195 protein-coding genes, 1 other RNA gene and 2 pseudogenes (1 of these 198 cut by a window edge) are annotated in these 230,686 nt (G+C 60.6%); 117 read left to right on the top strand and 81 right to left on the bottom strand.

The window, feature by feature from the left end; translation table 11 throughout:
• The 9 genes from ONB25_00990 to ONB25_00950 all read right to left on the bottom strand — a co-directional run.
• Positions 1 to 1,653, bottom strand: partial view of a DUF5110 domain-containing protein gene (locus tag ONB25_00990; GenBank protein ID MDZ7391464.1) — the 5' portion only. It extends 1,587 nt beyond the left edge of the window; 1,653 of the gene's 3,240 nt are visible here — the first part of the coding sequence; it begins with the start codon at positions 1,651 to 1,653; its stop codon lies off the left edge, out of view.
• Positions 1,654 to 1,668: 15 nt separating this feature from the next.
• Complete coding sequence (locus ONB25_00985) at positions 1,669 to 2,886, bottom strand: MFS transporter (protein MDZ7391463.1); 1,218 nt, start codon at positions 2,884 to 2,886, stop codon at positions 1,669 to 1,671.
• A gap of 139 nt (positions 2,887 to 3,025) precedes the next feature.
• Entirely contained in the window at positions 3,026 to 3,823 is a 798-nt protein-coding gene (locus ONB25_00980) for a tetratricopeptide repeat protein (GenBank protein ID MDZ7391462.1), read from the bottom strand.
• 9 nt (positions 3,824 to 3,832) lie between these two features.
• Positions 3,833 to 5,026, bottom strand: coding sequence for a hypothetical protein (locus ONB25_00975; protein ID MDZ7391461.1), 1,194 nt, complete (start codon positions 5,024 to 5,026; stop codon positions 3,833 to 3,835).
• Between the two features lie 321 nt (positions 5,027 to 5,347).
• Positions 5,348 to 5,881 (bottom strand): N-acetylmuramoyl-L-alanine amidase, encoded by a 534-nt coding sequence (locus tag ONB25_00970; GenBank protein MDZ7391460.1) that lies wholly within the window; start codon positions 5,879 to 5,881, stop codon positions 5,348 to 5,350.
• A gap of 89 nt (positions 5,882 to 5,970) precedes the next feature.
• Positions 5,971 to 7,062, bottom strand: coding sequence for a GGDEF domain-containing protein (locus ONB25_00965; GenBank protein MDZ7391459.1), 1,092 nt, complete (start codon positions 7,060 to 7,062; stop codon positions 5,971 to 5,973).
• Positions 7,063 to 7,279: 217 nt separating this feature from the next.
• Positions 7,280 to 7,858: a hypothetical protein gene (locus ONB25_00960; protein ID MDZ7391458.1), complete on the bottom strand. Its 579-nt coding sequence runs from the start codon at positions 7,856 to 7,858 to the stop codon at positions 7,280 to 7,282.
• A 96-nt stretch (positions 7,859 to 7,954) separates the two neighbouring features.
• On the bottom strand, positions 7,955 to 9,997 hold the full coding sequence (locus ONB25_00955; protein MDZ7391457.1) for a helix-hairpin-helix domain-containing protein: 2,043 nt from the start codon (positions 9,995 to 9,997) through the stop codon (positions 7,955 to 7,957).
• A 6-nt stretch (positions 9,998 to 10,003) separates the two neighbouring features.
• Entirely contained in the window at positions 10,004 to 10,855 is an 852-nt protein-coding gene (locus ONB25_00950; GenBank protein MDZ7391456.1) for a hypothetical protein, read from the bottom strand.
• A 127-nt stretch (positions 10,856 to 10,982) separates the two neighbouring features.
• On the opposite strand from ONB25_00950, the gene ONB25_00945 reads away from it, so the two are divergent.
• Entirely contained in the window at positions 10,983 to 11,846 is an 864-nt protein-coding gene (locus tag ONB25_00945; protein ID MDZ7391455.1) for a DUF4835 family protein, read from the top strand.
• Positions 11,847 to 11,855: 9 nt separating this feature from the next.
• Here the strand turns inward: ONB25_00945 and ONB25_00940 are convergent, their stop codons facing one another.
• Entirely contained in the window at positions 11,856 to 13,250 is a 1,395-nt protein-coding gene (locus tag ONB25_00940; protein ID MDZ7391454.1) for an MBL fold metallo-hydrolase, read from the bottom strand.
• Positions 13,251 to 13,378: 128 nt separating this feature from the next.
• On the opposite strand from ONB25_00940, the gene ONB25_00935 reads away from it, so the two are divergent.
• The 4 genes from ONB25_00935 (at position 13,379) to ONB25_00920 (ending at position 20,411) form a co-directional block, all read left to right on the top strand.
• Entirely contained in the window at positions 13,379 to 14,311 is a 933-nt protein-coding gene (locus ONB25_00935) for a Ppx/GppA family phosphatase (GenBank protein MDZ7391453.1), read from the top strand.
• A gap of 892 nt (positions 14,312 to 15,203) precedes the next feature.
• Entirely contained in the window at positions 15,204 to 16,010 is an 807-nt protein-coding gene (locus ONB25_00930; protein ID MDZ7391452.1) for a sulfide-dependent adenosine diphosphate thiazole synthase, read from the top strand.
• Between the two features lie 73 nt (positions 16,011 to 16,083).
• Positions 16,084 to 19,161, top strand: a complete 3,078-nt coding sequence (locus ONB25_00925) for an acyl-CoA dehydratase activase (protein ID MDZ7391451.1) — start codon at positions 16,084 to 16,086, stop codon at positions 19,159 to 19,161.
• On the top strand, positions 19,134 to 20,411 hold the full coding sequence (locus ONB25_00920; GenBank protein MDZ7391450.1) for a hypothetical protein: 1,278 nt from the start codon (positions 19,134 to 19,136) through the stop codon (positions 20,409 to 20,411). The genes ONB25_00925 and ONB25_00920 overlap by 28 nt, the downstream gene beginning before the upstream one ends.
• Positions 20,412 to 20,469: 58 nt before the next feature.
• Here ONB25_00920 and ONB25_00915 read toward each other — a convergent pair whose 3' ends face one another.
• The 19 genes from ONB25_00915 to ONB25_00825 all read right to left on the bottom strand — a co-directional run bounded on the left by ONB25_00915 (position 20,470) and on the right by ONB25_00825 (position 38,990).
• Positions 20,470 to 22,197: a DNA topoisomerase I gene (locus ONB25_00915; GenBank protein MDZ7391449.1), complete on the bottom strand. Its 1,728-nt coding sequence runs from the start codon at positions 22,195 to 22,197 to the stop codon at positions 20,470 to 20,472.
• A 236-nt stretch (positions 22,198 to 22,433) separates the two neighbouring features.
• On the bottom strand, positions 22,434 to 22,973 hold the full coding sequence (locus tag ONB25_00910; GenBank protein ID MDZ7391448.1) for a hypothetical protein: 540 nt from the start codon (positions 22,971 to 22,973) through the stop codon (positions 22,434 to 22,436).
• Between the two features lie 64 nt (positions 22,974 to 23,037).
• Positions 23,038 to 24,144, bottom strand: coding sequence for a pyridoxal phosphate-dependent aminotransferase (locus tag ONB25_00905; GenBank protein ID MDZ7391447.1), 1,107 nt, complete (start codon positions 24,142 to 24,144; stop codon positions 23,038 to 23,040).
• Between the two features lie 15 nt (positions 24,145 to 24,159).
• Positions 24,160 to 24,585, bottom strand: a complete 426-nt coding sequence (locus ONB25_00900; GenBank protein MDZ7391446.1) for a biopolymer transporter ExbD — start codon at positions 24,583 to 24,585, stop codon at positions 24,160 to 24,162.
• A complete protein-coding gene (locus ONB25_00895) occupies positions 24,572 to 25,219 on the bottom strand; it encodes a MotA/TolQ/ExbB proton channel family protein (GenBank protein MDZ7391445.1) in 648 nt (215 codons plus the stop codon). Before ONB25_00895 ends, ONB25_00900 begins: the two co-directional genes overlap by 14 nt.
• Positions 25,220 to 25,241: 22 nt before the next feature.
• Complete coding sequence (locus ONB25_00890; GenBank protein ID MDZ7391444.1) at positions 25,242 to 26,174, bottom strand: energy transducer TonB; 933 nt, start codon at positions 26,172 to 26,174, stop codon at positions 25,242 to 25,244.
• A gap of 4 nt (positions 26,175 to 26,178) precedes the next feature.
• The gene (locus ONB25_00885; protein MDZ7391443.1) at positions 26,179 to 26,952 is read right to left on the bottom strand and encodes a ribonuclease Z; all 774 of its coding nucleotides are present in this window, start codon (positions 26,950 to 26,952) and stop codon (positions 26,179 to 26,181) included.
• Positions 26,936 to 27,319, bottom strand: coding sequence for a divalent-cation tolerance protein CutA (locus ONB25_00880; protein ID MDZ7391442.1), 384 nt, complete (start codon positions 27,317 to 27,319; stop codon positions 26,936 to 26,938). The genes ONB25_00885 and ONB25_00880 overlap by 17 nt, the downstream gene beginning before the upstream one ends.
• A 54-nt stretch (positions 27,320 to 27,373) precedes the next feature.
• Positions 27,374 to 27,787, bottom strand: coding sequence for an SCP2 sterol-binding domain-containing protein (locus ONB25_00875; protein MDZ7391441.1), 414 nt, complete (start codon positions 27,785 to 27,787; stop codon positions 27,374 to 27,376).
• 112 nt (positions 27,788 to 27,899) lie between these two features.
• Positions 27,900 to 28,139 carry a hypothetical protein gene (locus ONB25_00870; protein MDZ7391440.1) on the bottom strand — a complete coding sequence of 80 codons (240 nt, stop codon included), beginning with the start codon at positions 28,137 to 28,139 and terminating at the stop codon, positions 27,900 to 27,902.
• A complete protein-coding gene (locus tag ONB25_00865; GenBank protein MDZ7391439.1) occupies positions 28,105 to 28,596 on the bottom strand; it encodes a Mut7-C RNAse domain-containing protein in 492 nt (163 codons plus the stop codon). The genes ONB25_00870 and ONB25_00865 overlap by 35 nt, the downstream gene beginning before the upstream one ends.
• Positions 28,597 to 28,846: 250 nt before the next feature.
• Entirely contained in the window at positions 28,847 to 30,052 is a 1,206-nt protein-coding gene (locus tag ONB25_00860; protein ID MDZ7391438.1) for a lyase family protein, read from the bottom strand.
• Positions 30,049 to 31,311 carry an argininosuccinate synthase gene (locus ONB25_00855; protein MDZ7391437.1) on the bottom strand — a complete coding sequence of 421 codons (1,263 nt, stop codon included), beginning with the start codon at positions 31,309 to 31,311 and terminating at the stop codon, positions 30,049 to 30,051. Before ONB25_00855 ends, ONB25_00860 begins: the two co-directional genes overlap by 4 nt.
• A gap of 488 nt (positions 31,312 to 31,799) precedes the next feature.
• Complete coding sequence (locus tag ONB25_00850; GenBank protein ID MDZ7391436.1) at positions 31,800 to 32,285, bottom strand: adenosine-specific kinase; 486 nt, start codon at positions 32,283 to 32,285, stop codon at positions 31,800 to 31,802.
• Between the two features lie 30 nt (positions 32,286 to 32,315).
• Entirely contained in the window at positions 32,316 to 33,245 is a 930-nt protein-coding gene (locus ONB25_00845; GenBank protein MDZ7391435.1) for a hypothetical protein, read from the bottom strand.
• 91 nt (positions 33,246 to 33,336) lie between these two features.
• Entirely contained in the window at positions 33,337 to 34,686 is a 1,350-nt protein-coding gene (locus ONB25_00840) for a sigma-54 dependent transcriptional regulator (GenBank protein MDZ7391434.1), read from the bottom strand.
• Between the two features lie 29 nt (positions 34,687 to 34,715).
• On the bottom strand, positions 34,716 to 35,756 hold the full coding sequence (locus ONB25_00835; GenBank protein ID MDZ7391433.1) for a P-loop NTPase: 1,041 nt from the start codon (positions 35,754 to 35,756) through the stop codon (positions 34,716 to 34,718).
• 73 nt (positions 35,757 to 35,829) lie between these two features.
• Positions 35,830 to 36,063, bottom strand: a complete 234-nt coding sequence (locus ONB25_00830) for a hypothetical protein (GenBank protein MDZ7391432.1) — start codon at positions 36,061 to 36,063, stop codon at positions 35,830 to 35,832.
• Positions 36,064 to 36,554: 491 nt separating this feature from the next.
• Positions 36,555 to 38,990, bottom strand: coding sequence for an ATP-binding protein (locus tag ONB25_00825; GenBank protein ID MDZ7391431.1), 2,436 nt, complete (start codon positions 38,988 to 38,990; stop codon positions 36,555 to 36,557).
• A 217-nt stretch (positions 38,991 to 39,207) separates the two neighbouring features.
• On the opposite strand from ONB25_00825, the gene ONB25_00820 reads away from it, so the two are divergent.
• From ONB25_00820 to ONB25_00790, 7 genes are all read left to right on the top strand, one after another.
• Positions 39,208 to 39,618 (top strand): DUF4332 domain-containing protein, encoded by a 411-nt coding sequence (locus ONB25_00820; protein MDZ7391430.1) that lies wholly within the window; start codon positions 39,208 to 39,210, stop codon positions 39,616 to 39,618.
• A gap of 180 nt (positions 39,619 to 39,798) precedes the next feature.
• Complete coding sequence (gene lysM, locus ONB25_00815) at positions 39,799 to 40,239, top strand: peptidoglycan-binding protein LysM (protein ID MDZ7391429.1); 441 nt, start codon at positions 39,799 to 39,801, stop codon at positions 40,237 to 40,239.
• Between the two features lie 71 nt (positions 40,240 to 40,310).
• On the top strand, positions 40,311 to 40,904 hold the full coding sequence (locus tag ONB25_00810) for a DUF937 domain-containing protein (GenBank protein ID MDZ7391428.1): 594 nt from the start codon (positions 40,311 to 40,313) through the stop codon (positions 40,902 to 40,904).
• A gap of 272 nt (positions 40,905 to 41,176) precedes the next feature.
• On the top strand, positions 41,177 to 43,897 hold the full coding sequence (locus ONB25_00805; GenBank protein ID MDZ7391427.1) for a non-lysosomal glucosylceramidase: 2,721 nt from the start codon (positions 41,177 to 41,179) through the stop codon (positions 43,895 to 43,897).
• Between the two features lie 252 nt (positions 43,898 to 44,149).
• A complete protein-coding gene (locus ONB25_00800; GenBank protein ID MDZ7391426.1) occupies positions 44,150 to 44,746 on the top strand; it encodes a DJ-1/PfpI family protein in 597 nt (198 codons plus the stop codon).
• Between the two features lie 2 nt (positions 44,747 to 44,748).
• Positions 44,749 to 45,258 carry a phosphohistidine phosphatase SixA gene (sixA, locus tag ONB25_00795; protein ID MDZ7391425.1) on the top strand — a complete coding sequence of 170 codons (510 nt, stop codon included), beginning with the start codon at positions 44,749 to 44,751 and terminating at the stop codon, positions 45,256 to 45,258.
• Positions 45,259 to 45,311: 53 nt separating this feature from the next.
• Positions 45,312 to 45,791, top strand: a complete 480-nt coding sequence (locus tag ONB25_00790; GenBank protein MDZ7391424.1) for a dCMP deaminase family protein — start codon at positions 45,312 to 45,314, stop codon at positions 45,789 to 45,791.
• Positions 45,792 to 45,866: 75 nt separating this feature from the next.
• Here ONB25_00790 and ONB25_00785 read toward each other — a convergent pair whose 3' ends face one another.
• The 19 genes and pseudogenes from ONB25_00785 to ONB25_00695 all read right to left on the bottom strand — a co-directional run bounded on the left by ONB25_00785 (position 45,867) and on the right by ONB25_00695 (position 63,433).
• The gene (locus tag ONB25_00785) at positions 45,867 to 46,235 is read right to left on the bottom strand and encodes a hypothetical protein (GenBank protein MDZ7391423.1); all 369 of its coding nucleotides are present in this window, start codon (positions 46,233 to 46,235) and stop codon (positions 45,867 to 45,869) included.
• A 41-nt stretch (positions 46,236 to 46,276) separates the two neighbouring features.
• Positions 46,277 to 46,690 (bottom strand): secondary thiamine-phosphate synthase enzyme YjbQ, encoded by a 414-nt coding sequence (locus tag ONB25_00780; GenBank protein ID MDZ7391422.1) that lies wholly within the window; start codon positions 46,688 to 46,690, stop codon positions 46,277 to 46,279.
• Positions 46,691 to 46,803: 113 nt separating this feature from the next.
• Positions 46,804 to 47,322 carry a hypothetical protein gene (locus ONB25_00775; protein MDZ7391421.1) on the bottom strand — a complete coding sequence of 173 codons (519 nt, stop codon included), beginning with the start codon at positions 47,320 to 47,322 and terminating at the stop codon, positions 46,804 to 46,806.
• Between the two features lie 267 nt (positions 47,323 to 47,589).
• Positions 47,590 to 48,450, bottom strand: coding sequence for a hypothetical protein (locus tag ONB25_00770; protein ID MDZ7391420.1), 861 nt, complete (start codon positions 48,448 to 48,450; stop codon positions 47,590 to 47,592).
• Positions 48,451 to 48,676: 226 nt separating this feature from the next.
• Positions 48,677 to 49,294 (bottom strand): annotated as a pseudogene (pduL, locus tag ONB25_00765) (phosphate propanoyltransferase).
• A gap of 33 nt (positions 49,295 to 49,327) precedes the next feature.
• Positions 49,328 to 50,914 carry an acetaldehyde dehydrogenase (acetylating) gene (locus ONB25_00760; protein MDZ7391419.1) on the bottom strand — a complete coding sequence of 529 codons (1,587 nt, stop codon included), beginning with the start codon at positions 50,912 to 50,914 and terminating at the stop codon, positions 49,328 to 49,330.
• Positions 50,915 to 50,929: 15 nt separating this feature from the next.
• On the bottom strand, positions 50,930 to 52,168 hold the full coding sequence (locus ONB25_00755) for a M20 family metallo-hydrolase (GenBank protein ID MDZ7391418.1): 1,239 nt from the start codon (positions 52,166 to 52,168) through the stop codon (positions 50,930 to 50,932).
• Positions 52,169 to 52,260: 92 nt separating this feature from the next.
• Positions 52,261 to 52,959 (bottom strand): WbqC family protein, encoded by a 699-nt coding sequence (locus tag ONB25_00750; protein ID MDZ7391417.1) that lies wholly within the window; start codon positions 52,957 to 52,959, stop codon positions 52,261 to 52,263.
• Positions 52,956 to 54,101, bottom strand: a complete 1,146-nt coding sequence (locus tag ONB25_00745) for a glycosyltransferase family 4 protein (protein ID MDZ7391416.1) — start codon at positions 54,099 to 54,101, stop codon at positions 52,956 to 52,958. Before ONB25_00745 ends, ONB25_00750 begins: the two co-directional genes overlap by 4 nt.
• A 12-nt stretch (positions 54,102 to 54,113) precedes the next feature.
• Complete coding sequence (locus ONB25_00740; GenBank protein MDZ7391415.1) at positions 54,114 to 55,034, bottom strand: YegS/Rv2252/BmrU family lipid kinase; 921 nt, start codon at positions 55,032 to 55,034, stop codon at positions 54,114 to 54,116.
• On the bottom strand, positions 55,031 to 55,714 hold the full coding sequence (locus ONB25_00735; protein ID MDZ7391414.1) for a class I SAM-dependent methyltransferase: 684 nt from the start codon (positions 55,712 to 55,714) through the stop codon (positions 55,031 to 55,033). Before ONB25_00735 ends, ONB25_00740 begins: the two co-directional genes overlap by 4 nt.
• Positions 55,715 to 55,722: 8 nt before the next feature.
• On the bottom strand, positions 55,723 to 57,447 hold the full coding sequence (gene ade, locus ONB25_00730) for an adenine deaminase (GenBank protein ID MDZ7391413.1): 1,725 nt from the start codon (positions 57,445 to 57,447) through the stop codon (positions 55,723 to 55,725).
• Between the two features lie 19 nt (positions 57,448 to 57,466).
• Positions 57,467 to 58,792 carry a 5'-deoxyadenosine deaminase gene (locus ONB25_00725; GenBank protein ID MDZ7391412.1) on the bottom strand — a complete coding sequence of 442 codons (1,326 nt, stop codon included), beginning with the start codon at positions 58,790 to 58,792 and terminating at the stop codon, positions 57,467 to 57,469.
• Complete coding sequence (locus ONB25_00720; protein MDZ7391411.1) at positions 58,789 to 59,643, bottom strand: purine-nucleoside phosphorylase; 855 nt, start codon at positions 59,641 to 59,643, stop codon at positions 58,789 to 58,791. Before ONB25_00720 ends, ONB25_00725 begins: the two co-directional genes overlap by 4 nt.
• Before the next feature lie 3 nt (positions 59,644 to 59,646).
• Positions 59,647 to 61,236: a NupC/NupG family nucleoside CNT transporter gene (locus ONB25_00715; GenBank protein ID MDZ7391410.1), complete on the bottom strand. Its 1,590-nt coding sequence runs from the start codon at positions 61,234 to 61,236 to the stop codon at positions 59,647 to 59,649.
• 10 nt (positions 61,237 to 61,246) lie between these two features.
• On the bottom strand, positions 61,247 to 61,813 hold the full coding sequence (locus ONB25_00710) for a thymidine kinase (GenBank protein ID MDZ7391409.1): 567 nt from the start codon (positions 61,811 to 61,813) through the stop codon (positions 61,247 to 61,249).
• A 5-nt stretch (positions 61,814 to 61,818) separates the two neighbouring features.
• Positions 61,819 to 62,472: a uridine kinase gene (gene udk, locus ONB25_00705; protein MDZ7391408.1), complete on the bottom strand. Its 654-nt coding sequence runs from the start codon at positions 62,470 to 62,472 to the stop codon at positions 61,819 to 61,821.
• A gap of 3 nt (positions 62,473 to 62,475) precedes the next feature.
• The gene (locus ONB25_00700; protein ID MDZ7391407.1) at positions 62,476 to 62,883 is read right to left on the bottom strand and encodes a cytidine deaminase; all 408 of its coding nucleotides are present in this window, start codon (positions 62,881 to 62,883) and stop codon (positions 62,476 to 62,478) included.
• 211 nt (positions 62,884 to 63,094) lie between these two features.
• Positions 63,095 to 63,433: pseudogene (locus ONB25_00695) on the bottom strand (single-stranded DNA-binding protein).
• 514 nt (positions 63,434 to 63,947) lie between these two features.
• On the opposite strand from ONB25_00695, the gene ONB25_00690 reads away from it, so the two are divergent.
• The 13 genes from ONB25_00690 to ONB25_00630 all read left to right on the top strand — a co-directional run bounded on the left by ONB25_00690 (position 63,948) and on the right by ONB25_00630 (position 76,577).
• On the top strand, positions 63,948 to 64,409 hold the full coding sequence (locus ONB25_00690) for a YbaK/EbsC family protein (GenBank protein ID MDZ7391406.1): 462 nt from the start codon (positions 63,948 to 63,950) through the stop codon (positions 64,407 to 64,409).
• A gap of 170 nt (positions 64,410 to 64,579) precedes the next feature.
• Positions 64,580 to 65,149, top strand: coding sequence for an NYN domain-containing protein (locus ONB25_00685; protein MDZ7391405.1), 570 nt, complete (start codon positions 64,580 to 64,582; stop codon positions 65,147 to 65,149).
• 57 nt (positions 65,150 to 65,206) lie between these two features.
• Positions 65,207 to 66,223 (top strand): uroporphyrinogen decarboxylase family protein, encoded by a 1,017-nt coding sequence (locus ONB25_00680; protein ID MDZ7391404.1) that lies wholly within the window; start codon positions 65,207 to 65,209, stop codon positions 66,221 to 66,223.
• A 14-nt stretch (positions 66,224 to 66,237) separates the two neighbouring features.
• Positions 66,238 to 67,320, top strand: coding sequence for a hypothetical protein (locus ONB25_00675; GenBank protein ID MDZ7391403.1), 1,083 nt, complete (start codon positions 66,238 to 66,240; stop codon positions 67,318 to 67,320).
• A gap of 201 nt (positions 67,321 to 67,521) precedes the next feature.
• Positions 67,522 to 68,691, top strand: coding sequence for an aminotransferase class V-fold PLP-dependent enzyme (locus ONB25_00670; protein MDZ7391402.1), 1,170 nt, complete (start codon positions 67,522 to 67,524; stop codon positions 68,689 to 68,691).
• The gene (locus ONB25_00665) at positions 68,688 to 68,939 is read left to right on the top strand and encodes a DUF3343 domain-containing protein (GenBank protein ID MDZ7391401.1); all 252 of its coding nucleotides are present in this window, start codon (positions 68,688 to 68,690) and stop codon (positions 68,937 to 68,939) included. The genes ONB25_00670 and ONB25_00665 overlap by 4 nt, the downstream gene beginning before the upstream one ends.
• Positions 68,932 to 69,522: a sulfurtransferase-like selenium metabolism protein YedF gene (gene yedF, locus ONB25_00660; protein ID MDZ7391400.1), complete on the top strand. Its 591-nt coding sequence runs from the start codon at positions 68,932 to 68,934 to the stop codon at positions 69,520 to 69,522. Before ONB25_00665 ends, yedF begins: the two co-directional genes overlap by 8 nt.
• Before the next feature lie 6 nt (positions 69,523 to 69,528).
• Positions 69,529 to 70,587 carry a selenide, water dikinase SelD gene (gene selD / locus ONB25_00655; GenBank protein ID MDZ7391399.1) on the top strand — a complete coding sequence of 353 codons (1,059 nt, stop codon included), beginning with the start codon at positions 69,529 to 69,531 and terminating at the stop codon, positions 70,585 to 70,587.
• A 79-nt stretch (positions 70,588 to 70,666) separates the two neighbouring features.
• A complete protein-coding gene (locus ONB25_00650) occupies positions 70,667 to 72,916 on the top strand; it encodes a sialate O-acetylesterase (protein MDZ7391398.1) in 2,250 nt (749 codons plus the stop codon).
• A gap of 658 nt (positions 72,917 to 73,574) precedes the next feature.
• A complete protein-coding gene (locus ONB25_00645; protein MDZ7391397.1) occupies positions 73,575 to 74,207 on the top strand; it encodes a PAS domain-containing protein in 633 nt (210 codons plus the stop codon).
• Positions 74,208 to 74,269: 62 nt separating this feature from the next.
• Positions 74,270 to 74,971: a PrsW family glutamic-type intramembrane protease gene (locus tag ONB25_00640; GenBank protein MDZ7391396.1), complete on the top strand. Its 702-nt coding sequence runs from the start codon at positions 74,270 to 74,272 to the stop codon at positions 74,969 to 74,971.
• A gap of 26 nt (positions 74,972 to 74,997) precedes the next feature.
• Positions 74,998 to 75,759 carry an SDR family oxidoreductase gene (locus ONB25_00635; protein ID MDZ7391395.1) on the top strand — a complete coding sequence of 254 codons (762 nt, stop codon included), beginning with the start codon at positions 74,998 to 75,000 and terminating at the stop codon, positions 75,757 to 75,759.
• Between the two features lie 86 nt (positions 75,760 to 75,845).
• Positions 75,846 to 76,577 carry a hypothetical protein gene (locus ONB25_00630; GenBank protein ID MDZ7391394.1) on the top strand — a complete coding sequence of 244 codons (732 nt, stop codon included), beginning with the start codon at positions 75,846 to 75,848 and terminating at the stop codon, positions 76,575 to 76,577.
• A gap of 95 nt (positions 76,578 to 76,672) precedes the next feature.
• On the opposite strand, the gene ONB25_00625 is transcribed toward ONB25_00630, so the two are convergent.
• The 8 genes from ONB25_00625 to ONB25_00590 all read right to left on the bottom strand — a co-directional run bounded on the left by ONB25_00625 (position 76,673) and on the right by ONB25_00590 (position 93,260).
• Positions 76,673 to 77,566: a hypothetical protein gene (locus tag ONB25_00625; protein ID MDZ7391393.1), complete on the bottom strand. Its 894-nt coding sequence runs from the start codon at positions 77,564 to 77,566 to the stop codon at positions 76,673 to 76,675.
• A 66-nt stretch (positions 77,567 to 77,632) separates the two neighbouring features.
• A complete protein-coding gene (locus ONB25_00620) occupies positions 77,633 to 78,355 on the bottom strand; it encodes a hypothetical protein (GenBank protein ID MDZ7391392.1) in 723 nt (240 codons plus the stop codon).
• A gap of 7 nt (positions 78,356 to 78,362) precedes the next feature.
• Positions 78,363 to 83,114: an efflux RND transporter permease subunit gene (locus tag ONB25_00615; protein MDZ7391391.1), complete on the bottom strand. Its 4,752-nt coding sequence runs from the start codon at positions 83,112 to 83,114 to the stop codon at positions 78,363 to 78,365.
• Between the two features lie 54 nt (positions 83,115 to 83,168).
• Positions 83,169 to 86,264 carry an efflux RND transporter permease subunit gene (locus ONB25_00610; protein ID MDZ7391390.1) on the bottom strand — a complete coding sequence of 1,032 codons (3,096 nt, stop codon included), beginning with the start codon at positions 86,262 to 86,264 and terminating at the stop codon, positions 83,169 to 83,171.
• Positions 86,265 to 86,293: 29 nt separating this feature from the next.
• A complete protein-coding gene (locus ONB25_00605; protein MDZ7391389.1) occupies positions 86,294 to 87,343 on the bottom strand; it encodes an efflux RND transporter periplasmic adaptor subunit in 1,050 nt (349 codons plus the stop codon).
• 39 nt (positions 87,344 to 87,382) lie between these two features.
• The gene (locus ONB25_00600) at positions 87,383 to 88,882 is read right to left on the bottom strand and encodes a TolC family protein (protein ID MDZ7391388.1); all 1,500 of its coding nucleotides are present in this window, start codon (positions 88,880 to 88,882) and stop codon (positions 87,383 to 87,385) included.
• Between the two features lie 46 nt (positions 88,883 to 88,928).
• A complete protein-coding gene (locus ONB25_00595) occupies positions 88,929 to 92,309 on the bottom strand; it encodes a hypothetical protein (GenBank protein MDZ7391387.1) in 3,381 nt (1,126 codons plus the stop codon).
• A gap of 39 nt (positions 92,310 to 92,348) precedes the next feature.
• Positions 92,349 to 93,260 carry an ABC transporter ATP-binding protein gene (locus tag ONB25_00590; GenBank protein MDZ7391386.1) on the bottom strand — a complete coding sequence of 304 codons (912 nt, stop codon included), beginning with the start codon at positions 93,258 to 93,260 and terminating at the stop codon, positions 92,349 to 92,351.
• Between the two features lie 543 nt (positions 93,261 to 93,803).
• Between ONB25_00590 and rnr the strand changes: the two genes are divergently transcribed.
• The 7 genes from rnr (at position 93,804) to ONB25_00555 (ending at position 105,565) form a co-directional block, all read left to right on the top strand.
• The gene (rnr, locus tag ONB25_00585) at positions 93,804 to 95,984 is read left to right on the top strand and encodes a ribonuclease R (protein MDZ7391385.1); all 2,181 of its coding nucleotides are present in this window, start codon (positions 93,804 to 93,806) and stop codon (positions 95,982 to 95,984) included.
• A gap of 846 nt (positions 95,985 to 96,830) precedes the next feature.
• Positions 96,831 to 98,306, top strand: a complete 1,476-nt coding sequence (locus ONB25_00580) for a metallopeptidase TldD-related protein (protein ID MDZ7391384.1) — start codon at positions 96,831 to 96,833, stop codon at positions 98,304 to 98,306.
• A complete protein-coding gene (locus ONB25_00575; GenBank protein MDZ7391383.1) occupies positions 98,303 to 99,625 on the top strand; it encodes a TldD/PmbA family protein in 1,323 nt (440 codons plus the stop codon). The genes ONB25_00580 and ONB25_00575 overlap by 4 nt, the downstream gene beginning before the upstream one ends.
• A gap of 115 nt (positions 99,626 to 99,740) precedes the next feature.
• The gene (gene upp, locus ONB25_00570; GenBank protein MDZ7391382.1) at positions 99,741 to 100,364 is read left to right on the top strand and encodes a uracil phosphoribosyltransferase; all 624 of its coding nucleotides are present in this window, start codon (positions 99,741 to 99,743) and stop codon (positions 100,362 to 100,364) included.
• Between the two features lie 126 nt (positions 100,365 to 100,490).
• Entirely contained in the window at positions 100,491 to 101,402 is a 912-nt protein-coding gene (locus ONB25_00565) for a cation diffusion facilitator family transporter (GenBank protein MDZ7391381.1), read from the top strand.
• A gap of 144 nt (positions 101,403 to 101,546) precedes the next feature.
• Positions 101,547 to 104,204, top strand: a complete 2,658-nt coding sequence (locus ONB25_00560) for a glycoside hydrolase family 3 C-terminal domain-containing protein (protein ID MDZ7391380.1) — start codon at positions 101,547 to 101,549, stop codon at positions 104,202 to 104,204.
• A 254-nt stretch (positions 104,205 to 104,458) separates the two neighbouring features.
• Positions 104,459 to 105,565, top strand: a complete 1,107-nt coding sequence (locus ONB25_00555) for a TIM barrel protein (protein ID MDZ7391379.1) — start codon at positions 104,459 to 104,461, stop codon at positions 105,563 to 105,565.
• A 77-nt stretch (positions 105,566 to 105,642) separates the two neighbouring features.
• Here ONB25_00555 and ONB25_00550 read toward each other — a convergent pair whose 3' ends face one another.
• The 3 genes from ONB25_00550 to ONB25_00540 are packed head-to-tail and all read right to left on the bottom strand — an operon-like array spanning position 105,643 to position 107,920.
• On the bottom strand, positions 105,643 to 106,146 hold the full coding sequence (locus tag ONB25_00550) for a flavodoxin domain-containing protein (GenBank protein ID MDZ7391378.1): 504 nt from the start codon (positions 106,144 to 106,146) through the stop codon (positions 105,643 to 105,645).
• A gap of 59 nt (positions 106,147 to 106,205) precedes the next feature.
• Positions 106,206 to 107,363, bottom strand: a complete 1,158-nt coding sequence (locus ONB25_00545) for a glycosyltransferase (protein ID MDZ7391377.1) — start codon at positions 107,361 to 107,363, stop codon at positions 106,206 to 106,208.
• Between the two features lie 20 nt (positions 107,364 to 107,383).
• Positions 107,384 to 107,920, bottom strand: coding sequence for a hypothetical protein (locus tag ONB25_00540; GenBank protein MDZ7391376.1), 537 nt, complete (start codon positions 107,918 to 107,920; stop codon positions 107,384 to 107,386).
• A 349-nt stretch (positions 107,921 to 108,269) separates the two neighbouring features.
• Between ONB25_00540 and ONB25_00535 the strand changes: the two genes are divergently transcribed.
• The 16 genes from ONB25_00535 to ONB25_00460 all read left to right on the top strand — a co-directional run bounded on the left by ONB25_00535 (position 108,270) and on the right by ONB25_00460 (position 124,899).
• Positions 108,270 to 110,198 carry a glycoside hydrolase family 127 protein gene (locus ONB25_00535; protein ID MDZ7391375.1) on the top strand — a complete coding sequence of 643 codons (1,929 nt, stop codon included), beginning with the start codon at positions 108,270 to 108,272 and terminating at the stop codon, positions 110,196 to 110,198.
• 264 nt (positions 110,199 to 110,462) lie between these two features.
• The gene (locus ONB25_00530; GenBank protein MDZ7391374.1) at positions 110,463 to 112,499 is read left to right on the top strand and encodes a TonB-dependent receptor plug domain-containing protein; all 2,037 of its coding nucleotides are present in this window, start codon (positions 110,463 to 110,465) and stop codon (positions 112,497 to 112,499) included.
• Position 112,500: 1 nt separating this feature from the next.
• Complete coding sequence (locus ONB25_00525) at positions 112,501 to 113,457, top strand: hypothetical protein (protein ID MDZ7391373.1); 957 nt, start codon at positions 112,501 to 112,503, stop codon at positions 113,455 to 113,457.
• Between the two features lie 47 nt (positions 113,458 to 113,504).
• Positions 113,505 to 115,367: a M14 family metallopeptidase gene (locus tag ONB25_00520; GenBank protein ID MDZ7391372.1), complete on the top strand. Its 1,863-nt coding sequence runs from the start codon at positions 113,505 to 113,507 to the stop codon at positions 115,365 to 115,367.
• A 33-nt stretch (positions 115,368 to 115,400) separates the two neighbouring features.
• On the top strand, positions 115,401 to 117,161 hold the full coding sequence (locus ONB25_00515) for a M14 family metallopeptidase (GenBank protein ID MDZ7391371.1): 1,761 nt from the start codon (positions 115,401 to 115,403) through the stop codon (positions 117,159 to 117,161).
• Between the two features lie 95 nt (positions 117,162 to 117,256).
• Positions 117,257 to 117,928 carry a glycosyltransferase family 2 protein gene (locus tag ONB25_00510; protein ID MDZ7391370.1) on the top strand — a complete coding sequence of 224 codons (672 nt, stop codon included), beginning with the start codon at positions 117,257 to 117,259 and terminating at the stop codon, positions 117,926 to 117,928.
• 3 nt (positions 117,929 to 117,931) lie between these two features.
• Positions 117,932 to 118,351, top strand: a complete 420-nt coding sequence (locus ONB25_00505) for a 6-carboxytetrahydropterin synthase (protein MDZ7391369.1) — start codon at positions 117,932 to 117,934, stop codon at positions 118,349 to 118,351.
• On the top strand, positions 118,344 to 118,907 hold the full coding sequence (gene folE / locus ONB25_00500; protein MDZ7391368.1) for a GTP cyclohydrolase I FolE: 564 nt from the start codon (positions 118,344 to 118,346) through the stop codon (positions 118,905 to 118,907). The genes ONB25_00505 and folE overlap by 8 nt, the downstream gene beginning before the upstream one ends.
• Positions 118,908 to 118,910: 3 nt before the next feature.
• Positions 118,911 to 119,636, top strand: coding sequence for an SDR family oxidoreductase (locus ONB25_00495; GenBank protein ID MDZ7391367.1), 726 nt, complete (start codon positions 118,911 to 118,913; stop codon positions 119,634 to 119,636).
• A gap of 2 nt (positions 119,637 to 119,638) precedes the next feature.
• Entirely contained in the window at positions 119,639 to 121,054 is a 1,416-nt protein-coding gene (gatD, locus tag ONB25_00490) for a Glu-tRNA(Gln) amidotransferase subunit GatD (GenBank protein ID MDZ7391366.1), read from the top strand.
• Positions 121,055 to 121,059: 5 nt separating this feature from the next.
• Entirely contained in the window at positions 121,060 to 121,770 is a 711-nt protein-coding gene (locus ONB25_00485) for a PorT family protein (GenBank protein ID MDZ7391365.1), read from the top strand.
• Positions 121,767 to 122,489, top strand: a complete 723-nt coding sequence (locus tag ONB25_00480; GenBank protein ID MDZ7391364.1) for a PorT family protein — start codon at positions 121,767 to 121,769, stop codon at positions 122,487 to 122,489. Before ONB25_00485 ends, ONB25_00480 begins: the two co-directional genes overlap by 4 nt.
• Positions 122,467 to 123,312: a thymidylate synthase gene (locus ONB25_00475; protein ID MDZ7391363.1), complete on the top strand. Its 846-nt coding sequence runs from the start codon at positions 122,467 to 122,469 to the stop codon at positions 123,310 to 123,312. Before ONB25_00480 ends, ONB25_00475 begins: the two co-directional genes overlap by 23 nt.
• 41 nt (positions 123,313 to 123,353) lie before the next feature.
• On the top strand, positions 123,354 to 123,548 hold the full coding sequence (locus ONB25_00470; protein MDZ7391362.1) for a DUF6485 family protein: 195 nt from the start codon (positions 123,354 to 123,356) through the stop codon (positions 123,546 to 123,548).
• Complete coding sequence (locus ONB25_00465) at positions 123,545 to 124,237, top strand: HAD-IA family hydrolase (GenBank protein ID MDZ7391361.1); 693 nt, start codon at positions 123,545 to 123,547, stop codon at positions 124,235 to 124,237. Before ONB25_00470 ends, ONB25_00465 begins: the two co-directional genes overlap by 4 nt.
• A gap of 143 nt (positions 124,238 to 124,380) precedes the next feature.
• Complete coding sequence (locus tag ONB25_00460) at positions 124,381 to 124,899, top strand: PaaI family thioesterase (GenBank protein ID MDZ7391360.1); 519 nt, start codon at positions 124,381 to 124,383, stop codon at positions 124,897 to 124,899.
• A gap of 576 nt (positions 124,900 to 125,475) precedes the next feature.
• Here ONB25_00460 and ONB25_00455 read toward each other — a convergent pair.
• Complete coding sequence (locus tag ONB25_00455) at positions 125,476 to 126,489, bottom strand: T9SS type A sorting domain-containing protein (protein MDZ7391359.1); 1,014 nt, start codon at positions 126,487 to 126,489, stop codon at positions 125,476 to 125,478.
• Positions 126,490 to 127,399: 910 nt separating this feature from the next.
• Between ONB25_00455 and ONB25_00450 the strand changes: the two genes are divergently transcribed.
• From ONB25_00450 to ONB25_00385, 14 genes are all read left to right on the top strand, one after another.
• Positions 127,400 to 128,131, top strand: coding sequence for a C4-type zinc ribbon domain-containing protein (locus ONB25_00450; GenBank protein ID MDZ7391358.1), 732 nt, complete (start codon positions 127,400 to 127,402; stop codon positions 128,129 to 128,131).
• 51 nt (positions 128,132 to 128,182) lie between these two features.
• An RNA gene (rnpB, locus tag ONB25_00445) (RNase P RNA component class A) lies at positions 128,183 to 128,568 on the top strand.
• 43 nt (positions 128,569 to 128,611) lie between these two features.
• Positions 128,612 to 130,315, top strand: a complete 1,704-nt coding sequence (recJ, locus tag ONB25_00440) for a single-stranded-DNA-specific exonuclease RecJ (protein MDZ7391357.1) — start codon at positions 128,612 to 128,614, stop codon at positions 130,313 to 130,315.
• A gap of 92 nt (positions 130,316 to 130,407) precedes the next feature.
• Entirely contained in the window at positions 130,408 to 131,334 is a 927-nt protein-coding gene (locus ONB25_00435) for a branched-chain amino acid transaminase (GenBank protein ID MDZ7391356.1), read from the top strand.
• A gap of 35 nt (positions 131,335 to 131,369) precedes the next feature.
• Positions 131,370 to 131,837 (top strand): transcription antitermination factor NusB, encoded by a 468-nt coding sequence (nusB, locus tag ONB25_00430; protein ID MDZ7391355.1) that lies wholly within the window; start codon positions 131,370 to 131,372, stop codon positions 131,835 to 131,837.
• 74 nt (positions 131,838 to 131,911) lie between these two features.
• Positions 131,912 to 135,064 (top strand): preprotein translocase subunit SecA, encoded by a 3,153-nt coding sequence (secA, locus tag ONB25_00425; GenBank protein MDZ7391354.1) that lies wholly within the window; start codon positions 131,912 to 131,914, stop codon positions 135,062 to 135,064.
• 120 nt (positions 135,065 to 135,184) lie between these two features.
• On the top strand, positions 135,185 to 135,616 hold the full coding sequence (locus tag ONB25_00420) for a DUF494 domain-containing protein (protein MDZ7391353.1): 432 nt from the start codon (positions 135,185 to 135,187) through the stop codon (positions 135,614 to 135,616).
• Between the two features lie 21 nt (positions 135,617 to 135,637).
• Positions 135,638 to 137,911, top strand: a complete 2,274-nt coding sequence (topA, locus tag ONB25_00415) for a type I DNA topoisomerase (GenBank protein MDZ7391352.1) — start codon at positions 135,638 to 135,640, stop codon at positions 137,909 to 137,911.
• Complete coding sequence (xerC, locus tag ONB25_00410; GenBank protein ID MDZ7391351.1) at positions 137,904 to 138,833, top strand: tyrosine recombinase XerC; 930 nt, start codon at positions 137,904 to 137,906, stop codon at positions 138,831 to 138,833. Before topA ends, xerC begins: the two co-directional genes overlap by 8 nt.
• 73 nt (positions 138,834 to 138,906) lie before the next feature.
• Entirely contained in the window at positions 138,907 to 139,227 is a 321-nt protein-coding gene (gene raiA / locus ONB25_00405) for a ribosome-associated translation inhibitor RaiA (protein MDZ7391350.1), read from the top strand.
• A gap of 85 nt (positions 139,228 to 139,312) precedes the next feature.
• The gene (gene hprK / locus ONB25_00400; GenBank protein ID MDZ7391349.1) at positions 139,313 to 140,287 is read left to right on the top strand and encodes an HPr(Ser) kinase/phosphatase; all 975 of its coding nucleotides are present in this window, start codon (positions 139,313 to 139,315) and stop codon (positions 140,285 to 140,287) included.
• An 8-nt stretch (positions 140,288 to 140,295) separates the two neighbouring features.
• Positions 140,296 to 140,700 (top strand): PTS sugar transporter subunit IIA, encoded by a 405-nt coding sequence (locus tag ONB25_00395; protein ID MDZ7391348.1) that lies wholly within the window; start codon positions 140,296 to 140,298, stop codon positions 140,698 to 140,700.
• Between the two features lie 12 nt (positions 140,701 to 140,712).
• On the top strand, positions 140,713 to 141,195 hold the full coding sequence (locus tag ONB25_00390) for a PTS sugar transporter subunit IIB (GenBank protein ID MDZ7391347.1): 483 nt from the start codon (positions 140,713 to 140,715) through the stop codon (positions 141,193 to 141,195).
• Positions 141,196 to 141,507: 312 nt separating this feature from the next.
• Positions 141,508 to 142,752 (top strand): ArgE/DapE family deacylase, encoded by a 1,245-nt coding sequence (locus tag ONB25_00385; GenBank protein ID MDZ7391346.1) that lies wholly within the window; start codon positions 141,508 to 141,510, stop codon positions 142,750 to 142,752.
• On the opposite strand, the gene ONB25_00380 is transcribed toward ONB25_00385, so the two are convergent.
• Positions 142,744 to 143,259 carry an adenylyltransferase/cytidyltransferase family protein gene (locus ONB25_00380; protein MDZ7391345.1) on the bottom strand — a complete coding sequence of 172 codons (516 nt, stop codon included), beginning with the start codon at positions 143,257 to 143,259 and terminating at the stop codon, positions 142,744 to 142,746. The genes ONB25_00385 and ONB25_00380 overlap by 9 nt on opposite strands.
• A 227-nt stretch (positions 143,260 to 143,486) precedes the next feature.
• On the opposite strand from ONB25_00380, the gene ONB25_00375 reads away from it, so the two are divergent.
• The 4 genes from ONB25_00375 to ONB25_00360 all read left to right on the top strand — a co-directional run bounded on the left by ONB25_00375 (position 143,487) and on the right by ONB25_00360 (position 146,855).
• Positions 143,487 to 144,626 (top strand): AgmX/PglI C-terminal domain-containing protein, encoded by a 1,140-nt coding sequence (locus ONB25_00375; protein ID MDZ7391344.1) that lies wholly within the window; start codon positions 143,487 to 143,489, stop codon positions 144,624 to 144,626.
• A gap of 100 nt (positions 144,627 to 144,726) precedes the next feature.
• Positions 144,727 to 145,512 carry an SDR family oxidoreductase gene (locus tag ONB25_00370; protein MDZ7391343.1) on the top strand — a complete coding sequence of 262 codons (786 nt, stop codon included), beginning with the start codon at positions 144,727 to 144,729 and terminating at the stop codon, positions 145,510 to 145,512.
• Positions 145,513 to 145,536: 24 nt separating this feature from the next.
• A complete protein-coding gene (locus ONB25_00365; GenBank protein MDZ7391342.1) occupies positions 145,537 to 145,833 on the top strand; it encodes a TIGR04076 family protein in 297 nt (98 codons plus the stop codon).
• Complete coding sequence (locus ONB25_00360) at positions 145,830 to 146,855, top strand: AIR synthase family protein (protein ID MDZ7391341.1); 1,026 nt, start codon at positions 145,830 to 145,832, stop codon at positions 146,853 to 146,855. Before ONB25_00365 ends, ONB25_00360 begins: the two co-directional genes overlap by 4 nt.
• 517 nt (positions 146,856 to 147,372) lie before the next feature.
• Here ONB25_00360 and ONB25_00355 read toward each other — a convergent pair.
• From ONB25_00355 to ONB25_00330, 6 genes are all read right to left on the bottom strand, one after another.
• Entirely contained in the window at positions 147,373 to 148,002 is a 630-nt protein-coding gene (locus ONB25_00355; GenBank protein ID MDZ7391340.1) for a glycosyltransferase, read from the bottom strand.
• Entirely contained in the window at positions 147,983 to 148,666 is a 684-nt protein-coding gene (locus tag ONB25_00350; GenBank protein MDZ7391339.1) for a hypothetical protein, read from the bottom strand. The genes ONB25_00355 and ONB25_00350 overlap by 20 nt, the downstream gene beginning before the upstream one ends.
• A gap of 13 nt (positions 148,667 to 148,679) precedes the next feature.
• Positions 148,680 to 149,177, bottom strand: a complete 498-nt coding sequence (locus ONB25_00345) for a hypothetical protein (GenBank protein ID MDZ7391338.1) — start codon at positions 149,175 to 149,177, stop codon at positions 148,680 to 148,682.
• On the bottom strand, positions 149,177 to 149,968 hold the full coding sequence (locus ONB25_00340) for a methyltransferase domain-containing protein (GenBank protein MDZ7391337.1): 792 nt from the start codon (positions 149,966 to 149,968) through the stop codon (positions 149,177 to 149,179). Before ONB25_00340 ends, ONB25_00345 begins: the two co-directional genes overlap by 1 nt.
• A 150-nt stretch (positions 149,969 to 150,118) precedes the next feature.
• Positions 150,119 to 150,955 carry an FAD-dependent oxidoreductase gene (locus tag ONB25_00335; protein MDZ7391336.1) on the bottom strand — a complete coding sequence of 279 codons (837 nt, stop codon included), beginning with the start codon at positions 150,953 to 150,955 and terminating at the stop codon, positions 150,119 to 150,121.
• Positions 150,956 to 151,030: 75 nt separating this feature from the next.
• Positions 151,031 to 151,498 (bottom strand): NAD(P)-binding protein, encoded by a 468-nt coding sequence (locus ONB25_00330; GenBank protein MDZ7391335.1) that lies wholly within the window; start codon positions 151,496 to 151,498, stop codon positions 151,031 to 151,033.
• 834 nt (positions 151,499 to 152,332) lie between these two features.
• Between ONB25_00330 and ONB25_00325 the strand changes: the two genes are divergently transcribed.
• From ONB25_00325 to ONB25_00300, 6 genes are all read left to right on the top strand, one after another.
• On the top strand, positions 152,333 to 152,467 hold the full coding sequence (locus tag ONB25_00325; GenBank protein MDZ7391334.1) for a hypothetical protein: 135 nt from the start codon (positions 152,333 to 152,335) through the stop codon (positions 152,465 to 152,467).
• Positions 152,468 to 152,841: 374 nt separating this feature from the next.
• Positions 152,842 to 153,234 carry a hypothetical protein gene (locus ONB25_00320; protein MDZ7391333.1) on the top strand — a complete coding sequence of 131 codons (393 nt, stop codon included), beginning with the start codon at positions 152,842 to 152,844 and terminating at the stop codon, positions 153,232 to 153,234.
• A gap of 52 nt (positions 153,235 to 153,286) precedes the next feature.
• Positions 153,287 to 156,283 carry a hypothetical protein gene (locus ONB25_00315; GenBank protein MDZ7391332.1) on the top strand — a complete coding sequence of 999 codons (2,997 nt, stop codon included), beginning with the start codon at positions 153,287 to 153,289 and terminating at the stop codon, positions 156,281 to 156,283.
• A 93-nt stretch (positions 156,284 to 156,376) separates the two neighbouring features.
• Positions 156,377 to 157,390: a PorV/PorQ family protein gene (locus ONB25_00310; GenBank protein ID MDZ7391331.1), complete on the top strand. Its 1,014-nt coding sequence runs from the start codon at positions 156,377 to 156,379 to the stop codon at positions 157,388 to 157,390.
• Positions 157,387 to 158,154: a hypothetical protein gene (locus ONB25_00305; protein ID MDZ7391330.1), complete on the top strand. Its 768-nt coding sequence runs from the start codon at positions 157,387 to 157,389 to the stop codon at positions 158,152 to 158,154. The genes ONB25_00310 and ONB25_00305 overlap by 4 nt, the downstream gene beginning before the upstream one ends.
• Positions 158,155 to 160,671 carry a TonB-dependent receptor gene (locus tag ONB25_00300; protein MDZ7391329.1) on the top strand — a complete coding sequence of 839 codons (2,517 nt, stop codon included), beginning with the start codon at positions 158,155 to 158,157 and terminating at the stop codon, positions 160,669 to 160,671.
• Positions 160,672 to 160,928: 257 nt separating this feature from the next.
• Here ONB25_00300 and polX read toward each other — a convergent pair whose 3' ends face one another.
• Both polX and ONB25_00290 read right to left on the bottom strand, forming a co-directional pair.
• Positions 160,929 to 162,650: a DNA polymerase/3'-5' exonuclease PolX gene (gene polX / locus ONB25_00295; GenBank protein MDZ7391328.1), complete on the bottom strand. Its 1,722-nt coding sequence runs from the start codon at positions 162,648 to 162,650 to the stop codon at positions 160,929 to 160,931.
• Between the two features lie 82 nt (positions 162,651 to 162,732).
• Positions 162,733 to 163,752, bottom strand: coding sequence for an exo-alpha-sialidase (locus ONB25_00290; GenBank protein ID MDZ7391327.1), 1,020 nt, complete (start codon positions 163,750 to 163,752; stop codon positions 162,733 to 162,735).
• 215 nt (positions 163,753 to 163,967) lie between these two features.
• Between ONB25_00290 and ONB25_00285 the strand changes: the two genes are divergently transcribed.
• The 22 genes from ONB25_00285 to ONB25_00180 all read left to right on the top strand — a co-directional run bounded on the left by ONB25_00285 (position 163,968) and on the right by ONB25_00180 (position 189,368).
• Positions 163,968 to 164,891 (top strand): NHL repeat-containing protein, encoded by a 924-nt coding sequence (locus tag ONB25_00285; protein ID MDZ7391326.1) that lies wholly within the window; start codon positions 163,968 to 163,970, stop codon positions 164,889 to 164,891.
• Between the two features lie 64 nt (positions 164,892 to 164,955).
• Positions 164,956 to 168,315 carry a hypothetical protein gene (locus ONB25_00280; protein MDZ7391325.1) on the top strand — a complete coding sequence of 1,120 codons (3,360 nt, stop codon included), beginning with the start codon at positions 164,956 to 164,958 and terminating at the stop codon, positions 168,313 to 168,315.
• 187 nt (positions 168,316 to 168,502) lie between these two features.
• Positions 168,503 to 170,188 (top strand): BamA/TamA family outer membrane protein, encoded by a 1,686-nt coding sequence (locus ONB25_00275; protein MDZ7391324.1) that lies wholly within the window; start codon positions 168,503 to 168,505, stop codon positions 170,186 to 170,188.
• Positions 170,189 to 170,422: 234 nt separating this feature from the next.
• Positions 170,423 to 171,451 carry a hypothetical protein gene (locus tag ONB25_00270; GenBank protein MDZ7391323.1) on the top strand — a complete coding sequence of 343 codons (1,029 nt, stop codon included), beginning with the start codon at positions 170,423 to 170,425 and terminating at the stop codon, positions 171,449 to 171,451.
• A 717-nt stretch (positions 171,452 to 172,168) separates the two neighbouring features.
• Complete coding sequence (cas10, locus tag ONB25_00265; GenBank protein MDZ7391322.1) at positions 172,169 to 174,718, top strand: type III-A CRISPR-associated protein Cas10/Csm1; 2,550 nt, start codon at positions 172,169 to 172,171, stop codon at positions 174,716 to 174,718.
• Between the two features lie 3 nt (positions 174,719 to 174,721).
• Positions 174,722 to 175,165: a type III-A CRISPR-associated protein Csm2 gene (gene csm2 / locus ONB25_00260; protein ID MDZ7391321.1), complete on the top strand. Its 444-nt coding sequence runs from the start codon at positions 174,722 to 174,724 to the stop codon at positions 175,163 to 175,165.
• A 22-nt stretch (positions 175,166 to 175,187) separates the two neighbouring features.
• Positions 175,188 to 176,060 carry a type III-A CRISPR-associated RAMP protein Csm3 gene (gene csm3 / locus ONB25_00255; protein ID MDZ7391320.1) on the top strand — a complete coding sequence of 291 codons (873 nt, stop codon included), beginning with the start codon at positions 175,188 to 175,190 and terminating at the stop codon, positions 176,058 to 176,060.
• Positions 176,061 to 176,062: 2 nt separating this feature from the next.
• Positions 176,063 to 177,100 (top strand): type III-A CRISPR-associated RAMP protein Csm4, encoded by a 1,038-nt coding sequence (gene csm4, locus ONB25_00250; GenBank protein MDZ7391319.1) that lies wholly within the window; start codon positions 176,063 to 176,065, stop codon positions 177,098 to 177,100.
• Entirely contained in the window at positions 177,097 to 178,440 is a 1,344-nt protein-coding gene (csm5, locus tag ONB25_00245; GenBank protein MDZ7391318.1) for a type III-A CRISPR-associated RAMP protein Csm5, read from the top strand. Before csm4 ends, csm5 begins: the two co-directional genes overlap by 4 nt.
• Before the next feature lie 122 nt (positions 178,441 to 178,562).
• Positions 178,563 to 179,759 (top strand): TIGR02221 family CRISPR-associated protein, encoded by a 1,197-nt coding sequence (csx2, locus tag ONB25_00240; GenBank protein MDZ7391317.1) that lies wholly within the window; start codon positions 178,563 to 178,565, stop codon positions 179,757 to 179,759.
• Positions 179,756 to 180,136 (top strand): CRISPR-associated protein Csx15, encoded by a 381-nt coding sequence (csx15, locus tag ONB25_00235; GenBank protein ID MDZ7391316.1) that lies wholly within the window; start codon positions 179,756 to 179,758, stop codon positions 180,134 to 180,136. The genes csx2 and csx15 overlap by 4 nt, the downstream gene beginning before the upstream one ends.
• Positions 180,137 to 180,157: 21 nt before the next feature.
• A complete protein-coding gene (cas6, locus tag ONB25_00230) occupies positions 180,158 to 181,111 on the top strand; it encodes a CRISPR system precrRNA processing endoribonuclease RAMP protein Cas6 (GenBank protein MDZ7391315.1) in 954 nt (317 codons plus the stop codon).
• Positions 181,112 to 181,288: 177 nt separating this feature from the next.
• Positions 181,289 to 182,275 (top strand): CRISPR-associated endonuclease Cas1, encoded by a 987-nt coding sequence (cas1, locus tag ONB25_00225; protein MDZ7391314.1) that lies wholly within the window; start codon positions 181,289 to 181,291, stop codon positions 182,273 to 182,275.
• Positions 182,256 to 182,549, top strand: coding sequence for a CRISPR-associated endonuclease Cas2 (gene cas2, locus ONB25_00220; GenBank protein MDZ7391313.1), 294 nt, complete (start codon positions 182,256 to 182,258; stop codon positions 182,547 to 182,549). Before cas1 ends, cas2 begins: the two co-directional genes overlap by 20 nt.
• Before the next feature lie 688 nt (positions 182,550 to 183,237).
• On the top strand, positions 183,238 to 184,047 hold the full coding sequence (locus ONB25_00215; GenBank protein ID MDZ7391312.1) for a geranylgeranylglycerol-phosphate geranylgeranyltransferase: 810 nt from the start codon (positions 183,238 to 183,240) through the stop codon (positions 184,045 to 184,047).
• A gap of 33 nt (positions 184,048 to 184,080) precedes the next feature.
• Positions 184,081 to 184,959, top strand: a complete 879-nt coding sequence (locus ONB25_00210) for an Mrr restriction system protein (GenBank protein MDZ7391311.1) — start codon at positions 184,081 to 184,083, stop codon at positions 184,957 to 184,959.
• Between the two features lie 94 nt (positions 184,960 to 185,053).
• Complete coding sequence (gene dtd, locus ONB25_00205) at positions 185,054 to 185,506, top strand: D-aminoacyl-tRNA deacylase (GenBank protein MDZ7391310.1); 453 nt, start codon at positions 185,054 to 185,056, stop codon at positions 185,504 to 185,506.
• The gene (locus ONB25_00200; GenBank protein ID MDZ7391309.1) at positions 185,503 to 186,123 is read left to right on the top strand and encodes a Maf family protein; all 621 of its coding nucleotides are present in this window, start codon (positions 185,503 to 185,505) and stop codon (positions 186,121 to 186,123) included. The genes dtd and ONB25_00200 overlap by 4 nt, the downstream gene beginning before the upstream one ends.
• Positions 186,124 to 186,126: 3 nt before the next feature.
• Entirely contained in the window at positions 186,127 to 186,987 is an 861-nt protein-coding gene (locus tag ONB25_00195) for a DUF4115 domain-containing protein (GenBank protein MDZ7391308.1), read from the top strand.
• On the top strand, positions 186,984 to 187,475 hold the full coding sequence (locus ONB25_00190) for a thioredoxin family protein (GenBank protein MDZ7391307.1): 492 nt from the start codon (positions 186,984 to 186,986) through the stop codon (positions 187,473 to 187,475). The genes ONB25_00195 and ONB25_00190 overlap by 4 nt, the downstream gene beginning before the upstream one ends.
• Positions 187,472 to 188,908 (top strand): UDP-N-acetylmuramate:L-alanyl-gamma-D-glutamyl-meso-diaminopimelate ligase, encoded by a 1,437-nt coding sequence (gene mpl, locus ONB25_00185; protein MDZ7391306.1) that lies wholly within the window; start codon positions 187,472 to 187,474, stop codon positions 188,906 to 188,908. The genes ONB25_00190 and mpl overlap by 4 nt, the downstream gene beginning before the upstream one ends.
• A complete protein-coding gene (locus tag ONB25_00180) occupies positions 188,892 to 189,368 on the top strand; it encodes a hypothetical protein (protein MDZ7391305.1) in 477 nt (158 codons plus the stop codon). Before mpl ends, ONB25_00180 begins: the two co-directional genes overlap by 17 nt.
• A 10-nt stretch (positions 189,369 to 189,378) precedes the next feature.
• On the opposite strand, the gene ONB25_00175 is transcribed toward ONB25_00180, so the two are convergent.
• The 12 genes from ONB25_00175 to ONB25_00120 all read right to left on the bottom strand — a co-directional run bounded on the left by ONB25_00175 (position 189,379) and on the right by ONB25_00120 (position 202,736).
• Positions 189,379 to 190,974 (bottom strand): CehA/McbA family metallohydrolase, encoded by a 1,596-nt coding sequence (locus ONB25_00175; protein ID MDZ7391304.1) that lies wholly within the window; start codon positions 190,972 to 190,974, stop codon positions 189,379 to 189,381.
• 3 nt (positions 190,975 to 190,977) lie between these two features.
• Positions 190,978 to 191,988 (bottom strand): radical SAM protein, encoded by a 1,011-nt coding sequence (locus ONB25_00170; GenBank protein MDZ7391303.1) that lies wholly within the window; start codon positions 191,986 to 191,988, stop codon positions 190,978 to 190,980.
• Between the two features lie 2 nt (positions 191,989 to 191,990).
• A complete protein-coding gene (locus ONB25_00165) occupies positions 191,991 to 193,187 on the bottom strand; it encodes a glycosyltransferase (GenBank protein MDZ7391302.1) in 1,197 nt (398 codons plus the stop codon).
• Positions 193,187 to 193,966: a DUF3108 domain-containing protein gene (locus tag ONB25_00160; GenBank protein ID MDZ7391301.1), complete on the bottom strand. Its 780-nt coding sequence runs from the start codon at positions 193,964 to 193,966 to the stop codon at positions 193,187 to 193,189. The genes ONB25_00165 and ONB25_00160 overlap by 1 nt, the downstream gene beginning before the upstream one ends.
• 11 nt (positions 193,967 to 193,977) lie before the next feature.
• Positions 193,978 to 195,204: a glycosyltransferase gene (locus ONB25_00155; protein MDZ7391300.1), complete on the bottom strand. Its 1,227-nt coding sequence runs from the start codon at positions 195,202 to 195,204 to the stop codon at positions 193,978 to 193,980.
• Positions 195,201 to 196,358 (bottom strand): glycosyltransferase, encoded by a 1,158-nt coding sequence (locus tag ONB25_00150; GenBank protein MDZ7391299.1) that lies wholly within the window; start codon positions 196,356 to 196,358, stop codon positions 195,201 to 195,203. Before ONB25_00150 ends, ONB25_00155 begins: the two co-directional genes overlap by 4 nt.
• Positions 196,359 to 196,370: 12 nt before the next feature.
• Positions 196,371 to 197,972, bottom strand: coding sequence for a capsule assembly Wzi family protein (locus tag ONB25_00145; GenBank protein ID MDZ7391298.1), 1,602 nt, complete (start codon positions 197,970 to 197,972; stop codon positions 196,371 to 196,373).
• A gap of 67 nt (positions 197,973 to 198,039) precedes the next feature.
• A complete protein-coding gene (locus ONB25_00140) occupies positions 198,040 to 198,708 on the bottom strand; it encodes a polysaccharide deacetylase family protein (GenBank protein MDZ7391297.1) in 669 nt (222 codons plus the stop codon).
• 57 nt (positions 198,709 to 198,765) lie between these two features.
• On the bottom strand, positions 198,766 to 199,776 hold the full coding sequence (locus ONB25_00135) for a flippase-like domain-containing protein (GenBank protein MDZ7391296.1): 1,011 nt from the start codon (positions 199,774 to 199,776) through the stop codon (positions 198,766 to 198,768).
• Complete coding sequence (locus tag ONB25_00130) at positions 199,769 to 200,782, bottom strand: radical SAM protein (protein MDZ7391295.1); 1,014 nt, start codon at positions 200,780 to 200,782, stop codon at positions 199,769 to 199,771. The genes ONB25_00135 and ONB25_00130 overlap by 8 nt, the downstream gene beginning before the upstream one ends.
• Positions 200,779 to 201,639, bottom strand: coding sequence for a class I SAM-dependent methyltransferase (locus ONB25_00125; GenBank protein ID MDZ7391294.1), 861 nt, complete (start codon positions 201,637 to 201,639; stop codon positions 200,779 to 200,781). The genes ONB25_00130 and ONB25_00125 overlap by 4 nt, the downstream gene beginning before the upstream one ends.
• Positions 201,636 to 202,736, bottom strand: a complete 1,101-nt coding sequence (locus tag ONB25_00120; GenBank protein MDZ7391293.1) for a glycosyltransferase — start codon at positions 202,734 to 202,736, stop codon at positions 201,636 to 201,638. The genes ONB25_00125 and ONB25_00120 overlap by 4 nt, the downstream gene beginning before the upstream one ends.
• Positions 202,737 to 202,916: 180 nt before the next feature.
• On the opposite strand from ONB25_00120, the gene larA reads away from it, so the two are divergent.
• From larA to ONB25_00005, 23 genes are all read left to right on the top strand, one after another.
• Positions 202,917 to 204,194 (top strand): nickel-dependent lactate racemase, encoded by a 1,278-nt coding sequence (gene larA / locus ONB25_00115; GenBank protein ID MDZ7391292.1) that lies wholly within the window; start codon positions 202,917 to 202,919, stop codon positions 204,192 to 204,194.
• Positions 204,191 to 204,784 carry a C40 family peptidase gene (locus tag ONB25_00110; GenBank protein MDZ7391291.1) on the top strand — a complete coding sequence of 198 codons (594 nt, stop codon included), beginning with the start codon at positions 204,191 to 204,193 and terminating at the stop codon, positions 204,782 to 204,784. Before larA ends, ONB25_00110 begins: the two co-directional genes overlap by 4 nt.
• Before the next feature lie 87 nt (positions 204,785 to 204,871).
• Positions 204,872 to 206,293 (top strand): 23S rRNA (uracil(1939)-C(5))-methyltransferase RlmD, encoded by a 1,422-nt coding sequence (rlmD, locus tag ONB25_00105; protein MDZ7391290.1) that lies wholly within the window; start codon positions 204,872 to 204,874, stop codon positions 206,291 to 206,293.
• A gap of 132 nt (positions 206,294 to 206,425) precedes the next feature.
• Positions 206,426 to 207,916 (top strand): glycogen synthase GlgA, encoded by a 1,491-nt coding sequence (gene glgA / locus ONB25_00100; GenBank protein MDZ7391289.1) that lies wholly within the window; start codon positions 206,426 to 206,428, stop codon positions 207,914 to 207,916.
• Positions 207,917 to 208,124: 208 nt separating this feature from the next.
• On the top strand, positions 208,125 to 208,856 hold the full coding sequence (locus ONB25_00095) for an STAS domain-containing protein (GenBank protein ID MDZ7391288.1): 732 nt from the start codon (positions 208,125 to 208,127) through the stop codon (positions 208,854 to 208,856).
• A gap of 126 nt (positions 208,857 to 208,982) precedes the next feature.
• Positions 208,983 to 209,603 carry a polysaccharide biosynthesis/export family protein gene (locus ONB25_00090; protein MDZ7391287.1) on the top strand — a complete coding sequence of 207 codons (621 nt, stop codon included), beginning with the start codon at positions 208,983 to 208,985 and terminating at the stop codon, positions 209,601 to 209,603.
• 1 nt (position 209,604) lies between these two features.
• Positions 209,605 to 211,959 carry a polysaccharide biosynthesis tyrosine autokinase gene (locus tag ONB25_00085; protein MDZ7391286.1) on the top strand — a complete coding sequence of 785 codons (2,355 nt, stop codon included), beginning with the start codon at positions 209,605 to 209,607 and terminating at the stop codon, positions 211,957 to 211,959.
• A gap of 55 nt (positions 211,960 to 212,014) precedes the next feature.
• Complete coding sequence (locus tag ONB25_00080) at positions 212,015 to 212,971, top strand: GDP-mannose 4,6-dehydratase (protein MDZ7391285.1); 957 nt, start codon at positions 212,015 to 212,017, stop codon at positions 212,969 to 212,971.
• Positions 212,972 to 212,977: 6 nt separating this feature from the next.
• A complete protein-coding gene (locus ONB25_00075) occupies positions 212,978 to 214,435 on the top strand; it encodes a sugar transferase (GenBank protein ID MDZ7391284.1) in 1,458 nt (485 codons plus the stop codon).
• 44 nt (positions 214,436 to 214,479) lie between these two features.
• Positions 214,480 to 215,778 (top strand): UDP-glucose/GDP-mannose dehydrogenase family protein, encoded by a 1,299-nt coding sequence (locus ONB25_00070; GenBank protein MDZ7391283.1) that lies wholly within the window; start codon positions 214,480 to 214,482, stop codon positions 215,776 to 215,778.
• 111 nt (positions 215,779 to 215,889) lie between these two features.
• On the top strand, positions 215,890 to 217,788 hold the full coding sequence (asnB, locus tag ONB25_00065; GenBank protein ID MDZ7391282.1) for an asparagine synthase (glutamine-hydrolyzing): 1,899 nt from the start codon (positions 215,890 to 215,892) through the stop codon (positions 217,786 to 217,788).
• On the top strand, positions 217,785 to 218,564 hold the full coding sequence (locus ONB25_00060) for a methyltransferase domain-containing protein (GenBank protein ID MDZ7391281.1): 780 nt from the start codon (positions 217,785 to 217,787) through the stop codon (positions 218,562 to 218,564). Before asnB ends, ONB25_00060 begins: the two co-directional genes overlap by 4 nt.
• 259 nt (positions 218,565 to 218,823) lie before the next feature.
• Positions 218,824 to 219,627 carry a class I SAM-dependent methyltransferase gene (locus ONB25_00055; protein ID MDZ7391280.1) on the top strand — a complete coding sequence of 268 codons (804 nt, stop codon included), beginning with the start codon at positions 218,824 to 218,826 and terminating at the stop codon, positions 219,625 to 219,627.
• A gap of 10 nt (positions 219,628 to 219,637) precedes the next feature.
• Positions 219,638 to 220,648: an NAD(P)-dependent oxidoreductase gene (locus ONB25_00050; GenBank protein MDZ7391279.1), complete on the top strand. Its 1,011-nt coding sequence runs from the start codon at positions 219,638 to 219,640 to the stop codon at positions 220,646 to 220,648.
• Complete coding sequence (locus ONB25_00045) at positions 220,641 to 221,300, top strand: class I SAM-dependent methyltransferase (protein MDZ7391278.1); 660 nt, start codon at positions 220,641 to 220,643, stop codon at positions 221,298 to 221,300. Before ONB25_00050 ends, ONB25_00045 begins: the two co-directional genes overlap by 8 nt.
• Positions 221,301 to 221,309: 9 nt before the next feature.
• Positions 221,310 to 222,050: an acyltransferase gene (locus ONB25_00040; GenBank protein ID MDZ7391277.1), complete on the top strand. Its 741-nt coding sequence runs from the start codon at positions 221,310 to 221,312 to the stop codon at positions 222,048 to 222,050.
• Entirely contained in the window at positions 222,047 to 223,030 is a 984-nt protein-coding gene (locus tag ONB25_00035) for a flippase-like domain-containing protein (protein MDZ7391276.1), read from the top strand. The genes ONB25_00040 and ONB25_00035 overlap by 4 nt, the downstream gene beginning before the upstream one ends.
• 184 nt (positions 223,031 to 223,214) lie before the next feature.
• Entirely contained in the window at positions 223,215 to 226,358 is a 3,144-nt protein-coding gene (locus ONB25_00030) for a PKD domain-containing protein (protein MDZ7391275.1), read from the top strand.
• A 24-nt stretch (positions 226,359 to 226,382) separates the two neighbouring features.
• Positions 226,383 to 226,988 carry a metal-dependent hydrolase gene (locus ONB25_00025; GenBank protein ID MDZ7391274.1) on the top strand — a complete coding sequence of 202 codons (606 nt, stop codon included), beginning with the start codon at positions 226,383 to 226,385 and terminating at the stop codon, positions 226,986 to 226,988.
• Positions 226,989 to 227,013: 25 nt separating this feature from the next.
• On the top strand, positions 227,014 to 227,952 hold the full coding sequence (locus ONB25_00020) for a glycosyltransferase family 2 protein (GenBank protein MDZ7391273.1): 939 nt from the start codon (positions 227,014 to 227,016) through the stop codon (positions 227,950 to 227,952).
• Complete coding sequence (locus tag ONB25_00015; protein MDZ7391272.1) at positions 227,949 to 228,947, top strand: glycosyltransferase; 999 nt, start codon at positions 227,949 to 227,951, stop codon at positions 228,945 to 228,947. Before ONB25_00020 ends, ONB25_00015 begins: the two co-directional genes overlap by 4 nt.
• Before the next feature lie 18 nt (positions 228,948 to 228,965).
• Positions 228,966 to 229,922, top strand: coding sequence for a glycosyltransferase family 2 protein (locus ONB25_00010; GenBank protein ID MDZ7391271.1), 957 nt, complete (start codon positions 228,966 to 228,968; stop codon positions 229,920 to 229,922).
• 34 nt (positions 229,923 to 229,956) lie between these two features.
• The coding region (locus ONB25_00005) for a hypothetical protein (GenBank protein MDZ7391270.1) at positions 229,957 to 230,686 on the top strand (730 nt) is incomplete at its 3' end.

The raw sequence follows: 230,686 nt of genomic DNA, 5'->3' as shown, positions 1-230,686 counted from the left end.
CTCCGCCAGAGACGAGCGCCACACCGCCACCTTTGGCCCCTGGATGCGTCTGCCGGTAAAGAGGTCCACCCATGCGCCCGGTGGGAAATAGACTTCTTTTGTGGCCACCCTACGCCGACCCGGCTCGTCGATCGGTGCAACCAGAAGTTCGCGTCCCAAAAGGTATTCGTGAGGATAAGTATATGCCTCTTCAACGTGCGGCCACTCCAAGTAAAGGGGTCGGCAGAGGGGCAAGGCTCTCTGATGGGCCTCGTGCGCATAGGTGTAGAGGTACGGTAGCAAGCGGTAGCGGAGCTGAAAGAAGTGGCGCACGATGCGTTGGGCTTTGGCGTTGTAATGCCATGGTTCGCGTATGCCATGGTCGCTATGCAGGCGCAGGCAAGGGCTCAATGCGCCGAATTGCACCCAGCGCACGTAGAGCTCATCGTCCAGCTTGTTGCCGAAAAAGCCGCCAATGTCATGCGTCCAATAAGGGATCAGAACATTGCCTGCAGTCGCCGTGAAGGCGATCTCGTAGCGGAGCACGCCCCAATCAGAATAAGTGTCGCCGGAGAAACAGATGGGGTAGCGGTGGGAACCCGGTCCTCCGTAGCGGCTGAAGATGAGGCCTCTCTTACCCGTGTAGGACTGACTCTTTTCGAAGTAGACCTTGTTCGTCCACATCTGCCCGTTCACACCGGGCGCCGCCGCTGCTGCACCGTCGATCCACCAAAAGTCCACTCCTTGTGCGTGAAACGGTTTGTGCAGCAGGTCCATGAACACCTCGGCGTGGTCCTTCAGGGCTAGATTGAAGACGAAAGAGCCATCAGGTGCCAAGCTGCCTGTGCCAAGTCGTGCACACACCTCAGCGTAGCGGCTCTCCTCTCGTGGAAGTAGCCCGGGGTGATTGTTGAGAGTGACCTTGAGTCCCTGGCGGTGAAGCCACGCAAGAAACTCCTCTGGCTTAGGAAAGTAAGCGGGATTCCAGTCGTACCCTTCCCAGCCGTGAAGATGCCAGTCCACATCGATGACCAGCACGTCCAGGGGAAAGCCCTCCCTCTGGAAGCGAAGCACTACTTCGCGCAGTTCCTGCTCCTTATAGGGCCAGTAGCGGGAGTACCAGGCGCCAAAGGTCCAGCGTGGCAACAGCGGTATGGCGCCAGTGAGCCGGGCGTATTCTTGAAGAGCCAAACCATAGTCCGTCCCATAGCCGAAGAAATACCAGTCTTGCGCATCCGGTTCCTTGCGGGGAGCGTGCCACCCCTCGGGCGTGAGCAAGGCGTGACGCTCGTCTTGGAGCACGTAGAAGCCGCTGCGGCTGAGGATGCCGTCGGGCAAAGGAGGCAGACTACTTTCGGAAACGCCGTCCAGGCTGTGCAAGGTGCCGCCCAGGTTGTGGGGGTCGCTTTGCCCTGGCCGCCAGCTCCGCCATTGGCTCCCATGGCGATACGTGATTTCGAGGTTGTGGGGCGCAAACGGGCCGGAATCCTCGCGGTACCGGATGCGGAGGCGCTCTCCCTCCAGACAGAGGAAGCCGTCACGGGCATACTCCTTCGCTTCCAGCCGTGGCCAAGAGCGATTGGTCACCACCACCGAAGGCTGGTCCACAAAGGAACCGCTGGGGGAGAACTCTAGCCTGACCAGGGTTGGGGAGAGCAAAGTGAATCGCACCATTGTCATCACGTGGTGTCACTTTTGGTGGCCGGACGTTGGCACGTGAAGCAGAGAGAGCAACAGGCAGGAAACGCCTGCCAGGGCAGCACCGGTGCCGAAGGCGACACCCGGCCCCAGTTTCTGCCACAAGAGACCCATGATGACACTGGCCGGCAGGGCGCCAATCCCTATGGCAAAATTGAAAAGGCCGTAGGCGGTCCCTCGTTCTTCTGGTCGCACAAAGTCTGCGACCAGAGCCTTTTCTGTCCCCTCGGTGAGGCCGAAGAAGAGGCCGTAGAGCACAAAAAGGGTCCAGGCGTGCCAGCTGGAACGGGCGAGGGCGAAGCCGGCATATGTGAGCGCGTAGACGAGCCACCCTGCGATAATGACGCGCTTTCTACCGATACGGTCCGACAGGCTGCCTCCGGGCAGAGACGTTGCGGACTTGACCACGTGGTGGACCATCCACAATGTCGGCACCAGAGCTGCGGGTACTCCTAAGTTACTCGCCCGCAACAAGAGGAACATGTCGCTGGAGTTGCCCAAGGTGAAGAGGAAGATGATGCCCATATAGCTGAAAAAGCGGCGGTCAAACTGTCGCCAGGCTAAGGTGGGCGCAGTCACCTCGGTGTGAGAGACGGCATGCTCTTTCACCAGAGTGATGAGCACCAGGATGCTGAGGGCAGCGGGGATGGTCGCGCACCAGAACACGGTGCGCACATTGGCGGTGACGGTGCCCAGCATGAGGGTAGCAATCAGTGGTCCGAGGACCGCACCCAGATGGTCCATCGCCCGTTGCAGGCCAAAAGCTTTGCCGCGACTCGTCGCGGGCACAGAGGCCACCAGCAGAGCGTCGCGGGGGGCGGTGCGCACCCCTTTGCCCACCCTGTCCCAGAAGCGCACCACCAGAACGTGCCAAGGTGCAGCAGCAAGCGCGGTGAGCGGGCGCGCCAATGAGGAGACCCCATACCCGCCCACCGTCAGCGCTTTACGACGGCGCAGACGATCGGACAACCAGCCGGAGAACAGCTTCAAAAGACTGGCAGTGGTCTCGGCGATCCCTTCCACTACGCCGAGAAACGCCGGCCCCGCGCCGAGTACCGTCGTGAGAAAGAGCGGGAGCAAGGGATAGATCATCTCGCTGCTGATGTCGTTGAGAAGGCTGACCGCACTCAAGGCCGCCACGTTACGGGTCAGCCAGGCGCGGGGTGCCCAAGCTTCCTTCTGATGCACGAACGACTCTCTCTCCGTCATGTCATCTTCTCCAGCAATTGGCAGAAAGGGTGAGCTCAAAAAAATCCGGCCTGGGCAGTAGGGCCCAGCCGGATTCAGACGTGCTCGCCCCCGGCCGTGGAGCGGCCTTCAAACAACAAGGTGGACTTTCAACCCTCGGTCACTGCAGCCGGTCCAAGTAGTTCTGCGCCCGTGGCGCGAATTCGCTCTTGGGATACTCAACCAGCAGCCGTTGAAACTCTTCCTTGGCGCGCAGCGTATCGCCCAGGCGCAGGTAACAGAGGCCGATCTTTAGTTGCGCCGCGTCACTCTTGTTGCGGTCCCCGAGGCCAAAGACTTTCTGAAAATCGGCAATGGCCTGTTCAAAATCACCGAGTCCGTAGCGGCATTCACCAATCCAATACTGGCAGTTATCCGCCAATCTGTGGTTCGGCTGCTCGGCAAGAAGGGCTTCGAACAAGGTAATGGCCTGGCGGTATTGGCGCTTCTGATAAGTCTCCAACGCTTGTTTGTATCTTCCTTCGTAGCTGGGGGTGCCCGACGGCAGCGTTGTTGCCGGGGCCGTTTTCAACTCCCGGAGCTCGCGCTGCAGTTCATCAATGCGCTCAGATTTCCTGGCCACCTCGGAGCGCAGGGCAGCAATCTCTAGGTCCTTGTTCTCTAACTGCTTCTGCAGCGCCGCCACTTGAGCCGAAGGTGTGACTGACTTGGTCGACTCAGCAACGGAGGTCGCTGCTTTCTCTTCCTTGGTCACGCCCAGCAAGCGCAGCACCTCCGCCTCTTCTGCGTCTTTGTCCGTGGGCCGGGCTGCCGGCTGTTTCTCGCCAAGGAGTTCATCTACGTTAAATTGCTCCTCGGCAGTAGGTCCTTCCTTGGGTTTTGTCGACGCACAGCCGATGAGGAACGCCATGGCCAACGCCCCCAGGATGCACCAGCGGCACTCAAGCGTCCGTTTCATAACTCCTCCCTACTTTTGCCTCCGCAACACCCAGAAACTGGCCGCGCCCCATCCAAGCGCCGCCACGGTTGCGCCAACTCGCCGCCATCGCGACGGGTACCGAAACACTTTCACGGTTAATGGACGCCGTGGGACTCCCGAATATCCTAGGCCTCTCTTTTCGGCATTCACTGCAGCCACGAAATACGTCAACCCGCTTTCGACAATGCTATCGGGAATCGTTGCCTCGTAGCGATAAGGCACCCTTCTACTAGGAGCCATGGGGGCGACGGACCAGGTGCTGTTCTGGTCCAGGCGGTAAAGCGCCGCGCACACAAACAGGCTGTCGCAATACACGTCGGCCTTCAGTGTCAGCGCTTTGTGGTGCTCGGCGCGCCGTACAGGGTGGTGTACGACCACCGGCTGGGTGTCGGGGGCAGCTTCCTGGCGCGCGATCTCGCGCACCTCCTCTTCCAGTTTCATTTTGCCCCGGTAGTAGCGAGCAAAGTCAGGATTGGCTTCTGGCACCCCGTCGTGGTCCATGTACCCGTCCTGATCCTCGGCAATGGTTTCATCCAGGTCTAACTCCCGCGGCACACCATCGTGGTCGCGGTCGTTGGGGTCGCGGGTTGGGAAGACAAAGTGCAATGCAAGGTGGGGAGTAAGAATGCCGTCCGTTTCGTCGCCGCTGGCCCGGTTGTCCAGTGCATCCACCACAGTCGCCCGCACGTCCACCCCTATGGCAAGGGTCACTGCGTTCGTCAAGCGCGCCTGTAGGCCGCCGCCAACTTTGGCGAAGGCATCCCACCCCTTTCTGATAGTGATGGTATCAGCCCATTGGGACCGCCAATAGAGAGCCCCTGCGCCCACGCTCGCATAAGGGGTGAACCGGCGCAAGGGGAAAAGCCGAAAGATGACCTCAGCATCCACCGGGGCCGCAAAGGTCTTGTCCCACTGCAGGGCCACCCTTTCTTGCCAATCGCGGCTGTTGAGCGTGGCGTAGCTGGCAGATAGGCCGAGGGCCATGTATGGCACAGGTGCATACTCGAACCGCGCGCCAAAAGTTGGGCATAAGCGTGAGGCGGCAAGGTCACCTTCCAGTTTGCTGAAGCCTGCCTGCAGGCCAAATGCCACACTGCCCCACCCACTCTCGTGACCATGGGCAAGCATAGGGGGTAATGCCAGCACGGCCGCGGCAACGAGCACCACGGGTCTCGCGCGCATCCTGTTTTCCCGTTAAGTGATGTACTTTGTTTGGATTATCCTGGCGAAATGTACCAAACTCCCGGGAAAAAGTCAAGCGGTTTATCGCCACCGCCGTGGCGAAGGCAAAGACATTCGTTTCTGGTGGAAGGCCAGGCACATCCTGTGGCCCGCGAAGGTCATAACCTTCGCCTCGGCGCGGCAGCTCCGGACAGAGCGTTGCGAGACCGGCAGCGCGCCAGAGGCCATTCAGCGGCCGGCCACAAGAGGCCTTGGTACGGCACGAGGGACACCCTACCAGAGCTAGCTACCGAGGTGCACGAGGTTCGATAACTACACGGTTCAGGCCCCTGTTACCCCGTCAGCGATTGCTCTTGCCAGCGCGGCCTGCCGGTCCGGGGCAGCCAGAAATCGAAGCTGTCGCGGATTAGTGATGAATTCGCACTCAACCAGCACCGCCGGCATGTCCGTAAGCCGGAGAACCGCAAAGTTAGCCTCCTTCACGCCCCGGTCCAGGTGGTCGGGAAAGCGGCGCAGCATGGAACCGAGGATGCTGCGCCCATAGCGATTGCTAATTGTTGCCCCTGGAAAGTGAAATACCTCCATCCCCTCAGTGGCAGGATCGAAGGAGGCGTTGGCGTGGACGCTTATGAAAAGGTCAACGTCCAGTCGGTTGGCAAAATCGGCGCGGGCCTCGAGGCTGACATACCAGTCACGCCGCCTTGTCATCACCACCTCATGCCCTCTGGCGCGCAACTCCTGTTCCAGGAGCAATGCGATAGCGAGGTTGACAGTCTTCTCCTCGAGCGTAAACGGATTAGTCCCCACAGCTCCGGAGTCCCGGCCGCCGTGTCCAGCATCGACGCAGACTCGCATGTGCACCTCGCGGTTACCTGGTGAGCAGCACAGAGTATGTCTTTCTGAAGTGCGTTTGATTCCCAGTTGCAACGAAGGGCCTATGTCACTCAGGCCTCATCAAGAAAGTGCGATAAGCGGTTTCTCCCCCGCTGCTTGGAGAGATAGAGGCCGCGATCAGCCAAGTCCAAAAGCCGCATTGGTTCCTCGGCATCGGTGGGTAACGTCGCGATGCCAAGCGATATAGTCAGCTTGCCTCCGGGTAGTACCTTTTCGCCGGGAAACGGGTTTTGGGCCACGGTCAGGCGCAACTTTTCTCCCACGGCCCTGCCACCGGTGCTGTCGATCTCCGGCAGAAGTACGACAAATTCCTCGCCCCCAAATCGTGCCACCAGGTCAGCTTGACGCGTGTGCCTGCGGAGCAGAGCCGCCACGAGACGCAGGGCCTGATCCCCCTCGAGATGACCATTAACGTCGTTGTAAACCTTGAAGTGGTCAATATCGATGAGCAGGAGCGTGAGCGGGTGCGAGTAGCGCAAGGCACGGGCCACCTCTTGCCGCAGGCGCTCCTCCAAATGGCGCCGGTTGTAGAGGCCAGTCAATGGATCGGTGATCGAGAGTTCTCGTGTTCGGGTGAACACGGTCACCTTGCGGAGCACGATAGCCAACTCTCTCGCTGCAGCCGCCACCAACTCCCGATCGTGGGGCGAGAATCCGATGATAGGCGTTCGTGCCACAATGAGCAAACCCTGGACTGCACTTCCTGGCTCTGGTAGCGGCGCCACCAAAAGCTCGTGCTGTTCGTCTGGGTGCGCAGGTAGTAGCTCTTCGGCGGCATTCGGGGCGAGATGCACGACTTGAGCTGCGTCGATGGCCTGGGCAAGTTGCCTTACCGTCCTGGCAAGGGTTGACACGTTGAGGTTTCCCAAGGATTCATCTGCTAGGGGCAGGCATAGCCCTCCATCACCATGGGGAAGCACTACTGCAAACTCCGCGTGAGGGACAAACGCGGCCATCGCCTGTCGGAAGGACCGCAGGGTAGGCAACAGCTCCAGATCGTCGCTCAGACAGGAGGTCACTGCATGGCGAAGCTGAAGGTCATGCAACTGCGCCCTAAGAGCGGCGAGCTCCAGCTCCAACTCGGCCACCTTGGCCGAAAGGAGGGCAACCTGCTCCGATGCGTGGACGGTTGTGTCAGACATTGTTCTCTTTGCAGCCTACGACGTGGCTCCTGGAATACGCGCCCTGCTCTTTGGGCCCTTTCGGCACCCCCTTTTGGCGCTGAGCAGGGACCACGCTGAACGGGTTAAGTCAGCAGAATTGAGGATCCCCCCTGTCATGTAAGGCCTCGGCGCGCCCCTGCAGCACTGGCGAGATGGCCAAGTTCCACAAGGCGCAGGGCCTTGGTGCAGCGGGTGTTCACCTGGCGACTCGGGCAGGTTCCTTTGCCGATGCCGAGTCTCCGCTCCCCCGGCAGGACTCGAGCAGGGTAATCAGCCTGTCAAAGCGTTTAGCAGGGGAGAGCTCTGGCGACGTCCGCACCTGCAGATTAAAAAATGGGTCTCGCCGTTCGTGCGCGAAACAGAGGCGTACGCGTGCACCACTCGCCACGGCCATGGCCGCACTCGGCAGGTCAAACTCCATGTGCAAGTCAACGAAAGCGTCCGCACGCAGGGCGTGAATCTTCTGCCACAGTCGGCGATTGGGGAAGCGTTTGAAGCGCAACTCATTGGGGTTCACCTCCCACAACGCCGTCTCCTCTATCCCTTTAGGTAGCGACTGCCCCTGCCGCGAGAGAAATCGAACGTGGCTCACACCAAAGAGCTCCACAATCCGTTCCACTGTACGCGTCAGGGCTTTTGTTTCTTCTGGGAGGTTGGGCAAGGCCACCAGGACGGTCTTGACCCTACCCAATTCGTGCCAGAAGTCCTGTGGCTCGTCAGAGAGTAGGCGCTTGGCCCGCGCCTGCAAGTAGGCAAAAAGAAGTTTATCGAGCATGCGGTTTCTCGGCCCTTATTAGTTTCCTTTCGCAAATGTACACATCCGCTACGAACAAGTCAATACCTATTTTTCTTCTCTCCTGCTCCACATTGCCTATCCGCCCACGTCCAATTGTACGGATAACGAACGCGCACTGGGGCCTTCGGTTACGTCCAGGCCAGAGCCCACGGTGGCCCGGTCGTCGTAGTGCGTGCTACTTAGTTTGACCCCCAGAGACGATTTCCCTGCCACTCTCGCCCGCAGCAACACGTACCAGTGAGAGCCCCGGCCGCTGAAACCCCTGTTGGTCAATACACCGGGCAAATCGCCCTCATAAGCGTATATGCGGGCGTCGTAGTCGTCGGTGTCAAAGACCAGAAATCGAAACTGACACTGCCATCTCCGGCGCAGCTTCACGGTGAGGTCCTGGGAAAGGAGGATGCCTGCCGATTCCTTCTTGGGCCACGGGGTGAGTCCACGCGGCGCGCTGAGCACATGGCTCTTTTCAAGTCGTCCACGGAGCGACACATGCTCGGAGGCGTCGAGCTGTGCCTGGAGGCGCACATAGAGGCGAGTCTGGTCCGCCACCACGTCCACTTCTCTCGACCAAAGGTCCAGCGTTTTCGTGAGCTCTGTGCGGCGTGCATACCGGAGGCGGAACAAACCGAGTGTTCCGCGCAGGAGACGCTTTTCGAGCTGGAGGAGACCATCCTCCCCTTCGGCGGGTACCGGCACGTGATAGGTGCGCCACGGCATCTTGTAGCTGTCGAAGTAGAACGAAAGGCGTGTTCCACCCCTTGGGTGCCACTGGCCGCCCAGGTAAAAGCCCCGCTCGTTAGCCGTCACCCCTATAGAACTGGCAAAGGGTAGGGCATAGGGATTGAAAAAGTCGGGGTCGTAGTCGCGGTAGTGAGCAACTAGTTTGACCCGTGGCAGTTCCAACAGCAGACCGCACACCAGAGCCTTTCCCTCACCGGAGGAGCGTGCAGCCTCGGCAAAAAGCAGCGCCGAGGGGAGGGTAAAGCTCAGGTCCGCACCTGCCACGTGATGGCGTGTGCCGCGAAAAGCAAATCGCCGGCGGAGCGAATCAGGCGGATTGACGGGGCGGCTGTAACGCTCCCCGTACCAAGTCACGCCAGCTTTGAACCGGCCCACACCATAACCCAGGCGGCCTCCTACAGCATCCGACGTCACTGCTTGTCGTTTAGCCCTTTCCGTCAGCGTGCGATGGTAGCCGGTCTGGTCAAAGGAGGTGACCTGGCCTTGGGCGTCGATGGTGGCGTCCAACGGAAGATTTGAACCGAAAACTGTCAGTGCCAGGGAACCGATGCTGCTTTCCACGGCCAAGCCGCGCAGTCCACCATACTCAGCAGCGGAACTGTACGGACGCAGACCACGGGCCTTGCGGACAGCAGTTGCCCCAGGGTCACTCCCCTTGCCGTGTCCATACGGACTCCACATGACCAGGCCTTGCCCAAACTCCAGCTGGTAGTGGCCGAGGACTATCCGCGTGGCGGCATAGGGGAGCGAAACCTGTAGAAAAAAGTTTGCATAGTCGTCGAACCGTTGCTCCCCTGGGTCTTTTTCGAGCAATCCACCTCCCTGAATGGCGCTGCCCAAACCCCACCTCAACCGCGCATAGGTCTTTATTGGGGATCCGGGAAAGGCCCCTGTCTGGAAGCCTCGCGAGCGCTCCAGGCGGGTGGAGCCACGCAGACGTAATTCTGCCTGCCAAGGGCTGGGGACAGGGGGAACGACGATCAGGTAGTCGGCGATGGTCTCCAGCAGCGATTCGTCCATTTCGGGGATTTCCAGGAGTTCGTCCAGCACCTGAATGCGACCGTGTGCTCGGCGAAAGGCGACGATCTTGGCGGCGAGAAGCGGGCTGAGCCACGGCAGCTGCTGCAGCTCCGCCACCGTGGCGCGGTTGACGTCCAAAGGGTGCGCGCGCAAATTGGCCAGAACCTCGGCTATCTCAGAGCTCTCAGAGACGTCCTCCTCTTGTTCCAAGACTTGCTCTGGCTCGAATTGTCCGTAGGTGACCGTCGCGACAAGGAACAGGGAAAAACAGAGGAGCCATCGCGTGGTGGCTTTGTACCCAATTCGCATCCCAACAATCCCGGCGAGGCGGAGAAGGTAGGCTACGAGAAAAAACATCCGCAGTTACTCCATGCCGATCCTCAGGGACATCGAGTGGGTGATCCCCAGGTCGTAGTGGTATGAGGCGGCGTAATCGATCCGCACCAAACCCACCCAGAGACCGAACCCAGCAGCGAACCTTCCCGGGTTTGATTGCAGGCCGCAGCGGACCACCAGGGGCGGCAGCGGGCGGTATGCGGTGCCAAGACGGAGCTCAGCCGGATAGCGCACGTCCTTCTCCACGTCGAAAGTGACCACAAGGGGCATCACGGGAGTTATGCAGAGGCCAGTCGCCAGGACCTGCGGTAGTGGCTCCCGGCACTCACCGATACGAGGCCGGTTGAGGTTGCGAACGCTCACGCCCCAGTGGATGGTGGGGGAGACGGCGGCAAGCAGCCCCAGGTCGATGCCCAACGCCGAGGCCGCGCCGTAGGACGTGATGCGCAGATGAAACAAGTGTGCGGCCGCGCCCACGTACAGGCGTGGAGTGACGATAAAACCGGCGCCGGCAGAGAATGCCTGCTCTTGGTACGGCGCCCGGCCAAAGAGACGCGCGGCTACGGCCACCCCTCCAACCCGCAAAGGCAAATGGGCACTGATGCCGCTGGCATCCAATTCCTTGAGGCCGAAGGGCCGACTGTAGCTCACTAGCCCGGCTGGTCGCACCGCGGCGGCGACGCCAGCGGGATTGATGAGGATGGCCTCCGGGCCCCGAGCGTAGCCTACGTAGGCGCCCGCCATACCCGCAGGTTCAGCGCCACAGCTGAGATGCTCGAAGGCAGCATAGCCCGGCACTGCACCCCAGAGCAGCACCCCGACTGCAAGCACGATGGCGAAGACACGAGCTCGGCAACCTGAACAAGAAAGAGCAAACATAACTCTTGACATTCTCCCGAAAATCTGGTAACTTTTTTTGGTAGTCGCTCGCAGGCGACTTTTCCTAAGGGCGGTAGACGTCCACGCAAAGCTCTTTGTTCTGGGCGTGCACAAGAGGAGAACGGTCATGACTTTGACACAAAGGCTCGCCATTACGGTGGCACTCCTGGTGGTCATCTTCCTGGCAGGGGTAATGCCGGCCTCTGCCCAGAAAGTTGTCCCACGCGTGAAGACCATTCTCCAAACCCTGCCTTTGGAAAAGCAGGAGTGGATGCGCGATTTTCACGAACGCGTGGAAAGTTACATCCGTGCTCGCGACTGGCACGATAAGAACTATGGTGGCGAAATCCACGTGAACATGGAGTTCCTCCTCCAGGACAATAGCACCAGTTCGGAAGAGCGCTACAGCGTGAACCTGTTGGTGTCCAACGGCGAAGACCTGCAGTACTTCGATAAACGCTGCCGGTTCAAGTACACCCACGGCGAACAGATCTCAGTGAATGACCCCGAACAGCTCCCCTTGACAAACTTGATCGATTTTTACGTCTACCTCATCCTTGGCGGCGAATTCGATAAGCGCGGTACCCTGGAAGGCACCCCCTTTTACGAAAAGGCGCGGGACATTGCCCAGCACGCCCGCTACGGCTTGGGCCGCTTCGTCGAAGGGTGGGACCTGCGCGAGAAGCTCGTGAAAGACCTGCTCAGTGACGCCCATCGCCCCTTTCGCGAGATGGTTGACTACTACTTCTACGGTCTATCGCTCGTGGGCGAAGATGATGCTCAGGCCAGGAAGTATTGCGCTGAGGCGGTGAATCTGTTGGTCAACCTGCTAAGCCAGCAGCCGAAGAACGACCACGCCGCCAAATTTGTCGATGCCCATCGCCGCGAAATGATCGCGGTGCTTGCTAATAGCCCGGAGGCGGCGGTATTGCATCGGTTGGCGCAGGTCGACTCGGCCACAGCTAAAGCCGTAACGGCCAGGCCCGAATAGCCGGCATCTTCACAATTCCACCGCGTCGCCCTGATCTGGGACGCGCACTTCCCCGTCCACCAGCGCACTAAGTGCTTGCCTAAACGGCTCCGCCTGGGAAGCCTCCCCATGCACCACGTACACTCGACCAAGCCTACTCAAGTCCATGTTTTGCACATAGGCGAGCAGCTCCTCCCTGTCCGCGTGGGCACTGAAGGCGTTCATAATGACCACCTCGGCGCGCAGGCGATAGGTCTCGCCAAAGATCTTGACCCACTCCTGCCGTTCTACGATGCGTCGCCCCAAAGTGTTTTCCGCCATAAAGCCCACGATGAGAATGGTGTTGGCCGGGTTTTCGATATTGTTTTTCAGATGATGGAGAATGCGCCCAGTCTCGCACATTCCTGAGGCAGAAATGATGATGCACGGCTCGCGCAAGGTGTTCAGCCTCTTGGACTCCTCAAGGTCGCGCACATAGTGGAGCCGCTCGAACCCGAATGGGTCCTCGTGCTGTTGCATGAACTCATAGGTCTCACGGTCAAAGCACTCTGGGTGCATGCGAAAGATGGCCGTGGCGCTGGTCGAAAGGGGGCTATCCACAAAGACTGGGATTTCGGGAATTCGGTGCTCTTGCCAGAGCTGGTTGAGATAGTAGACCACCTCCTGGGTCCTTTCCACCGAGAAAGCGGGGACAATGATCTTGCCGCCGCGCTGGTAGGTGCGATTGATCACGTCGGCGAGCCGGTCGGGTATCTCCTCCGGCCTTTCGTGCAAGCGCGCGCCATAAGTGCTTTCAATGATGAGCACGTCGACATCCCGAACTTGCTCCGGGTCCCGAAGGAGCGGCATGTTGGGGCGCCCGAGGTCGCCAGTAAATGCGAGACGCACTTCCCGGCCCTTCTCCCTGAGCTCCAACACCGTGATGGCCGAGCCAAGGATGTGGCCGGCGTCCAGAAACTGCAAATGGATTCCCGGGAAGAGTTCCACCCGCCGGCCGTAGCTGATCGAGACCATCCGGGGCAAGACCGCGAGAGCCTCGGGGAGCGCGTACAGGGGACGTACCAGGGGCAGCCCCTTGCGCCGATGACGTTTGTTGACGTACTCCGCGTCCTTCTCTTGAATGTGAGCAGAGTCCGGAAGCATGATGCTGCACAGGTCGCGAGTGGCGGGCGTGCAATAGATTGGTCCGTCAAACCCTCGGGAAACCAGGGTGGGAAGATTCCCACTATGGTCAATGTGGGCATGGGAAAGAACCACGCAGTCGATTCCTTCCGCATCAAAGGGCAAATTGCGATTCTGTCTTTCTGCCTCGGCGCGATGCCCCTGTACCAGGCCGCAGTCAAGAAGGATGAGGCGTCCGTTGACGGACAACAGATGTTTGGAGCCAGTGACTGAACCGGCTGCTCCCAAGAAGGCGATCTTCACGGGCTTCCTCCTAGATGTGGTGCCATTGCCAACTTAGACATTTTCGTCCGCATAGTCAAGAGTTTTTTTCTTGCTTGTTTCGCCCTGATTTGTTATCATCGGCTGAAAGGTCAGAGAGGGTCGTGAGCATGATTGGTGCGGCGATAGACATTGGGACCAACTCCATCCTCCTCCTTGTCGCCGAGAAGGGAACGGGGATGCAGTTGAGGGTTTTGGAGGAGGCGGAGCGGATCACCCGCCTTGGCCGCGGCATGGAACGGACAGGGGTGCTGGAGGCGAGCGCAATCCGGGAGACCGCAGAGGCGGTGCAGGAGTTGGTGGAGATGGCGAAGCGTAGGGGTGCGGAGCGAGTGCTCCTTGCTGCCACGAGTGCTGCACGCGACGCTCTCAACGGCCAGGAACTCGTTTGGCATGTCGAGCGCACTACGGGGCTCACCCTGCGCATCCTCTCTGGGATAGAAGAGGCGGAGGGAACCTTTCTTGGGGTAGCAAGTGACCCCACCTTGGCACAGCAGGTGCTCCGCGTGGTGGACTCTGGCGGGGGGAGCACAGAGATCATCCGAGGCAGGGCCGCGCGCATCGTCGCCCTCACCAGCATTACGGTCGGGCACGTCCGCCTCAGCGAACGCTTCTTGAGCTCTGATCCACCGAGCGACGCGCAGGTTGCACGACTTGTGGAATATGTGCGTACGGAAGTAAGAAAAGCCGAGGTGACTAGGAAAGAGCCGGCAGAGATCCTGGTAGGAGTCGGCGGTACGGTCACCACATTGGCGGCCGTGGACCTGAGACTGGCCGGGTATGATGCGCAGCGCATCGACGGGCATGTATTGAGCGTGGAGCGAGTGCAGGCGCTCCGGAGAAAGTTGCAGGCTCTGCCCCTGGCGGCGCGCGCTCGAGTGGCAGGGCTCCACCCCCGCCGAGCGCCGGTCATCGTCGCGGGGGCCGCAGTTTTCGAAGCGATTATGGCGGAACTGGGTTTTGCGGAGTTGCGGGTCACCACCCGCGGCCTGCGCCACGGTCTGCTGCTGTCAGAGATGAGCCAAGGTCGAAGGGCTGAGTAGGTACTCACTGCCGCGCTCGCGGAGTCCACTCGCAAGGTTGAGCCGAATACCTGCCGTTTGTGATGCGCAGAGGTAAGGGCATTGGAGGCTGCCTCGACGCGCAACGGGAAAGAGTATGCCTCTCTCCGTCCAATGGAAACAGATGACGGGCACGGGGCAACGCATGCTTTGCGCTTTTGTGAGTGTGGGCGTCAGTTTTCTAAGGAGCGTGGCGACAAGGTGCGCCGAGAAGGCGATGGTTGCACTGCACGGACATGAGGGGCATGGGGCGAAAAAGGCCAGATTGGCGAGGCGTGCCCGTGGCACACCGGTTGGAATGCAAGGACACAGGGTGAGGCAGTAGGAGCACAAGCAGGTTGTTCTTCTTGGAAGGGGCGTAAAGTCGCGGAGCTACAACAAGGGCGGCAGAGTTTTTGTCATTAGACATCGACTGGAAGGCCTGATCCGGGAGCTGCAGGCACTCGCCGACGCGGCAGAAGGCATGAGGCGGGAATGCTGCTACTCGCGGACATTACTGGACAGCACGCCAAGGGCCTTGCGGGTCTACTACGATGCCCAACTCACCCGCCGGGTGCAGATTGGTGCTAGTGAGGCGGCCCTGTGAACGCAGGCCGCTCTGTGTTCTTTCACGCCAGAAGGGACCAAGAAACGCGCACATGGCAGCACGTCAGCCCGGGCTCTTTGCGGTTCCAGGGGGATGACTGATCCTCTTCGGTTCCTGCAGAAGAGCATTCGCCTGCGTGCGGTCTTGGACCGCGATCGGGGGAGTACTTCTCCCTGCTATTGCTTTTGCTGGTGTCTATCAGGCTCAGGTGACTTTTTTCGCTTGATGCGATGGCTTTGTTTCTTTATCTTTCTTCAGCTTGTCGTGTGGACTTGGCGGAGGGTAGACGTGGAGATCAACGAAACGGTAGTCAGCGAAGCCATCATTCGCACCTATGAAGAACGGCTCTTAGCGGCGTTGCAGAGTACGGTGGCCGTGGTAGGCGGTGGCCCTGCTGGGCTCATGGCTGCTTTGCGATTAGCTGCTAAGGGTATCAAGACCACGCTGTTCGAACGGCGGCTGAGTCTCGGTGGTGGCATGTGGGGAGGCGGGATCGGCCGCAATGTCATCGTCGTGCAGGAGGCTGCGCAACGCATCCTGGCCGAGATCGGCATCAAGCACAGGGCCTATGCCCCGGGCTACTACGTTGCCGACTCTATCGAGAGTGTGTGCAAACTTGGCGCAGCGGCCAAGGACGCAGGTGCGGAGATCCTTAACCTGTTCAGTGTGGAGGACGTGCTGTGCGTAGAGAACGAAGTGCGCGGGCTGGTCATCACCCGCACGCCCATTGAACAGGCTGGCCTGCACGTTGACCCCATCGCGGTGAGCTCTCAGTTCATTGTTGATGCCACTGGGCACGCAGCGGAAGTGGCTCGCATCATCGAGCGCAAGGTCGGACCGCTGCGCACGGCGAGCGGATCTGCGTTGGGCGAGAAGGCGATGGCGGCAGAGGCCGGCGAGCAGTTCGTTGTGGAAAAAACAGGCGAGGTCTACCCTCGCGTCTACGTGGCCGGAATGGCGGTGGGCGCGGTGCTCGGAGGACCGCGCATGGGGCCCATTTTCGGCGGAATGTTGCTTAGCGGGGAACGAGTTGCCGAACTGATTGCGGCGCGGCTTGCATGCTCGGCCTCAAGCAAACCGGCGGGTACAGCGTGACCAAATGCTGGGCCTTCATCTCGTCAACACCCGGCGAGTGCTCTTCTCTTTTCTCCCTCATTGATCAGGCTTCATGGTGAAAGCGATGCCACCCCTTCCTTCGGCTTACCTGGGCATGGATATTGGCTCCAGCAGCGCCAAAATGGCGGTGCTGGTGACCGATGGGTTTGACGATGCCCCTGTGCAGCAGATGAGGCAAGGCGGGTTTTTTCTCTTCCCCCAGAGCACCAAGCCACCTCTTTTCCTTTCGCCCGCTATGCCCACGCTCGGTGAGTTGGCGCGGGTCGGCAGGGAATTACGGCGATCGCTGGAGGCCGTGCTCCCCCTGAGTGCGATACGCGGCATCGCCTTGACCGGCTGCGGAGCCCAGTTGCTCGCCGGCGAATGGGGCGCTGCCACACTCAACGATTTTCGCGCCCTCGCCGAGGGGGTGGTGGCCATCTTCCCGGAGGTGCACACCATCTTGGAGATGGGCGGCGATTCCTCACGTTACCTGGCTGTGGAGGGATCGCCTGATGGGATTGGGCTGTCCATAATCGATTATGCACAAAACGGAGAGTGCGCCGCAGGGACCGGCTCGTTCATCGATCAACAGGCCCGTCGCCTCCTTTATCGGGTCGAGGAGATCGGCGCGCTCGTGAGCACGGCCGCGCGCGCCGCTACCATTGCCGGGCGCTGCTCGGTGTTTGCCAAATCGGACATGATCCACGCCCAGCAGCGCGGCTTCCGGCCACCTGAGGTGCTTAAGGGTCTTTGCCAAGCGGTGGCAAGAAACTTCAAAGGCACCATCATTCACGGCCGCCCCTTGCGTCCTGCGGTCGCGTTCGTGGGCGGCGTGGCTCTCAACCAGGGGGTGGCAGAGGCTTTGCGCGCGGCGTTGGAGCTAGCCCCGGAGAGTTTCTTCGTACCGCCCTTCGCTGCACACTATGCCGCGATCGGTTGTGCCCTTGTGGCCTGGCGGCAGAGCCAAGAACAGGCCCCCCCGCACAGGCCTCGCGTGGAGAGGGAATCAATTGCCCTGTCGTCTGCCCCGCGCTTGTCACGCGACCAGGTGCGAACCATGCGCCACCTTGAGGCCAAGGCACCATCAGCCGTTACCTCAACGGTCGATGCGTACCTAGGGCTGGACATCGGGTCGGTGAGCACCAACTTGGCGCTGCTCGACGGTCACGGGACGGTGCTGATGGACATCTACACCAAGACCAATGCCCGCCCCATTGAGGTGGTGGCTGAGTGTTTGGCTCAAGTAAAGCGTTCGCTGGGGGAGCGAATCACTGTTCGTGGGCTCGGCACCACCGGTTCCGGGCGTGAGCTCATTGGGGAGCTCCTGGCCGCCGACGTCATCGCCGATGAAATCACGGCCCACGCGGTCGGAGCTAATTTTGTGGCAGACCGCTTCGAGTTGCCCCGGCCGGACACTATCTTTGAGATAGGAGGCCAGGACTCCAAGTTTATCTCCATCCGCAACGGGGTCGTGGTGGACTTTGCCATGAATGAGGCATGTGCCGCCGGCACTGGTTCGTTTTTGGAAGAGCAGGCCGAACGACTCGGCATCAGCATTGTGGAGCAGTTCGCGAAGCTGGCCTTTGCCGCCGAACGCCCGCTCCGCCTCGGCGAGCGCTGCACAGTATTCATGGAGAAGGACATAGCGGCCTTCCTCCGCCGTGGAGTGGCCAAGGCCGACATTGCCGCGGGTCTGGCCTATGCGGTGGCCTACAACTATCTGCACCGGGTGGTGAGAAACCGCCGCGTCGGCGAGGTGATCTTTTTCCAAGGGGGAACGGCCTACAACGATGCGGTGGCAGCCGCACTGGCGCAGGTGGTGGGCAAACCCATCATTGTGCCGCCTTTCAACGGTGTGCTCGGGGCCATAGGCGCTGCCCTTCTTGCCAGGGACAGAGTGCAGGCCACCGGGATGCCCAGTCGATTCCGAGGTTTGGGTTTCGAGCCGGGCGCCCTGCGGGTGCGCCACTTCACGTGCAAGGGCTGCGCCAACTATTGCCAGATGCAGGAGTACGACTTTGGGGGCGAGAAGAGCTACTGGGGGGACAAGTGCACGGAGCGCTACCGAAAGCCCCGCCGCACTGAACAAGAGCCGAGGCTGCCCGACCTCTTCGCGCTCCGGCAGAAGCTTCTCATGGAGCAAACCCCAGAGTGCGATGGGCGTGGGGTGACCGTGGGCATACCCATGGCGATGTACTTCCACGAGCAACTCCCCTTTTGGCGGACCTACCTTGCCTTTATCGGGGCGCACGTGGTTGTCTCGCCTGCCACCACCCGCTCCGTGGCAGAGCTCGGTGAGCAGCTCGCCGTAGCCGAGCCGTGCTTCCCTATCCTTGTGGCTCATGGGCACGTGGCTGCCCTGTTCCAAGCAGGGGTGGACATGGTCTTCTTGCCCACGGTCATCAATGTCAAGGCCACACCTGATTCGCCGGAGTGCTACCTATGCCCCTGGGGTCAGACGTTGCCGCTGGTGGTAGTCAACGCGCCGGCCTTTGAGGATAGGGAGAGTTGCATTTTGCGGCCGGTAGTTCGGTTCAAGGATGGGCCGGAGGCGGTGAAGCGCGCGCTTCGTCAGGTGGCACGTCGTCTGGGGGCCTCCATGCGCCAGAGCGATGCCGCGGTGGAGGCAGCCTACCGTGCCCAAGCCAGTTTTGTGGAGCGCTATCACCGGGCGACAATGCCACTTGTCGAAACGCACTTGCGCAATGGGGGTAAGGCGGTGCTCCTTCTCGGGCGTCCCTACAACCTGCACGACCCTGCCCTGAACCTGGCCGTAGCCAGCAAGCTCCGCACCCTCTACGGGGTTGACGTAATCCCCATGGATGCGCTGGACCTGGGGGGCGTCCCGATCGGCGACATTCACCAGAACATGTTCTGGCACTATGGGCAGCGGATTCTCCGGGCGGCGCGCTTTGCCGCCGGCCACACCGGGCTTCAGGCAATCTACATCACGAACTTCAAGTGCGGTCCGGATTCCTACATCAAGCACTTTGTGGGAAAAGCGTTGGGCAGGCCATACTTGGTGCTGCAGTTTGATGGGCATGGCAACGACGCCGGGATGCTCACCCGGTGCGAGGCGTTCCTGGATAGCGCTGGACTGTTGCGTCGGTGGCAGAGGCAATGTCAGGCGGTAGGGGAAAATCGCTAGCCGGGCGTACCCTGTACATCCCGCGCATGTCCTATGAAGGGGCATGTGCCATGGCAGCGGCATTCCGCTCGATGGGTTTTGCGGCCGAGCCCACTCCAGAGGGGGACGCCCACACCTACGAGCTTGCCCGCCGCTTCACCACGGGCGACGAGTGCCTGCCGGAGCTGGTCACCCTTGGCGACATCCTGAAGATCGCCGAGCGGCCAGACTTTGTGCCGGAAAAGACCGCACTGATGATGCCTACCTCCAACGGTCCCTGCCGTTTTGGTCAGTATCGGCACCTGATCGCCAAGGTGCTCCAAGAGCTCGGATGGGGCGAAGTCTACCTTTTCTCGCCCACCAGTGCAGACGGCTACGCGAGCATCGGCAGGCACGCGCGCCGGCTGGTGCGGACCGCATGGTGGGCGGTGGTGGTCTCCGATGCCCTGCGCAAGTTGCTCCTGATGACCCGACCCTACGAGCGTGAGCCGGGCAGCACGGAGCGCGCTTTTCGCCAGGCTCTGGATTCCGTGTGCAGTGCTTTGTCCCAGCAAGGGCTCCCCCTGGCTGGGCATAGGCGGCTGGTGGTGGGTTCAGTGGAGGAAGCACGTGACCTACTTCGCGCAGTGCCGAAGGACATGAGCCAGCCCCGGCCTCTTGTAGGCATAGTAGGCGAAATCTTTTGTCGCCTGAATGACTTCAGCAACAACCAGGTCATCCGCCGGATCGAACAGTTCGGTGGCGAAGTGTGGATATCCGATGTTGCGGAATGGGCGTGGTACACGAACGAAGAAGAGCGAGTGCGCTTGCGGCGGGAGGGGAGAAGGTGGTCATTGGCCATGATGGGCAATCGGCTGCGGCAGGCGATCATGCGCGCGGACGAACACGCCCTCCTGGCGCCATTGGCCTATGAGTACCACCTGCGGCAGGAGCCGCCGCACACCAGGGCGATCCTGGCGCGGAGCCGCCCCTATCTTCCTGCCGAGGCTGCGTTAGGGGAGATGGTCCTCAACGTGGGAAAGGCGATTTGGTACTACGAGCACGGCGCGGCGGCAGTCGTGGACGTGAGCCCATTTAGCTGCATGAACGGCATCGTTTCGGAGGCGGTCTACCCTCGCGTATCCAGAGACCTAGGGGGATTCCCCATTCGCGTGCTGTACTTCGACGGCATCCAGGACAACTTGGACCGTGATCTGGACATCTTCATGGAGGCGGCCCGCAGCTTTATGGCCCGGTCACCGCACGCCGAAAAAAGGGTTCACTCAAAGTAGGGGCCGGCCCGCTTCCTCAGGTCACGGGACGCACGCCGCGCTCGCGCAGCCTGGGGGACTAATCCTCTTCTTCCTCCTCCCTGACCCAGGCGAACTTTCTTGCTAAGGTCTTGGGGTAGTATCTGTCCAGCACATCGTAGCCCACACGTCTTCCCCAGTGGTAGTAAACGCGAGGCTCGATGTAGGACTTGAGACTGGTGCCCAAGTTCCAGGTGCGGTTCTTGGTGGCGATGGTAATCCGTGCCTTCAGTGCTCCCAAGGCGTACTCCGCGTTCTCTAACCGTCGCTGCGCAGCGGCCAGCTTGGCCTCGGTGCGCGCCACTGCCTTGGCATAGCGCTCCTTCACGTTAGCTTTCTTGGTCGCGGGAGCCGCCTTCGTCTTCTCTCGTGCTTCCTTCTTGAGAGCGCTCAACGAAGCCTGCAGCTTCTGCACCTCCATCTGGCATTTCTCCACGCGCTCCTCTGCCTTGCGCTGGCGCTCTTTGAGCTTTTCGCGGCGCTCATTCCAGTTGGCAGGTGCCTTTTTGGTGTGATTGCACAGCATCGCCGCCTCCAGGTTGGCCAGCGCTGCCGCCTGCCATTTCTTGTACTCGGGGTCGTCGGCGCTGACCCCGGAGTGCTCCAGGCTTTGGCGGACGGCCCGCGTGGCATGGTGGGTGCGGAACACCTTGGCTGTGAGCCCAGGCAAGATGCTGGACAGGTACTCGTTCACGTGCCGACTGCTGATGCCGGGGAACAGTTGCGGCTTCTCGTGCATGGGGTGCTTCTTGCGATTGCGGTTGTTAGATGGTCGCGCATTGCGGATCAGCTCCTGGAGGTTGGCCACCACCTCCGGCGGCAGGGTCAGCTTCTTATGCCACAGCACCGAATCCTTGCCGAGAAAGCGGAATTCTGCCACGCCACCCTGGTGTAACTTAACGTGCTCCGGGCGCAAGGTGGTGGCACCCACGGTGTCGGCCTCGTCGGGGTCCTTTTCGTCGCCCACGCGCATGCACAGGGCATCGATGAGGTAGCAAGCGGTAGCCACTTCCCGCCTGCGGGGTTCCGGGCTGGTGAGGTCCTGCGCGATCTGGCGTCGCACGCGCTCCAGCTCTGCATCCAGCTCGTGCGCTTTGTCGAACTTGCTTGCCTCACGTGCCTGTTTGACCGGGGCAGTGTCGTGGAGCCAGATGTACTTCATTTTTCCAGACAGCTTGTCTTTCCACCTGGCCACCCATAGCGAGTCTGGCTCCCAGACGATTTCCTGCCAGTGCCCCTCCGGTCGCGGCGCGTTGGGGCTCAAGTTAAGGGTGATGTCGCTCTGTTGTGGTCCCTCTTTCCACCGGCCGCGCAGTGGGTGTTTTCCCCGACCCATGAAGATGCAGCTGGGCTCCGCTAAATAGGTGCCAAGCTCCACTCGCTCACCATCGATGACCGCGTAGCCGTAGCGTTCTTTCAGCGCCTCACGTTTGGCTTTCCGCTCGGCTGCCAGGGCCTTGCGTTCCTCTTTGGACATGGCCAGCTTGGCCTGCCGCTCCTCTTCGACGATCTTCACCGCCGGACCAAAATCCACCTCGCCGGGCCGCAGAGGAGGCTCGATGCCCAACGCCGTGCTAAAGTCCTCCAGAAAATTGCGCACGAAAACCGGATCTTCCACGTAGGGCGTACCCTGCTTCCGGGCCCAGGCTATCGCCATCTCCTCTTGTTTGGGGTCAAGGGTGCGTTCCACCCCACGGATTTTCAGCTTCAGGCCCCGATATGGTGGCGGTTCAGGAACAACCACCCCATTGTGAATCAATTCCTTCAACGCTCCTCCTGCAGGTGCTCAGGTGCCAACTTGGTGCGATGCCAAACCATAATCGGGGCTAAATATAGCTCGATTTTGGAGAAATTTCAAACGGTTTGTGTGTGGGCAGCAAGAAGCGTGTGGGGCTTAGGACACGCGGCCGCGATCTCCGCGTGCCCGCCGTGCCTCGGTATGGCCGGGCGAACTGAACTCTTATCCCCGATCCACTGACGCGCCAGGGCAGGCCTGAGCGCCGGTCACCACAACTTGCCGAAGACAAGTGTCACAGTGGCGCCGCTAAACGACCTAAAAGGATTAATGTTGCAAAAGTAATAGGTGCCCACGCCGAAAAACCTACAGATTGGGATAAACGCCTGGATCTCCAGGGGAAAGCCGAGGGCCGTCCCCTTGTCCACCCATGTACCCTGGCCATGGCCAAACAAGTCCAGCCACGGGCCTTGAAATTCCCAACCGTGCACCATACCCACCCCACCGGCCAGGCCCATTCGCACGGGCTTCGCTCGCCAGCCATAACCCACCAGGAGCCCGTAGTCTTCGTACGCCTCACCGCCAGAGAGCTGAGAGTTGTTTCCGGTCAGACGCGCTGAAACCAAAAGGTGGTCAACCTGCACGCTCAGGGCGGCACTTGCGGCGGTAAAGCCGAGGCTGCTAAGGCCTCCTCCTAAGGCCAGCCAGGAGCAAACTGTCCTCGTTTGGCCGGCGCCAGCGTTGCACCAAGGCAGTGCCATTATGCACGCCCCCACGACCCCGCGCCCGACAAACACGGGAGTGCGCATAGGTTCCTCTTCGCGTTAGTGAAAAGCACCAGTCGATGGCAGCGGGGTCGGCGCACTCGCACCATCACGTCATTCTGGCAAAAATAGCCAGGGCCTTGCGCAGTGCCTCTTCCGGCACGGCAAAGGAGACGCGAAAATGAGTGCGACGGGCGGAGAACTCGCCGCCAGGGACAACCAACACTCCTTGTTCAATGGCGCGGTGGACAAAGGCATCGCCATCGCCGTCAGGCGCTTGCGGGAAGATGTAGAAGGCCCCGTCGGGACGCTGCACCCAGAAGTGTTTTCGCAATTCTTCGTAGGCAAGGTCACGTTTTCGCTGACAACGCTGGACGTGCTCGGAGAGATCCACATCCAGGGCCACCAGGGCAGCCTTTTGCGCCGCAGAGTTGGCGCACACATAGGAATACTGCTGGAACATCGCCATGGCCTCGATCACCGGGCCAGGGCCAATAGCGTAGCCCACACGCCAGCCGGTCATTCCTCCGGTCTTGCTGAAGCCATTGACCACGATGGCCTCCGGGAGGACCTCTGCCATGCTGGTAAACCGGGTCTCGCCATACACAAATCGATCATAGACCTCATCAGAAACCACCGCCAGCCCGTGTGTCCGGGCTATGCGCGCCACGAGTTCCAACTCCTCGCGCGTGTACACGACCCCAGTAGGATTGTGCGGCGTGTTGACGATTATGGCCTTTGTACGCTCGGAGATGTGCGCTGTGAAGGCGCTCTCGCGCAGACGAAAATCCGGATAAGTATCAACCAGGCGGGGCGTCGCGCCCAAGAGCCGCACCACATTGCAGTAGGCGACAAAGTAGGGATCAGGGATAAGCACCTCGTCCCCTTCGTCCACAAGGGCCATCATGGCCAGGAGCAGGCCGCCGGTGGCGCCGGTGGTGATGAGCACCTCCTCCGGCTCCACGCCACGCGCCGAGAGAACGCTGCGCACCTTCTCGCGCAGCTCGGGGATACCGCGCGTCGGTGTGTACTTGTTGTACCCTCGGTTGATCCATTTAATGGCCTCTTTCTTGACTGGCAATGGTACATCAAAGTCTGGCTCACCGATAGAAAGGTTGATCAACCCTGGTTGACTGCAGGCAATCTCAAAAATCTTGCGAATGCCGGACGGATGCACTCTTCGAACGCGTTGCGCAAGCTGCGGGCCTGGATGCACGTGCTTCCTCCTTGCCTATCTCCGACTTCGTTCGCTCGTATCCTGGGCTATTCTGGTGGCAATTACAATCTTCCGGACCCCTGCCTGTTTGGCTATGTCCATCACCTCGACGACGCGGCCGTGGGTGGCCTCCTGGTCGGCACGGAGCACCAAAGGGCGCTCCCGGTCTGCGGCCATCTCGGCTTCCAGGCGTACGCGCAAAGAGTCCAGCGAAATCGGGGCTTCCCCCAAAAAGAGCTCGCCTCGCGGCGAGATGTGAACGATGAGCTCCTTCTGCTGTGCCACTTCAAAAGACTTGGTGGTGGGGAGGTCCAGCTTCATGCCTGGTTGTTCAAGAAAGGTAGAGGAGACCATGAAGAAGATGAGCAGGAGAAAGAGCACATCAATGAGGGAGGTGATATTGATGAGCACTTTTCGGCGTGGATGTTCACGAAAGCGCATGGGCCTCCCCTGGTTCCTGCCCGCGAGAGCTGTTCACCTTGCGCAACAACATGGTCGAGTACTTTTCCATGTCCAGAACCAGGTCCTCGGCCTTGGAGGCAAAGTAGTTGTAAAAGACCAGCGCGGGGATGCCAATGGAAAGGCCCACGGCGGTGGTGATGAGGGCCTCCGAGATGCCGCCGGACAGGGCGCTGGCTTGACCTACGCCGATGCGAGAGATGATGTCAAAGACCTTGATCATCCCGATCACTGTGCCGAATAGACCGAGCAGTGGCGCCACTCCGGCGACCGTCTCTAGAATCACCAGTCCACGTTCCAGGAGTCTAGCCTGCTGTCGCCCCACGTCTTCAATGAGCTCCTTCGCCTCCGTCCTGTCCAAGTGGCGGTTTTCCAACACAGCCTCCACAAGCGCTGCCAATGGTCCCTTCACCTTACGGCACAGCTCAAGGCCCAAGTCGGTCTCTTCGGGCCCGGACATGTGTTCGATCCAGGCCACGATGTCAGGTACCAAGATGCGCCGGCGCCGCAACGCAATGCTCTTCTGAATGACCACTGCCAGTGCCAGCACAGAGCAGAGCGCCAGAGGGATCATTGTCACGCCGCCTTTGACGAGGGTTTGGAGTGGTCCAGTCACCGTTCTGCTTCCCCCTGGTTGCTCATGGCCGAGTGACAGAGTAGATGAAGGTCCATGTCAGCTCCAAATACTCCTCCGGGAAACCTTTGGGCAGCGGCTTGAACGGCGCCGAGTTCTTAACAGCAATCACGCTCGTTTCTTTGAGCGACGGGTGGCCGGTGTAGCCGAGCACTTCCAGGTCTGTCATCTGGCCGTCGGGCAACACCCGGAAGCGGAGCACGGTCTCGCCGCTAATGATGCCAAGGCGCGTGAAGGCCGGCGGCGGGTAGACGTTCTGCCGAATCTTGCGCTTCATCTCGAGCACGTAGGGGGCAAAGTCCCAGGCATAGGTGTTCAAGGTGACGCCGCCAAGTTCCTCGGCGCTAAAGTCCACGCTGCGGAAGGAGACGTCATCACTGCCGAATCCTGTTACTCCAGGACGCCGGCCGCTGGCACCTGAAAGGACCTGGGGAGAGAACCGCTCGTGCAATTCCACGCCGGCCTGGTCCCGGGTGGGGGTGGTCTCCGACGGTGCTTCCTGGGGCCGTTGGAGACGGCCCTGGGCACCGGACAACTCCTCTTTCTGTCCGCCTGAGGCAGCCTCTCCCCCCATCTGTCCAGTGGCTCCACCTGCGAAAACGCGATAAGGAGAGAGGCCCTCCGAATAAGGTTCCCCTCTCGGCTTGTCGCTGGCGGTGTACAGGTCGCTCGCCCGCGTGCTCTTGTCCGACACCAGGTTGGTGCGCTCGGTGGGTTGAGCCTGCGGTGCGTCTGGAGGCGTCTCCACAAGCTCGAATTGTAAACGCTTCTCCTCCTCAGCTGGCTGCGGGGGTAGGTTTTTAGGTGCGGCGAGTACACCCAATTCCCGTGCTGTGCCCCAGAGGGAAAGCAGGAGGGCATGCGCCATAAGCGACGCCAGCAACGCCACCGAGAAGGAGTCATGGCGCACACCCAGTCTGTTGCTTAGTGGGGCCATGGGTTCAGACGCCAATAGTCATGAGGTCCTCGGCCACAGTGATGGGTCCAGCGAATTGGCGCGCGCAGGGAGTCAGCACGTCGACTTGGTCGCAAGGAGGGTAGAGGTGTACGAGGACGAGCTTCTTGCATCCGGCCTCTTGTGCGATGCGCCCCGCCAGACTGGGGGTGAGGTGACCATCAACCTTCTGATCATCTGGGAGCGAACATTCCAAGATAGCGAGGTCCGCATCCCTGCAGAGTTGCACCACCGCCGGGCAATAGTCGGTATCCCCAGAAATGGCGACAGCGTGGGGCCCGGCTTGTAGGCGGAGGCCCAAGGCAAGGCTACTGTGGCGCACGGGCATGAATGTCACCTTCCAGCCGTGCAGACGGCGAGATTCGCTGCCCACCTCGGAGACCGACAGACCAAAGGGAAGGTCCTGCAGCCAGGGGTCATGCGCCGCCCGCAGGCGGTTGACCAGTGCTTGCGTGCCCTTAGGGCCCACAATCTCCAGAGTCCACCCCGTGGGCAAGTCGTGCGTATTGCGCAGCGCAAAGAGCCAGGCTGGCAGGTCGCTCACGTGGTCAAGATGGAAGTGGGTCAACAGCAGCAGGTGCAGATTGCGGTAGTCGATGCCGGCCTCGCTCATGCGTCGCAGAGTACCTGGGCCGCAATCCACCAGGAGGGCCTGCTCTCCATAGAAGAGGGCGATCGACGGCGAGGAACGCCGCCACTGTGGGACGCAGGTGCCCGAACCCAAAATGACTACACGCACTCCTTCAGCCGCGATCGTCATCCCTCCTGGTTGCGTCCAAGAGCCACTGCAAATAGCTTGGCGCGCCATCGGTCACCGGCAGGGCAAGAATCTCCGGTACCTCGTAGCTGTGCACCTGGCGAATCTTGTCCGACAAACGCGCAAAAAGAGCCGCGCGCGTCTTGATGATCAGCAGGCTCTCCTGGTCTTTGCATATTTGGTCTTGCCACCTATAGCACGATCTCACCTCGGGGACCACCGTCACACAGGCAGCCAGTCGCTCCGTAACCAGGAGTTGGGCAATGTTTTCTGCCTGCTCATGCGTGGCCGCGGTGGCAAAGACGACCAGGAAGTCGCTGGCTGGTGCCTTCTCCCTTGGCGCAACGTTATGTTCAGCCGTGCAAGACAAATGTTCGCTCCACTGCCGCTGCTCAGAGGACAACGACCAACCCTGTGGCAGGAGTTACCGCAACAAATCCTCTCTGCCTCTTTCCTTCAGTACTTGCTTGTAAATGGAGGTGGAAAGGGCAAAGAGCGCTTCAATTTCCGCCATCGCCCGGATTGGCCCTGCCGCCCTGATCTGCCTAGCCATGATGGCGGCAAGAGGCTTCACTTTCCCCAACCAGAGCCGGTGTGCCGCATCCCCCGACATCCAGAACTGGATCTCGGCGCGCGTCTCACACGGTCCACAGATCACATCCCAATGGGCACCGTCCACCCTTACGGTGATTTCGGCGTTTGGTTCGTGAAACACAAAACGCAACGACTTATTGAGCTTGAGAAGCTTGGCGCCAAGCTCTGTCTCCTGCAGGGAGCGACGGAACACTGTGCCCAGGATGTCACAGAGCTCTTCCGGAGAAGCGAAGGCCTTCCCCATGCCTATACCTCCTCACGTGAATGACCCCCCATTATGGGACTGTCCGCGAGCCGACGCGCAAGTCGCGGAGCTCCGCCGGTGGGCGCCGGTCGGTTATGATGGTGTCCGCTGCCTAGTTCTGTTCCATCCGCTCCTTGATCAGTCTTTCAAAGCGCGGCTTGTAGATGAGGTCGTAGGTTGCCTCCTTATCTGGGAACAGACGGAGCACACTCTGCTTGGCGGCGCGGGCGAGGGCCAAAGCCTCCGCTAAGCTCATTGGTTCCTGCTGCAAGACCGCCGCCGTCAGGTCCACAATCATGCGCACCCAACGCAGGCGCCTATTCTCTTCCTGGATCTCCAGCTCGGTTGCCACGGCTTTTCTCCAGAGCAGAAGCGATCCATCCCTTCGCGTTGACGATGTGGGATCCTTCCCAGTAGATCCGCCCGCATTGGGGACAACGCCAAAATGACCGCTGGTGGTGGCGCACAAAGCCGGCCACCTGATCGCCGACCGTCTCAAGGCTCACTGGCTCCACCCGACGGTTGCAAATGGTGCAAAGAGTGAACAGGCCCTGTTCAGTGTCCAGGTCAAAGGCCTCCACCACCTGGCGGAATTGCTCGCGCACTTGCTGGCTTTCGATGAACAAACTCCTCCCTGGCTTGAGCGAGTTGGCCAGAGCCTTGTCTCGGGTCAAGACGAGCCGCTGTTCGCTGGTGGCCTTGGAGCGTAACTCTGCGTCCGTCCATGACCTGGAGTACTCGGCGTCGTAGCCGATGATGCGCAGCCATTTGGCCAGCTTCCCCAGCATGACGTCGACGGCGAATTTCATCCCTGGGTCCTATCAAACGGACGGCATTTGAAAAATAGCATACATCTGCCAAAAAGTCAAGCGCTTTGTTGAGTCCGTCGGCACCACGCCCTGGGTGAAGAAGGACAAGCGCCTAAGGCATCCGGTAGTGGCAGGGGCAGGCCGCGACGGTTGGCTCCGGGACCTAGAAGCCATGGTGAAGGGCCAGAACCGGCCTCCCTTTGCCGACCAAACCCTCTTTTATTCGCACCTCGTCAAGGGGGCGCATGGGTCACGGCCTCTGCGATTGTCCTCCCCGTTTCCGCCAGAGCTGTGCCTCGTCGCGGTAGGCGTCCCGGAAGGCTGTCCCTTTGAACGCTTCTAGCAACACTCGCTGCGCCGAGAAAAGCTCAGGAGTCATTGCCTCCCTGCATCGCTGGGCATCAACTTCGATACGGGGGAGGACCCGCGCGGCGATGCTGAGCGAGTCGGCGGTGACCCGCAAGGCGTCCAGCACCCTAACCTTGATCAGCTGGAGATCACGGTGGTAGCCGGAGATCAGGTTCGCGGACAAGCTGGCAATGGCTACCTCGTCCGAGAGGATAGAGTGATAGTGAGCGCGCATGATCTCAAACACATCCGGATTGTGCTTGTGCGGCATGAGGGAACTTCCTGTGCATATCTCCCTTGGCAGTTGGAAGTACCCCAGTTCAGGCATACTGAAGAAGATGACGTCAGATGCGAACCTGTTCAGGTCATAATGGAACAGACTGAGCACGTGCACTATACTTGCCTCGAACTTGCCGCGGCTGTTCTGGACATAGAGCGGGTTGCGCTGTACACGCGCGAATCCCAGCTCTCGCGCGGTGAGGGCGCGGTCGATTTTCACGGGCAGACCGTACCCTGCACCCGTGCCAAGAGGGGACTGATCGATGAGACCCTGCGCCCAGCGCAGCGCTTTGCGATTGTCCTGCAGGGATTCCAGGAATGCCCCCGCCCAGAGCCCCACCGTGGAGGGCATGGCCTTTCGGGTGTGGGTGTAGCCTGGGATGGGCACTGCGCGCCACCTGCGGGAGAACACCTTAAGAGCTTCCGCAAAGCCGACGGCCAGTTGGTCGATTTCGCGCAGGCGCGCCTTGTACAGCAGGCGAAGGGCCGCAAGAACCTGGTCGTTGCGCGAACGCGCCGTGTGAATCTTCTTCCCTGCCTCGCCAACCTTGGTCACCAAAAACTGCTCAAGCGCCGTGTGACAATCCTCTTGTTCAGGGCGGATCTCAAATCGACCCGACCGGGCCAGCTCCCGCGCCTCCTCAAGGGCTTCTTTCAGGGCTCGTTCCTCCTCACTTGACAGGACGCCCATTTTGCGCAGCATCTTGGCGTGCGCCATGGAGGCGAGGCAGTCGTATTCGATTAGCTCCCGGTCTACCAGGTAGTCTCGGCCCACGGTGTATCGCTCTACCTCGGGGTCTAGGGAGGCCTCATCATCCCAGAGCTTCATGTCTTCCTCCGTGTCAGCTGAGCCCGCCAGTCATAAGGGAAACGCTTGCGCAGCACAATGCTGTGTGCTTTGAGCCGGATGGCGTTGATTTCGATGAAACCGCGCGCGTCTGTGGCGTCGAAACCACCCTCTACTTCCATGCTCGAGAGCTCGCGGTCGTACAGCGAGATGGGCGATTCCCTGCCCACCACGTAGACATTCCCTTTGAGCAGGGCCAGTCTCACCTTGCCATCGATGGCCTCCTGGCTTTTTTCGATGGCGCTCAGGAGGAAATCCATCTCCGGTGAAAACCAATAGCCGTTGTAGATGAGCTCGGAGAATTTGGGCACCAGCATGTCGCGCAGGTGCATCACCTCTTTGTCCATGGCGATGCCTTCCAGGTCACGGTGCGCCGTCCACAAAATCGTGGCTCCAGGCGATTCGTAAACGCCGCGCGACTTGATGCCGATGTAGCGATTCTCTACCATGTCCACACGGCCCACGCCGTGCATGTGCCCCAACTCGTTGAGGTACAGAAACAGTTCAAGCGGTGTGTCTTTGGTGGTGCCGTCGTCCAGATTTATCACTTTGGTCGGGAAGCCGTCTTTGAAATGAATCTCGATGAGGCTCTCCTGGTCCGGGGTCTTATGAATGGCCTGCGTGCGGGTGAAAATGTCCTCGGTGGGCCGTAGCGCAGGGTCCTCCAAGATTCCCGCCTCATGGCTGATGTGCATGAGGTTTTCGTCCTCACTGTAGGGTTTTTTGAGGGACGCTTTGACCGGGATACCGTGCTTTTCGGCGTACCGTAACAAGTCGGGTCGCCCCTTGAAAACCTGCAGGAACTCCGGGTCCTTCCACGGAGAAATAACCTTTATTTGTGGGTTAAGGGCATAGTAGGAGAATTCAAATCGAACCTGGTCGTTGCCCTTACCCGTCGCGCCATGCGCTACGTAGGCCGCAGATTCGCGTTCAGCTATCTCTACCTGCTTCTTGGCCAAAAGAGGTCGCGCCAGCGCAGTGCCCAAAAGATAGCGGCCCTCATAGACCGCATTGCCGCGCATAGCAGGGAAGATAAAGTCGGTGACGAACTCTTCCCTCAAGTCCTCCACGTAAACCTTGCGCGCCCCTGTGCGGTAGGCTTTTTCCGCGATCTCGGCAAAGTCATCGCTTTGGCCTACGTTACCCACAAAACAGACGACCTCAAACCCCTTCTCCAAAAGCCATTTCAGAATTACCGAAGTGTCAAGCCCCCCGCTGTATGCAAGAATCACCTTTTCCATTGTCGGTCTCCTTTCAAAGGAATAAGAATGGCGCTCCTCTTTCCGGTCACGGTCGACCGGTAAGTGCAATGTTACATTGGGCTATGTGGGGAAATACTTAGGGCCGGGGCGTGCCCCCGGCACGGCGGCGACGCAGCGGGCGTATTGCAGCAATCTTCCCGGGGGCTGCCGATGCCCTCCGGTGTAACTGTGTAGTGCGTGAGTGTGGGCAAACCGACTGCATGGGTCGAAGTACCTCAGCCTGAAATGATGACGCAATTATATGAAGAAACGTTGATATTATCAACGCTTTTTTGCCCTGCAATGAAGCTTACCGCCTAAGGTCGCAGGGAGTAAATATGGCTTTTGGGCTGGCGTGGTCGTATGGGGAGCGAGCTCTCAGCCAAACGAGCAACGACCGGCTTTGCAGCCCGGTCGTTGCTCGTCGCCGCACCGTATACCCGCTTGGCGAGCAAAATGGGGGATTTAGGCGAAGCGTCCCTCGGTGTCTATCCTAATTTATAGCCGATCTTGCGCAAAAACTCTTTGCGGTGAGCAACGTCGCTTTCCGACTCGACCCCTAACGGGCTTTGGCCGTCAACGACGCCGACAATTCCTCTGCCCTGGGCAGTCTCCACCACCAATACTTCGACTGCATTGGCCGTGGCGCAGAAGATATTGACCAGCTCCACCACCTCGCGGAGTGCGCGCAGCACGTTGATAGGATAGGCGTTGCCCAACAGCAGCACAAACGAGTGGCCGGCGCCAATGGCTAGGGCATTTTTTGTGGCCAGCTCCACCAGATGCGGGTCAGTACCACTGCGTCGCACCAGGCGGGGGCCGGACGATTCACAGAACGCCAACCCAAACTTGATGTTGGGCACGGCACAAACCAGCGCCTCATGCACGTCTTCCACCGTCTTGATGAAGTGGGACATGCCGATGATTACGTTGACGTCATCTGGCTTGTCGACCTTGACGCTCATGATCTCCATGATGGTTTTCCTCCGGGTGCACCCGATTTTCTAATCCGTGGGGGCCCAGTTGTCGCCCACTTCCACAATCCAGGCCCAAAGGAAGCGAGTGGCGATAGGGACGACCGCGGAAGCCTGTTCTGTGGTGGCGTTGACTGCCGTGCCGGCGAAAGGGATGCCGCTTTCTTCGAAGACTTTGGCCGCCGCAGCTAACCCATTATCAAGCGACCCCGGCACAAGAAACAGTCCCCCTTGGTCCTGCACGGTAAATGCCTCTTGCCATGCGCGCAAAGCTGCGGTTGTGGCAGGGCGCAAATCCGCGCTGATCCCGACGCGATCTACATGCAGCACTGGTCCTGAAGAATGGGCCCCGGCATCCGCATAGAGCTGGTGGGGCATGAGGTCCTCTTTGAAACGCAAGTAGCTGTCCACCGCCATGCCCAGGAGGCGTTGATTGGGCCAAAAGTGCCTGCTGAACCGCGCCCGCTGCAGAGTCGGGTCCCAAGTCCATAGGTCCTCCGGGCGATAAAATTCTCCCTCATAGCGGCCGTGGTGTCCGATGGCCCAGGCGGTGTTGAGCAAGATATCCCCCACCTGGGCATTGACTGCCTCGCAGAGCGCAAGGGCCACCACCACATCGGGGCGCCACTCTTGCGGCAGGGCGTGTGCCATGAGCACCGCGCTTGCGGTGGCATTTTCGGTTCCTGGGGGTAGCGTTTCCAGGACCATGCGGACCTTACGCTGCCCCTGGCACTCCACCAGTTGGAAGGTGCGCCCCATTGGCCCCTGCAAAGCGTCGATCTTTGCGCCTCCTCGTGCCAGAACCGCGAGCAGCGAGTCGGCCACCTCTTGCTGGGTCACCTCGACGCCGATCACCAGCCGTTTTTCTGATGGAGCACCTTTCAGCGACAAAAGCAACACCCCGATGAACAGGATGAACGTCCCCACGGGAAAGGCGAACGACTTGTTATCCCTTCTCATCTGTGCTTCCTCCCATCGTCCTCCACCCACACTCTCGCCTGCAGGGAATACATTGCCTTTGGCCACACGTGCCTGGAGGTCCAGAGGTGTCTCATGGCGGGCGTAGCCCCAGGCGTTCCATCATGGAGTAGAGGCGCCTGCGGGTGACACCCAAGAGCCTGGCGGCTTCAGTTTTGTTACCGCCGGCTCGGTCCAAGGCCTTGAGGATCAGGCTGCGTTCCACCTCTTCTATGCGCAGTCCTTCCTCGGGGATTTCAATTGGCTGCGGACTCTGGGCATTGTAAACGACGTGGGCGGGTAAGTCGGCGCGGGTGATTACTCCGCCGCCCGCCATAATGAGTGCCCGTTCCACGACGTTTTCAAGCTCCCGGACGTTGCCTGGCCAGTTGTACTTCATCAAGGCCGCGAGGGCGTCCGGCTCTATGGCGGCCTTTGCGCCCCCGTGCTTTTTCAGAAAGTGATTGACCAACTCGGGAATGTCATCGCGGCGCTCGCGCAGGGGCGGCAGCACGATGGGGAAGACATTGATGCGGTAGTAGAGATCCTCCCGGAAGGTACCAACCCGAAGAGCCTCCTCCAGGTTGCGGTTGGTGGCGGCGATGATGCGCGCCTTGACCGGCACGGCGCGCGTAGCCCCCAATGGCACCATTTCGTGGGTCTGCAGCACGCGCAGTAGTTTGACCTGGGTGGCCAGCGACACGTCGCCTATCTCGTCGAGAAATAGAGTTCCCTCCCCGGCCACTTCAAAGAGGCCGGCCTTGCGTCGGTCCGCGCCAGTAAAAGCACCCTTTTCGTAGCCAAAGAGTTCGCTTTCCAGAAGGCTCTCAGGCAGGGCCCCGCAGTTGACAGCGAGGAAAGGCTTGTCCGCCCGCGGACTGAGCTCGTGGATGGCGCGGGCGATGAGCTCCTTGCCGGTGCCACTTTCCCCCCGAAGCAGAACCGTGGCATCGGTGGGGGCCACTTTCTGCACCATGCGGTAGACCTTTTCCATCCCCTCGCTGCGGCCCACCACGTTTGCCAGCTCGAACGTACGCCGTAGCTCTTGCCGGAGCGCAACGTTTTCCTCCTGGAGCGCCCTTTTCTCCACGATGTGGCGCACCTTGAGGCGGAGCTCGTCTGTCTCAAAAGGCTTGATCAGATAGTCATAGGCCCCCTGTTTCATTGCCTCCACGGCCGTCTGTGCCGTGGCGTACGCGGTCATCAGGATGACCTCCACCTGCGGCTGACGGGCCTTAAGCTCCTTGAGGACTGACAGGCCATCCATGCCAGGCATCTTGAGGTCGCACACGACCACATCATACTGCTCCTGGGCACACTCCCTGAGTGCACTCTGGCCATCGAAGGCCATGCTCACGTGGTGGCCGTCGGCTTCCAGGGCGGCCTTGAGCACCTGGCACATACGCTGCTCATTGTCGACGACCAAAACGCGTCCGCGTCGCACCTTATCCTCGCAATGGTGAAGAGGCACCCCTATTCGATCGCGGTGGTAAGAAGAGTTTTTAGCTCCCCCAAGGGCATAATGGGGCAGGGGTAACCGCCCCGGCGCAGCTCGCAGCTGGCCCAGCAGGAGCACTTGGTGCTGCAGACGAGGGTGCGTCCGTTCCCGGCCGCGTTCTCTGGGATGAAGGCTGGCCGCCATTCTTTCCGCAGGCCGGTCGCCGCCAACTCAACAATGGCCGTCAGCTGCTCCAGACACCCGTTGAAGAACTGCACCTGCTCCCCGGGTGTTTTTGTGGCGCGCATGAGTCGCCGTAGTTCCGGACGGTAAGGGACATAGCCCCACAGTTCTGCTTGCAGGCCCAGCTGGTCCAAGAGCACCGCGCGCAGCGCCTGACCTACCCTGCGGTCACTCGCTTCGCGCACGCAGTTGACCACGATCCCAATCCGCATCTGTTCTAGGAGGCTTTCAAAAAGACTGCTCAAACAGTGGCGTCCGCGATTGAACCCGCCCAAAAGCTGGCGTAGGGGGGTATGATCTCCAGCGCGTTTGCGCAAGAAACGAAGGAGGGTGTTCGCCTCCGGGCGCCCCGTGGACCTTTTGTGCAGCCCATGGAGCAAGCAGGCCTCGACAAAGTGGAAGGAAGCGTGTATAGCAGCGGGCTCAGGGGTGGTCACTAGTATGCCCAGTTCGGAGGCAAGGAAGCAATCCAATGTAAACGCAGCAGTGCCCGGCCCAAGGTCCATGATGGTAAGTGGGACATCCAGGGCGCGCACGGTGCGGATGAGCCTAGTGGCAAGCGCCCCGTCCTCGGCCGCCTCCACAGGGGCGTCGCATACAGAAACAAGCTTCAGCTTCCCCGTTGGGTCAATGGTACACTTCTGCGCGGAGGTTGAGCATACCTGTGGAGTGTCAGACCCCGGAGGAGCCAGCCACGCTGTCAGATTCTTTCCCCCAAGATCGGCGTCGACCAAGGCCACGCCATGCACCCGGTCACACAGGTGCTGCGCCAAGGCCAGTGCAAGGGTGGTCTTTCCCACCCCACCCTTACCACTCCCAAGCGCAACGAGCACTTTGTTGCTCCTTGCGTTATGCATAGCACACCCCTGTCACTTCCTCACCTCCACCGTACCCACAGGGGGTCCCCTAACTCAAGTCTAACTCCGACTGGGAGGGCACGATCTTCACTTGCTGCGCGAACTCGCGAAGGCGGTCCACCTCTTCCTGAGTAAACAGGCGCCAGCCCCGACGGTCCTTTTGCTTGGCGTCGCGCACCAACCGTGCCGCCTTCCAGCGGTACCAGGTAGCCCTGCTAATCCCAGCAGCCGCCAACGCTTCGTGTGTTCTGTAGTAGGTCTTTCCCTTGATGACTATCGGCATTGTCGTTCCCCTCAAGCCCCCGCTATTATTATCGACAGATTTTGAGACGTCTTAAGATAAGATTTTTTTCCCAAATCGTCAAGAGAAAACTGGATTTTTTCCCCGGAGGAATTCCAGCGGAGTGCACAGTCCGCCTTTGTGGAACAGTCACGATCGGTCAAGGACGATCCCGGGAGGGCATAGAGGGCTAAGAGGGCGGCCCGCCCAGGCTGGGTAGCAAGGAGGGCTCGTGGGTATGGGCGGTGTGAGTCAATGTGGGGCCGACACACGCCGCGAGCGAGGGGAATACATACAGACAGGGGGCCGATTGCCGGGAAGTTCTCGCCTCCCCGTCAGATTCGAAAAGCGTCAGCCGCAGCATTCCGTCAAGGCCAGTGCCGCGGACGTGATTCTATGTGCGCAAGAGAAAACCGGCCACGACCGCCTACACCGACAGAGGGTTCCTTAAAGAGGCCTATGGTGTCCACCCGGTTGATCGAGCCAGCCCCGACCTACCACGCCGGTGTAAGCCGGCCCGTCTGGTCTTCCCAATGCGGTGCCCAGGCCAAGGCCACGAGAGACACAGCCACGTCGCTCTTGCGCGGGCGAAGTACCACAGTCTCCAGGGCCTCATTCCTTGGGTCAGAGCGCGCCTGGAGCTCCTGGATTTCCCGGGTCAGCTCTTGCTCGGCCTCGGCCAGCTCCCGGCGAGCCGCAGCCAGACTCTCCTCGGCTCGGCGAACGTCCTGTTCTTCCTTAAACGTGCGACTGGCTCCCCTGGCCGCGGTAGTGGCGCGCCCAATGGTGGACTGGGTGACGGCCCGTCTTCCCAAAAACGCACCAAGCAGGGTTGTTCCCACGGAGATTGCGGTTTGCATCTTTTGCTGTCTGGCTTGTTCTGCCTCACGGGCCAAGGTCAACTCCGCACGGCGCACACGCTCTTGGAGCGCGTCAAGACGGGCAGCATATTTTTGCCGCAGGCGGGCTACCTGCTCATCCCTCTGCTCATGGGTGGCCATCTGCAGCCGGATGCGAAAGTCCCTCTCCGCCTCGCCAGGTTTGGAAACAAGGCCCAGTGAGGGACTCTTGAGGAGTTGGAGGGTCTGCGTGCGGAAGAGCCACTCCTGGAGATCTTTGCTCCAGGCCGCATAGTTGGCCTTCTTTGTAGCCTCAGCCGATACCTGGCCAAAGCGGGCATCTTGGACCCTAGGCTCCTGCTCTAACCGCTCTTCGTCAATGTCCAGGCGATGGGCACCCTCCCAGTTCACCAGCGAGGGACGCTCAGGCAAGTCCGCAAGGAGTGCCACCTTGTCCTCAGTGCTGACGTCCGTTTTTCGGTCGAGATAGTAGACTCGGCCCACGCCCAGGAGCATCGGTTCATAGCAGAGCTTTGCTTCCGGCGGTGGGGTTTGGCGTACAGGAATGAAGCACTGAGGAATGCCAGGATCAAGGACCGGCCGTGCAGCGGTGACCTCTTTTGCCCTGCTGGGCTGCAAGGTGGCAGGCGAACCCTGGCCCTCTCCGGTACGAGGAGCCGCCTTCTTGCGCTCGTCCATCAGGGTCTTGATTTGGGCGCGGGTCAAGGGGCCGCACAGGTAGGACATCGCCCAGCGCGTTTCGAACGTGACCGGTGCCTTCTCATGCACGTTGTGCATGAGAAAGACGCGTTTGCCGAGCCCCGCAAGTGTCTGCTCCATGCGCCTGCGGTCAAAGCTCCCCCCGAGGTTCGCTCCCTCCAGGCCGTCCAAGAGGCGCTGTTTGTCGCGCTCCGTCTGCAACCGGCCTATGAACCAAGTGCCGGTATTGGCCAGGCCTTTGTAGTCCAAGTCCACCGGGTTTTGCGTGGCAAGCACTATCCCCAACCCAAAGGCGCGCGCCTGTTTCAGCAGGGTCATAAGTGGTGCTTTTGCCGGCGGATTGGCCACCGGCGGGAAGTAGCCATAAATCTCGTCCATGTAGAACAGAGCACGGAGACTGCTTGTGCCGGACTGCGTACGCATCCATCCCAGGATCTGGTTCAGTAAAAGCGAGACGAAGAACATACGCTCGGCATCGTTGAGATGGGCAATGGAGAAAATGGCCATGCGCGGCTTTCCCTCGGGCGTGTAGAGGATGCGGTCGATGTCCAGAGGCTCCCCTTCCAGCCACGTGGCGAAGCCGGGTGCTGCCAGTAAGTTGTTCAAACGCATGGCCAAGTTGAACCGCTCCTTGGTCGGGAAGAATGACTCCACGTCGAAGACCCCAATCTTGTTCATGGGCGGTGACTGAATGGCGTGGATGAGCCCGGCAAGCTCCATGTCCTGACCTTGCCTCCAGGCGTTATCGAGGATATTGCTGAGGAGAATGTGCTCGCGACTTTGCAGCGGGTCGGCCTGAATGCCCATCAAGTTAAGCAGGCTGGTCACGGTTGTGTTGACGCGCTCACGCAAGAGCTCATCCTCATCGAGAATTCCTTGCGGGGGAGCGGCGAAGGAGGCGACAATTGAAACCGGAAGCCCAGCCGTACTCCCTGGCGTGTAGATCGCAAAGTCAGCGGACTCCCGAAGACGGCGGATGCGCTCCCCATCCTGTCCCCATTCTGCCAGTCCCTTCTTCCATAGTTCCGCCTGTTGCCGGGCGTATTCTTCAGTGGAAACGCCTAGCTTGCGTGCATCATCTTCATTGACCCAGGGTAGGAATTCTTGGGTACTGAGTCCCGGGAATGTCAGCAACAGGTTCGGCAAGTCCCCCTTGGGGTCGACAATGATGGCGGGGATCCCGTCCAGGGCGGCCTCTTCCAGAAGCCCGATGCACAAGCCAGTCTTCCCGCTGCCGGTCATGCCCACACAAACTGCGTGCGTGACCAGGTCTTTGGAATCGTAAAGCAAGAGCTCGTCGAGACGCGCTCTCTTTTCCAAATCATACAGGCGCCCCAAGTAGAAGACGCCGAGCTTCTCAAAATCTTGCATAGCTTATTTCCTCCCGGACGCTAATCGGCTTCAGAGTCTTTTGCATTAAAGATATGAACCTTCGGGAAAAAGTCAAGGACAATCTTGCTGGGTCAACAGTGGGGAGGAGATTTGCTGAGTAGGGCCGGAGAAGAAAACGTTTGACTTTTACGCAAGAAATTAGTATAATAACAAAGACAAATATGAATCTTCATTCACCAGCTAAGGGAGGCTAGCCATGGCAAACTACAAGATCGCGGAGATTGAGGGTATCGGGAAACAGTATGCAGCGAAGCTGGAGAAGGCGGGCGTCAGCACCACGGACGACCTGCTGGAGAAAGGAGCCACGCGCAAGGGCCGCCAGGAGCTGGCAGACGCCACTGGCATTAGTGGGGACCTGATCCTCAAGTGGGTGAATGCCGCTGATCTATTCCGGGTGCCTGGCATCGGCAGCGAATACGCGCAGCTTCTGGAAAAGGCAGGTGTGGACAGCGTGAAGGAGCTGCGGAACCGCAAGCCGGAAAACCTCCACGCTACGCTCGCACAGGTGAATGAGAAACACAAGCTCGTCCGCAAGCTCCCGGGCCTTAGCCAAGTAGAAGGCTGGGTGAAGGCCGCCAAAGAGCTGGAACCGGTCATCAAGTACTGAGCCGAGTTCGCAACCGAAGGACGATGGACATGCGGCGCCTCAGATCGAAGGCGCCGCACTTTTCAATGTACGAAAGGAGGACTCCGCTATTCTCACAGAAGGCGGCCTCCTCTGTAGGCCTACATCCCGAACGCGCACCACGAAGTCCCTATCTGCACTTTAACAAAAGGAGGATTCCATATGGGAACGTTTAGCTTTTTGAAAAACGTAGGCGCCGCCATTTTTGGCGGCGGCAAGAACGAGGCCAAAGAAGTGGAAACTCTCTTGCGCACCGAACTGGGGGATCGCATCAAGAACCTAAAGGTCGAATTCAAGAACGACACTATTTTTCTCTACGGCCAATGTGACACCCACGCGACCAAAGAGAAGGCGATCCTCCTCGCGGGTAACGTGAAAGGCGTCGCGTCAGTCAACGACGACTACTTCACCGCGCCAAAACCCGAAGAGGAAACCGAGTTTTACACGGTAAAGAAGGGCGATTCGCTCTCCAAGATCGCCAAGGCCTATTACGGGGACGCCATGAAATACCCCGTGATTTTCGAGGCCAACCGCGAGGTCATTAAGGACCCAAATCTGATTTACCCGGGGCAGGTGCTGCGTATCCCAAAGATCGCACGCTAGCCTAAGGCAAGTTTCTTACGGGTGGCAGGAGGCCACAGCGGTCTCCTGCCACACCCCCTGGAGGTAACGCCATGCCAAATTTTGTCGATGAGTTCATGAGCAAATGGGGCGGCCAGGTAAGCAAGGAGATCGCTGGCAAGCTGGGCATCAGCGCCCCCGTAATTGCACAGATCATCCCCCAGATCATTCCCCTTATCCTAAGTGGCCTTCGCAAGCAGAAGGACGAGCGTGGGGGTGAGGCACGTGTCGATCACATCCTTAACAAGTACGGGAGCGCAAGCTTTCTGCAGGACATTGCCGGACTGGTGGCGCAGAAGGCGCAGGACAAGAACCCGGACCCGCAACTCGGAGGCCTTCTCGGTCAGGCTGGCGTACAGGCCACACAGACCATTGCCAAGCAGTTCAAGCTCGACACGGCCGTGGCTGCAAAGCTAATTCCCATGGTCACGCCATTTGTCTTGGCAGCACTCACTCAGAAACGCGACACGCAAAAAGCGGGCGCCTCGGCTATAGGCGCTCTGCTGGATCGCGAAGGCGATGGAAGCATCCTGGACGATGCTGCGGGCTTTCTGCTCAAGAGCCTAACAGGGAGCACAGGGACACAGGGCACCGCTCAGGCGGTTGGGGGCATTCTTTCCTCTCTTTTTGGCAAGAAGAAACAGTAGAGCAGTTGTCTTGCCGCAATCTCCAGTGGGGCAGCTGGTGTAGCCGAAAGTGCCCCACGTGCCATTGCTGCCCAAGGGCATGGTGGGCCATCGCGCGAGGCGCCGGTGTATAAGGCCACCCTACCCCGCAAGAAGGTGTGCCGCATGGTTACCCCTGCTTGGCTCCAGCGAGTGCGCAAACCGGCAGACTCTCTGCCGCCTGAACCAGAGTAGAAAACTGTTCAAGGCGCAAAACCAGCGCGTAGTGGCGAATACTGACAGAGGAGGACATTATGTGTCGGCTCCTTCTTTGCTGCTCAGTGCTGTTGGGAGTCACTGCCTGTCTCTCCAAACCGAAAAATCTCCCTTACAAATACGACGAGCTCCTCTGCGGACCGGCAATTCGTACCTTCACCGGGCAGGCCTTAGCGCAGGTGGCTTTTCCGTTGGGTGGCATTGGCACCGGCACCGTATCGTTAGGGGGCCGGGGCGAGCTTCGCGACTGGGAGATATTCAATAGGCCCGGCAAAGGATTCTCCCTCCCCTTCACTTTCTTTGCCCTCTGGGCGAAACCAGTCGAGGGCGAGCCAGTGGCAAAGATTCTGGAAAGACGCCTGCTGCCCCCTTACACTGGTGCATTTGGCTTGCCGCAAAACCAACTGGCAGGGGTCGCCCGCCTGGATGAGGCTGTCTTCCGTGGGGAATACCCTTTCGCCTGGATCGAGTTTCACGACGAGCAGATCCCCGTTCAGGTAAGGATGGAGGCATGGAATCCTCTCATTCCGCATGACCCCGAGGAGAGCGGCCTGCCAGTAGCTCTCATTTCTTGGACGGTGAAAAATCCGACGGCGAGCCGAATCAAGGTCTCGGTGGCGAGCAGCATGTTTAACCCGGTCGGCACGGACGGCCGGGAGTTGAGCGGCAACGCCCTCGGCGGAAACCTGAACGAGTATCGCGACACCGGCAAGCTGCGAGGACTCTTTTTCTCCAAGCCCTCGCTCCCTGCCGATGATCTGCGCTTTGGCACCATGGCCTTGGTCACCCCCTGGCAGGCCCTGGATGTCCAGACCCGCTGGTACCGTGGCGGCTGGTGGGACGGCGCGCACCTGTTCTGGGACGATTTTGCCGACGACGGTCGCGTGCAGAACATCATCGAAAGCGACCCCTCGCCGCAAGGGAGAAGCGACGTGGGCTCCCTGGTGCTTTTTGCCGAGTTAGAGCCTGGCCAGTCGGTAACGTTTCCCTTCCTTGTTGCTTGGTACTTCGCCAACCGGGTGAACTACTGGAATCCTGAGCCCGCGGTGCGCGAAAAGAGCCTCCGGAACCATTACGCACGTCGCTTTGCCAACGCCTGGGAAGTGGCGGAGTATGTCCACGAACACCGACCCGCACTTGAGCAAGGCACGCGCCTCTTCCACCAGGCCCTGTTCGGCAGTAGCCTGCCCGGCTATGTCATCGACGCCGTCTCCAGCCAGGCCTCCATCATTCGCACCAACACCTGCATGTGGCTGGACGACGGGTCCTTCTTCGCCTTCGAAGGGTGTGGCGACGCCTCCGGCTGCTGTCCCATGAACTGCACCCACGTGTGGAACTATGAGCAGGCGCTCGCCTATCTGTTCCCGAGCCTGGAGCGCTCCATGCGGCGCACGGATTTTCTCCACAACACCTTGCCTAACGGCTACATGACGTTTCGCACGCTCATCCCACTCGGCCCACACTGGTGGCAGTTCAAGGCCTGCGCCGACGGGCAGATGGGCACCATCATCAAGGCTTACCGCGAGTGGAAATTGAGTGGCGACCAGGCCTTCTTGCGGGAGCTGTGGCCGAAGGTGAAGGCGGCTTTAGAGTTTGCCTGGAAAGGGTGCGGGTCCCCGCCGCCACCAGGGTTGGAATGGACGGCAGAGCAGGTGAGCCGGCCTTGGGATGCGGACACTGACGGCGTCATGGAAGGGGAGCAGCACAACACGTACGACATCGAGTTCTACGGCCCCAACACAATGACCGGCTCGCTCTACTTGGGAGCCTTGAAGGCAGCCGCAGAGATGGCAGAGGCCATGGGCGAGCACCGGAATGCAGCGTACTATCGGCAGCTTTTTGAACAAGGCATGGATAAGTACGATCGCTCGCTCTGGAACGGCCAGTACTACCGTCAGCAGGTGGAGGTGGCAGAAGGTATTGAAGTGCCTGAGCACTTGCGCATGCCAGCGGCGGGAGACCGCGAGCAGGGACCGCCTCTGCCCAAGTACCAGTACGGGGACGGATGTCTCTCCGACCAGCTGCTAGGCCAGTACTTGGCGCATGTGGTGGGACTGGGTTATGTGTTGCCCGCTGAGCACGTGAAGGCCGCTATCAAGGCGGTGTTTGACAACAATTGGCGGCGGGCCATTGGCGACTTTTCCAATGTCCAGCGTGTGTATGCCGTGAACGACGAGGCGGGACTGTTGCTCTGCTCCTGGCCCTTGGGTAATCGTCCGTCCCTTCCGTTTGTGTATAGCGATGAGGTGTGGACGGGCATCGAATACCAGGTGGCGGCGACGCTCATTTACAACGGGTGGCTCGATGAGGGACTGGCGGTGGTCAAAGGGGTGCGAGACCGCTACGACGGGGTGCGCCGCAACCCTTGGGACGAAATCGAGTGCGGGCATCACTACGCGCGGGCCATGGCCAGCTGGGCGGTGCTGCTTGCGCTGTCCGGGTTCACCTGCGATATGGTGGACGGAAAGCTGGGCTTTGCGCCGGTGATAAACAGCGAGGACTTTGCCTGCTTTTGGTCGACCGGGACGGCCTGGGGGCAGTTCCGGCAAGCTCAAGGCAAGGCACGCCTGGAGGTGCTGCATGGCGTACTTTCCTTGCGGCAGCTTTCGGTGGCCCCAGCCGCCCTTTTTGGCAGCAAAGTGCGCCTTTACCTGGACGGAAAACCCATTTCCGCGAGGATGCAGAAGAGGGCGGGGCGACTGGAGCTCACCTTTGCGCCGTTAAGTCTTAGCGCGGGCCAGGTGCTTGAGGTTCGTTGAGCGGCTTGCACACCGCCAGACTTCCGAAGGTCGGCAGTGGCACGTTTCCGGCGAGGCCTGATAGGCGCCCTCTCCTGGAGGATGTGAGCGTTCGTTGCCACAAAGGGTTTCGCGGGTGGAGTGGGGGGCTGACGAAGAACAGAGGGGCAGGCGCGGGCGTAGAAAAAGTCGACCCTGTATGGCTTGTACCGCAGGCAACACTAGGTCAGTGCCGGCAAAAGCGCGAGCTGGATTCGAACGCGTGAGGTTCTCGTGGAGCACGGTGTAAAGAAGGCTTTAGTTCCGATTGCCGATGGGGTGGAAGAGTTGGAGGCTGTCACCATCATCGACGTGTTACGCCGGGCAGGTGCGAGAGTTACCGTGGCAAGTGTCGATGAGGTACAAGTGGTGGCCTCACGGGGGATTAAGTTGGTTGCGGACGTCCCACTTAGCGCATGCGCGGATGAGGTGTTTGATCTGATTGCGTTGCCGGGAGGGATGCCTGGGGCGGAACGCCTGCGCGATTGTCCGCTGTTGATTCGGCTCCTGAAGGAACAGGCGGCAGCCGGACGTCTGTACGCTGCCATCTGTGCCTCGCCGGTGGTGGTGTTGCAGCACCACGGCCTGCTGGCAGGGCGGCGTGCCACCGCCCATCCCGCCTTTGCCTCGCGCCTCGATAACCAGGAGGCGGTGGCGGAGCGGGTGGTGGTGGATGGCAACTGCGTGACCAGTCGTGGTCCGGGCACCGCTATCGAGTTTGCCCTGACGCTGGTGGCGCTCCTCTTTGGCAGCCAGCGAGCGCACGAGGTGGCTACGGCAATGTTGGCGCTGTGGCCCCAGGCCCCTTCGCCGCGGGCAGGAGACGAGTGAACATGGCAGTATTTCTGGTTCAGCACGGGGAGAGCTTTCCAGAGGAGGTGGACCCGGCACGGCACCTCACCCCGGAGGGCGAGAGGACTGTGGAGAAGATGGCCGTCTGGGCGCAGCGCGTTGGACTCGAGGTCCAGCGCATCGTCCACAGCGGCAAGGAACGAGCCAGGCAGACGGCCGAGATTTTGGCCGCGGCCCTCATGCCTCCCGGTGGCGTAATGCAAGAGCCTGGTCTTGGCCCGCGTGACGACCCAACGCCCTGGCCCGAGTGGCTGGCCCGGCAGGACGGGACGATGATCGTGGGCCACCTCCCGTTCCTGGCTCGCCTTGCGGGCCTGATGCTCGGAGGCGCACCAGACCGGGCAATTCTGCACTTTGTCCACGCAGGCATCGTCTGTCTCGACAGGCAGGCAGACAACTCGGGCTGGGTGCTAAGCTGGGCGGTGTGGCCCAGCCTGTTGCCCGAGGACCCTGGCGAAGTGAAAATGCGGGAAGCACTCCCGAACAGGTGAGATGTAGCCGTGCACAACGGGCAGGTCGCGAGAAAGCAGTCGGCGAGGAGCCAGTGAGCAGCCAGTGTCGAGAGCGGCCAGGGTGGGACGACTACTTCCTGAACATCGCCGCGGTTGTAGCCAGCCGCTCCTCATGTCTGCGCAACAAGGTGGGCGCAGTCATCGTGCGGGACCGGGATATCGTGTCCACTGGCTACAATGGCGCACCCAAGTATCAGCCGAACTGTTTGGAACTGGGTTCCTGCTATCGCGATGAGCATCAGATTGCCTCGGGCAAGCAGTTGGAGTTGTGTCGCGCCGTAGGTTCACACGCCGAGTCCAACGCCATAGCCCTGGCGGCGCGAAATGGGCATCCGACGCGCGGCACGACCATGTACATCGTAGGCCACCACCAGATCTGCAACCAGTGCAAGGCGCAGATTGCCAATGCCGGCATCATCCGCGTGGTGTTGCGCACGCCAGAAGGGGGGCTGGACGAGTTCTTCCCGGCCCGCGATTGGACCCGCCACCCCATTGATACCGGGTCGAGGTAAGAGCCCTTGGGGTGCCCCCCTGAACAAAAGAAGGAGCGACACTAGGCTACATGCCAGACGGAAGGCGGGTGTGTTCTAAACCTTCCCCGCCGAGCGAAGGCTGGTGAGGATTAACACAAGCCCCGCTGCCACGAGCAACAATGGCCACCACTGTCCGAGGCCAGTGATCTGCCAGGCGCCAATAGCCATGAGGACCACTGCGGCAATGAGGCGCCCACCCCAGACCTGACGGTGTTGCAGCAGCAGCTGGCGCGCAATCACCTCCAGGACCAAGATCACACCCAGACCGAACAGAAAATACCAAATCCATCCCACACCCGGCGCGAGTACATCGAACCGATCGAGGAGAAAGACGATGCCAAGCCACATAATGGTCACGCCGCTGATCACCCCTGATAGTGCGTTACCGATGTGGCTGGCCTGCGCCCTCTGTTCCTTGTCCATAGCGTTCTCCTCAGTGGGGCTCCAAAGCGACAAAAACAGCGCTATTCTCCCAGGACCTTTATGACTACTCGCTTGCGGCGCTGGCCATCGAACTCCGCGTAGTACACCTGCTGCCAGGGCCCCAAGTCCAACCGTCCTTCCGTGATTGGTAGGACAACTTGGTGGTGCATGAGAAGGCTCTTCAGGTGGGCATCGCCGTTGCGCTCGCCGGTGCGATGGTGATGGTATTCAGGTCCCTCCGGGGCTAGCCGCTGCAACCATTCTTCGATGTCCTGAATAAGTCCGGTCTCGGCGTCGTTTACGTAGACCGCCGCGGTGATGTGCATGGCGGAGACCAGGACCATCCCCTCCTGCACACCACTTTTCTGGACTGCACGCTCCACCTTGTCGGTGATGTTGATGTACTCCCGGTGCTCCCGGGTATTGAACCAAAGGTACTCAGTGTAGTGCTTCATGTGTCTCGTCTCGCCGATACTATTCCCTGGTTTTCCCTCGTGTGTCTATGACCGCGAGCCGGCTAGTGAAGGCCGAACGCCACTGCGTCTTTCCCCTCCAGGGCGGCGGCAGGCTACTCTCCCATCCAGCTCAAGAGTAGGGACTCTCGCTCGAAAAGTGCCTGGTTGAAGGCATCCACCGCATCGCCCATGCGCATGGCGCGTTCCTGCACCTCCGTCTCGGAAAGGCAACTCACGTCGAGGTCTGCAAGCTCCTCATTGAGAGTGCTGACCTCCTTTAGGAGGGCAAGTTCGCAGTCATAGAGCGACTGTAACGTCTCCTCCGGCAATCGATCTCTTTCGAAAAATGCCGATTCGAGGTAGGCGGGTGTTTGCAGGCCTTCGCGAATGGTGCAGAGCTTGCGATGGAGACGAGCAAGTGGCTCGGAAACTGTTTCCGCACCGAGGCGGCGCGCATGGCCAGCCGCACCGTCCAGCTTGGTAGCGAGTCCCTCCAGTTGGCACGACAGGTGAGCTCTGAGAAGCTTGTCTGTCGCCCTGCGCTGGTCTTGGGTGGCGTAGCCCTGGTAGCCGCGCACTTGACGCCCAATCTGATCCGGGGCACATTGGCCTGTGCCCTCAACGTCCTCCATAGCTTGGCTCCTGTTGGCCTGCTGGTTTCTGGTAACAAAAAGCCGTCGTGTCCTGCGCCGAACGCGACGGCCAAATCGCTCTCCCCTTATGGCGACGGGCCCGCAGTCAGGAACGTCTACACTGCTCTTGCTGCAGAAGACAGCGGCAAGATTGCCTAAACGAAATATCTATGCACAGGCGCGCACTGCCCGCGCGCCACACCATTGACCTTGCTGCAGTTTTTCTGACCAACGGGCGACTCTAATTTACAACTATCTGCCAAAAAGTCAATGAATTTTTCCAGGTCCGAGGGAGAAGAAACCTCGCTGCAGGCCGTAAAGCCACAGGCAGCCGTAGGCGGAAGGGGTGAGGGTAGAACCCCACGATTCCAAGAACTTGACAAACGAGCCCGCGTCGTCATTGACCCTGACAATCGTTTCCATCTCGCTGCATCGAGGCTCCCTCGTGGCAGACCGAAGCAGTGTGCGGTAGTCTTGCGTGAGGTGACAAACAAAAACAAGTTCTGGCTTCTGGTTGCAAAGACTCTTTATCAGGCCGATGCACCGGAGGCAGCTTATGTGTTGAGCACGGAGTTTGAGTTCTTCTTCAAGCTCGTGGCGGATGGCAAGGAATGGGTCAGGCTTTCCCCCTCGCTCATCGGCCTTCGGCTCGATGTGACCACCGAAGACATCTCTGTGTCCCGGGAATTCGCCCACCTTGTCGCTGCGCACCATCAGCGGGAGCGCCCCGTCGGTCGTGACGACCACTGCGCTAACCCCCAAGACGCGAGGCAAGTACTCTGCCCCCCAGCGGCGGACGATCTCTTCTGCGCGATATTGGGCAAAGAGCACGTAGCGATAGCTCGTTTGCGTGAGGCTCACAGCCAGACGTCCATTCTCAAAGGTGTAGCTTTGGAGCGCACACAGGGGGCCGTCGAACAGCAGGGTGTCATTGCTTGCCGCGCTGCAAGCCGAGCGCCAGACAATTTCTGCCTCACTTTCCATTTCGGGCGGATAGCGGAGCGGTCCCGGGTCCCAGTGCACCTCTAGTTGTTCTTCGCCAATCGAACAGGCCAAGAGGAGCTCGGCGGGCGGACGTTCACTGGGTAGAATCTCCCCTCTGTGTGCTATCGCTTTAATAGCCTTCACTACAAGAGCCTCAACTATTGGGCCCGGACGCGCGGTTTCCCCCAGGTGATGCATTCCTCGTGCCTTAGACGAAGACATCGTGGCGCTTGCCGAGGTCGCGGGCTGCCGGGGTCACGATCATGCCGGGTTCCACCCGGATCTTCTGTCCCCGCAATATCGCCTGGCGCACGTCGTTCTCGGTGATGACTCTCCGGCCGTCGAGATTGAAGTTGTAGCGCAGGCTGCTCTTGACGATGTAGACATGATCGCCCGTCTTTAGCCCTGCGGCGTTCGCTTCGTCAAGATCGATGTGCATCTGGAGACGGAAAGTCTCGTCCACGCGGATGAGCACGTTGCCGAAGATGACCGTCCGACGTTGGGCCGGATCGACGGCAGGGTCTTCCACCGGAGCCACAAAAACGGTGTCCCCATGGCGCACACCTAACTTTGCGGCGATCTCCGGGTTGACATGAATGTGGCGTCGAGCCACTACCACGTCCTGGTGTAATGTGACCGAGCCCTGTGGCCCTATGAGCACGGCCGCCTGTCCCGGAGGCAGGGAACCCGAATCACCCACCGGGCAGTCCAACCCCAAGCGGTAAGCATCGGTGCGGGACACCTCGACCTGTGTGCGGTTGCGCAGAGGCCCAAGGATGCGCATCCGCTCGATGGTCCCCTTTGGACCGCTGATGGTCACCGTCTGCTCTGAGACAAACTGCCCGCACTGATAGAGCTCTCGCTCCCTGGTGAGCTCGAACCCTTTGCCGAACAGGGTCTCCAGGTGCTCGCGGCAGAGGTGGGCATGGCGGTTAGATACACCGACAGGGATCAGTATTCTATCCACGCCTTCCTCCACGCGATGCATGCCGGTAGGGCGAAGGGCTCCTGCGTGCGAGCCCTACTTGTCGCGCAAAAATTCCGCAACAATACGTTCCACCTCATCATCGGTAAGGCCACTGCTCCCATAGCGTCCGCCAACCGTGGGAGGAGATATCCGGTGGTCGGGCTCCGCCGCTGGCATCTCTTTGCGCGAGATGCCGGCGGCAGGGCTTAAAGCCGCTTGGTAAGGCGCGGTGACATTCACGCGCCCTTGGACGAGGCCCTCTGGTCGCCAGTCCACGCTGCGATCGGAGCGCCGCAGAGGTTTGGTCTCGTAAGCAACGCGCTTGATATTCAAAAGGTGCATGGGGGTCACGTTGTCGGTGGTGATGTTGCCACCGTACGTGCCACATCCCAGCATCATGGAAGGGTCAAGATCGGTGGTGATGCCGACCGCACCGTGCGTGCCGGGGGTATTGACGAGAATGCGAAACGCGGGCTTTTTTAGGGCAAACTGCATGATGACTTCTTGGTCACGGGAGTGGATTACCAGCGTGTGGCCCAGGCCACCGAAGTTCAGAATCTCGATGCACCGCTCGCATCCGGCTTCCCACCCATCGGCAACATAGAAGGCGATCACTGGCGACAGTTTCTCTATGGACAGCGGGTAGTCCCGTCCCACGCCTTCCAGTGGCGCGACCAGGATGCTCGTGTCTTGGGGAACTACCACGCCAGCCTTCTGAGCGATAATGTGCGCAGGACGTCCCACGCAGTCAGGCCGGACGGTCAACTCCGGGGTCACCAAGGTTGCCGCCACCTTCTGGCACTCCTCCGGGCTCAAGAAGTAGGCGCGATGGGCGCGCAGCTCAGCGATGACCTGGTCACGCACGGGCAGATCGGCAATAATGGCCTGCTCGGACGCGCAGACGGTACCGTTGTCAAAGGTCTTGGAGGCGACGATATCGGCTACCGCCTTTCGCACGTCAGCGGTGCGCTCGATGAACGCCGGCACGTTGCCAGGGCCCACTCCGTACGCGGGCTTGCCCGCGCTGTAGGCCGCCTTCACCAGCCCGGCGCCACCGGTGGCCAAAATGATCGCCACGTCGCGATGGTGCATGAGCTCGTTTGTGCCTTGGAGAGTGGAAAGCGTCATGCACCCGATGAGACCCGGGGGAGCGCCAGCGCTTTCAGCAGCCTCACTCATAACCTTTGCAGCGGCGCTAGCGCAGCGCACGGCATTGGGGTGCGGCGAAAAGACGATGGCGTTCCGAGCCTTGACAGCAATAAGCGACTTGAATAGTACCGTGGACGTGGGGTTGGTCACCGGAACTATGCCAGCGATAACTCCCATCGGTTCGGCAATCTCCAGGATGCGCTTGCCCGGCAACTCGTTGATCACCCCCACAGTTTTCATGGACTTGATGAGGTTGTAGACGTCGCGCGTGGCCAGCTGATTTTTTGCCACCTTATCGGCTACTACCCCGAAGCCGGTCTCTTCCACGGCCAGCTGCGCCAGCTGCTGGGCGGCCCGGAAGCCCGCGTCGGCCATCGCTGCCACCACGCGGTCTACGTCCTTCTGGGAGAACTCCTTGAACTTGAGCTGGGCCTCACGCGCGCGCACGCACAGGTTGCGCGCCTGCTGCATTGATTCCAAGTCGCAATCCACAGCACCCTCGACTGGCTATGATTGGAGGAAAAGATGGGCCAGGACCTTGGCGTCGGCCAGGACATTGCTGATGCGGCAATACTCGTTCGGTTGGTGCGCCGTTTGGTCAATCGTTTCCCAAACCGCCGCAGGCAGCCCAGCGCGGCGAAAGTGCGCAGCCACCGTCCCGCCGCCGATGCCCATGGGAACTGCCTTGACCCCGCGTGTCTCGGCTAAGGCGCGGGCCAAGGCTTGCACCACAGGGGCATCAGCTGATGTGGGTGGTGCCGCCTCCTCCCTTTGCGGATAAAACATTTCCACCCGCACCCCAAATTGAGCCTCTACCTCGCGAACTGCCGACTCTATCCACGCGATCACATCGTCTACCTTGTAGGTCGGCAGTATGCGGCAGTCAAAGTAGAACACATCCTCGCCAGGGATAGTGTTGATATTGGGAACATTGGCTTCCTTCTTGGTGGGCTCAAAGGTGCTGGTGGGCGGCATAAACACAGGATCGCTGTAGGGAAAAGCCTCATACAGCTTGTCGAGCTTGACAATCAGATGGGCACCTGCCTTGTGCGCATTCTTGCCATGAGAGGGGCGAGAGCCGTGGCACTGCTTGCCAATGGTCTTGAAGCCGATCCAAAGGATGCTTTTCTCAGCCACCTCCACCATGGAGCCGTCCGCATTGCCGGAGTCGGGCACCACAATCCAGTCCTGGGACCCGAAGAGCTCGCGGTGCTCGCGCAGCAGATATTGCAGGCCGTACTGGCTTCCTGTCTCTTCATCTGCCACAAGAACCAATCCCACGTCGTGGTTCGGCCTAAGCCCTGCCTCGTAGATGGCCCGCAGGGCCAAGAGCGAGGCTACCAAGCTCTGCTGGTTGTCTTCCACGCCCCTGCCGTAGAGGAGGTCGCCATCGACGCGCACCCGATACGGGTCGCTGTGCCAAAGGGCCAGCTCTCCAGGCGGGACAATGTCCAAGTGGGAGAGGACCCACACAGTGCGGGCAGGGTCTGTCCCTCTGTACTTTGCCACGAGGTTCGGCCGATAGCCGCACGGCACGCGAGCATCCGGGGCGCGGAACTCCAACAGCTCGTCAGTGGGGAGCGCCGAAAGCAGTTCCTTCACGTACGCCGCCTTGGCCTGCTCTCCCTCGCCGCCGTTTTCCGGCGCCAGGGCGGGGATAGCGGTCAGTTCGGTTTGGAGGCGCACAACCTCCTCCCGGCTCTGCTCAATGCGTGCTGCAACCTCCGAGAATGCTCTGGCCTGCATCAATCCCTCCACACGGTGCTTCTTCGCTTCTTGACGGCTGTCAATATACGAAATTCACTGCTCAAATGCAACATGATTGGCCAGCTGCGAATTCAACTAGACATGGTGGCGGATTGTCGGACCAAGATGGCTGCTTCAGGGCCCTCGTTCATCAACGCGTCCAGTACCGAAAGACCGGGCTCAAAGCTCCCGAAGAGTTGATGATAGACTGGGTGTTTGACCTGTACCGTATAGACTTCCTTATGGGCACGGTGCAAAACTTGGGTGCTGAGGAGCGGATACTCACGAGGCAGCACCAGGTATGTGTGGCATTCGAATGCCTCAAGAAGGTCCAGCACCTTCTCGGTGCGGTCTGGGCGTGTGGGCACGGAGGAAGTGAAGCCTTTGAAACTGGGCAGTTCAAGTTCCCTCACCAGCATGTTCAGAAGAGCTACGTTGAGCCCTAGTAGCTGGGACCAGGGGCGACGGTAGATTTCCTCCAAGGCATTCTCATACCGGCCCCAGAAGGGCGCGGGGGTGTAGTTGACCTGTAGGGTTCGCCAGTGGCGCTGCCGCCATTCATGGTACGGATCAATCTCCACCTCAGCAATTGTCTGCCCAACTCGACCCTTGCTGAGCACTGGTACCGTCAGCCACTGCACCCCCGTAGCGGTCTTGATGCGCGTGCGATTGAGATTGCTGCGGGTCGAATACTGGAGGTCGTCGGCCAGGAGTACTACGTCGGCCACCGACCATAGGGCAAACAAGGGGAGATCAGGCATGTAGCCTGGTTGCAATACGGCGAGCTTCATGCGGGATGCAGGTGCAGGAGGTCCCGGTAGAGGTCCAGGAGGTGTTTCTCTTCGTTTTCCCAGCGGTACCGCGAGTGCACGAGCTTCCTGCCGCGGAGCCCCATCCGCCGGGCCACGTGCGGGTGGTCCAACAGGTACGCAATGGCCTCCGCGTGCGCGCGTGGATCGTCTGGGGCCACGAGGAGACCACACCGGCCGTTCTCAAGGAGCGCGCGCAAGGAAGGCAAATCGCTGGCCACGATGGGCAGGCCACAGGCCATGTACTCGAATACCTTGTTGGGGAAAAACATGCGCAAGGTCTGTTCGTTGCGTTGCCACGGCACCAAGGCCACGCGCGACCTCACAAGTTCGTTTGGCACCTCCTCATGAGGTCGCTGGTCGATAAACCTGATCGCCTCCGACAGCCCCTCCTGCTCCACATACCTGAGCACGTCCGCCTTCACCTTGGCTTCGTTAAAGGAACCTAGGGCCACTAACCGCACTTCAGGGTGCAGCCGCCTGAGTTCCCGCATAATGTCCACCAACATCCTGGCGCCCTTGACTGCGGTCAGCCCGCCAAGATAGATAATCCGGTTCTCCTTGGGGAGTGCCGCCTGGAAAGCTCTATCGAAAGGCTCGAGACGTGGAAAATTGCGCACCAGTACCGTCCGGCACCCCTTGCTCCGAAAGCGCTCCTCCTGGTCAGGTACCACGCACACCACCGCATCCAGACGCCTCGCCATCAGCGGCTCTAAGATGCCAATGGCCTTGGCCAAAAAGGGCCGGAGGAACGCCGGATACCAGACCCTCTCGAACGCCGTCTCGGGGAAATTCTCATGGCAATCGTAGATCACCGGTCGCCGATAGAGCCACTTGATGAGGACCCCCCCAGGCAAGAGTTCTGGGTCGTGAAAATGGTACACATCGGCACGTTGGGCTATGGCGAGTCGCACAAACCTTGCCACATGCATTAGCCTCTGCAGGCGATTGCGGGGCCGGGGCACCCCTCTGACGACCACTCCCTGCTCGGTGCGTTCGGCAAAATCGGCATGTGCCAGCAAGATGACCCGATAGCCGGCGCGGGCCAAACCACATGCCTCGCGATGGAACACGCGCACGTCGAAAGGCCGATGGACGGTGGTGAAGTGGCAGACGGTAAGCATGAAGGCGCGGCCTCAATAGGAAGAACTCGCCTCGAGGCGGTCCTGGCGCGGAGGAGGTACGATCACCCGAAGCGCTTTGGGGTCGATGGAGACCCGCAGGTGTGTGCCGCCCTCCACCGGCTCGCCGTCCACGTGGAAATAGCCCGGCCGCTCGCGCACAATCTCCACTTCCGTGGAGCGATAGTTCTCGTAATGCCGCACGCGGTCGATCTTGCCGGTGAAAAGTTTAGGGAGATGAAACAGCGCCTGACCAAGGTTTACTTTGTGGATGACGCAGATATCGAATAGACCGTCATCTGGCTCCGCATGGGGGGCGATGATGGCACCGTTGCCCCACTGGCGAGTATTGGCAATGGTGACCAGCAAAGCAGGTACTGTAATCTGACGCTCCCCAAAACGGAGGATGAAGGTCTCGGGCTCGTAGGTAAGGAATTCGCGGAACCCAAAGTAAAAGTAGGGCAGAGGGCCGCGCAGGCTCTGGTCGTCGAAAAGCTTGCCCACCACTGCGTCAAAACCAAGGCCGGCAACCACAAAGAAGTAGCGGTCCCTTATCCGCCCCGCGTCGATGGAGCGCACGGTGCCCTCGGTGAGCAGCTGGCAGGAGCGGCGGATGCTGACCGGGATGCCGAGGCCACGCGCCAAACCGTTGCCTGAGCCGATGGGGACAATGCCCAGAGGCAAGCGGCTGTGCAGCAGACCCCGGGCGGCGGCATTCACCGTGCCGTCCCCTCCAACCACCACTACGGCATCGAACCCCTCTCGCTCAGCAGCCGAAGCAAGCTCTACCGCATGGTCCTTGTACTCCACTGTGTACACTTCGTAGCGAAAAGGGGCCCGGCGCAAACAGATGTCCACAAGGCGCAGGGCCAGGTGCGTGTGCCGCAATGGACCGGCCTTTGGGTTGAAAATGAGCTTCACACGTTCGAATGTCATAAGCGCTTGGCTCCTTGGGCAGTGGTTTCTAATGCCTCGCGTGGAGGGGCCTCTATCTTCTTCTCATCGTGCCTCACGCGGTCGTGTGGCCCCCGCGCCTTCCGCATCACATACAGCCACTGACTCAACGACGGCAACACCTGCTCTGTGGAAAGGCCCACCTCGGCTCCCGCAGCCCTGGTCAGGGCGGGGGTGTGGTAGTGCAGCCGATGGCCGAGGATGTGCCGCAGGCCCAACATGAGGTTGCGAGGCGAGGTTGAGACAACGGCCACCCCACCGGGGCATAGGCATTCACTGATGCCTGCCATCAACCTGGCCGGCTCCAGCAGATACTCCGTAAGCCCAATGCAGCAGATTAGCTCGAAGGAGCCGGCGCGAAACGGTGGCATCAACGCGTCGGCACACACCAGGTGCGCATGCGGGAGGCGCCGCCGGGCGTAGCGCAGCATGGTCCTGGACCGGTCGATGGCGTACCTAGTCGGCCCCTTTGGCAGGAGCGCCAGAGTGTCACCAGTACCCGTTGCCAGGTCCAGCACACGCCCGTGCGCTGGAGCCAGCTGCGCAAGTGCCCGGCGCAACAGTCGGCGCTCCCGGCTCCGCACCAGCCCAAAGGGCGGAAGCCAGCGGAAGAGGAAGTACAGATGCGCCTTCGCGTCCCACAACATCCTTGAACTGCTCATGCGATCGCCTACTGACGCGCATCCACGAACAGGTCAACGAAGGAAAAGCTCTCCACTTCCACCAGACCGCGGTCGGTGAGCTTAAGTTTGGGCACCACCGGGAGGGCCAAGAAGCTCATGCTCATGAATGGATCGGTCAGCTTCGAGCCCAAGGCCCGGGCCGCCTGGTTCAGGCGCCTGGTAATGGCGCTTACCTCTTCAAGGGGCCGATCGGACATCAAGCCGGCGATTGGAAGCTGCAAGGACTCCTTGACCTCTCCATCAGCCACGACCACCAGCCCACCTCCCATTTTGTTCAGCTGAATGACCGCACGCGCGATGTCCCGATCGTCTACCCCGCACACGATGATGTTGTGCGCATCATGGGCGATGGTGGAGGCCAGTGCGCCCTTGCGAAGCCCAAATCCGCGCACCAAACCTTTGCCGATGTTGCCAGAGGCCCGGTGGCGCTCTACCACGTAGCAACGCAGGAGGTCACGTTCCGGTTCCGAGACCACCACCCCATCGCGGATGGGCGCATCTTCTATCAGCGACTCGGTGACGATCTGGTGGGGGACAACCCCCATTACCCGACACTTGCTCCCGCGTGCCGGAATGACGAACTCCCCGCCCTCCAGCCATTTGATGTTCACCGAACTTCGCACCTGAGCAGGTGGACGCAAAGGCGTTTCATAAATAGCCTTGCCGTCTTCGGCAACGAGGCGTCCGTTCTTGAAGACCTTCTTAATGGCGAAATGGCGGAAATCGTCAAAAGCAATCAGGTCGGCGGTCCGACCCGGCGCGATCACCCCGAGGCGGCGCAATCCGAAGTACTCGGCGGTGTTGATCGTGGCCAGGCGGATTGCGGTTACCGGCGGCAACCCTTCGGCGATAGCCGTTTTTACCATGTAATTGATGTGGCCCTGCTCCAAGATGTCGTCAGGATGGCGGTCGTCGGTGACGAACATGCAGCGCCGTTCGTTTTCCGGCGTCACAAGGGGCAGCAGATCACGCAGGTTCCTGGTAGTGGTGCCTTCCCGGATCATGATGTGCATGCCCAAGCGCAGCTTCTCGCGTGCCTCCTCTACCGTGGTGCACTCGTGGTCGGAGCGGATGCCCAGTGCGATGTAGGTGTTTAGGTCCCTGCCGGTCAGGCCGGGTGCGTGGCCATCGATCCGCTTTTCCTCGACGATCTTAAGCTTGTCCAGCACATCTTCTTCGCCGGCCAGCACTCCCCCAAAATTCATCATCTCTCCCAAGCCCAGTACCCACTTTTCGCGCAGGAATGGGAAGATGTCGAAAGCGCGCAGCACCGAGCCGGCGGATTCCAAATTGGTGGAGGGAATGCACGAAGGGAGCATGAAGAAGACGTTGAGCGGGTTGTACTTGCTGGCGTCCATCATGTAGCGGATACCTTCGTAGCCGAGGACGTTGGCAATCTCGTGCGGGTCCGCTACCACCGAGGTGGTCCCGAGCGGCACCACGGCGCGAGCGAATTGAGGCACTTCCACCATGGAGCTCTCGATGTGGATGTGGCCGTCAATGAATCCTGGCGCCACGTAGAGCCCCTTCAGGTCAATGACCTGGCGAGCCTCGTAGGGCTGCCCCACCGCCAGAATGGTGTCGCCGAGGATGGCCACGTCGGCCTCATAGATCTCTCCGGAGAGGACGTTAACCACTTTGCCGTTACGCAGGAGCAGGTCGGCCGGCACTTGGCCCTTGTGGGCTCGGATAATGTGTTCCAATGATACCATACGCCAGTCCCTTTCCACTTCAACTCAGCTTCTGCAGAAGGCGCCGACTCTCCTCTTCGGCTTTTCGCACCACCTCCTCGTCGTCCAACACTAGGAGGCGGCCGTCTTCCAGCAACACCTTTCCGTCGACCACTACAGTGCGGACGTCTCTGGCGGTGCACGAGAAGACCAGCCGGCTGTAGATGTCCTGCCCCGGGCTGTTATGGGGCAAGCTGATGTCCACCAGTATCAGATCGGCCCTCTTGCCTACTTCGATTGAGCCGATCTGGTCCTCCAGGCCGAGCGCCCGCGCGCCGCCCATAGTGGCCATCTCCAAGGCGGCTTCGGCAGACAGGGCCCCTGCCTCAAGACGGAGACCTTGGATCAACGTTGCAAGTCGCATCTCCAGAAAAGCGTCCAGGTTGTTGTTACATGCCGCGCCGTCCGCGCCCAGTGCCACATTGATCCCCTTTTTCCGCATTTCCGGCACCCTCGCGATGCCTGATGCCAGCTTGAGATTGGCGCTCGGGCAGTGCAGGACGTGCGTCCCGGTGCGGGCCAAGATGGCCATCTCCTCCTCGTCCAGCCAGATGCAGTGAGCCAGGCATACATGAGCCCCGCTCAAGCCCAGGTCGTGCAAGTAGGCGATGTTTCCTTTGCCGGCGATGGCGCGGATCTGCTCTCTTTCTTCGCGGCTTTCGGCGGCATGGCTATGTACCCTCGCGCCCAGCCGGCGGGCCTCCTCGGCTACCAATCGATGCAGCTCCGGTGAGGTGGAGAGGGCAAAGCGCGGGGCAAAGGCATAGTGCAGACGCCCGTGTGCTGCTCCATGCCAACGCCTGAACAGCGCCACGCTGCTCTGGAGTGCGCTGTCCAGCTCCTCGCGCAGGGCCGGCGGACAATCGGTGCCACAGTCCATCATTGCCTTGCCGCTTGTGGCCCGCAGCCCGAGAGCCTCGAGCTCCTCGAAGATGACATCCGTGTGGTGCACCGTGCCCATGTCCAGCACGCAGGTGGTGCCCCCGCGCACCAGTTCGGCGACGCCCAGGCGCACCGAGGCGCGCATGGAACGTTCATCGTGCAGCGCCTCCAAAGGCCAGATCCACCGCTTCAGCCAGGGCAGCAAAGGCAGGCCGTCAGCTACGTTTCGAAAGAGCGTCTGGCAGAGATGGACATGGGCTTGGACAAGTCCCGGCAGAAGCGCGCACCCCTGCCCATCGATTTCGCGCCTGGCCGTGCCCGGCACCTCACCCACCGCGGCGATGGTGCGTCCTTGCACGGCGACGTCGCCTGTAAACACCTGGCGTCGCGCGTCCATCGCCACGACGAGCGCGTTGCGGATGAGGAGGTCAAACTGGCTCTTCATGACTCGCCCGTTGCGCGAAGTTCCGCCGCGATAGCGAGCGCCACCTGTTGCAAAAAGGCATTGAAGCGCGGACGTACTTTTTCGGCCACCGCCGTGACCTCCTCATGAGAGAGCGGGTGTGGCGAAAGGCCGGTGGCAAGGTTGGTAATGCAAGAAAGTCCCAGCACGCGCATTCCGCGTTGGCGTGCTACAATCACCTCGGGCACCGTGGACATGCTGGCCGCATCGGCCCCAAGGCGACGGAGCATCTGCACTTCGGCCGCGGTCTCGTAGCTTGGACCGGGCAGCCAGCAAAAGACCCCCTGGCGCAAAGGGAGCCCCACGCGCATGCCCACCTGTCGCGCCAGCTCCGTAAAGCGCCGGTCGTAGGGCTCCGACATGTCCGGGAATCGAGGGCCTAACTGCTCCTGGCTGGGACCAATGAGCGGATTGGCAAAACCAAAGTTTATGTGGTCCACGATGAGCATGATATCGCCCGGCGCAAATGCCGGATTGAGCCCCCCAGAGGCGGTGGTCACTATCAGTCCCTTGACGCCCAACTCTGCCAGCACGTGTACCGGATAACCGACTTGTTGAATCGTGTAACCTTCATAGTAGTGCACGCGCCCCTGCAACGCTAAGACGTGCACGTCGCCCAGCAGCCCGTATACCCATCGTCCGGCGTGTCCTGGCACAGTGGGCTGCGGGTGATGCGGAATCGCGGTGGTGGGAAGCGCTATGGGATCAGCAAGGAGCTCAGCAAAACTCCCCAAGCCGGACCCGAGAATGACAGCCAGTTCGGCGGCGGCAACACCTTTCTCCCGCAGCACAGCCACAGACTCTGCCACGCGCCTTTTTAGCTCGTTGTTCATGATTTATGGCTCAAAAAGGACTCCAGCAATGGTTGCCGTCATCCAGGAGGCCAGTGCTCCAGCCACCATGGCCCGCAGACCCGCTTTGGCTAGCTCGGCACGTCGGCTGGGGGCCAATGCGCCAATGCCACCGATTTGGATGCCGATGGAAGAAAAGTTTGCAAAACCGCACAGGGCATAGGTGGCAATCACGACCGCTTTCGGCGAGAGGTGGCCAGCTGCCACGTACTTGCTCAACTCCACATAAGCGACAAATTCGTTGGCGGACACCTTGATGCCCAACAGATTGCCGACCGCTGCGGCGTCTTTCCACGGCACCCCCATGAGGAAGGCCAAAGGGGCGAAGAGCGCGCCGAAGAGCGTGCGCAAACTGCCCGGGAAGAAGCCGCGAAACTCACCCCGCTGCACGTCATAGATGCCGCGCAGCAAGCGGCCGTCAACCATCTTATCGCCAAAAGCGAGGATCACGTCCACCAGCCCGATCAGTGCGATGAAGGCGATGAGCATGGCGCCCACATTGGCGGCTAGCTTCAGGCCGTCGGTCACCCCGCGGGCCGCCGCGTCCAACAAGTTGTCGCCTTTGGGGATGGGCGGCAGACGCACATCTCCAGCCGTCACAGAATGTTGCGTTTCCGGAAGAAAGATTTTGGCCATCACCAGGGCCGCCGGGGCGGACATGACGCTTGCGGTGATCAGATAGCCGGCATCGATACCCATGCGGATGTACCCTGCCATCACACCGCCGGCGATAGTGGCGAAGCCCCCCACCATGACCGCGTGGAGCTCAGAAATCGTGAGGCGCTCCAGAAAGGGGCGGATCAAAAGCGGCGCCTCCGTCTGTCCCACAAAGACGTTGGCAGAGCAGGACAGCGTTTCTGCCCCGGAGGTGCCCATGGTCCAACGCATGAAGCGGGCCATCATCACTACCACCGCCTGCATGACGCCCAGGTAGTAAAGAATAGCCATCACCGCCGAGAAAAAGATGATTGTAGGGAGAACCGAAAACGCAAACTGCACGCCGAACTGGTCGAAGAATTCCGCTTTGGCCAAGTTGCCAAACAGAAAAGTCGCCCCTAGGTCGCTGAGTTTGAGGAACTTGGCCACCTGGTCGGCGAGTGCTTGCATGACAGCCCGCCCATAGACGCCGCGACTAATGAGTACCCCGAGGCTCAACGTCAGCGCGCTGCCGCTCACGTAGCGCACATACTGCTGGCGCTTGCCTGCATGGAAAGCAATGCCCGCAACCACCAGGGCGCCAATCAGAGGAAGGGCCACATGCACTCTGTCCAGCAAGAAGGCAATGGCCACGCCAGCACCTGCGCCGAGGGCAATCAGTGCGGCAGGCCCGGCCGCCTTCGCCCACTGGCCGGGACTGAGGGTTGTGTCGGTGAACACATAAAGGAGGATCAAAAGGAGGAAGATGTACATGCCCACCCAGCTTAGGGCGTTTTGGCTGAGGATGATGACGGCGAACAGAACTTGCAGGGCTATGCCCCAAGTGACCACCCGAAGCCGTATGCGTCGGCGATCTTGCGACAAGATCACGCCGATCCCCAGCAGTACTGCCAACCCCAATATGCCGATCCAGCGCATACCCGATGCCTCACTCTTCTTGGGGAGGTTCGAAGCAGTGGCGGCAGCGCGCCTCGTACACGTCCTCGGCGCCCACCAGGACCCGTTCCTTCGCCTGGGTGATCCGCTGCGTGCGGTTGGCCGGGTTGCCGCACTTGACGCAGATCGCCAAGGTCTTGGTGATGTATTCAGCCACGGCCAGCAGCTGCGGGATGGGCTCGAACGGCTTGCCGCGGTAGTCCTGGTCCAGCCCAGCCACGATTACTCGTTTTCCCTGTGCGGCCAGGGTTTCGCACACCTGCACTAGCTCCTCGTCGAAAAATTGAGCTTCGTCAATGCCTACGACCTGCGCGCGAGCGGACTTTTCCAGAATTTCTCCGGCCGTGGAAACCGCCGTGGAGGGGATACGCTGCTCATCGTGGGATACGATGTGATCGCTCGAATAGCGGCTATCGATGCGCGGCTTGAAGATGGCGATGCGCTGGCGAGCGATCTGTGCCCTGCGGATGCGGCGGATCAGCTCCTCCGTCTTGCCACTAAACATGGGTCCGCAGATTACCTCAATCCACCCGACGTTGCGCGGGGCAATTGTGAGCATAGCTGCTACTCCTTACTTGCCGAAGGTTGTGTTCTCCCTAACTCCTCCCGGATGCGTTGCTCCAGGGCAGAAAGTCCCTGTTCGTCACCGCAGCCGCTGAGCACCATGTCGGCGAAGTGCCGTGACGGCTCCACAAATTCATTATGCATGGGGAGTACCGATTCGGTGAACTGCCTGTGCACCGACTCTGCCGTGCGCCCTCGCTCGGCCACATCGCGGGCCAGGCGCCGTTGCAGGCGCACCTCCACCGGCGCGTCGACAAACACGCAGAGGTCACACAATCGGCGCACCCGCGCATCGTGGAGCACCAGAATCCCCTCCACGATGATTACCTCCGCCGGTGCCACCATAACCGTTTCCGGCCGTCGCGTGTGCTGGGCAAAGTCATACACCGGCTTGGCGATGCTCCTGCCGTTGATGAGCTGCCTCAAGTGCTGGACCAACAGGTCGAAATCCAGTGCATCGGGGTGGTCAAAGTTGCGCCGTGCACGTTCCGCCAGTGGCAAGGCACTGAGGTCGGCGTAGTAAGAATCCTGCTCAATCAGCACGCAGCGCTGTCTCCCCAGCCGCTCCATGAGGCGCTGGGCAAGATAGCTCTTCCCTGATCCCGACCCACCGGCGATTGCCACCACGACGGGTCTCTGCGTGCGGGCAGTCATCTGTTACTTGTCCCCCAAGAAGTGATCATCAAAGGCCTCCGGAAAGAGCTCGCGCAGCCTGTAGTGCTTGCGTGCTCCGGAGGGCGTGGCAAGGATGATCTCAAGGTCAGGCGCATAGTCCCACAGGAGCTGCCTGCACGCACCACAGGGCGGGCAAAGTTCCTCTGAGTCCGTGACGATAGCTATGGCCACAAAGTCCCGTTTCCCCTCGGAGATCGCCTTGCCCAAGGCCACCCGCTCCGCGCAGAGCGTGAGGCCATAGCTGCTTGATTCCACGTTGCACCCGGTGTTAATCGAGCCATCACCGGCCAGGAGTGCAGCCCCGACGCGAAAGCCGGAGTAAGGCACTGCCGCCTGTCTTTTTGCCTCGACGGCACGGGCAATCAACTGATCTGCTATTTCTGTTGTCACTCCCACAACGGTGGCCTTTCTTCCCATGGGTCTGAATAGAAAGAATCCGGAATCGACTGATCCCGGATTCTCATTATCCACCCAAACATGCAGGCTTTACGGAAGCCGATCGCCTGTTCGCAGTGCCTCAAAATGGGAGGTCATCCCCTTCGGGTGGTGGAGGTGCGACATCGGCGACGTCAGTGGGGGGCAATTCAGGCGCAGCCTCTGCCTCCCTCCTGCCCAGAATCTGCATGTTCGTCGCGACGATGTCGGTGGAGTAGCGCTTCACACCGTCCTTGTCCTCCCACGACCGGGTCTGCAGTCGCCCCTCCACGTACACCTGCATGCCTTTCTTCAGGTACTGTCCGGCGATCTCTGCCAGCTTGCGCCAGAGGACCACCCGGTGCCACTCCGTCCGTTCCTGGGTGTTTCCTTCGTTGTCCTTCCACACTTCATTGGTGGCCAGGCGCAAGTTGGCTACCGCTGCCCCACTGGGGGTGTAGCGGAGCTCGGGGTCACCTCCCAGGTGGCCGATCAAAATTACCTTGTTCACGCCTCGTGATGCCATGACACGACCCCTTTCATGAATTGGGTTACTGGTATCACGCCAACACACCTACCCCCGCCCGGTGGATTGTACTAAATCATAAGAAAAAAAGCCTTAAGAGTCAAGCTCTTTTTTGCCCTAATGTCATTTCCGAGCCTGAAAGCAGCAGGGAGTAGCTGCCTATTGACACGAGCGGCCGGCGGTGGAAGAAAGTGGGGTCCGGAGCCTCCAAAATCTTTAGGGGCTGCAAGGGCTGAACGAGAAACGGCTGACCTCGCGACAGCTTCCGAAGAGAGTGGCTTTTGTGCGGGCGCCCCACCAAGAGGCAGGCGGGTCGCGAAGAACGCCATGTCCGCATATTCTCCTTGATTATCTCCCCGGTTTTTGCTAAAATTACACAGCGTGCAATAGTAGGAGCTGCCCGTTGGGCTGCGCCTGCGACGCCACAACAAAACACACAATGGGGAACAGCGCGCACTGCACCTCCGCGTGGGTTAACCACCAAGGGCGACGGAAGGTCGCCGAGGAGGGTTGCATGCCAGTCAAAGCGCTCAAAGAGTTCTTGGACCGCCACAAGGTCAAGTATACCACCATCAATCACTCAACTGCCTACACGGCGCAGGAGATTGCCGCGGCAGCGCACGTGCCTGGCAAGGAGCTCGCCAAGACTGTGGTGGTCAAACTTGACGGCAAGATGGCGTTGGCGGTGTTGCCAGCTTCCCAGCGTATTGATTTTGATCGGCTGAAGGAGCTGGCTGGTGCGGGAAAAGTGGAGCTGGCCAGCGAGCGGGAGTTTAAGGAGCTCTTCCCTGAGTGCGAAGTGGGCGCCATGCCACCTTTTGGTAATCTCTATGGCATGGAGGTTTACGCCGCCAGGGCACTCAGCGAGGATGCGGAGATCGCTTTCAACGCGGGCTCCCACACGCAGCTGATCAGGCTCGCCTATAAGGACTTTGCCCGATTGGTGCAGCCGAAGATCGGCGACTTTGCGCGCTAACCCTGCTTTTCCCAGAAAATGTAAGGAAGCGAGGGTGTATCTTCAGGTGGGGAGGGCGTGGGGGGGGTGGACCGGTTTCAGGCACAAATGGCAGTGGGGCAGTAGAACAAAGGTAGGGAGGGTACCGGCAGAGACGCACATGGTGGGGGGAACTTGGGACGTGGAGGCATATGAAGCGAATAGGCGTCTTTATCGACATCCAAAACATCTACATGACCACCAAGACGAGGTTCCAGCAGGGCAAGATCAACTTCCGCGTTTTGCGCGACTATTTCTCGCGGGACCACGCAATAACCACCTTTACCGCATTCACCTGCTTCGATCCCGACAACAATAGGCAGCGCGACTTTTTCAATCTTCTCGGTCTCATTGGCTATCGCGTGGTGGCCAAGCCTATCAAGCGCCTTCCCGACGGCACAGCCAAGGCAAGCATGGACATGGAGATGGCCGTGGAGATTCTCACCCAGGCGCCCCGCCTGGATGAGATCGTGCTGATCACCGGAGATGGCGACTTTGTGGCTCTGGTGAACCACTTGTGCGCCATGGGCAAGGTGGTGACGGTGGTGGGCCCGGACCAGCTCACGGCGCCGGAGCTCATTCAGGCATGTCATGAGTTCATCAATCTGCACCAAATTGAAGGCATCCTCGATCTTGAGGGTCGTGGAGGGGACCGGCGCGCCCTGGACCAGGCGGCGCTGCTAAGCACCGACGAGCTTCCCGCCGAGGTGGACGTGCCGTAAGCGGCTTCTCCGCGATCGGACTCAGTGCTCCCGCGGCGCATGTCCAACAGCCTGCCGATGACATCTCGCGAACGGGTCAAGACCATCTTTGCCAGGCAGCAGGCCGATCGCACCGGCTTTTGGCTGGGCAAGCCCCACGAAGATACCTGGCCCATTTACCTGCGTGCTTTCGGCTGTCAGGAGGAAGAGAGCTTGCGGCGGCTGTTGGGGGACGATTTTCGCTGGATCTGCTTCCAGTACAGCTGCTATCGCCACCCTGAGGGGAGGCCAATCTTCGACACGCGGCCACGCGACCGCGCTCTCGGCGCCGCAGGCGTGTTGGCAGACTGCGAAGACCCTAGGCAAGTGGCCGATTTTCCCTGGCCCGACCCTGAGTTGCTCGTTTTCGACGAGTGGCTAAGGGCTTTGGAACAGGCGGGCGAAGTCTATCGCGCCAGCGGGTTCTGGTGCCCGTTCTTTCACGACGTCGCCGCATTCTTCGGCATGGAAAACTACTTTGTCAAGATGTACACCCACCCGGAGGTGGTGCATGCGGTGACGCGGCGGGTGGTGGACTTTTACCTTGAGGCAAATCGTCGACTGTACGCCCGGGCCGGAGAGTTGATCGACGGCTTTTTCTTTGGCAACGACTTCGGTTCGCAGCGGGACCTGCTCCTTTCGCCGGAGCAGTTCGACGAGTTCGTGCTCCCCTATATGCGGGAGCTGGTGGAGCAGGCAAAAGCCTTTGGCTATCAGGTGATTCTGCACTCCTGTGGCTCCGTCTTTAAGCTGCTGGGACGCTTCGTGGGTTTGGGCATTGACGCACTCCATCCCCTCCAGGCGCGTGCCGCACACATGGATGCCGACACCCTGAGCGCTACCGTGAAGGGAAAGATTGCCTTCTTGGGCGGTGTGGATACCCAAGATTTGCTTGTGCACGGCTCGCCGGCCGAGGTGGTAGCGGAGGTCCACCGCTTGCAGCGGGTCCTCGGCCCCTGCCTCGTGGTTAGTCCAAGCCACGAGGCTCTCCTTCCTAACGTGCCGCCTCGCAACGTGCTGGCCATGGCGCGCGCCGCCACCGGAATGGCCGCTTGAACGCGGAGACCACCGTGGCCAGGACTATGACCTCGAAGGAGCGAGTCCTCACCGCTCTCGCCCACCAAGAACCTGATCGCGTGCCCATCAACTATGCAGCCAATCCCGGCCTCCAGAAACGGCTGATGGAGCACTTTGGCCTTGAGGCACATGACTGGCCCCACCTGCGCGCCGCGCTGGGCGTGGACTTTCAGTGGGTCTGGGCCCCGTACATCGGGCCCAGGTTACATCCCGAGATTCCGGAGCGGCGCGTTGACCCTGAATGGGGCACGCACACCCGGTGGGTGGAACACCCCGCAGGCGGGTACTGGGACTTTTGCGATTTCCCCTTGTGCACGGCCTCAGAAGAGGAAGTGGCCCGATGGCCGATGCCTTCACCGGACGATTATGACTACTCCCAGGTGCTGCCCCAGTGCCGGGCGCACAAGGACTTTTGCCTCTACGTGGGAGGTCCGGGTCTGGGGGACATTATTAACAGCACCACCATGCTGCGGGGTATGGAACAAGCCCTGGTCGATCTGGCCACCAATGACCCAGCAGGTATGCTCCTCATCGATCGCCGCCTCGAGATCCAGTTGGAGGTCACCCGTCGCACCCTTGAGGCCGGCAAGGGCCTCGTGGACTTTGTGTGGATCGGAGAGGACTTGGGCGGCCAAAACGGTCCCCTCATCAGCGCGGATCTTTTCCGCAGACAAATCCGCCCACGCCTCCAGCGCTTCGTCGACCTGGCGCGCTCCTTCAACCTGCCGGTGATGATCCATTCGTGTGGTTCCAGCAGCTGGGCCTTCCCTGATTTCATTGAGATGGGCATCACTGCTGTGGACACCCTGCAACCCGAAGCAAAGGATATGGCACCGGAGTACCTGAAGGCGCACTTTGGTCAAAGCCTCGCCTTCCACGGGGCCATCTCCACCGGCACCCCCCTCACCAAGGCCTCGGTGCAGGAGGTGGGCGCCTACTGTCGCCACGTGCTGGAGGTGATGATGCCCGGTGGTGGGTACTGCTTTGCTCCCGCGCACCAACTGCAGGACGACACCCCTACCGAGAATGTGCTAGCAATGTATCAGACGGCCCTCACTTACGGGCGCTACCGTTGAGGACTCCGACCTGGATGAAAATCCGCTTGATAGTCTGACCAGAGTTTGCTACAATCCGACCAGCGTCACGTTAGCCAGCATGCTGACGTTGCCTCACCTTTGGGTCGACTCGGGAGACGAGCCCGCGTCGTGGCACCAGCCAAGGAGAAGGTTGTCCCGTCGTGAGCCGGAGAATGGCACGTAGAGACCTTGCCGGAGGCAATGGTGCAGAGGCTGATCTACTTTGACAATGCCGCTACCTCCTGGCCGAAGCCCAAGGTGGTGCAGCGCGCGATGGTTCGCTTCATGGAGGGGGTAGGAGCGAACCCGGGTCGCTCTGGGCATCGGCTTTCGCTGGTGGCGGCGCGCGTGGTCTACCGGGCCCGCGAGGAAATTGCAGAGTTAGTGGGCTGTGAAGATCCCCTGCGCGTGGTGTTCTGCGCCAACGGGACCACCGCACTCAACTTTGCCTTGCACGGCTTGCTGCGGCCAGGTGACCACGTTGTCTGCACCAGCATGGAGCACAATTCGGTGATGCGCCCGCTGCGCACGCTGGAGCAGCGCGGAGTTGAGCTCACAGTGGTCCCATGCTCGCCTACCGGGGAGCTGCAGCTTTTTGAGCTGGAACAAACCCTCACCGCTCGTACGCGGCTAATCGTAGCCACCCATGCCTCGAACGTGGTGGGCACGTTGCTTTCGGTGGAGGGACTGGCGGAGGTGGCCAGGAGGCGAAAGGTGCTTTTGCTTGTGGATGCGGCGCAAAGTGCGGGGGCGCTCCCTATCGATTTGCGACGGGCGCCGGTTGACCTCCTGGCCTTTACCGGCCACAAAGCCCTGTTCGGGCCCACGGGGACAGGAGGGTTAGTGATCGGGCCCCAGGTACCCGTAGATGAATTCGGGGCGCTCATCCAGGGGGGGACGGGCAGCCGTTCCGAGGAGGAGGTGCAGCCGGAGTTCTTGCCGGATAAGTTTGAGAGCGGCACTGTCAACGTGGTCGGGCTGGCGGGGCTTGCTGCAGGGGTGCACTGGGTGCGCTCTCGTACCGTGGAGGCTATCCGCGAGCAGGAAATGGCCTTGACCGCCCGCTTGCTGGAGGGTCTGCGGGAAATACCTGGCGTCGTCGTTTATGGCACCCAGGACGTAGCCCAGCGCCTGCCGGTGGTGCTCTTCAACATCGAGGGCTGCGATCCGGGTGTCGTGGGCGAGCGTCTGGACCGCGAGTTCGGCATCATGTGTCGCACAGGGCTCCATTGCGCGCCCAGTGCCCACCGCACTATTGGCACCTTCCCTCATGGCGGGGTTCGTTTCAGCTTGAGCGCACTGTGCACGCAGAGGCAGGTGGATGCGGCGTTGCGCGCCGTTCGTCAGTTGGCCAAGGAGCGAGGCCGGTGAGGGACTACGCCATAGTTCTGGTGGCCTCGGCCTCCCATGCACTGCGTGCCGAGGCGCTGCTCAAGGCGGAGGGGATGCCTTGCAAGGTGATCCCAGTGCCTCGCTGGCTCAGTTCCGACTGCGGCGTCTGTGTGCGCGTGCTGCGCCGGGACGCGAGCAGGGCCCTGGAGATTCTGGACCAGGAGGGGGTCGTGGTCCGCGGGTTGCGCAATTTGGAAGATGGTAATCTCGGAGGAGCGCATGCGTAACGTGGTTGATGCGCGGGGCTTGGCCTGTCCACAGCCTGTCATCCTGGCCAGAAAAGCGCTGCAAGAAAGCAACGAGGTTGTGGTCATCGTCGATAACGACACCTCCCGCCAGAACGTGACGCGCATGGCGGAAAAGGCCGGCTGCACGGTGCGCCAGGAGACACGGGCTGACGGCATTTATCTGCACCTCCACAAGCTTGCGCCCCAGGAGAGTGAACACCCGGCTTCTGCGAGTGTGGCAGGCGGAGGTCCACTCGTGCTGGTCGTGTCTCAGGACCGGATGGGACATGGTGACTCGGAACTGGGCGAGGTCCTCATCCGCAGCTTTTTCCACACGCTCAACGAGGTCGAACCCCGGCCGCAGACCATAATTTTTTTCAACACTGGTGTGCGCTTGGTGGTGCAGGGGTCGCCACTGGTTGATGATCTGCGCGCTTTGCATGGGCAAGGTGTGCAGATAATTGCCTGCGGCACTTGCCTTGCGCACTTTGGCTTAAAGGAGAAGGTGGCGGTCGGGGAGATCTCTAACATGTACACCATCGCCGAGACACTGCTCGGGGCGGGACGGGTCGTCACCCTGTGAAAGGAGATGTTTTCGGTGGCACAGACCAAGGTGCGGCTGACCTCGCTCACTGCAGCGGCGGGCTGAGCGGCAAAGACGGGTCCACAGACCCTGGCGCAGGTGCTGCGCCCACTGCAGGAGCGTTTCAAGCGAGCGGATTATCCGCAGATACTGGTGGGACTGGAGGCTGGGGACGACGCGGCCGTGTACCAGGCGGCCCCGGACCTCGCCCTCATCCTCACGGTGGACTATTTCACACCCATTGTGGATGACCCTTACGACTATGGGGCCATTGCCGCGGCTAATGCCATGAGTGACGTGTACGCCATGGGCGGTGAGGTAGTGCTGGCCCTCAATGTGTGCTGCTTCCCGCCCGACTTGCCCCTGGACGTGGTGGGCGAGATCCTGCGCGGGGGAGTCGACAAGGTGGCGGAGGCAGGGGGTGCCATCGCCGGCGGACACACCGTGGACGACAAGGAGCCAAAGTACGGCCTGGCGGTGATGGGTCGTGCACATCCCGCACACCTGCTCACCAAAGCTGGGGCACAGCCAGGAGATCTCCTGTTTCTCACCAAGCGTCTGGGTGTCGGCATGGTCGCCACGGCGGCCAAAGGCGACGTAGCCGACCCCGCCGACCTCGCCCAGGCCGTGGCGGAGATGAAGCAATTGAATGGTCCCGCCGCTCGCCTGGCGGTGGAATTCGGAGCGCATGCATGCACGGACGTGACCGGCTTCGCGCTCCTGGGTCATGCCTGCGAAATGGCCGAGAAGAGCGATGTACGGCTGCGCTTTTTCTTCGGCCGACTACCCCTCGTGGATGGCGCCCTGCGCTATGCGGACGAGTGGCTGTTTCCCGGCGGCTCCTGTCGCAACCGCGACCACTACCAGGCGCTGGTCACCTTCGCTCCAGAGATCACAGACGAACAGCGGCTTCTGCTTTTTACCCCAGAGACTTCCGGAGGATTACTCATCGCCCTGCCTCCGGCCCGGGCCGAACTGTTCGCCCAAAAATGCGACCACATGGGCCAGGCATACTGGCAGGTGGGTGAGGTGTTGCCAGGCGCAGGGGTAGAAGTGGTGCCCTGAGGGGAATGTCTGCGCAGGAACCAGGTGGTCAAAGAGGGAATCACATAAGAGAACGGACTTGCACAGGAGTGACCCTGCCATGACAAGAGCAATTGCGCTGGCCTTGATGGTGGGGGTGGCCTACGGTGCCGCCCCTTCGGGGGGCTACCTCAAGCTTGACTCGGGGCTGACGGACTATCAGGTTTTTCAGCGCGACGAAAACGGGTGCGCTGCCATCACCTTCGCCGGCACCGTCGGTGACAAGGTGACTGGGCGCGTGACAGCCCGGTTGGTTGCGCAGCACACTGGTGCACCAGTGTCCGACTGGGGGCAGGTCGGGACCTGCCGGCGGGGCCATGTGGAGGGAACCCTGCTGGGCGTTCCTACCGGCGGGCCCTACGTGGTGGAGCTGCGGGTGGTTGATGCGGGCGGAAAAGTGGTCGCAGAGAGGCAGGTGCGTCATGTGCTGGTGGGGGACCTGTGGGTCCTGGCCGGCCAGTCGAACATGGAGGGAGTTGGGGACCTACGCCAGGCCGAGGAGCCCAGCGTCCTGGTCAATAGCTATGGCATGGATGAAAGATGGGGCATAGCTGCCGAGCCGCTTCACTGGCTCTTGGATTCGCCAGATCCGGTGCATCAGGGTGGGCGATCGCCGGAGGAACTTGCCAGGGCGCGACTGGCTGCCAAGCGCACCCGGCAAACAGGCGCTGGGCTGGCCTTGCCCTTCGCCAAAGAACTGGTGGCTCGCACCGGGGTACCTATCGGCCTCGTGCCGTGCGCGCACGGCGGCACCTCCATGGAACAGTGGGACCCTGCCAAACGTGACCTGGGCGGCGCCTCACTCTATGGCTCCATGTACCGTCGATTCAAAGCAGTAGGGGGCAAGGTGCGCGGTGTGCTCTGGTACCAAGGAGAATCGGATGCCAACCAGACTGCTGCCCAGGTGTTCCGGGAGCGATTTCTGAACTTTGTTGCCGCGGTACGCCGTGACTTCGGGGATCCCCATCTGCCGTTTTACTACGTCCAGTTGGGTAGATACGTCACCGCAAACGAGAATCACTACTGGAACGTGATCCGCGAACAACAGCGCCTATGCGCAGCAGAACTGGACCGCGCTGGCATGGTTGCCAGCATTGATTTGCCGCTCGATGACCCCATCCACATCAGCACTGCCGGCCACAAACGCTTGGGTCGAAGGTTGGCTCTCCTGGTCCTCCGCGACTTGTTTGGACACCACGAAATCCAACCGGGGCCGCAACTTGCCGATATTTCCATCGTGCCGTTTCGCTACCCTTGTTACCGCTTGGCCTTTGCTGGAGTAAACGGTCGACTATGCACTCCAGTCCCGCCGGCAGGTTTTTCCATTCGCACTGCCCAAGGGGAGGATCTGCGGCTCATCTACAAGGTGGAGGTGTCAGCACAGGAGCCGTACATCGATCTGTATCTCCGCCAGGCGCCGCCCCCGGAGGCCTACCTGTGGTACGGCTGGGGCCTTGACCCCCATTGCACCATTACCGATGAACTCGACATGGCCTTGCCCGCGTTTGGTCCCATTGAGGTGAATCGAGTGGCTGTGGAGACCTTTGTCAAGCGCGCCGAAGCGTCTCCCACCGACCCCTCGCTCGCGGGCATGCTGCCCCAAGTGGTGAGCTTGGCGGGTTCGGACACACCGAGGCTCCTCCCTCTAGTACGGGCCGTAGTGCAGGCATCCCCCCAGGATGCACAGAAAATGCGGCAACCATTCCTTTTCGGGCTCGGCGACCTTTCCGCCTGGGACAGCTACCTTTCAGAGGCGCGCTCTGCATCGCTGGCACGGCGCAAGGAGCTGGCCAGGGCATGGGCCACCAGCGCTCACTTTCCCGCCCTTTCCTGCCGGTTCGTGACTAGATGGCGGGTGGCGGGTCCATTTGACAACCGCGACGACACCGGTTTGGACCGCCCCTTTGGACCGGAGAACGCGGGTCTTCGACGTGCCTCCTACGAAGACGGTCTCGGAGGAGCCGTGGCCTGGCAACGGGCTCAAACCAGCCGCGAAGGCTTCCTGGACCTGACTGCGTGCTTTGAGGTCAAGGAGAACGCGGTAGCATATGCGCTGGCAGAAGTCGATGCCGAACGGGAAGGGGAAGCTCTCCTCCTTCTGGGCAGTGACGACGGCGTAGCCGTGTGGGTGAACAACGAGCTTGTGCACAAGGAGCACGTACACCGGGCAGCCGCGCCGGCACAAGACCTCGTCGTGGTGCGCCTCCGACCCGGTGTGAACACGATTCTGGTGAAGGTGGAGCAGGTGGGTGGTGACTGGGGCCTTCACCTGCAACTCGTGGACCCATGGTCTCTGCTGCACTACGAGTAAGCGGTTGGGTATAACTGCCGCGAACTCTAAACTCTTTGCCCGTTTGAGGGCTGCCGTGCTACGGTGGCGCACAGGCAGCGACCACTAAGGCGCGGGTGCAGATTATTCCCGGCAGGACAGAGGTTTTTGGCCTTTGATTCCAGCGGCTCGCTGGCGCGAGGCTCTCGGTCGTGTAAGTGCGGCGGGTGAATTTTCGCGTCCGCGGGGTTTGGGGAGGGTTGGGTTGGGAGGGTTCTTTCGGGACGTGGGCCAGGGGGGCTTCCTGGCGCTTGTACTCACATTGCTGCTCGAGGTGTTGGGCATCCTTCTTTTGCCTGCATCTGCACATCACCGTATCCCGATTCTCTCCCCTGCCACAAAGGGCTTGCTTTTGTGGCCATTTTTGCGTAAATATCAACCCGCGGGGGGCCCGAAGGTGCACTCGCACCAGGCCATGAGACCAGGTCCGGCCGCGCAGGGATCAGAAGCTCGCACGTGCCTTGCCCTCGCGAGGCGGAAAGTAGGATGCCTGTTTCCCGCCGCGGCTAGGGGAAAGCCCGGTACCGCACACACCGATAAACGCGATTTGCCTTCTGTCGGCAGCGACCAGCGGCATTGCGGTGGCAGGCGCAACCAAGGTGCCGGGCGATTGGTCGTAACCGCAGGGGGCAGGAGAGGCATGTTAGTCTTCCCCCCGGTGCTCATCTTCGGGCGCTGCTTCGCAGAGAACGAGGGCATGCGTCATGGGGGGCGCGACCGAGGTGCGGTTGCTGGTGCCCGCATGCGGATGGAGCCGGTGAGGACCGTGCCGCGCCTAGCCATGGGTCGGTTCTTGTGCAGGTCAACGAGAATACCGCGCGGGCAGAGGTGCTTATCGAGTAGAGCAGAGGAGGAAATGGCAATGATCGGTACCCTCAGCGATGAAATGCTTGCGGCCCTCTTGGAAACCATCCCCATCGAGTTCTCCATTGTGGACAAAGACGACAAGGTGGTGGCATGGAACAAACATGCTACGCGTATCTTTCGACGGCCGCTGGGCACCATCGGCAAGGACGTGCGCAACTGTCACCCCAAGAAGAGCCTGGACCTGGTTGAAAAGATACTGGCGGAAATGAAAGCCGGGACGCGGGACAAAGCGCGGTTTTGGATCGACCTGCACCTGGAAGGAAAGGAGCGTCCACAAAAGATCCTCATCGAGTACTATGCGCTGCGCGATGAGCAGGGGAACTACCTTGGCTGCCTTGAGGCTACTCAGAACATCACCGAGATTCAGGCCCTTTCTGGTCAGAAGAGGCTTCTGGACCAAGGCTGAACGCCTGGCAAGCAGCCAGGACCACCTTTGCGCCAGTCCCGCGCCTAAGCGGTGAGCCTTGCATGCATTTTGTAATCTCGTTCGCCATGGCGGCGGGCCCTGCACTGTACCTGGTTGCCTATTTCTACGCGCAGGACCGGCGCCGCCCGGAACCCAAGGGCTTGGTGTTCCTCGCGTTTGTCTGGGGCTTCGTCGCAATAATTCCGGCAGGCCTCCTGGAGGCACTTTTTTCTTCGCTGCTCGCCGAGCGCATCGCCGTGCCGCTGATGCGTCGTGCAGTGGAAGCCTTTGTGGTGGTGGCCTTGTGCGAGGAGGGCTTGAAACTGTTGGTGGTCATGGTGTGCTGCTACCGGCGTCGTGCGTTTGATGAGGTGATGGATGGCATCGTTTACACGGTGGTCGCCAGCTTGGGGTTTGCCTGTCTTGAGAATATCATCTTCGTGGTCGACGCGGGCCTAAAAGTGGCGGTGGCGCGTGCCTTCACGGCGGTGCCCATGCATGCCATTGCCTCCGCCCTAATGGGCTATTACGTGGGGCTTTCTCACTTTGCCGCAACGCGGCGCAGAAGGAACCTCGGTTTGGCGACCGGTCTGGCCTGGGCGATAGGCTACCATGGCACTTACGACTGGCTGCTGCTGGTGCAGCCACAGATTGGGCGCTTTGCCTTCATGGGTCTGGTGACGGTGCTGGCCGTTGGCGTGCTTCACGTGCACTACCTACTCACCCAGGCGCGAGAACTGGACGCTGCTGCCCAACGCGCATGAGGTAACGAGAAAGGGAGATAGCCAGTATGGACTTTGCTGGCAAGTGCGTGTTAGTGACTGGAGGGGCACGGGGGATTGGGCGTGCGATTTGCATCGCCTTTGCCGAGGCAGGAGCACGGGTGGCAGTCAACTTTCGGGTCAATCGCGCGGCGGCAGACGAGGTTCTGGCGCGCCTTCCCGGTGGACCTCACCTTCTTGTGCAGGCGGACGTGGCCCAGCCCGATGGGGCGCGCCTTCTGGTAAAAGAGGTGGTGGATCGCTTTGGCCGCCTGGACGTCCTGGTCAACAACGTGGGAGGTGCTGGACCACCGCATCGCATCACGGAGCTTTCCTATGAGGAGTGGCTGCAAGCTTGGCACCGTACCCTGGCTGCGAACCTGATGAGCGCCACCCAGGTCACCTATTGGGCCGTGCAGCAGATGCTCAAACAGGGCGGAGGGCGAATCGTCAATGTCTCTTCGCGAGGCGCATTCCGAGGGGAGCCGGAGAGGCCGGCCTACGGCGCTGCAAAGGCGGGGCTCAACGCAATGAGCCAATCGCTGGCTGTGGCCTTAGCTCGTCACAACATCTACATAGCTGTGGTCGCCCCCGGCTTTGTGGCCACAGAGGCGACGGCTGGGCGACTGGAGGGACCAGAGGGCGAGGAGATCCGCAGGCAAATCCCTTTTGGGCGGGTGGCATTTCCGGAAGAGGTGGCTCGTGCGGTGCTCTTCCTTGCGGCTCCAGGAAACGAATACCTCACGGGCGCCATCGTGGATGTCAATGGAGCATCGTATCTGCGAAGTTGATGCCTGGGCCGGGGCACGTGCAAAACTTGGGAGTTGAGGGGATAAAGCACTTCGCTGGGTCGGCTTTATGCTCAGAAAGGGTGATCATGAAACTCTGCACAGCTCTGATGTCTTGTGGCTTGGCTGTCGCCCTGCTTTCCTGTTCATCCAACGTGGAACGCATTGTGGACAAACACATTGCGGCACGCGGAGGGTACGACAGGCTCAAGTCCATTACGACGAAGCGCATCACCGGCACGATTGTGCAAGGCGAGGAGCGAATGCCGTTTGAGCTCCTTGCGAAGCGGCCCAATCGGGTGCGCCTCAGCTATCCCTATGCTGGGGGGGTGATGCTTGCAGCCTTTGATGGCCAGGCCGCCTGGGTGATGAACCCAGTGTTGGCAGGAGATGAACCCCTGTTGATCGAGCCTTCCCAGGCCAAGGACCTGATCGAACTTGCCGACTTTGACGGCCCGCTGGTCGACTACCGCAAGAAGGGCCACCGCCTGCGCTTGGCGGGAGAAGCCTATGTCAAGGGCGCAAAGACGCATGTGGTGGAGGTCTCTCTGGCCAATGGGGACGTGCTGCGGGTCTATTTGGACAAGGAGACATTCCTGGAGAGGCGCTGGGACGATGAAGTCCTGCGCCGCGGGACTCTGCTCCGTTCGGAGAGCTACCTGGACGACTTTCGGCCTGTGGATGGTGTTATGGTCGAACACTACAAAGAAACGAGGCTTGGAGGGGAACTGGACAACATCATCATCACCGAGAAAGTGGAATTCAACGTGGACCTTCCCGATTCGCTCTTTTCCCCTCCCAGGAGGCGGCAGCCGTCCTAAAGCTGGCACACGGCTCGCGGGAAAGGTTAAGCCCGCAACAGAAAGGCCCCGGAGAACAGTCTTGCCGGGGCCTTTGCAGCAGTGGATCAGGGGACTCACTTCAAGAGCTTAAGGGTTACCTTGGTATCGGAGCTCACTGCCGAGGTACCGCTCATCTGTCCGCCGGAGAAGGCGGTAGTTCCCTCGAAACTGTCTTGCGTCGTGTATTCCACCAGCAGGCCATCATCGTAGGCAAACCAGGCGTCGCCCACAACCTTACCGTCTCCTTCGGAGCTCATCTCGCCGCCGCGGCCGCTGCCATAGCCCTCCCGGCTGTAGGTGGTTTCGGTCTTGATGTGGAGGCATTTGAAGCCGTTCTTTTTCTTCTCTTCGAGCACGGTGTAAGTGGTGGAGCCCTTCTCAATTTCCCGACGCATGAAGGGTCCTCCCCTGCCAGGGGATGTGGAATCTGTGTACGTGACCGTCCAGCTATCGCCCACTTGCACTGGCTTTCGCGGCAGGGCCAAGAAGGTGAGGCGCAAGAGCCGTTCGGGCGGCCCCATCATTCCCATACCCATGCGTGGCCCGCGTTCGCCCTCTCTGCCCGGCCCGGGCAGCTCGTCGATGGGGGTGAACTCCCTTTCTTTGCCGAGCTGATCGATGCACCAGCGCAGGCGCTTCCCTTCAAGCTCCTTCATGTCCATGCTTCTGGTGCCACGCATGCCCTGCATACTACCCTGAATCTTGCGCACTGTCATTGTGAAGCACAGGATGGTGTCAGCACTTTCGGCCCGCAATTCACACTCCAGCCTGCGCTGGGAGCTGGTTTGCATGGATTGTCCGCCGCGCTCCATCTCGCGCGTGACCGTCTCCTGTCGCTCATAGCGGAGCACCTTGCCGGGCTTCGCCTTGTAACGCAGGGTATAGCTGTCACCGGCTCTGGCCAGGGCGACCGCAAAGCCCACGCAGGCCAGAGCTACTACAGCTCGTCGCCAAGTTTGTCCTTCCATAGCGTAGCCTCCTTGCTTTGTAGTAGAATAACTCGCTGGCTGCCCGCCACCAGCTCAGGTTCTGCCTCATGAAATGAACTTTTCCCGCTTCTGCAAGTTGAGCAAGCCAAACAGTATTGCCGCCGTCATCCCTATGAGCATGTAGAGGCGGTTGTTCGCCACGACACTCGCCCAGATGGCCTCGTTAAGGTTGCTGGGCGTTTGAAACGGATTAAGAAAGAGGTTCCATCGGCTCGTGCGCAACATGCCGCCAGCGATCCAAAAGCCGAGGCCGACGACCACCATCACCACCGCGGTGCCGTTGCCGTTGCGCACCAGAGTGGAGACCATGAAGGCCAAGGCGCCCAAGAAAAAGACCGGATGCATCAGCTGGTACACCATTTCTGGAACCCGCACATGAACCAGGGCGAGGCTGCTCACAATGCTCAGCACCACCAGCACCACCGCCACCACCACGGCCACCAGCAGGAGCCGCACTAGCCATACCTTGTAGCGATAATTGGGGATGCCGAAGATGATCTCTATCATCCGCGCATCCACGTCGCTCTGGATGCCGAACACAGTTGGGTAGAAGATCACCAAGAGGCCAGGCAGCAGCAAGAGGTAGTAGACGGTGGCTTCAGTGGGAGGATTCTCAGAGAAGACATTGATGATGGTGACGATAGCGAAAAACGCCAGCGCCGCCAGCAGAAAGTAGAAGAACTTGTTGGCGAAGATGATCTTGAGATTGTAGCGAATCAACCGCAGAGTGACGTCGCCATATGTGTTCAGTTTGGCACGGAGATTCATAGCCGCATCACCTTACCTTTTCGGCTGTTTGGGGCGCGCCGGCAGAGGGAAGCTGTCCGTCCTGGCGCAAAAGCCACAGGTAGGCATCCTCCAGGGAGGGACGCACCGGGATGGCATCGGCGGTGGGGGCAGTCGGTGCTACGCAGCGCACCCTGATGCGCGCCCCATCGCGCATGTGATGCACGATCAGAAGCTGTCGACGCAGGGCGTCGAATTCCTCCACCGAAACGTATGCCTGCCACACATGCCCCTCGGCCAGGCGGGCCATCTCTTGTGGTTCGCCCAAATAGCGGAGCTTGCCCCGGTGCAATACGGCCACGCGGTTGCAGGAGCTGGAAATGTCCTCGATGATGTGGGTGGAGAAGATGACCACTCTTTCCTTGCTCAGCTCCACCAAAAGGTTGCGGAAACGGATGCGCTCCCTGGGATCCAAGCCTGCCGTGGGTTCATCCACCACCAGGATGCGCGGCAGGTGAAGAAGGGTCTGCGCAATGCCCATACGCTGCTTCATCCCCCCGGAAAAAGAGCCGATCTTTTCATCTCGGTGCTCGCTCATGTGCACGGCGTCTAGTACGTATTCCACGCGGCGCCGCCGCTCCTGAGGATCCAAGATGTTCTTCAAAATGGCCTGATAGTCCAAGAACTCGTAGGCGGTCATGTTCTCATAACTGCCGAACTCCTGCGGCAAGTAGCCGATGAGCCCCTGGAGCTCCTCGCGTTTCTGGCTGGCGTCTATTCCGTTGATCCACACCTTACCATGGCTCTGATTGAGCACGCCACAGATGATGCGCATCATGGTCGTCTTGCCGGCGCCGTTGGGACCGAGCAGGCCGAACATACCACTGCCAATCTCCAATGAGACCTGGTCCAGGGCGCGGAATGCCTGTTTCTTTTTGCCGATGATGGGGATGGCCAGCACCAGGCGGTAGAGTGCACGTCGCATGCCGGCAAAGCGCCCGCTAATGCGGGCGATATTGACCCGTTTTTCATACAGACGCCGCGAGAGAGTGTGGATGCCCAGTGCCACATACCACAGTACGCCCGCGACGGCCACCACCCCGATCTGCTTCCACCGCACTTGGAACAGAAGCAAGGTCGAGAAAGGAAAGGCCCATAGCCAAAACGTCCTAAGGTAGTCGCCCAAGTGGCGCAGGACAGGCCTTGGAGACCGGCGGAAGTGATGTCGTAGGTAGACTGACGCCGGCCCCAACAGCATGAGCACATAGAAGTAGAGCAACACTGATAACGGTACGTACCAGAACGCGCTGCGCAAATAGAAATAGACAAAGTAGATCAAGAAGCCAAGCAGAGGCAGCTGCCAGACGAACTGGTCAAAGTCGCGCAGGGAGGTAAACCGCCGATGGAGCCCCGCCTTCTCTCTGATGATCTTACCTTTTTTCCATTCCCGTACAAAACGCATCTCCTGGTCGTAGACTTTCACCAGGTTCTGGAGGCGAATAACAATGGGGGCCTCGGCGGGAATAAGCTCGCTCTTTGCCCGCCTTAGGGTGCTCATCAGGAAGTAGGTCACGGCGGGGATCAGCATGAGCAACACTAACGCGTCGATGCAGATCCAGAACGCGCTGTCCACGGAGCCATAGATGAGCCAACCGCCAAGAAGCAGTGCTATCCCTTGCCCTACCTTGATCCGCCAATCGAGGCCAGCAAGCCAATGCAGCAATGTCTCCAGCCCGGCGTACACGGTGGGGATGAACACCAGGGTCAGCAGGGTGCTCATGGCCAGACCGCCGATGACCGTGATGGCAAACGGCGCTCCGATGTGGGTAACGTACTCTGCCTTGCCCATGGCCAAGGGGAACATGCCCACGATGGTGGTGATGGTCGTGATGAGGATGGGCCGGACACGGGCCTGCCCTGCCACTAGCAGCGCGCGCGAACGTCGAAAACCGCGACTGCGCAGGATGCGCGTGTAGTCAATCAGAATGATGCCGTTATTGACCACGATGCCGAACAGGATGAGGAAGCCAGTCAGCGTATTGGCATTGAGGAGCGAATTGCCGGTGACGATGAGCGCAAAGAATGAACCGATTGCCGCAAATGGGATGGAAAAGAGCACAACCAGGGGGAGCCACAGCGATTCGAACACCGCGGCAAGAATCATGTAGATGAGCACCACGGCTGCCCCGATGAGGTAATAGAACTCTCGCAGTTCCGACTCCGGCTGGACCATCTCCACGGCAATGCCCGGGGGTATTGTGAGGTTGCCCAGCACATCGGCCACTTCTGCCCGTGCCCCGTCGCGCAGCGTCTTGGAAGAATTGATCTCTGGTAGAAACTGGTAGGTGACCTCAATCTGCTTCTCTTGGTTGACGCGATTGATGGTTGCCAGTCCGGTGGCGTAGACAATGCGGCCTAATTGCTGCAGCTCGTAGGTTCCACCGGATTGAGAAGGTACCCGCAGGTGCCGCAAATCGTCGATGGTCTTTTCCTGCTCTTGCTCCGTGCCGCGAATGACGATCTCATACTCATCGGTGCCTTGTTTGAACTGCAGCCCTGAGGTGAATTCGCGCTGAAACCCCATCAGCTCCGCCGCCACCGTGGCCGGCGTGACGTCATACTCGCTGAGTAACGCCTTGTCCAAGACCAGATGCAGCTCCGGTCGATTCTCGGAGACATTCACGCGCACGGACTGCACCGACTCGAGGTTCTGCAGGTAGTAGCGCACGTCTTCAGCAACATTGCGCATGCGAGCAAAGTCGGTTCCTTTGATCACGATGGATTCCGTCTGCGTGCCCATGCCGAGCATCCGCTCGAAGGAGGCGCCTGGATTGACGCGGCCGCCGCCGCCCCGGAACCGCCTGCTTGCGCGTGGCTGCTCAAAACTCACCTCCGCCAGGCGAAAGTCTCTGATGCGTTCCTGGATGTCGCTCTTGACCTGGGCCACGGAGCGGTTTTTGACCTTCTGGTAGTCTTTGCGCAGCCTTACGGTGACCACCGCCTCTTCCTCGTATACCTTGCTCACGATGTCTTGCTTTTCGGGAATGTCCTCGATCCGCTTTTCGAGCTCGCGCGTCACCGCATCGGTGGCCTCCAGGGTCGAGCCGCTGGCCATAGTCAAGTAGAGATTGAGGTCCACAGTTTCCACTTCGCGGGAGACGTTGAGGCTGACCGCGAGGGCAATGACAACGCCGGCCACGAAGAGCACAAATCCGGTGCCGATCGTGCGCACAGGAAAGCGCATGCAGGACTTGAGCAGGAGCGTGTAGATCTGCAGCAGCCGATTCTTCTGCGACACAATGCGAAACTCTATGTGGCCGGCTCCCTTGCCACGGCTGAGGAAGTGGTGCGTAATCATCGGCACCAAAAGCAGCGCTACCACCAGCGAAACCAGCAGGGTCGACACAACCGATACCCCTATGTGCCGGCCAAACAGTCGGATGAGGAAATTGCTGGAAAAAACAAAGGGAAGAAAGACCACTATAGTGGTGAGGGTGGCGGCGACAATGGAGCGCCAGACCTCCTTTGTCCCTCTTGTTACCGCTTCGTCTGCCGACCGATGATGGGCTGCATGCCGGTACACATTCTCCAGCACAACTACGCTGTTGTCCAAGAGCATGCCCACCACCAGGGCCATTCCAACCAGGGTCAAGCTGTTGAGAGTTATGCCAAACGCGTAGAACAGATTGAGCGCGGTGAAGATCGAGATGGGGATGGCCAAGACAATGGTCGCCACGAGCCTCAGGTTGCGCAAGAAAAGCCAGAGCACCGCCACTGCCAGACAACCGCCTACCAAGGCCAATTTGATGATCAGGTTGACGTTGTTCTCCATGTCGTCGGCGACATTGCTCTGGATCACGATCTCCAAATCCTTCCCCCGCAGCTCATCATTGAGGCGGGCGACGGTCGCTTTGGCGGCATGGGAAAGGGCGATGAGGTTCGTTTGTGCGTCCCGAATCAGTTGCACGGTGACGGCCTCTTTGCCGTTGACCCGGCTCAGAGAGGTTTCTTCCTTTACTCCAACCAAGACCTGGGCCACGTCGCGCAGGAGCACCGGCCCCTGGCGGCGGACTACCAGATTCTCCAGGTCACGCACATCCGTGTAGTCGGCAACAACATTGACGAAATACTGCCTATCGCCCCGAAAAGCGCGTCCCACAAACGTTGTAGTGCGGCTGTTCTGCCGAATGAGGTTCCGTATCTGCGCTGCCGTGACTCCATGTGCCTTGCAGGCTTCCTCATTGAGCACGATCTCCACTGATTTTTGCCGGCCGCCTGAGACTACCACCGAAGCGATGCCATCGATCTTCTCCAACTCTGGCACCACCTCATTGTCCACCAAGTGGCGGATGCGATCCACCTCGCCGCCTCCGCGCACCTGGAGCTCCATGAACTGGTTGGCCAACTGGTCCACGTCCACGCGCACCACGTTGACATTGAACTCCTCGCCGAGGGTGGTCTTGACCAGATCCACCTTCTCTTGCAGGCGCAGGTACGCATACTTCAGATTGGTCCCTTGGGCAAAGTAAACAAAAATCATCCCTCGGCGCGGTTCGGCGTAGGAATCGATACGTTCCACGCCTTGCAAGGAACCAATGGCCCCTTCCAGCGGGATGATGGCGTGCCGCTCCATGTAGGAGGGGTCAAGGTCCAGTTGGCCAGTGACCTGGACAATGAGGAACGGCAGTTCCGCATTGGGCAAGAGTTCTATGGGGAGCTGCTTGTAGGAGACAATGCCCAAAAGGGTCAGTCCTACGAAGAGCATGCTGATGAGCGTTTTGCGCCGATAGATGAAACTCACCCTCGTCCTTCCTTGTTGGCGAAAATTCTCCCTCTGCGAAGCGGTTGGTCTGGGCTATAAGCTCCCGGCCAGTCGGGCGCGAAACTCATCCACCACCAGGTAGATGCACGGAATGACCACCAGCGTCAACAGCGTGGAAGTGAAAAGGCCGCCGATCACAGCCAAGGCCATGGGAGCCCGCAATGCGGCCCCTTCGCCAAAGCCGACGGTCAATGGGAGCAGCGCCAGGATGGTGGTCAAACTCGTCATGATGATGGGTCTGATCCGCTGACTTCCTGCCTCGATAATGGCCTCGCGCAGGCCGTATCCTTGGCCTTTAAGGCGGTTGATGGCATCCACCAGAATGATCGAGTCGTTCACCGCTATGCCGGCGAGCATGATGAGCCCGATGTAGGCCATAATATTGAGCGACTTGCCGGCAATGAAAAAGGCCAAGATCGAGCCGACACCGGCGAGAGGAACACTCAACATCACCGTAAAGGGGTGGAGGAGCGACTCGAACTGTCCTGCAAGCACCATGTAGACCAGGACCACAGAGAGCACCAGCGCGAAGCCAAGGTTGCGGAACGCTTCGCGTCGTTTCTGTTCCTCGCCTGCGATAGTGATCTTGTAGTCGGGCGGCAGGTCCAGCTTTGTCAGCTCCTGCTCAACCCGCTTGGCCACGTGGTCGAAAGGTCTCCCTTTCTGAATGTGCGCGGTCACGCGCCCGATGCGGTTTTGGTTGCGCCGATAGATTTCCTTTGGTGCGCGGGTCTCGCGGATGGTGGCCACTTCGCTCAACCGAATCTGCTGGCCGCCGGCAGTGGTGAGCAACAGGTCGCGTAACTGGCCAACGCCCACCTTGGGCAGATGGAGTGTGATGTCCTGCAATTCACCGCCGGTTTCCCACGTGCCCGCTTCCTTGCCCATGAGCTGGTCGCGGAGTTGGGAGCTAATGCTCTCCACGCTGATGTTGTACACGCCAGCCAGGAGACGATCCACGACCACTTCCACCTCGGGCGCCCCTTCCTCAAAGCTTGTCCGCACGTTGAACAGCTCCTCCACAGCAAGCAAACGACGCTTGGCCTGCTGCGTCAGGCTGTCCAACACTGCCAAGTCATCCCCCTTGATTTCCACGACGAGAGGTGCTGCCTCGGTACCCAGGGTGCTTTGCAGCGCCGACTGCTCCTGGAGAAACTCCGCCTCCAGATCGGGGATTTCAGTCAGTTGGGCATTCACTCGGCGGATAAGTTCTTGCGCTGGGGTGCGATGCTTTGGTGTGAGGATGATCCTGATGGTGGCAGTGTTTTCCGCCGCAAAGACCGCCTTCTCATCAGCGCTCGTGGTGGTCGAAGGCCCGATGTGGCTGTAGAGCGCTTGAAGATCCTCGCCGGCCGTCGCCCGCACCAGGTTCTCGACCGCCTCCACGGTCTGCTCGGTGCGACGGAGCTCAGTCCCTTCTGGGAGCCTGAGCTCAAGCGAAAACTCACCCAGGTCGGTCTTGGGAATAAACTCGCTCCCGACCGTAGGCACAAGGAGTACTCCCAGAGCAACCAAGCCTGCGGCGGAGCCAATTACCGCCCATTTGTAGCGCAGAATCCGAGCCAAGAGCGGCGGGTACCAGGGAAAGGTGATCGAGCGTGGCGCCGACTGGCGCGGAACTGCTTTCAGAAACCTGGCCGCCAGCATGGGTACAACAAGGATAGCCACGCCCAGCGAGGAGAGGAGGGCAAACGCCACCGTCCATGCTTGGTCTTTGAAAAGTTCACCGGCCACCCCATGCAGATAGACGATGGGCAGGAACACGACGATGGTGGTCAAAGTCGAGGCGGTGATGGCGCCCCCAACCTCGGCGGCGCCGATGATGGCCGCCTCACGCAGGGACAACCCTGCTTCGATATTGCGGAATATGTTTTCCATCACCACGATGGCATTGTCCACCAGCATGCCTGCACCCAAGGCAAGACCACCCAAGGTCATGATGTTGAGCGTGAGGCCATTGAAGTACATCATGTTGAATGTCGCCACCACCGAGACTGGGATGGCGACGCTGATGATGGCCGTTGCACCGATACGTCGGAGAAAGACATAAAGCACAATCACCGCAAGGACTACACCTACGAGTGCACTCTGTTCAACCTCGCGAACGGCGGTGGTCACGAAACTAGCCTGATTCTGCACCACCACCAGCTCGTAACCTGGGAGCGCCTGTCGGATAGTAGCCAGGGCGCGAAGCAGTTCGTTTGCCGCGCGCACGGTGTTGTATTTGGTCTCTTTGTAGACCTCAAGCCCTAGGCAGCGTTTCTGATTAAGCCGGACGATATTTTGAGGTTCCTTGTTGCGCAACTCAATCTTGGCTACGTCCTTGACGGTGACCGGCACACGGGTTGGGCTCCCCGCCTCGGCCGTACCGGCCATGTCCGGCTGTCGATAGGTAAGCACAGTGTTGGCAATGTCCTCGATAGACTGGAAGGCGCCGATGCCCTTGATCACGTACTGGCGCCCCATTTCCACTATCGAGCCGCCGGAAACGTTCCGATTGTAGAGGTTCAAGCGACTGGCAACCGCATCAGGGGTAAGGCCGTAGGCCTCAAGCAGATACGGGTCGGTTTCAAGTACCACCTCCTTCTCTTCCTGCCCAGAGATCTCGACCTCCGCCACACCCTCCAAACGGATGAGTTCGTTACGAATGTAGTTTTCCGCCACCTTGCGCAGCTCATCCATGTCGCTCACCTGAGGGTGCGAAAGGGCGATGAGCATGATGGGGGCGGCATTGGGGTCATGTTGCGTGATGGTCAATTGGTCGATGGCGGCGTTTTGGCTGAAGCTGGTGAGCGTCTTTTGCAGATCGAGGAACGCCTCGTCCATGTCGGTGCCCCAGGCGTACTCCACGGTCACTTGCGCCGAGCCGACCTTGCACACCGAGGAGACCTCCACCACGTGACGCTGGCGGATGGCAAGGGCCTCGATGCCATCTACAAACTGCTTCTCGATCTCTTCTGGCGGTCGCTCCCCGGCCTTCAGCTCCACGTAGATCCGTGGGTTGCTCAGCTCGGGGAATAGGTCCACCGCTAACTTGCGGAAGGAGATGTACCCCAAGAGCAAGGTGGCCAAGACCACCATGAGCACTGTGACCGGATAGTTGACCGAGAATTCCGTCAGCTTCTTCATCGTTGTTCTTTCAGGTTACGACGAGCGGCCTACCGCACGATCTTGACCCTGGAGCGGTTCTGCAGCGTCTCAAACCCTTTCACCACCAGCCGTTCGTTGACGCGCAGGCCCTCCACTACCTCCACCTCGTTGGGGTTCTCCAGACCAGTGGTGATCACGCGCTCTTGCGCCGCGCCGCGCTCCACCACGTAGACGGTCTTGCCCTGCCGCTTGGCAAGGATCACATCCTTGGGCACCACGATGGCGGAATCGTTGCGCGCGACCACAATCTCGGCCTTCACGAACATGCCTGGACGCAGCCGCCACTCCGGGTTGTCGATCAGTAGCGCCGCCTTGAACGTCCTCGTGCTGGCATCAATGGCAGGGGACACCTGCGAAACCTTGCCGCGCAACGTGTCTCCGGCCATGGTGTAGTTCATCACTCGCACCGGCTGATTGACCTTGACGCGACCCAGGTCTGCTCCCGGGAGGTTAGCCTCCATGTAAAGCTGGCCGTAGTTCATGATCTTGACCATAGGCTGATTCGCGGCCACCCGCACCCCGGGCGTGTAGTACGGCAGCTCCACGATCACCCCATCAAACGGAGCCACGATTTTCAACTTCGCCAACTGCAGCAGAGCGTTCTCATAGGCGTATTTTGCCTCCACGTAGGCGCGCTCCGCGTTTTTCAGCTCACGAAGCGTTACTCCGCCCTTTTCGTAGAGTGACTGCTGCTTTTCGAATTCCCGCTTCGAGATGTCCAGATTCAACTCCTGGGCCTCGATCTTGATGCTTGTCTCAAGCTCCGGGTTATCCAGGTGGATGATCTCCTGTCCCCGACTCACGCGGTCTCCCAAGGCAAAGGGTCTGCCCGTCTGGGGATTGGTCAGTAGGCGGTAGAACCCAGCCGTTTCCGAGTTAAGCAGCGCCTCCTTAATCGCGTTTACGGTGCCGGTAGTGACGATAAACTCCTCGATGGGCCGGAGTTTGACCTCTTCCACGGAAACCGGCACGGCGATATCCGTTTCACCGCCAGTTTCCCGGCCACCACAGGCCACAAATAGCAACAGCCCGAACAACAACCACAGTTCTCTCTTCACCGCGTACTCCTTTGTCCACTCTCACCTTAGGCCAGCCGCTCACGAGCGCGATCTGAGCAACTCTTGCGGCACAACCGATTCGTTCTTTTCAAAGTCCCACAGGGATTGAATCTTCATGTTCAGTAACTCAATCTTGTAGTTGATCAAGGCGTCCACCAGCGCCAGCTTCTTCTGGGAAAGCTGGTTCTGGTACAGCTGCAAGTCCATGCTCGTGAGGTCACCGTTCTTGTAGCGCTCCAGGTTGATGTCATAAGTCAATTGGGCATTGCGCACGTTTTGTCGGGCAATCTCGATCTGTTGCTCCAGGTTTTGCAGGTTACGATACACCTGCCGTATGGCGATGATGATGTTGGTGCGCTCTTCTTCCAACGACAGTTCTCGCGTCTTCACTACTGCCTCGGCAGACTTTATCCGAGACTGCTTTTCGCCCCAGTCCCACAAGGGTATTTCCAACGAAAGGCTCAGGCGCTGGTTCTTGGTGGGAACCTCATAGATGTTGGCAAATCGTTCATCGGTGCCGATGACGCCGTACGAGACGGTCACATCGCCGCGAAACTCATTCGTGGCTGAAGCCTGAATGAGGTCGAACTGCGAGGTCTCGATGTCGATGCGCGCCTGGCGGAGCTCCATGCGCCACTTCAGGCCGTGGTCAAGGGCCAATTGGAGGTCCACCTGCACCGGCTGATGGGTGATGTCCGCCTGGACGGCGATCTCCTCAAATAGCGACATGCCGATGAGCTGCTTGAAGGCGTCTAAGGAGTTGTCCAGCACCACCTGCTTATTCTGTACATTCGACTTGCTGGTGGAAAGGTTGAGCTCGGCCTGGTAGAGTTCTTCCAGAGCCGACAAGCCCGCGTCCACCTTGTTCTTGATAATCTGGTAGCTTTGCTCCTGGTTGCTGAGCTCCTCGCGGGCTATCTCAAGGCTCATCTTGTTCTTGTACACGTCGAAAAAGGCCTGTGCAACGCTCCGTTCCAATGCCAGTTTACGGATGGCATAGCTGAGCGCCGCGTCCTCCAAGTCCAGCTCCAACCTCCGGAGGGCAATCTCAGTGCGATTATAGGTGAACACTGGTTGCTGCAGGCTGAGGTAGAGATTGTTGCTGAATGTCTTGCTCCTCGTGTTCTGGAACTCGCTGTACACGTCCTGCCAGCCGAAGCGGTTGATGAGGGCCAACGTGCCATCAGTCCACCTGATCGGCTGGGAAATGGTGAAGGTGCCAGACCAACTCTTGGTCTCATTCGTGTTCCAGCGGGAAAAGAAGGAGTTGAAGACCCGTTCATTCCGGTAGTCCACGGGAGTGATGGACAAGCTGAATTGTGACTTTAGCGCCGCCTTTTGCGCGTTGAGTGATTCGCTGCTGCGTTGCAGATTCAGTTGGGACCGCTGGATATCCGGGCTCTTCTGCATAGCGATCGCCAAGGCATCCTGGAGTGTCAACACGCGCTGCGCGTGGGTCGCTGGGGTGGCGGCGAGCGTCAAGACCACCAACGCCAGCGCACGGCTCAGTCGCTCCTGCCAGGCACGCGTTGTCTTCATGGTCGTCCTCTTCTCCACTTCTCTCAAGACCTCCTCACCTTGCGTTTCACTCCTTGACCCACTTTACGGCATCCGCGAAGACAACACGGGCATCGCTCTCGTTGGTCAGTTCGACCTTCGCGCTGTCGCCGGACAAGTAGTAACGTCCCAGGAAGTTCCACCCTTCTTCGGCGGAGGCGCGGTCAAAAAGGACTTCGTCCACGCCGTCGTCATGGTGGATGCGGAAGTGGTACTGTCCTGAGTCCCGGGGGCGCTCTCCTGGTCTGGGGCCTGGCCCGCCCGGGCCACGACCAAAGCGCATCAGGCCGGGCATTTGCCCGCCGATGTAGTAGTAGACGCCGTAGTATCCCGGTGCATCCAGAGGTGTAGTCCACGTGACGGACTTATCCCCACCTCCAGGTTTGGTGAAGTAAGCCGAGCGAACGTAACGGCCGAAAAAGTTCGCCTGCACTGTGGTTTTCCACTCTGAGGGAAGTCGCCAGAATTGCATAGCCACGTAACGTTCCTGGTCGGCGGCTCGCCCAGCGCCCAACAGGCGGCGCAAGGGGCTGCCTCTCCCTGTGCCGGTTACCCGGCAGCCTGGCTCTTCATTATCAACCACCAGCTCCCCAGGGCCCACCAGGCTCACCGGCTCGCTCACAAGGCGTTCGCCGTCAAATGGCTGCGCCTTCTTGTTCTCCTGGAACTCATCGAACGGCTTGCTCAAGACCGACGGGAGATTCCTGGAGGTCAGGGTATTGATCGTGACCATCCGCGGCTGGTCGTCCAGAACGATGCCGATTTCCTTGGTCTCGCCAGGACCCAGGGCCACGGTGCGCTGGACCTCATTGGCTTGGCCAAATCCAGGCGGACCGAAGCCGAATCCTGGGCCACCGCCTGCCACGCGGAAGGTCAGGACGAGTAACCCTGCCACCGGTTCGGCATTGGTCACTTTGAATCTGACCTGGTAGCGCGTCCGCTCTCCGTCCAGCACCTTGTACCCCTCCAGCTCACTGAACACATACCCGGGTAGCTCTGTGCTGGTCGACCACTCGGTCAGCAGGGTGGTGAGGTCTACGCCGAAGCGACTTCGCAGCTCATCTACGAACTGCTGCGCGTCGACCGCCTGGAAACGTGCGCGGTCTATCCACTCGCGCACAAACTCCGCAAAGCGCTCTTTGCCGATTCGATGCTGGAGGTAGGTGAAAAGAAAGGTGCCCTTAAGCTTAATGGCATCTGCCACCAGCGCCTTGGCGTCTTCGTCGGACAGCAGTTCCCGAAGGCTCTTCCCCTGCAAGGCCTGGTTGACTTTTTCCTCTTGGGTCAAGCCTGAGAAAAAGCGAAATGGGGGCGCGAATGCTGCCTCGGCCCGGCTGCGCAGGAAGGCTTCCATGGCCAGGTTGAGAAACGGCCATTGGTGTGAACGCACCGCAGTGGCAAAGCTGTAAAAGTTGGGAAAGACGTTATAGCCTGCGCCGCTGAGTGGGTCCCCGCCCCGGCCGATGCGGATCATGGTCATGCCCGAGACCAGGGTGCTCCCCACGAACTGGCGGAACAAGCGCGTCTGAGTCTCTTTGGGTGTACTGATCTGATTCGTCCGCTGCGCCCGCCACCGTTCCCGCCGCATGGCCTCGCGAAAGTCGGCCGCAGGCAACAGCACTCCCTTCTCCGGCAGAAAGACCATCTGCGGCTGCACGGTCTCTTGCGGTCCGCCCCACACCCGCGTATATGCGTAGAATTGCACCGGCACTTCCACCAAAAGGAGACGCCGATACGGGTATTTCAAGTCCACCCGCACCTCGTAGTCCTGCCTGATTTCCCGGATGAGCGCGGCCAAGGTGTCGCCCACTTCATTGAAGTAAGGCACGAAGTAGTCATGGCGCGGCAGGGTGTACAACGCATACTGGACCGAGTCCACCACGAGGGCGCGTCTTTCATATGGACCAATAGCCAGCGAGAGGCGTGGCAGCGGTACTTCTGGCCGGAACTGGAATCGTCCTGGCGCTACCTGGTTACCCTCCCCCTGGGCGATGACCTCCAATCCCGGCGCCGTCTTCACATCCAACTGGAATCGGCAAAAATCCTCGGCCACCGCCGCTGGCTCCTGGGGAGTGTACGTGACCCCAGGCTTGGGGTACCAGAGAGCCTCGGGCGTCAACAGCCCAAAGTTTTTCGTGAGGAAAGCATGGCGTTTGTCGATGTTGAACAAGGCCAGGCGATACGAACTCTCTCGCGCGGCCTGGTCCACATCCAGGTAGCAGACCGATTCGTCTATCTTTCCGTGATAGACGAGCCGCAGCGAGTCTTCAGCCCCTGCTGCCAACGGTCTGGGCAGACTTACCTCCAGCAGATGCCTCCTGCGCCTGACCTCAGCCGGCTGCCCCGCCTGCTCCACGCGGTCCACGGTCAGGCCGGGGTTCAAGGCCAGCACAAAGCGGGCTAAGGGCTGGTCGGTCTGGTTGCGGAGGGTCATGTCCGCCATACCGTGCAGTTGATCAGCGCGATGTTCCAGCGTGAGGCGCATGCCCACGAGGGTGGGACGCGGGAGAGTCGCAAGCGACGTGTTCAACCCCAGCATTTCCTTGCGCTCCGCACGTACCTGGTAGAAGGAGCGCAGGTGCGTGTAGCCGAGTGCCAGTGCCGCAACGAAAAAAGCCACCGTCAACGCTATTGCGGTGCGAGTCATGGCTACCGACTGGGGCAAACGGCGCAGCAGGAGGACTGTCGCCCCGATGAACGACACTCCCAAACAGAAGTAGATGCCGCGGTGAATCAAGATTTTGCCCACGTCCCCAAACCCTACAAAGTCCGAATACATCAGCGGCACGTTGAAACTCATGTAATCGAAAAGGTGATGCACCTTGCCGCCCAACACAAAGAGCGTCAGGCCAATGTAGCCGAGCAAGACCACAAACGTCACCGCCTGATTGCGGATGAGCGACATGAGCAGGAAGGCCAGGCCGAACACGTAGAACAGGGTGGGCAAGCTGATAAGGAGCGGGTAGTAGAGATAAGGTTTGATGCCGAAGGGCAAGTCGCTGAACGCGGCGTGAAAAATACCTGCCACCAGCAGCACCACGAGGTTCAGGCCCAGGAAGACCAGAAAGATCCCCAGCGTCTTGCCGAACACATAGTCGCCGTTGGTCATGGAACGCATGTAGACCACTTCGGTGGTATCGAGTTTCTTGTCGCGCTTCAAAAAGTCCGAAGCCAAGAAGACGGCAATGACCGCCTGGACCACGTTAAGGAGCGACAGGTTTAGATATGGCACCGACGCCGGCAGGCCGCGAAAGATCCACGGGGAGTTGCCCACGTTCGTGAGCAGCAGGAGGTTCAGTACAAACAGGCCGACCACTGCCAAGCCGGCAAAGATGCGGAAGAACCAGCTGCGGAGCAGGGTCTTGATCTCGAACCGGGCCACAGTCCAGATATTGTGCAGAGATAACATCGTCTTCACCTCGCTATGGGACAGTTAGCGCCCCTTGTTCTACCTTTCGACCAACTCCTTCTCGTCAAGCGACGCCCCCAGCTTGTACTCCATGAAGTAGACGTAGGCGTGCTCCAGGTTCGGGTCGATGAGCTTGCCCGGGTAGGTGTCCAAGTTTTCGGCTACTACTTCTACCTCCCAGCCGGACTCGGCGGGGATGGTGGCGATGACCGGGTACTGCTCTTTGATGGCTTCCAGCTCGTACTCAGCCGCTTGGATTCGCCACACGTGATTCTTGGCTTGCTGGATCAGTGCCTCTGGTGCCCCTTCGAAGACCAAGTGGCCATTGTTCAGCAGTGCCATCTGCCGGCAAGTGCTGGAGATGTCGCCCACGATATGGGTGGAAAGGATAATGATGATGTCGCGGCGGGTCATGTCCGAGAGCAGGTTGCGGAAGCGAATGCGCTCCTCCGGATCCAGGCCGGTGGTGGGCTCGTCGACGATCACCACCTTTGGGTCGCCGATGAGCGCCTGCGCGATGCCCAGGCGCCGCTTCATGCCGCCGGAGAGCTTGTTCGCCTGCCGGTCCCGTACCTCGTACAAGCCCACCTGTTCCAACATGTTGGCGACGGCCTTTTTTCGGGCACGGCTGTCCTTGAGTCCCGAAAGCGCAGCGATATAGTCCAAGAACTCCCAGGTGGTGAGGCGCGAGAAAAGGCGAAAATCCTGCGGCAAGTAGCCGAGCATAGCACGGATGGCCCGCCGATCTTTCTGCAGGTCCAGCCCATTGAACTTGACTACTCCCGAGGTGGGCTTCATGAGGGTGACCAGGATGCGCATCAGGGTGGTTTTGCCGGCGCCGTTGGGACCCAGCAGGCCGAACATTCCGCTCTCGATGCGCAGATTGATGTCCTCGAGGGCTTTCCTTCCGCCTTCGTAGATTTTTGTCAGGCCTTCAATGGTGATGACCATATGCTCCCTCTGGTAACACTATGCCGCCACGTACTACAGCACACATGCACCTTACGGATTTGCCGCCGGCAAGTTCCCGGCCTAGTCGTCGTGATGACCCGAACGCCACGCTCACCTGCTTATAACACCGAAGTGCGGGAAAACTTGCATTCCCCAGGAATCCCAAGAGGCAGCTGGAGGTGGACGCTACCGTCGGTCCAGTGACCGCCACGGAAAACGTGCGCGCTGTTTCGCCCACTGCCCCCTTGACACAAGCCCGCTTCCCAAAAGAACGAGCGACGAGAAGGGGGGGCCTTACACATGTAGGAGCATACGAGAGATGGCCTGAGGGCGTCAAGATCGCCTTGCAAACCCCCGGGGTAACGACCTTCGCGGAAGGCCGAGGACGCTGGGTTATGGGGCTCCTCGCCCGCCCCATTTTCACCTTGCGAATCCCAGCAGCTTTGCGTATATTGCAATCACGACATTGGGGGCGAACGGCCCCATCACCACGGTGTGGGCCGAACTTTTTTTGACATGGTTATTCACAGAAAGGTTCTTCCTTTGAGTTCACAAGAGGATTTTACCGCGCAAGTCGAGGCGCTGCTTTCCCAGCAACCGCAGCGCACCTTCAAAGCTAAGGAGATTGCCAGACGGCTTGGCGTCAGCCAGGACCGTTATCAACTCTTGCGCGCGGCTCTGCGCCAACTGGTGGCTACCGGCGCCATTGTCAAGTACCCGCGCAACCGGTACGGCAAGGGGCGGTCGGCACAAGAGGTGACCGGCGTGTTGCGCGTCAAGACCCAGGGGTATGGGTTTGTCGTGCGCGACGATGGAGGCGAAGACGTATTCATCAGCGAGCGGAACATGGGGCTCGCGCTGCACCAGGACCGCGTCAGAGTGCGCCTCTTTGCCCAGACCCGCGGCCGCAGCCCAGAAGGGAAAGTGGTGGAAGTGCTGGCTCGGGCGCGGCAGAATATCGTCGGCACCTACAAACGCGGCCGGAAGTACGGGTTTGTGGTCCCGGACGAGCTGAAGATTCCCCACGACATCTACGTCCACGACGCGGACGCCATGGGCGCCCAGCCCGGGCAGAAAGTGGTGGTGCAGATTGTTAACTGGGAGCATGAGAAGCTCAACCCAGAGGGGCGCATCGTGGAGGTGCTGGGTTTTCCGGATCAAACGGGCGTGGATGTGCTCTCGGTGGCGCGCGCGTTTGATCTCTCGGAGTCCTTCCCGCCTGAGGTAGAGGAGGAGGCGGCCTCCCTGCCTGCGGACATCCCTGCTGACGAACTGGCCCGTCGTCTTGACTTGCGCCAGAGAGTGCTTTTCACCATCGACCCTCCCGACGCAAAGGACTTTGACGATGCGGTGTCGCTGGAGTCCCTGGACAATGGCCACCTGCTACTGGGGGTGCACATTGCCGATGTGAGCTGGTACGTGACGCCAGGGGGAGCAATTGACCGCGAGGCGCGCAGGCGCGGCACTTCGGTGTACCTGGTCGACCGGGCCATCCCCATGCTTCCGGAGAGGCTCTCCAGCCAGCTTTGCAGTTTGGTGCCTGACCAAGATCGCCTCGCCTACAGCGTGCTCATGGAGCTCACCCCTGCCGGGGATCTCGTCCAGTACCAGTTCCGCGAGTCTGTGATTCGCAGCCGGCGCCGCTACACGTACGAGGAGGTGCAGGAGCTCCTTGACGGGGCCCGCTCAGATCAGTTTACTCCCGTATTGCAGGAGATGCGCGCCTTGTCCCACGCGTTGATTGCCAAACGCCAGCGCCGGGGCAGCGTAGACCTGGATGCGCCAGAGGTGCAGGTGATTTTGGACAGCGCCGGACGGCCAGTAGAGATCCGCCCACGCCCGCGCTTAGACAGCCACCGCCTCATTGAGGAGTTCATGCTCCTTGCCAACGAGACGGTGGCCCGCCACGTGGGTGTGTTCCTGCGCCGCCAGGAGGATGGGCAGCTCGAACCCCCATTTGTCTATCGTATCCACGAGAAGCCGGACCGGCAGAAGATGAACGAGTTCCTAAGCTTTGCGGCAGCGTTTGGCGTGGTGGTCCAAGAACCGCCCCGACTCACGCCGCGTTTTTTCCAAAAGCTTCTCACCCAGGTCACCGGCCTGGACGCAGAGCCCATCATCCGCGACGCCATGCTGCGGGCCATGATGAAAGCCCGGTATTCCACCGAGAACGTCGGCCACTTTGGGCTTGCCTACAAGCACTATACCCACTTCACTTCGCCTATTCGGCGCTACCCGGACCTCATGGTCCACCGGCTCCTGAAGCAGTATCAGCACCACCAGGCCAAAGAAGTCGCCCTTGGCGTGGACCGCGACGCCCTGGAGGCCGATTGCCGCCTCGCCTCGGAGCGAGAGGTGGTTGCGCAGGAGGCAGAGCGCGAATCGGTCAAAATGAAGCAAGTTGAATACATGGCCGGGCACATCGGGGACGTGTACAAGGGGGTGATCTCGCGTATCGTGCCGTTCGGCATCTTTGTGGAACTGACCACTCTCCTTGTGGAGGGCCTTATTCATATCACCGAGCTGGGCGACGATTATTACGTGCATGATCCCGTCCGCCATGCCATGATCGGCCAACGGCGGGGCCGTGTCTTTCGCGTGGGCGATACGGTGACGGTGCGCGTGGCCCGGGTCGATGAAAACCAGCGGCTGATTGACTTCGCCTTGGTGGAAGCAATGGCAAAACGTGCGCCTCGGCGGAAGGTCGGGAGGCGTACCCTCTGATGTTGGCGCACACCACTGTAAAGCTCTCCGAAGGGACCCCCTAAGCGCGTTGAGACGGTCGAGCCTCCTGTTTCTGCTTGGAAGAGAGGTTGGACCGGAGGAAGGAGGCGGGTCGGCACAAGGCGCTCTGGTAGGTGCGCATGCGTGGCGAAGGTCTGGGGGTGAAGCTAGTGGCGGCGGCAGAAAAGGAGACCCGAGCCAGAGGAGTCCTCGGGAGCGCCTGCGGCGTAGCTTCTTTTGTCTCGATGGTGACCCCATGGCTCAAGACGCGTGGGCGTAGGCATGCCGGGCGCGTGGAGGTGCAGGCCTTGCTTCGAAAGCCCTTTGCGCGCCAGGTCGAGGTGGCTGCCAGCTGCGAAGTAAAGGATCAAGGAAAGCCCGAAGGTGGGCAGTGGTGCACCCCTTGTGGTGCGATTGAGGTGCTCTCACCGCGAGAGTCTCAAAGCGGATTCCGATAGGAGGAGCCACGAACAGACGGGCACGGCATCGTGTCCCTTTGTGCTCTCGGCCTGCTCGGTTTTCCTTCTCTCGCGCCGAGGTGGTAACTTGCCGCCTGGGATCGGATGCAGAGTTTTCTCCGCAGCTATGTTGGCTGAAGAATCTCCTGCTTAGCGATCGAACCGAAGGGGGTAGCGGACTGGAGTTCTCGGGGGGAACCGAAACCGGATCAGCGCACGTTGGGCAACGCTTTCTGCCCGTCATGCCGTGTACTTGGCCTTCCGGAGTTTGCTCCTTTGGCCTGGGAGGCTACGTTTTTGCCGGCTCACCGGAAACATTTCCCTTGCACGCACACCCGATTGTGCGTAGATTTGCAGAGCTGGATGGCTCACGATTGAGGAGGACGGAATGGTTTGCTCCTACGGCGCCCCAGAAGGGGAGGGGACTGCTGGGTTGGGTCGACCCTCGCCGGCGTGCGCGGTGACCTCTTATGACTTTGACCTTTCGCCAGGCGCCATGCACCGCGTGCTGACGGCGGCTTTGGACAAGGGTGGAGACTTTGCAGAGCTGTTCCTGGAGTATCGGGTCAGCACCAGCGTTGTCATGGAGGAGGACCTCCTCAAAGAGACCTCCGAGAGCGTGACGCTGGGAGCGGGGGTGCGGGTACTGGCCGGCGAAAAAACAGGTTACGCTTACACCAATGACCTCTCTTCTCGCGCCTTGCGTCATGCCGGGCTCACTGCCGCGGCCATCGCCCTGGGAGAGGGTAGGACGCGTGTTGTAGCCTTGCGCGCTCACACCGCTCCGCACCAGGTTTACGACTTGGACCAGCTGCTCTCCGTCCTTCCACTTCCCACAAGGCTGGACATAGTCCAGCGGGCTTACCAGGCCGCGCAAGCCTACGACCACCGTGTGAGCCGAGTGCAAGTCTCTATGTCCGACGTGTTGGCTCATGTGCTGGTTGCCAACAGCGAGGGGCTGGTGGTGACTGACCTCCGTCCGCAGGTTCGACTGGCGGTGAATGTTGTGGCTGAGTGTGATGGTGTGCGTAATCGGGGCACCTTCACTGCCGGCGGTCGCGTGGGGCTTGGCTACTTTCAGCGCGTGCAGACGCCAGAGCAGGTGGGACGCACCGCGGCCGAGGAAGCTATCACCCTTTTGCAGGCCGTGGACCCGCCCGCCGGCGAACAACCTGTGGTGCTGGGCGCTGGACAGAGCGGTGTGATGATCCACGAGGCGGTGGGACATCCGTTGGAAGCAGACGGTAACCGCAAAGGAACGTCCATCATGGCCAATCGCATGGGGAGCATGGTGGCCACGCCGCAGGTGACCGTCTACGACGACCCCACCATCCCGCATCTGCGCGGTTCGCTGAACATTGATGACGAAGGAACTCCCACGCAGCGCACCGTACTTATCGAGCGAGGCAGGCTCGTAGGGTACCTCCAGGATCGCCTTTCGGCGCGCCTGATGGGCATGGCGCCCACCGGCAACGGTCGCCGGGAAAGCTATCAGCATTACCCTATCCCGCGCATGACCAATACCGTCCTTGCCGAGGGGGCTTACAGCCCCGAGGAGGTCATTGCCTCGGTGAAGAAGGGGTTCTATGCCAAGACATTTAAAGGGGGACAGGTTGAGGATTCGGGCAAGTTCGTCTTCTCCGTGAATCTCGGCTACCTCATTGAAGACGGCCGACTGACGCGTCCAGTCAAGAATGCTACGCTTATCGGCACGAACGTTCAGGTGCTGCAGAGTATCTCGATGGTGGCCAACGACATGGGATTCTTTCTTGGCACGTGCGGGAAGGAAGGGCAGTCTGTGCCCGTGACCGCGGGTACGCCCACGCTGCGCATTGACCAGATGACGGTGGGAGGGCGCCGGTGAAAAGGATCGATTTTCTGACACTGGCCGAGTCGTTGGTTAACTATGGCCGCCGAGCTGGGGCGGACCAGGTAGAAGTAGCCATCGGCCGCGGCACCGAGTTTTCCGTACGCGTGCGCAAGGGTCAAATCGAGCATCTGGTAGAGGCGGGTGCCCTGAGCATGGGTGCACGCGTCATCGTGGGCCAACGCGTGGCGAGTACCTCTTCGTCTGATTTGAGCCGTGCCACGCTGGAACGACTTATTGCTGGAGCGGTGGCGCGTGCACGTCTGGTGCATGCCGATCCCTTTGCTGGACTGCCGGAGAAGGAGGAGCTGAGTGTGGACATCGCTGCCTTGCGTCTCTCTGACCCCGAGGTGGCGCGCATGCCCGCAGAGGAGAAGATTCGCTTGGCGCTCAAGACCGAGGAGCTTTGCTTGGCCGACCCACGAGTCGCCAACTCCTATGGCGCCAGTTGTGAGACGCATGTGGGTGAGTTTTTCATTGCAAACTCCCTCGGGGTCAGAGGCTGGTACGAGGCGACGAGCATCGCTCTCGGTGTCTATTTGCAGGCGGGTTCAGGAGATGACTTGGTGGAGGAAGGGTGGTACGAGAGCAGGCGCCATCTGGCCGATTTGCCGCCGCCGGAAATGGTCGCCCAGAAGGCCCTCATGCGCCTGATTCGCCTCATCGGACCGCGTAAGGTACCGACCCAGAACGTCCCCGTGGTGTTCGAGCCGGAGGTGACCGGTCAGCTCTTGGGGCTCCTCTACGCGTGCGTGAACGGCGGAGCGATCTATCAGCGCCAGTCCTTCTTGGTAGACAAGTTAGGTCAGGAGGTGGCCTCGCGCCAAGTGCGCGTGGTCGACGAAGGCCTCATTCCTGGGGCTCCTGGTACCCGACCCTTCGATGGCGAAGGCGTGCCGACGCGCACGACTGTAGTCATCGAAAATGGTCTGTTGCGAAGCTACCTCCTTGATACCTACTCGGCACGCAAGCTTGGCATGCGCTCCACTGGGAACGCCTCCGGGCCCACAAACCTTTACCTTGCCCCCGGCCCGCACTCGCCGGAGGACATCATTGCCTCGGTGGACAAGGGGCTTTTGGTGACGAGTACAATGGGGTCGGGTTTCAACCCGGTCAGCGGGGACTTTTCACGAGGGGCATTTGGCCTATGGATCGAGGGGGGAGAGGTGGTTTATCCCGTGGCCGAAGTGACCATTTCCGGCAACTTGGGGCGCATGCTGGAGGGTATTGAGATGGTGGGAAATGACCTGGAGTTGCGGCGCAGCGTCATTGGTCCTACCGTCAAAATCGGTGAGCTGACTGTGGCCGGCTCGTAGCCCCATGTACGTGGTCGCCTGGGAACCACCGGAATGTGCATTTCGCTTTTGACATTTGCGCGAAAATTCCGTATATTTGCGCCAAGTTATGCGGAGGCGAGAATCAGGAGACCCCATGGGCGCCGTAGTAGTCACTGAGCACCCGCTCATCAGGCATAAACTGGGCCTGGTCCGCATGAAGCAGACGGAACCCTGGCTCTTTCGGCAGTTAGTGAACGAAATCACCTATCTCATGCTCTACGAGGCCACGCGTAATCTGCGCACACGCCCCATCCCCATCGAGACACCCCTGGCGAGCACCACTGCTGAATGGCTGGACGATGATGTGGTGGTTGTCCCCATTCTGCGCGCGGGTCTGGGAATGCTGGATGGTTTTCTCCGGCTCATCCCCTTGGCCAAGGTAGGGTTTGTCGGCATCTATCGCGATCACGAGTCGCTTGAGCCGGTGGAATACTACTGCAAGGTGCCGGAGCTCAGGCAGAGCCAAGTGTATGTGTTGGACCCAATGCTGGCCACCGGCGGCTCGGCGGTGGCAGCCGCTTCCTCGCTGAAGGCGCGCGGCGCCACGTCCATTCGACACCTTTGTTTGCTGGCTGCGCCGGAGGGGATCAATGCCCTGCATGCCGCGCACCCGGACGTGGAGATTTACTGCGCCCACATCGACGAGCGCCTTGATGAGCAGGGATACATCGTGCCGGGGATAGGTGATTGTGGAGACCGCCTGTTCTGGACAAGGTAAGAGCAAGTTCACCGCAATTGGGTGCGCCCTTTCGGCCCTTGGCGCCAGTCATGCGCGAAAGTCTCCAGGTGGAAGCGGCCCTTCGGAGCCCAGAAGAAAGCCATTGTCGCTGACATGAAGACGCCTATGCCCACTGCGCAGGAACGAGATAGGTGTTGTTCACCTCCGCAAGTGGCACCGCACGATACCGGGAACCTCCGGGTCGCCTTTTTTCTCAATCTGGGCTTTACCCTGGTGGAACTGATCGGGGGTGTGCTGACTAATAGCTTGGCCATCCTCTCCGACGCCCTCCATGATTTGGGCGACAGCCTCTCCTTAGGGCTAACCTGGTACTTGGACAAGCTCGCCAGACGTGCTCGAACTCAGCGCTACACCTTTGGTTATCGTCGCTTCTCGCTCTTGGGGGCGGTGACTAATTCACTCCTGCTTCTGGTCGGCGCGGCAATGGTACTGTGGCGGGCAATACCGCGCTTGTTTGCCCCGCATCCGGTGCACACCGGCGGGATGTTGGCGTTGGCGGTCCTCGGCGTAGTGGTCAACGGGGCGGCCGCCTGGCGCCTGCACAAGGGTGAGCGCCTCAGCGAGCGGGTCGCCATGCTGCACCTGCTGGAAGATGTGCTCGGATGGGCCGCGGTGTTGGTCGCCAGTGTGGTGATGCACTTCACCAACGCGCTCTTCTTGGATCCCGCTCTTTCTGTGGCCATTACCCTTTTCGTAGTCTGGAGGGTGTGGATCAACCTTGCCAGGGCAGCTGGCATCTTTTTGCAATCTGTCCCGGAGGCGGTGGACCTTGAAGGCTTGGAACGGGCCGTGCGCAAGGTGCCGGGTGTCTGTTCAGTGCACGACCTGCATGTCTGGTCCATGGACGGGCAGTACAATGTCCTCACCCTTCACGCGGTAGTAGCTCCCGGCACGACCGCAGAGGAGATGCTACGCATCAAACAAGAGTGCCGGCGGGTGCTGGGCCTTCAAAATGTGCACCACAGCACCATCGAGATCGAAACGTCCGATGAGTGCTGTGGCTTACAAGGGTGTTGAGAAGAAGGTCCTCTCGTCTGGCACAGTCAGGCCGATTTCGCGGCACTGCGCGCGATGAAGGTTGGTGCGCCCGGGGGTGACTGGGGATAGGCCTTTTTGGAAAGGGAGGCAAGCATGATCACGGACTTTTGCAGGGAGGGTGCCATGGTACTCAACACAAAGAGCCTGCTGTTCGCCTGGTGTGCCTTGCTCACGGCAGGGTGCTGGGTTTTGGCCGCCTTTGCTCATGGTCAGGCACGGGGCGGCACACCTGATTACAAGAACCCCAAATTGCCTGTCGAGCGGAGAGTTGAAGACCTCCTCTCCCGCATGACAGTGGAAGAGAAGGTCGCCCAGTTGCAGTGTCTGATTCGCGAGGTGGAGGGCACTAATTTCATCACAGAAAAAGGGATTGGTAACCTGGGGTGCATTCTCCGTTCTCACGGGCCTAAGGAGGCAGCAGAAAAGCTCAATCGCATCCAAAAGTTCATGGTGGAAAAGACGCGCCTGGGCATACCGGTGATCATGCACGATGAGGCGCTGCACGGTCTGGTGGGGAACGGCGCCACTAGTTTCCCGCAGGCGATCGGCCTGGCAGCCACCTGGGACACGGCCCTGATGGAGCGGGTGGCGCGGGCCATTGCCCTGGAAACAAAAAGTCGTGGGATTCGCCAGGTGCTTTCGCCGGTGGTGAACATCGCCCGCGACGTGCGCTGGGGGCGCGTGGAAGAGACCTATGGCGAAGACCCTTACCTGACGGCGCGCATGGGCGTGGCATTCTGCAAGCCCTTTGAGGAGCTAGGTGTGATCACCACGCCCAAACACTACTCCGCCAACCTCGGCGACGGAGGACGCGACAGCCATCCGGTCCACTTCACTGAGCGCCTGATGCGGGAAGTCTACCTGCCAGGGTTCAAGGCCTGCTTTCAGGAGGCAGGTGCCACTTCGGTAATGGCCGCCTACAACTCTTACGACGGGACGCCCTGTTCGGCGCACCCGTGGCTGCTGACTGAGGTGCTGCGCAAGGAGTGGGGATTCAAAGGATTTGTGGTCTCGGACTATGGCTCTGTGGCCGGCATCTACAACATGCACCACACTGCGGCCAACGAAAAGGAGGCGGCGGCGCAGGCCATCAACGCCGGCCTCGATGTGGAGCTCCCCAACGTGTACATTTACGGCGAGCCGCTCTTGCAGGCCGTGCGGGAGGGGCTGGTCTCAGAGGAGACGCTTAACCAGGCGGTGCGACGGGTGTTGACTGCAAAGTTCCGCATTGGCTTGTTTGACAATCCTTTCGCGGATCCAAAGGAGGCGGCGCGGGTGAACGACTGCGCCGAGCATCGCGCCCTCGCTGCAGAGGCTGCCCGCAAAGCCATAGTGCTCTTACGGAACGAGGGAGGACTGCTGCCACTGAAAAAGGAGACAAGGGCAGTGGCGCTGATCGGGGCTCTTGCCGACGAGGTCAAGCTTGGCGGCTATAGCGGTTGGGGGACAAAGACCGTTTCGGTGCTGGAGGCTATGAAAAAGGCAAGGCCAGGCGTGAAGGTGCTTTATGCCAAAGGGTGTGAGATCACTCCGGCGATGTTGCCCGTCATCCCCACCCAGTACCTTATTCCCACCGGTGGAAAGCCTGGTGAACATGGGCTGCGCGCCGAGTATTTTGCCAACAAGGACCTGGCAGGCGAGCCAGCCCTGGTACGCATCGATCCGGTGATCCATTTCGACTGGGCCGGCGACGGTCCTGATCCTTCGCTGCCCACCGACTGCTTTTCCGCGCGGTGGTCGGGTAAGTTGGTCTCGCCTGTTAGTGGCCGGGTCCAATTAGGCATCACCACCGACGACGGCGTGCGGCTGTACTTCGATGGTAAGCTGCTGGTGGACATGTGGGTCGACCGCAGCGCCACCACCGATGTGGTCACCGTCACCTTGGAAAAGGGGCGTGAGTATGACCTGGTGATCGAGTACTACGAGAATCTTGGGTACGCCTTTGCCAGCCTGGGCTGGGACCTGCAGCCGCAGGAGCACAAGCTCAGAGACGAGGCAGTTGCGGCGGCCAAGGAGGCGGACGTGGCAATCGTGGTGGTGGGCATCATTGAGGGAGAAGGGCGCGACCGGGCGAACTTGGACCTGCCTGCGGAAGAGGAGGAGCTGATCAAAGCAGTGGCCGCCACAGGAACGCCCACGGTGGTGGTGCTGCAAACGGGGAGTGCGGTGACCATGCGCACCTGGCTGGACCAGGTGCCGGCGGTGCTCCAGGCCTGGTACGGCGGCGAGGAGGCAGGTACTGCCGTGGCTGAGGTGCTGTGGGGCGACTACAATCCCGGGGGTAGACTCCCGATCACTTTTCCCCTTTCGGTGGCACAATTGCCTTTGTACTATAACCCCAAACCCACGGGCCGTGGTTGGGACTATGTGGACCTGAGCGGAAAGCCCCTCTTTCCTTTCGGCCATGGTTTGAGTTACACCACCTTTGCCTACCGGAATCTGCGCATTGAACCGCAGACCATACCACCTACGGGCACGGCCACAGTGAGCGTGGAGGTGGAAAACGTGGGCCCGCGGGCAGGGGACGAGGTGGTGCAGCTCTACATCCACGACGTTGTGGCGAGCGTCGCGCGGCCGGTGAAAGAACTTAAGGGCTTCCGGCGTATCCATCTCAAGCCAGGCGAGAAGACCACAGTCACGTTCCGCCTGGGGCGTGAAGAGCTGTCGATGCTGGACCGTGACCTCCGGGTTGTGGTGGAGCCCGGAACCTTTGAGATAATGGTGGGCAGCTCTTCCGAGGACATCCGGCTCCGTTCGCAGTTGGAGGTCGTGAAGGAGTAAGCAAGACGGCAGGTGCGGTGCACCTCAGCCCTGCGCCGGGCCGCGCGCCAAATTGAATGTGCACGGCTGCACCGAGTGCCTTCGTATCAGCCCCGGGGGGACAAGGGCCGTACTCTATCTGACGATGGCCTCGCCTCACACGCCTCGTCGGGCTGCCGACAGACTCCCGCCTCGAGTATCCGCATGGGCGTGCGCGGCGGGCGAGGGCCGTGTCTGACGATTGACGCGTATTTGCAACAGGAAGGAGCGCTGAAATGAGTTACCGTTTGCCTGACATTCGGTTTCAGAAGAAAGCTGTAGATCCTGAGGTCATGTTGGCCAATTTGCGAAAAGACCTCGAGATTAAGCCGTCAGTCGGCATCTGGTATTTCGCGCCCGGAGGTGGTCGCTTCCACGAGCGCTTTGTGCCGGAAGCATCGATTCCGGAGCGGATCGAGATGGCGGCTGAGATGGCCAAGTTAGGGGTCAAGGGTATCGAGGCGCATTATCCGGCAGAGGTGAACGAGGAAAACGCGCACCTTTACCAAAAGCTGGCCAAAGACACAGGGATTCGCCTGGTAGGGGTGCCGTTCTCCCACTTTTATGACAAGATGTTTGAGTTCGGCAGCATGTCCAATCCTGACCCTGAGGTACGCAGGCGGGCCAAGGAGATTGCCGTCGGCGGTTTGAAGCTGGTCAAGGAGTTGGGCGCTGACTTGGCCATCTCCTGGCCGGGCATGGACGGCTACCGCTACCTCCACGGGATGCCCTTCATGCGCATGTGGGACTTGTTCGAAAGCACGCTTGCGGAGGCTATGGATGAGGTGCCTGGGGTGCGCGTGGCCATTGAGCCGAAAGGCTACGAGCCGGCGCCTAACAACATTTATCGCACTACTGCCGAGGGCATCTTGGCCGCACAGCGCATTGAAAAGAAGCTCCGCCATCCGGAGAACCGGCGACTCTTGGAGCAGGGCCACGCACTTGTGGGGCTCAATCCGGAGGTGGGGCATGTCAAGATGAGCTTTGAGATCCTGCCGGCGGCGTTTTCCCTGGTGGCAATGGAAGGGCGGCTTGCCCACACCCACTGGAACAGCCAGCCCGACGGCAATTACGACCAGGACAACAACATCGGCGTGGTGAACCCGCACGAGGCCGAGGCGCTCCTGTATGCCTTGTGGGCCATCGGCTACAATGGGTACTTTGGCATCGACATTAACCCGGAGAATATGCCGGTGCACAAGGCCGTGGAGCTCAACATCAAGGCGTTGGACAAGCTCAAAGAGCGCGTGGCACGGCTGCCACACGAGCGCATCATGGAGTGCCACTTGCACCCCGCCAAGCATCGCGGGGAATTGGAGGAGATCCTGATTGCCAACTGGTAGCTTGGTGGCGGCGCTGGCTGCCGGCGCGGATTACTGGTGAGGCCAGTGCTCCTTTAGGCCTCTGGGCGCAGTGGTCGTTACCCTTTGAGGGCGAGCGCAATATCCCGGGCCCAGGCGGCAATGGCCTCCCAGTCGCGAAAGTCCCCGCGCGGGCTTTTCAGAAGGCGGACGATGGCTCGTTCAAACCAGTTGAGTTTGGTTACATCCAGGGCCCCGTGGAACACGGCTATGCCACGGGGCCTCACTCTTTGCAGGGTCGACTCAAGAGCCTTCGGTATGCGCCAGCCGTGCAAGAGTTCCACTGGGTCACCACTGCCCAAAGGGCCGCTGGAGAAGCACCACACGGGTATGTGCGAGAGCTCTTCAGCGTGGGCGCGGACGAAGGAAACCACCTCTTTGCGCCATTGTCCCGCGTAGACGGCGCTGCCCACGATTGCTGCGCCGTAGGGGCGGAGGTCTTTAACTCCATCGGCCCGGAGCACTGCCACCTGCAGGCCTTCCTCCGCCAGCACGCCGGCTATCCTTTGGGCGATTGCGGCAGTTGCTCCGTACTTGCTTCCGTAGACAATCAGCACTTTCATTGCTCTTCCCTTTCCTAAGGGTTGGGGAACGCTCTGGCCCTCCACCTTTAGCGTGCCCGTCAATGCCTCACGGTGCCACCCTGCACTTCGTACACCCTCCCTTTCCAGCCGATGCCCCCTCTCAGGGAGCGCCACACCGAATCGGCCATCATCAGCGTGGCCAGGAAAACAGTTACAGGGTAGAGGATGGCGACTCTTCGGGGAAGGCGGAAGTGAGTGGCGATGGCGTACCAGAGGGCCCCGTTTATGAGTGCGTGGAAGAGGTGGGGAAGCACCGCAGAGGATTCTCTTTCCCCCTGCCACCACAACTGCAAGAGGACCACAACAGGTCTTAGGAACAGCAGTGCGAAGCACCCCACCATAGCGAGGCTAAGCCAGAGGCGATAGCGGAGTGCGGGGAAGGCGCTTTTGGCCAAACCGTGCCACGATTCACGGAATCCCTGATAAAAGTGGACGTCCACGAGGTCGGAGCCGTTGGTGAACACTATGCGTCCGCCTTCTTGGCGCACGCGGCGAGCCAACATGACGTCTTCAGCCACCTCGTTGCGCACGGCGCGGTGTCCGCCCAGGCGTTCATAAGCCTGCCGCCGGAAAAGCATAAAGGGGCCTACGCCTATTGCCAAAGAGGTCAGCCGGAGGCGCTCCCCCAGCGCCAATGGAAGGAGCGCCACCAGCCCAAAGGGGATGATAGGCAGGAGGAGCTCCTCGCCAAATGTATGCATGACCGTGCGGGGGATCATTGTCAACAGGTCAGCGCCGCTTTCCAGTGCGGTCTGGACGCTCCACCTCAACCCCCCGGGCCGATGCTCAGTGTCGGCATCGATGAACAGCAACCACTCCCCACGTGCCTGGGCTGCTAGCTGGTGGCAGGCAAAGTTCTTCCCGGTCCACCCTTGCGGAAGAGTTTGCCCACGGATAAGTCTGACCCGCTGATCTCGGGCCGCGATTGCCTGAACAATGGCCTCAGTACCATCGGTGGAACCATCGTCCAACACCAAAACCTCGAATGTGGGATAATCCTGGGCGAGAACGGATTCCAGACACCGTGCAATGTTCCGCGCCTCATTCCTGGCTGGAATCAGCACGGAAAGGAAGGGAAGACTGTCCTGGGTGCAGGAAGGCACCGCGCGGGACAACGCCCAGAGATTCGCAACTAGATTGATGACCACCAGCCCAATAGCGATGCTGGCAACCGTATGATAGTCAGGGAGGCCCATTGCGCTTGTGACCGGCAGTTTCAGGGGCCAGTTTTCTTTGCATGACCACCAGCACTCTGCTTGTGTCCTGCAAAGCGAAAGGCGTCGATGCGCTCTCTGCAAATGGAGTAGACTTCCATGCGGTTGGCGCGCGCGGGCAGATACAATGGGCGCCGCAAAGGCTGGCGAGGGAGCAGACGTACCCCGTGTTCGTCGTAGGCGCATCCGGCGAACTGGGGCCAGAGCGCGTAGTTCCCTTTGTCGCGGGCCTTACCCTCAGAAAGCTGCACCAGCACGCCTTGCTCAAACAGGGTGTACACTCGGTTGCGTCGTGCGCGGGCTAGGTACGCAAAAAGCGGGGGGAGTAGTAGTACCACAAGAGTCTGCATGGTGCCGCTCAGCTTCTTGAGCCAAGGGACGAAGTGGCCGCCGTAAGCGATGAACATAAGGGCCAGCGCGACCACGACCCCGGCGACCACGGTCGCCACCTTGCGCCCCGCTGCGGGCTGGTAGAGCCACGAGGTGAGCGAGCGGCCGAGATCACGCCCATCATATGAGCGCGTCGACGGAACCAACATGATTTGACCTCCAGCTGAACGAGGACTGGCGCTGAGGGGAAGGGCGTGCTGCCTTCCGCCTGCTTGACAAAGTACATATTTCCGGGGAGAAAATCAAGGCCAAAGGGCCACGGCGGGCGGGACGTCGGCCCGGAACTCGTGCGGTCTTATGAGCGGTCGCGTTTGGCCCACCCTCGCGAAGGGCCTCCCGGGCAGTTCGACGTCGCCGCCGCTCACTTGGTTAGACACCGGCCCTATGGCCGGCAAGGAGGGTGCACAAGGGAGGGAAGGCGCTCTGCGACATTCTGCTTGCTTTTCTCCGACCCTTTTCGTAGAATTTGTTGATTAGAGCCACAGGCGAGGAGGGACCATGAGCTGGAGGTTGGCACTTGTCCTCCTGACAGCGGGACTGAGCGGAAACAGGGTACCCCACATGCGAGCAGACTATCCCATCAAACCGGTGCCATTCACAAGAGTGCAGGTCAGGGGCGGCTTCTGGGGATCGCGCTTGGATATCAACCGCACAGTGACGATCCCGCTGGCCTTTCGGCACTGCGAGCAGACCGGTCGCATCGACAATTTTGTCAAGGCGGCGGGGAAGATGCCCGGGCCGTTTCGCGGCATCCACTTCGATGACTCCGACGTGTACAAGGTCATTGAGGGTGCTTCCTACTCCCTCGCCGTGCAGCCGGATGAGAAGCTGGAACAATACCTGGATGAGCTTATCGCCAAAATTGCCGCTGCCCAGGAGCCGGACGGTTACCTTTACACCGCGCGCACTATCGACCCGGATAATCCGCCTGAGGCGGCGGGTCCGGCGCGATGGGTCAACCTCAAGGACAGCCACGAGCTCTACAACGTGGGGCACCTCTACGAGGCGGCTGTGGCGCATTTTCAGGCCACAGGCAAGCGCACGCTTCTGGACGTGGCGATCAAGAATGCCGAGCTGCTGGTCAAAACCTTCGGCCCTCACGGCCGGCACGAAGTGCCGGGACATCAGGAGGTGGAAATTGGCCTTGCAAAACTCTATCGGGTGACTGGCGAGCCCAGGTACTTGGAGCTGGCCAAGTTTTTTCTCGAACAGCGGGGAAAGCCAGAGGGACACACGCTCTACGGGAAGTATTATCAGGACCACCTCCCTGTGCTTGAGCAGCATGAGGCGGTCGGACACGCCGTGCGGGCCCAGTACATGTACGCGGGGATGGCTGATGTAGCCGCGCTCACCGGCGATAACGCTTACCTGGAACCGTTAGACCTTGTTTGGCAAAACGTCGTGGCCAAGAAGCTGGCGATTACCGGTGGCGTAGGCGCACGCCACGGGGGCGAAAGTTTCGGCGACGATTACGAGCTTCCTAACAAAGAAGCCTACAACGAGACCTGCGCCGCCATCGCCAATGCCCTGTGGAATTACCGGATGTTCCTGCTCCATGGCGACGCCAGGTACCTTGATGTGGTGGAGCGCGTGCTCTACAACGGTTTTTTGGCGGGCATTTCGCTTGCCGGTGACCGCTTTTTTTATCCGAACCCGCTCGCCTCTGAAGGAGGCTATCGCCGCAGCGCCTGGTTCGCTTGCGCCTGTTGCCCCAGCAACGTGACCCGCTTCCTGCCGTCTATTCCCGGTTTTGTCTATGCCACGCGCGGACGCTCGGTATATGTGAATCTCTTCTTGCCTAGTGTGGCGCGCTTTGAGGTCGGCCAGGATACGGTGGCCATTGAGCAGATCACTGCCTATCCATGGGACGGTGACGTGGCCTTAAAGGTGCATGTGCCTCATGCCATGGGCTTTGCTCTCCACGTGCGGGTACCGGGCTGGGCGCGCGGTAAGCCTGTGCCCAGCGACCTATACTCTTACCTCGATGAGACACCTTCGGCACTGCGCATCAACGTGAATGGGCATCCCTGGCCGTTCCAGATGCAAGGAGGCTTTGCCGTGATAGACCGCACCTGGGCCCAGGGCGACTCGGTGGAGTTCAAGATAGCCATGCCCGTGCGGCGGGTGGTGGCGCACCCACGGGTATTGCATGATGCTGGCCTGGTAGCCCTTGAGCGCGGGCCAGTGGTGTACTGCTTCGAAGAGGTGGACAACAACGCGGACGTCTTTTCGCTGGTGCTGCCAGATAGCGCAACGCTCGAGAGTTACTACCGCCCGGAGTTGCTTGGCGGCGTTGTGGTGGTGCTGGCTCAGGGGCTGAGGAAGACTCCAGATGGTGTGGAGCAGCACGCCCTCACGGGTGTGCCCTACTACGCCTGGGCCAACCGCGAGGATGGCACCATGTCGGTCTGGCTGCGCAGGGACTGACCCGGCGCGTGGCGGAGCTCCCGAAACGGTTTCAGCCCTTGGTCTTCGCAGACCTCGCTGGAGGGTACAAGGCAGAGGCGAACAATAGCATTGATCGGAATCCCACACAGGCACGTGGCAAGCCTTCTGGCTCTTGCTCTGGCTCACGGGATCTCTCCTGGCGCGGGGTCCTGCCAGATTGTGGTCCGGGGTCAGGTCCTCGATGCAAACTCGCGGCGCGCAGTTCCCTACGTCAGCGTGATGCTCGCGGATAGGCCGGTTGGAGTGAGTGCCGATGCTGCGGGCAGATTTGTGCTCACTGTGCCGGATTCGGCCGCTGTAGTGCTATTCCGCCACATCAACTACGAAGAGCAGGCGTTGGCGGCGGGTGCTTTGCTGCGGAGGCCGCAGGTCTTCTTGCAGCCACGGGTTATTCCCCTGCCCGCGGTGCTGGTTGAGGCGCCAAGGGAACGACTGGCGGCCAGCTCCGATTTGCCATTGAGCGCCAGCCACATCCAGCGCCAGCACTTCGACCTGCGCGGCTTTGTGGACGCGGGTGACCTGCTGCAGGTTGCGCCCAGCGTGCAGGTTAACGAAGTGCTGAGCGGACGAAAGACCATCTCCATTCGCGGCGGCAACGCTGACGATGTGGCGGTGCTCTTTCACGGCATCAGATTGAACAGCGCATTCGACAACATCTTCGATCTCTCGCTGGTCGACCTGGCTGACGTGGAGCAAGTGGAGCTCATCCGGGGCAGCAACGCCGTGTTGCACGGGGGAGGTGCCTTCTCCGGCGTCATCAACCTTGTGCCACGACTCGAAGAGGCCCACACCGTGCGCTTCTTCCAACGGGTGGGAACCTATGACGCCGGTACGTGGGGATTGTCCGCCTATGGTCAGGGCGATAAGGGGCAAGTGGCGGGTATGTACCGCCAGTCAGGTGCCACAAGGTACGTGGAGGGTCGCTTTGCTCCGCATGAACGGCTCGAGAATCGTGCGCGTAGTTTCACCCTCCACGGAAAGTACGCCTTCGGCGCATCACCTAACACGGTGGAGCGCAACGAGCTCTCTGCCTTGTACCTGCACGGGCAGACTGAATACGACAATCTGCGCCTCGAAGAGGCTTTTGCCCAGAGCAATGAATTGCTGGCCGGACATTATGGCGGAGCGCTCGGGGCCCTTCAAGGCCTTGACCTGACCCTTGCCCACCACAGGATGCGTCAGCACCAGGAGCTGCGTGAGGTTGCTTCCTGGCTCGTCAGAGGGGTGAACGATCGAACCCTCTACCTTGAGCTACAAAAGGCGGTCCGACTCCCGAGTGGCGAAGGTCTTGTCGCCTACCAGCGCACCCAGGACTGGTTGGATTTTGTGGACAGGCGTGAGCCGGCGAGCATGGAAGAGGCTGCCATGGTGCGAACACACCACGCCGCAGTGGGACTAACTCGCTTTCGCCTGCCCAGCGGTTCTGCGCGCCTCGGGGCGGTGGAGTTGGACTTTGCTCTGCGCCACGATCGTGTTACGGACCGATGGCGCAAAGCGAAGGTGGGCGAAGCATTGGCCCTCGGTACCGATGCCCGCACCACTTTGCGGTGTGGGATGCGTTTCACAGGAGCGCACGGCCAGTTCCTTTACGACGTGTTCATGAACGTCGGCAGTAACATGCGATTCCCTTCGCTTGCCCAGCTCATAAGTGCCAGGCGCCTGGAGGGGAGTAACCAACGGTTACTCCCCGAGTACAACCGCAGCGTGGAGCTCGCAGGGAAGGTAGCACGAGAGCTGGGTCCAGGCTTGGTGGTGCATGGGTGGGAGGTGGAGGCCGGATTCTTCCAGAGCGACTATGCGCACAAGCTTCGAGAATACGTTTCTGTTGGCATCCCTTTAAGCTTGTACGACACGGTCCCCAGCGCCCGCATAGCGGGCTTTGAAGGGAGGGCGGCCGCTTTCTTATTGCGTAAGAAGCTCACCGTCGAAGGTTGTGCAAGCAGATTCTTTGTTAATGAGCATGCGGCCTTTCCGTTTCATGCCGAGGCCATGGGCCACGTGGCAATGGAGCTACAACATGCGGGGTATGCGCTGCGGGTGGTGTGGTTTGCGGAGGGGGCCTCAGAGGGGTGGGTGCGCGACGGAACCGGCGGACTGGCGCAAGTATTGCTCGAGGGACGCAGCGACATGGACCTGCATGTTCAGAAGACCTGGCAGGTGTGGCGCGTGCGCTTGGCGGCCTCACTCAGTGTGCGCAACATGCGGAATGAGCGCACGGTCCTCTACGGCCTAGCGCTCCGCGACCGACGGTATTACCTGACTGGAGCTGTGGAGTACTGAGATGACAGGAAGGGCGCGCGCCCAGCGCCAACGCGTCCTTTCGGACCTGTCACGGACCGTGGGCAGGCTCGCGAGGGTGCACCCATGGCGAGGGGTTTTATGGGCCTGTGTCGGCCTGTGCATGCTGCGGTGCACGCATAACCCTTTCAGCGAGGACAACATTCGGCTGGAGGGCGGCGAAGTGCGAGGCACAGTGAGCTTGGACAGAGGTGCTTCGCCCGAAGGTGTGTACGTCTGGCTGGAGAAATTTGACGTCGCTACGTTGACAGACGCGCGAGGAGAATTCCGGCTTCCGCTTGGGACAGTGGCGGCACATGCCGGCGCAGGGATCACCGGTAGCTTCCGGCTTTTTTTCTATGTTGGCAATTATGGGGTGAAGACTGCGGAGCTGGTGCTGCGCCAAGGGGAGCTTGTGCCGGGCCATGGCGATGTGGGGCCCGGAGGGGACCTCCGAACTCCAGTCTTGCTGAGCAGATTGTTGGAAGTGACCACCCAGGTGGCGCCAGACACCTTCCCGCCGCGGGCAAGTGGCGATGTGAGCTCTGGGACTTTTGCGGGTGCCTACATCGACGTCACCGTGACCCTATGTGCTGATGTGGATAGCCTTCCGGTGGTGATTCCGAGCTCCAGTGGTGGGCCGGCAGCTCTGCTCATGGTGCGGGCCTTGGACCCCGGTGCTACCCTGCAGACGCTTCCCCGGGAAAGCGAAGCAGCCCTGTCGCGGCCCCTTGTGGCCGATACCGTCACCGCGCTCGGCCGGACCTGGAGCAGCCGCTTCTATCTGGCCATGGGCGCATTGCCCAGAGGCACCTATGAAGTGGTTCCCTTCGTCATAGTCCCTCAGAGGGAGCTGCCAGGGGCGCTGCTCCGGAATCTGGGGGTTTCTGAAACCCCAGGCTTGGCCTACTTGCGCATGCCGTTCAAGCGCAAGGGCGGTGTGCTCACCGTGCTAAGGTAAAGTTGACGAGTCCTGACTACTCATGCAACAGAGGAGACGCGGCTACCATGTACGCTCGAAGGTTGGGAGTTTGGGGCGTGATCTTTGGGTGGGTGGGATTGACAGGAATTGTGAGCGGCAGTGAAATTGCCTTCGACCGCTACCATTCCTACGATGAACTCACGGCCGCCCTCAAGAAGCTTGCGGCGGAGCACAAGGACCTTCTGCGCCTGGAAAGCATTGGGCGGAGCCGCCAGGGCCGCGAATTGTGGGCCGCACGCATTGCTGGACCCAAAGGCACTGACCCAGATCGCCGGCCGGCAGTGCTTATCGTGGCCAACCTGGAGGGCAGTCACTTCATAGGTACGGAGATGACCCTCTATACGGTGCACTATTTGGCCGGGAACTATCGAGCCAATGACACGCTCCGGGCCCTGTTGGATAGCCGCACGTTTTATCTGCTGCCGTGCCTGAACCCAGACGGCATGCAGGCGCTCTTCGCTGGGCCGGTTTGGGCGCGGACGACCAACGCCACGCCCTGGGACGACGACTTTGACGACGTGGCCGATGAGGATGGCCCCGAGGACCTCAACGGCGATGGTATGATCACCTTGATGCGGGTTAGAGCTCCGGACGGTGACTATCTTCCAGACCCCAAGGCCCCGCGCCTGCTCAAGTTAGCTGAGCGGGCCAAGGGGGAAAGGGGTATGTACAAGTGTTACCCTGAAGGTCTGGACAACGATGCCGACGAGGAGTACAACGAAGATGGCCCAGGCGGCGTGAACTTGAACATGAACTTTCCCCATGCCTACGCCGAGCACGCGCCAGGTGCCGGTATGCACGCCGTGAGCGAAGCGGAGAGTCGCGCGCTCGTGGAATTCGTCCTCGCGCACCGCAACATCGCCGTCATCTTGACCTATGGGCCCTACGACAATCTGTTGACGCCGCCCCAGGAGCGGGCCGGAGGCGAGCGCGAGCAAGAACCAGAGATATCACAGTTTGCCGCCGGCCGGCGGGGCTTTGAGTTCCCATCTGGGGTGAACCGGGAACAAATGCGTCGCATGTTCGAGCGAAAAGCCCCCACTGCCGTGCTCAGTCAGGATGTGCCGTTCTTTCAGGAAGTGAGCAGGCGCTACAAGGAGTTCGTAGGGATTGAGGAGGATCGGGCAAAGGACAAGCCCAAGCCGCGTGGGGCCTTCTACGAATGGGGCTATTTTCAATACGGCGTGCCCTCCTTCGCGGCGAAGGTGTGGACCTTGCCGGAGCTACGCGAGGAACGGACAACCGGCCCCCGAGAGGCAGGTAGCGACACCACACGCCGCCCAGGCCGGGGACCCGAAGAAAGGCGCCCAGGGCAGGGGCCTCCGCGCGGTCGCGACCGGAGCACCGAGGAGAGCGATGACGTCCTATGGCTCAAGTGGCTGGACAAAGAACAGCAGGGTAAGGGGTTTGTGCCCTGGACCAGTTTCAGGCACCCCACTCTGGGCGAGGTCGAGATAGGCGGATTTGAACCTCTGCTCAAGGTCAATCCTCCGGCTGCCCGGATCGCCGAGTTTGGGCAAAAGCATGCCCGGTTCGCCGCCTACCTTGCGGGTCTGTGCCCAGAAATCACCATCGCCAAAACGGAAGTGAAAGGACACGGCGGGGGCGTGTTTGCCATCAAGGTGGAAGTGGAGAACAAGGGCTTCTTCCCCACCGCGCTCACCCAGGGGGTGAGGTGCCAAGGTGTGAGACCAACCTTGATCAGACTGCTTCTGGACAAGGGCGAGCTCCTGACTGGCAGTTCCTTGCACCGCCTCCCATCGCTTGAAGGTTCTGGAAAGCGCCAGCGCTACGAGTGGCTGGTCAAGGCAGCCCCTGGCAGCAAGGCAAGAGTCCAGGTGGTGTCGGAAAAGGCCGGTCAGACGGAACAGGAAATAACCTTGCGTTAACCCAGAAGGCCATGCGCCCGGGAGGACACGACCATGAACTGCGTCAATAGAGTTGTTTGGCTCATCGTGGGCACTCTTGTTTGCTGGGGTGTGGCTGCGGAATCCGCGCAGGCGCAGGCAAAGCCCCATAGGGTCAATCTGGCCTTCGATCGTTACTACAACTATGAGGAGCTGACCGAGGCGCTGCGCACGCTGCAAAAGGCCTATCCCAAGTTCCTCACACTGCGCTCGGTGGGCAAGAGCTACCAAGGCCGCGACATTTGGGTGATGATCATCAACAACCCCGACACTGGCCCGGAAATGTCAAAGGCGGCCATGTACATCGATGGCAACATCCACGGCAATGAACTCCAAGGGGGCGAGGTCTGCCTTTATACCATTTGGTTCTTGATGGAGAACTACGGGGAGATCGCTAAGGTTACCGAATTGGTCGACCGGCGTGTCTTCTACATACTGCCCACGGTCAACCCAGATGGGCGGGCGTGGTGGTTCGACCAGCCCAACACGTCCAGCTCCTCGCGCAGCGGTCTGAAGCCCACCGACAACGACAACGACGGCCTCTATGACGAGGATGGTTACGACGACCTCGACGGTGACGGCGAGATCTTGCAAATGCGCAAGAAGGTGCCGTACGGCGACTACCGGGTGAGCTCCCAGGACCCGCGCCTCATGGAGCGCGTGGAGCCCGGAGAATCGGGTGACTACATCATGCTCGGCCTGGAAGGGATCGACAATGATGGTGATGGGCGCATCAACGAAGATGGCCCGGGTGGCTATGACCCCAATCGCAACTGGCCCACGGATTGGCAGCCCAACTACATCCAGAGTGGAGCTGGCGACTATCCGCTCTCGCTACCAGAAAGCCGGGCGGTAGCGGACTTTGTACTTTCCCATCCCAATATTGCCGGCGTCCAGGCTTATCACAACTCGGGCGGCATGATTCTGCGCGGGCCTGGGGCAGAAGAACGCGGCGAGTTCCCCGCTGGCGATCTCCGTGCCTACGACCTCATCGGAAGGAAGGGAGAGAGCATCCTTCCCTACTATCGCTACTTGACCATCTGGAAAGACCTGTACACCGTCCACGGTGGCTTTGTGAACTGGACGTACGAAGGACTGGGGATCTTCTCCTTCACGAACGAACTCTTCAGCACGCGGCAATACTCTCCCCAGGACCAGGAGGCGGAAGTCGAGGCCGGCCCACGCCGGGGCAGCTTAGAGGGGCAGAAACGGCGCCTTGAGTTCAATGACTTGATTGAACTAGGACAGATGTTCGTACCATGGCATCCGTACCAACATCCCACCTACGGTGAAATCGAAATCGGAGGGTGGCGCAAGTGGAGCAGCCGTGTAAACCCGACATTCATGCTCGAAGAGCTCTGTCACCGCAACTGCGCCTTCACCCTCTACCACGCAGAGCAGATGCCGCTTGTGGAGATTCGCGAGGTGGAGAAATGGGCTCTGGGGGAGGGCCTCTACAGGGTGCGCGCGACCCTGGCCAACAAGCGGGCCATCCCCACGATCTCGCAGCAGGCGGCACGCCACAAATTGCAGAGGCCCGACTGGGTGACCATAACCGGTAAAGACCTCCGGGTCATCTCTGCTGGCTTTGTCCGCGATCGCTACCTGGGCCCGATAGAGGCAGTGGAACGCCATCCGGAGAAGGTGCGGTTGACCACCGGCATCGACGGCAACGACGAGGTGCAGATCGAGTGGGTCGTGAGAGGAAGTGGCAAGGTGCGCATCCGGTTCGAGGGCGTGAAGGCGGGGGTGGTGGAACAAGAGGTCACGCTCTAACTTTGGCTCGCACCGCCTAAACTCTGTCCTTGTCCGACTGATGGATTTTTTCTATATTGCACCATCGGGGAGACCTCTCGTGGCAGGGAGCATTCATGCCTGAACTGGTTGACATCATACTGTGCACGTTCAATCGCGCCCATCTCATTATGCGTGCGATTTCCTCGGTACAGGCGCAGTCCTATTCGCATTGGCGCCTATTGGTGGTGGACGACGGGAGCACCGATACCACCGCAAGCCTGATAAAAGAGCTGCAAGCGCAGGACAGCCGCGTTGAATATCTTTGGCTCCCGCACGGCGGCCTTGCTCGGGCGCGAAATGCCGGCATCGCTCATTCAAGCGCACCGTTCATCACGTTCATCGACGCTGACGATGAGTACACGCCCGAACATGTGGCGGTGCGAGTGGTTTACTTCGGAGAGCACCCCGAGATAGATCTCGTGCATGGCGGGGTAGAGTTGGTTGGCGACGAGCAGGACCACTATGTGGTGGATGCGCGCGATCCGACGCGACTTATTCATTTGCGCGACTGCTGCATCGGTGCCACGCTTTTCGGCAGGCGCGCGGTGTTCGAGAAGCTGGGCGGATTTCGGCTCCTGCCCTATTCGTCCGAGTCTGATTTCCTAGCGCGGGCCCAGCGTCAGTTCCGCGTGCAGAAGGTGGAGTGGCCTACGTACCGCTATCACCTTGAGCCTGACGATCGCACCTGCAAGCGTATCCGCCATGCCAAGACAGCGGAACAATACGAAGAGAAAGGCGAGGTGTAGGCCATGCTGTGCATTACCCGCAAGGCAACGTTCAGCGCCGCACATCGGCTGCACAACCCTGAGCTCAGCGACGAGGAGAACGTGCGCCTCTACGGTCTGTGCAATAATCCGTTGGGGCACGGTCACAACTACACCGTTGAGGTTACGGTATGTGGCGAGCCGGACCCGCGCGATGGCATGGTCATCGACCTTGGCGAGTTGGGTGCGATCGTGGACCGGGAGCTGATTCAGAAGGTGGATCACAAGTTCCTCAACTACCAGGTGGACTTTCTCCAGGGTGTCATCCCCACGGCGGAGAATCTTGCTCGCCGCTTCTGGGAGGTGCTGCGTGACAAGATCCCCCGCGGGCACCTCTACGAGGTGCGGGTCCACGAGTCTGAACATAACTGCGCGTTCTACAGGGGAGGAGAAGTGGATGGCTGAACGGATACGCGAGCTTGTGGAACAGTTGCTGCGCGCGGTTGGGGAAGATCCCTCCCGGCAAGGACTGAAGAAGACGCCTGAGCGGGTGGAAAGGGCCTTGGCCTTTCTCACCCAGGGCTACCAGCAGGACCCCGAGGAGATTCTTCAGAAGGCGGTGTTTGATGAGCAGTACGATGAGATGGTGATCGTCAAAGATATCGAATTGTTCAGCCTGTGTGAGCATCATCTGCTCCCGTTCTTCGGTCGCTGCCATGTGGGGTACCTGCCGAAGGGGAAGATCGTGGGGGTGAGCAAGATTCCGCGCGTGGTGGACGTGTATGCGCGACGGTTGCAGCTTCAGGAACGGCTCACCACCCAGATAGCCGATGCGCTGTGGCGCCATTTGCAACCCTATGGCGTCGCGGTGGTCATCGAGGCCCGGCACCTGTGCATGATGATGCGGGGGGTGGAGAAGCAGAATTCGGTGATGACCACCAGCGCTATGCGGGGCGTGTTCCAAAGCGAGCGCGCCACGCGCATGGAGTTCATGGAGCTGATTAGGTGCCATGGAGGATGAGCGGTGGCAGAATCGGCCTTAACCATCGGCAAACCCATCGCCTGGGTCACAGGTGCCGGTCGGGGTATCGGGAGAGCCATAGCCGAGGCCCTGGCTCGAAAAGGGCTGCGGGTGGTGGTTTCCGCGCGGAGCCCAGCCCAGATTCAGGCAGTGGCCGCGCAAATCCAGGCGAGCGGCGGAGAGGCCCTCCCCATTGCAGCCGATGTGACCAAGGAAGACGAGCTGAAGCAGCTTGTGAGCCAGGTCCGCGAGCGGTGGGGGCCCATTGACATCCTGGTCAATAATGCGGGTGTGTGGCGCTTTACTGAAGTACAAGACGTTTCGGTGGAGGAGTGGCAGGAACAGCTCGCTGTCAATCTGACCGGCGCATTCTTGTGCACCAAGGCAGTGCTCGAGGATATGCTCCGCCGGAGCAGTGGCCACATCGTCAACATCATCTCTGTGGCGGGGCGCAGGCCCTATGCGCGCTGCGCCGCCTATTGCGCCGCGAAATACGGCCTTGCCGGTTTCACCGAGGTGCTGCGGATGGAAGTGCGGAAGAAGGGCATTCGGGTGACGGCCATCTTCCCCGGTGCGACGGACACGCCGGGGTGGGAGGCTGACAGCGCTCGCCGCGCCTTGATGATGCGGCCGGAGAGCGTGGCCGAGGCCGTAGTGGCCGCGTGCCTTGCTCCACCGGATGTGATGCCGGAGGAGATCGTATTGCGCCCTGTGGGCGGAGACATCTGAGCTTGTCGTACGGCAGGGAAAGGAACGGCGTGGAGCAGGTAGATTCCTGGAAGGGATACCGCGGTAAAGCGCGCGCCACGTTGCAACAGATGAAGGTGCGGGTGTGGAGCGATGTGGTGCTCCACTCGCGCAAGGGGGACTTTAAGGGCATCATCCTCCCGCGCAGCGAGAACGCCGACGATGAACATATTGTCCTCAAGCTGCACAGCGGCTACAATCTGGGCATCCATGTGGACAATGTGCTCAGTATCGAGGAGGTGGGGTACAAGGAGGCGCACTATCGCATTCCCGAGCGGGAGTTTCCGCATGATGACCGCAAGCCGGACGTGACCCTTCTGGGCACCGGCGGCACCATTGCCAGCCGCTTGGACTACCGCACCGGCGCGGTCATTCCGGCCTTCACCCCAGGGGAACTATATGGAGCGGTCCCTGAGCTTGCGGATATCTGCAACCTGAAGACTACCAAACTCTTCGGTGTGTTCAGCGAAAACATCGAGCCCCAACACTGGATTACTATCGCCAACGTCATCGGCGAGGAGATTCGCAACGGGGTGGACGGCATCGTCATTGGCCATGGAACGGACGTGATGCATTACACCGCGGCGGCCCTCACCTTCATGGTGCAGAGGCCACCGGTGCCAATCGTCATGGTGGGGTCGCAGCGTTCGAGCGACCGCCCGTCAAGCGATGCGGCCCTCAACCTCATCAATGCGGTACGCACGGCGGCCTATGGCGACATCGCCGAGGTGATGGTGTGCATGTTTGGGCCAACCAGCGACGACTACGACCTGCTCCATCGCGGCACACGCGTCCGCAAGATGCACTCCAGCTACCGCAACACGTTTCGCACGATCGGCGACATCCCCCTGGCCATGGTGTGGCCGGACCGCTTTCAGTACCTGACCAATGACTACCAGCGGCGCCGCCAGGATCGCGAGGTTACCATCGACGCGGTGTTTGAGGAAAAGGTGAGCATCGTCTACTACTACCCCAACATGATGCCCGAGATTATCGACGCCCTCACCGACCACGGCTACAAGGGGATCGTCATCGCCGGTACAGGGCTTGGACATGTGAACCGCAAGATCAACCCGGCGCTGAAGCGGGCCATCGACCGCGGGGTGACTGTGGTCATGACCGTGCAGACCCTGTGGGGATACGTGCAGATGTACGTCTACGACACCGGCCGGGACCTGCTGGATTTGGGCATCATTCCCCTAGGCAATATGCTGCCTGAAACAGCCTACTGCAAGCTGGGATGGGTGCTGGCGCACACCACCGAGCGGGAAAAAGTGAAGGAGATGATGCTCACGCCCATCAACCACGAGATCACCGAGCGGGAACCCATCAACGGCTATCTCATCTTCCAGGGCGGCATTCCCGAAGTTGAGGAATTCCTTAATCGAGTGAGGAAATGATGCGCATGCGCCGAGGCTGGCCTATGGTGCGGGCCGCTGTGCTCGCACTTGCCCTGGCGGGCTCTCCCTCCTGCCTTGCGGGTACCCCTCTTGGTGTGCGCGGCGTCAGCATGGGGGTGGCAGGTTCTGCGTTTCGCCGGCACGACACGGCAGTGCTGTGGAACGGGGCTTTCGGCGTGTGGGGCGAGAAACGACTCGCTCCCCATGCCGCACTGCTATGGGAGGTCAACTACACCACCTTGGGCGGCGTGCTGCGCGACAAGGCTATGTATGGCGCCGAGGGGATTTACGCCTACGACTTTACGCTGCGGTGGGCGTTTATCGAGATGCCAATAGTACTGGCTTTCGAAGTCCCCTTTGCAAGAAACTGGAAAGGCCTGTTTTTTTCCGGACCGTCGCTTCTGCTTTTCCAGAGGGACCTGTCCAGGACGGAGAAAGGCTCTTATTTGCACCCTTGGGAACCGGGCGAGAGGTGGGAATACGTGTGGCTGTACGAGTACCGGCCCCTGGAGATCCACAAGAAGAGGTTGGGCTATCACATCGGCATCGGCATCAGCGGCCGAGTGTGCCTGCTCAGCATTGACTACTTCCAGATAGACGACGAGGTTGCCGATCTTGTGAGCTCCATCTACCGGGTGGATAGACGAATACAGGGTCTGCGTCTGATGACGCGATGGGATTTGACCTCCTTCGTCAGCAAGGAGGGACGACCATGAGGTGGTCCGGCCTGATTGTTGCGCTTGCTTTGTGCCTCCCGGGGGTGACGACAGGGCAGAGCGGATTTAGCATCAAGTCGGGATGGAACCTATCGACCTTTGTCGACCAGGACCATGGGTTGAAGCCTGGGGTGGTGCTTGCCGTGGAAAAAGAGTGGGCCCTGTTTGAGAACGTCTCTCTCTCGCTCGAGGTGGCTTATGTGACGCGTGGCGGAATACTCCGAGATAAAGTTGTGGGCAGCCACTTTCCCGCCACGTCGCGATGGTGGCGCTCCCAAGTCTGTTCGATGGGCTTTGTAGAGTTCCCACTTCTGGCCCGGTACCAGATCAAACGATCAGGGCGCCGGCAATGGCAGGTGACCGGGGGCGTGGCGCTGGCGGTGGCGGTCAACGACAACTCCGAGGTGCTGCGGTCGACGGAGATTCCTAACTCCTACGACCCTGTCACGGGCGACCCCACCGTCCGCAGTGACTATGGGTGGTGGGATGGCTGTGACCTCTATTCGCCTGCGGCCGACAACTCGAGTTTTGTGGGGCACGTAGGTGTGGGGTGCAAGCAGGGACACTATCACATTGAGCTTCGCTACACCTTCCCTTTTGCTGGCTTGCAGTCCGCCGGTGGTGTGGCCCTGGAAGGCAAGAGGTACCACAGTCTGGCCGTCACCCTTGGTGTGTGGCTCCCGAAGAGGGGGGCGCATGGAACGAAAACGAGAGACTGACATGCGTGGCAATGTCCCGACTTTTCTTGTCCAGGGGAAGAATCTCCCGGAGACATGGGAGAACGCAGTGCTCAAGTGCTGGCACGAGGGTGTATCCGTTCGCACCGAGTATGACAAGCCGGACGATCCGCCCAGCAAGGACTGCACCATGGTGATGGTGGTCGACGACCCGTTTGCCGAGCCGCGCATCCACCGTGCGTTTCCCGGCGGCTTGGAGGACCTGGAAGTGTACCGCCAGGAGGTGGTAGAGGGCGTGCATGACCACTGGATCTGTCCCGAGGAGGGGAAGTGGACCTACACCTACCACAAGCGTCTGTTCGCCTATGAGATGGAAGGTGAGGTCATAGACCAGATTAACTACATCATCGAGAAGCTGACACAGGCCAGCTACTCGCGGCGGGCGCAGGCCATCACCTGGAACCCGAAGACAGACCCGCCGACCTACGACCCTCCGTGTCTGCAGCGAGTATGGTGCCGCATGCTCCCTGATGAAGAAGGGGTCCTGGTGCTGAACATGAACACCCACTGGCGCTCCCGCGACGCGTACAAAGCCGCCTATATGAACATGTTCGCTCTGACCGACCTTCAGCGCCGGATCGCCGAACGCCTGGCCGAGAGACTGGGCAGGCCGGTGAGAGTGGGTCGCTACGTGGATATTGCCGACAGCTTCCACATCTATGGCAGCTACTTTCGCGAATTTGCCGGTTTCTTGCGCAGCGTGCAAGAACGCACCTTTGCGGAACGCACGTGGCATTCAGACTTTGCCGAACCGATGTTCGAAGATGCCCGGCGCCGGTTGGCCGAAGAACGAGAGCGCCGGTAGCTATATGGCTTTCGGAACAGGAACGATGGATGAGGAGCAGTATGGAGTGCAAGAATTTTGACAAGAACATGACTCGCTGCAACTGCTCGTACGACCCATGCTCCCGCAAAGGGTATTGTTGCGAGTGTCTGGCCTATCACCGCCGCTTGAACGAGTTGCCCGCCTGCTTTTTCCCGGATGAGGTGGAACGCACTTGGGACCGCTCGGTGCGCAAGTTTCTTTCGCTGCAGAAATGACCTCCAAGAGATTGTTCACCACCATCGTCTTTGACCTGGACGGAACGCTGCTTGATACAGCCCCGGATGTGCATTATTGCTCCAATCAGGCTCTCCGCGCCATGGGGCTGCCTGAGATTACTCTGGCGCAAGCGCGTGCCTCGATCGGACCAGGGCCGGACAATTTCGCGCGCGTTACTCTCGGCGAGCACAACATGCATCGCTTCGGCGAGTTCATCACCCGCTTTCGCGAGCTCTACGCGGAGCACTGTCTAGTTCACACCCGGCCTTTTCCGGGAGTGGCTGAGCTACTGCGGGCGCTGGCCGGATACCGGCTGGCGATAGCAACGAACAAACCTGGCCCATACACCAGGCGCATCCTCGAGGGGTTGGACCTTCGCAAATATTTCCACGCCGTGATTTGCCCCGAGGAGGTCGAACACCTCAAGCCACATCCGGAGATGATCCTCACCGCCATGCAGCGGACGGGCAGTAGCCCGGAGACAACCTTGGTGGTGGGTGACACGGACAATGACATTTACGCTGCCAGAGCAGCTGGCGTTACTGCCTGCGCGGTCCTGTGGGGGTATGGACCCCGCGCCGTCTTGGAGGCCTTAAGGCCTGAGTTTGTGGCCTCATCGCCGGAGGAACTCCTTGCCGTGCTCAACGGCACTGCAACGACAGGGAGTCTTCCGAGTGAGACCCGGTGACAACCGCGCAGGGGGATGCATCTAGTGCTCCCTCCCTGAGGCGGAGAATATTGCTGGCGTGACCGCAGGAGGACCTGTTCGCGCCCATGGTTCTGTGCGGACTTGCATAGTAGCGGATGAATCTGGTACGGAGGAGCGGGATTATGCAGAAAGAGGACCCTCTGCCCCCTTCCGCGGAAATCGAACCGGGCAGGAGGTTACCAACCTATGACGGGTGCATCGTGTGCGGCAGTCCGCACGTCAATGCTGCCACACTGGGACTAAAGTTCACCACCGATGAGCAGGGGGTGCACGTGGAGTGCGTGCCCTCGGAAATGTACGCCGGTTACAAAGGCGTGGTGCACGGGGGCATTATCTGTGCCTTGCTAGACGAGACGATTGGGTGGTCGGTAGCTGTGGTGCGCAAGAAGTACTTTGTTACCGGTGAGCTTACCGTGCGCTTTCTCCGCCCATTGCCGGTGGGTCTGCGCATCACAGTGCGGGGCAGGCCTGTAAGCCATCACGAGCGCTACTCGGTGGCAGAGGGTGAGATCATCGGCCCTGATGGCAAGGTCTACGCCGAGGCCAGAGGCAAATTCTACGTGATGCGCGATGACAAGGCCAGACAGGTACGTGAGTACCTCACTTTTGCACCCGGGGACTGGGATTTCTTGGGCGAGTAAAGGGGGGCGCTTGACTCCCAGACTGCGGAAAGAGGGGAACGCGCGGTCGTGTTTCAGAAGTAAGGGTGCGCAATGCTCACCCTGACTGAAGGGGCGAGGCGGTAGAGCCCCCCGCTCGAACCCTCCCAGAGGCTGGAAGTTTCGCTGAAGCTGGCAACGAACGCGCGGCGCAGGTATCCTAACGCAGCGCTTGGTGACTGGTCGACAGACTAGGTCCTGCCTACGACTCTCGACCCCGGCCGCCGGGGCGGCCAAAGGATGCCCCCCTCCGGCACAAACTCGCCTAAAGGACGACGGGAAGGTCTCGGCGAGGAGGCCCCTTCTTCCATCCTGTGTCTAATCAACAACGCAGGGGTCGGAGAGCTACATTGCCCAGCTCCGGGGTCGGGGCGGTCGACGTGTACTCGTGCACCGGACTCAAGAGCTGGCCAATCTCCCGCAGACAACACCATGGCAGCTCATGACCACGCCGCGGGGTACGCTCCAACAGGCAAGCGCCACAACGCCTAAACAGAGAGAGCCTTTCCGGGTTTTCCTCTGCCTCCATCAAACCAATGCGGCGAAGTCACGTCCCGGTCACTTCAAGAGGACGAGCTTCTTCGTCTGCACGAAATCGCCAGCCTGAAGTCGATAGAAATAGACACCGCTGGCAAGGTCGCGCGGATTCCACAAAATGCTGTATCTTCCGCTCGGCAGGTATTCGGCCTTCAGCGTCGCCACTTCTTCCCCTGAGGGAGCGAAAACCTGCAGGGTTACGTAATTTGGGCGGGGAAGACAAAACTCAATCGTCGTTGATGGATTAAATGGGTTCGGGTAGTTTTGGGCGAGCTCAAACTGCGTGGGCGTTGCAGTTATGGGCTGTTGAACAGAAGCGACGGCCCGGGTTCGCCCATAGGAGACCGCGGTTGGCGCATTTGTGCTATCCGCACTAATACCGCCGTACTCAACTATGCCTGTTGTGGGGTCATTGCCAATGAAATAGTACAGGTAGGAGGTTGTCACAAAGCGGATTGGGCCCATGCTTATTTCGCTGAAAGCTTTCTTCCTGAGTCGCAAACAAGGAAAGGTCCCCTCTGGAGTAGTTATCGTGCCATAACCGTCAACTGTGATCTCTTGGGTATCCGTGATCACCATGCCGTTATAATATATGCTTGTTGAAGTCGTTGTCCAGCTTGCGCCGTAGGACAGTGGGAACTTGTAGGCACAAAGTGGTGGGGAGTTTTCGAGATATGGGCGGTCAAAGCCGGCGCTGTCTATTACCGTGCCGTGAGCGAGAAGGGCGGTCTCCGCCAAGGTAAGAAACCGCCACTCGGTCATGTCAGTGGTGGTCCATAAAGACTTTGAACGCATGACCAGGTTGCATCCAGCAAACGCCGGATCGTTGGCGCGCGGTGCACCTCCGGGGTAACTGAGGAGCGTCTCAGCTACTGAATCCACTTTGAAGTAGTTTCGACCAGTGATGTTCCAGCTCTGGTTCTCTCCTTGAAGTGCTATGACGGCTCCCAGAGCGCTGACATCCAGGGAGGCGTAGACGGTTACTATTGCGGTTTTCCCGAGGAGCTTCTGGAAATCGTTGGCTGTAAGCACCATCTGGGCCGATGTCGCTGATGCCAATAGGCAAGTGAACAGTAGCGAACAAACGCTCCGTCGAGTAGACATTTTTCTTACCTCCTTTAGGTTCGCCCTATGCTCCTTTTTGTTCTCCCTTTTCGGGGTGGACAGGGGCATGGTACTGGACTGTTCGAAGCATCCACATACCCTTCGCGGAAAGGTACACGAAGTTCTCTCAGATACGGCTCCTCAGGGTGCTTCCTAAACACGAAGATAGACAATAGATGAATTCGCGCGTGTTTCGCTCCGGTAGGGGTGTTGTTTTAGCAACCGGGGGCGTTTCTCCAGGTGCAGTTTGTCTTCTGGCTTCGCTTGTTCATTCACGCACGGGTAACTCTGGGCCTCATAGCATGAAACGCTCGAAGTTGGGTTACACTGCCAGTGAGCTTGCTGGAGCGGTGGTAGGGACAATGCCCTTCTGAGTTTACTCCGGCGCGCACGCTTTTTCGCCACTTGGGCGTCTCCTTCCTGCCGCAGGCACAATGTACCACATCGCTTTGTAACCGTCAAGGTATATTTTCAGAATCTTTGCACCCGTCGAGCAAGGTACCTGGAGTCCTGCGATTACCTGTCAGGCTGCCGCCGCGTGCACAGGTACCTTTAGCCTCACCGCTCCAGCTTGTTCCCGGAATTTCGCTTGACGACACAAGGGATTTTTTGTAAATTTGCAACGCATGGTAGAAAAGCGTGGCCGTGAGGCTGTGAGCAAGTTGAGATTGGCGTTCTTTTAGAGAGAGACGTTGAACCAGATAAGAAACGGAATGGGAAGCGCCTTAGCCTTGATTCTTTTGGCATTAGACCCCACCTGCCAGTGAAGTGCACCCCGAAAAGGTGCACTTTTTTTGTGGCTGGCCGTGGGTAGAGGGTGAGGGAGGCGCCGACGGCACAGATGAAGGAGGGAGTAACGGTGCGCCAGCAACTTCAGCTTTTGGTCAACTTGCAGGAAATTGACTCCCGCCTCCAACAACTGGAGGCGCGCAAAGGAGACTTGCCGCAGGTGGTCCGGAAGCTGGAGGATGAACGCGGCCAATTGACCGCAACGCTGAGTGCCTACAGGACCCAGACGGAGCAGTGGCAGAGGGAGAAGCGCCAGGCCGAGGGGAGGTTGGCAACGCTCAAAGACCAGCTCAAGAAGTACCAGACTCAGCTCTATTCGCGCGTGACGACCAATCGCGAGTACGACGCCATCACCGCCGAGATCGAGGCGACGGAGAAGCAGATTGATGATGTGGAGATGTCCATCTTGGAGCTGGATGACCAAATCGAGAAGGTGGCACGGGACATTGCTGAGCTGGAGCAGCGGCTGGGGCAGCTGGACGCCTTGCTTGCGGAACGCCAGGCGGAGTTGGCCTCGCGCATGAAGGAGACCGAGGAGGAGGTGACGCGCCTGAGCGCGCAGCGTGCCCAGCTGGTGGCCCAGCTCAACCAACGGGTGCTGGCCCGCTACGATCGGATTCGGGCGGCCAAGGGCGGTGTGGCAGTGGTTCCGGTGCAGAATAGCGCCTGCGGCGGTTGCTTCACCACCATCCCGCCGCAAAGGAGCCTCGAGGTCCGACAGATGAAAGAGCTGATTCTCTGCGAAAGCTGCGGACGGATTTTGGTGTGGCAGGGGAACGAGTAAGCCCCTTGGATATGTCATGAGATGGCGAGTGCAGCGATAAGGTGCGGGTCCAGGGCGGATCAGACGATCGCGTCCCGCCTTGGTGCGGGATGAGGAAAGTCCGAACTCCACAGGGCAGGATGCCTCGTAACACGAGGGTTCCGCTCTGGCGACGGAGCGGAAACGGATAGCGCCACAGAAAACAGACCGTCTCGGCATTGCCGGGACAAGGGTGAAAAGGTGGGGTAAGAGCCCACCGCTCTGACGGCAACGTCAGAGGCATGGCAAGCCCCATCCGGAGCAAGACCAAATAGGAGGGATGAGGCGGCCCGTCTCGTTTGACCTCCGGGTAGGTCGCTTGAGGTCCACCGCGAGGTGGATCCTAGATAGATGATCGTCGCCCGTTGCGGGGTGACCCGCCTCGGGTACAGAATTCGGCTTATCGATCCGCTCTGGACCCCTTGATTTGTGCGCGGCCGAAGAAGGGAGGCGTAGAAGGCCTTGCTTGAGCAGAAATGGGTCATAGAAGCATCCAGGCCGACGGAAGAGGTCAGGGAGCTGGCGCGCGTTCTGGGCGTGCCCGAGATCATCGCCAGGCTCTTGCTGAACCGGGGCATCGCCACACCCGAGGCGGCGCAGCGCTTCTTCCACCCCAGCCTTGACCATCTGCACGATCCATTCCTCATGAAGGACATGGATCGCGCGGTTGCGCGCCTGATTGCTGCCCTGCGCAACCAGGAACGCATCATGGTGTACGGCGACTATGATGTGGACGGCATCACCGCGGTATCGATGACCTACCTTCTGCTCCGGAGACTGGGGGGGGACGTGGTCTTTTATATTCCGGACCGGCTGCGCCAGGGTTACGGCCTCTCGGAGGTGGGGGTACGTGAGGCGCATCGGCGGGGGGCCTCCCTTATCGTCTCTGTAGACTGCGGAGTGACCGCCTGCCAGGAGGTGGCACTGGCCAACTCCCTAGGGATGGACGTGATCATCTGCGACCACCACGAACCGCGCGCCGTGCTGCCTGAGGCAGTCGCAGTGCTGGACCCGAAGCGCCCAGATTGCTCCTACCCCTTCAAGGAGCTGGCCGGCGTCGGGGTCACCTTCAAGCTTCTGCAGGCGCTCTTTGCAACCTTGGGCCTGGACCAGGCGCTGGTAGAAGAGTTTGTAGACTATGTGGCCATCGGCAGCGCGGCGGACATTGTGCCGCTGGTGGATGAGAACAGGGTGCTGGTGGCGGAAGGCCTCAGGCGGCTGAACGAAGGGCCGCGCAAGATTGGTCTCCAGGCACTGCTGGAGACCGCCGGGCTTGTGGACCGAGAGATCGGCACTGGGCAGGTGGTATTCATCATTGCGCCGCGCATCAATGCCGTGGGGCGCATGGGCGATGCCTTGCGCGCCGTCCGCCTCCTCACCACGGATGTCCCCCAGCAGGCGCGGAACATCGCCGCCATCCTGGAAGCGGAGAATCGTGCCCGCAAGAACGTCGACGAGGAGACCTTTGCCCAGGCCTTGCAGATGCTGGAGGCCGACTTTGACCCTGAGCGCCACCTGGTGCTGGTGTTGGCGCAAGAGGGGTGGCACCCGGGCGTGATCGGTATTGTGGCCAGTCGCATCGTAGAGCGCTACTACCGCCCCACGATCATGATTACCCTGGACGGCGAGGTGGGCAAAGGCTCGGCGCGCAGCATCCCAGGGTTTGACATCTACGCCGCGCTCAAGCAGGGTGAAGACCTCCTGATCGAGTTTGGCGGTCACAAGTACGCCGCAGGGCTCACTGTGCGCCGGGACTACGTGGAACCGCTCCGTGAGCGCTTGCAGGAGGTGGCGGCGGCACAACTGGAAGAAGACCTCCTCGTGCCCAAACTGCGCGTCGACGGTGAGATCCGTCTCAGTCACATCACGCCGCGCACCTTTGCCCTCCTCAAACAGTTCGCGCCCTTTGGCCCCCAAAACATGCGCCCGGTTTTTGTCTCGCGGGGTCTGCAGGTGGTCGGAGAGTCGCGCATTGTGGGGAACAATCACCTCAAACTGAAAGTGCGGCAAGATGGCATCGTCATCGATGCGATAGGCTTCAACCTTGGAGACCTGAGTTACCGCGTGGCACCCGGCGAGAAAAACCTGGACATCGCCTACGTGATTGAGGAGAACGACTACCAAGGTCAGCAAATGCTCCAACTGCGGCTCAAAGACCTGCGGTGAGTTTCGGCAGAACAAGAGGGCCACTGAGGGTCAGAAAGGTACGGCAGCAAACAGACAGAAGGTAGAACCTTCACCTGAAAGCGGAGGAGCGTATGGACCCACGCGACGAGAAAGGCAAAATCTGGTTTAGCGGGAAGTTCGTCGACTGGAAAGATGCCACTGTCCATGTGATGTCTCATGCTTTGCATTATGGTTCAAGCGTGTTCGAAGGGCTCCGGTGTTACAAGACCCCCGCAGGACCGGCCATTTTTCGTCTGCAGGACCACACTAAGCGGCTCTTCAATTCAGCCAAGATCTGTCGCATGGAGATCCCTTTCACTCAGGAGCAAATCAACCAAGCTTGCATCGATGTGATTAGAGTGAATGGCCTGGAATCGGCCTATCTTCGCCCAATCGTATTCCGGGGCTACGGACAGCTGGGAGTGGACCCGCGCGGCTGCCCTATCGAAGTGGTGATCGGGGCATTAAATTGGGGCAAATACCTTGGGGAGGAAGCGATCAACGTGGGCGTGGACGTGCAAGTGTCCAGTTGGGGGCGGATGGCGCCCAACACGCTGCCGGCGCTGGCGAAGGCGGGTGCCAACTACCTCAACTCCCAGCTGATCAAGCTTGAGGCAGTCGGCAATGGCTTTGTTGAAGGCATTGCTCTGGATGTGAACGGGTACGTGAGCGAGGGGAGTGGGGAAAACATCTTCCTGGTGCGGGACGGCGTGCTGTACACGCCCCCCCTGTCAGCATCGATCCTGCCGGGAATTAGCCGGGATTCGGTGATGGTGTTTGCCAGGGAGATGGGCATTGAGGTACGAGAGATGATGATCCCGCGGGAGATGCTGTACGTGGCCGACGAGGTGTTTTTCACCGGCAGCGCCGCGGAAATAAGCCCCATCAAGTCCATCGACCGAGTGCCCATCGGCAGCGGCAAACGGGGCCCAATTACGGCGCGCCTGCAGGAGCGCTTCTTTGCCTACGTGAACGGCCAGTGCGAGGACTGTTACGGGTGGCGGACGATTGTGCAGTAGCACCGAGCTTCTGAGCTCTTTGACGGTTGGCGTCGATGATCCATTCACGACGGGCGGCACGCGAGTTAGCGCTGCGCGCCTTATACGCGGCTGAGCTGAGCGGGCGTTCAGCGGCAGAGGTGCTTGCTGACCCACTGGTCATGGTGCCGGCAGATGGCCCCTTGCTAGAATTTATCCGGCGGCTGGTCGCCTTGACACTGCAACACCGCCCGGAGTTGGATGGCTATATCGCCGCCAAGACCACAAATTGGGACTTTGCCCGGCTGGCAGTCATCGACAAATTGGTGTTGCGCATGGCTGTGTGCGAGTTCCTCTACTTCGAGGATATCCCGCCTAAAGTAACCATCGACGAGGCAATCGAGATATCCCGGAAGTACAGTACTGACAAAAGCGACAAGTTCGTCAACGGCATCTTGGACGCTGTGCTCAACGAACTGCAGTCGCGGGATCTGGTCGTGAAAACAGGCCGAGGTCTCTTAGACCAGTCAAGCCGACAGGAGTGAACTTCTGTGCACAGCGGGCGTACAAGACGTAGAAGTCTCTGCGGTGCGAGTTTCTTGCAAGGATGTAGCGAGCAATGGCCAATCTTCTGACAAAGCTTTTTGGCGACAAGCACACACGCGATGTGGCGCGCATCATGCCCATCGTGCACAAGATCAATGCCATTTACGAGACGCTGCATGAGCTGAGCGACGCGGAGCTGCGTCAGAAGACCGAGCAGTTCCGTGCCCGGATTCAGGAGGCCACGCGGGAGGTGCGGGCCAAGCTTGAGGAGCGGCGCGCCCTGCTGACCACCGATGCGGTGGAGGGCGAGGAGGCCGTGCTCAAAGTTGATGCCGCTGCCCTGCGTGAGGAGATCGCGGCGCTGGAAAAAGAGGAAGACCAGATCATCGGCAGAGTGCTGGACGAGATCCTCCCGGAGGCCTATGCCGTAGTCAAGGAGACTTGCCGTCGGTTGGTGGGCAAGACCTGGAAGGTCTGCGACCACGACATCACGTGGGACATGGTGCCTTTCGACGTGCAGCTGATCGGCGCCGTAGTGCTTCACCAAGGCAAAATCGCGGAGATGGCGACCGGCGAAGGCAAGACCCTGGTGGCCACCATGCCCCTTTACCTGAATGCGTTGGCTGGCAAGGGCGTACATCTCGTGACCGTCAACGACTATCTGGCCAGGCGCGATTGCGAGTGGATGGGCGAAATCTACAAGTTCCTGGGTCTGACCGTCGACTATATTGCCAGCGATATGGACCCAGAGCGGCGCCGGCGCGCCTACAACTGCGATATCACCTACGGCACCAATAACGAGTTTGGGTTCGACTACCTGCGCGACAACATGGCCATCCGCCGCGAGGACCAGGTGCAGCGCGGCCACTACTATGCCATCGTGGACGAGGTGGACTCGGTGCTCATCGATGAAGCGCGCACCCCGCTCATCATTTCCGGCGCCGTCGAGCACACCACTAACCTCTTTGCCGAACTCAAACCACGGGTGGAGCAGCTGGTCAAGAGCCAGACCTTGCTGGTCAACCGGCTGGTGGCAGAAGCGGAACAGCTCCTGGAGAAAGGCCAGGAGTACGAAGCGGGAATCAAACTCTTGCAGGCATTGCGGGGGGCACCCAAGAACAAGCGTCTGGCCAAGATCATGCAGGAGGTGGGGGTCAAGCGCCTGATCCAGAAGGTGGAGGCCGACTACCTGCGCGATAAGCGCATGCACGAAATCGATGAGGAGCTGTACTTCTCCATCGACGAGAAGAGCCACGTCATCGACCTGACCGAGAAGGGACGGGAGGCGCTTTCCCCCAATGACCCGGAGATGTTCGTGCTGCCCGACCTGGCGGAAGGGATTGGCCAAATTGACAATGATCCCACCCTCAGTCCAGAGGAGAAGGAGGAGCGGAAGGCCCGCCTCCATGAGGAGTATGGCATCAGGAGTGAGCGCATTCAGAACATTTCGCAGCTGCTGCGCGCCTATTCGCTGTTTGAGCGTGATGTGGAGTATGTCGTTTCTGAGGACGGCCGGGTCATCATCGTAGACGAGTTCACCGGCCGGTTGATGCCGGGTCGACGCTACAGTGACGGCCTGCACCAGGCAATCGAGGCCAAAGAGGGTGTGCGCATTGAGCGTGAGACGCAGACCCTGGCCACCATCACGCTACAAAACTTTTTCCGCCTCTACCGGAAACTGGCGGGCATGACCGGCACGGCGGTCACCGAGGCAGCGGAGTTTTGGGAAATCTATAAACTCGATGTGGTCGTCATCCCCACCAACGAGCCGGTGCGCCGCATTGATTATGACGACCGCATCTATCGGACTAAGCGGGAGAAGTACAACGCCGTGATCGAGGAGATTGCGGCCATGCATGCGGCGCGGCGGCCGGTGTTGGTGGGCACCGTGTCGGTGGAGGTCTCGGAGACGCTCAGCCGGATGCTGAAGCGGCGCGGCATTCCCCACAATGTGCTCAACGCCAAGCACCATCAGCGGGAGGCGGAGATTGTGGCCCGTGCGGGGCAGCCGGGCGCGGTGACCATCGCCACCAACATGGCTGGCCGCGGCACCGACATCAAGCTGGGCGCCGGAGTAGTGAAACACCCCAACTGTGCGCTGGTGCGTCCAGATCCTGGTTCGGAGCCCTGTCCGTACCTTGAGGAGTATGACTGCTACAACGAGGTGCCCTGCGGGCTGCACATCTTAGGCACCGAGCGCCATGAGGCCCGGCGCATCGACCGGCAACTGCGCGGTCGGGCTGGGCGCCAGGGCGACCCGGGCTCCTCGCGCTTTTACCTCTCCCTCGAGGACGACCTCATGCGGTTGTTCGGTTCCGAGCGTATTGCCAGCATCATGGATCGTCTCGGGGTACAAGAGGGCGAGGTGATCACCCACCCCATGGTGTCGCGCTCCATCGAGCGGGCCCAGAAGCGGGTGGAGGAGCACAACTTTGACATCCGCAAGCACCTCCTGGAATACGATGACGTCATGAATCAGCAGCGGGAGGTTGTCTACAACCGACGCAACTACGCCCTCAGCGGCCAGAACCTGCGCGAGGACGTGCTGGAAATGATGGAGGAGGTGATCGAGGACCGGGTGGACGAGCACACTTCCGCCGGCCCCTATCCAGAGGACTGGAACTGGACCGGGCTCAATCAGGACCTGCGGCGCATCATGCTCACCACCATCAGCCGCGAGGAGTTCGACAGCGACCGCATCACGCGCGAAGAGCTCATCGACAAGATCCGCAGCAAGGCCATGGCGCTTTATGAGGCCAAGGAGAAGGCCTTGGGCGGCGCCCTGATGCGTCAGCTGGAGCGCTTTGCCATTCTGCGCGCCATCGACGAACAGTGGCGCGATCACCTCTACTCCATGGACGTGATGAAGGAGGGCATCGGGCTACGCGCCTACGGCCAAAAGGATCCGCTCATCGAGTACAAGAGCGAGGCCTTCAAGATGTTCTCCGAGATGCTGGCCCGCACCAATGAGGCGGTTTTGGAGATGGTGTTCAAAGCCCAGCTCCAGGTTGCACCCCAGCCGGTGCGGCGTATGCCAGTGCAGGTGAGTGCCACCCACGCCTCGACCACCGGCCTGGGCCTCCGCGGCGCGCCAGTTGGCGAAGGTGCCCCGGAGCCTGGCAAACGCCAACCTATCCGCGTCGGGGTCAAGGTTGGCCGCAATGACCCATGCCCTTGCGGCAGCGGGAAGAAGTACAAAAAATGCTGTGGCGCAGGCGTGCACTGAGAGCACGCGTAACAAAGCTCTTGTATTTGGCGAGATTTCTTGTATATTTGGTAGTGGGTTGAATACCATCCTCCCCCAGTTTGGCGAAAGGGTCATACCATCGAGCGATTAGTAGAAATACTGGTCTACATCATGAGCGAGGCGCGAGGCAGCACCTTCGGGGTTGAACGCCTGCGCGCGCTCACCGACGACTTGCTCAGGCAGGGATACACCGCGAGCGAGATTGACCTGGCCTTCTCCTGGCTTTTCGAAAAGGCCGGTTGCAACTACGAGAACCTCAACGCCATCCGCACTCCCCTGTCGCTGTACCGCGTGTTGCATGCCGCCGAAAGGATGGTCATCAGGCCCGAGGCCTACAGCTACCTGCTGCAGTTGCGGCAGCTGGGCCTCATCGACGATCAGCAGCTTGAGGAGGCCATCGAGCGTGCCATGCAGATGGGCGTCAGTCCGGTGGACACTGAAGACATCAAAGAGATCGCTGCCACGGTGATGTTCGACTCGGATTCCTTTGCCGGCGGGTACCTGTTCAACGACACCCATATGGGCAACTGAGCCGTGTGATGCGGACAGGGCATGGCTAATGACAAGAAATCCCTGGTAGTTGTCGAGTCCCACGCCAAGACCAAGACCATCAACGCATTCTTGGGCGAGGAGTTCACCGTGCTTTCCTCAGGCGGGCATGTGGTGGACCTGCCCAAGAGTAAGCTCGGGGTGGACGTCGGCAACGGGTTCCAACCGCAGTACCTGCTGATCCGCGGTCGGGGCAAAGTGGTGAAGCAGCTGCGGAACGCCGCGGCAAAGGCGGCGGAGGTCATCCTTGCCACTGACCCAGACCGCGAAGGTGAGGCGATTGCCTGGCATCTGGCCGAGATTCTCAAAAAGAACAACCCTCGGATCTCCCGCATTACTTTCAACGAGATCACTCGTGGCGCAGTGCTGCGTGCGCTTGAGAATCCAAGACCCATTGACCTCAACTTGGTAGAAGCGCAGAAGGCCCGCCGGGTGATGGACCGCCTCGTGGGCTATCAGGTGAGCCCCATCCTGTGGCGCACGGTGTGCACCGGGCTCAGTGCCGGACGTGTGCAGTCAGTGGCCCTACGGCTCATCTGCGAACGCGAGGAGGAGATCGAGGCATTTGTTCCGCAAGAATACTGGCTCATCGATGGTACCTTTCAAGGGAGGCGGACCGAGCCCTTCCAAGCGCGGTTGATCAAGGTTGCCAATGAAAAACCTGCCATCCCAAATGAGCAGGCGGCAACCACGCTCGTTGAGGACATCCGCCAGCAGGAATGGTTCGTCAAGGACATTCGCAAGAGTAAGGTCCAGCGCCATCCTCCACCCCCTTTCACCACTAGTACGCTGCAACAGGATGCAGCTCGACGGTTCGGCTTTTCCACGTCGATGATCATGGTGATCGCGCAACAGTTGTACGAGGGCGTAAAGCTTGGGGGAGAGGGACCGCAGGGGCTGATCACGTACATGCGCACCGACTCGGTGCGGGTAGCAGATGAGGCGATAGAGGCGGTGCGTAGTTTTATCGCGAGCAACTACGGCCTGGAGTATCTTCCCAGCGAGCCGCGCCGGTTCAAGTCGCGCGCGGGGGCGCAAGAGGCGCACGAGGCCATCCGCCCGACCGCAGTGAGCCGCACACCGCGCTCGTTGCGCAAATATCTGACGCAGGAGCAATTTCTCCTCTACGAGCTTATTTGGCAGCGCTTCGTAGCAAGCCAGATGGCCCCCGCACAGCTGCTGCAGACGGCCGTGGATATCGTGAGCGGTAATGATGAGCTCTACCTGTTCCGGGCACACGGGTCTGAGGTGCTCTTTCGGGGCTTCTTGCAGGCCTACGAGGAGACACCGCGCGAGGATGATGAGCAAGAGGAGGCGCCAACCACAAAGGTGCCGGAGAACCTAAGCGTCGGCGAAAAGCTTGTCCTGCTGGAGGTCAGTCCTAGCCAGCATTTCACCAAGCCTCCGCCACGCTACACGGAAAGCAGTTTGGTGAAGACCCTCGATGCGCTGGGTATCGGGCGGCCCAGCACCTATGCGGTGATTGTGAGTACCATTCTGGAACGCAACTACGTTGAGAAGCGTGACCGACGGCTGGTTCCGACTGAGTTGGGGAGAACTGTCAACAAGATCCTGGTGGCGAACTTTCCCGATATCTTCACCGTCAAGTTCACCGCGCGCATGGAAGCGGAGCTGGACGAGATCGAGGCAGGCAAGAGGCCCTTCCTCGAGGTCATGGAGCGCTTCTACCGCCCGTTCCAGCGCGCTCTGGAGGCGGCTGAGGGCAAGCAGTTGCAGATTCGCGACTCCCTCCAGGAGAAGACCGACGAGCACTGCCCAGTTTGCGGCAAGGAGCTGGTGATCCGTTGGGGGCGCCATGGGCGCTTCATCGCTTGTGCTGACTATCCGCGCTGCCGTTTCTCCAAGTCGATGGAGCAGGAGGAGGTGGCGGTGGATGAAAAGTGTGAGCAGTGCGGCAGCCCCATGGTGGTGAAGAACAGCCGTTTTGGCCGGTTCCTGGCCTGCTCCGCTTACCCAAAATGCAAGAACGCACGGCCTTACAAAATTGGCATCAAGTGCCCCAAACCCGGCTGCGACGGGGATGTGGTGGAGCGAAGGACGCGGCGGGGGCGCACCTTCTACGGCTGCAGTCGCTATCCGGAGTGCGATTTTGTCTCCTGGCAAGAACCAGTTTTGGGCCCGTGTCCGTCGTGCGGGAACAAACTCCTCTACAAACGGTACACAAAGGTGAAGGGCACCACGTTGCATTGCCCAGAGTGCGGTCAGGAGTTTGCCCAGGAGCTGGCTACATCGCCCAGCACGATCCATAATGAGTGACGACCTTCGGACGTTGACCCTGCAGTTTGTTGGGTACCTCGAGAAAGTGCGCAACTATTCTCGCCACTCGGTTGTGGCCTACCGCACGGACCTTTTGCAGTTTTGTGACTTTGTCGGCGAAATGGTGGGTGACCCTCAGCCCTCTGTACAGCACGTTGAACGCGGCTTCTTCCGGGCCTACATGGGGCGACTGGCCAGACGCGGCTACAGTCCGCGCAGCGTGGGGCGGAAGCTCGCGGCCTTGCGCACCTTCTTTCGCTACTTGGTGCTGCATGGAGTGATAGCAACTAACCCCATGGTAGGTCTTCGAGCACCCAAAGCGGCCAAGCGCATTCCCAAGTTCTTAGCAGTGCCGAAGGTGATGGATGCCCTGGATCTTCCGGAGGTGCAGTCGGTGCAAGGACTGCGAGATAGGGCCATCTTGCACCTGTTCTACGCCACAGGAATCCGGTTGAGCGAGCTGGCTGCGCTGAATGTGAATGATGTAGACTTTGCCAATGGCACTATCAAGGTGATGGGAAAGGGCGCCAAGGAGCGGGTCGTTCCCGTGGGAGGGGCAGCTAGTGCTGCTCTCCGTCAGTACCTGATGCGGCGCGGCGAACTTGTTCGGCAAGAGGCCGGAGTGCCCGAAGCGCTGTTCCTGAACGCGCGTGGTCAGCGGCTGTCGCGCAGCAGCATTGCCCGCAGGGTGCGACGATACCTGGGCGAGGTCTCTGAGAGCAAGGCGCGCAGTCCCCACGTGCTGCGTCACTCGTTTGCCACCCATCTGCTCGATGCGGGGGCGGACCTGCTCGCCGTTAAAGAGCTATTAGGACATTCGCGGCTGTCGACAACGCAAATCTACACTCACGTATCAGCCGAGCGGATCAAGCGAATATACCGCCAGGCGCATCCTCGTGCCGAGCGCAATCGGCAGCAGTGATCCCTCGGCGGCGTGCTCAGTAGGCTTTGGTGAGGGCGGTACCTGCGTTGGGATTAAACCATGGGAGGAGCCTATGAGACTCAACATCACCGCGCGGCACTTCAACGCGTCGGACCGTCTTAAAGAGTACACCGAAAAGGAGGTGAGGCGACTCAAGAGGTATTACGATGGCATCCTTAACTGCGATGTCATCCTGGATTATGAGAAACAAGCGCAAGTGGCAGAAATAGTGCTGCACGTCTACGGGTCCAAGTTGACCGTGCGGGAGAAGAGCGAAGACATGTACAAGTCCATCAACTTGGCGGTGGACAAATTGGAGCGACAGCTGAAGAAGTACAAGGGCAAGCTCCGCGAATTCGAGGCGGTCAAGGCCAGGGATGTGCTTGCAGAGTAGGCATGTGCCTGGGGGGCTGCCTGGGCCCGGGCAGCCCCCTTATCGTAGCTGATGGGCTAGGGTGAGAGACAACGGAAAATAGGCGATGAATCAGCTGACGGTAGAAACCCTCTACGAGGAAAACAAGGAGACTTTACGGCTTGAGCTGCTGAATCACCGCGGCAGCTTCAACAAGGTAATTCGAGAGGGGGAGGTCCATAGGCCAGGTCTGGCCTTGACCGGCTTTACCGACGTGTTCACCTACCATCGCATCCAGATTCTGGGGAACACCGAGCTGGCTTACTTGGAGACCCTTAGCGAGGCCCAGCGCAGACAGTCCATCGAGAAAGTGCTCTCCTTCGATATCCCCTGCATCATTATCACCGACAATAACAAGCCCCCGCGTATCCTCCTCAAGGTGGCTGATGAACGTCAGATCAGTATCTTCGGCACCCCGCACAATACCACTACGCTCATCCATCTACTAGGCGACTACCTGGACGTCAAGTTTGCCCCCAAAGTGACCATCCACGGCTCGCTGGTGGATGTGTACGGTGTGGGCATGCTGTTTACGGGGCGCAGTGGTATTGGCAAAAGTGAGGTGGCTCTGGACTTGGTGGAGCGCGGCCATCGTCTGGTGGCCGACGACGTGGTGCATATCACGCGAGCGGCGAAGGGGACTCTCATTGGTACCAGTGACGACTTGCTGCGCGATCACGCCGAGGTGCGCGGCCTCGGGATCATCAACGTCCGCCAGATGTTCGGCATGCGGGCCGTGCGGCTGCGCAAACGCGTGGAGGTACAGGTCGACCTGCAGGAGTGGTCCGACGACATTGATTACGAACGCATTGGCATCGACCAGGAGACCACGACCATCCTGGACGTGGAACTACCTTTGGTCCGATTGCCTATCATCCCTGGCAAGAACATCACGGTGATCGCCGAGGTCATCGCCCTGCACCACCTAATGCGGATTCGGGGCTACATGGCGGCAGAGGTCTTTAACCAGAAACTCATCGAGCGCATGCGCCGTGCCGCGAGCTACCCCTACCCCTATTCCCCGGAAAAGGATTTCGAGTAGGAGCTGCTATGCCCAGTTGCGTTTTGGTCACTCACGGCCCTGTGGCCGATGCGCTCGCCAAGGCGGCACAATCGGTCATGGGCGATATCAGTGGGGTACACGCACTCTCGGTGTCGCCTCTGTCGCTGGAGACGATTCTGGAAAAGCTGGAGGCGCTGGCCAATAGCCCCGAGGCCCAAGACGGGCTGCTGATACTGGCTACCTTGCGTGGTGGAAGCTGCTGGAATGCCGCGTGCAAAATCGCCCAGCGCCACCCCCATGTACGCGTTATCTCCGGGGTGAATCTGCCAATGCTCCTCTCGTTTCTTACCAAGAGGGATAGACTCTCCTTCCCGCAGCTTGTCGAGACCGTATGCCGCGATGGCGTGCGCGGGATCACTGGGTTTCCGGAAGAAACCCCTACCAGCAGGTGAGGGACCCCACTTATGCCCCTTGTGTTAGTGCGCATCGACGACCGGCTCGTGCATGGGCAGGTTGTCGTAGGGTGGGGCAATGTGCTTCATCCCGACCGTATTCTGCTCTGCAATGACCAAATCGCCGCTTCCCCGTGGGAACGAGAGCTGTACACGGGCGGTGCGACGGATGACGCGCCCGTGGAAGTGCTCTCCCTGCGCGAAACCGCCGAGCGCCTCATCGCCGATAAATCAGGCCGCGAGCGTCTGTTTCTCATAGTGGAATCGCCCAAGGATGTGCTCCGCCTATTGGACCTGGGGGTGCCCATCACCGAGGTCAACGTGGGGGGAATGCATCACCGCCCTGGCAAGCGACAGGTTGCCCCCTATTTGTTCGTCGATGAACAAGACCGCCAGTGGTTCCAAGAATTGCATGCGCGTCGCGTCGCGCTGGTAGGGCAAGACGTGCCCACCGGGAAGAAGCTTGACGTCGCAGAATTGCTGAATTTAGACTGAAGGCCCGCTAGGCTTGAGTACTGTCCCCCAGGGGGAGCTACCTTCTCGGGGACCACGCTCGAGAATATGTGCTAGTTGCAAGGGCGCAGCCCTTGGGCTCACGCTGCTTGAACAAAAGCGGAATTTGCGTGCAAATACTTTCCGCATGCTGCGCAATAGGCCGGTAAAGAGCACGCGGAAGGGTTGGGCCTCAATGAGGGATGAGAAAATCTGAGCAAGATGTTACGTGCCAAGACCTTGAAGAGCGTAGTGGCATGCAAGTGGGGGGCGCAAGCAGTGGAAATGCGTGTTGGCGAGACCAATTGAGGTAACATGAAGGCAAAGGAAAAGGTTGGCGCCTACTTTCAAAGCAACGCGGAGCAAGTGCGTCAGGACATTGTGGCCCTGACCTCCCGCATGGTGCGTGAGCGAACGGTGAATGTGGTGCCGGAAAAGCTCTCCGATTTTCCTTACCTGAAGCAACGCGGGGAGGAGTTTCGCGTCGCCCGGATTGTGATGGAGACCCTGGATCGGTGGGGTGTGCCGTACGCAGTCTACGAACGGGAAACAGGGCGCACAAACGTGGTGGCATCCCTCGGCAGAGGCGAGGGCCCATGCAGGCTCTTGGTGGCCTGCCACATGGACGTTGTCCCACCCGGCGAGGGGTGGGAAACTGACCCTTTTGATCCCGTGGAGAAAGAAGGGTTCCTGTACGGCCGAGGTGTTCTGGACAACAAGGGCCCTCTTGCTGCTTCCTTGGTAGCGGCGCGCGCGTTGAAAGAGACGATAGACAGCGATGGGCTCCCCGGGCAACTTTTGGTTGCGGCCCTGGCTGACGAAGAAGCCTCCGGTCCGGAAGGTGATTTCGGCATCGGCTACTTGTTGGAGGAAAAGCTAATAGCCCCCACCTGTGCGATTATCCCGGACATCGGGGAGAACATGCGCAGCATCGACATTGCGGAAAAGGGACGAGTCGTCTTGCGGGTAGTGGCACGGGGCGTGCAGGCACACGGCTCAACGCCAGAGCGGGGGGTGAATGCCATTTACAAGATGGCGCGTTTTGTGACCATGCTGGAAGGGATGCAGTTACCGCATGAGGTCCACCCACTGCTGGGCGGGCCCACGGTAAATTTGGGCGAGGTTCACGGCGGAGTAGCAGCCAATGTGGTACCCGGGGAGTGCGTCGCCTACCTGGACGTGCGCATCGTGCCAGGGCAAACTGTGGAACAAGTGCGGCAGGCCATCGCGGCACTCGCCCGTCGGGTGGCCGACGACTTTGTGGTGGAGGTGCAGTCGGCGAGTGAGCCGCACGCTGTGAGCCCCGAAAATCCGCTGGTGGTGACGATTCAGCAGAATGTGCAGGAGCTCTTGGGTTGGCGGCCTCAGCCCATTGGCATGGGTGGTGGCACTTTCGCCAAGACCCTTAACCTAGCCGGCATTCCGGCCGTGGGATTTGGCCCTGGCGACGATACCGCCTTCCATGTGGCAAACGAACGGGTAGAGATTCAGCAGCTGGTGGACTTTGCCCATGTGATCAGCCTGGTAGCTTTTGACCTGGTAGGCGGCCGCTCACGTTGAGCGCGGACTGGTCCGGTTCATCACCTCGGTCACCCGTCGGGCCAGATCGGTGGTCGAGAGTCCGCCCACTTTGGGCATGATGACAATAGCGCCACCATAAGCTTCCACCAGTCGCCGTTCATCCTGGTCGATCGTGTCGATGGTGTAGTCACCGCCTTTGACATACACGTCTGGCTTGAGGAGCTCCAGGAGGCGGAGGGGCGAACGCTCGTCAAAGAGCACCACATAGTCCACGTAGCGAATGGCGGCAAGTACTTCGAGACGGTACTCCTGAGGGACAAAGGGGCGATCGGGGTTCTTCCAAAGGGCTACGGAGCGGTCGCTGTTCAGGCCCACAATGAGCAGATCGCCCAGTGCCTTGGCTTGGCGCAAATAGCGCACATGCCCGGCGTGGAGCAGGTCGAAACAGCCGTTTGTCCACACGATGCGCGCCCCGCGCGCCCGGGCTTGCTCTACGATAGCCAGCAACTGCTGTTCTTCGACCACAGGACCTGGTGCCATGTTCATCGCTAGTTCCCAAGAATGTTCGGCTCTCATGTACCGTACAAAGATAGCGAATTCCCGGCACAAATGCAACAGGATGGAGATAGACGACGGTCATAGGTCGAGCGGCAAAGAGATAGGTGACAAATTTATCCTTGACTTTTTGCCCGGGGTAATGTACATTAGGCCTGCGATTGGCACGAGGCTTCCGTGAAAGCGGTCAGTCTCCTTACCAGGTGGCGACAAGGAACGTGAAGCACACCGATGGCGCATATGGAACCGGCGCTGCGGCCTGGGACCCGACTACGGGAAGGCTAGGCGGCGAGGTGCACGAACTGCCGAAGGAGTTGCGCAAGAAGGCGTTTAGTGGCCTCGATAGGACCTTTCTGTCTATTCTCTTTCTTACGCTTGTCCTCGAAGTGGGGTTAGTGATCTATTTGTTGGGTCATGTGCGCGCTCCGGAGCGCAGGTTTGCCCCTGCCTCCATACCTCGGGGGTATGTGGACCTCATTGTCCGACGCCGACCCACGCAAGCTATGCCTGCAGAGCCTTTGCCGACAGCGGGCGAGGAAGCTTTGCCCACGCTGCGCTCCCCCCTCCAGCCTGTTCCCGGGTTTGAGCGTGAGACGGCCGAGACGGCGGGGCCGGCAGCAGAGAGTGTGGCGCGAGGGGTAACTGCGGCGGCAGAGGAGCGCGCGGACACCCGTGAGGCACGGGCCTCCCGTGTGCGCTCAGTAGGCGTGCTGCGTCTGATCACCGGGGGTGGGAGCGGAGCGGTGGACGTGCAATCAATGGCCCCGACCCTCGAAGCTACCGAGGGCACCGTGCGAGAGCTGGGCACAGTCCTGGCTCAAGTAGATGGCCTCACCGTGCCGCACGGCGAGCAACCGGGAATCCGGGGCGGGCGAGTCCTCACCTCTACCGCGCAGCTGAAAGGGCAACGCGCTGCGCGTCCTGTGGATGACATCAGCCAGTTAGTAGGGGAAGTTGCCCCCTTGGCTGCGGCAAGAGAACGGGCCGTGGAAAAGACCCGCACCTTGGAGCGGCTTCCCAGTACTGTTCCCACACGTCCTCCTGCCGAACAGCTGCGAGGGCTCACACGAAGCGCCGAGGATGTCAGTCGCGTCATCCGCAGCCACCATAGCGCCATCCAGGATTGCTACAAGGCCGCTCTGCGCACCAGACCCGACACACGGGGGGAGATCACGGTGCGGTTGTGGGTCAGTCCGGACGGCGAAGTGGTCGACGCCCAAATCGTTTCCTCCACTGTGGACAACCCGGAATTGGAGAGGTGCGTGGTGCGGAAAGTCCTGGCGTGGAGCGACTTTGGTTTTGCTGATCCAGAGCTAGGAGTTGCGGTTTATAGGCAGACGTATCAGTTCGGACAATAGGCTAGCCGGGGCATAGCATCAAGGCGCCACCGGGCGAATGTAGAGCCGCCACTGTCCCATGGGGCGCCGGCGGCTCTTTCTTTATGCGGGCAGGATACAAATGACAATGGAACAGCAGCGCATGCGCACCAGTATCATCGACCTGTCTGGAAAGGCGGTCCTCATCACCGGCGCCTCGCGGGGAATCGGGGCGGCGGCCGCCGAGCTCTTCGGTCGCGCCGGCGCGCGGGTAGCGGTCAACTACTTCCACAACAAGGAAGCGGCCGAGCACGTGGTGCAACGCGTGCTGGCCACCGGGTCTGAAGCCATCGCCATCCGCGCCGACGTTGGAAACCGCCGGCAAGTGCAGGCGATGGTGGAGAAAACGCTCCATGCCTTCGGGGGCGTGGACGTGCTGGTCAACAACGCAGGCATCTGGACCTACGGGGCTATTGCCGAGATGGATGAAGCGGTGTGGCGGGAGACAATGCGCGTGAACCTGGACAGCGTCTTCTACTGCTGCCGGGAGGTGGTACCAGTTATGATCGCCCGCGGCGGGGGCAGGATCATCAACGTCTCCTCCACCGCCGGGCAGCGCGGAGAGGCGTTTCATTCCCACTATGCCGCTACCAAAGGCGCCATCATCAGCTTTACCAAGTCGCTGGCTGCAGAACTGGCGCCGCACAATATTTTGGTCAACTGCGTCGCACCCGGCTGGGTGGACACCGACATGTCCGCCGAAGCGCTCCGTCAGGAGGGAGACAAGATCAATGCCACCATCCCCTTGCGCCGCGCAGGCACCGCCGAAGAAATTGCCGGCGCCATCGTCTTTCTTGCCTCCAACCTGGCCACCTACATCACCGGGGAGATCCTCAACGTGAACGGGGGCTCGGTGCTGTGCGGGTAACTCACGCCCCAGGAGGTGCAGCACATGGAGAGGCAAGGGTTGCGCATCACGGTGCATAGGATCAAGGGCCATTGTCCAGTGTACCGCGAAGGCGACAGCTTCTTCTTGCAGCAAGGATATATCCTCCCACCGGACCAACGGGTGAGCATTTGTCTGCACTCGCTCGCTTCCATATTGCCTTATCATGTTGCGCTCTTCCACGGAGTACCGCCTGCGGCAATCGGCCTAGCAAAGGAGGGTAAGAGTGCCTACGTTCAGTGCCTGGACCCGTGTGACCTCACGGGCGGAGGCACTGTGACGTTCATGATCGAGAAGGTATGAACAGGCTTGGTGGGCAAATGTTGCAGGTGGGCAAGTTGCCCCAGGAGCTGCTTGGGCGCTTGCTGGCGCGCTATACTGGACGCGACGAGCGGCTCGTTGTGGGCCCGGCGATCGGCGTCGATGCCACAGTCATCGACTTTGGCGACCGGTACCTGGTGGCGAAGACCGACCCCATCACCTTCGTGGCCGAGGAGATCGGCTACTACGCGGTGGTGATCAACGCCAATGACGTGGCGTGCATGGGAGCGCGGCCGCGCTGGTTCTTGGCCACCATCCTGCTGCCTGAGCACGGCGCCGACTACGCCCTGGCCGAGAAGATATTTGCCCAACTCGCCGATGCCTGCGCGGCCCTGGAAGTGGTGCTGTGCGGCGGACACACGGAGATCACCACTGGACTCGATCGCCCCATCGTGGTGGGTCAGATGCTGGGGGAAGTGAGCAAGGAACGCTTGGTCAGCAGCGCGGGCCTGCGCCCTGGGGACCATCTCATTCTCACCAAGGGCGTGCCCATTGAGGGAGGGTCCATTATCGCCAGGGAGAGGGGCCAGGAGCTGAGCGAGCTCTTTGGCAGAGAGCTTGTGGAGCGGTGCCGCAACCTCATCTTCTCCCCAGGCATCAGCGTGGTGCGCGACGTTGCCATTGCCTGTGACGCCGGGACTGTCCATGCACTCCATGACCCCACCGAGGGGGGCCTTCTGACTGGCCTGTGGGAAATGGCCACCGCCTCATCCGTGGGCCTTGAGATCGACGAGCAGCGCATCCCCATCCTCCCTGAATGCAAGATCTTGTGCGACCAGTACGGGCTTGATCCCTTGGGTACGATTGCCTCCGGGGCCTTGCTGATCGGGGCACCGGGTGGAGAGAGCAGCCGAATCGTTGCGGCTCTGCAAGCCGCTGGCATCGAGGCCAGAGTCATCGGCCGCGCCGTCGAGGCGGAACGGGGCCTAGTCATGAGGCGTGGGGACGAGCTTGTGCCTTTGTCCCCTTTTGCCCAGGACGAGATCGCCAAGCTTTTCTGTTGAAAGAATCGGAAGGTCGAGGCCTTCCCGGTGCCGCGCCTTTTGAACCGGTCCGGCATGAGCTAAGCGGAAGAATGTGACGTTCGTCGCTTGCCACTTCCTTCGGGGTCCCGCGAGGGGGCGGACCGCCTCCGGCTCCATGTTCGCCGAATCAGGGTGCGAGAAAGAGACGTGGCAAGATGGGCGCCTACCAGTGTGCCGAACACAGCGCTGCTGTAGAGCAGATAGAGGGCATGGAGGGCAGCCGCCCCGGCGGCAAAGCGAACCCCACCGTGCCGCGCAAAGAAGTGGTATAGCTTAGCATTCAATGCCACCAGCAGCATTAAGCTCAAGAGCCCAAGTACCCCCGTCCAGGCTTGCCAGAAGCCAAAGAGCAGACCAAAAAGTCCCCCCCAAGCTGCTACCGCACTCACACGTCCGGCAGCGCTGAGATTCAGGTCGGAAGGGAGGCTCTTTTCGCGCAGGATGAGGCGTGTCCACGGGACGGCTCGGTCGCGGATATCCGAGCGGAGTAGCCCTGCTAAGGTCCAGCGCTTGAGATGGGTGACCTGTACGTCATGGCACAGGCGGAATAGCCCGCACTGCGTAGTCTGACGCCCAGCTCAATGTCCTCGATACAGGGTCTCTCATAGGATTCGTCGAATCCGCCACAGGCGAGAAAGAGTTGACGACGGATGGCGCCGCATCCTGCCCAGAAGGTCGATGCCCGCCTTTGCCCGTGCTGGTGCACATAGTGGTGGAGGAGGTTCTTGTAGCGGGACACCAAACCCTCCGCCTGTGGCTGGTCGTCGTAGGAGCCGAAGAGAGCATCCAGCTGGGGCTCCTCTGCGAAGGTGCGCTCTATGCGGGCCAAGGTGTCCGAGTGTACGGCGACGTCGGCGTCAACAAAGACCAGCATGTCTCCGCTGGCGGCCTCGGCGCCACGGTTCCGGGCATACGCTGGTCCACGTGGGCCTTGCTCCACCCTGACCAGCCGCACGCCGGCCTGCTGCGCTAAGGCCCTTGAGCCATACGAGGAGGCGTCGTCCACGACAATCAGCTCATCGGGCACCCTCGTTGAGGCCGCAACAGCGGCAAGGCAGTGCTGGAAGATTCTCCCCCGTTGTGGACGGGGATGACGACCGAGAGCCTCATGCGAGACGCCTCGCAAAGTAGGAGAGGGACAGAGTGGCTACGAATGGACCGGGGATCATCCCACGCCGGTAGAGCTCCAAGGCTGCCTGGAACAATCGGGCCAGTGGGGTAGGATGGTCGGCGCTCGACTGCATCTCCGCAAAGCGCCGCAACGCAAGCGGCTCGGCGATCAGCCGCGGCGCGAGGCTCTGGCGCTCCGCTTCATCGAGAATCCAGGCGATGCGCGGGCCGATGTGGCGCTCGATAAACGCAGCGATGCGTGTGGCGTCAAGGCAAGCAAATTCCATTGTTCCGCCAAGAACGCCGCCACAGTTAGTCACAAAATCCGGCAGGCACAGTATGCCCCGTTCGAAGAGGATGCGCTCTGCCCCCGGTGTGACGGGGTTGTTCGCGCCGGGGCACACCAGGCGTGCGGTGAGGCGCGGGGCATTGCCCTCGTGGATGCTATTGTGGCGTGCGCAGGGGCAGAGGATATCGACCTGCAGTTCCAAAAGCGCCGCTCGGTCTATGCGCTCCGCGTCGGGATAGCGGTCTACAACAGCCTTGCCCGCATTGGTGGCCAGTTCGCGCAGCCGGCCTACGTCCAGCCCGTGGGGGTTATAGATGGCCCCTTCCGTCGTCGAGATCGCCACGATGCGGGCACCCGCTTGGGCAAGGAGGCTGGCAAGCGGAGCACCCACTTTGCCAACACCCTCAATGGCTACTCGACTGCCAGCGAGCGAAAGCCCGAGCCGCGGCGCAGCCTGTTTTTATGCCCGCCACCCCCGTCAGTGCGGTGTAGTATCCCGAATGCGTGCCACGAAGCTCGCGTCGCTTGGGTCTTACTCCGACTGATTCGAGCACATAGCGAATGTCGGCGTTGTCTGTGCCCATATCTGTGCCTGGGACGTAGATGCGCCGGCGCAGGAGGGGCGCAATAGCCTGCGCGAATTCGCGGAGGCGCTGGCGGCGCACCTCCTGGGGGGCCTCAGGATCGCCCCGCACCCCAGCCTTTGCGCCACCCTGTGGCAGACCCAGAAAGCCATACTTGAGCGTCATCGCCCGCGCTAAACCCCTCATTTCAGGCTCGTCGATGTCGGGCAGCATGCGAAGCCCCCCACAGGCACGCCCTCCCACAGTCGAGTCGATGACAAGAAGGCCCAGTACTTCGAAATGCCTGGTCACGGCACAGACGAGTTGAGGACAGTCCATTACGTGGGCTCTCGCTTGGTTGCTTTCCCGGCGACGAAATACCCTGACAGAAAACGCGTGGGCCAGCGTGCCAGGCGCTCGAAAGCCATCAGCGTCCGCAGGAAGTGGGTCTGCGCTGCCAGGGAGGCGAAACGTTGAAGAAGGCCCGCCATAGCCACCGCGAGGAAACGTGGACAATGCATCACGGCACCGACCTCATTCGGTTCCAGCCCAGCGGCCCCTACAAGGCGAGGCAGTCCTTTAGGGCCGGACGTCACGCCAACGTAGTAGGGAACAAGGCCCATTCGGTCCAAGAGGCGAAATGGCAGTGCCTGCCGCAAGGCAATGGCCGGGTTGGCCAGATTGTCCATCGTCAGAAGCAGGGTGCCGCCCGGCCGCAGTACTCGCTGGAGCTCCTTCAGACTGGTGCTGATTTCATCAACAGACCTGAAGTGGTCTAGCGGCGAATTGGAGAAAACGGCGTCAAAAGAATTGTCAGCGAAGGGGAGATACCGCACATCGGCAACCAGGGCGTTGCACGCTGGCCACTCACGCCGCGCACGTCGCGTGGTCAGCGGTGATATGTCTATCCCCACCACCGTGCGCGCCTTCCTTGCGAGGGCAGGGTAGACGCCATCTCCAGTCGCCTCGTCGAACAGATCAGTCTTGAGCAGGCGCCCAATCGGTTCGGGTAACCACTGTGTCACCAGCGCGGAGTTTACCGCATCGCTGTGTCGTCGCCAGAGGGAATGGGGACTGTTCTCTTCCCACGCCCCAGCCACAGTCGTCCAGTAGAGTTTCTCGGAGAGCACAGGGATGCCCCCCTGCCGATTCGTTGCAACAACTAACCACCGCGCCTGACTGTCAGCGTGAGCCTGATAACCTCGGCCCCCCTAGCACAGCGGAGTATCGACTCTTCCCGTCCGGTCCTTTTCAGAGCAAAAGCCACCGCCACAGGCACCCTAGGAGCGATAATAGGGCACGTCTGGAGCCGTCGCAAGTTGCCGCGCCAGGCTCAACGCCTGGGCCATCACCGCGTCCATGTTCATGTAGGTGAATGTGCCTGTACGCCCCAGGATGGACAACCCTGGCCACTTGGCTATCGCCTGCCGGGCGCTTTTCACTAGCTCGCAGTACCCTTTTCTGTAAACAGGATAAGCATGCGGTACACGCACAAAATGGATACTCTCTACCCGCCCGGTGTCAAATAGATCGAGAGCCTCGAGGTCTGACAAGGCCCTCCTGGCTATCTCCGCATCAGGAGTCTGCCAGACCGGGTCCCCTTCGGAGCAGAATATCTCCAGGCACAGAGAGGTCTTGCCGGCTGGTACCATGTGGGGGCTCCAGTTGCGAGGCTCATGCATGCGGCCGAACAAAACGTGGGAGTCGGGGAAGTACGTCCAGGTGTCAGAGCTCACGGGCGGGCCATCGATCTCAATCATTACGCAGATGATGCCCCGGTAGTTTAGGCTCTGGAGAAGGCCCTGCGTCGCCTCCCGGTTCGGCAGCATCGCCAGCAAGGAAGTTACCGGAATGATGGAAACGATGCGCTGTCCAGTAACGACTTCTGTTCGGCCAGCCCTTTGGTACCAAACACGCCAAGACTTGCCTTGATCGTCAAATCCCAGCTGAACGACGAGGCTGTTGACGCGGATGTCCACCAACTCCGTGGCCTGTGCCTGTGCAGCGAGCGATTCTGCAAGCCCGCCAATCCCCAACCTAGGGTACAGGAAGCTGCCGGCAAGAGTGGCGAAAGGAGATTTGCCCCGGAAAAGGCTGCCTCTAACGGCGGCCGTCAAGCCAGGGACCCTTATGCGTTGTCCTGCCCAGTCTGAGGACAGTTCGGAGCAAGGGATCCCCCAGAGCTTTTCTGTCTACGGCCGGAAATAGATCTCGTAAAGTCTGCGACCGAAGCGCCGTACCACCCAGTCCTCAAACGTATCCTCAGGATGGGTTCTTCTGCAGAGAAAAGCACTAAGGTAAATGGTCAGGATGTGAGAGGTTTCTCGGAAGCCGAAGGCGCCGAGCACATTGGGCAGACGCAGGGGATAGTCGATGTAACGGGTGCCGAGCCGAATACGGCTGCGCCTGACCACCCTGCGCAGGCCCTCGCCGAGAGACTCTGTGACCAGTTTCGTGACCTCGGGCCAGGAGCTGAGAAAGCGGTGTCCGCCCAAATCGAAGCGGTAATCGCCAAAGACGTGGGTGCGCGCCAGACCGCCCACCTGTGGCTCGGCTTCGAGGACCACAACCTTCCGCCCCAGGCGGCCCGCCTCCAGGCCGAAGGTCAGTCCCGCCAGCCCGCCGCCGAGGACGACGAAATCAACGTATTCGCCCCTCATACACCAAACCTCCTGGCCTCCAGGTCCCTCTCGGACCGGAGCAAGGCGCCACCACGCGTGGTGTGCTGGGCAGCGCTGTCTACCACTGGCGAAGCGAGGGTGATGAGGCTAAAGCTGGCGTTCGGTCGTTCCCGCAGGCAAGAATGGGGCATCTTGCTTCGGTTTCCTTTAGAAGCACGCCACTTTTTTTATAGAAGCATAGAGCTACGCATGCGTAGGCGAAAACGGAAGGAAGAGAAAGGTACGTTGCACGCGGCACGCAGCAGGGTGAAATTTCAAGAGCGCAAGCCTGAGCTGCATTGAGGGCATCGGGGCGAAGAGGTGTCACCTAGGTGGACTTTCGGCGGTTGGGCGGTCCGCATCTCCTTGGGCACAAAAAAGATGGGCGGCCTGAGGTGCAGATGTGCGCGGCGGGCGGTGCAATTGTTGGTGGGATTTGCGGAACAAGGAGGGATTGCCGGTCCCGTACGGGCTGTACCTGTACGTGGTGGAGACGCCTGAGGGGCTGACCCACCGGGGGAAGTCTGCGCTGGTGGGGTAGGAGGCCTAGGGGGTGTTCACGAGGCGAAACCGGTGTGGAGACGGTGGGAAGATTCCTCTTGACAATCGGGGGCTCCGTGGCTAAATTAGATACAGAGGATTTCGTTAAGCCGTGCTGCGTCCCCAGCCGCCGGCGACAGCAAGGATTAGGGAGGAGCTGAAGGGGTGGTGTGATGTGGAGGAGGTGCCTGATGTGGTGCGTGGGAGCCGTTTTGGTGAGGCTGGCGCTTCTTCCGCGGTGGGCCCACGCCGGGCCAGGTGGCCCACCAGGTCCTCGTCTCTATGAGGGTGGCCGTGTACTGGGACAGGCGCGCTGGGGAGGTGTGTGGCGTGATTTTCGAGGACCAGGATTTTGAGGGCTCCCGCATCTACCCCGGCGTGATGGACCCAGCGGAGAACAAATTCGCGACCATGGAGGTGGCGGGGTAAGTTTTGTACCGGGGCACAGTTTGGCTTGCGAGACGGCTGCTGCGGGCTTGACCCGGAGTGCCCGGATCTGGACCCGGGTTCGGAGACGTGGCTTGTGCACACGCGGAAGGACACGGACCTGGTTAATCGGGTGAGTTGTTGGTGCACTGTGGGGGCTATGATCGGGTGTAGTGAGGTCGAAGACGTATGGTGCGGCAGAGCCGCTGCCGGGTGCCGTGGGGAACGGTGTGAGTGCGGATGAGGGGGTGCGAATAGGCGGGGACCCCGCCGTGGGCTCGGAGGGGCGGTGTATGGTGAGGATGTGGCTTCGGGAGGAGGTGGACGGGAAATGAGGGGCAGTAGTGTCTGGCGCATCTCATTAACAGGAGGTTCATATGGGCCTCAGAAGCATGTTGCCAAAGGGGGCAATCGTTCTTCTTGCAGTTGCCGCTGGTTCTACTTTAAACTGGGGCGCGCGCTCGACTGCCGGAAACGTGGAGGGGTACACCTACTACTGGGACGCGTACAAGCAGCGTTGGCTGGCGGCTTCGGGGGCAACAGTCACAGCGTACCACCAGGGTCAGCAATGCGGGCAGACCGTGAGTGACCACAAGGGATGGTACAACGTCTGCGTGACGATCTGCTGCCAGCAAGGGCCACTGGTCCGGGTGGAGGCCACCTACCAGGGGATGAGCGACTACTTCGAGACAGAAGATGCCTGCGACAGGGTTTTGAGGCACGACTTCTACATGGACGGCTGGCACAAGATCGCTCCGCCTGGACATTAGTGAACACGATAACCCTTTCGACGCACGCGGCGATCAAGCAGAGGGAACTCGAATGGAACTGCTTGCCGTGAGAGCCCGCTGGCCATTCGTTTTCGTTATGAGCGTGTATTGCGGAGCCTTGGGCTTGCCCGGGTGGACGCAAGTGAGGTACGGTCCCGATTTCGCGGTTGGGATAAAGGATGTGGGCCAGCTCCACAGCATTGCGATGACCAACGGCTGGTTGTCCTATCCACCGTTCAGGGGAGGAGTACCCCTGCGGGATCAGTCTTACAAAGGCTACACCGAGCTCTTCGTGTACGTAGATCTTCTGCTCGGCGTTCCCGAGGGTCCGTGGACGCCCCGGCTCTTCGATATCGAGAAAGGCGACACGGTCAGTCTCGGGCCTGCTGTGGCCGAGGGAATATCTGCAATTAAGCCCACGGAAGCGGACTGGGGCCCCTGCGCTGGTTCGCGCGGCAAGTACTTCTCGGGAGATTTACTGCTGGGGCACCTCTTTCCCACTGCTATTGACCCGCAACTCGCGATTATGGCGACTTCCACCCTTCCCCAGACCTGGCCATGGGACTTGTACGGGTTCCGCAAGTGGCCAGGCTCATGGGCCAGAGAGCCCCACACTGGCAAAGCGCTCCCGGGGACCTTCATCTCTGACAAAGAGCTATTTTTCTGCTTTACCGACGAGAAATATGCCGATCGCACTTTTAGGGGGGCGCGGAGCTACGCAATTGGCGCCAAGGTCGAGTGCCAGGTCCATGCCTTTGGTGATTCCTACGCGGAATGTGCCACTTTCTACGAGATTAGTGCTATTAACGCCTCCCCCCACGACTACTGGGGTGTGTTTGTTGGAGTGTTCACATACGTGGAGGCTGGGCCCTATTACTACGAGGGGGAAACGGTGGACTACCTGCTGCAAGAGACTCAGGGAGGGCAGAGCATCGCGTACCACATGGGGTACTGGTATAAGCAGCCGGAGGTAATTGCACGGATGCGAGAGCGGGCTCGCGATCCGTGTCTGCAAGTACCCCACGTTGCGGCGGCATGGCTGGACACGCCTGTGGCTGCCCCCGACGGGGTTGATAACGATGGTGATGGACTTGTGGACGAGCTCGAGGGGGAGAAGGCAGGTCTCAGCGGTTTTCATGTGTGCCAGCCTTACCAGCACCGTCATGCTGGCGACCGGGTCGAGCTTGTCGATTACTTGGAGCGCAGCGACAGGGACCTGTGGATGTACAAAGTTCTTAGTGGCGATACCTGTGGGCTTTCGGCCGAGCTAAAACAGGCCTTTTTCCTCCCTGATGCCCATGGGGTGCTGAACCCGCGTTTCGACGCCCGCGGGGCTCGGCCGCCCTTTCCAGAGTATACCGCCACCAACTGTTTCCTGATCTCCTCAGGTCCCTTTGACTGGCGGAAGGGTGATACGCTTCACTTTGTGTGTGCTCTCGTGTTTGGGGACGACTTGGAGGGCTTGAAACGAAACGTGCGCACCGCGCGGAGAATGTACCAACTAAGCTATCAACGCTCCGGGCCACCCCCTGCACCGCAGGTCTCAGCGGTGCCCGGTGATCGAAAGGTGACCCTCTATTGGAGCCGCCACCCTGAGGAGGCAAAAGACCCAATTTTCGGATATCAGGATTTTGAAGGGTATCGGATATATCGCGCCGAAGTGGATCCCTCGGAAGGGGGGTGGGGGCAGGAAATCCGCGATGCGGAAGGAAAACTTCTCGGCTATCGACCGGTAATGCAGTGTGATCTACCTGACGGCTACTATGGACGGGATCCAGAGTATCCCCACTTCAACCTTGGCTCCGAGACCGGCCTGGTCCATTCATGGACTGACACGGGACTAATCAATGGCATGACCTACTGGTACAGTGTCTGCGCCTATGATCGGGGGGTGAGAAAAGATTCGGTTTATAACCCGGAGGGGTGGCCACCGCTCCGTTCGCTAGAAAGCCCTTGGGGGACAGACCCCGAGTTCGACTGCAATGTGGTGCGCGTTGTTCCTGGTCTACGGCCATCAAACTATGCCAATCCCAGGACTGAGGTGCTTCCGCTTCCCGGAACCCTTGGCAACGGTTCCATAGGTGTTGAGGTTGTAGATGATCTTCGGGTGAGTGGCCACACCTATACAATTAGCTTCGAAGACACTTCTGGGGGGCATGCCACATACTGGGTGCACGATGAAGACACAGCGGTGTGGCTTCTCCAGCGGGTGAGGGAGACGGCGGGGGAGGAGGGTCCTATCTTTGACGGACTGCGGCTCTGGGTAGAGCGGTTTGACACGGTGGGGGTGTGGCAGGATAGCACAGGGTGGTGGCGGGGAGGAGAGCGTTCGCCGTGCAGCTGGCGGATTAGTGGTCGGCGGGTTGGGGCGCCACCGCGGGCCAACTATGAGATTCGGTTTCAGGCGGAGGAGGAGCGTGGGTATGCCACAGGCAAGCGGGCGCCATTTAGTATTTGGAATGTGACGACGGGCCAGAAGGTGGAGTGGGACATTCTGCGCGACAGTGGGGAGGACAGCACTGAGGAGATGAGGTCCACCTGGACCAGCGGTGATTGGATATGGACGCGGGAGGAGGTAGAGGGGAGGAAGAGGCACACCTGGACGTTTGTATTGAGCAGGGCGAAGGAGGGTGAGGATGTGCCGCCGGGGGTGGGGGATGTGGCGCGGATCGTGACGACCAAGCCGTTTCGGGTGGGGGATCGGTTTAGTTTGGTGACTGCGGCGGTGGGAGAGCGGAGGGCGGCCCGGGATGACTTGGCGGGGATTCGTGTGGTGCCGAATCCGTATGTGGGTGGAGCGGGATGGGAGCAAGGTGGAGAGGATCGGCGGATATGTTTTGTCAACGTGCCGTCGCGGTGTGAGGTGCGGGTGTACACGGTGGGTGGGGATCATGTGGTGACGCTGCGTCATGAGAGTGTGGAGCGGGGCTACTGTTGGTGGGATTTGCGGAACAAGGAGGGGTTGCCGGTGGCGTATGGGTTGTACCTGTACGTGGTGGAGACCCCTGAGGGGTTGACGCACCGGGGGAAGTTTGCGGTGGTGAGGTAGGGCCGTGTTCCGCAATTGGGGAAGATCCGGTGCTATGCAATCGGTGCCGGCCCTGATGGAAAACCTCGTTCCCTTCGTAGGAGGGTGCCAGTGATGAAAAAGGTGTTGCTGATGCTCATCCTTGGGGGCGTAGCCGGAGTGCCACAGGCACAGGAGATCAGCCGCACAGGTACCTCGGCTGCCCAATTCCTCAAGCTGGGTGCGGGAGCGCGCGCGGCAGCCTTGGGTGATGCCTTTGTCGCCTTTTCCGGCGATGTGAGTAGCCTCTACTGGAACCCCGCGGGAGCGGCCGGCATGCAGCGCCGCACCTTGCAGGTCTCCTACGGCGCTCTATATCTGGATTTGAGTTATGGTTTCGTCGGCTACATTGAACCCTTAGGTGGGCTTGGTATTCTCGGTTTGCAGGCCTGTTACCTGCACGCGGGTGAGATGGAAATCACCACTCTCCAGGAGCCCAACGGCACAGGGGAATTCTATAACATTCACAGCCTGGCAATGGGGCTCAGCTACGCCCGAGCGCTCACGGACCGTTTGGCGGTGGGCATGACGGCCAAGTTTGTCCAGGAGGGCATCTACAACGAGACCGCCCAGGCTTTGGCCTTCGACGGCGGGGTGCAGTTCGCCACCGGGTTATTTGGCACCACCTTGGGCGTGTGTTTGTCCAACTTTGGTGGCAAGCTCCAAATGCATGGGGAGGACCTCTGGGTGGACTTGCCCACCGTGCCGGGGCAGGGGTATGGCGGCCAATATCAGCTCCGCACGGAGCGGTGGCCGTTGCCGGCCTCAATCCGCTTGGGCGCGATGACCGAGCTCCTTGGGCCGGGCGGCCAGCTGGCTACTAGCGCCAATGACCGTCTGCTTGTAGGCATTGACTTTGTTGATGCCAACGACGCCCCCATCAGGGCGAATCTGGGTGCCGAGTACTGCTGGCGGCAGCTTTTGGCGCTCCGCCTGGGCTACCATAGTGGCTACGACACGCCTCGCCTCAGCTTGGGCGGGGGCCTGCACTACCGTCTAAGCTCCTGGAGCTTGCAATTGGACTATGCCTTCGTGGACTACAAGGACCTAGGGGGGACGAACCGTTTCACTATCGGAGTGGCGTTTTGAAAAACCTTCGTCCATCGCCTGCCGTGCTCCTGGTGGCGCTGTTAGCCCTGACCTGCGAGGAGAAGATCCCTGAGGGCCCACCGCGCACCCAGGTACTCAAGGCCCATCTGTCTACCACCTTCGGACAGACCGCGTTCCCGCAGCCGCCTGATTTTGAGGACCGCTACAAGATGGACAAAGTGCCTGCAGAAGAAATGACCCTTCTCAGGCAATGGAAGGTGCTTTATCGCATAGCGGTAGAAAATGTCTTCGACGAGACCATCGACGGGACGAAGTGGATCAAGGTGACGCTGCGCATATGGCCGCGCGACGGAGGAGGATGGAGTAAGACGCTGACCTACGCGGACACCACAAGCACCGAGAGCCTGGTCATTCACCCCGGGCATACCTACGTCCTTTACACAGAAGACAAACTCATCTGGGACCAGACCAACTCGGAGGGCAAGTCCATCCATCGCTACGAGCCCTATCAACTCACAATAATCCTGAGCAGGACGGTGGACCGGATAGTGTTTGACCCTGAGACACGGGAAAAGAAGATCGTGCCATGGACTTATTGCCGGACCCTGCGCACCGTGACGCTGGACTCGCTCGTGGCCTTCGATCCACCTATTGTCGTGAGGGCAAAGGCCAGCGTGCAGCTGTTCCGCGAGTATCCCCCCATCGAGACGGATGAGATCGAAGTGACGATCTTCTACCTGTTCCCACACGGCATGACGCCCAAGTACTGGTGCGCGGAAGGCCCTGCATCGGCAGGAGGATGAATGCGCAGGCTTTGCGTGTTGCTCGTTGCACTGCAGTTGCTTCCCGCAGCAGGGCTGGTAGCGGGGACCACCGGGACGCTCACTGGCACTGTGGTGGACAAGAGTACCGGGGATCCTCTCGTGGGGGTGAACGTGGTGGTACTGGGTACTCCCTATGGTGCAGCCACGAACAGCGATGGCCGTTTCTTCGTCTACCACCTGCCGGCGGGCACCTACACGGTGCGGGTCACCATGATCGGCTACGTGCCCTGCGAGGTGCGTGACGTGCGGGTGGTGATGGACCTGAAGACAACCATTCACGTGGCTCTGGAGCCACAGGTCCTGGACCTTGGCCGGACGATCATTGCCACGGCGGAACGGCCTCTCATCCAGCGCGATGTCACCGGCAGCACGCACCTTGTGGCCGGGTCAAAGTTGGATGACCTGCCCGTAGACTCCTTCCGGGACCTGCTCACCCTCCAGCCCGGCGTGACCGCCGACGGTCACATTCGCGGCGGACGGGAGACAGAAGTGCTCTACTTGGTCGACGGCCTGCCCATTCAGGACGCAATGATGGGCGGCCAGAGTAGCGACCTGCCCAACGCCTCGGTGGTAGAAGTCACTGTCCAGACCGGAGGGTTCGATGCCGAATACGGCAACGCTATGTCCGGCATCGTCAACGTGGTCACTAAGAGCGGCACGGACCAGGCGCAAGCGTGGCTGCGCATGCTGGACGACCGGTTGGGCATCGAGGAATCCAACCACCTGCGCGAATATGAGGTCCTGGTGTCCGGGCCCTTGAAGAAAGAGCGAGCAACCTATTTTCTCAGCTCCAACCTCCGCTTGTCCGATACCCGGTGGTGGCAGGACATGGTGCCAGTATTCGGCTCTCCTATCGAGAGGAACCTGAACGTGGTGGGCAAGGTGAACGTGGACGTAACACCGGATGTGCGCACCATGTATCAGGTCCTCTATTCGGATTGGGATTGGCGCGACTACGAGTACCGCTGGCGCTACAACTTGGTGGGCTTGCCGCCGCGATGGAAGCAGTCCTATCGCCTGAGCGCGACATTCACGCACACGCCGACGCAGTGGCTCTTCTATACCCTGAGCCTGAGCCGCTATTTTGTCCACCACCGGATGGGCGAGGGTGACAAGACCCGAGTGGACCCTTCCCAGGGCTTTCAGTACGAACTGCCCTGGTACTACTTCATCATCTCCGGCAGGCGGCTCTGGTGGCAGGAAGCGCGCCAAACGACTTACATCGCCAAGGCCGACCTCACCGCCCAGCTTGGCGAGATTCACCAGATCAAGTGCGGAGGCGAGCTCCAGTACTTCGACCTCTACAATGACCTGGTCAAATACGAACCGCAGAAGACCTTCTGGGGCCGGCCTCTGATCGATCGTCCGCTCCTGAATTTCAGCAGTACATACCGTTACCGCCCTTGGCAGGCGGCCTTCTATGTGCAGGACAAGATCGACAACGGAATCTTTGTCGCCAATGTGGGCGTGCGCTACGATGTACTCAATCCACGCGCCGAACGTCCCGTGGTGGAGTGGATCCCTGTCACCCAGGAGGAGTTTCGGCAGGAGGTGAAAGCCTGGGTGCCGGCCTCGGTGAAGCATCAACTCTCGCCGCGCGTGGGCCTTTCCTTCCCGGTGGGTACCTCGGGGTTTTTCTTTGTGAATTTTGGCTACTTCTTCCAGGTGCCCCTTTTTGACTACATGTACACCGGCTTGCATTTTGACCTCAAGAAGGGCATTCGCCTGCTTTACGGCAATCCGGATCTGAAGCCCGAGCGCACCAAGGCCTACGAGTTCAGCTACAAGCACGCCGTGCTCGAGGAGATGGTGCTGTCGCTGACCTACTTCCAGAAGGAGATGACTGGGTTGGTGGACACCAAAACCTTTTTGGCTACCGACTCAAAGGCAGAGGACGACGGTTTTACCCAATACGTGAACCTGCCGGCAGCGCGTTCCAGCGGTCTTGAGGCGGTGGTGGAAAAGCGCTACAGCTCCTACTGCTCTGGCAAGATCAGCTACACCTACATGATCGCGCGCGGCTACAGTGGCAACGCGGAACAGGGGTTGAACTACTTCATGTGGGGCTTTGAAGTGCCGAACCAGGAGTACTACCTGAGCTGGGACCAGCGGCATACACTGGTTGTGGAGGGATTCGTGGGCAAGCCACGCAACTGGGGGATCAATGTAGTATGGCGCTGGAACTCGCCGCGGCCTTATACCTACTACCCCTCCCGCACCGGCATTCTGCCTGACCTCTCCACTAAACTCACCCCCAACAACCGGCGCATGCAAGAGGTGTCTTACCTGGACGTCAAGTTCTCCAAGGACCTTCGCCTTGCCGGTTGGGCGACGTTGAGCTGTTACCTTGACGTGCGCAACATTTTGGACCGCGCCAACATCTTGTGGGTGGCCTCGGATGGCAAGCCAGGTGGTGAGCTGGGCGATCCCAGTGCCTGGGACGTGGGCAGACGAGTGAACTTGGGCCTGCGGGTCGTGTTCGGAAAGCAGAGATAAAGACTGGGCTAGCCAGGGGAACCATCGCTCTTACCACGCCGCCCAGCCTTTGAGGCGCTCACCGCTGATAGACGCTGATGGTGAGCCAATGTTGCCCCAGGCAAAAGTCCGAGACTGTCTCGAACAGGCCTGCAGGGTGGCGAACTCGTTTGCGAGGACCGAAACGAGTTGATCGCCGAAGATCAGCGGTTGTATGGTTTGCCAGAAGCGAGGCGCTCCCTCCTACCCATCTGCGGGAGGGCGCGAACGCTTCTCCGCTACCTCTTCAACCACCCCATCAGCTCCCCCAGTGCCATGCAGTTCAGCACATCCTGTGGCTCCAGCCAGCCGCGGCGGGCAGTGGCAAGGCCGTAGGCCATCCATTCCAAGTTCCCCTGGCGATGCGCATCCGTGGAGATGGCCACCTTCACGCCCTTGTCCTTGGCCTTCCTGCAGTGGAGGTCAGAGAGGTCCAGTCGTTCGGGGTAAGCGTTGAGCTCTAAGGCCTTGCCGTTGGCGCGGCAGGCGTCGATGAGGCGGTCGATGTCCACCTGGTAGGCCTCCCTGCGCCCGATGAGGCGGCCGGTGGGGTGCGCGAGCACATCCACCACGGGATTTTCGATGGCGCGGACGATGCGTCGGGTCATCTCCTCGACGCTGAGGGTGAAGCGGGTGTGCACGGCCGCCACGACGATGTCCAGGCGGGCCAAAAGGTCCTCGGGCAGGTCCAGTGTGCCGTCCGGGCGGATGTCGACCTCGATGCCTTTTAGCAGGCGAAAGGGGTTACCTTCGGCGGCCAGGCGTTGGTTGAGAGCGTCGATTTCGGCCATCTGCGCCAGGAGCCGCTCCGGGGTCAGGCCATTGGTAATGCCCACGGTGGGCGAGTGGTCGCAGATGGCGAGGTAGGCGTAGCCTTTGCCCTGGGCGGCTGCAGCCATGGCTTCGATGGTGTCGGCCCCGTCTGTCCAGTCAGAGTGCACATGGAGGTCGCCGCGCAAGTCTTCCTGCGAAACTAGGCGCGGCAGACGTCCCTCGGCAGCGGCCTCGATCTCTCCCTGATCTTCCCGCAACTCGGGAGGAATCCACGGCAGCCCCACGGCGGCAAAAACCTCCTCCTCGGTTGCGCCGCCGACCAGCTCTTCGCCCCTGAATACCCCGTACTCGTTGATCTTCAGGCCGCGGTCCACGCCCAGCGAGCGGATGTGGATATTGTGCGCCTTGGAACCGGTGAAGTAGTGTTGCGCGGCGCCAAAGCTTTCGGGCGGCACCACGCGCACGTCCACCTGGAAGCCGTCTCTGGTGACCACGCTCGATTTGGTGCTTCCCTTGCTGAGCACCCTGTCGACTTCGGGCAGATGGGTGAACGCCTCCATCACCGGTTCCGGCTCTGTGGACGCCACGAGGATGTCCACGTCGGCAACCGTCTCCTTCATGCGCCGCAGTGAGCCGGCCAGCGAGGCCTGTTGTACCTCTTTCACCTCCAGCAGGCGCTCCACGATGGCCTTTGCCTGCGGAAGCACCAAGCCCAGCGGCATCCGCTCCTGGAAGCGGAGGACCTGGTCGATCCCTTCAAGGATTTTTTGCTCGGACTTTTCCCCCAAGCCAGGCAGTGCGCGGAGCCTCCCCTGCTCGGCAGCCTGCTTGAGTTGCTCAATGGTGCTCACCCCCAATTGGTCGTAGACCAGGCGGACGTGTTTTGGCCCCATGCCAGGGACGCGGAGAAGGTCCGTGAGCTTGGCATAGGGCGACTGCTTAAGTTCCTCGTAGTAGCGCAGGCTGCCGGTGGTGAGCAGCTCGGTAATCTTCTTGGCGATTGCCTCGCCAATGCCCGGTAACTCGCGCAGCTGTCCTGGGTCAGCAAGGGTACTCACCTCGTAGGTAAGACCCTCCAGAGTCTGGGCTGCCCGCACATAGGCCCGCACTTTGAAGGGATTCTCACCCTGGATGTCCAGAATGTCGGCGATGTGCAGCAGGATGCGCGCAATCTCGTGGTTCGTCATGGGCTCCTCCTGCTTCGTTGGGCAGCTGTCCTTAGTGCTCGGCTGTGGACAGGCCACATGAGAGCGGTTATGCCTCCGCTCTTCAAGTGGGCCTCTTCTGCACAAGTGGCACCTTCACTTGTGCCAGGTACACGGCCGCCTTTCCTTCATGGGAGGAGTAGTAACTCACCCACAGTGTGTCCTTGTACCAGACCAGACCTGGGTAGCTCGTATCGCCCCCTGAGGGGAGAGTGAGGCACTCGGTGAGCCTCCCCTGGCGGCGATCCACCCAACAGAGTGCGGTGCGCTGGCGCTCATCGTAGAGGCGCACAGCTGCCAGCAGTCGTCCGTCCGGAAGGCGCAGCATGTGCGGACCGCCGATCCGCGCACCAAGTGGCACCCAGCGCCAGTCGGTGTAGGGCGGTGCAGAGATGCCCAAAAGCCCTTGCTCAGGGTCCCGGCGCAACAAACACACCGCAGTGTCGTTCTCGACAAAGACAATGGATGTTTCGTTTGCATAGTCGCGGTCGTACAGCGTGGACACGAGGGTGCTAAACTCACGCCCGTCTCGACTGGTGTAGAGCCGTATGTTGTGACGGGCCCCACAGGAATAACCGATGCCGTAGCAGAGGCCCTTGTGCCAAGTGACGCGCCAGAGCCAGTAGTCTGGATCGGCCACCTTGGTTGGACCGCGCCACCGTCCGCCGTTGTCGGAAAACCAGACCATGGTTTCAAACGTGTGGGGCTCGGTTTGGCGACGGGCACCGGCAATGAGCATGAGAATTCCTTCAGGGGTGACTGAGAGCTTGCCGTCTCGCAGGTCTGCGCCTGGTACCTCCAAAACGGCCATGGAATTCCAGTGCCGCCCGTCCTTTGAGCTCAAAACGCGTAGGATTCCGTCGAAGGAGATGTGGTCCTCGCCCTCGCGACAGACGAGGTACCACCTACTACGGAAGCGGATGAGGTCGGTGAAGGCATTGTGGGGTGCTGTGTCCCAAATGCGCTGCACGCTCAGCAGTTGCACTTCCTTTTTGTCTGCCGCACTTCCGTGAGCGCCTCCCGAAAGGGCGCAGCAGATACAAACCAGGGAAACGAACACGCCGAGCCTGCGTACTCGTTTCATTGCCTTCCTCCGGCCCGAATACCAGAGTCCTCATAGGAGTTGTTCTGGCTGCTTCGCCACAATTTTATGCATTCTCGTGTTGAAAATCAAGAGAAATGGTTGCCCGTCTTGCCCACAGCGGGCAAAAACCTATTGACATTGTTCCGGCAATGGCGTATCTTTGCTACGAAGAAGTGCAGAGGCAGCGGTGACGCATGTGGAGGGGTGAGCTCGGTATGCGGTCTCTGATTGTCTGCGTGCTGGCCCTCAGTGCGGTAGTGGGCGAGGTGGATGGGCAGTCTCCCTCTGTGCTTGACCTGCGGCTGCTCTTTGCGTTTGGCAGCGAAGGCGACCAGGCCGGCCAATTCCGTAACCCCAGCGGCATTGCCATCGACCCGGAGGGCAATGTCTACATCGCCGATACCGGCAACAACCGGGTCCAGAAATTCGATCGGTACGGACGCTTTCTCAGGCAGGTAGGAGGCTTTGGCTGGGGGCGGGAGCAGTTCGATCGCCCGCTGGACGTCTGCGCCTCCACTGGCCTGGACGTGTTTGTGGCCGACTATAATAACGAGCGCATCGAACGCTACGACGCCCACCTGAACTACATTTCTTCCTTCTACTCTGACGACGCCAGCCCGGAGGGGCTCCGCTTCGGTTTTCCCCTGAGCGTGGCCATCTCCACGCACGGTGAGTTGTTCATCGTTGACGGCGAGAATCGGCGGCTGCTGAAGGTCAACTCTTTCGGTACGCCGGAGCTGAGCTTCGGCGACTTTCGCTGGGCGCAGGGGCGTCTGGAGCGCCCGGCGCAGGTGGCAGTCAGCGGCAAAGACCTGGTCTATGCCGCCGACGCAGGCGCCGGTCGAGTGTTAGTCTACGACTACTACGGGAACTTTGTCCGCGAGATCGGGGCCGGTGTGCTCCGGGAACCGGTTGGGGTGGCCGTCGACGTGCGGGGAAACGTGTGGGTAGCCGACAGCGGCAACGATCGGATCGTGGCATTCTCCACGGAAGGGCGGCTTTTAGGGCAGTGGGGCAGCAGTGGGGAAAAGTTGGGGGCCTTCAGGCGTCCCTCCGACGTGACGGTGAGGGCGGGATGGGTCTACGTGCTGGACGGGGGGAACTGTAGGGTGCAGGTCTTTGAAGTCCTCGGGCAATAACACGCGCCCCTCACGAGCTGCTGCATTACCCGCAGGCGGGCGGTGGGCACGCGGGCTCCTAGGGATGGCGCTTCTTCTCGCCATGGTGCAGTTGGGCCTAGCCCAGAGCACCACCCTGTTCGAAAAAGATGTGCTTCTGGTGGCAGATGGCACACGGCTTTCGTTCCCCTTGCCAGACAGCCTCATCGTGGCGGGAAGCGACTCGGTCTGGTTGGACGGACAACCTCTGCAGCGCGCGTTCGACTATCAGCTCGACTATGGCCCTGGTGTGCTTTATCTCCGCACCCTTCCCCATCAAGGCGCAGAAATCCGCCTGGTCTACAGGCGTTTCCCCTACGAGCTGCCGCGCACCTACCAGCGGCGGCCCCTGATTCGCTTGCCCGCAGACTCGGCGGCTCCTCCTCCGCTCCAGCACCCCCCTCCGACGCCGGAAACCTTTGGCGCTGAACTCCAGAAGAGCGGCAGCATCGTGCGTGGCATCACCATTGGCTCAAATCGCGGGCTGAAGGTGGACTCTGGGCTGCGCATGCAGGTCTCCGGCAAGGTCAGCGAAAATCTGGAGGTGGTCGCCTCGCTCACCGACCAAAACACCCCCATCCAGCCCGAGGGCAACACGCAGACCCTCCAGGAGATTGACAAGGTCTTTGTGGAGCTCAAGGGCCGCGATGTGCACGTGACCATGGGCGATTACTACTTGGAGCTTGCCGGACCAGAGTTTGCGCATTACGCGCGCAAGTTGCAGGGCGCCATGGCCACCGTACGTCGCGGTCCGGTCAGCGCCACTGCCTCAGGCGCCGTCTCCCGCGGGCAGTTCCGCACCCAGTACTTCTTGGGCCAGGAAGGGTATCAGGGGCCTTATCAGCTCAAAGGAGATCGTGGCCAGATCGACATCATCGTGCTGGCAGGCACCGAGAAGGTGTGGGTGGACGGCGAACTGATGGTGCGGGGCGAGAACAATGACTATGTGATCGACTACAGCAGCGCCCAGATCACGTTCACCCGGCGGCGCTTGATCACTGGCGACTCGCGCATTACCGTGGACTTTCAGTACTCTGACGAGCGCTTTCGGCGCAACATCTATGCGTTTCGCTCGACCGCCCAGCCATGGGCAGACAAGGTGCAAGTAGGGTTCAGCTACCTCCGCGAGGCGGATGACAAAGACAATCCCCTCGACTTTACCCTCACCGAGCAGCGGCTGGCCGTGCTCCGAGCAGCTGGCGATGACCCGGACAAGGCGTTCGAAGATGGCGCTACCTATGTGGGCCCAGGCAAAGGGCGCTACCTGCGCGATTCCTCGGGGGTCTTCCGTTACGTTGGGGCAGACTCCGGGGCTTACAACGTCTCCTTTTCTGACGTGGGTGAGGGCAAAGGCGACTATGCGTACGCAGGGGCTGGGGTCTATCGCTATGTGGGCCCAGGGGCGGGGCGCTATGCCCCGGTTGTGCTCCTGCCAACGGCCCGCAGCCACGATCTTTTCGGCGCGGATGTGAGCCTTGCCCCGCACCCTGCGGTGCGTCTCAGCGCCGAAGGAGCCATTAGCCGCCTGGACCGCAACAGCTATTCTCCTGTTGATGACGATGACAACCGCGGTCTGGCCTCCAGCTTCAGCCTCCAGCTCAAGCCGGAAAAACTCCGCCTGTTCGGCGCAACGCTAGGGAGCGGACAGCTGGTGGCCAAAGTCCGCCGCGTGGATGGGCGCTTTGCCGATATCGACCGGACGACCGCGGTAGAGTATGAACGGCGCTGGGACCTCCCCGATTCCCTCGGGCGCGAAGAGGTGGTCCAGGAGCTTCAGGGGCAGTACCTGCCATTCAGCGGCCTGGAGCTGCGTGGGGAATACGGGAACATCCGCAAGGGCTCGTCTTTTTCCGCACGCCGCTTTGGATTTCAATCGGCGCTGGCGAGGGCGCGTCTGCCCCGGACCGTTTACCGCGTGGAGTACATCGAACGCGACCAATCCTCTTGGAACCGCTCGGGGACCTGGCTGCGACAGCGTGGCACCGTGGACTACCAGTGGTGGAAGCTACACCCGATTGTGGGCTATGAGAACGAAATTCGCAGGGAAGAGGTAGCCGACACGCTGAACTCTGGCTTCCGCTTCGATGTGTACCAGGCTGGGGTGGAAGTGGTGGGCATGGGCAAGATGACCGGTGGCGTCAAGTTTTCCTACCGCGATGACCGCGATGTGCGTGCCGGAGCGTTTGTCCCCAAATCGGTGGCGGTCACGCAGACCTACCAATGGGCCTTGCAGCGCTGGCGAAGCCTTTCGGCAAGCGCCGAGTTCACGCACCGCGAACGCTCGTACGCCGATCCCCAGCTCAATGACCAGAAGACTGACCTGGCCGAAGTGAAGGCGACGTTCTCCCCCTGGCGCAGGGCGCTGAGCAGCGAATGGCACTATCAGGTGGCCAACACGGCCGTGGCCAAGAAGGAGCGCGTCTACATCAAAGTCAGCCCTGGCGATGGTACCTATCGCTTTGACCCGCAGCTAAACGAGTATGTGCCCGATCCCTTGGGCGACTATGTGCTGCGCACCTTCACCACCGAGCAGTTTGTGCCTGTGGTGGAGCTGCGGACCAGCGCCAAGATTCGCCTTGAACCGCGCCTCCTGCTGGCTCCAGGACCCATGCAGTCGACGTGGAAAGAACGCGCGCTTTCTGCCTTGGCAAGCGAGACCCTGGTGCGCATCGAGGAAAAGAGTCGGGAGTCCGACCCGTGGCAGATCTACCGTCTTAATCTGCGGCGTTTCCAGCGCGACGGGACCACGGTTGCGGGCCTGATCACGCTGCGCCAGGACCTGTTTGTACTCCAGCAGAGCCGCCTCTTCTCCCTCCGCCTCCGCTACCAAGGGCGAAAAGAAAAGAACAACCAGTACCTTGAGGGGGGGCAGGACCAGAGGCTGGAAGAGTGGTCCACCAGGGTAACCTCGCAGCTTGGCCCGCGCCTTGGGCTGCAGGTGGACGCGGCTCAGGAACGGAACACCCGTACTTTCCGCTTTGCCGGCAGGCAAAACCGCGACGTGCGCTCGCGCGGCGCCACAGTCGCTGTCTCCTATCGCCCCAAGCCGGCCCTGGAGCTGGCTCTCAAAGCTAAGGGTGCTGCGCAAGAAGACGTGGCCTTCTCGCCACCGACAAAGGCCCTGTTCGTATCCCTGCAGCCAGGCGCGGTCTATTCTCTGCCAGGCAAGGGGCAGATGCGGGCAGATGTGGAGTGGGTGCAGGTAGGCGTGGAGCCGGCCGGAAGGGTCATCCCTTATGAGGTGGCAGAAGGCAATCAGCCCGGGGCCACGCTGCGCTGGAACCTGGCGGTGGACTATCGGGTGAGCGAAAACGTGCGCGCCTCGCTCAGTTACTCCGGGCGGAGTGAACCCCAGAGGCCCGAGGCTCTGCATGTGGCTAAAGCCGAAGTGCGCGCTTTCTTCTGAGCACAGGATGGCAAGGTATTCCACAACTGCGATTCTCTTGGTTGTCGCGCGTGTATGGCTCGCACCATTGCCATGTCCGACCTGGGCCGGACAGAGTGCACTCGGTCGGGCTATTGGCACATGGGGGACAGGCGATACGACCCGAGCGACTGGCTCAACAGCCTTCCAGTCTGGATCGGCAAAAGTCGTGTCGATCCGCGTTATTGGCAGCCAACGTGTCTCCAATGAACTGGTGACGGAATGGCTGGGCTTGAGCCCGGGCTCTCTCTGGAATGAGCAGGTGGCGCACCAGCGGGCCCGTGCGGTCCTGGAGCACTACCGCCGCGAGGGCTATCCCTGGGCGCGGGTGGACTCGCTGACCGCGCGCTACACGACCGACGGCAGCGGCGTACAGGTGGAGCTCTGGGTACAGGAAGGCCCACTTGTCCGCACAGGCGATATCGTGCTTGCGGGAATCACCGATGAGTGGCGCCAGCGCCTGCTGGCCCGGTTCGATACCCGTCCTGGCCGCCCGTTCTCGGAAGAGGCGCTGCGTCGCGACATCCAGGAAGCCTTGGGCGAACTGGAGAACCAGGGGCGTCCTTTCGCCCGTATCCTCCTGGACAGTCTGAGTGTGCGCCCTGGCGAAGAGTCGCAGCTTTTGGATGTGCACCTGAGCGTCTACCCGGGACCGGAGGTGCGCGTGGAGGAGGTCCGTGTGCGCGGTGCGGTGACCACAAAGCATCAGGTGGTGACGCGCGCCGCAGGGCTCCGGCTAGGGCAGCTCTACAGCCAGCGGCAAATGGACCGCGTGCCTGTTCGCCTCAGGCGGCTGGGATTCATCGAGAGCACTGAGCCACCCATGCCGTTCATAACCGAAGAGGGACGTGGCGGAGTGCTTCTGACCGTGCGCGAGCGCAAGGCCAGCGCGATCGATGGAGTGCTGGGGTACAATCCCGCCACAGGGACACAAAAAGGGTATCTCACCGGCCTCTTAGACCTCTCATTGGGGAACATGTTCGGCACCGCACGGGCATTGCAGGCGCGGTGGCAAAAGCGCGACCAAAAGACCCAGGATCTCCACCTTACCTATCGTGAACCGTGGCTTTTAGGAACACCGCTCAGCCTAGAAGGGAGTTTCGAACAGCTGGTCCAGGATACGACCTACGTGCGCCGGGGCCTTGCCCTGGAGTTTTCACTGCCCGTGGCCGAATGGCTCAGCGCCCGGGTGCAGGTGGGGCGGAGCGAAGTCCTGCCGGACTCTTTGGCCACTGCCCTCATGGGCATGCCCCGCAGCCGCGCACTGTCGCTAGCGGCGGGCCTGGACTATGACACGCGCGACGACCAGCTGAACCCCAGGTCCGGCGTGCGCTACCAGACGGCGGTGTACCTGGACCGCAAGCGCCAGCACGCCTCAGATGCGTACCTGGCGCAGTACGGCCTCAAGCCACGCCTCGACAATCGGCGCGTGGTGATGGATGCCGAATTCTACCTGCAGCTCATGCGCTACCAGGTGATAGCCCTCGGCCTTCACGGACGACAGGTGACCAGCACCCAGGAGCGTATTCCGCTGGAGGATCAGTTCCGCTTTGGCGGCGCCCGTACCCTGCGCGGCTACCGCGAATACGAGTTCCGGGGAAGCAAGGTGGCCTGGGCGAATCTGGAGTACCGCTACCTGCTGGGGAGGCGCTCGCGGGCGTTTGTGTTTCTGGATGGGGGCTACTACTGGCGGGAGGATCAGCCGGATTATGTGAGCGAGGGGTACCGCATCGGCTATGGCTGTGGGGTGCGCATCGAGACTGGCTTGGGGATCGTGGGCGTGGACTTGGGCCTGGGCAAGGGGGACAGCCTCCTTGAGGCCAAGCTCCACGTGGGGCTGGTGAATGAATTTTGACGGAATGGGGGGCCGATTCCTCAAGTTTGTGTAGGCTTCTCCTCTTCGTCTCCCCGGACTTCGGTGCTCAAGGACTTCTTCCGCGGCGAGCCAGCGCGAGGCGACCACGTTGATTGCCCTGCGCCCGGGCCGTAGCAGAAAAGAGGTCGGGGATAGGGCCCTTGGAAAGCGAAGAGGAGGCGACCAAGCTCGCATTGGTTGAGAAAAAGCGCCACAGGCAAGAAAACAACGACCATGGCAACCATAGAGCGCTACGGCTACTACCTCTTCCTCGGGCTTGGGGACTTTGAGGGGCAGCCCCCTCTTGGACCGGAGTGGACCAGCACCTGGGACCTGTCAGCCTGGATGGAGAGGATTGACCGCTTGGTAGAGCTGGGCGCCAACACATTGTTTATCTACCTCCTCGGCCACCATCTGCCCTACCCCAGTAGCCGATTCCCCGCATGCGTAGAAGAGCAGCACCCTAACGTCAGGTCTGAGTTTTTCCATGAGGTGCTCGACCAGTGTGTGGAAAGGGACCTTTACCTTGTGGCCGTCTTTTCCACCACGGGGCACGCCAAGGCGTACACGGCACGTCACCCAGGGCTGGCCATCTGCGACCGAAGCGGGAATCCCCGGGTTGAATCTGGCATCATGTGTCACCACAAGGAGGGCGCGCGCCACTACTGCACGCAGGTTATCGACGAGTGCCTGGATCGATACCACGGGTTCTCAGGTGTGATTTTGCACCCTCCGGAGTTCTTGCAGCCATGCTTCTGCGAAGCCTGCCAAGAGAGTTATCGGCGCATCTACGGAGGAAGCCTGTGTGCAGCCAGCGAAGAAGCGGCCAAGGAATTCTTCATGGCCACGAATCTTTATTTCCAGCGCACTGTACTGGAAGCAAGGATCCGTCGACGGCTGCCAGAGGCCCGCATCATGACGTTTACCATCCCGTGGGTATTCAACAGGCATTTCGCGCAGATCGCGAAAGAGATCGATCCGGCGACGGTCATCGTGCACTGGGACTATGAGTTATCCGACGAACGTGTGGCGGCCCTTCCCTCCCGACTGAAGGAGTACCAGCAGTTTGGCCATGAGGTGTGGTTCATGCCAACCTCTGGTTTTGCCTTCTCACAGGAGCGCAGCCGGGCATCTCAGGCCAGGGCGGTGTTGCGGCAGGTGGAGGGAGCGCTAGATGCCGGCGTGAGGGGGATCGTCTACTTCATGGGGCCCAAGTGGTGGCCGACCGTTGAGGAGACGAGCTTTTTTCTTCACAGAAGGTAGAGGGCGCATCTGCGGTTGAGACCCCGGCAGGTGCTCTGTCAGCGTGTGAAGAGGGAAGCTCGAGGAAGGCAAAGTAGCCCAAGCTGGTCACCCGCCCTCCTGAGTGAGAACACCCGAGTGCAAGGAAAATATCCGGGGATAGCCTACCACAGGCTTAAGCATGCGCTGTGGGTGCGCCGGGTCTGCGCGCAAGCGTGGACGAAGCTCTGGGTGAGCACGTTGCTCGAGTTACAAGAACACGCCGAAACTGAACTCGCCTGAGGCTGGTAATAAAGGCTTGACCTCGGACTGGTCCAGGAATCTCGGGTACATGGAACACTCTGGGGAAGAGCGAGAAAGCAAAGCCTCAAAAATGATGTCCGACCGCAGGCATGGGTAACGTCCGGTCGCGCGCACATCCGTTCAGCAGACTAACACCGCACATAGCAGATAATTTTCTTGACTTTTTTTCCTGGTTTCTGTATCATATGGCACGAAAGGCAATGCACGCCTTCCGTAGATGGATGCGAAGAGGCAGAAGTACCCCGGGGAAAAGACGTTGCCTAACTTCCTTTCGAGCTCCCTGCACAGCGAACTTAACCGCATCGAGGGCCGGGCTGGAGGCACTGTGCTTGTCATGCCCCCACGCCTAATCGTTCTGCGCGCTATGTGTTTTGTCCATTCTCAGTTGGCACGCCATCGTTTCTCGCAAGAGGTCAAACAGAAGGGGTATCCGCCATGGTGACAGAAGAGCACACCTTATGGCTCGCCGCATTGCTGCACGACATCGGCAAGTTTGCCCAGAGGGCCTCGGACCAGGGCCGGGGGGCGAGCCATGCCGAGTTCGGGCGGCGTTTCGTTGAGGAGATGTTCGCCGGCTACTTCGCGCCCTGCGGCGACTACCTTGCCCACGCCGTCGCCCACCATCACACCGGTAGCCCGCAGCGCGACATAGAGAAGCTTGTGATGCTTGCCGACTGCCTTTCCGCCAGCGAACGGGAAGAAGAGGAGAGACACCAGGAGGCGCCCTCTTGGGCCCCGATGGTCTCCATGTTCAGCCGTCCGCCACTTGCACCAGAAGGGACCACCGAGCTCCGTTTCGCTCTGGGCCCGTTGAATTGGGCGGACGAACTGACCTTTTTCCCGCGTAAGGATGTACAGGTAGGCCCACCGGACTATGCGGTGCTGTGGGAGCACTTTGTAGCTGAGTTTCGCACCCTAGCCGGAGAGCGGGGTTACCACCCACATGACTTGACCACGATCCTTGCCCTCCTCCGCAAATACACCTCCCGTATGCCTTCTGCCACACCTTGGGGAAAAGGCGAAACGCGGACGGTGCCCGATGTCTCTCTCTATGACCACCTGAAAAGCACTGCTGCTATCGCTGCCTGCCTCTACCGGGAGTTGGGCCCGGATAGTTACGATGTGCTGCTTAAGGCCCTCCGGGCCGCATCGCCCGGCCAGGAGGACCTGCAGCTTGAGGTGTGTGCGCTGCTCAAAGGCGACATATCCGGCACGCAGGATTTTCTTTACCTGATGAGCAGCAGCGGTGCCTCGCGCGGGCTCCGCGGCCGCTCATTCTACCTCCAGCTCCTCACAGAGACGGTGGCCGGCTGGGTGTTGGAGAGGCTCGGCCTACCCCTCACCAACCTTCTCTTCGCCGGTGGGGGCCACTTTTATCTGTTGCTCCCGTTCAGGCAAACCCAGGAACTCTTTCCGCAACTGGACAAGGAGGTCACCGAGAAGCTCTGGCGTGCCCACCAGGGCGATCTCTGCCTGCTTATGGATTATGTCCCCGTCGCCTTGTGCGACTTTCTTGAGGCAGAGCAGGGAGGCCATGCCTTTTCGGAAAAATGGAGCGAAGTTTCCGAGCGCGTCAATGCAGCGAAGCAGCGCAAGTGGGGCCAACCTGGGACGACGTGGATGAGCGAGGTGCTTTTCCGGCCCCGTCAGCTCGGCACCACCGAGGAGGAGGTCTGCCAGGTCTGCCATGGGCAGTGGGAACCCAGTGTTGACATGCTCGTCAATGGTGTGCGCAAGTGCCGGCGCTGTGAGTCGTTCGAGGAACTGGGCCGGAAACTGCGCCAGCCCTCGGCGATGCTCCTTCTTTCGATGCCTGAGCGCGAACTCCCCGATCGCCCAACCTGGGACGAAGTGCTCGCAGCGTTCGGACGCTGCCCCCAGGTGGTGGCTGCCGCGGGCGAGTTAGTCCCTCCCCAGGGAGCGGCTACGAGTGGGGTGTTCTACCGCTTCGACTCCACGGAGTTCTTACAGAGTAAGACCGACGCTGAGAGGCTCTTCGGGGACCTGCCGATGGCCTACGACTTTCGCCTGCTTGCTGATGCCACGCCCGCGGTCCGCGATGCGCAAGGCTCCCTCAAGGTGGCCGAATTCGCCGACCTGGCTCAGGCCTCGGAGGGCGTCAAGTGGCTGGGCGTCTTGCGCATGGACGTGGATGACCTGGGCTCCGTGTTTCGCAGCGGGTTAGCCGAACACGCCAGCCTGTCGCGCCTGTGCACCCTGAGTGAAACTCTACGACTCTTCTTTGAGGGATGGGTACCCACGCTGTTCCGAAGCTATAACCCAGTGGCCTCCGGGAGCAACGGCGAGAAGGCCCACGATGCGGTCTACCTCATCTACGCAGGGGGCGACGACCTCTTCGCCGTGGGAGCATGGAGCGTACTGCCGGAGGTAGCTGCCCAAGTGCGGGATGACTTTCGCCGGCTGGTCGGAGGAGACCATATCACGCTCTCGGCGGGCATCGCGGTGGAACACCAAAAGTTCCCGCTCTACCAGCTGGCCGAGGCAGCCAAAGAGGCGCTGGATGGGCTCGCCAAGAGATACTCCAGGAAGCTCAACGGCCGCGCGGTGAAAAAGGACGCCATAGGCTTCATGGGCAAGGCCATGGGGTGGGAAGAGCTGACCCGCGCCGCGGAGTGGAAGGACACCGTGGTGCAAATGCTGCGCGGAGACGGCAAAAAGGCAGTGCCGCGAGCCCTGGTCACGCGCCTGGCCGAGATCGCCCACCTGTACGAGGCGAACGCGCGACTTCAGCGAGCCCGACAACGAGCGGGGGAGATAAGCGAGGAACAGCTCAATGAGGAGGTGATGTACGCCAAATGGATGTGGCAGTTGGTTTACCACCTGGGACGTTTTCGGGCAAGACAGGAGGAGCACAAGGAGGAGCTGACCGAGTTGCAGCAGGCCATCATCCGGCAACAGGACAGCCTCATTCCGCTCCTCGCTGTGCTGGCACGGTGGACGGAGTTACTCACAAGGGAGGAATAGGCCATGAATGAAAAACGCTGGTCGCAGTCTGAGAGACAAAAAGACTGGGAGCAGGAGCTTCAGGAAAAACAGGTGACGGCTGATGCCGTGGCGAGGGCGATCGGCCAGGGCGGGAAGGTGCTAGTAGAGCTGGCACAAAAAGTCGGGAGCATGGTGAAGAAAAACGGCCTGACGACCTCCCAGATTCGCAACGCCTACGGGTTGGTCAAGCGCATGGAGATAGCCGGGTTCGTCGCGCACGAGCTGGCTCTGCTCAAGCCCAAACTGGCCTACGCGGCCGCCAGGGCGGCAAAAGGTGAGCGAGGAAAGGCTGATGGGGCACACCAGCTTGCCGCTGTGCTTTCCTGGGGCGTAGACGCGGTCGGGGAGGACGCAGCAAGATTCAGCCGATTCGTAGACCTGTTCGAGGCAATCTTGGCCTACCACCTCGCCGAAGGTGGCAAGTAACGGAGCTGGGGAGGAGAAGACAATGGAACAGACAGCCCAGACAATCATTCTTCGTGGCAAGGTGATTATCACCGGAAAGCTGACTCTGATTACGGGGCTCCACATAGGTGGGGCCGCCGCGGGTCTCGATATAGGCGGCATCGATAACCCCATTATCAGACACCCGGTCACGCGGGAGCCTTACATCCCCGGTTCGTCCCTCCGCGGCAAGATGCGCAGCCTCCTGGAACGCCATCTCGGCAAAGAGGCCAATACTTTCATTCAGAGGCGCGAGCCGGTAGTGCGCGTCCACCAGTGCGTGAGCCCGAAAGAGTACGCCGAGTGTGCAGCGTGCCAGATCTTCGGGCTTACCCCCGGAGATAAGGAGCGGCGGGAGTGGACTACCATTAAGCCGGCCCGCCTGCTGGTACGGGACGTGATGCTGGCTAAGCCAGAAGGGCCGGGCGCCGAGGATCCCAACAGGGCCTTGCGCGAAGCAAAGACAGAATTACCTTTCACCGAGGTAAAATGGGAAGCGGCAATCGATCGCGTCACCGCGGCCGCGGTCCCTCGGCAGAATGAACGCGTACCAGCCGGCGCTGTGTTCTCGCCCTTGGAACTGGTGTACTCGCTGTACGACCTCGACGGCACGGGGAGTGAACAGGACATCGCCTGGCTCAAGTACGTGTTTAAGGCGATGGAGTTGCTGGAAGACGACTATCTCGGCGGCTACGGCTCGCGCGGCGCGGGGAAGGTCAACTTCACTGACCTCGAGGTGACGTTCAAGCCGCGCGCATACTACGAAGGCACCGCCGAAAAGGAGCTTCTGGGGAAGGCGGGGAACCTGAGGCAGCTGGACCCAGCTGACTACGAGGGCAAAATCCGCCAGGCGCTCTCCGGCGGCCAGGGGGCATGACCATGCCCACCGCAACGATCTACCGGCTCTCATTCCGCGCGCCCCTGCACATCGGCGAACGGGGCGTGGCGCTCGAGGAGACGCGCCTGCACGTGCCGGCCGATACCCTTTTCTCGGCCCTCTGCACCTCCTGGCGTGTCCTTTTCGGCGCCGAGGCCTTAGAGCGCGAGCTTCTGGACTGGTTCTCCGGCACAGAAGAAGAACACCCCTTCCACCTCACCTCCGCGTTCCCCTTCGCGGGAGAGGTGCTGCTGTTCCCCAAACCGGTGGGCAGGCTCCGCAATCTGCTTCTCTCCAGCGGCGACGAGAAGAGCTTCAAGCGGGTGCGATTCGTGTCGCGGGAGGTGCTGGCTGCCCTGGCGCGTGGCGAGCCAGTGCGGTTCTCGCCGAAGAGCTGCATCAACGGCGGAGTGGCCTGGGTTTCCGAAGGGGAAATGCAAAAGCTGGCGGCTTTTGTTGAGCCGGCAGGCGACCAGGCAGTCCTCTGGCGCACGGCTACCGTGCCGCGCGTGACCCTGGACCGCATCAGCAACGCCTCGGCCATCTGGCATTTTGGTGAGGTGCACTACGCCCAGGGCGCTGGCCTCTGGTTCGCTGCGGTCTTTAACCCGGCACATGGCGACCAGCTCACGCAGCGCTTCGATGCGGCGCTGGCGCTGCTGGCAGACTCCGGCCTAGGCGGTGAACGGGGCGCCGGACGCGGCCTGTTCACCTTCACCAAGAGCGAAGGAGATCTTCCTGGCGTGGAGGACGCACCGTACTTCGTGACCTTGGCGCCGTTCTGCCCCAAGGATGCCTCCCAGCTTGCCGCCCTCACGGCCGACCGCCCGGCCTATGAGCTCATCGCCCGCCGAGGATGGGTCACCTCGCCGGAAGGGAGCAACCTGCGCCGCAAGACCGTGTGGATGTTCGCCGAAGGGTCAACCTTCAGCGCGGCCACTACCCTGCCGGGTTGCCTGGTGGACGTGACCCCAGAGCCCTGTCCCCACAAGGTGTGGCGCTACGGTTATGCATTTCCGCTGGGGGTGAACATGCCATGAGCACAACAACCTACACCATCACTTGCTTGAGCCCGGTGCACATCGGCACCAACATGAAGTACGACAGGTTCACGGCCACTTTCCACCAGGGCACATGGTACGTGATCGACCTGGACCGGGTGCTGGCCGGCGGCGCGGACGCCGAGGAGCTGGCCCGCGACATGGCCGAGCGCACGTTTTCCTGGGCAGCGTGGCTCAAGGAACACGATCTCCGCCCTCAGCAGGTTAGCCTTTACGCCCTGCCTTGCCCGGAAGACCCAGGTGAGACGCCAGTGTTGGAAGCGATCAAGGACGCATACGGACGCCCGTACGTGCCAGGAACCTCGCTCAAAGGGGCCCTGCGCAGGGCGCTCCTGTGGCACCTGATCAGCAACAACGATGACCACAGGCGCCTTGTCCAGCGCTACCTGCGGATCTGCCTCAGGCGGAGGGAAATCCTCAATGCCCTGGGCACGTCGCCGGATTTTCGACCTGAGCGCGTGCAGAGGGCGCTGGCCCAGGTCTTCGGCCTGCAGCAGAACGACGCGCAAGAGTGGCAGAAGACCCTCTACCTGCTCCTTGAGGTGCGACCAGGTAGCGTGCCGGAGCAGCGCGACAACAAGCGGCTGGCAGCAACCCTCGAGCGTCTCGGCAAGAGCAGGGAGTGGTTAGCCCAAAAGATCGAGCGCGCCGTGCTGGGCAAGGACCCCAAGTATGACCTGCTCCGCGCCCTCCAGGTGCTGGACAGCGAGCCGCTCCCGGCCGAACGTCTGACCGTGGGGCTGGTCTGGACCTACACGCTGCGCGATGGGCACCTGGTGGAGAAGCGCGACCAAGAGGGCCAGTACAAGAATTACGCGGAGTGGTTGCCGCCTGGGACCGCGACCACGGTGCAGGTCCGCCTGGACGAGTTCCTCTTCTCACCAGCCGCCCGCGAGCTCGGCCTTGCCGGCGAACGCGAACGGGTGATCCGCTCCCTGGCTGGCGCCTGCAATGCCTCCGCACAGCGCCTGATCACCGCGGAGAAAGAATTCTTCTCACAGCACGGCCGGCAGAGCCTCCGCGACTTTTACGCGCAGCTGGAGGCGTCCCTCGCCGGGCTCCCCGAAGGCGCTTTCCTGCTCAATCTTGGCTGGGGCAGCGGCTGGCAGGCAAAAACAATTGGCGACCTGGTGAGGGCGGCCCTGGGCGAGGAAACATTCGAGGAGCTGCGCCGCAGCTACGGCGTGGGCCGACACCCGCAGACCAAGCAGTTCAGCAAGCCCTTCCCCAAGACCAGGCGGCTTGCCTATCAAGCAGGGGCCCCGGTTTGGCCCCTGGGCTGGGTGCAGCTGACGCCCACTGCCGGCACCACACGGTAAAGAGCGGCGTGCGCTCCAGCGCGTCACGTCTTCGTGTAAGGCCACGCTGCGGCCCGGCAAGGGAGGAGAATGCGCGGACCGCGTTCCAAGGCCGCACCGCACAGACACATAGGAGGCAGGACATGAAGCTCATCACGTTTCTCGGCACGAACCGCTATGATCAGGTCACGTACACGTGGGGCCAAAAGGAGCACACCACCAACCTCTTCCCTGAGGCTCTGGCGCACTGGCTCCAGCCGCAAGAGATGCTGGTGGCCCTCACCGCTGAGGCGCGCGCCAGTGCCAACTGGGCAGAGCTGCAACGGCGCTTGGCGGGAAAGGTGTCCCTGAACGCCCTGGACATCCCCACCGGCAGGAGCGAGCAGGAGCTGTGGGAGATTTTTGACGTCCTGACCGCACGATTCGGGCCGGGCGACGAGATCGCCTTTGACATTACCCACGCGTTCCGTTCCCTGCCCGTGCTCTCGCTGTTGGCTGCGGCGTACCTGCAGGCGGCAAAGGGTGTGCGCCTGTGTCATCTCCTGTACGGCTGCTATGAGGCGCGACAAGACGGTCGTGCCCCAGTATTTGACCTGACACCTTTCTTGGAACTGCTGCAGTGGTTGGCCGCCGCCGACCTGTTTCAGCACAGCGGCGATGCCCGCCGCCTCGCCCCCTTGGTGAAGCAGGCGCACCGCCGGCCATGGAGCTCAGGCTTGGCCACGCAGGAGGACTTGCCGCGCCATCTGGAAAGTGTGGCCGCATGCCTGGACGCGCTCTCGAGGGCCTTGCTCTTGGCCCGCCCACGCGACGTCGCCCCCGCGGCGCAGGGCCTTGCGCAGCGTCTTTCCCAGGTGGAAAGGGAGGCAAACCTGTGGGCTCGCCCCTTTGCCGTATTGCTGGCAGCAGTCAGCGCCACGTACGCGCCCTTCGCCCGCGATACCCTCGCCATGCAACGCGACCTGGTGCAATGGTTCGTGGAGCGAGGCCATGTGTTCCAGGCGGTAACACTGGCGCGGGAGTGGCTGGTCTCTTGGGCCTGTGTGCAGCTGGGCAAAGACTGCATCGCCGACCGCAGCGTGGTGGAGGCGACGCTGAACTCGCTCTCCCGACGCGCGCCGGAGAGCAAAGCCCCTGAACTATTGGTCCAGGCCCTAAAGTCCCTGCCAAGCGCAAAAAAGCTGTGCGCGGCCTGGAGCGCCGTAGCCGAGCTGCGCAATGACATCGCGCACTGCGGATTCCGCAAGAGCCCCCGCAGCATGAGCGCCATCGCCCGCCACGCTGCAAAGCTCCCGCAGCGCTTACAGGACTTACCACTACCCGAGGAGCCCGCGCAATGACGCTGATCAACTTTGGCCATCCACTCACGCAGGACCACCTGGCCGCCATCGCGCGGCTTGTGGGCCAAGAGCTGGTGCAGACGGTGGAAGTCAAGACCCACTTCGATCATCAGCGCCCTTTCGCCGAACAGGCCAAAGCACTGGTGGACGCCGTAGGGTTTACCTCCGAACAGTGGCAAACCACGCCGCTGGTGGTGAACCTGCCCGGGCTGGGCACCATTGCCGCGCTGCTGGTGGCGGAGCTGCACGGGCGCTGCGGCTACTTTCCGGCGGTGGTGCGCCTGCGCCCCAGTCCCGGGTCCACGCCGCCGCGCTTTGAGGTGGCCGAAATTCTGAACCTGCAAGCGGTGCGCGACGCCGCGCGCGCCACGCGCTAAATGCTCGCGGGAAAGATGGCAATGGTGACGCTCCCAGAGCTGACGTTTGCCCAATACCAGTGCCGGCTGCAGGCGGTTGACGACCTTCGCCTCGCCCCATACAAAGGCTCCACCCTGCGCGGCGCCTTCGGCCATGCCTTTCGCCGGGTGGCGTGCGTGGAACCTCGCCGCGCCACGTGCCAAGGCTGTGTGCTCACGGGCACCTGCCCCTACAGCCGGGTGTTCGAATCCCCGGCCATGGGCACGCTGCCCCGCTTCCTGCGCGGCGTGGACCGTGCCCCCCACCCCTTTGTGATCGAGCCGCCCCTGGCCGAGCAACAGGACGTGCCCGCCGGCGGCGAGGTCGTGTTCGGCCTCACCCTGTTCGGCAGCGCCTGCGACCTGCTGCCGTACTTCATCCTCACGTTCAGGGAGCTGGGGCGCTGCGGCATCGGCAAAGGGAGGGGGCGATGCACCGTGCGCAGCGTTGCCGCCCGCACCCAGGCCGGATGGCAGGACATCTACGACGGGAAGAGCGGTACCCTGGCCAACCTGGACGCCAGGCAACGCCCGCCCGAATCCACCGCGGCAGCCTCCGCCCTCACCCTGCGCTTCCTCACCCCGACCCGCATCAAGCACCGCGGCCACCTCACCGACCGGCTTGACTTTCGCCTGCTGGTCTTTCACCTGCTCAAGCGCGCCTCGGAGCTGGCACACTTCTATTGCCCCCAGGCTGCGGTGCAGTGGGACTTTGCACCGGCCCTGGCCCTGGCAGCGGAGGTCACTACCTGCGCCCACTCGCTGCGCTGGGTCGATTGGGAACGGTGGTCCAACCGCCAGCAGACGCGGATGAAACTGGGCGGCATCGTGGGCGAAATCTCCTTCGCCGGCCCCTTGGGGCCATTCCTGCCTCTGCTGCGCCTGGGGGAAGTGATGCACGTGGGCAAAGGCACCTCATTTGGCCTGGGCAAATATGAACTGCACCAGCACCCATAGCACGTGGCCAGCGAGTTCCTGGCAGGGAAGGGGGCAGAGTGGCCAGCGGCACGCACTCCCGAGGCGACCAGATTGCCGGCGCTGCAAGAAGCGCCGACCTGCGCCCGTCCAACAGGGAGGGCGATAGGTGACAATGGGGCACTGTGCCTCGGTGTAACAAGAAAGGGCGCACAGACCATGGCAGTCATCTATCTGACCGAGCAGAACGCCATCCTTCGCAAGCGAGGGGAACGCTTGGTGGTGGAAAAGGAGCGCCAGGTGCTCCTGGATGTGCACCAGTTCAAGGTCAGCGCGGTGTGCTTGTTCGGCAACGTGCAGGTCACTACGCAGGCTGCCTCGGCGCTGCTGGCCAGGGGAATTGACCTGGCGCTTTTCTCGTTGCGGGGCAGGCTCAAAGGGCACCTCACGCCTCCATGGGGCAAGAACGCGTTGGTGCGCCTGCGCCAGTACCAGCGCGTCTGCGATCCGAGCTTTGCCCTCAGCATGAGCAGGGCCCTTGTCGCCGCCAAGCTGACAAACTGCGAGGCGGTGTTGGCGCGCCTGGCGCGCAGCCAGCGCGAGGTGGATGTGACCCCACAGCGCGATGCGCTGCACCACGCGGTGCAGCGGCTCTCCACCGCGCCGGACAAAGAAGCGGTGCGCGCCATCGAGGGGTCGGCCACGGCAGCCTATTTTGCCGCCTTGCGCGCTTTTGTGGCGCCCGAGTGGCAATTCCACCACCGCCAGAGGCGCCCGCCCAAAGATCCGGTCAATGCCTTGCTCTCTTTAGGGTACGTGCTGCTGGGCAACGAAGTGCAGGCCATCATCGGCGGCGTGGGCCTGGACCCCTACTTGGGCCTGTACCACGAGCTCCGCTATGGGCGGGCCTCGCTGGCGTTGGATGTCTTGGAGCCCTTCCGCGCCCCGGTCATCGACCGGCTCACTGTCCGCCTCCTCAACCTTAAGCAGCTGACCCGCTATGACTTTCAGCTGCACCCAGCCCTGGGCGTGCGCTTGGCGCCGCGCGCGCTCAAGAAGTACTTTCTGGAGTATGAACGCTGGCTGGGCCAGGCCTCGCTGCCCTCGCAGCCACACAGCTTCCGGGCACTGCTGCGCCAAGAAGTGGAGAAGCTGCGCCGCGCCATTGCCAAAGGGGAGCCCTACGATGCCTACACCTTCGCATAGCTTCTATCTGATCTCCTACGACATCCCCGACGACCGCCGCCGGCTGCGCGTGGCGAAAATTCTGCTTGACTTTGGCACAAGAGTTCAGTATAGTGTATTCGAAGCCAACCTCGAGCAGCGGCACCTGGAGCGGCTGAAACAGCGGTTGCATCGGGTGCTGAAGGAGGACAAGGACTCGGTGCGCATCTACGGCCTGTGCGCGCAGTGTGCCGCGCGGGTGGAAATATTGGGGACAGGAGAACTGACCCGCGACAGAGAGGTGTACATTGTCTGATGGGCTCTCCCCAGGGAGGGCGAGCGCCCAGACTGGCCTCTCCATGCAGGGCGCTGTGGACGATTTTCGGCCATGGTTTTGCCATAGGCCCCTAAAGAAAGGAGGTGACGTCACCTGCGGGGGGTGTGGGGTGGGGTGGGCGGAGGGTGTGACGGGCGGTGCGAGGAATGTGGAGGCCCGGTTTGCCAGCAGGGCGCTGTATGTGGCGCTGCGAGCGGCAGATACGGCGCCAGCGGTGTGAAAGCATGACCTGAAGGAAGAGGGATTGAGACGGTGTCGGGGCACGGCATGCCGTGCCCTCAGATGCGGTCATGTGCACAAACCTCACTTGACGGAGGTGGCATTGACACGCTGGAGCACAGGCGTGAGCCTGTGCTCGCGTTCTTTCAAGAGCGGGGGATCGTGAGCCGCCCACTCGCGCAAGTGGGAAACTTGCGCTACCCCATTTGCCCCTTGATTTTCCTGCACTAAATCGTTATATTTGGCTCGCTACATGTGACCGCGACGATGGGGCGTTGCCCTTCGGGCAGCGCATGCGCATAGATATGGACCCTCACCAGGCTGGAAACGATCAGTGCCACGTGGGAGAGACGCCCGTTCGCACCCCTTGCACCCGCACCGAGACCAAAGCTCCTCACATTCCGAGCCGCCAGCGACGACGTGTTGTTCGCGCCTCTGGGCGCACCTGATGCTTACCCGGCCGGTCAATGTGCTCATCGGCGGGCTGTCGATCTTTGTCGGGGCCCTGGTAAGCGGCTCCATACAGCCCATAGAAAAGGTGTTGGTCGCCTGTGTGTCGGGCGCGCTGGTTGCCGCCGGTGCCAACGCCATCAACGACTACTTTGACGTGGAAATCGACCGGCGCAACAAGCCGTACCGCCCGCTGCCGGCGGGGCGGGTCACGCGTCGGGCAGCCAAGGGGCAGGCGCTGGCCTGTTTGGCCCTGGGCAGCGCCCTCGGGGCCCTGATTGGCGTCCTCCCGCTGGCGGTGGCGACGCTCACGGCCCTGCTCCTCTACGTCTACAGCTGGCGACTCAAGCGCACGGTGCTGTGGGGCAACGTGGCGGTGAGCGTAGCCACGGGCTTGGCCTTCTTGTACGGCGGCTTGGCAGTGGGGAGGCCATGGGCTGCCTCCATCCCTGCGGGCTTTGCGTTCCTGTTCCACCTGGGGCGGGAGATCATCAAGGACGTGGAGGACATGGAGGGCGACCGGCTGGAGGGCGCAGTGACGCTCCCCATCCGCCATGGCTGGCGCGCCGCGCTGGCGGTGGCCACCGCCGTCTATGCGCTGGTGGTGCTGGTCACCCCTCTGCCGTATGCTGCCGGCGTGTATGGGTTCGCCTATCTGCTGGTGGTCATAGCCGGGGTGGACACGGTTGTGGCCTATGTGCTGGTGACGATGTGGCGGCGGCCAGAGCCGCCGGTGTTGCATCGGTTGAGCGAGCTGCTCAAGGCGGACATGTTCCTGGGCCTGGTGGCGATTTACGTGGGGCGTTGAGGCGTCCCACAAAGGCATGGAGGGAACGAACTCGTGGCAGAAGTTACCAAGCGGCGCAGAGGAGAGCTGATCAGGGGGCTTTTCCAAGTTCTTTGGGATCATCCCGACGGTTTGCCATCCCGGCAAGTTCTGGAAAGCCTGGCGCGGATTGTGCCGCCCACGGACTTTGAAAACAGCACGTATCCAAATCGTCCGACCGTCCGCCGCTATGAGAGGATCGTGAGGTTTAGCACCATTGGGCCGGTCAAGGCGGGCTGGCTCGTGAAGAACAAAGGGATCTGGGCGCTGACGGACGCCGGGCGAGAGGCGTATCGGCGTTTCCCAGACCCAGAGGAGTTCAGACGCGAGTCCGACAGGCTCTATCGCCAGTGGAAGGCAACGCGAGAGCCGGAGCAGGCCGAGGAGGAGGCTTCCTCGGGCGCCGCCACCGCCCTTGAAGAGGCCGAGGAAGCTGCGTGGAGCGCCATCGAGGAGCATCTGGAGCGCATGAGCCCGTACGACTTCCAAGAGCTTGTGGCTGGACTTCTCCGCGCGATGGGTTACCATGTGTCGTGGGTGGCGCCGCCTGGACCTGACAAGGGCATAGACATCATTGCTCACACGGACCCGTTGGGTATCCAGGGCCCGCGCATCAAGGTACAGGTGAAACGGCGCAGCGACAAGACCACCATCGACGGGGTGCGCTCATTGCTCGCCCTGTTGGGCGAGGGGGATGTTGGCCTGTTCATCTCCACCGGAGGCTTCACGCGCGAGGCGGAGGATGAAGCGCGGCGGCAAGAGAAGCGGCGCATCATTCTATTGGACCTCAATCGGCTTTTCGATCTCTGGGTGGAACATTACGAAAAGATTCCCGAGGTACAACGCCGCCTGCTTCCCATTCGACCGATCTATTTCTTGATCCCGGAGGAGTGAAGAGGGGCGCGGCGGGCGTTCCGGCGCCGGGCTTTCCAGCAGAGGTCGTGGCGCGGGTGGCTATGGAATACCAGGTTTGGCACGAGGTGAATGTGTGCGTGCGGTCTTGCAGCGCGTGACATCGGCATCGGTGGAGATCGACGGTGCCACTACCGGACGCATCGGTAAGGGGCTGGTGATCCTGGTGGGCGTGCGCAACGGCGACACCAAGGCCGATGCGGAATTTCTTGCGCAAAAGTGCGTGAATCTCCGTATTTTTGCCGACGACCAGGGCAAATTCAACCTTTCCGCCCTGGACGTGGGTGCGGAGCTGCTGGTGGTGTCGCAGTTCACGCTGTATGCGGACTGCCGGCGCGGGCGTCGTCCTGGCTTTACGGATGCGGCCCCGCCCGAGCTCTCCAAGCCTCTGTACGAGCACTTTGTCGCTGCCCTGCGCGGGCATGGCCTGACCGTGGCCGAAGGGGTGTTTGGCGCCCACATGGTAGTGCATATCAACAATGACGGCCCGGTGACGGTGATCCTGGATAGTCCTGTGGAAGAGCGATGAGCGCCCCGCAGAGTGCGGCACAGAGCTTGCTTTCTTTTGGCGGCCGTCCGCTCATTTTGGCCTCGGCTTCGGCGCGGCGGGCACAGCTGCTCCGCCTGCTTGGCCTGGACTTTGCCATTGTTCCCAGCAGTGTGCAGGAGGACAATGGCACCGCGCAGGATCCTGTGCAGCATGTGCGCGAGCTCTCTCTTGCCAAGGCGCAGGAGGTGGCCGCGCGAGTGGTGCGTGGGGTAGTCATCGGCGCCGACACGGTGGTGGTGCTGGAGGGGCGCATCCTTGGCAAACCAGCCGACGCGGAGGAAGCCCGCGCGATGCTCGCCGCACTGAGCGGCCGGACGCATGAGGTCTACACAGGCTTTGCCCTGGTGGAAAAGCCGGGCCAACGGGTGCTCGTGGACCACGAGGTGACGCGGGTGCACTTTCGCACGCTGAGCGCGGAGGAGATCGAGGCCTACGTGGCCACCGGCAGTCCCTTGGACAAAGCCGGTGCCTATGGTATTCAGGACCTGAGCGCCATTTTTGTCGACCGAATCGAAGGGTGCTTCTATAACGTGGTGGGCTTCCCACTGGCCAAGTTCTATGTGGCCTGTCGGGAATTCTGCCGGATGAAGGAGTGAGGTGTGGCAATCGAGGAAAGTGCTGGCATCAAGGGGATTTGTCGCGCCATTGGTGATGAGCTGCGCCGGGCCCGCGAGCGCAAGAAAGTCACGCTGGAGGAGGTGTCCAAGCGCACCAAGATCAACCCTGCGTACCTGCAGAGCATCGAGGAGGGCGAGTTCGGCTTTCTGCCGGAGCCGTACGTGCGGGCGTTCATCCGCGCCTATGCCCAGGACGTGGGGTTGGAGCCGTCGACCATGCTCAGGCCTCTGGACCGAGTACGGGAGCGCCTGCAGGAGGCTAAATCCCTGGTACCCGCCGAACCTAAGCGGGAAGGCTTTTCCTTCGCCTCGTTGGTAGCTAGGCTGAAGGAGCTGCTGCGCAGACCGAAAGGCTCGGCACTGCTGTTCACTGCCATTGGCATCGCGGTGGTGGGGCTTGTTGCCGTGTACGCGCTCAACTACAAGATGTTGTTTGGTGGACGCGAGGTGCCGGTGGGTCCAGCCAAGCAGAGGGCTGCTGCCAGTCAGGAAATGGGGGCCGGTTTGCTCTTGGACATGGAGCTGCTGCAAGAGACCTGGGTGCAGGTGGCGGCCGATGACAGCACGCTCAGCGCTGGTATCTGTCCTGCGGGCGAGCGCAAGAGCTGGCGTGCACGCCATCATTTTGTGGTCAAAGCGGCAGACGCCGGTGCCGTACTTGTGTTTCTCAATGGCATGCCGCTGGGTCGATTGGGGGACAAGGGACAGGAAGTGAGCGTACGCCTGGAGCGCGAGGGCATCGTGAGCAGGACAGGCGCGCGCAGTCCTGGACAGATGCCGGCGGAGTTAGAGCAACTGACCGTTGAGCAGTACCGGGGCGGTTTGTCCAGGAGGCAGCTGTGAGGTGGCCCACACTTGCCATGGCAGCAGCGGTAGTGGCAGTGGTGGCCGCCTGCCACACGCAACGTCAACCTAAGGTGCTCACCGGTTGGCTTACACAGGAACGATTGCTCATGGAAATGGACAACTACCGGGCCGACTTTGACAAGTACGAGCCCGACGAAGAAGCGCTGGCAGTGCTTCGCAGCTATCAGCGCGACGTGGATTTGCTGGCATTCATTGGCACCTGGTGTCCGGATTGCGCGCGGGAGGTGCCGCGCTTTCTGAAGAGCGTTTACTTGGCGCATAATCCGCGCCTGCACGTGAAGCTGTTGGCCTTGGACCGCAGTCTCCGTGACCCGGAGGGGGTGGCCGAGCGCTTCTCGGTCACGCATGTGCCCACCTTCGTTGTGGTGATTGATGGGATGGAGATCGGGCGGATTGTGGAGACGCCGTCGCTGACGGTGGAGCAGGACCTGGCGCTTTTGCTTGCTGCAGGGGCTGATCTATGAGGCGTGTGGATCCCGGCGCCGACGTCTACTTCATCGCCATCTGCGGCACAGCTATGGCGGCCCTGGCGGCCATGCTCAAGAGCTTGGGCTACCGCGTGCGCGGCTCAGACAAGGACGTCTATCCCCCGATGAGCACCTTCCTTGCCGAGCAAGGCATCCCGGTGTACGAGGGGTTCGACGCGGCGCACTTGGAGCCTGCCCCGGACCTGGTGGTGATCGGCAACGCCATGTCGCGGGGTAATCCGGAAGTGGAGGCCGTGCTTGAGCGCAAACTGCACTACACCTCCATGCCCGAGGCCCTCAAGGAGTTCTTCCTGCGCGACCGGTACTCGGTGGTGGTGACTGGCACGCATGGCAAGACCACCACCAGCTCCATGATCGCGTGGACGTTGGAGCACGCCGGGCACGACCCCAGTTTCCTCATCGGCGGCATCCCCTGCAACTTCCAGCAGGGTTTCAAGCACGGCTCGGGGAGGCACTTTGTCGTAGAAGGGGATGAGTATGACACTGCCTTTTTTGACAAAGGGCCCAAGTTCATGCACTATCTGCCGGATGTGGCGGTGATCAACAACATCGAATTCGACCACGCGGACATTTACGGCAGCCTGGAAGAGATCAAAGTGGCGTTCCGTCGTTTTGTCAACATAATTCCTCGCAATGGGCTCCTTGTGGCCGGCGCGGATGACCCCGTGGTGATGGAGCTGGCGCAGCGGGCGCTTTGCCCGGTGCACAGCTTTGGTCTTGCGCCTGATGCCACCTGGCGGGCCGAAGGGGTTACTGTTGGCCCTGAGGGGACGCGCTTTGTGGCGTGGTACCGCGGGAGTAAGGAGGTGGAGATTCGCACGAGGCTCACCGGCGTGCACAATGTGCGCAACGCGCTGGCGGCCATTGCTGTCGGCCGCTTCTTAGGGCTAAGCTGCGCGCAGATTGCGGAGGCGTTGGCCTTGTACCAGGGCGTGCGGAAGCGGCTGGAACTGCGGGCTGAAGTGAACGGTATCAAAGTTTACGATGATTTTGCGCATCACCCTACGGCCATCAAGGAGACGCTGGCCGGCGTGCGGGCTCTCTACCCAGAGGCGGGCATTTGGGCTCTTTATGAACCGCGCACTGCGACTGCCCGGCGCAAGGTTTTCCAGCTCGAGTTCGCCGAGTGCTTTGGCGCCGCAGACCATGTGGTCATAGCTCCGGTGCATCGGCCCGACAAGGTCCGACCCGAGGAGCTTTTTTCCGTCCCGCAATTGGTGGCCGACCTTCGCGCGCGCAACAAGGACGCCTATCATTTCCCCGACGTGGACGCCATTGCCTCTTTCGTGGCGGCGGAGGCGCGTCCTGGGGATGTCATTGTCACACTGAGTAACGGTGACTTTGAGGGCATACACGATAAGCTACGACAGGCTCTGGAGAGGAAATACGGCGATGGGGCAAGGACGTGAGGCAAGGAAGGGGGAGGGGAAACCGCGCTCCAAGATGAGCAAGATTGACCGCATCTTGGTGGAGGTGCAGCGAAATCTGCGCGACTCCTGTGAGCCGGCTACGCTCACGGACCTGACCGCGTTCGAGCGCAAGCGCATCCACCGTTTCTTCGATGGGAATCCGGAATTCGAAACCAAGACCTACCGTACCGACGGGAACTATGTGCTCAAGGTCTTCCCTGTGGGCAATATCAGGAGGCTTGCCGAGCAAAAGGCCGAAGAGGCGCGGCAGAGACAGTGCGTGGTGGCCTTGCCTCCTATGGGGAGCTTTGAGCGCTTCGTCGTCCACAATGCGCTGAAACAGTTCAATGACCTGGAGACCGTGAGCGTGGGCGAGGGTGCCGAGCGCCACGTAGAAATTCGTCCCCGCTTGTACGGCCGCGGGCTGAAGCGCATCATCAAGAAGATCAAACTCCTCTGACAGCGACCGTTCAGTCCCCCTGTGCAAACCAGATGGGGCTGGTGTAGCAGGAGCGGCGCCCCTGGGGCCCAAGGGTGTGGAGTTCTCCGCGCACGTACAACTCACCCGGGCCAGGGGGAATTTCAATCTTGGCATGGTGAGTCATCCGCGTCGGGAAGTGCGTGCAGGTCCAGAGCTGCACTTCGCGCGCTGCTTCTCTTTTCCCCAACCAGAGAACCGCCCGCTCCAATCGGCCAAATTCTGGGCTGGATTGAAGGTGGACCGTCAGCTCGCAGGGGGAACCCGCCGCTGTCTGGCCGATGTGAGCAGATCCCGAGGGGGTATGGGCCACGAGCTCCATGAACGGCCCGGTGGTGACCAGTGTTCGCCCGCTGCGCAGCCCTTCCTTGATATTTTGCAGCGATAGCTGCCCCTTGACCAGCACACCTGTGCGCGCCACACCGAAGAGCTGGTGGCGTTGCTCGCGCATGGTGAAAAATGGAAAGCCGATCTGGCGGAAGACGGCAAAGTTGCCGTGGCCGTCGTTGCCAGCGACGATGGCGAGCCGCCTGCCGGCCAGCAGGAGCTCAACCCAGCGGCGGAGCGCCGCGGGAAGTGCCGGGTCCAGATGCCCGTTGTAGAGTTGGAGCCCGTTGAGCCTGGGGTGGAGGTAGTCGGCTTTGCTCCACTTGCCGCGTCTAATGAGGAGCCATTGCAAGAAAGGCGTACGATCCTCCGGGTGGGCGGCGTAGGCAAGCGCCTGCTCATCCAGGCGCTCCAGCGCGTGTGTGATGCTTTGCTGCGGACGCGTGCGCAGCCAGCGCTCCGCGCTGTCGCCTGAGCCTTCCAAAAACTCGCCATTGTCCAGCACCAGCAGATGCACGTTGCGGCGCCGGCTATTGCCGCAGGAGAGTTCTTCGCCGGGGATGACCACACAGCCGGGAGTGCTGCTGTTCAATGCCGCCACCTCGGCGCGCATCTGGTGCCACTTGGGCAAGCCGTGATCGTTGCGCAGGGGGTTATTCGGGCTGTCGTCCAGGTCGTAGGAGTGGTCGGTTACCGCAAAGAAGCTCAGGCCTTCGGCCACAGCCATCGCCACTGTTGCCGGCAACGGAGCACCGAACTCCACCTGATCGCTGGTGTAAGACGAATGGTAGTGAAGGTCGCCAAAGTGCCACCCTTTAGTCCCAGGGAGTGGCTCTTCGGCAAAGTAGCATTCGAAAGGAGCGTGGCTGGAGATGCGATAGTTGTCGCTGATGTAGACCCGGCGCGCATTGAGGGTGACGGCCACGGTGACTCTGCAGGGGCCGACCACCGGCGGGCGTGGGACGTAAATCACTCTGTGCCAGAGGGGGGCCCTTATCTCGGTCTCCTCCCACGGCACGCGCGCGGTGTGTACCTCCCCTGAGGGACTTTGCACCGAGACTTCCACCGCCGTGAGCTTTACTGGAAAAAGGTGGGCGTCCTTCACCAAAATCAGCACCGGCAGGTCCTGGCCAGGCCCCAAGCGATAGGGCACGTCGGCCACCACCTCCGGCTCCTGCTTGCGCAGGCGGGAGGGGACCAGGCGGAAGGAGTAGTGCGTCTCCGCGTAGCCGATGGTGGGGCAGAAGGGAACGAACGTCATGCTTTAGTCACCTCTGCGGAGCTGCCGGCGCGGGAAGGGGGCGCGCGCCCGCACATATTTGTCCCACCCATAGCGCAGCTTGCTGAACTGGCTATCCACGAAAAAGCCGTCGAGGCGATAGAGAAAGCTGGGGTCGAAGTAGCAATTGATGTCGCACCCTTGGCAAAAGGGGTGCCGTCCCTGCATGCGCATATGGCGAAGGCGTTCCGGGGAAGAAAGAGCGGCGCGCACGTCTCCAGCAATAGGCAGACGGGTGCACGCCCGGTGAAAGCAGGGGAGGAGCACCGCATTGTCCGGCGATATGACTACGGTGGCGCTGACCGCGCGGCAGCGCGGGGCCTTCTGCTGGTTGCCCCCTTCTCTTCGCAGTCGCTGAAAGCCCCGGTTGAGGTACACGAACGGATGGGAGCGAAAGCGGTCCAGGAAGGCCAGTCCCTCGCGGGTTAGTGCCAGCCCCGGAGGGGCAGCAAAGACCTGATTGACGATGAGTTCACAGCGCAGACGCGCGGCAAGCTCAGCCAACTTGGGGAGCTCCAGGTAGCTGTGTTGGGTTGCCGTGAACAAAAGATCCGGGGCTTCGCCTAAGGACTTGGCCAGCTCAACAGCCGCCAGCACGTGGGATGGCTCCGGGCTCCGGCGCCACCGCTGCTGCTTGGCAGCGTCCGTGGTGTCCAGGGAAAAATGCAAAAAGTCGACGAGCCGGCGCAGTTCGTGCGCCCGCTGGGCGTAGAGGATGGTGTTTGTGGTGACGGTGGTGTACAGCCCCAGGGTTTTCGCCTCGCGCAACACGCGCGGGAGGGGCTCATAGAGGAGCGGCTCGCCGCCCGTAAAGTCGACAAAGCGGACGCCCGCTTTCTTCAACCCACGGAGGTTAGTGAGCACTTGGACGGGCTCCGCATCGGGTACGGCTCGGAGCTCGGGGCGGCGCCAGATGTCGCAATACCGACACCCGGCATTGCAGCGATAGGTGACGTAGTAGAGGCACAGCACAGGAGCGTGACGCCAGGAGCGCACGATCAACTCCACGAGTGGGACTCGACGGACTCCTCTGTCCTCTGGGACCGGGGCACTGGGGCAGGCGGAGGAGGACTAACTGCTCCTCGTCCTACTGGGTACGTGGTGCCTTTCCAGCGGAGGGCGCGGACCCAGGGAAGAAGGGCTGCGCCCGCGACCATGTAGCTGGCGATGAGGGCCTCAAACCGCACAAACGCGCGCAACAATTCGCCTAGCCCCAGACTCCGGCACATCCGAGCCAGAATGACCATGTCTGTGAGCAAAACCGTAACCGGCAACAGAAGTGCCGTGGGACGGAGCGGAGCAAGGACGAGGGCAGGACCAAGGAGCAGTCGTACACCACCGCCCAAGGCAAGCAGCACCTTTCCCAGCGGAGCCACCGATTTGCCCCCTACGGCCCAGCGCAGCCTCTGGCGGAAGAGCTCCCGCCACCCTTTTCGCGGCCTGGTCAAGACCAGGGCCTCCGGCGCGGTGACGAACCGCACATCCCAGCGCCGGGTGGCGCAGATGGCTTTGAACAAGGCAAAGTCTTCGGTCAGGCTAAAACCCACGCCTGAGTAGCCGCCCACCTCGTCATAGGCCTGACGTCTGAAGGCAAGATTGTTTCCCACCCATGTGAGCGGCCTCCCCCGAATGCCCGCCCCTGCAGCTGCAGCCAATAAATACAGCCAGTCCAGCGCCTGAGCCTGCGCGAAGTGGCCTCCGCGACCATCTACCGTGGTGAATCCGCACACCATCCCCACGCCTTCGCTGAAGTAGCGCACAAGGGACCGCACCCAATTGCGGGGAACGGCACAGTCTGCGTCAGTCAAAAGGATTATCTCCCCGTGGCTATGTTCAATCCCTGCTGCCACTGCTGCCGCTTTGCCGCAAAGTGTGTGCACCCCGTCGCTGACATGGACCACGCGCGCGTGAGGGTGGCGTGCACAGAAGCTGGCCAGAAGTTCCGGCGTGCGGTCTCGGCTGTCGTGGTCCACGAGCACGATTTCCAGCCGGTCCAAAGGGTAATCCAGCACGGCGAGCGAGGCAAGACAGTAAGGCAGGTTGGCTTCCTCGTCGCGCGCGGCCACAACCACCGTCACTCTGGGCAGATCCGTTCTCTCACCTCTTGGCGAGCGGCGCAGCGCGCGAAAAAGCCAGAGGCCGACTATCGAGTAGGTGATCCCGAGTATGCCCAGTAAAAGCGTCAACACTGCCATCAACGCCCCTCGCCCGGTAGTGAGGTGCCACTGGAGCGCTCCAAGGTCATGCGCAGGTCGAAAGGCGAGGAAGGGAAGACCATTTGCACCGGGACCCTCCCCTTGCTGGTGCTGATCCAGATGAACAGCCCGGATGTCGCACCGGCGAGGCGGTTGGTGAGGATATCGGTCTTCCATGCGCGCCATCCTGGCGAGGTGGCCCCGACAGTGCGCAGCAGAATTTTGTGCGCAGTATACTTGCCTGCCGGCACGTCCACCTTTTCTGGTCCGAGGTTCTCTGCGGTGACGCGCCAGGTCAGGCCTTCGCCGTCCAGAACGTAGACGCGCTTTTCGCCGCGCGCAAGAGGCCGTGTTCGCAGATGGTACACGAGGGACAGAATGTCACGCGTCTCTTGGGGTGCCGGCCATTCCCGACCGTCGGTGGTCTTGGCGGTGCCTTTGAGAGGGTCGAACACATACTCGATGGTGTGGGCGATATTCTTCTGGCGAATCTTCTTGACCACGCGGCGCGGCACCAGGGCCGTATCTACTTCGCTGAGGTAAGAATTGTCTGCCCAGAAAAATCTGCGGTACAGCGCTGGCGTGCGCATGGTAGCCTTAAGCGTGATTCGGCCTTCGGAGGTCCGCAGCACCTCCGTATTGAACTCACCCGCGTGGAAGCTCCCGTAGCGCATGCTGTAGGAAAGCTGTTCCTGGATGAGAGACTGGTCTCCTCTTTCATCCCAGGTTCTTGCCGAGGGATAACAGAGGCCTATGAGTAGCGCAAGCGATACCAGCATTGTTCGGCTCCTCACGTTGGGGAAGAGCTTGTTTCGGTTTTGTCGGTTGGGGGGCTGCTGTCACTTGGTAACGTTTGGCCGTCAAGGCGCCGGAGAGCCGCATTGGCCCGGCGCCCCTTCCACGAGAACTTGCCGAATGTACCGACGATGCCGACGACCACGATGTAAGGCACTTCCGCCAGCGTCCACAGCGGGAAGTAGAGCAAAAGGTCGCCTCGCCCAAAGCAGTGAGCCGCCCGCAGTAGCAGCAGCAGCTCCGCGATTACTTTTGCCGCAAAGGCAGCGGAAACTGCTAATCGAAGGGTCGGCACAAAAAGGGCGCACACTCCCCCAACCAGCAGGGAGAGGTTGAAAAGGTAGACGCACAGGATGTAGGCGAAAAAGGCCACGTTCTGCCTGATTTGGAAGGCACCATTGGATGCCCAGCGTACGCGCTGGTGAAACAGGCGGTGGAGACTAGGCTCCGGCTCGCTGGTGTTGAAGGCACGAGGGCTCGAGGCGAAGCGCAGACGCCACCGGGTGCGCCGTCGCACGAGCTGCAGCAGGAGCACGTCGTCGCCGGAGATGCGATGGCCGATGGCGCGAAATCCCCCCACCTCCTCGTACACGCAGCGCCGGTACCCCAAATTCTGCCCAGAGGCTGCCAGGGGGAATCCGAGGTTGCACGAACCGGCCGCAGCAGCCATGAGTGCCAGAAAGTCTATGGCCTGCAACTGCTCGATAGTGCTGCGGCGCTCATGTTTGCGCCCTAGCTGGGAGAAACCCGCCACCATGCCCACGCGCGGCAGGAAGTACGATACCATCGTCCCTATCCACGTGGAGCGCACGCGGCAGTCAGCGTCGGTGGTGAGAATGATCTCCCCCTTGCTCTGGGCGATCCCGCTGGCCAGCGCCTGCTTCTTGGGACTCAGCGTGCCGTCACCAGGTGCCGAGCGCACATACTGGAAGTGCGGGTACTTTTGTGCAGCCCGCTGAACGATCTCCGCCGTGCGGTCAGTGGAGTCGTCGTCCACCACAATGACCTCGTACTTGTCGCGGGGATAAGTCTGGTGGGCGAGGTCCTCCAGCAGGCGCTCGATAGTACGCTCCTCATTGCGCGCGGCAATTACCACCGAGACCGAGTATTGGCGTTGGTTAATCCCCCGCCTCGGGAAGAAGAGTCCGAGCCAGAAGAGGAGTACCACCCCTGCGTAGACTGCGGCCAACACCAGAAGCGCGGTGGAGAACCACTCGGTCATGTTTCAGCCTCGGCGATTCGCACGCCCTTCCGGGCCGTGGTGCCTTTCCAGGAGAATTTGCCCAATGCGCCCCAGGTGGCAAAGATGACCACATAGGGGATGTAAAGGAGCGCTCCCAAAGGCAGTAAGGGCCACAGATGCCACCTGCGAAAGCGCGCAGCGCCACATCCGACCAGGAGCAACTCTGGAATCCAGGCCAACGCGAGCCCTGCTCCCAGGACCCACGGGGCTATCAGGCCAAGAGTGGCTAATGGCACCGCTACCAGGAGCGCGCAGTGAAAGAAGTAAATCGCCACCAGCAGCGCGGTGAGCCACGGGGCATAGAAGAACCCCTTGGAAGCGTGTCGCGCGCGTTGATGTCCAAAATGGGCAAAACTCTCCGGCGCGGAGCTTGTCACCACGGTGCGGGGGTCCCAAGCGTAGCGAATGCGCCATGAGGTGGCACCTACTTTGTGCAGGAGCAAGTCGTCATCGCCGGAGAGCAGGTGCTCTACCCCTGCAAAGCCGCCCACTGCCTGGTAGACTTTTTTCCTGTAGCTGAGGTTGGTGCCGGTGCAGGTGAGGGGCACGCCGAGCCCGACACCCCCGGCCGCAACGCAGGCCATCGCCAGGGAATCGAGCTCCAGCAAACGAGCCACCAGCCATGGGGAGGAGGCCGAGACAAGGCATGAGCGCCCAGTCACGAGCCCTACCTCCGGTGTGAAATAGGAGACCACGCCTGTCACCCAGGTGGGAGGCGGCTCACAGTCGGCATCGGTGCACATGATGATTTCGCCCCGGGCGCGGTCAATGCCCATATTGATGGCGTGCTTCTTGGGTGACCAATTGGGCGGGCACTCGGTTACCCGCACCAGTTCGAGGTGGGAGTGTGCGGGCACGAGCTCCTCCACGAGCGCCGCAGTCCTATCCTCGGAGCGATCGTCCACAACCACGATCTGCAACTTGCCGGGAGGGTAGTCCTGGGCGAGCAGAGCGCGCACGCACCGCCGGATGGTCCTTTCCTCATTCCGTGCCGCCACCACGACGGTCACGGAAGGGCGTTCTTCTGTTCGCGGCCCTTCCGGACGCATGAGGCCGATGAGCAACGCGAGCAGGAAAAGCGCAAAGATCGCCCCGAGTGCCAGCAGCAGAATAGTGAAAGCGGTCGCGACCACGGAGGATGCCTTCTAATAGTTCACCGCGACCGAGATGGTGGCTCGGCGCTCATATCCTGCCTCGCCCAACACGTGGGCACGGTTTTTCAGGTGCCCCCCGGTGTAGGTCAATGAGACAAAGACATCCTTTCGCACCTGGTCGATCACCTGGAATGCCACGGACCTCTCGTGTTCCACCACTCCAGAGAGGAACGACTTCCGCTCTGAGCCGCCTTCCGGGTACGGTTTCCACAGGCCGCCTTGGCCCGTTCGTCGCCACTGCACCAGGAGCTGGGTGAAGATGTCTCTGCTCCACTGGTACTCGGCCGCCATGGCTACGTTATCGCCGTCCGGTCCCAGCCAATGGCCGATGATGCGATCGTAGTGCACATAGACGTTGAGCGAGTCGTAGTGGGTGTAGACAAAGGGCTCGACGCGCGTGTATTCCAGGCGTATTACTCCCTCTGGCAGACCCGGGGGCGAAACCCAGTGCCCGCCGATGGTAAAGGCGAACTTGTTCCCGTAGTACCGTAGGGGATTCTTGGTCAGGGTCATATCGTCCAGCAGAAGCTCGCCATACACCTTTATGTGTGCGAGAGGAAATGCCGTCATGTCGAAGCTCAGCATGTTGTTGTCTCGGTCTCCCAAGTGGTGTTCTGCCACGTGGTAGGGCATGAGCGGGTTGAGGTAGCTGAATTCTACGTCCCGACCTCCGTAGAGTACACTCTCTGAGCCAGCCAGGGTGAGCCAATCAGCCAGGGCTATCTCCAGGCGATGCGCAGCGAGGTAGCGAGGGCCGCCCATCCTGGTAAGAAAGGCGTGGATGGCGGTAAAAGAAAACCGCTTGAACGGCAGCGTGAGCCGGAACGCGTCGAAAAGGGGAGCATTGCGGGACAGAAGCAGGCCACCGCGCCAACCCGGGCCCCAGTGTGCCTGCATCCTGCCAATCTGCACTTGGGCGCCGAGCGTCTGGAGGATCACGTACGCCTCCGCCTGGTCGGAGTAGACGTTGCGGCCGGAGGTGACGAGAGGCATTCCACGCTGCGGGTCAAAGCTCTCCTCCGGTACGGTCCCGCCGCGCGTCATGGTGTTGCGCGCGTCCACGTAGAAGCCCAGGCGGCCGCCCAGACTCCCACGCACAATACCTCCCCCCATGGCGCGCCACTGCCGAACCCCGCTTTGCATGGTGTCGGCGCGGTGACCATCCACAGCGAGCGCAAGGAGCGCGTCCACAAAGGCGAGGCTTGTGCCTTCCTGCCACCGCATCAGGTGACGTTCACGGTACCGCGGTTGCACGTGGAGAGCGGCAATCGAGGGCTCGTCGCAGAGTTCGCCTTTGAGTTGCTCCAAGAGCTCTCGTTCGCTCCTACTCAGCAAGGAAGGGTCCTCCTGCGCGGCCTTATCGGCTGTAGCGACGAGCTCAGCCACCTGCGCCCGGGACATGGGCATAGCACGCAACCCCATCTTGCGCACAAGGCCCTTTGTTTCCAGCCGCTCCAGCAGGCGGTAGGCCCAGTGGTCCATCGGCACATTGACCGACTGCCCGACCACGGTGAGCGCCGGAGCGAAGAGCATGCATGAGGTGGAAAGTACAAGGATGAGTCTACGCAGAGCTTCCTCCTGCCGAACTGACAAAACCCTCACTGGGCATTCGACGCCTGGTCCGAAGGACTGTGGGAATTTAGCAAATCCCTAAGAAAATTCAAGGCCCTTTTTCCTGCATGGCTGACCACTTTCCCGGCAAGGCAATGGGGAGGGCATTAGGACGCAGGCCACGGACTTGCAGCTGGGGCAACAAGAGTTCCAGAACGCGGGCAGTACGTGGTGCGTTGGCATGCCCATCGTGGAAAAGCACAATGTCGCCCCCGCGCACTTTGCGAAGCAGCCTGTGCGCCAAGCGCTCCGGGTCAAGGCGGGGAAGATAGTCGCCGCTGCTCAACGACCATAAGACGACGCGTTTCTCGGTGGCTGCCGCAGCCTTAAACAGCGCCGGACTCACAGAGCCGTAGGGCGGGCGGAAACAGCGAGGCACCCGCCCCACAAGGGCCGCCACCGCCTCATCGGTGCGGCGGATGTCCTCAACAATCGCTGCGGAGCTAAGATGCCCCAGGCGGGTGTGGGCAAAGGAGTGGGTGCCCAGGCCATGGCCCGCCTGCAGGAGCCGGCGCACCAGCTGAGGGTGGGCCGCAGCGCGGCAGCCGAGCACAAAGAAGGTAGCCAGACACCCGTGTGCCTCCAGGAGATCCAGAGTCAAGGGCGTCCCATGCGGGTCAGGTCCGTCGTCAAACGTGAGGTAGACTTCCTCCATGCGCGGCCCACGCCACACCGAACAGGGGATGAGCTTGGTCACGATGCACGGAATCCGGTACATGTGCACTTTCGGCCTCGATTCGTGGCGAAAACCGGTCAGGCGAATCCCCGGGGGTGCTCAGCTCCCTTGGATTCTGTTGTGGGCTTTCCGCTCCTGGCGGCCAAGAGCTTCCTGCGGTTGGTTAGAAGACTCCGTCTGGGTAATCAGCTTTTCTCGCAAGATGAAGATGAGGCCCACCAGGCTGGGCAGAAGCACATTGATGGCGAAGAGCATCAACGAAGCGTTGAAGGCGGTCGTCTCTTGAGCATGGACGTACGAGAAAAATTCCACCGCCGCTCGTTCCCTCACGCCCAAGTCGCCGAGGGAGATGGGCATGAGCGTCTTGACAAAGAGCGTTGCCGCTGCCGCCTGGAGCGATGGGAGCAGGGGCACCGACTCAAACGCCAAAGCGAGAACATAGAATTGGCCGATGTACACCATGTAGAACAGGGCGCACAGGCCCAGAAGCACTCTCGCTTGCGGCCGCCCGAAGTGGTCGAAGGTGGCGATGAGCTGTTTGATCTTTTCCCGAAAGGGCAGGGTGATGTTAATCCCGTAAAGGAGGGTGCGTATCGCTTCGGGGTGCAACACAAAATAGAAAAGCAACAGCAGGACCACGGTCGCAAACAGTGCCAGGGGCCACAGTACCAATGGTTGCTCCAGACGGGCAAAGAGCAGGAGTAGGAGGCTTGCCGTTCCCCCCAGGTAGAGGACCGCGGCGGCATAGAGTTTGTCCAACAGCGCCAGGCCGAGCAGCGTGACCCACGGTCGGTCCTTGATGAATACCACTCGCCCGAATTCGCCCACCCGTCCTGGGGTGATGAAGCCAAGGGTAAAGCCGGCGAAGAGCGATGCCAGCAACTCGCGCAAGGAAACCTCTGGCTTGATGAGCCGTACCAGGTAGCGCCATTTGAAATACTGGAGGTAAAGGTTGAGCACAGAGAGCGCAAGCGCGACGCCAAAGCATTCCAGGCGGGCACTGCTAAATGTTGCCCATATGCGCGTTGGCTCAATGCGCCGTACGAGAACGGTCATGACCAACAAGGCCACGAGCAGCTTGGCCAAGTGGACTCCGCGACGTCTAGACAAAAACGCGCCTCCCCTCGGTGCAGTTGGTGCAGATGTCGATTTCCTCTCCATTTAGAATCCGCTCGCGAAATGAATTGTATGCGGCTGACGACCAGATCGCGGCCAACGGGGCCTCGGCGACGTTGCCCATGGCATAGCGGCCGTCTTTGTCGAAGCAGCATGGCGAAACCCGGCCGTCGCTGTTCACTACCGCGCTCAGCCAAGGGCGTCGGCATGGCAGTCGGCGCGTGCCTTTCGGGACAAGGTGTCCCTGCTGGATGCGATAGCGGCGGTAGCGCTCCTGACGCGGGAGAAACTGTTCCGCCTCGGCGGCCGTTGCTACTTGCGCCGTTTTTACCAACAGGCGGTCTGCACCCAGCTCGCTGGCCAGAAGGCGGATAGAGGGCAGCTGGTGCTCATTGTGCCGAAGCACCAAGAACTGCACGAAAACCCGAGGCGTTGAGCTCAGAAGCCGCTCGCGAGTAGTGACGAGATTCCTCACACCTCGAGTGACGCGATCAAAAGAGCCTCCGCGGCGATACAACTCGTAGGTTTGCCGGTCGGCCCCATCTAACGACACCACCACGGTGTCCAGCCCGGAGGTGACGGTATCTGCCACGACCGTTGGATCGTCAAAGAAGTGGCCGTTAGTGCTGGTGGTCACGTAGATGCCCAAGCGCTTAGCATATCGGACGAAGCCGAGAAAGTCAGGGTGAAGATACGGCTCGCCCTGGTTGAAAAGGAGCAGATAGACCAGCTGCTCGCCCACTTCGTCCATCAGGCGACGAAAGAGGTCTAACGGAAGGCGCGCAGGCGGACGGTTGATTTGCCCTGATCCGGTGTGACACTCCGGGCAGCGCAGGTTGCAGCGGTTAGTCGGCTCAACCATGAGGATGGCGGGCAGCCCCCAGACGTGCGGGCGGCCAGTGGCAACGGAGGTGGCATAGGAAGACACGGCAAGGGCGAGGTTGTGCATTCGCCGCCACGTGAGAGCACGAACGAGCCTGTCGAGAGCCACTTCCTTCATTGCTTTTGGGCCACAATGTACCAGGCGGGATTCAGCCACCAGTTGAAAGCCCCCGCGCGGTCGCTCACGAGTCGAGGCAGCCAGTGGAGCACTCCGGCTCGTTTTGCCCAATGAGCCAGGCGGAGGTGCCAGGGAGCACAAAAAGCCGCACGCGGCTCTAAGGCGATGAGGCGTGCCGCGGCACGGTTGACAAAGTTCATCACAAGCCCCGCCTCCTGCATCAGCGCGCGCAAGGAGCGCAGAGAGAGCAACGCGGGCACTATGCTGCCCTCAGGGCCTTCTGCCCTTCGTCTTCGCGTGAGGAGGGCCACTGCCCAACGCGGGAGAGCCGCGACAAGCGGTAGCCCCCAATGAGGGTCAGATAGCACATTGCAGGGCGACCAGCGATTGGGGGTGACAAGAAAAAGGAGCCCACCTTTCCTTAGGGTACGGGCGGCCTCTTGGAGCAACAGTCCCGGCGCGCTCACATGCTCGAGCACATCCTGCAAAATCAGCGCGTCGAATCTCCCATCCTTGAAGGGCAATGCGGTTCCATCTCCTTGCACGAGAGTGAGCTGAACGCGTGCTGCTTCGGCCAGCTCGCCTGTCACGTCCAGACGGCGGCGGTCTCGCTCCAAGGCGAGAACCACCGCCCCTCTGCAGGCCAAAGCAACGCTTGTCCCGCCCACACCGCAGCCGACATCCAGCACCACCGACCGATGAGGAAGCAAGGTTGCCAAAAGTTCGGCAGCAAGCTCACCACGGCGCCGCGCAGCTTGGTGGTAAGAGCGCCACCTCCTGTAGTTAGGGTGTGCGCGGGATGGCAATAGTTGCTCTGCGCTGCGGCCGATCCTTCCCAGTGAGGTGCCGGCGCTCATTGGCGCCAGCGGATTTGTCCGACTCTGCTGCACAAGCCGAGGACCACGTTGCTCAGAACAAAGTAGGGTTCCCAGATGCAGAACGCTGCCCAGCTGAAAGTTTCGCCGAATCGCCGTGCGGCGAGGCGCAGGATGAACCAATCCAGCACCAGTTTGGCGGCCAGGGTTGCGACCGGAACGACAACCGGCCCGCCCAAGAGCAATGCCCCGATTGGGGCCAGCCACAATAGTGCGTTTGCGAGGTGGAGCAGCGCGTAACCCAGCTTGAGAGGGCTCGGGTAGTGCCACCCAGCCGAGAGGTGCCGACGGCGTTGCCTAACCAACTCCGCCACGGACCCAGGCGCCGCACCGGGGACAAACGTGGATGGACAGATGGCATAGCGCATCTGCCAGTTTGTGTGCCGAGCTACCAGGTGAAGAAACAGGTCGTCGTCCCCTGATGGGGAGTTCATAATCGCGACGAGGCCACCCACTTGGTCGTAGACCGCACGTCGGTAAGCCAGATTGCGGCCCGTGCAGGTGGTTGGTCTGCCGAGCGCAATGCCGGCTGCGGCTATGGCGGCCGAGGCAAGGGTGTCCATGCCCACCACTGCCCCCAGCAGGCCCTTCCCGATAAGCGGAGCGTAGCCGGCCACCAGGCCGACGTCGGGCTCGAAATAGCGGACTAGACCTTCGACCCAGCCTGCGGGGGGGCGGCAATCTGCGTCCGTGAGCAGAAGGAGCTCTCCCTCCGCGTGAGCAATGCCTTTGGCCAGCGCGTGTTTCTTCGGACCAACGCCTGTCGGGAGCTCACGCACATGGACCACGAGCACGCGCGGGTCCCTTTGGGCCCAGCGGGCCAACATCTGTGCGGTGCCGTCTTCGGATCGGTCATCGATGAGCACAAACTGCAGCCGATCGCTGGGGTAGGTCTGGCTTACCAGGCATCGCACAAAGTCGTCGATGCTGTTAGCCTCGTTCCTGGCGGCGCATATCACCGAGACGCGCGGCTGCTCCCTGGCGGTACCGGGTCTCAACGCCCGCAGGCCCGTCGCTATCCGGCACAGGACGAGCGCGTAAAGGCTGAGCGCGAACAGAACCAGACCACAAAGTATCAATTCCCAGCTACCTTCGGCCCTTGCTCAGATGTCTGCCGCCTTGTGCCAAAAGTAGGCAAAAACCGCGAAACAAGCAAGGCCTTTGTCAGCCTTTGGGAGAGAGAAAAAGGTGTTGAAAATGACTCTTTTTTCGGCTAATTTTATGTGCACAGCAAGAGCAGTCACAACTCGGAAGGAGTTATGGAGCTGCATCTGCCCTATGGACGATCGGTACTTACAGTAGAGCTTCCCGGAGAGAGGGTTTTATCGGTTGTGGGCATAGGGGGCGAGCCGCTTTTCTCAGAAGAGCAAATCCTCCGGCAGGCCTTGGCAAGGCCTATAGGCTCCCCGCCTTTGAGCCGCTTGGTGCGCCGAGGCGAGCGCACCACCATCGTCGTACCTGATGCCTCACGACGGTGCGCAGCGCAGATTTTTCTTCCTCACCTGTTAGAGATACTCAATGGCAAGGGTATCCAGGATGCCGACATCACTGTTCTCTTTGCCACTGGCAGTCATGGCCGGCAACGAGAGGAAGACCGACTGGAAGTGGTGGGGCCAGAGGTCTTTCGGCGTGTGCGCCTCGTGGACCACGACTGTCGTGAGCAGGCCGACCTGGTGCACGTGGGAGAGACCATCAAGGGAACGCCGGTATGGTTCCATAAGTTAGTGGTCAAGGCGGAGCGCCTGATTGTGGCGGGGGGCACCAGTCATCACCCAATCACCGGTTACGCAGGAGGGCCCAAGCTGTTGAACCCCGGTTGTGTCGCCCTAGAGACAGTACACCGCTGTCACGCACTGGGCATCGACCAGGAGGCCGGAGGGCTGGTATCCGAGTGCGCTCCTGGGGTTGCCGAAGGCAACCCGGTCTACGATGACATCATGGATTCGATGAAGTTCGTGCAGGTGGATTTTGCCCTGCATGTGATCGTAGATGCGCAAGGTCGAGTTCGTGAGGCGTGTGCAGGGGCGCTGACCGCCAGCTGGGCGAAGGCGCGACAATTGGCCGATGCCTTCTATCGGGTACCGGTGGAACAACGCCTACCCTTGGTTGTGGCCAGTTGCGGGGGCTCCCCTTTTGATGACACCTTTGTACAAGCGTATCGCGCAATCCGAAATGCCTCATCACTGGTGAGTGATGGGGGACACCTGGTACTTTTCGCGGCCTGCCCCCAGGGTGTTGGCGCAGAGCACTTTCTGGAGTTTTTCGCCGCCCCATCGCAGCGGGAATTGGCGCGCCAGCTTGGCGCGACCTACCGAAGTTTCGGCGTCACAGCGCTAGGACTTCGCGGGGTGTTGCAGAGGATACGACTCACCGTGGTCGGCGGGTTATCAGTCTCCGCAGGCGCCGCCATGGGTGTCGACGTGGAACCCTCTCCGGAGCGAGCATTGGAACAGGCGCTTAGCCAGCTGCCACCGGGTGGACAGCTCGCCGTGGTGCCAAACGCACACCTTACCGTGCCTGTAGTGGAGGGGCGGTGAGAACCGTATGGTGGTGGGCGGTGGTGGCGGCGCTCATCCTTGGTGCTGGCTGCAGCTACTTTGAGCCTGTGCCCCGCGCACGGAGCGGGGATTACTCGGTACAAGGCGCGCAGCCTGCGACCGACTGGGCCACAGGGAAAGCAGGAGCTGGGACCTACTCCTCTTCCTCACCGGCAACGCGCACATGGACCGGCCTGAGCGACGAGCAGATAGTCGCTTTAGCAAATGAGATCAAGACCTTCCTGGGTGCGCCGTACCTCTGGGGCGGCTCGTCCCCAGAGGGTGCGGACTGCTCCGGCTTTGTCTCCACCGTATTCCGGCGCGCCTGGGGGCTTGTCCTGCCCCGTTCGGCAGAGGGGATGCAAAGCATGGGCGAAGCAGTGGCCAAGGATTCGCTGCGGTTTTCCGATCTCGTCTTCTTTAGTGCGCCGGGCGTGCGAGAGGTGGCGCATGTGGGCATCTATGTGGCCAAAGGCCTTTTCGTCCACGCCAGCCCTACAAAGGGTGTCATCCTCTCGAGCCTCGAGGAAGACTATTTTCGCGAGCATTATGCGGGAGCGAGGCGATTGGTCCGCTATGTGGCACGGTGAGAGGCTCCTTCAGAAGGCAGTTGCGAAAGGAGGGGCAAGGGGGGCGTTTTGTCGTTCCTTGACCAGCGTGAAGGAGGGGCGCTGACCGTGGAAGAGGCGAAGGTGGAGAAGGGCGCGGAGTTAACCCTCCCTATTGCTTCACTTGCCTTCGGTGGTAAGGGCGTGGCGCGCGTCGGGGATTTTGTCGTGTTCGTCGAGGGGGCTTTGCCGGGGCAAGAGGCACGGGTGCGCATTATTCGACGAAGGCGCAGCTACGCGGAGGCGAAGATTATCGAAGTAGTGCGCGAGTCGCCTCTTGCCACCACGCCGGCCTGTCCGCACTTTCCGGATTGCGGGGGCTGCCAGCTCCAGAACTTGCGCTACGAGGCACAACTGGAGGCAAAGCGCCAGCACGTGGTGGACAACCTGCAGCGGGTCGCAGGATTGCCCTCACCACCGGTGGCGCCCATCCTGGCCAGTCCGGCGCAGTTCTTCTATCGGAACAAAATGGAATTCGCCTTCGCGGATCGCCAGTGGGTGCCAACCCAGCTCCTTGGAGATGGCGAGTTCCAAAGGGAGGGACTGTTCCTGGGTCTTCACCCCCGAGGGCGCTACGACACTGTGGTGGAGGTGACAAACTGCCAGCTGCTCTCTCCGCTCAGCAATGAGATCCTCGCCTACCTGCGTGCGTTCGCCCGCGACTCCGGGCTCCCTGCCTATTCCACCAAAAGTCGACAGGGTTTCTGGCGCCATGCGGTTATTAGGGAGGGCAAACAGACCGGCGAGGTGCTGGTGAACCTCGTAGTCTCTGAATCCAGGGAGGAGACCCTTTCTGCCCTTGCCTCCGGGCTGGTCCGAGAGTTTCCCTCCGTAGTAGGGGTTGTCGCCACGGTATCTACTTCCCCTGCGAATGTGGCCTACGGAGAGGACCAGAGAGTCCTGGTAGGACGTCCCTACATTGAAGAACGGCTGGGGCGCTATGTGTTTGAAGTTACAAGCACCTCCTTCTTTCAGTCCAACCCACAGCAGGCAGAGCGCCTGTACGGGATAGCGGTGCAGTATGCTGCTCTCCAGGGTGAGGAGGTGGTGTACGACCTTTACTGTGGCACCGGTACGATCAGCGTTTTTCTGGCCGAAAAGGCCCGGGAAGTCTGGGGGTTTGAGCTGGCGGAGGAAGCGGTGCGGGACGCGCACCGGAACTGCGTGCGCAATGGTGTGGGAAACTGTCGTTTCGTCAGTGGGGACGTGCGAACCACACTTGCCAGAGTGTTGGAGCGAGACGAAGCCCCTCGGCCGGAAGTGGTGGTACTGGATCCACCTCGTGCAGGTGTGCATCCGCGCGTGTTGAAGTTGGTGTGTGAGATCGCACCGCGCCGGGTCGTCTACGTCTCCTGCCACCCAGCAACACTGGCGCGGGATGTGGCGATGCTGGTTCAGTGCGGTTACCAACTCCTTGGGGTCACCCCGGTGGATATGTTCCCGCAGACCTGGCACGTCGAAGCGGTTGCCTTGCTGCAAAAAGGCACGTAGGCGGCACCCGCGTCGTCATGGGCTAAGAGCTTTTTTCTCATTGATTTTGGCACGGGAATTTCGTATCTTCAAAGGTCATCTTTTGCGGTATTATAGCCAGCGCTGTGTTGATCACTGACGCGTGAGGACGCAATGAGATCGCCGTTGAAGATCCTTTATGTGGCCTCGGAAGTAGCTCCATTCGCGAAGACCGGCGGGCTTGCTGACGTAGCCGCCGCCTTTCCGAAGGCGCTGCAGGAGCTGGGACACGATATCAGGGTGATGATGCCCAAGTACGGCGTCATCAATGAGCGGCGCTACGTGCTGCGGGAGGTGATCCGGCTCAAAGAAGTCGTCGTGGACCTGGGGGGTGAAAAGCTCGTAGGCAGCGTCAAGTCGGCATTCATCCCAGACACTAAAGTTCAGGTCTACTTCTTGGACTACCCTCCCTTGTTCGGGCGACCAGATCTCTACACGGACCCAAAGACGGGCAAAGATTGGCCGGACAATGCTGAGCGCTTCACCTTCTTTTGCAAAGGTGTGCTGGAGACGCTGAAGTTGCTCCACTGGCAGCCGCACGTCATCCACTGCAACGACTGGCATACCGGTCTGATTCCCGTTCTCCTGCGCACGACGTACAGCCAGGAACGGCTCTTTGCTAAGACCTCCACGGTCTTCTCCATTCACAACCTCGCCTACCAGGGGGTGTTCAGCAAGACAAAGTTTGCGCTCACCGGTCTTCCCCAGGAGCTCTTTCGCCCAGACGGTGGAGTGGAGTTCTACGGGAAGTTGAGTTTCTTGAAAGCGGGTATCGTTTTTGCGGATGCGCTCACCACGGTGAGCGAGCGCTATGCGGAGGAGATCACCAGCGACCCAGAGTTGGCCTGTGGCCTCATGGACGAGCTCCGCTCCAGGCGCGAAGCGCTTTTCGGTATTTTGAACGGCATTGACGACAGCGTGTGGAACCCCAAAACGGATCCGCTCATTGCGAAGAACTATTCCCTTACGGATCTTGCCGGGAAGGCCGAAAACAAGAGAGCACTCCTGGAGAACTTGGGCTTGCCGTATATGCCCGAAGTGCCGGTGCTCGGCATGATATCCCGCCTTGCGGACCAGAAGGGGTTTGACTTGGTGGCCGAAGCATTTCCCGAGCTGATGAAACATGACCTGCAGTTTGTGCTGCTGGGAACAGGAGAGCCCAGGTACCACAAGCTTTTCGCCTCGATGGCCAAGCGCTACCCGAAAAAAGTCTCGGTGAACCTACGGTTTGATAATGCCCTGGCGCACCAGATTGAGGCGGGTGCGGACATGTTCCTCATGCCTTCCCGATATGAACCCTGCGGGCTAAACCAGATGTACAGCCTTGTCTATGGCACAATCCCTATCGTGCGCGCGACCGGCGGGCTGGCCGATACCATCACCGAGTTCGACCCTGAGCGGTGCACGGGCAACGGGTTTGTTTTCGTGGAATACAATGCTCAGGCGTTACTGCAGGCGGTGGAACGGGCCCTTGGCGTATGGGCCGACCAAAAGGTGTGGCGGAAGCTGGTCAAAAGTGCGATGCGGAGCAACTTCAGCTGGAAGAATTCCGCAAGCAAGTACGTGAAGCTGTATACCAAGCTTGAGATGAGCAGGCGGAAGTGAGGAGCGCTGTCGCAGCCTGGGACATCCTGTTTCTGGAGACGACAGGCGCGCCTGTGGCAGCCCTTTTGGGGAAGCGGGCAGGCGAGAACAAGTCTATCGTTTCTGAAGAGTTAGACGTGAGATATCGATGCCGCGTGGGGTGGCATTATAGTTGCCAAGTGAAAGTGCCCGGCAGTGCACTTTGGTGAGGTAGCAACCGAAGGCACCGATGGAGGGAATTCAGCTCCGCACATCGCAGGTAGGCGCAGCAGGTACCGTCACGCTTCTTCGCGTGAAGGGGTACGTGGACGCAACCACGGCTCCCGAAATGCACAAGGCGGTGGCAAGCCTTCTCCAGCAGGAGCACTACCAGATAGTCGTCGACCTGAGTGCCGTCAATTACATCAGCAGCGCTGGGTGGGGCGTTTTTGTAGGGGAGATTAGGACGATTCGGGAGGCCGGCGGGGATCTGAAGATTGTGCACATGACCCCCGAAGTCCGTGAGGTGTTTGAGATGCTGGAGTTCAACCGCATCCTCACCTCTTATGAAAGCATCGAGGAGGCGATCGACGACTTTGACGTCTGCACGGGTTATGACCTTTCCCGAAGCGTGCGCCGCCAGGTGGTGCCCTCATTGGAGTTCGACGTGCAGCCAGCGGTCCGGGTTGCACAGCCCAGCACCACGAGACCCGCACTGGCTACGGCGGAGGGCCCCCGTGTCTTTGCCGGTGAACAAGGGCAGTTCATGCGGCCAGCTGAGGCTATCGATTTGCCCCTCACCGAGAAGGTGCGCAAGATCGTTCTGGAAAACCCGAATAGCGGAGCATGGGGGGTCATGCGCGCCCTGAACTCGCCCCGCTTCGGTTACACGCGCCTCAACTACTTCAAGGTGCGCAGCCTCCTGAAGCGGTTGAACCTGGACACTAAAGAAAAGCGCTATAGATTCTATCGGTCGCGTTGAGACATGAGTAAACTCCCTATGGCAACTCATGCGGGTACACTCCTCTGGGTGCGAGCTGAAGCCCACCGTAAACGAGGAGGGCGAGGCCCGGTCGCGTTGGCCGTGGCCTTTTTGTTGTGCACGGCGATGGCAGCTCCTGGTCGGTGTCAATCAGGTGCAGACAAGGCGGCTCCCACTTTCGGCTACGGAGACGGTGTGCGCATTTTCATTTGGGAGAGCTGGGAGCGGGCGGAATTGCAAACCTTTGCCACCAAGTTTAGCAACGAGTACGTGGTAGACGGGGAAGGTTTTATTACCTTGCCCATCTTTGGCAAGCTCAAAGTTGTGGGTCTGAGCCCAGAGGGGCTCATCGAGGTGCTGCGGGAGAAGCTCCGCCCTTATACCAAAGACCCGATCATCATGGTCACGCCGCTGGTGCGGGTGACATTGTTAGGGCAGTTTCGGCAGCCCGGTTCGTATCGGGTTGACCCCCGTGATGCGCTTTGGAGCGTCATCGAGCGAGCGGGAGGGCCAGGGCCGGACTGTGACCTGCGCCGCCTCCAGCTTAGGCGTGGCGGGCAAACGGTGCGCAAGAGTTTGCTGGCAAGTTGGGAACGGGGCTCATCTCTCATGGAGATCGGCGTGCGCAGCGGCGATGTCATCTATGCGCCGCGCGTGCCGCGTGTGACCTTCCGCGACGTGGTCTACTACTTCCAGTTTATGGTCTCCCTGGTTTCACTGTACGTTGCCATCAAGAGGTGGGAATAGTATGGGTGTGCCTGCCGACGGGGGCCTGCCCAACATAGAAAGCTTGATGTTGGAAGAGGAGGCGCCACCGTCTCAGTTCAATCTGGGACGCTTGGTGCGCGGCATCTTCCGTCGCAAATGGATCGTGGTGGGGGTGACTCTCTTGGCGGTGGCGATAGCAGCCTATCGCGCCAGTAAGATGGTACCCCTCTACAGCGCCACTGCTCGTATCTATGTCCGTGGCTACGAGGGGAAAGGCGGCGGAGGCGCAGCCCTCGAGACCGCGCACGTCTGGGAGTTTGGTACCCGTTCCTTTGCCGAGAGAGCAGCAGCACAGTTTGGTCTTACCTGTGAGCTCCAGGGGGCTTTCCGCAGTATGGCACCTGGACAAGTCTTCCTCGAGTTTCGCGCTGAACAGGAGCCGGTTACCGGTGGTTACGTGCTGGACCTCGATGCGCAGGGGGGCTACACCCTCAAGAAGATCGAAGGGCAGGGGGATGTGGTGCTGGCCAGGGGCCCGGTCAGCCAGATAATTGACAGTTCCCTCACAGTCAACGGCTTTACGTTTCGCCTCCGGCGCGATGTGTACGCCCCTTCGCTGAGTATCCCTTTCCGCGTGCGCAGCCTGCAGAGTGCTGCGAGCTTTCTCCAAAGTCGGGTCAAGACCATCTTCCGCACTCCGGCTGATGTGGTGGCGGTCATCATGACCGACACTGACCCGGTGCGTGTGGCCAACATGGTCAACCACGTGGCGGAAATCTACATCGAAGAAGCGAGAAACATGCGGCGGCGGGATGCGCAGCGCACCATCAGCGTGTTGGAAGGAAGGGCAAGAATCGCAGAGGAGAAATACCGGGCCAGCGCTGAGGAGCTGCGCAAATTCAAACAGCGCTATCCCTTTGTCGAGGCGGCAGGCGCAGTTCAGCAGAGCGATGTGCTGGTGAGACTGGAGGCCCAGCAGCGCGCCCTCACCGACCGCAAGAAAGCCCTGCGCATCTTGGTGGATGAGCTGGGTTCGGACTTTTCTCCAGAACGACGTGAACAGACGGGACGGTTTGTGGTCCACGCGCTGGCCCAGACCGAAGGGCTGGCCACCGTGCCTGAGGTGCAGCTGGCCATGCAACGTCTGGGGGACCTGGAGCGGCAGTGGCAGACAGTAGTGGTGGGCCGAGGCCTCACCGATGCACATCCGCAATATCGCGAGTTGAACGATAAGATAGTGCGCGAGTATCGAGCCATAGCTGAGGCGGCACGACAGTATCTTACGTCCTTAGATCAGCAGGAGCAGGAGCTGGGCAGGACGATCGCACAATTCCGCTCGCAGAAGGCGGTGGCGCCGGTGATCATGGATCAGTACGCCGAGCTGCAGCGCCAAGCAGAAGCAGACGGGCGGCTGTATAACGAGCTGCTGCGTCTGTTGGAGGAAGAGCGAATTGCTCAGTCCGTCGAGGCGCAGAAGATTGGCTTCTTGGACCGCGCCACCGTGCCGCAAGCTCCCATTTCCATGGGGCGCAAGAAGGTTCTTATGCTCGGGGGACTGCTCGGACTATTGGTTGGCTGCTTGATCGCGGCCATTCTGGAACTGGCGGACAAGACCATTCGCACCGCGGAAGATGTGCGCGCCTTCCTCCGCCTGCAGGTGTTGGGAGCCGTGCCGGCATTGGACTTCAAGGACCTGAGTGAATACGACGACTCGCAGCGCGCGCGTCTGGTGGACAGGCTGTTGGTGACCCACGACTACTCGCCCACCCCCATCGGCGAGGCCTATCGCGCGCTGCGCACTAACCTGCTCTTTTCTAAGCAAGCGGGCAAGATCCGCGCTCTGGTGATTACAAGCATTGCGCCTAACGAGGGCAAGTCCTTTACCGCTGCCAACTTGGCTATCATCATTGCCCAGCAAAAGACAAACACCCTGCTTGTGGACGGCGACCTTAGGCGAGGTGTGCTCCACAACACGTTCGGGTGTCCCAAGGAGCCGGGACTGACCAACTACTTGTCCGGTACGGCGACCCTGTCGGAAATCGTCTCCGAGACGCACATCCCCAACTTGTCGCTGGTGAGTTGTGGCGCGCTGATCCCCAATCCATCGGAGCTGTTAGGTTCGCTGCAGATGCGCCGCTTCATCGAGGAGGTGCGTCGCCGGTTCGACGTGGTCATCTTCGACAGTCCACCCCTCAATGCCGCCACTGATGCCATCGTCATCGGTACGCAGGTAGATGCGATGCCCATCGTCATTCGCGCCGGCAAAACAAGGAGAGATGTGGCCAGAGAGCGCCTGGAGGCGTTGAAGAACATCCCGGTCAACGTCCTCGGCGTGATCCTCAACGGCGTGGAGTCGTACCGCTCACACCAGGCCTACAGCTACTACCACTACTGAGGGGGTGGGTAAGGACGTGGTGGGCGATGGCGTTCCCTGAGGCGAGGACAAAAGTATGCACATTTTGATAACCGGCGCAGCCGGCTTTATTGGCTCACACCTTGCTGAGCGGCTGTTACAAAAGCAGCACACCATCGTGGGGTTTGACGACTTTAATGATTTCTACGACCCGGCAGTCAAGCGCGCTAATGTGCAGGCGCTACTGGAAAAGGATGACTTTTATCTGGTGGAAGGCGATATACGGGATCTTACTGCTTTGAAGAGACTGTTTTCTCAGGAGCGGTTTGATGCCATCATCCACCTCGCTGCCCGTGCCGGTGTGCGGCCTTCCATTCGCGAGCCGCTCCTGTATCAGGAGGTTAACTGCCTGGGCACAAACAATCTCTTAGAAATGGCCAGGCAGCACGGCGTGCAAAAGTTTCTGTTCGCCTCCTCCAGTTCCGTCTACGGTGCTAACCGCAAGGTCCCCTTTGCTGAGGACGACCCTGTGGATCACCCTGTTTCGCCTTATGCCGCGACCAAGAAGGCAGGTGAGTTGCTTTGCTACACTTACCACCACCTGTTTGGCATCTCGGTGAGCTGCTTGCGCTTTTTTACCGTGTACGGTCCGCGGCAGCGGCCAGACATGGCCATTCACAAGTTCACTAGGCTCATTGACGGCGGCGAGCGAGTACCAATGTTTGGCGATGGAAGCTCGCGACGTGACTACACCTACATCACTGACATCATCGATGGTGTGGTGGCGGCGCTGGAGCGCTGCCAGGGCTATGCCATTTACAATCTCGGCGAATCGCGCACTGTGGAACTGAGATATCTGATTGAGCTCATTAGCTCCTGCCTGGGCAAGCGGCCCCACGTCGAAGTGCTGCCGGAGCAGCCCGGCGACGTGCCAATTACCTATGCAGATATCAGTCGGGCGCAGAAGGAGCTGGACTATGCGCCCAAGGTGCCGATCGAGGAAGGCATCCCCCAGTTTGTGGAGTGGTACCGCAAGAATGCAAGTCGTTCCTGAAAGTCGATGGTAGAGGAAAAGGAAATATTCCTGCGCGGTGTGGCGAGGGTGTTGGACCTCCTGGTGGTGGTGCTCTCGTTTGTCATTGCCTATTTCCTCGACGAATGGCTGCGCCAGCTTATTGAGCTCTCCATCAAGGCCTACAGCCGAGGGCCAACATTACAGGGGCTCCTTGTTTTCACGCGCGGGAATATGTGGATGCCTGTCATCTTTCCCCCTCTGTGGGTGATATTGATGGGGTTCTTGGGCCTGTACACTGAGTTCCGGCTCAAGACCTTTGGCCAGCTGGCGTCGATTATCATTAGAGGGAGCCTTCTGGCCGGGATTGCTGCAGGCAGTGTGGTGTTTGCCCTTCAGGCGCAGCTCACCAGTCGCTTCTTTATCGCCGTCTTCACCTTCACCGCTACCCTCATGCTGCTGGTGGAAAAGAGGCTTTTCCTCTCCTTCCTCGATTACATCCACATGCGCGGCTACAACCAGGTCAACTTGCTGATTGTAGGGACGGGCAAGAGGGCAAGGGAATTCATCCGTGCGGTGAAAAACCATGCCAACTGGGGGCTGCGCATTGTGGGTCTTATCGATGATGAACACGGGATGTATGGCAAGGAAGTGGAGGGGTACCGGGTGCTGGGGCGGATTCAGGACATCCCGTTCATCATTCATCGGAAGGTCATTGACCGGGTGATCTTTGTGGTACCTAGGCTATGGCTCCATCGCATCGACGAGGCCATCCTCGCCTGCGAGAAGGAAGGAATCTCCACCGCCATCAGTCTGGACCTTTACGACCTGCACATCGCCCGCACTCGCCAAACAGACTTCAGTGGGTTCCCGCTGTTGGAGTTCGAGACCTTCAGGGCACGCCAGTGGGAGCTTTTCGTCAAGCGTACCATGGACATAGTCTTGTCCATCTTCTTCATTATCCTTTTTGCACCGCTGATGGCCGCCACTGCTTTGGCGATAAAGTTGACCTCGAAAGGGCCGGTGCTCTTCAAGCAGACCCGGTGTGGGTTGAACGGGCGCAAGTTCACGTTGTACAAGTTCCGCACCATGATTGTCGGGGCGGAGATGAAGCGCCGCGAGATAGAGAAGATGAACGAGATGGACGGCCCGGTCTTTAAGATCAGGAAGGACCCGCGCGTAACGCCAGTGGGTCGGATTCTGCGCAAGACCAGCATCGATGAGTTGCCGCAGTTTTTCAACGTGCTGAAGGGGGACATGAGCATTGTGGGGCCGCGACCGCCCTTGCCAGTGGAGGTGGAGATGTATGAGGTGTGGCAACGGCGCAGGCTGTCGCTCAAGCCGGGCATCACCTGCATCTGGCAAGTGAGCGGACGCAACAAGATCTCCTTCGAACGCTGGATGGAAATGGACATGGAGTACATTGACAACTGGTCCTTGTGGTTAGATGTGAAAATCCTGTTGAAGACCATCTTTGTGGTGCTCTTTGGCTACGGCGCGTCATGAGAAGGATACAGTAGGGACAGGTTGACAGGGTAAGGAGGAGGCGCATGAACATCTGTGTGGTGGGAACCGGATACGTGGGGCTGGTGACGGGCACCTGCCTGGCCGAGTTGGGCAATGATGTGGTCTGCGTGGACAAAGACCATGGCAAGATCGAGAAGCTCAAGAAGGGGATCATCCCCATTTATGAGCCAGGGTTAGACGACCTGGTGGCCAAGAACGTGCGCGAGGGACGCCTGCACTTTGACACCGATCTGAAGCCGGCAACCGAACGCTCCCTGGTCATTTTTATCGCTGTGGGCACTCCCCCGAAAGAGGACGGTTCAGCCGACTTGCAGCACGTGGCCGAGGTGGCAAAAGAGATTGCCCGCTACATGAATGACTACAAGGTGATAGTCAACAAGAGCACGGTACCGGTAGGTGCAGGCAAGTGGGTCAAAGAGATTATCGAAAAACACCAGACGCACAAGGTCAAGTTCAGCGTGGTTTCCAACCCGGAATTCCTGCGGGAGGGTTCGGCTATTGATGACTTCATGCGGCCGGACCGGGTGGTCATCGGCGGCGAGGACAGCGAGGCTATCGCCATCATGAAGGACCTCTACTCGCCTCTCTACCTGATCGAGACCCCCTTTGTGATCACCAACTTGGCCAGTGCGGAGCTCATCAAGTATGCCTCCAACGCCTTTCTTGCGACCAAGATCTCCTTCATAAACGAGATCGCGATGGTGTGTGAGCGGGTGGGAGCAGATGTGCACCACGTGGCCAAGGGGATGGGATTGGACAACCGGATCGGCCGCAAGTTCTTGCATCCAGGCCCCGGCTTTGGGGGGTCGTGTTTCCCGAAGGACACTCGCGCACTAGTGCAGGTTGCTGAAAAGGTGGGCTGCGACCTCCGCATCGTCAAGGCCACCATTGAGGTCAACGAGCGGCAGCGACAAATAATGATCGACAAGATCAAGAATGCAGTCGGTGATCTGCAAGGGAAAGTGATCGGGGTGCTCGGCCTCTCCTTTAAACCTAATACCGATGACATGCGCGAGGCCCCATCGATCACCATCATCAATGCGCTGCTGCAAGGCGGTGCGAAGGTGAAGGCGTACGACCCTGCGGCTATGGAGGAAGCCAAGAAAATCCTCCCAGATGTGCACTATTGCAAAGATACCTACGAAGTGCCCAAGGACGCGGACGCGCTTGTTTTCCTCACCGAATGGAACCAGTTCCGCAGCCTGGACCTGGATCGGCTGAAAAAGTTGTTGCGCAAGCCAGTGGTCATCGACCTGCGCAACATCTACGAGCCGGACAAGATGCGGGAGAAAGGGTTCGAGTACGTTGCTGTGGGGCGCTGAAGACTCCCGTGGCCAATCCGTCTGCTGCGCAGGGCACGGGGTGGAGGGCTGGCTCCGTGCCTTTTGTGTGGGCAGGAGGGCTACAACCATTCTTGGACAAAGGTTTACTTGATGTGCGGCATCTGCGGCATCTACTACGTTGACGGGGCGAGAAAGGTGGACCCCCATCTCTTGCGGCGCATGGCGCAGGTCATCGTGCACCGCGGGCCCGACGATGACGGCTTCTTTCTTGCCGAGGGTGTGGGTCTGGGGATGCGCCGGCTAAGCATCATCGACTTGGTCACGGGCAAGCAGCCCATCAGCAATGAAGATGGCACCGTGTGGGTGGTGTATAACGGCGAAATCTACAACCACCTTTCGCTGCGCCGCGAGTTGGAAGCCAAGGGGCATCGCTTTCGCACCAAAGCCGACACCGAGGTTATTGCGCACGCCTACGAAGAGTATGGCGAGCGCTGCCCGGAATATTTCAACGGCATGTTCGCCTTTGCCCTCTACGATGCGCGGTCCAGGAGGCTGTTGTTGGCGCGCGATCGGCTGGGCATTAAGCCGCTCTACTATGCCTTTGACGGCCAAAGGTTGGTGTTCGGCTCCGAGCTCAAGTCGCTACTCCAAGTGGAGGACATGCCGAGGGAGCTGGACGTGCGCGCGTTGGACACCTTCCTGACCTTCGAGTACATCCCGGCACCCTTGTCCATATTCCGCGGCGTGGCAAAACTCCCCCAGGCGCACACGCTGCTGCTTCAGGACGGTCAGGCTCGTGTGCGCGAGTATTGGCACCTCGCATTCGGTACTGGGGAGCCGGTCATCAAGTCTGAAGAGCAATGGGGCGAAGAGCTGGTGTCACTCCTTGGTGACGCAGTGCAAATGCGCCTCATGAGCGACGTGCCCCTGGGTGCCTTCCTGAGTGGCGGGCTTGATTCCAGCTCCGTGGTGGCCATGATGAGCCGGTCCATGGACCGGCCGGTCAAGACCTTTTCCATCGGCTTCAGCGAGGCCAGCTACAACGAGTTGGACTATGCTCGTACTGTGGCGCACGCCTTCGGCACCGAGCACCACGAGGAGATCATTACCCCGGACGCGGTCTCACTGACCGAAACCCTCATCGCCCACCTGGACGAGCCGTTGGGTGACTTTTCCATTTTTCCCACGTACATGGTCTCGAAGATGACGCGCCAGTACGTGACCGTTGCGTTGTCCGGGGATGGCGGGGACGAGCTTCTGGCCGGATACGACACATACTTGGCTGACCGCCTGGCTCGCTCTTACCTCCACCTGCCGCGTGTGCTGCGTCAGGGGGTCATCGAGCCCCTGGCTCGGCGCCTTCCCCCCACCGAGAAGAAAAAGGGCCTGATCAACCGCACCACGAGGTTCGTGCAGGGCATGGCTCTGCCTGAGCATCTGCAGCACGTGCGCTGGATGATCTTTCTGTCCCAGGCGCAAAGGCAGGCCCTGTACACGCCCCCACTGCAAGAGGCCCTGGCGGGAACCAACCCATATGAGTTCATTGAGGCCTACTTTGAGCAGGCCCGGGGCGCTGACCCGTTGAGCCAGCAGCAATATGTGGATATCAAGACCTACCTGGCCGATGACATTCTGGTCAAAGTGGACCGCATGAGCATGGCTGTCTCTCTGGAGGCCAGGGTGCCATTCCTGGATTACCGGCTGGTGGAGCTAGTGGGCCGCATGCCAAGCTGGCTGCGCCTCCGCAATGGACAGACCAAATACATTCTCAAGAGGGCCATGCGGGGCATCCTGCCGGAAAAGATTCTGACAAGGGGTAAGGAAGGCTTCAGCATCCCCATCAAGAACTGGCTGCGGGCGGAGTTGCGCCCCATGATGTTGGATCTCCTTTCGCCCGAACGTTTGCGCGCCCAGGGGTACTTCGAGGATCGCTATGTCGAGTCGCTTATCAAGGAGCATCTGGCCGGAAAGGCAAATCACAGTCATCAGCTCTGGGCCCTCATGGTGTTTCAGAAGTGGTATGACTTGTACATGCGGAGGGCAGCATGACACTCGCCGCCTCACCCTCAACCCTGATTGAGGAGATTCGCCAGTACTGGAACAGCCACATCCACGACTTGGAGGTGGTGCGGCACGAGGTGGGAACACTAGGCTTCTTTGAAGATCTTGACGAATACCGGTTTGACAAGCTCCGCTATCTGCCACGATTGGTTGACTTCAGTGGCTTTGCCGGCAAACGGCTGCTGGAGGTGGGCTGTGGGGCAGGAGTGGACCTCGTACGCTTTGCAAGGGGTGGCGCCATCGTCACCGGCATTGATTTGGCCGAGCAATCTATTGCCCTGACGAAACAGAATTTCGCGCTCCGGGGCCTCTCCGGCGAGTTTCTCGTCATGAACGGCGAGGCAATGGACTTTGCCGACAATAGCTTCGATGTGGTCTATGCCCACGGTGTGCTGCAGTACACGGCCGATGCGGGAAAGATGATCCGGGAAATATACCGTGTCCTGAAGCCAGGAGGGGAGGCCATCATGATGGTGTACAATCGTCACTCCTGGCTGCGCCTTCTGTCCAAGGTGATGCACGTGGCGCTGGAACACGAGGATGCCCCGGTGTTGCGGGTGTTCAGTGCAGGCGAGTTCCGCAAGCTCTTGGAGGGCTTTCGACAGGTGCGTCTGGTGTGCGAGCGTTTTCCGGTCAGGACGCGCTTGCACGGCGGTGTGAAGGGCCTTCTGTACAACTGGCTTTTCGTGCCCGCCTTCTCCGTGCTCCCCAAGCCGTTGATTCGCTGGTCTGGGTGGCACATCATGGCCTTCGCCCGAAAATGAGGGTGGTCCATCCGACGGAGACCCGCGCTGAGGATTCTGGGCCTCTCGTCAATGGGCCAGGGTGGGCGCCGACGATTGTTTCCGGCGGCGTACCTCTCCTCACCAGAGGGAGCACGGTTCGGCTCACGTGAGGGCGGAGGACGGCGCCCCCCCATTGTTTCGCGATGTGATTGGAGGTTTCCGGAAAAGTGCCGGTTGTGCCGTAAGAAGAATGTGAACTCCAACATGTGTGCGGGAGCTCTCGTGGCAGGAGAAGAAGATGCAGAATGATGCCTGGCAGTTGCAGATGTTCCGGCGCTCGCTGAAAAAGCGCGCCAAGATGCGTACGCTCATCAGCATGCTTCCTGAGCTTGACAACCAGCGCTGTCTGGACGTGACCTGCGGGGACAACACGGGATCGCTGAACTACTACTTCCGCGCCCGTGGTGGGCGGTGGACATCGGCAGACCTGGAGGGGAGGAACTTGCCGGTGATGATGAGTCTTCTCCACGCCCGAGTCCTCCACTTGGACGAGCGCCACTTCGCCTTTCCCGACGATACGTTCGATGTGGTGGTGTCCATTGATTGCCTGGAACACCTCCAGCAAGAGGGCCCTTTTCTTGCCGAGCTCTATCGGGTCACCAAACCGGGCGGTACGGCGATTGTCACCGTGCCGAATGGTGACGGCCGGCTCTTGGTCAACAAGGTCAAGAAGTTCATAGGCATGACCCCGGACAAGTATGGCCACGTGCGCCCTGGTTACACCGCGGATGAGTTGGCCGCAGTCGTAAGCCAAGTGGGGTTCGTGGTGGAGAAGCATGCGGGTTACTCGCGCTTTTTCATGGAGTCGCTGGAGCTGCTGATCAACGCGACGTACGTGTTGAAGATGAAGAAATCGGAGGTTCCGGACGGCGTGATCGCCCCCACGTCGCAGGAGGAGCTCAAGACCCACGGTCTGTCTTACAAGCTGTACAGTCTTGCCTACCCGGTGCTATGGTTGATATCGCGTCTTGACCACGTGCTGTTCTGGGGCGGGCATTATGCAGTGGCGGTGCGGGCGGTCAAGCCGAAAGTACAAGGTTAATGAGGTGACGATGAAGGCACTGGTCACAGGAGCGGGAGGTTTTATCGGCAGTCATCTGGTGGAGCGGTTGGCTGAGAAAGGCCACCAGGTTGTTGCGCTGGACCTGCATTTTCCGCCGGAGCTGGCGGAGTTTGACGGGAGTGTGGAGGCGGTCACCGGGGATTTCCGCGACGAAACATTGATGCGGCGGTCCCTGTCTGGCTGCGATGTTGTGTTTCACTTGGCCAGCGCGCACTTGCAAAGCCACCTGCCCGACAGCGAGTACTGGGCCGTGAACGTCCATGGCCTGCAGCGGTTGTTGGAATGGAGCCGCGACGCTGGGGTGGAGCGTTTTGTCCACACCAGCACCGTGGGGGTGTACGGACACATTGAACGACCGCCGGCTACGGAGGAGACTGAGTGCCGTCCGCAATCGATTTACGGCGAGACCAAGCTGGCGGGCGAGCGCGCGGCCCTGCAATTTGGCCGTGATCACGGTCTGCCCGTGGTGGTGCTGCGGCCGGCCTGGGTGTACGGGCTGCGGTGTCGGCGCACAGAGCGCCTCCTGCGCATGCTTGGCAAAGGGCGCTTTGTCAAGTTCGGCCCATGCCGCAACCTTCGCCACCCGGTTTACATCGAGGACATGCTTGATGCCTTTGAACTGGCAGCGCATAATGCCCAGGCCGTGGGGGAGGTCTTCATCGTGGCGGATGAACAGGCCCTTACCACCTCGGAGCTTCTGGCGGCCATGTGCGAGGTGCTGAGGGTGCCTGAACCCAAGCTACGCCTCCCTCTGGCCCCGATGCACGCGGTGGCTTCCTTGGCAGAAGCGGCGGGTAAAGCGCTTCATCGCGAGCCCCCTTTTTCGCGGCGCAGCCTGGAATTCTTCACCACCAACAATGCCTTCGACATCAGCAAGGCGCGCCAGGTCCTGGGCTTTGCGCCCAAGTACACATTCCACGAAGGGGTAAAGGCCACGGTGGAGGCTATGCGGGTGGCTGTAGGAAACCAGCGTCCGTTGGAGGTGCCCGCTGATGCCTGAGGCCCAGACCCTGAAGCGCGCAGCGGCTCGCCACTTCGATAGCTGGGCCGATCACTACGAGCAAGGGCGGATGAGCCGTTGGTTTCGCCACTTTCAGTCCATGGTGATTGCCGCCGCGGCACCACACCCTGGGCAGCGCCTCCTGGACCTCGGCTGTGGCACCGGTTGGGCAGTGCGGACCATTGCCCGCCAGGAGCCGCGCGCTTTTGCCTGCGGGGTGGATATTTCCCGCGTCATGCTGAGGCAGGCCCGTCGCCTTTGCACAAGTGCCAAGATCGGCTTTGTGCAAGCCGACTCTGAGCACCTTCCTTGCGCCGATGCCTCCTTCGACGTGGTCATCTGTTCCAGCTCATTCCATCATTACCCGAACCCTGTGGCCTCGCTGCGGGAAATCCTCCGCGTGCTCAGGCCTGGGGGAGTGTTTCTCTTGTTAGAGACCAGTCGGGAGGCGTTTTGGCCCATCGCTTTGTACGATTTTGTGCAGCGAAGCTTTCGCCGCGACCATGTCCGCTACTACGCTACACCGGAGATCGTCGCTTTCATGCGCGCTGCGGGTTTTCAGGAGGTCACCGAAGTGATGCGCGAGAGGGGTTTTTTTCGGCATGGTAAGCTGGTGACGTCTGAAGTGCTGATCCGGGCAGTGAAGAGGTGAGACGGTCAAATGCCTAAGCAGAAGCTGCATCGCGCCATAACAGACGAGTCGCAGTCGGCGCTCCGCCGTTATCAGATGCTGGCGCTGGGCAGCACGCGCTTCCTGGACCTGTTGAAGTATGAGCTGATCATCACCCTCACCAGCTGGGTGCCAGGCGCTTTCGGCTATTGGTTGCGCAAGAAGTGTTACCCCATGCTCCTGGGTAGCTGTGGCAGGAACCCGATATTTGGCCAGCATGTGACGATCCGGCACGGGAGTAAGATCCACTTGGGCGACAACGTAGTAGTGGATGACTTTGTGGTTCTGGACGCCAAGGGGGAGGGTAACGCCGGCATTACCATTGGCGACAATGTAATTCTGGGTCGGTACTCGGTGTTGAGCTGCAAGGACGGGACAATTCGCGTGGGCAACAATGTGTCGCTGGGCGTGGCCTGTGTGATTCACTCGGTGGGGGCAAGCAGCGTGGTCATCGGGAATGATTGCCCCATTGCTGCCTACTGCTATCTCATTGGCGGGGGGAACTATCGCTACGATCGCGTGGACATCCCCATTATGCAGCAGGAGGCCTATTCTAAAGGCGGGATTGTAGTTGAAGACAACGTGTGGATCGGCGCCCAGGCGGTGGTGCTCGATGGTGTGACGATTGGCAGTGGCAGCGTGGTAGCTGCGGGCGCTGCGGTCTACCGCAATGTGCCGAAGATGAGCATCGTGGGCGGGGTCCCAGCCAAGGTGGTGAGGAGGCGTGCGTGAAAGGAGGTGCGGTTGCCCAGGAGGACGAGGCACGCCGAGCCAGACGACGGCTGGTGCTGTTGGCGCTCAGAGCAGCGGTGAGCCTCCTCCTCATTGGCCTCCTTTTTCTGCGCGCCAATGTGAGGGAAATCTGGAGCGCCATGCGCCAGGCAGAAGCCGGGCCGCTCGCTGCGGCCTTTGCCCTCCTCTTTGTGGGCTACATCATTAGCACGCTGCGCTGGCAGTTCTTGCTCCGCGCTCTGGAAATCCACCTGCCCTTCCGTTCGCTCCTGGCTTCCTACTGTGTGGCCATCTTCGTCGGTAACTTCTTGCCCAGCACCGTAGGAGGCGATGCGGTGCGTGCGTACGACACGGTGCGCCTGTCCGGACGCAAGGGGGCTCCGATTGCCGCGGTTCTTGTGGATCGACTTCTTGGCGTATTAGCTTTGGTGCTGTTTGCCGCTCTGGTAGTGGTTGGTGGCGCCAAAGGAGAGGTGGCCCTGCCCTGGCTGCGCGTGGGGATCCTCCTGGGCTTGGTCGCAGTGGTAGCACTCGTGGTCTGGATCTTTGCCGGGCGCAAGGAAGCAGGAGGTGAGGTAGACCCACCTCTTTCTGGTGCGCAGCGGGGACTAGCAGGGCTCGCGCGCCGATCGATTGCCGCATTCCGTGCCTTTGGCGGCAAGACCTCGGCCCTTGGCATGGGAATCGGCTACTCTCTTCTTCTTCAGGCTAACGTCGTCCTCCACTTCTACCTCATCGCCAAAGCTGTGGGCATCAACCTGGGGATCGGGCACTTTTTCTTCGTTGTGCCTGTGGCAACTCTCCTCACCATGCTCCCCATTTCCATCAATGGCATCGGCATCCGCGAGAACGCCTTCGTCTTCCTCCTTAGTCCGTTTGGAGTCCCTCCTTCCACGACCATCGCCTTCACCTGGATCGGCTTCGGGATGATCCTCCTGTACGGCGCCATGGGCGGCGTGGTCTACGCCCTGCGTCGCTGACCAGCCCAATTACGAGAACGGGCAGCCTGATACACGCCTGTAATTGGGTTTTCAGAGTCCGGAAGGTGGCAAGCGCTATGGTTTCCGGGGCATAGACGGTTACGAAATCTTAACGAGCCTTGGTACGCCTCTTGTCAGTGTTCCTGGCCGGAGTCATGTGGAGCTGACTTAGGAGGTAGGAGCAATGAAACAACGACGTCTTGCAGGGAACACCGTGTTCGAGGGCCGCCTGCTTGTGCCCATTTGCATGGGAATTTTCTTGGAGGCGCTGCTCGGCGCGTGGGTACCTGCCGTCTGCGCAGGGGAGGTGCTTAGCACGCAGGGGACCAAGTTCTACTTAGATGGCAAGCGCTTCGATATGTGGGGCGTCCGGACAGTGAACGCACTGTGGGATGAGGAGACCACCGCGCGCTTCCTCGAGGCGCTTCCCGAGTACAAGCGCCACGGGGTAAACACGGTGGGCATCAACCTGCAAGGGGGACACCCTGGCTTTGAGCGCGACCCAAGTACCGGCAAGTGGTATTCCAACAGCGCTTTCAACAGCGACGGCTCGCTAAAGCCCGAGTATATGGGCCGGCTGCGGCGCATTCTGGAGCGGACCAAGGAGCTAGACATGGTGGTGAACGTCGGCTACTTCTACCAGCGCCAATGCCGGAAGGCAGCCCTGACGCAGGGATTGGATCGCGACCACTGGGACAGCGACCAGGCCATCTACCGCGCCGTACGAGAGGCGACCGCCTGGCTGCGGCCCTACCGTCACGTTTTTTTGGATATTGTCAACGAATTTGGGCACTCGGGGTATCAGTACCCGGAGGTCTTTCCGGACCGTGCTGCTGTCTCGCAGGAGGTGCTGATCGCCAAAGCGAAGGTGTTGGTAGACTTAGTTCACGAGGTGGACCCGGAGCGCCTGTGCGGCATCAGCCCCATATCAGACAAGGGAATCTTGAACATCCCGGGCATGAACGTCGCTTTTACTCACGGGCACCCGCAGCCACACCTGTCTGGAAACATGCCGCAGGTCAACAATGAGCAACTGAATCGTGGCAGCAACGGTGTCTATGATGAGGCTACGAAGGCCACAATCATGGCCGAAGCGCTACAGGAGCGGGACAACGGCAACTACTGGTTTTGGCACAGCGAGTGGATTCAGTATGTGCCCTGTCATTTCGGCGTGCAGGGCAGTGGTACCAGTGGGGACCCTGGCGATGGGTGGATGTTCCGCTTCATCGCGCAAGCATCCGTAGCCCTAGTTGCCCAGATCGTGCGCCCCGTAAGTGGTCTGGTTCAGGCCGGCGTGCCGATCGATTATGAAGGTGAGGCCTATGACCCTTCCGGCGCTCCCATAACTGACCCAGGAGCCTTCAAATGGTTTCTCACCGAAGTTGGCGGACAACTGGCAATGGACCTCGGTGGAGGACGGAGCGGGAGCGTGCAAATCCCGAGGGCGGGGAGTTTTCGTCTGGTGCTTGACGTATCGCACAGCGGACAAAGCAAGAGGATTGACAAACTCTTGATCGCAGGTGACGCCACCACGGCTGACTTCCCGATTGGCGTCGATGGGGTGTACCCGTCGCTTGCCTTGGATGGGTTTGGACGCGTCCACCTGGTTTACGCAAACGTCGACGGTGTCCACTATATGTTTTACGACCAGAACGGTTGGAGTCCCGACGAGCGAATCCCGAACTCCGGAGGGGCTGACACAAGCCTTCGCCAAGCTCCGGACGTCGACGTGGACGGTTTGGGCAACCCCCATGTGGTGTGGGGAGACCCGGTGGGCGGTCTTCATTACAGCACGCGCCAGGGAAGGCAATGGAGCCAGCGCGTTGACCTTGGAGCCGGTCGGGATAACAACATCGTCGTGAGCAATGATGGCACGGTATATGTCGTGTACCGGGGGTACACCACAGGGGAATTAGCCGAGGTGCATGCGCGGCGCAAGGCTCCAGGTGCTGCTTCCTTCGGTCCGGTGGAGAAGCTTTATGGGGACGGCAGTGATCGCAATCACTGTTACCCTACCGCCACCCGCGATGGCCAGGGGCGCATCTACGTAGTCTGGCGCTGGGACGACTACAACGGAACAAGCTACGATCTGTTTATGACTACATGGGACCGGGGAACGTGGAGTGTGCCGGTCGCGATTGAGAGGGGCGACAAAAAGGTCGGCGAGGGGATCGATCTCACCATTTCGCCCTTGGGATCGCCCTATGTGGCGTACTACGATGGGTGGGTGCGCGTCATCTATGCCAAGGACGGGCGCTGGGAGATGATACGCACGCCCTTGGAGTACGAAGCGGCACGCCCGGACCACCAGCCGGAAATTGCGGTGGACGGCACCGGTAAGGTGTACGTGGTGAGCTCGCAAGGTGACAGGGAACAGATGCGGCCTGAGAGCAGAGTGGTGTATACCGTGTATGCCCCGGGGAGCGGGTGGAGTACCCCTCAGCCCATAAGCGTGAGCGTAGACCAGGGACACGGTCAGGCCGATGCGGTAGCTCTGCAGAATGGGGTCTTTGTGGTATGGAAGGACATGCGCGGTGGGCTCTACTACCGCATACTGGGCGAAGGGAGGATGACGCTCAACCAGCCGCCAGTAGCGCGCATTAGCGCCGAGCCGCGTAGTGGGCCTGTGCCGCTCACAGTGCAGTTCCGGGGCGACGGGTCTTACGACCCAGACGGGCAAGTGGTGTCCTACTACTGGGAATTTGGGGACGATAAGACGTCACGAGAGGCCAACCCGGTTCACACCTATGAGCAGGCTATGGGCTATGAGCCGCGCCTCTACGTGACCGACGACCGGGGCGCCACCACTATGGAGATTGCTTACGTGGAGGTCACACCCGGAGCGAGCGGCGGCCTGGTGGAAAACTTGACCCCTTCTACTTATCGCCTAGCCTACGTCCGCGAAGGCGAGCCCTACTACGTAGACCGCGACTACCGAGTAGTAGATGTGCCCCGAGCATACGAGGGGTTGCTATGGATCAAGACTCGGAACGCGGACAAAGGGGACCCTTCGCTGTCGGTGCGCTTTGTGGTGCGGGAGCGCACCCGGGTGTATGTGGTGCATGATGGCCGTGCGACACCCCCGGCGTGGCTTGCCGATGGCTTCGTGCGCACGGGAGATAGCATGCAAGTGAGCGACACCGGGAATAGCGATTTTCGCATCTGGCAGAGCAAGCGCCAATACCAGGCGGGCGAGCAGGTGACGCTCGGACCGAACGGGACGAGTTCCGGTTCCTGCAGCATGTATGTGGTGTTGCTCCGCCTTGAGGAACGAATGGCCGATTTGACGCCGCCAGCTCGCGTGACGGGCGTAACCGCCACGCCATGACAGTGCGGCCAGCGCCGCCACACTATGCCGAGCCCTGTTGCCCATTCGCTTGTGGCCATCGCGCTCTACCGTCGCATGCCTTCCCGCCGGTGCAGTGGAGCGCGTTGGTGTCTTCTGGTGGTCCTGATCCTGGTGGCGAGTCTTCCCGACGCAGACTTTCTCCTGGGGCTCGCCATCGGCGATGCCAATCGCTACCACCACCAGATGACCCACAGCCTTAGCTTCTGTGCGGGGGCAGCGGTGGCCCTGGCGGCGTTGCTGAATAGAGTGTGGCCCTTGGGGCTGAAGAAATGGATTGGGCTGAACGGTATCCTGCTGGGCGCACACCTTGGGCTGGATGCGTTGACCGCCGACACGGCCGCACCCTTCGGCCAACCGCTGCTGTGGCCATTCTGGGATGGATACGTGCACCTTCCGGTGACGATCCTGTTGGATGTGAGGCGCAAAGGAGCGACGCCGGAATTTTTTCCTAGCCTGCTCAGCCTTCACAATCTGAAGGCTGTGACTTTGGAAGTTGCTCTACTCGTTCCATTGGCGGTGCTGGCAGGTCGTCGGGGTCCCGATGGGAGGAGCAAAAAGACTAGCGAGTGCCTAGGGCATCGTGCACAGGCAGAGGAGACATACACGTAAAGGCTCACCCCGACCGCAGGTCTCGGTGGTGGTACCGCTCTATAACGAAGTGGACAACGTGCGTCCCTTGGTTGAGGCGATTGTGGCCACGTTGCGCCGTGAGCGGCTGGGGTATGAGATTATCCTTGTTGATGATGGCAGCACCGATGGCACTAGTGATGTGCTCCGTGAGGTGCAGGCACAGTACGATCACATCGTGGTCATTCGTCTGCGTACCAACTTTGGTCAATCCCCAGCACTGGCTGCGGGTTTTGCCCGCGCGCGAGGTGAGGTGGTGGTGACCATGGACGGCGATCTCCAGAACGACCCGCGTGACATCCCCCGACTCCTCGAGACCCTTGAACAGGGGTATGACGTGGTGAGCGGATGGCGCAAGAAGCGGCAAGACGGCTTCCTCATTAGGCGCATCCCCTCCATGCTCGCCAACCGCCTGGTCTGCCGAGTAACTGGTGTGTTCCTCCACGACACCGGCTGTGCACTGAAGGCATATCGGGGCGAAATTGTTAGACGTATTCACCTCTACGGCGAAATGCATCGCTTCATTCCGGCCTTGAGCAAGATGGAAGGGGCACATATTACCGAGCTGGTGGTGCGCCATCACCCGCGTCGCTTTGGCAGGTCCAAGTACAATCTCAGCCGCACGTTCCGGGTTATTCTCGATCTACTCACACTCCATCTGCTGATGCGTCACGTGCGGAACCCGCTGCGTTTTTTTGGGACCATTGGCGTGTCGTTCGCTCTGGCTGCCGCGGCGGCAGGAGTGGCCACACTGATCCTATTGGGCATGAAGGCAGACGTATACTCTTTGAACGTGCTTCTCACCCTTGTTTTTCTGCTGCTTGTCTCTGCCTTCCAGTTCTTTTTTCTCGGCCTGGTTGCCAAGTTGATTGTGGAGACAGGGCGGCGCAGGGACGACTACTTCTTTGAAGTGGACTCTGCCGCGCGCCTTGGAGGTGTACGATGAAAGGGCTCGAGGAAGGGATGGTTATGGGTCTTGCGGACGAGGCGTCGCCGAAGGCACGCACGAGGGTGCCTGCCATCTCGGTGATTGTGGCCCTTCGCAACCATGCCTCCCTGTTGTCTTCTTTGTGTGCGGACCTGCTGGCCGTGCTCAAGGAGCTTGGCGGTCCGTTTGAAATTGTCCTTGTCGACGATGGGAGCACTGACACCACCTATGCGCAGGCGGAGCTCTTGGCGCGATCCCATCGCTCGGTGAAGGCGGTGCGCCTGCGTTCCACATTTGGCGAGGGCTCGGCCTTTGACGCAGGGCTAAAGGTGGCGCGCGGTCGGACCATCGTCTACATGGCGGGTCGGGTGCTGACCGATCCTCACGGTGTACGCGCCTTGGTGGAGAAGCTGGCTGAGGGAGCGGACTTGGTCATGGCCTGGCGCCACCCCAGGCGCGATTCCCGCATCAACCGCGTGGTGTCCTTTGTCTTCAACCAGCTGGTAAATCGGCTGGCAGGCCTCCAGCTGCACGATATCAATAGCGGCATGTTCGCCACGCGCCGAGAGGTGTTGGACGACCTTCCGCTGTACGGTGACATGCACAATTTCTTGCCGGTGCTGGCCGCCCGCCAAGGGTACAAGGTGGCAGAAGCTAAGGTACAGCAGCTCCCCGGCACCTTCCGCAAGTCCATTTACCCTGAAGAATACGTGCGCCGACTTCTGGACATTATCACGGTGCTGTTTTTGACCAATTATGCGAAAAAGCCGCTCCACTTCTTGGGGTTTATGGGCGGCATCTTTGCCCTCGTGGGCGCACTCATTGAGCTTTATCTTTTTGTCTACCGTGTGTTGGCTATCGGGCCGATTGCTGGCCGTCCTTTGCTTCTCCTCGGTGCCTTGCTCTTGGTCATCGGTCTGCAGATGATTTCCATCGGCCTCATCGGCGAAATGATCATCTTCACCCACGCCAGGGACATCAAGGAGTATAACATCGCCGAGATCATCGAGTAAGCGGCGGGAGAGATACGCGTGAAGCTCATAATCCAGATCCCGTGCTACAATGAGGAGCACACCTTGCCTATCACCTTGCAGGCCCTGCCCAAACAGGTGGCCGGCGTAGATGAGGTGGAGGTGCTTGTGATCGACGACGGCAGTACCGATCGCACCGTGGAGGTGGCACGGGCTCATGGTGTGAACCACATTGTCCGACTCACCAAGAACAAGGGCCTGGCCGAGGGGTTCATGGTGGGGTTAGATGCCTGCCTCAAGTTGGGGGCAGACATCATCGTCAACACCGATGCCGATAACCAGTACTGCGCCGCCGACATCGAGACGCTCATTCGGCCCATCCTGGAGGGTAAGGCGGAGATGGTCATTGGCGACCGCCGGATAAACGGTCTGGCACACGTTCCTTTTGTGAAGAAGAAGCTTCAGCTGCTGGGGAGCTGGGTCGTACGACAGGTCTCCGGCACCAATATACCGGACGCGACCAGCGGCTTCAGGGCAATGAGTAGGGACGCGGCTTTGCGCCTTAACGTCATCTCCAACTTTACGTATACCCTGGAGACCATTATTCAGGCGGGGAAGAAGAACATCGCTCTTGCCCATGTTCCGGTGCGCACCAACAGCGCGCTGCGAGAGTCGCGCCTTTTCCGCAGCATTTGGGCCTACGTGCGCAAGTCGATTGGGACTATCTTCCGCATCTACACCATGTATGAGCCCTTGCGCATGTTCATGTACATCGGCTCGTCGATCTTCGGCGTGGGTGTCCTCATCGGCATCCGCTTCCTCTACTTCTACCTCTTTGCGGGAAGAGGCGGCGGACATATCCAATCCCTGATTTTGGCCGCCATTCTGATCATTGTCGGCTTTCAGGTCTTTATGATCGGTTTGTTGGCGGACCTGATCGGAGCCAACCGGAGGCTCATTGAGGAGGCGCTTTACCGCATCAAGAAGGCAGAGTTGATTCTCACAGGCAGGAAGTGAGGGAGGGTTGGGTGATGCGTGAGGCTGCGGGCGTATGAGGGTTCTCTACATCGCCGGTAGAGAGGAAGGGTACTCCCGTACGCGCAATGTGCTCAAGGCCCTGCGCATGAACGGCGTAGAGGTGATCCCCTGTTTCCCACCTGACCGCTCATTCCGGCATTATCCTGGCTTGCTCTGGCGCGTGCTGCGCAACCGCCAGCCTTACGACCTCGTCTTGGTCGGTTTCTACGGCCAGCTCCTGCTGCCGTGGGTGCGGCTGCTCGCCAAAGGGCCAATCCTGTACGACATGTACATCACCACCTACGACACGATGGTGTTTGACCGAGGGGTAGCTGCGCCGGGCACCCTGCGCGCCTGGCTGTTCGGACTGGCCGACCGGCTTTCCATGCGCCTGGCGGACATGGTGGTGTTGGAAAGCCAAGACCACATCGACAGCTGCGTGCGCCGCTTCAAGATTCCGCCGCAGCGCTTCCGCCGCGTGTTTCTGGCGACCGACGAAGAGGTCATCCGGCCGCGAGCCGTCGAGAAGGAAGCGGAGGAGTTCCTCGTCCACTTTCACGGCGAGTACGCACCCTTTCACGGTGTGAAGTACATTCTTCTGGCTGCCCATCTGCTCCGGGGTGAAGGTGTCACATTCCAGATCATCGGTCGGGGCATCACCTATGAAGCCGATCGCCGGCTGGCCGAGGAGCTCGGGCTGCGTAACGTGCGCTTCCTGGACAATGTGCCCTTTGAGGAGCTGGCGACCTATATGTCACGGGCGG

This window comes from candidate division KSB1 bacterium (assembly GCA_034506335.1).
GTDB lineage: Bacteria > Zhuqueibacterota > Zhuqueibacteria > JANLFK01 > Oleimicrobiaceae > Oleimicrobium.
This window is presented reverse-complemented; position numbering and strand designations above follow the sequence as displayed.

Coding starts and splice junctions, on each gene's coding strand:
- ONB25_00985 (MDZ7391463.1), bottom strand. CDS start 2,886: ATGACGGAGAGAGAGTCGTTCGTGCATCAGAAGGAAGCTTGGGCACCC.
- ONB25_00980 (MDZ7391462.1), bottom strand. CDS start 3,823: ATGAAACGGACGCTTGAGTGCCGCTGGTGCATCCTGGGGGCGTTGGCC.
- ONB25_00975 (MDZ7391461.1), bottom strand. CDS start 5,026: ATGCGCGCGAGACCCGTGGTGCTCGTTGCCGCGGCCGTGCTGGCATTA.
- ONB25_00970 (MDZ7391460.1), bottom strand. CDS start 5,881: ATGCGAGTCTGCGTCGATGCTGGACACGGCGGCCGGGACTCCGGAGCT.
- ONB25_00965 (MDZ7391459.1), bottom strand. CDS start 7,062: ATGTCTGACACAACCGTCCACGCATCGGAGCAGGTTGCCCTCCTTTCG.
- ONB25_00960 (MDZ7391458.1), bottom strand. CDS start 7,858: ATGCTCGATAAACTTCTTTTTGCCTACTTGCAGGCGCGGGCCAAGCGC.
- ONB25_00955 (MDZ7391457.1), bottom strand. CDS start 9,997: ATGTTTTTTCTCGTAGCCTACCTTCTCCGCCTCGCCGGGATTGTTGGG.
- ONB25_00950 (MDZ7391456.1), bottom strand. CDS start 10,855: ATGTTTGCTCTTTCTTGTTCAGGTTGCCGAGCTCGTGTCTTCGCCATC.
- ONB25_00945 (MDZ7391455.1), top strand. CDS start 10,983: ATGACTTTGACACAAAGGCTCGCCATTACGGTGGCACTCCTGGTGGTC.
- ONB25_00935 (MDZ7391453.1), top strand. CDS start 13,379: ATGATTGGTGCGGCGATAGACATTGGGACCAACTCCATCCTCCTCCTT.
- ONB25_00925 (MDZ7391451.1), top strand. CDS start 16,084: ATGGTGAAAGCGATGCCACCCCTTCCTTCGGCTTACCTGGGCATGGAT.
- ONB25_00920 (MDZ7391450.1), top strand. CDS start 19,134: ATGTCAGGCGGTAGGGGAAAATCGCTAGCCGGGCGTACCCTGTACATC.
- ONB25_00910 (MDZ7391448.1), bottom strand. CDS start 22,973: ATGCGCACTCCCGTGTTTGTCGGGCGCGGGGTCGTGGGGGCGTGCATA.
- ONB25_00900 (MDZ7391446.1), bottom strand. CDS start 24,585: ATGCGCTTTCGTGAACATCCACGCCGAAAAGTGCTCATCAATATCACC.
- ONB25_00890 (MDZ7391444.1), bottom strand. CDS start 26,174: ATGGCCCCACTAAGCAACAGACTGGGTGTGCGCCATGACTCCTTCTCG.
- ONB25_00885 (MDZ7391443.1), bottom strand. CDS start 26,952: ATGACGATCGCGGCTGAAGGAGTGCGTGTAGTCATTTTGGGTTCGGGC.
- ONB25_00875 (MDZ7391441.1), bottom strand. CDS start 27,787: ATGGGGAAGGCCTTCGCTTCTCCGGAAGAGCTCTGTGACATCCTGGGC.
- ONB25_00865 (MDZ7391439.1), bottom strand. CDS start 28,596: ATGAAATTCGCCGTCGACGTCATGCTGGGGAAGCTGGCCAAATGGCTG.
- ONB25_00860 (MDZ7391438.1), bottom strand. CDS start 30,052: ATGAAGCTCTGGGATGATGAGGCCTCCCTAGACCCCGAGGTAGAGCGA.
- ONB25_00855 (MDZ7391437.1), bottom strand. CDS start 31,311: ATGGAAAAGGTGATTCTTGCATACAGCGGGGGGCTTGACACTTCGGTA.
- ONB25_00850 (MDZ7391436.1), bottom strand. CDS start 32,285: ATGGAGATCATGAGCGTCAAGGTCGACAAGCCAGATGACGTCAACGTA.
- ONB25_00845 (MDZ7391435.1), bottom strand. CDS start 33,245: ATGAGAAGGGATAACAAGTCGTTCGCCTTTCCCGTGGGGACGTTCATC.
- ONB25_00830 (MDZ7391432.1), bottom strand. CDS start 36,063: ATGCCGATAGTCATCAAGGGAAAGACCTACTACAGAACACACGAAGCG.
- ONB25_00825 (MDZ7391431.1), bottom strand. CDS start 38,990: ATGCAAGATTTTGAGAAGCTCGGCGTCTTCTACTTGGGGCGCCTGTAT.
- ONB25_00820 (MDZ7391430.1), top strand. CDS start 39,208: ATGGCAAACTACAAGATCGCGGAGATTGAGGGTATCGGGAAACAGTAT.
- lysM (MDZ7391429.1), top strand. CDS start 39,799: ATGGGAACGTTTAGCTTTTTGAAAAACGTAGGCGCCGCCATTTTTGGC.
- ONB25_00810 (MDZ7391428.1), top strand. CDS start 40,311: ATGCCAAATTTTGTCGATGAGTTCATGAGCAAATGGGGCGGCCAGGTA.
- ONB25_00805 (MDZ7391427.1), top strand. CDS start 41,177: ATGTGTCGGCTCCTTCTTTGCTGCTCAGTGCTGTTGGGAGTCACTGCC.
- sixA (MDZ7391425.1), top strand. CDS start 44,749: ATGGCAGTATTTCTGGTTCAGCACGGGGAGAGCTTTCCAGAGGAGGTG.
- ONB25_00785 (MDZ7391423.1), bottom strand. CDS start 46,235: ATGGACAAGGAACAGAGGGCGCAGGCCAGCCACATCGGTAACGCACTA.
- ONB25_00780 (MDZ7391422.1), bottom strand. CDS start 46,690: ATGAAGCACTACACTGAGTACCTTTGGTTCAATACCCGGGAGCACCGG.
- ONB25_00775 (MDZ7391421.1), bottom strand. CDS start 47,322: ATGGAGGACGTTGAGGGCACAGGCCAATGTGCCCCGGATCAGATTGGG.
- ONB25_00755 (MDZ7391418.1), bottom strand. CDS start 52,168: ATGCAGGCCAGAGCATTCTCGGAGGTTGCAGCACGCATTGAGCAGAGC.
- ONB25_00750 (MDZ7391417.1), bottom strand. CDS start 52,959: ATGAAGCTCGCCGTATTGCAACCAGGCTACATGCCTGATCTCCCCTTG.
- ONB25_00745 (MDZ7391416.1), bottom strand. CDS start 54,101: ATGCTTACCGTCTGCCACTTCACCACCGTCCATCGGCCTTTCGACGTG.
- ONB25_00740 (MDZ7391415.1), bottom strand. CDS start 55,034: ATGACATTCGAACGTGTGAAGCTCATTTTCAACCCAAAGGCCGGTCCA.
- ONB25_00735 (MDZ7391414.1), bottom strand. CDS start 55,714: ATGAGCAGTTCAAGGATGTTGTGGGACGCGAAGGCGCATCTGTACTTC.
- ade (MDZ7391413.1), bottom strand. CDS start 57,447: ATGGTATCATTGGAACACATTATCCGAGCCCACAAGGGCCAAGTGCCG.
- ONB25_00725 (MDZ7391412.1), bottom strand. CDS start 58,792: ATGAAGAGCCAGTTTGACCTCCTCATCCGCAACGCGCTCGTCGTGGCG.
- ONB25_00720 (MDZ7391411.1), bottom strand. CDS start 59,643: ATGAACAACGAGCTAAAAAGGCGCGTGGCAGAGTCTGTGGCTGTGCTG.
- ONB25_00715 (MDZ7391410.1), bottom strand. CDS start 61,236: ATGCGCTGGATCGGCATATTGGGGTTGGCAGTACTGCTGGGGATCGGC.
- ONB25_00710 (MDZ7391409.1), bottom strand. CDS start 61,813: ATGCTCACAATTGCCCCGCGCAACGTCGGGTGGATTGAGGTAATCTGC.
- udk (MDZ7391408.1), bottom strand. CDS start 62,472: ATGACTGCCCGCACGCAGAGACCCGTCGTGGTGGCAATCGCCGGTGGG.
- ONB25_00690 (MDZ7391406.1), top strand. CDS start 63,948: ATGCCAGTCAAAGCGCTCAAAGAGTTCTTGGACCGCCACAAGGTCAAG.
- ONB25_00685 (MDZ7391405.1), top strand. CDS start 64,580: ATGAAGCGAATAGGCGTCTTTATCGACATCCAAAACATCTACATGACC.
- ONB25_00680 (MDZ7391404.1), top strand. CDS start 65,207: ATGACATCTCGCGAACGGGTCAAGACCATCTTTGCCAGGCAGCAGGCC.
- ONB25_00670 (MDZ7391402.1), top strand. CDS start 67,522: ATGGTGCAGAGGCTGATCTACTTTGACAATGCCGCTACCTCCTGGCCG.
- yedF (MDZ7391400.1), top strand. CDS start 68,932: ATGCGTAACGTGGTTGATGCGCGGGGCTTGGCCTGTCCACAGCCTGTC.
- ONB25_00650 (MDZ7391398.1), top strand. CDS start 70,667: ATGACAAGAGCAATTGCGCTGGCCTTGATGGTGGGGGTGGCCTACGGT.
- ONB25_00645 (MDZ7391397.1), top strand. CDS start 73,575: ATGTTAGTCTTCCCCCCGGTGCTCATCTTCGGGCGCTGCTTCGCAGAG.
- ONB25_00640 (MDZ7391396.1), top strand. CDS start 74,270: ATGCATTTTGTAATCTCGTTCGCCATGGCGGCGGGCCCTGCACTGTAC.
- ONB25_00635 (MDZ7391395.1), top strand. CDS start 74,998: ATGGACTTTGCTGGCAAGTGCGTGTTAGTGACTGGAGGGGCACGGGGG.
- ONB25_00630 (MDZ7391394.1), top strand. CDS start 75,846: ATGAAACTCTGCACAGCTCTGATGTCTTGTGGCTTGGCTGTCGCCCTG.
- ONB25_00625 (MDZ7391393.1), bottom strand. CDS start 77,566: ATGGAAGGACAAACTTGGCGACGAGCTGTAGTAGCTCTGGCCTGCGTG.
- ONB25_00620 (MDZ7391392.1), bottom strand. CDS start 78,355: ATGAATCTCCGTGCCAAACTGAACACATATGGCGACGTCACTCTGCGG.
- ONB25_00610 (MDZ7391390.1), bottom strand. CDS start 86,264: ATGAAGAAGCTGACGGAATTCTCGGTCAACTATCCGGTCACAGTGCTC.
- ONB25_00600 (MDZ7391388.1), bottom strand. CDS start 88,882: ATGAAGACAACGCGTGCCTGGCAGGAGCGACTGAGCCGTGCGCTGGCG.
- ONB25_00595 (MDZ7391387.1), bottom strand. CDS start 92,309: ATGTTATCTCTGCACAATATCTGGACTGTGGCCCGGTTCGAGATCAAG.
- ONB25_00590 (MDZ7391386.1), bottom strand. CDS start 93,260: ATGGTCATCACCATTGAAGGCCTGACAAAAATCTACGAAGGCGGAAGG.
- ONB25_00580 (MDZ7391384.1), top strand. CDS start 96,831: ATGGTTTGCTCCTACGGCGCCCCAGAAGGGGAGGGGACTGCTGGGTTG.
- upp (MDZ7391382.1), top strand. CDS start 99,741: ATGGGCGCCGTAGTAGTCACTGAGCACCCGCTCATCAGGCATAAACTG.
- ONB25_00565 (MDZ7391381.1), top strand. CDS start 100,491: ATGCCCACTGCGCAGGAACGAGATAGGTGTTGTTCACCTCCGCAAGTG.
- ONB25_00560 (MDZ7391380.1), top strand. CDS start 101,547: ATGGTACTCAACACAAAGAGCCTGCTGTTCGCCTGGTGTGCCTTGCTC.
- ONB25_00555 (MDZ7391379.1), top strand. CDS start 104,459: ATGAGTTACCGTTTGCCTGACATTCGGTTTCAGAAGAAAGCTGTAGAT.
- ONB25_00550 (MDZ7391378.1), bottom strand. CDS start 106,146: ATGAAAGTGCTGATTGTCTACGGAAGCAAGTACGGAGCAACTGCCGCA.
- ONB25_00545 (MDZ7391377.1), bottom strand. CDS start 107,363: ATGGGCCTCCCTGACTATCATACGGTTGCCAGCATCGCTATTGGGCTG.
- ONB25_00540 (MDZ7391376.1), bottom strand. CDS start 107,920: ATGTTGGTTCCGTCGACGCGCTCATATGATGGGCGTGATCTCGGCCGC.
- ONB25_00535 (MDZ7391375.1), top strand. CDS start 108,270: ATGAGCTGGAGGTTGGCACTTGTCCTCCTGACAGCGGGACTGAGCGGA.
- ONB25_00525 (MDZ7391373.1), top strand. CDS start 112,501: ATGACAGGAAGGGCGCGCGCCCAGCGCCAACGCGTCCTTTCGGACCTG.
- ONB25_00520 (MDZ7391372.1), top strand. CDS start 113,505: ATGTACGCTCGAAGGTTGGGAGTTTGGGGCGTGATCTTTGGGTGGGTG.
- ONB25_00515 (MDZ7391371.1), top strand. CDS start 115,401: ATGAACTGCGTCAATAGAGTTGTTTGGCTCATCGTGGGCACTCTTGTT.
- ONB25_00510 (MDZ7391370.1), top strand. CDS start 117,257: ATGCCTGAACTGGTTGACATCATACTGTGCACGTTCAATCGCGCCCAT.
- ONB25_00505 (MDZ7391369.1), top strand. CDS start 117,932: ATGCTGTGCATTACCCGCAAGGCAACGTTCAGCGCCGCACATCGGCTG.
- folE (MDZ7391368.1), top strand. CDS start 118,344: ATGGCTGAACGGATACGCGAGCTTGTGGAACAGTTGCTGCGCGCGGTT.
- ONB25_00485 (MDZ7391365.1), top strand. CDS start 121,060: ATGCGCCGAGGCTGGCCTATGGTGCGGGCCGCTGTGCTCGCACTTGCC.
- ONB25_00480 (MDZ7391364.1), top strand. CDS start 121,767: ATGAGGTGGTCCGGCCTGATTGTTGCGCTTGCTTTGTGCCTCCCGGGG.
- ONB25_00475 (MDZ7391363.1), top strand. CDS start 122,467: ATGGAACGAAAACGAGAGACTGACATGCGTGGCAATGTCCCGACTTTT.
- ONB25_00470 (MDZ7391362.1), top strand. CDS start 123,354: ATGGAGTGCAAGAATTTTGACAAGAACATGACTCGCTGCAACTGCTCG.
- ONB25_00465 (MDZ7391361.1), top strand. CDS start 123,545: ATGACCTCCAAGAGATTGTTCACCACCATCGTCTTTGACCTGGACGGA.
- ONB25_00460 (MDZ7391360.1), top strand. CDS start 124,381: ATGCAGAAAGAGGACCCTCTGCCCCCTTCCGCGGAAATCGAACCGGGC.
- ONB25_00455 (MDZ7391359.1), bottom strand. CDS start 126,489: ATGGTGCTTACAGCCAACGATTTCCAGAAGCTCCTCGGGAAAACCGCA.
- ONB25_00450 (MDZ7391358.1), top strand. CDS start 127,400: ATGAAGGAGGGAGTAACGGTGCGCCAGCAACTTCAGCTTTTGGTCAAC.
- ONB25_00435 (MDZ7391356.1), top strand. CDS start 130,408: ATGGACCCACGCGACGAGAAAGGCAAAATCTGGTTTAGCGGGAAGTTC.
- nusB (MDZ7391355.1), top strand. CDS start 131,370: ATGATCCATTCACGACGGGCGGCACGCGAGTTAGCGCTGCGCGCCTTA.
- secA (MDZ7391354.1), top strand. CDS start 131,912: ATGGCCAATCTTCTGACAAAGCTTTTTGGCGACAAGCACACACGCGAT.
- topA (MDZ7391352.1), top strand. CDS start 135,638: ATGGCTAATGACAAGAAATCCCTGGTAGTTGTCGAGTCCCACGCCAAG.
- xerC (MDZ7391351.1), top strand. CDS start 137,904: ATGAGTGACGACCTTCGGACGTTGACCCTGCAGTTTGTTGGGTACCTC.
- raiA (MDZ7391350.1), top strand. CDS start 138,907: ATGAGACTCAACATCACCGCGCGGCACTTCAACGCGTCGGACCGTCTT.
- hprK (MDZ7391349.1), top strand. CDS start 139,313: ATGAATCAGCTGACGGTAGAAACCCTCTACGAGGAAAACAAGGAGACT.
- ONB25_00395 (MDZ7391348.1), top strand. CDS start 140,296: ATGCCCAGTTGCGTTTTGGTCACTCACGGCCCTGTGGCCGATGCGCTC.
- ONB25_00390 (MDZ7391347.1), top strand. CDS start 140,713: ATGCCCCTTGTGTTAGTGCGCATCGACGACCGGCTCGTGCATGGGCAG.
- ONB25_00385 (MDZ7391346.1), top strand. CDS start 141,508: ATGAAGGCAAAGGAAAAGGTTGGCGCCTACTTTCAAAGCAACGCGGAG.
- ONB25_00380 (MDZ7391345.1), bottom strand. CDS start 143,259: ATGAACATGGCACCAGGTCCTGTGGTCGAAGAACAGCAGTTGCTGGCT.
- ONB25_00370 (MDZ7391343.1), top strand. CDS start 144,727: ATGACAATGGAACAGCAGCGCATGCGCACCAGTATCATCGACCTGTCT.
- ONB25_00365 (MDZ7391342.1), top strand. CDS start 145,537: ATGGAGAGGCAAGGGTTGCGCATCACGGTGCATAGGATCAAGGGCCAT.
- ONB25_00360 (MDZ7391341.1), top strand. CDS start 145,830: ATGAACAGGCTTGGTGGGCAAATGTTGCAGGTGGGCAAGTTGCCCCAG.
- ONB25_00345 (MDZ7391338.1), bottom strand. CDS start 149,177: ATGGACTGTCCTCAACTCGTCTGTGCCGTGACCAGGCATTTCGAAGTA.
- ONB25_00330 (MDZ7391335.1), bottom strand. CDS start 151,498: ATGAGGGGCGAATACGTTGATTTCGTCGTCCTCGGCGGCGGGCTGGCG.
- ONB25_00320 (MDZ7391333.1), top strand. CDS start 152,842: ATGGGCCTCAGAAGCATGTTGCCAAAGGGGGCAATCGTTCTTCTTGCA.
- ONB25_00315 (MDZ7391332.1), top strand. CDS start 153,287: ATGGAACTGCTTGCCGTGAGAGCCCGCTGGCCATTCGTTTTCGTTATG.
- ONB25_00310 (MDZ7391331.1), top strand. CDS start 156,377: ATGAAAAAGGTGTTGCTGATGCTCATCCTTGGGGGCGTAGCCGGAGTG.
- ONB25_00300 (MDZ7391329.1), top strand. CDS start 158,155: ATGCGCAGGCTTTGCGTGTTGCTCGTTGCACTGCAGTTGCTTCCCGCA.
- polX (MDZ7391328.1), bottom strand. CDS start 162,650: ATGACGAACCACGAGATTGCGCGCATCCTGCTGCACATCGCCGACATT.
- ONB25_00290 (MDZ7391327.1), bottom strand. CDS start 163,752: ATGAAACGAGTACGCAGGCTCGGCGTGTTCGTTTCCCTGGTTTGTATC.
- ONB25_00285 (MDZ7391326.1), top strand. CDS start 163,968: ATGCGGTCTCTGATTGTCTGCGTGCTGGCCCTCAGTGCGGTAGTGGGC.
- ONB25_00280 (MDZ7391325.1), top strand. CDS start 164,956: ATGGCGCTTCTTCTCGCCATGGTGCAGTTGGGCCTAGCCCAGAGCACC.
- ONB25_00270 (MDZ7391323.1), top strand. CDS start 170,423: ATGGCAACCATAGAGCGCTACGGCTACTACCTCTTCCTCGGGCTTGGG.
- cas10 (MDZ7391322.1), top strand. CDS start 172,169: ATGGTGACAGAAGAGCACACCTTATGGCTCGCCGCATTGCTGCACGAC.
- csm2 (MDZ7391321.1), top strand. CDS start 174,722: ATGAATGAAAAACGCTGGTCGCAGTCTGAGAGACAAAAAGACTGGGAG.
- csm3 (MDZ7391320.1), top strand. CDS start 175,188: ATGGAACAGACAGCCCAGACAATCATTCTTCGTGGCAAGGTGATTATC.
- csm4 (MDZ7391319.1), top strand. CDS start 176,063: ATGCCCACCGCAACGATCTACCGGCTCTCATTCCGCGCGCCCCTGCAC.
- csm5 (MDZ7391318.1), top strand. CDS start 177,097: ATGAGCACAACAACCTACACCATCACTTGCTTGAGCCCGGTGCACATC.
- csx2 (MDZ7391317.1), top strand. CDS start 178,563: ATGAAGCTCATCACGTTTCTCGGCACGAACCGCTATGATCAGGTCACG.
- csx15 (MDZ7391316.1), top strand. CDS start 179,756: ATGACGCTGATCAACTTTGGCCATCCACTCACGCAGGACCACCTGGCC.
- cas6 (MDZ7391315.1), top strand. CDS start 180,158: ATGGTGACGCTCCCAGAGCTGACGTTTGCCCAATACCAGTGCCGGCTG.
- cas1 (MDZ7391314.1), top strand. CDS start 181,289: ATGGCAGTCATCTATCTGACCGAGCAGAACGCCATCCTTCGCAAGCGA.
- cas2 (MDZ7391313.1), top strand. CDS start 182,256: ATGCCTACACCTTCGCATAGCTTCTATCTGATCTCCTACGACATCCCC.
- ONB25_00215 (MDZ7391312.1), top strand. CDS start 183,238: ATGCTTACCCGGCCGGTCAATGTGCTCATCGGCGGGCTGTCGATCTTT.
- ONB25_00200 (MDZ7391309.1), top strand. CDS start 185,503: ATGAGCGCCCCGCAGAGTGCGGCACAGAGCTTGCTTTCTTTTGGCGGC.
- mpl (MDZ7391306.1), top strand. CDS start 187,472: ATGAGGCGTGTGGATCCCGGCGCCGACGTCTACTTCATCGCCATCTGC.
- ONB25_00180 (MDZ7391305.1), top strand. CDS start 188,892: ATGGGGCAAGGACGTGAGGCAAGGAAGGGGGAGGGGAAACCGCGCTCC.
- ONB25_00175 (MDZ7391304.1), bottom strand. CDS start 190,974: ATGACGTTCGTTCCCTTCTGCCCCACCATCGGCTACGCGGAGACGCAC.
- ONB25_00165 (MDZ7391302.1), bottom strand. CDS start 193,187: ATGGCAGTGTTGACGCTTTTACTGGGCATACTCGGGATCACCTACTCG.
- ONB25_00160 (MDZ7391301.1), bottom strand. CDS start 193,966: ATGCTGGTATCGCTTGCGCTACTCATAGGCCTCTGTTATCCCTCGGCA.
- ONB25_00155 (MDZ7391300.1), bottom strand. CDS start 195,204: ATGACCGAGTGGTTCTCCACCGCGCTTCTGGTGTTGGCCGCAGTCTAC.
- ONB25_00140 (MDZ7391297.1), bottom strand. CDS start 198,708: ATGTACCGGATTCCGTGCATCGTGACCAAGCTCATCCCCTGTTCGGTG.
- ONB25_00130 (MDZ7391295.1), bottom strand. CDS start 200,782: ATGAAGGAAGTGGCTCTCGACAGGCTCGTTCGTGCTCTCACGTGGCGG.
- ONB25_00125 (MDZ7391294.1), bottom strand. CDS start 201,639: ATGAGCGCCGGCACCTCACTGGGAAGGATCGGCCGCAGCGCAGAGCAA.
- larA (MDZ7391292.1), top strand. CDS start 202,917: ATGGAGCTGCATCTGCCCTATGGACGATCGGTACTTACAGTAGAGCTT.
- glgA (MDZ7391289.1), top strand. CDS start 206,426: ATGAGATCGCCGTTGAAGATCCTTTATGTGGCCTCGGAAGTAGCTCCA.
- ONB25_00095 (MDZ7391288.1), top strand. CDS start 208,125: ATGGAGGGAATTCAGCTCCGCACATCGCAGGTAGGCGCAGCAGGTACC.
- ONB25_00090 (MDZ7391287.1), top strand. CDS start 208,983: ATGGCAGCTCCTGGTCGGTGTCAATCAGGTGCAGACAAGGCGGCTCCC.
- ONB25_00085 (MDZ7391286.1), top strand. CDS start 209,605: ATGGGTGTGCCTGCCGACGGGGGCCTGCCCAACATAGAAAGCTTGATG.
- ONB25_00080 (MDZ7391285.1), top strand. CDS start 212,015: ATGCACATTTTGATAACCGGCGCAGCCGGCTTTATTGGCTCACACCTT.
- ONB25_00075 (MDZ7391284.1), top strand. CDS start 212,978: ATGGTAGAGGAAAAGGAAATATTCCTGCGCGGTGTGGCGAGGGTGTTG.
- ONB25_00070 (MDZ7391283.1), top strand. CDS start 214,480: ATGAACATCTGTGTGGTGGGAACCGGATACGTGGGGCTGGTGACGGGC.
- asnB (MDZ7391282.1), top strand. CDS start 215,890: ATGTGCGGCATCTGCGGCATCTACTACGTTGACGGGGCGAGAAAGGTG.
- ONB25_00060 (MDZ7391281.1), top strand. CDS start 217,785: ATGACACTCGCCGCCTCACCCTCAACCCTGATTGAGGAGATTCGCCAG.
- ONB25_00055 (MDZ7391280.1), top strand. CDS start 218,824: ATGCAGAATGATGCCTGGCAGTTGCAGATGTTCCGGCGCTCGCTGAAA.
- ONB25_00050 (MDZ7391279.1), top strand. CDS start 219,638: ATGAAGGCACTGGTCACAGGAGCGGGAGGTTTTATCGGCAGTCATCTG.
- ONB25_00045 (MDZ7391278.1), top strand. CDS start 220,641: ATGCCTGAGGCCCAGACCCTGAAGCGCGCAGCGGCTCGCCACTTCGAT.
- ONB25_00040 (MDZ7391277.1), top strand. CDS start 221,310: ATGCCTAAGCAGAAGCTGCATCGCGCCATAACAGACGAGTCGCAGTCG.
- ONB25_00030 (MDZ7391275.1), top strand. CDS start 223,215: ATGAAACAACGACGTCTTGCAGGGAACACCGTGTTCGAGGGCCGCCTG.
- ONB25_00025 (MDZ7391274.1), top strand. CDS start 226,383: ATGCCGAGCCCTGTTGCCCATTCGCTTGTGGCCATCGCGCTCTACCGT.
- ONB25_00015 (MDZ7391272.1), top strand. CDS start 227,949: ATGAAAGGGCTCGAGGAAGGGATGGTTATGGGTCTTGCGGACGAGGCG.